The following is a 226,895-nucleotide window of genomic DNA, read 5'->3' on the forward strand; positions in this document are numbered from 1 at the left end:
ATTCCCTTCTCCTTGCCACCGCCTTGCGAGCCGCCGGCCGGAACCGTTAATCTGGCCTATCCTTCTGTTTTTCGGGCACAATTAACGTCATGACCGCGCCGATCGCCATCATCATGGGAAGCCAGTCGGACTGGGACACGATGCGGCATGCCGCCGACACGCTTGCTGCGCTCGGCATTGCCGCCGACACCCGCATCGTTTCGGCCCACCGCACCCCCGACCGGCTGTTTGCTTTCGCCAAGGGCGCCAAGGCCGCGGGGTACAAGATCATCATCGCCGGCGCCGGAGGCGCTGCTCATCTGCCCGGCATGGCGGCGGCCCTGACGGAACTGCCGGTGTTCGGCGTGCCCGTCGAATCGAAGACGCTCAAGGGCGTCGACTCGCTCCATTCGATCGTCCAGATGCCCGCGGGCATCCCCGTCGGCACCCTCGCCATCGGCAAGGCGGGCGCCATCAATGCGGCACTGCTTGCCGCTGCCGTGCTGGCATTGTCCGACCCGGCCCTGTCGGATCGCCTCGCCGCCTGGCGCAAGGCGCAAACCGAGGCGGTTGCCGAGCGCCCGGAGGACAAGGCGTGAGCGACGCAAAGCAGGTGAAGCTGAAGCCCGGCGACACCATCGGAATCCTCGGCGGCGGACAATTGGGACGGATGCTGGCGATGGCGGCGGCGCGGCTCGGCCTGCGCTGCCAGGTGTTTTCGCCCGATCCGGACTCGCCCGCTTTCGACGTCGTGCTGAACGCGACCTGTGCCGAATATGCCGACGTTGAAGCGCTCGAACTGTTCGCCAACGACGTCGACGTCATCACCTACGAATTCGAGAACGTGCCCTCGGCTGCGGCGATGGTGCTGGATGCGCGCCGGCCGGTGCTGCCCAACCGCAAGATCCTCGAGACCACCCAGGACCGGCTCGCCGAGAAGGATTTTGTCACCCGCCTCGGCATCGGTACGGCCGCCTACGCCGACGTCACCTCGGTGGCGTCGCTGCGTGAGGCCATCGTCAGGATCGGTCTTCCGGCCGTGCTCAAGACCCGCCGCTTCGGTTATGACGGCAAGGGCCAGGCCATCATCCGCGCGGGCGACGACATCGCCAAGGTGTGGACCAGCCTCGCCACCAAATCTGCGATCCTGGAAGCCTTCGTGCCGTACGAGCGCGAGATTTCCGTGATCGCCGCACGCTCGATCACAGGCGAGGTCGAGTGCTTCGACGTCACCGAGAACGAGCATCGCGACCACATCCTGAAGATCTCGCGCGCACCCGCACGGATCCCGGATTTACTTGCCGAGGAAGCGCGCGGCATTGCCGGAAAGATCGCCAGCGCGCTCGACTATGTCGGCGTGCTCGCCGTCGAGATGTTCGTGCTCGCCAATGGCACGGGACCGAAGGTGCTGGTCAACGAGATCGCCCCGCGTGTGCATAATTCCGGGCACTGGACGCTCGACGGCGCGTCGGTCTCGCAGTTCGAGCAGCACATCCGCGCCATCGCCGGCTGGCCGCTCGGCAAGCCGGTGCGCCATGGCGAGGTCGTCACCATGACAAATTTGATCGGCGACGAGATCAACGATTACGAGAAGTGGCTCGGTGTGCCGGGCGCGACCGTGCACATCTATGGCAAGGGCGCGCCGCGCCCCGGCCGCAAGATGGGCCACGTCACCGAAGTCAGGCCGTCGAAAGACAAGTGACAAGGGCACGTACGGGGACCGCAGCAATCGCTGCGATCCCCTTTCGTGTTACGCCGTCTTCACGCCCGCGACGACGCCGGTGGGCTCCTCGCTGAGCCAGCGATAGATCACCCCGCCCAGCGCGCCGCCGATCAGCGGTGCGACCCAGAACAGCCAAAGCTGCGCTGTCGCCCAGCCGCCGACGAACAGCGCGGGGCCCGTGCTGCGCGCCGGGTTCACCGACGTGTTCGTGACGGGGATGCTGACGAGATGGATCATCACCAGCGCGAGCCCGATCGCGAGCGGTGCGAAGCCGGCGGGCGCGCGGCCATGCGTGGCGCCCATGATGATGAACAGGAACATCATGGTCATCACCACCTCGGTGAGGAAGCAGACGATCATGCTGTACTGGCCGGGCGAATGCGCATCATAGCCGTTGGATGCGAAGCCCTTGCTGACGTCGAATCCGGGAGCCCCGCTCGCGATGACATAGAGCAGCCAAGCCGCCACGATCGCACCTGCCACCTGGGCAATGACATAGGGCAGGATCTGCCCGGCGGGAAAACGGCCGCCGGCAGCAAGACCGACGGTGACCGCGGGGTTGAGATGGCAACCCGAGATATGGCCGATCGCATAGGCCATGGTGACCACGCTAAGCCCGAACGCGAGGGAGACACCGACCAGGCCGATTCCGACCTGCGGAAAGCCGGCGGCGATCACCGCGCTCCCGCAACCTGCGAATGTGAGCCAGAAGGTGCCGATGGCTTCAGCAGCGTATTTCTTGATATCCATGTGTCGTCCCCTGCTTTCAAGATTCCGGAACAAAGCTCCGGAAACGGCCCCACCCTTGGCGTCAAATCTCCCAAATCAGGGCCGCACGGAGATATTTTGCCTTATTTAATGGCTGAACTTGGCCCGAATCCGCGCTTGGCAGGTGGACATCCCCGGTTTTGTCTGATACATCCGCGCCCTCAAGGTTAAGGGCTTGCGCGTTTCGCCATCCCCTTCGTCTTACCAGAATTCAAATCCGATCCACTAAAGAGGATGCCGCGTGCAGGTTCTCGTTCGCGATAACAATGTCGATCAAGCCCTCAAGGCGCTGAAGAAGAAGATGCAGCGCGAGGGTATTTTCCGCGAGATGAAGCTCCGCGGTCACTACGAAAAGCCCTCCGAGAAGAAGGCCCGCGAAAAGGCCGAAGCCGTGCGCCGTGCGCGCAAGTTGGCCCGCAAGAAGCTGCAGCGCGAAGGCCTGTTGCCGATGAAGCCGAAGCCGGTGTTCGGCGCCGGTCCCGGCGGTGATCGTGGCGGTCGTAGCGGCCCGGGTGCAGGTCCGCGCGGACCGCGCTGATCCACCGGATCTTGCAAGATTCAGTTTCCGATGACGCGGGCCCCTGGCCCGCGTCATCGTTTGTGGGCGGTGCCTTTCTGGGACGGGGCACTCACGATGCGGCACCGAAGCGCGATGGGTCTTTCATCGTGCTTTGGTCTATTGTTTGAGCATGAACTCTTCGGAAGACCGCTTCACACTTTTCCGGATCATGCTCTAGCGCGAGCGACCGTAGATGGCCTCCCCTTTCCCCGAACGCGGCTTGGCGCGGCGACGCCGGATCTGGTGGCCGTTCGCGCTGGCTTTGACGGGGATCGCGCTGTGCGGCTGCTCCTTCGATCTGGGATCGTTGATGCCGGAGAAGGACAAGCCGCAGCAGGAAGCACCCAAGGCGGCCGCGCCCGCTGAGAGCGCGGTGAGCGCCGGCAACGTCACCGAAGCTCAGGCCCGCACCGCAAAAGCCCAATCCCTGGCGAAGTCAGGCGAGACCGCGGCAGCGCTCGACGAGTTCAATCGCGCGGTCGATCTCGATCCCTACAATGCGCAGGCGCTTTATGGCCGTGCCCTGATCTACCAGGGCAATCATCAGCACGACTTCGCGATCGCCGATTTCACCGCTGCGAGCGGGCTCAACCCCCAGAAGGTCGAGCCGCTGCTCGGCCGCGCCATCAGCTATCTTGCGCTCGGCAAGGTCAAGGAAGCCGCAGCCGATCTGGATGAGGCCTCCGAGGTGGATCCGCACAACGCCCAGGTCTGGACCGCGCGCGGACAGGCCTATGAACGGCTGGGCGACAAGGCCAAGGCGGCCGCTTCCTACACACGGGCCGTCTCACTTCGCCCACGCGACGACACCGCGCGCAGCGGCCTTGCCCGCGTCGGCGGCTGACGATCTGGGCGCAGCGCAGGCGCTGTCTTAGTCGGGGGTGGCGCTCTTCGGCAGAACGGAGTGGAACATCGACTTCATGCCTGACAGCATCTCGTCGGCCACATTGGTCTTCTTCGGCCGTGGCATGGAGGCACCGGCATCGGCGCGCAGATCGAGCGGCGGCGCAATCATCGGCACGGGAATGTCGGCCGGCGGCGTCATCCGATTCGGATCGTCGTTGCCAACCGAGGCCGTGTAGGGCGGATTGGCCGACGAGGAACCATTATTGCCATAGGCCTCGGGTGATGGCGTCGACACCGTAATCGGCGGCGGCAGCGGGCGGACCGCGGCCGGCTCCATATTGATGATTCGCGGGGCCTCGGGCGTGCGGGAGGCCTCCCGCACGGCAGGCTCGGCCGGCCGCTCGGCTGACTTGGGCTCGGACGGTCGAATCTCGGACGGCTTGGTTTCGGAAGATTTGGCCTCAGCGGACTTGGCTTCAGCGGACTTGGCTTCAGACGACTTGCTTTCAGACGACTTGCCTTCAGGCGTCTTGCGCAGGCGTTCGATCGCGGCACGCACGAGATCGTTGGCGTCGGGGGTCGCAGCCGGCGCCGAATTGGCCTCGGCCACCGGGGCAGCGGAAGCGGGTGTAGCCGCGGGCGAAGTCGGCGTAGACTTGGCGGCAGCCTTCTCGCGCGCGGGCGGCTTGCCGCGCGGGCTGGCATCGCCCGGCGTCACATCTGCGGCCTTGTGCTCGACGGCAGGCTGATCGGAGGCCTTCTCAGCCGCCGGCTTGTCCGTCACGTGCTTCTCGGGGATGCCTTTCGCCTTGACGCCGGGGGCCGGGAGATTGGCGACATCGGCCGGCTTGCCGTCCTTGCCGGCCTCGGCGGGAGCTACCACGGCCGAGGGGGCATCAGCCGCCGGCTTGGCGTTGATGTAGTGATTAACGATGTACGCCCCGATGATCGTCGCGAGCACCGAGGGGAAAATATCCATCGAAATTTTAGCGAGGTATTTCAGCATTCCGGCCACTCCCCGCGCGATCTGATGCGGGAACTTTGGGGCATTGTAAGGGATCAACTGCGACGGATCGATGGCAAGTGTTAAGGCCGAAGTTACGGCTTCAGCTCGATCTCAAGGAACACGATCTCGGTTGAGGTTTCGTTAAGTACGTCATGTTGGACGCCAGCCTTGCGGAAATAGGATTTCCCGGCCGCCAGCTGCGCCTTGGACCGCTCGCCGCCGGGGGCTACGATGGTCATCTCCCCCGCCACGACGGGAACAATCACGTAATCCATGCCGTGGGTGTGATGCCCGGTGGCGCTGCCCGGACCGAGCCGCCATTCGGTGACCCGAACCTCCTCGTTATCGACCTGAACTTCGGATCTGGCGGCAAGCATCGGGAACTCCAGGGATGCGACCCGGACCTGAAGGGGTCGCGGACGGTGGGTCAGGGTACGAAAACCATGAACACGTAGACGGCAAATACCACCATATGGACCAGCCCGAACAGGACATTCGTCCTGCCCGTGCCGAAGGTCAGCATGCTCAGGAAGAAGGTCAGGAGCAAAAGCACGCTGCCCTGGGCGCTGAGGCCGAGCTCGAGCTCCTTGTCGAGCGCGTAGGTGGCAATGCCGACGGCAGGGATCGTCAGCCCGATGGTGGCCAGCGACGAGCCAAGCGCCAGGTTGATGCTCTTCTGCAGGTCGTTCTTGCGAGCCGCGGAGACGGCCGCGACGCCCTCCGGCATCAGGATCAGGAGCGCGACCAGAAGCCCGGTGAAGGCCGGCGGCGCGCCGATCTTGGCGGCGACGGCGTCGACCACCAGCGAAAACTTCTTGGCCAGCAGCACGACCGCCAGGAGCGCAACCAACAGCAGCACGATGCTGAGCACGAACATCCTGCCCGACGGGTGTACCTCGCCGCCCTCCCCGTCCGCCCGTTCATGGACGAAGTAATCCTTGTGCAGGACGGTCTGGGTGTAGAGGAACACCCCGTACAGGGCGAGCGTGACCACGTCGACGAAACCGAGTTGAGCCGCCGAATAGACCGGCCCCGGCGTGCTGGTCGTGTAGTTCGGCATGATCAGGGTGATGGTCGCGAGCGCGAACAGGACGCTGAGATAGACGTTGGCGCCGGAGAGCTGAAAGCCCTGCTCGCGATAGCGCAGGCCGCCGATGAAGATGCAGAGCCCGACGAGGCCGTTGCAGACGATCATGACCACGGCGAACACGGTGTCACGCGCCAGCGCCGGCGCAGGCTTGTCACCCAGCATGATCGTGGTGATCAGCGCCACCTCGATGATGGTGACCGAGAGCGTCAGCACCAGCGTGCCATAGGGTTCGCCGACCCGTTCGGCGATCACCTCGGCATGGTGAACCGCGGCGAACACCGCGCCGAACAGGATGACCAGGAGGACGATGGCGAAGACGAGCCCGCTCGGCGAAAGCGTGAACACGTAATCCGTCGCACTGACGGCTGCGAACAACAGTACGGCCAGCGCCGGGAAGATCCAGGATGACCGGGGCATCGGATTATGGGCGCTCATCCACCGGATCCAATCATGTCAGCCGAGCTGTAGCAAATCGGCCGGCAGATTCAATGCCAGCGCAGGATCGGCGCGACCGGCAGCAACGTCAGCAGCAGGAACAGCGGGATCAGCACGGCGCCGGCCCGCAGGAAATAGCCGAAGAAGCTCGGCATCTCGATGCCGTTCTCGCTTGCGATGCTGCTCACCATGAAGTTCGGCGCATTGCCGATATAGGTCAGCGCCCCCATATAGACCGCCCCCATGGAGATAGAAGCGAGCGTGCCCGAGAGCTGATGCATCAACACCTGCGGGTCGCCGCCGGCGAGTTCGAAGAACAGCAGATAGGTCGGCGCATTGTCGAGGAACGCCGACATCAATCCGGTGAACCAGAAATAGGCCACCTCGCGGGGCGTGCCGTCCGGTGCCGTCACGGCCGACAACAGCCACGCGAAGGCGCCGTGGTGGCCGGCGTTGAGCATGGCGATGACGGGGATGATGGCGACAAAGATGCCGGCGAACAGCTTTGCGACCTCGCGGATCGGCTCCCACGTGAAGCCGTTCGCCAGCCTGTGCTCGTCCGGCGTCAGCCACACCGACAGCGCCGCAATGACGAGCAGGGCCAAATTGCGCGCGATATCCTCCAGCTCGAACTTCGTTCCGAGAACGTCGAAGGCAATGCCGGGCTTCCACATCGCCGACACCAGCAGGCTCGCGACGATGGCGGCTATCAGCACGAGATTGACGAGGCCGCGGATGCGGACGGGCTTGCCGGGGCCGGCGTCGTCGAGCAAAGGCTCGCTGCGGAAGCGCCAGACGTCGACGGCGACGAAAATGGCAAGCAGCAATCCGGCCACGACCGCGGTCTGCAGCCAGATGGTCCGGGTAGTCCAGAAGAAGTCGACGCCGTGCAGGAAACCGACGAACAGTGGGGGATCGCCGAGCGGGCTCAACGCGCCGCCGACATTGGCAACCAGGATGATGAAGAAGACGATGACATGGGCGTTGTGGCGCCGCGGCCGGTTGGCCCGGATCAGCGGACGAATCAGGATCATCGCGGCACCCGTGGTGCCGACGATGCTCGCACCCAGCGTGCCGAGCGCGAGGATGCCGGCATTGATCGCCGGCGTGGCCTTGATGTCGCCGGTAATGAGAATTCCGCCGGCCACGACATAGAGCGAGAACAGCAGCACGATGAAGCCGAGATATTCAGCGAGCAGAGCGTGCACGAGCGCCGCCAGCGTCGCCGCGCCTCCGGCAAAAATCACCAGCGAGGCCAGCGCCGCCAGCGACCAGGCGGCGGCGATCTTGCCGTAGTGATGGTGCCAGATCTTCGGAAACAACAAGGGCCCGAGCGCGATCGACAGCAACAGACCCGCAAAGGGCAGCGCATAGGGCCAGCGCATCGCCGCACCGTCGAGCCCGGTGGCCGCCCATGCCTGCTGCGGCAACAAGATGAAGACGGCAAGGAGGAAGACGCCCCGGAGCCGCGTGACAGGTCGTTTAATATCCAATGAAGCGCCTTGCCGTTTCGACCGCACCGAAACTATCGAGATTGTCATGTCCGCCGCCCGCAAAACCAACGAACTGCTTCGGTTCATGCGCGAACGCGAACAGACGCTCTCCGAACAGGATCGAAATGGCAAGATCATTGGTGCCATGCATCACGAGCAGCGGCACCGTGACGCGCGCGATCCGTTCGTCGGAACGAAACTGGTCGCGCATGAGCAGGCGCACCGGCACGTAGCGGAATGCCAATGCTGCAATATCGACCGTCGAGGTGTACGGCGCCTCCAGGATCAATTTGCCGATGGCGTGGTCGGAGGCAAGCGCGACCGCCACGCCCGTCCCGAGCGAAAAGCCCCAGGCAACGATTCGTTCCGGCCCATAGCGCGCGCTGGTGAAAGCGTAGGCTGCGGCCGCGTCGCGCAGCAGACCCTGCTCGCTCGGCGCGCCGCTCGAGCCGGCATAGCCGCGATAGGACAGCGCGACGAGGCCGGTGCCGTCGGCCGTCATCGCCTTGAAGCGGCTGACACGACCGGCAAGGAAATCGCCATTACCCGGAAAATACAGGATCACGGGACGGCCAGGTTTCGCCGGCACGTGCCAGACAATGACCTTCTCGCCATCCGAGGTGGTCAGGACATGCTCCTCCGCCTCGGGACAATCCGCCGCAGCGGGCGAGGTTCGCTCAATCGTCGGTATGGGAAACAGCATCTCGCGCTGCCGGACATACAGCAGGACGAGCCCGGCGAGATAGGCGGCCACGAGCAGGATGACAGTCCATTTGGCGATGGTGATCATTGCGCGGCCGGCCCCGGTTTCCACTCAGGGCTTGCGACGGCTCCGCAGCGATTTCATACCGTCAGGCCGAAGGCTTGCCGGGACGCCGCGGCAGCCGCACGCCGCCTTATGGGCGGCGTGCCATTTGATGCGCTGCTCGCGCGTCGCCTTGGGCGGCATGCGATGGGACCGGTGCCATTCTTTGTTGATGGCCAGGGTCCGTCTCGTTCGCGCGCTACATCGCCTTGACGATGTTCTCGGTGACCTTCTTGGCGTCGCCGAGCAGCATCATGGTGTTGTCGCGATAGAACAGCGGATTGTCGATGCCGGCATAACCTGACGCCAGCGAGCGCTTGATGAACATCACGGTGCCGGCCTTCCAGACCTGCAGCACGGGCATGCCGTAGATCGGCGAGGTCTTGTCCTCTTCGGCCGCCGGATTGGTGACGTCGTTGGCACCGATCACGAAGGCGATGTCGGCCTGCGCGAATTCGGAGTTGATGTCCTCGAGCTCAAATACCTCGTCATAGGGCACGTTGGCCTCGGCGAGCAGCACGTTCATGTGGCCGGGCATGCGGCCCGCGACCGGGTGAATGGCGTACTTCACCTCGACGCCTTCCTTCTTCAGGATGTCGCCCATTTCGCGCAGCGCGTGCTGAGCCTGCGCCACCGCCATGCCGTAGCCGGGCACGATGATGACCTTCTGCGCGTTCTTCATGATGAAGGCCGCGTCGTCCGCCGAGCCGAGCTTGGCGGGCTTCTGCTCGCCGCCGCCACCGCCGGCCGCGGCAGTTTCTCCGCCGAAGCCGCCGAGGATGACCGAGATGAACGAGCGGTTCATCGCGTGGCACATGATGTAGGACAGGATCGCACCGGAGGAGCCGACCAGCGCGCCGGTGATGATCAGCGCGGAATTGCCCAGCGTAAAGCCGATGCCGGCCGCGGCCCAGCCGGAGTAGGAGTTCAGCATCGAGATCACGACCGGCATGTCGGCGCCGCCGATCGGGATGATCATGAGCACGCCGAGCGCCAGCGCCAGGATGGTGATCATCCAGAAATCGAACGCGCCGCCCGTGAGGACGAGGCGGACGACGAAGAACACCAGCGCCAATGCGAGCGCGATGTTGATGATGTGGCGGGCGGGCAAGATGATCGGCGCGCCGCTCATCCGCGCGGACAGCTTCAGGAACGCGATCACCGAGCCGGTGAAGGTCAGCGCGCCGATGGCGACGCCGAGCGACATCTCGACCAGGCTCTGCGTATGGATGTTGCCGGGCGTGCCGATGTCGAAGGCCTCGGGCGCGTAGAACGCGCCGGCGGCGACCAGCACCGCAGCCATGCCGACCAGCGAATGGAAGGCGGCGACCAGTTCCGGCATCGAGGTCATCGGCACGCGGCGGGCGATCACCGCACCGATGCCGCCGCCGATGGCGACCGCGAGGATGACCAGCACCCAGGCGACGCCGTCGGCCGGCGGATGGCTCGCCAGCGTGGTGGCGACCGCGATCGCCATGCCGATCATGCCGAACAGATTGCCCTGGCGCGACGAAGCCGGGCTCGAAAGTCCGCGCAGCGACAGGATGAACAGCACCCCCGCCACGAGATACAAGAATGCAGAGAGATTGGCGCTCATCTCAGGTCCCCATTAATCCTTCAGCCCGAGGTGGCCGCTTACTTCGACTTCTTCTTGTACATCGCCAGCATGCGCTGGGTGACAAGGAAGCCGCCAAAGATGTTCACGCAGGCAAAGATGAGCGCGACGAAGCCGAAGCCGCGCGCCCATCCCGAGCCGCTCGAAACCATGCCGACGCCGACCGCGAGCAGCGCGCCGACCACGATCACCGAGGAGATCGCGTTGGTCACGCTCATCAGCGGCGTGTGCAGGGCCGGGGTCACCGACCACACCACGAAATAGCCGACGAAGACGGCGAGGACGAAGATCGACAGCCGGAAGATGAAGGGGTCGACGACCTGTGCAGCATGCTCCATGGCGGGTCTCCTTAAACCTTCGGCTGGAAGTTCGGGTGGATGACGGCGCCGTCTTTGGTGAGCGCGGTGGCCTTGACCAGCTCGTCGTCCCAGTTGACGGCGAGCTTCTTCTCTTTCTTGTCGACCATGGTCTCGATGAAGGAGAACAAATTGCGCGCGTAGAGGCTGGAGGCCGAGGCCGCGACGCGGCCGGCGACGTTGGTGTAACCGACGATCTTGATGCCATCGAGGTCGACGACCTCGCCGGGTTTCGCACCCTCGACATTGCCGCCGCGCTCGACGGCGAGATCGACCAGCACCGAACCGGGCTTCATCGACTTGACCATCTCGCCGGACACGAGCTTCGGCGCGGGCCGGCCCGGAATCAGCGCGGTGGTGATCACGATGTCCTGCTTCTTGATGTGCTCGGCGGTGAGCGCCGCCTGCTTGGCCTGATACTCCTTGGACATCTCCTTGGCGTAGCCGCCGGCGGTCTGCGCGTTCTTGAACTCTTCGTCCTCGACGGCGAGGAACTTGGCGCCGAGCGATTCGACCTGCTCTTTCGTGGCGGGACGCACGTCGGTCGCGGTCACGACGGCCCCTAGGCGGCGCGCGGTCGCGATCGCCTGGAGGCCGGCGACGCCGACGCCCATCACGAACACCTTGGCGGCGGGCACGGTGCCGGCCGCGGTCATCATCATCGGAAAAGCGCGGCCGAAGGCTTCGGCGCCCTCGATCACGGCGCGGTAACCGGCAAGGTTCGCCTGCGAGGACAGCACGTCCATCACCTGCGCGCGGGTGATGCGCGGCATCAGCTCCATGGCGAATGCGGAGACGCCGGCATCGGCGATCGTCTTCAGCGCGGCCTCGTTGCCGTAGGGATCCATGATGGCGATGACGAGCGCACCGCGCTTGTACTGCGACAACTCCGATGCCTCGGGGCGCTTCACCTTGATGATGATGTCGGCATCTTTCAGCGCGTCTGCACTGACGGTGGCGCCTGCGGCGGTAAATTCGGAATCCGGCAGGCCCGACTTGAGTCCGGCACCCGGCTCGACGGCGATCTCGGCGCCCAGCGCCTTGAACTTCTTCACCGTATCAGGCGAAGCGGCGACACGCGGCTCCGACGGATCGATTTCCTTGGCAACGGCGATCTTCATAGGTCCTCCGGCGGCGCGGGACAGCGCGCGCGCAAACTTGAGCGTTACTCCCGCGGCGTTCGATACCGGTTTTAGCACCGGCTTGAATGCAAATATTCTGGGCAGCTGCTGCCGCTGGCGTGTGCAGCTGCCGATCGGTCAGGTCAGGAAGATCGCCATCAGGATCACGATGAGCGCGACCGAGGCCGTGCCGTACTTCACCAGCTTGATGAAGCCCTCGTAGGTCTGCTCGTGGGCAACGTAGTCGTTGCCGTCGGCGGTGCTGTACGCCACTTCGCTATGATCAGCCATGGATGTCCCCAGTCGAAAGTTCAATTCTTAGGCTGGGATACCGCAAAGTTTCGGGCAGGGCAACGGCAGGCGGGCGCGGTTTTCCTGCAAATCAGGTGATTTGGAATTCCAATTGCCGGGAATCGGGGCGCGCGCTGCTCAGTCCTGTTCGACCTCCGTGGCGGCGGCACTCACGGGCCGTCGCCGGAGCGCCGGGAGCCCGAGCGCCGCGCGCACCTCGGCGACGGCCGTCTCTCCAGCCGCGGTGAACCGCGCCATGCGCGGAGCGGTGCCGGGACCGACCGCGACATCATGGTCGCCGGCCAGGAAACCATGGGTCATGTGAAACCCGAGCGCGCGATAGACCTCGAACTGCTCCTCCGAGAAGAACTGATCCCCGGTGGTCTCGTGGGGAAAGGTGTCGTTACGGCGCGCATAGTCGCGGATGTAGTCGTTCTCGTCGCTGGAAAGAGAGGACTTGATATAGACGAGATAGCCCTTGTCATCGCCGCCATAGTCGATGACGCCGATCGCCACGTGAACGTGGGGCTTCGAGGCTTCTTCCGATGCCCCAGGGGACGCTTGCGCGGAGGTCTTGTCCGCATTCTCCGCCATGATGGCACGCGTGCGGTCGCGGATCGGGGTCCAGGGCAGATCGATGCGGACACCGAGATCGATGCGGGCGTAGCGCTGCAGCTTCATCAGCGAGGCGAAATTCATGGGCGCATCTGCTTCCGCGTCGACTGCGACGATCACCCTGCAGCGCCGGCGCAGCAGCTCGTAGACGCTGAGATTCTCGATGTGGCCGCCGTCGGTGAGATAGACGCCGTCGCTGTTCTCGTAGAGACGACCGGAGATTTCCGACCACAGGAATAAGGGCGTGGAGCGCCGCTGCGGCCGGGCCGTGGCCTCGACATAGCGCGGATTGCTCAGCCAGTAGCCCAGCCGCACGTTGAGCAGTGCGAGCGTCGGCGTCAGCGCCTTGATCGAGTTCGAGCCCATGTTCGACGACGCCGCAGCCCCTGAGATCGCCATGGCGGTGGCGAGGTCTAGGCCTTGCTCCAGGCGCTCGACCGCCTCCGTCCTGGCGTAGCGTGTCGCTTCGCTGCCGACATAGAGCGGCGAGAAGACGAAGAAGTCCGCGTTGCGACCGCGCCGGTTGGCGAAGTCGGAGCCCTGGATGTTCAGCGCCGTGTTGATGAGATGATAGGGTGCCCCCAGCTTCGACGCCGCCGCCACGCCATCCTTGTCGGCGCCGTCCCTGGCGGCTGCATAGAGCTCGCTCAGCTTCATGCGATCGAGCGGCATGAAATCACGCCCCTGGTCGAGGCTCGCCTCGGCGCGCGCGATATTGCCGTCCGCCGAACGATCAGGGTCGAACAGAAACGCCTTGCTCAGCCGATCTCGGTAGAGACGGTGCAGCGAATTCGCGTTGGGCGTCAAAGACCAGGAGATTGCAAACAGCAGCAGGCCGACGAGCGCATAAAGAATGACCAGAGGCAGGCTGTGCGAATAGCCCGAACCTGCATCCGACCAATGGAATTGTCGTGCGACGTTGCTCGCGGCGGATCTGAGCCAGGCCGGCACGTGGGAGACCGGCGTCAGCCACTCCATCGTCGCCGCCGGTGCGGCGGGCTGCGGCGTGATCTCGGCCGTGAAGGTGCCCGCGCCCGCGTCGAACGCGATCTTGCCGGCCAGATTGCCCGATGCGGGCGCGGTCGATTTGCTGGCGGCAAGGCAGCTCCTCTGCCCGACGAGGGCCAGAGGCGCCTGGCATTTTTCGAGCGGGTCGTTGGCGATGCCCCAATAGGACAGATAGAGGTAGGCGACCCAGATGATCAGCGGCAGCGCCAGGCCCGCGATCCACAGCGCGACCTTGGCAATGATCGCGACCAGCAGCGCACCCCATTGCGAGGACACGCTGTTGCCTTTGAGGAATTCGGCGAATTGCTGCCTGAAGGCCGTGACGAACACGCCGATCGGCGCGGCGATCGCGGCGAACGCCTTGATCCAGGTGACGGCAACGCCGCCGACCGGCCCGCCGATCGCATCGCTGTCGACGACATCGAACATCTGCGATAGCATGAAGGGCTGGAACTCGAAGAATGCGATTACGGCAAGCAGCACCAGGAAGGTTGCGCCGGCAGTCGGCCAGTGCGAACGAAACTCCTGACGTTTTTCGGGGCTCGCCAATGATTGCTTGAGGGCCCAGACGAAGAACAGGCCTATACCGATGATCGCGGTCGCCAGCGTCAGCGCGAAATGCTTGATCTGCAGGAGGCGCGCGAAGTCGCAGGCGATGCCTAGCAGGAACGCGATCGCCGCGGCATAAATGAAGGACAGCGTCGGGCCCATGCCGCGCTCGGCGCGCGCGACCAGATAGGCAATTCCGCCGCAGACGAGCAGCCCCAGCGCGACCATCGTGCCGATCGCCGCGAAGCCGAAGCGGTCCGCGATCCAGCCGAAATGATGCAGCTCACACTGCGGCAACGCGCCGTCGGCGAGATCGACGCCGAAGAAGTTCGCGACCGTCAGACAGCTCCGCAGCGGCGTCGACCAGATCGTGACGGCCGCGAGCAGCAGCACGACCGGCAGCGTCAGTCCGATATTGGCGATCAGGCCGCGCACCACGATCGCGATCCCGGTCAGCAGGTCGCGGACGCCGGCCGGGATCAAGTAGTTGGAGTAATTCCTGATATGGCCGACCGACGGCGTATCGCTGATCTCGCTGGCGGTCGCAATTCCACCGGCCGGCCGCTCGCCAAATACGAAACGCCCGGTCACCGTCATGGTGGTGCTGAGCGAGGTGCCGATGTAGCCGCCGCCCGACACCGTGGAGAGATAGTCGATTCGCCCGATCAGATCGTGATGGTTCAATGCCTGAAGCACGCCGAGACAGGTGGCTGAAGAGCGGATGCCGCCGCCGGACAAAGCGAGCCCGACAACGTCGAGCATCTGGCAGGCATCGACGCGGTCGGGATCGAGCTGCCGCGCCGTCTCGCGGCGCGTGTTGATCGCCTTCATCTCGTCGCGAACGATCTGCTGGTGTTTCTGGCACCAGGGCGTTTCCTCCTCGAAGGCCGCGGCGTTCCGCGCTGCTTCAGGTCGCGGAACCTGTCCCCGATCGGCCATGCGACCCTCCCCAGCGCAAATCACGATCAACAATCAATAGTTGAAAAACACGATAAAGTATCTACTGGCTTAGTCTTGTCTCTGGGCCGAGCGTTCAATGCCGGCGAGCAGGATCTCCAGCCCCGTCTCGAACGTCGCATCGAAATGCGCAGGCTGAAAATACGGAGCAGCCGCCGCAAGATGCTTGAAGCTGGCGGCGATCGTTTCGTTCGGGACCGGCTCCGCCGATGAGGGACCGCGGGCATAGCCCGCCGTCTCATCCAGCGCCGCGCCCGTGAGGTAATAGCCGAGCTCGCGGAAATAGATTGCGGCGTCGCGGTCAGAGAAGCCCGCCTCGCGCAGGATGCCGATAATGCCGTCGATATAGGCGACCCCGGCAGGCGTATTGAGCCGGTGCACCGCGAAGAAGGGGAAGAAGGCCGGGTGCGTGAGCGCCATGGCGCGGAAGCCGTGGGCAGCCCGGCGCAGGCGCTCGCGCCAGTCCCATTGCGGCTCCATCGCCACGCGCGCCTGTGCGAGCATCAGATCGACGAGCGCATCCATCAGATGCGCCTTGCTCGGGAAGTGGTGATAAATGCTCATGGCCTCGCAGCCGAGCTCCTCGCCCAGCCGGCGCGTCGAGAGCTTGGCAAGCCCCTCGCGATCGACCAGCGCCATCGCGGAGGCCGCAATAAGCTCGCGGGACAGCCCCCTGCCCCCTTCGCGCGGCGGCCGGCGCTTGCGTGGGACAGTCGAGGCTTTCCGGCCCGCTTTGGCTTTTCTGGTCATGACATTCCGAATCGAAACCGCTTGCAACCTTACACCGCAAGGCCGTATTGTGAAGCTGCCTTACACTGTAAGCCTGGAGCTGACGCGATGTCCGCAATCGAGCTGTTTGGCCTCTTGGTGCCCGCGACCTATCTCGTCATGCTGGCCGTCGAGCGCCTGATCCCGGCGCGGCAATTCCCGGAGATTCCTTATTGGCGGCTCAAAGGCTTCTGCTTGCTGACCGTTCAGGGCCTGCTGGCGACGCTGACCCCGCTGCTGATCCCGGAAGCCTGGCTGGAGCGACACAGATTGATGGACCTCACCGGTCTCGGCGTCGCCGGCGGAGCGGCACTCGGCTATTTTGTGCTCTCACTCGTCAATTACGGCTGGCACCGCAGCGCGCACACCTTTCCCCTGATGTGGCGGCTGTTCCACCAGATCCATCACAGCCCGCAACGCATGGACATGTCCGGCGCGGCTCTGTTTCACCCGCTGGAGACGATCTCATTCTTTGCGATCGCATCCGTGGTGACGACGCTGGTGCTCGGGCTCGATCCGGTCGCGGCGGCCGCGACCGGCTACATCGCCGCCTTCTACGGCTATTTCCAGCACATGAATGTGCGCACGCCGCAATGGCTCGGCTTCGTCATCCAGCGGCCAGAGGCGCATTGCATCCATCACCAGCGCGACGTGCACGCCTTCAATTATGGCGACCTGCCGATCTGGGACATGCTGTTCGGCACCTTCCGCAATCCGGCAAGCTTCGAGGGCGCAGTCGGCTTCGACAAGCCGGCGACCGACCGGTTTGGTGCGATGCTCGGCTTCGTCGACGTGAACGAGCCCGCGGCCGGGCAGAACAGCCTCGGCCGCAGCCCCAACGCGACCGGCTAGAGCAAAGCGTCCGCGTTCAATCTCAGCCCATCGCCTCCAGCTCGTCGATCATCCCGGCGATGACCGACAGGCCGCCATCCCAGAATTTGGGATCCTTGGCATCGAGCCCGAACGGGCGCAGCAGCTCGGAATAATGCTTGGTGCCGCCGGCCGCGAGCATGTCGAGATAGCGCTCGGCAAAGCCCTCGGCCGCGTTTTCGTAGACGGCATAGAGCGAGTTCACGAGGCAATCGCCGAAAGCATAGGCGTAGACGTAGAACGGCGAATGGATGAAGTGCGGGATGTACATCCAGTAGTTCTCATAGCCCGCCTTGATCTCGATCGCAGGCCCGAGGCTCTCGCCCTGCACCGACAGCCAGATCTCGCCGAGCCGCGTCGCGGTGAGCTCGCCGTTCTTGCGTTCGGTGTGGACCGCGCGCTCGAAGGAATAGAACGCGATCTGCCGCACCACGGTGTTGATCATGTCCTCGACCTTGCCGGCCAGCAGCGCCTGGCGCTGTTTTGCATTTTTGGTCTGGGCAAGGAGCCGCTTGAACGTCAGCATCTCGCCGAACACGCTCGCGGTCTCCGCCAGCGTGAGCGGCGTCGGCGCCATCAGCGCACCGTTCTTGGCCGCCAGCACCTGATGCACGCCATGGCCGAGCTCGTGGGCGAGCGTCATCACGTCGCGCGGCTTGCCCTGGTAGTTCATGAGCACGTAAGGGTGCGCGGAGGGCGTGGTCGGATGCGAGAACGCACCCGGCGCCTTGCCCGGCCGCACCGGCGCGTCGATCCAGCGATCGGTGAAGAAGCGCTCGGCGATATCGGCCATTTTGGGCGAGAAGCCGCGATAGGCCGTCAGCACCATGTTGCGCGCATCGGGCCAGCCGATGACGTCGGTCGCGGCAAACGGCAACGGCGCGTTGCGGTCCCAATAGGCCAGCCGCTTCTTGCCGAACCACTTCGCCTTCAGCGCATAATAGCGATGCGACAGCTTTGGATAGGCCGCGCGCACCGAGGCCACCAGCGCATCCACAACCTCGCGCTCGACCCGGTTGTTGAGGTGCCGGGAATCCGCGACATCCTGAAAACCGCGCCAGCGGTCGGAGATGTCCTTGTCCTTGGCGAGCGTGTTGGTGATCAGCGCAAAGGTGCGCTCATTTGCCTTGAAAGTCTTTGCCAGTGCGTCAGCCGCGCTCTTGCGCTTTGCGCCATCACGGTCCTGCAGCAGATTGAGCGTCGGCTCGATCGCCAGCTCCTTGGACCCGACCTTGAAACGCAGGCCGGAGATGGTCTGGTCGAACAGCCTGTTGAAGGCGGAATAGCCGGTCTGCGCCTTCTCCAGGAAAAGCTGCTCCAGCTTGTCGTCGAGCTGATACGGCTTCTCCTTGCGCAGGTCCTCGATCCACGGGCGGTAGTACGCAAGCTCGGGGGCTTGCATCGCGCGGTTCAAAATATCGTCATCGACGCGATTGAGCTCGAGCGCAAAGAACAGAAGATGCGTCGACGCCGCCGTCAGCCGCTCCGAAACATCGCCGTAAAACTTTGAAATCGCAGGGTCCACGCTGTCGCCGGCATGGACGAGCCCGGCGTAGGAGCCGAGGCGGCCGGCGAGATCGTCGATCGCCTCAAAGCGTCGCACCGCCTCCGCGAGCCATTTTCCGCCATCTTCGTTTGCTGTCCCTGTCGCGAGCTTGCCCTTGTAGTCCGTCTCGAACGCGACGCAGTCGGCATCCATCTTTTCGAGATCGCGCGCCACTTCCGGCGCATCGATCCCGGAATAGAGATCGGCCAGGTTCCACTCGGGAAGCTTGCCGGTTTTGCTCGCAGGCTTAGCGGAGGGTTTTGCCTTGGCGGTAGATTTCTTGGCTGCCGATTTCTTGACGGCAGATGTCTTCGCGGCAGCAGACTTGCGGAGAGCAGGCTTGTTGAGGGCAGGCTTGTTGAGAGCAGACTTGTTGAGAGCAGACTTGTTGAGAGCAGACTTGGAGCGCGAATTCATTGTGTGGGAAACCTGTGTTCAACCATCGCGGCGGCGAGCGGGGGCATCAAGGTTTAAGAGTGCGTTAATCGGCTTCGGCCAGAGTGCCCCGATTCGAGACAGATAGTAGTAGCGTGCGGGGAACACCATGGCTGCCAGTATTTTGATCGCCGACGACGACGCCGTAGCACGCCGGCTGGTCGAGAACATGGTGCAGAAATGCGGCTATGAGACGGTCGTCGTGGACTCCGGCGATGCCGCGATCGCCGCCCTCACCGCTCCCGATGCTCCGGCCATCGACGGTGTCATCCTCGATCTCGTGATGCCCGGCCTCGACGGCATGGGCGTGCTGGCCAAGATCCGCGAAGCGGGCCTCAGCGTCCCCGTCATCGTGCAGACCGCCCATGGCGGCATCGACAACGTGATCTCGGCGATGCGCGCTGGCGCGGCCGATTTCGTGGTCAAGCCGGTCGGCCTCGAGCGACTTCAGGTCTCACTGCGCAATGCTCTCAACGCCTCCGCGCTCAAGGGCGAATTGCAGCGTATCCGGCACAGCCGCGAGGGCCGGCTGACCTTCTCCGATATCATCACCCGCGCCGAGGCGATGGCCGGCGTGATGCGCGCCGCGCAGAAAGCCGCGAACTCTTCCATTCCGGTGCTGATCGAGGGCGAGTCCGGCGTCGGCAAGGAGATGTTCGCGCGCGCCATCCATGGCAGCGGCGAGCGCAAGGCGAAGCCGTTCGTCGCCGTCAATTGCGGCGCGATTCCCGACAACCTCGTCGAGTCCATTCTGTTCGGCCACGAAAAGGGTGCTTTCACCGGCGCCACCGAACGGCACATGGGCAAATTCGTCGAAGCCCATGGCGGCACGCTGTTTCTGGACGAGGTCAGCGAGCTGCCGCTGACCGCGCAGGTGAAGCTGCTGCGCGCGCTCCAGGAAGGCGCCGTCGAGGCGGTCGGCGGCCGCAAGCCCGTCAAGGTCGACGTCCGCATCGTCTCGGCCACCAATCGCCGGCTGCTGGAGCGGGTCAAGCAGGGACACTTCCGGGAAGATCTGTTCTATCGCCTGCACGTGCTGCCGCTGACGATCCCCTCGCTCCGGGCCCGGCGCGAGGACATCCCGCATCTGCTCCGGCATTTCCTGGCGCGCTTTGCCGCCGAGGAGAACCGCCAGATCACCGGCATCAGCGGCGAGGCCATGGCGCATCTCGCCCAACTCGACTGGCCCGGCAACATCCGCCAGCTCGAGAATGCGGTCTACCGTGCGGTGGTGATGAGCGAGGGCGACCAGCTCGGCCTCAGTGATTTCCCGCTGCTCGCGTCGCAGCCGCACCACGCCACCGAGATTCCGACCGCGCCGCTGATGCTCGAGCCGGCGGCGAGCCCGTCGGTCGTGTCAGGTAACGATATACCAATCGCTCCTCTCCCGGCCGTGGGAACTTTGGCCATGCTGACCCCGACCGGCGATGTCCGCGCACTCGAGGACATGGAGAACGAGATCATCCGTTTCGCGATCTCGCATTATCGCGGCCAGATGTCCGAGGTGGCCCGCCGTCTCAAAATCGGCCGGTCCACCCTCTACCGCAAACTCGACGAAGCCGGGGTTCCCGGCCATGGCGGGAAAAGCGGCGAAGAGACGCACTGAGCCTCATGCGAACGGAGGTTCGCGAGGCGATGCGAGACCGGTTGTAAGCCGTTCGCATGACGACGGAATTCGACTGCGACTTGAACCGTGACTTGGAAGTGACAGACACAGGGAAAAGCGCTTGAGGCAAGCGCACAATCCGTTGCCAAGAGGCTCCCTTGAAGTCAGTTTGGCGTGAGTTGTCCCGGTTAGCGCTGGCTGCAAAACCGGGGTCTGTATATCGTCTGCGTATGAATCGTTGCGTGCAGGCGTGCAACTTTCGAGAGGCCGGCGCGATTTAGCCGAAGCTCAATTGGCGATAACGAAGCTGTTCCATAAGGGACAGTTCACCCGAGGGGTGCGACACAATGCGTGACTGTTTGAACCACCGTGCGGGCTTCGACCGTGTCTTGATGACGGTCGCGGCAACCTTCCTCACGGTGTCGGCCAGCTCAGCCCTGGCGCAGGATCAGGCGCGCAGCAGCGCTGCGGAGCTCGCGATCGAAGCCGCGATCCCGCGCCCCGAGCCGGCCAATGTCCCGCCCCCGACCGCATCGGACATCAAGCTCGACACCACCGCCACGGTTCAGGACTCCGCCAAGGAGCCGGCAAGGGAGCCTGTGAAGGCTGACGTCGCCCCCGCCGCGGACAAGGTCGAGACCAAGCCTTCCGACGTCGCCACGACGCCCGCCACCGAGGCGCCGAAGAGCGAGACTGCCAAAACCGAGCCTGCCAAGACTGAGCCTGCAAAGACCGAGCCTGCAAAGGCGGACACCGCCACGGCAAATCCGGCTGCACCTGCGGCACCCGCCGCCGCTGCAGCTCCGGCCGCCGAGCCGGTCAAGGCCGCGAGCAGCGTTCCCACCGCCGACCAGCCGGTCGCCGACAAGCTCAAGGACATCATCGGCGCCAAGACGTCGCGCCATTTCGACCGCAAGAACGAGCGCGCGGCGATCGAGAAATTTTACGGTGCACGCGACTTCGCGCCGGTCTGGACGCAAGGCGGCAGCCTGACGGCTGCGGCCAAGGGCGTCATCGCGCGGCTGAAGGACGCCGCTTCCGACGGCCTCAATCCGGCGGATTATCCGGTGCCGGATTTCGCCAGCGCCACCACGCCCGATGCGCTGGCCGATGCCGAGCTCAAGCTCACCGCCAGCATGTTCGACTATGCGCGCCAGGCCCAGAGCGGCCGCATGCATTGGTCGCAGGTCTCTGGCGACATCCTCTATCCCGAGCATCCGGTCGACCCGAACGAGGTGCTCGCCAAGGTCACGACCGCAACTGACGCCTCCGCAGCGCTCGACAGCTACAACCCGCCGCACAAGCTCTACAAGGAGCTGAAGGCGAAGCTCGCGGAGCTTCGCGGTCAGGGCAGCGGCCCGGCGATCGAGATCGCCGACGGTCCGGCGCTGAAATACACTCCGGCCACCAAGAAGCAGGCCGAAATCGTCGTGGAAGATTCGCGCGTGCCGCAGCTCCGCGCCAAGCTGGGCCTCGCCGAGAACGCCAGCGACACCCGCTATGACGCCGCCGTCGCCGACGCCGTGCGCAAGTTCCAGAACAGCGCGGAGATGAAGGCGACCGGCATCCTCGACGACAAGACGGTCAAGGCGCTCAACACCCCGAAGCGCGACAAGCAGATCGACGTCGTGCTGGTCAACATGGAGCGCTGGCGCTGGCTGCCGCGCGACCTCGGCGCGCCATCGCTGGGCGATGCCTATGTGATCCTCAACATTCCCGACTACACGCTGAAGGTGATGCAGCGCGGCCAGCAGGTCTGGACCACCCGCGTCGTCACCGGCAAGCCGGGCACGCATGCGACTCCGCTGCTGACCGAAACGATGAAGTACATCACGGTCAACCCGACCTGGAACGTGCCGCCGTCGATCGTCTACAACGAGTATCTGCCGGCGCTTCAGCAGGACCCCACCGTGCTGCAGCGCATGGGCCTCAAGCTCGAGCAGAACCGCGATGGCTCGGTGCACATCTCGCAGCCGCCCGGCGAAGCCAACGCGCTCGGCCGCATCCGCTTCAACTTCCCGAACAAGTTCCTAGTCTATCAGCACGACACGCCGGACAAGAACCTGTTCGCCAGGGAAGATCGCGCCTTCAGCCATGGCTGCATGCGCGTGCAGAACCCCGATCAGTACGCCTCGGTGCTGCTCAACATCGTCATGCCGAACGAGAAGTACACGCCGGAGCGCGTGCGCAGCATGTACGGCAGGAGCGAGATCGACCTGAAATTCCCGACGCCGATGCCGGTCAACATCACCTATCAGACCGCGTTCGTGGATGACGCCGGCAAGCTGCAATTCCGCAAGGACGTCTATGGCCGCGACGCGACCATGATCAACATCCTGAAGAACAATCGCGGCAAGGACCTCGAGGCCGTCGTTGCGCACTCGCAGCCCAGCTATTCGCGCCCGGCAACGACCCTGCCCTCCGGCGTCGCGGTGGCCAACAATGGCGGCGGCTTCGGCTCGTCCGGCCCGAACTTCTTCGAGCGGCTGTTCGGAGGCGGGGCTCCGACCCCGCCGCCGGCTCCGGTCGGCCGCCGGCCCCAGCAGCAGCGGGTATTTACCCGGTAAGCCTGCTCGACGGCTATTTCCAAAATTCTGCAACGATATCAACGGCCCCATCCCATGGATGGGGCCGTTTAACGTTAACCATTGTCCACCTCGGCCCGGAGAGCGGGCGTTTTTTTGCCACAGTCAACCGGTTAGGATCGTATTCTGACTTGGTTTGGGGGCGAGAAGGTCAACCTCGAATTAACCTTCTCGCTTTAAGAAAGCGTTCATCCTCTTCGCGCTGCTAACGGGGTTGGCGGGAGAGTCCATTTTGAACGCTCGTCGACTGGGTGGGCTCATACGTGCTGACTGGTCTCGCACGCCAATTCGCTGTGCTGTCGTTGTCCCATGCGGGAGTGAAGGCCGGTTCGCGCATCGGCCTCGCTGCCGCGTTGCTGCTTGCTGCCGCGGGATCGGTTCATAACGCGGCCGCGCTGAACGAGACCAAGACGCTCTCCTTCCACCACACCCATTCCGGCGAAGACCTCACCGTCACCTTCAAGCGCGACGGCCGTTATGACGAAGCGGCGCTGAAGCAGCTCAACCACTTCCTGCGCGACTGGCGCACCCAGGACGAGACGGTCATGGACCGCCGCCTATTCGACATCCTCTGGGAAGTCTATCGCGACGTCGACGCCAAGCAGCCGATCCAGATCATCTCGTCCTACCGCTCCCCCGCCACCAACGCCATGCTCCGCCGCCGCTCCTCCGGGGTGGCGCGCTTCAGCCAGCACATGCTGGGACATGCGATGGACTTCTACATTCCGGGCGTGCCGCTGGAGCAGATCCGCTTCGCCGGCTTGCGCCTGCAGCGCGGCGGCGTCGGCTTCTATCCGACCTCAGGCTCGCCCTTCGTGCATCTGGACACCGGCAGCATCCGGCACTGGCCGCGCATGACGCATGACCAACTCGCCCGCGTCTTCCCGGACGGCAAGACGGTGCATCTGCCCACCGACGGCACGCCGCTGAAGGGCTATGAGCTCGCCAAGGCCGAGATCGAGCGCCGCGGCAACGGCGACGATTCCAGCAGCAGCAAGCCGAACTTCTTCGCCGCCCTGTTCAGGGGCAAATCGGCAGCTCCGGCTGCCAGCAGCGATGAGGATGACGAGGGCGCGCCCGCCCCGGCCGCGAAGCCGGCAGCCCCCACCGTCGTCGCAGCCGCAGCCAAGCCCGCCGAACCGGTGCCGACGCCGCGAGCCAAGCCGCAAATGGCCGCGATCCAGCTCGCCTCGGCCGATGCGCAGCTCGTTGCCCCGCCCAAGCCGAAGCCCGCGCCGGTGGCTGACAAGCCCGCTGCCGGCAAATCTGCTGACGGCAAGCCGGAGACGCCGGCCGACATCATCAATGCCCGCGGCTTCTGGGATGACGTCCCGGCCGCGCCGCAGCAGGCAACGCCGGCGCAGGTCGCTGCGCTGAAGGCCCGCCAGGCCCTTGCCGCCGCCACCGATCCGCAGGCCACCGCGAGCGTGTCCAACGCGGCCCTGCAGGCGCTGGCTTTCGCGCCCGCGGCCTCCCCGGTTGACCGCGCCAATGTCGTTGCCGCCTCGGCGCCGATCCCGCGCTCCGCCCGCCCCGCCTCGCGCAGCCTCGCCCAGGCGACGGAGATCAACACCGTGGTCGGCAAGAGCACCGACGGCATGGTCGCGACCGCGACGCGCCTCTCTGCCGCCAAGGGCGAGAGCGTCTGGCTCAAGATCGTGATGCTGTCGCCGAGCGCCAGCCGTGCGATGTCGGTCACGCTGATGGGCGAGCTCGATACCGCGGCGCTGCGCGCCTATTTCGTCAAGCCGCGGGCCGTGGTCGCGATGGGCTTTGCCGACGATCCGATGCAGGGGCTGTCCTGCGAGACCTTCTCCGGCAGCGCCACCGCAAAGCTCCAGACGACGTCGTTCGTCGTGCGGACCGCCGCGCTGCGCTGAGCGCCGCTGCTGTTTCCAGAATTTCACTCTCGTAGACCGGAGCGAAGCGCAATCCGGGAATCATGCCGCATGCAACGACGGCCCCGGATTTCGCTGCGCTCCATCCGGGCTACAGGTGGTGCTACCGCGCCTGCTTGCCCCGCCGATCCCGATGATAGGTCAGCGCCAGCGACAGACAGATCGATAGCTCCCGCGTCAGCAGCTTGCCCGACACCGGCAACAACAGCGCCCTGGTTTGCCGATATTCGAACTGATCGGGAAAGCGTTCGCGGAACGTGTCGATCAGGGTCGTCTTGCAGTTGAAGAGGATGGCGGCGGCGTCGGAGTCCTTGACGCGGCCAAGCCGGATCGTCGGTCCGCTGCCGGTCTCATCGGTCAGATAAGCCGGCTCGCCCCATTTCAGGGTCTCGGTAAGGCGGCCGACATGCTCGTCCGCAGCGGCAGTCGCGAAGATCAGGTCGCGCACCTGCAGCAGCCGCTTGCCGATCGGTGCCGGCAGAGCGCCGAAGGCACGGTTCAATTCGCGCGGCAGCGGTGGCGCAGTCACGGCGGTCTCCGTTCACAAAGGAAGGGCAACACGCCAGCCTTGTAGCCCGGACGGAGCGAAAGCGTCATCCCGGGGAATGCGTCCTGCCCTGCCAGAACCCGGATTCCGCTTGCGCTCCATCCGGGCTACGGCAGCGACGTTTGAAGCGCGAGCGCCTCAGATCATCCCCAGCGCCTGCATGTAGGTCTCGAGAATCGTCTCGGCCTCGGCGCGCTCATTGGGGTCCTGCTTGCGCAGGCGCACGATGGTGCGCAACGCCTTGACGTCGTAGCCATTGCCCTTGCTCTCGGCATAGACGTCGCGGATGTCGTCGGAGATCGCCTTCTTCTCTTCCTCCAGCCGCTCGATGCGCTCGATGATGGATTTGAGCTGGTCCTTGGCAAATTTCGTCGCGGGCTCGTCATCGCGGACGGCGGCGGTGGTGGCCATCTTGGTACTCCAAATGGAACTGGCAAAACGAGGTGACGCCGGCATCCCTCACCGCGCGTGCTGGCAGAACCCTTAGGGTTGGCGCCGGTCGCGTTCAAGGCAGCATCGCGCTCGTCCACAGCGCGCCCACACCTTCCTGCGGCGAGGCGAAGAAAGCTGTTGTGCGGTGCGACTCAAGGCTTGCGCGAACTCAATGCCCGTGGCCGTGGGGATGGACCTTCTTCATGGTCTCGAGCTGCTCGGGCGTGGCCGCGCCCTGATGTTTCGACTTCCAGGTCTCGTAGGGCATGCCGTAGACGGCCTCACGGCTCTCGTCCTTGCTCAAGGCGACACCTTGGGCGTCGGCAGCTTCCTTGAGCCAGTTGGACAGGCAGTTGCGGCAGAAGCCCGCCAGATTCATCAGGTCGATGTTCTGGACGTCGGTCCGGGTCCTGAGATGATCGACCAGACGCCGGAAAGCGGCCGCCTCGAGCTCGGTTCTGGTTTTGTCGTCGATTGCCATGGCTGTATCCCCGGTATCCTTTGGGCCTGACCCCGATGGGGGTCACCCTTACGGGATCAATTGGGGCCTGTCACAGATTTTGCCATATCCCGGCGCAGACCGGTCCAAAGCCGGGTTGCCGCTCATTCGTGGCGGTTCCCCGGCCCTACGCCAAATCGTCAATGATCTGGTATAGCTACCGCGACAATGATTGCCGAATCTCCCCGCTCCCCGCTTCGCCTGCTCGCCCGGTTGGTCCCGGTGCTGATGGTCGCCTGGCTATGCCTTGGCGCCAGCCCGGCCTCGGCCGATTTCCGGCTCTGCAACAACACATCGAGCCGGGTCGGCATTGCCCTCGGCTACAAGGACGCCGAGGGCTGGACCACCGAGGGCTGGTGGAACATCTCGTCGCGCTCCTGCGAGACCCTGCTGCGGGGAACGCTGGTCGCCCGTTACTATTACATCTACGCGATCGACTATGATCGCGGCGGCGAGTGGTCGGGGCAGGCCTTCATGTGCTCCCGCGACAAGGAGTTCACCATCCGCGGCACCGAGGATTGCCTCGCGCGCGGCTACGACCGGACCGGCTATTTCGAGGTCGACACCGGGGAGCAGCGGGCGTGGACGGTGCAACTGACCGACGCCAACGAACAGCCGGCGCAGCAACGCGTACCTGGCCTGCCCGGTCCGGTTGGCCCAGGCGGGGTTCCGGGTTTGCCCACCAGCCCGCCCGGTGCTACGCCCCCGGGCTCGCCCGGCCTGCCACCCCAGTCTGGAAATAAGCCATGAGGCGTCTTCGCCGTATCAAGATTCTCGCGACCCTGGGACCGGCCTCTTCAGATCTCGCGATGATCCGCCGCCTGTTCGAGGCCGGCGCCGACCTGTTTCGCATCAACATGAGCCACACCCCGCATGACAAGATGCGGGAGCTGGTGGCGACGATCCGCAACGTCGAGTCGAGCTACGGCCGGCCGATCGGCATCCTGGTCGACCTGCAGGGCCCGAAGCTCAGATTGGGTGCCTTCGCCGAAGGCTCGGTGCAGCTCCAGAACGGCCAGACCTTCACGCTCGATTCCAACAAGACGCCCGGCGATGCCACGCGCGTCCACCTGCCGCATCCGGAGATCCTGGCCGCGCTCAGGCCGGGCCATGCGCTGCTGCTCGACGACGGCAAGGTGCGCCTGATCGCAGAGGAGACCTCGAAGGAGCACGCGGTGACGCGTGTCGTGGTCGGCGGCAAGATGAGCGACCGCAAGGGCGTCAGCCTGCCCGACACCGACTTGCCGGTCTCCGCCATGACGCCGAAGGATCGCGCCGACCTCGAGGCGGCGCTCGTCACCGGAATCGACTGGATCGCGCTGTCCTTCGTGCAGCGCGCCGACGACGTGCTCGAAGCCAAGAAGATGATCCGGGGCCGCGCCGCCGTCATGGCCAAGATCGAGAAGCCGCAGGCGATCGACCGCCTCGCCGACATCATCGAGGCCTCCGACGCGCTGATGGTGGCGCGCGGCGACCTCGGCGTGGAGCTGCCGCTCGAGCGCGTGCCGAGCCTGCAGAAGCAGATGACGCGGATGGCGCGCCGCGCCGGCAAGCCCGTGGTGATTGCGACCCAGATGCTGGAATCGATGATCCAGTCGCCGGTCCCGACCCGCGCTGAAGTCTCGGACGTCGCAACGGCGGTCTATGAGGGCGCCGACGCCATCATGCTGTCGGCGGAATCGGCGGCCGGCAAATTCCCGGTCGAGGCGGTCTCGACCATGAACCGCATCGGCGAGGAGGTCGAACGCGACCCGACCTACCGCTCGGTGATCATGGCCCAGCGCCCGGCGCCGGAAGCGACCGTGGGCGATGCGATCGCGGATGCGGCGCGGCAGATCGCCGAGACCCTCGACCTGCCCGCCTTGATCTGCTGGACCTCGTCGGGCTCGACCGCAGTGCGCGTGGCGCGCGAACGGCCGAAGCCGCCGATCGTGGCGATCACGCCGAACATCACGGCAGGACGGCGGCTCGCCGTCACTTGGGGCGTGCACTGCGTGGTCGCTGAGGATGCCCGCGATCAGGACGACATGGTCAGCCGTGCCGGCCAGATCGCGTTCCGTGACGGCTTCGTCCGTGCCGGCCAGCGCGTGCTCATCGTCGCCGGCGTGCCGCTCGGCATTCCCGGCACCACCAACATGGTACGCATCGCCTCGGTCGGCCCCGAAGGCGACGCGAACATGTAGGTTGCCGGCACCCCTCCAACACAAATATCGAAGAACAACCCCATGCACAGTAGCCGGAGGGTCCGGCGAGCTTGCTGCGATCTGACGAAAAGGCTTTCCCGCTCAACGACCTAAGCGGGATCAGGCCGCCGCCCCGGTCGCGCGGCGGTTCTTACGCGCCAACCAGCGCTTTCGTCGCCGGCAGCAGCGTCTGCTGCACCACCAGACCACGGGCGCGGGCGTCCATGACGCCGACCGCGCGCAGCGCCAGCAGCGTCACGGTCTGCACCGCATCGCGCATCTTGACGGGATCATCGAGATTGTCGGGCGCGAGCGGCCCAACCAGCGCCTCGTGTAGCGCACCGAGCAACGCGGTGGCGGCGAGCGCGGTGTCCTGCGCCGGCAGGTGACCTGCCCGCACCGCAGCGTCGATCCGCCCAGCAATCTCGCCCGCGATCTCGCGCCGGCTGGCCAGGCGCGAGGCGCTGACATCGACATCGACGGGCTCGGCCAGGATGCCCCAGGCGAGCCGGCGCTGCGACAGGGTATGGACCGCCACGGTGGTCACGGCCGCGGCCAAGGCCGATGACGGCCCCGGCGCCGCATCGGCCGCCCGGCGGATCGCAGCGAGTTCGTCGCGGGAGACCTCGGCGATGAGTTCAGAGATCAGCTCGGCCTTGGAGGGGAAGTAGCGGTAGACCGTGCCGGCCGCCACATTGGCCCGGACCGCGACCGGCGCGATCTGCACCGCCGCCATCCCGCCTTCCGCCGCGGTCTCCCGCGCCGCCGCCAGAATCGCACTGCGCCGCGCCGCAAGGCGCTTCACCACTTGATGCGTCCGCCGATAAACCATGGCGCGCTTCCTGTCCCACACGCGTGCCGCACGCCCTGCGGCCGAACGCTTCGTCACGTCAAAGATGCAAATCGCCCCGCAAGGACTGAACAACTATTCAGGGTAGATGACAAGATGGGAAATGCGTGGAGCGTCACGGCGACCGGACTGAAGCGCCAACCCTGGTTGCGGAGGCTGATCAGGGCGTGCTCGCTCCACCTCGCCGCGGATTCCTGCTTACCGAAAGGGAGCAGAAATGCCGCCTGTGCGATGGCCGGCTTCGCGAGACGCGATGCTATGGCGCGATGTCCATCTGAAAGGACCGCCGCTCGATCTCGGCAGCTTTTCGGCGAAGAACGTAAGTTGCCCTATAGGTGCCAGGCGGCCAGACGACGCCTCCGCGCTTCCTTCCGGCCGAGATGAAATATTGGGCCTGGTCGCGCGGCAGCTTCGGTGCCCGATACTCCGCGATCACTTGCCCTTCGGGTGACTTCAGCTCGAGAGTTTGCTCGTCGTCCGCCTGAAGTCCGATCGCGCGAACATAGGCCACGATGGCGGCCGAATGAGAGCCAGGCAAGGCTCGCTTGAACTCGCCTGTCTCGATCTCGTCCATGGTCACTGCTCGATCGGCGAAGCCGACATTGATGATTCCGGCGGCCGGATAGTTCGAAACGGAGTTCAGCGTCGGCTGCCACAGCGAACGGCCGGAGTTGCATTCGCCTTTCCCGGCGCCCTCAGCGAATGGATCCACAACCGTCCCGTCATGCCGCACCGTGAAATGCAGGTGTGGGAATTCGGTGTTTCCGGACAGGCCCACCAACCCGAGCGCCTGCCCGGAACTGACCCTGTCACCGGGCTTCAATCTGAGACTGCCTTTGGCCATGTGGCAGTATTGCGTGCTCCAGCCGTTCTCATGCTCGACGACCGCGCCGTTGCCGCATTCCCTGCCGGCGATTGCGGCTTTGCCGACGACCTTGACCGATACGTCATCCATGCCATCGCGTGTGTGCACGACGCGCCCCGCAGCGGCAGCAACGACCTCGACGCCTTTTCTCTGAACGTCCAGATCGGGTAACCGGATGTCGGTGCCGTCGTGGCCGTCATAGGTTCGGTGCCCGCATCGAAAGTCCAAGGCCTTGTCCGAGGGATCATGGTCGACGTAGTTCTGGATGAAGCAGGTCGTTCCCAACTCGCAGGCAACCGGCCAGGCGAAAAGCTGTGGCTCGGAGCCGTGAGATACTGATGCGCAAGTGACGAGCATGCAAATAGCCGATGCAGCGAAACACCTTCTCATCCGATCCGTCCGTTCAATGAGCTTGGCGCCAAGACGCGCCACACGCGGCGCCCGAAAGCTGGCTATTAGCATGCTGCCGCACGCCGTCAGCCCGCACCAAAAAGCAAGGAGCTACAATGAGCCGATCCATTCAGGTTGCTGCAGGACTCTTTGATAGCCGGCCGTATGGCTTTGCACAGGTCGCAATCATCCGGACACCGTTTGGTGACGTTGCAAATATATCTGGCCAGGTCGCTTGGGATGCCGATCGAAAGATCGTTGGCCCCGGTGACATCGGACGTCAACTGGAAAAGAGCCTGGAAAATCTGGCTGTCGCATTCGCGTCGGTTGGGGCAACGCTCAATGACGTCGGCTCACTCCGTCTCTACATCAAGCACGATCATCTGCACGAAGGCGAGGCGATCAGTGGCGCGCTCAGGGCAACGTTCGGAGACAACCCGCCATGCGCAACGTGGATCGGGGTGCCAGGTCTCGCCAACGACGCATTCCTGATAGAGGTCGAGCCCTCCAACGTTTTTCTTGCGCGAGCAGGCCGCGAACGACCTTAGGTCACGCGCCCTCAATTTTGGGCCCGAATTGTACGGTCTACCCAAGATCGAAACATCATAGTCTCGAAAATGGGCTTGGCCTTCCAATCCGGATCACGGAAGGACCAAACGCGTGGACGCCCCCGGGAGAGGCGCTGTAAACGCATAGATAAAAGTACCATGCAATGGTTCTAAGTCCGATAACCACACTTCTTACCGCGATCTTAATGCAGATCCGTAACTGTGCGGAGGCAATGTAATTCCATCTCGGTACACCATGCTCGACAGGGACTCCCGGACCGCCTGGCAGCTTTTCCAACTCAACTGGCTTCCGATTCTCGGGATGGGGACCCTGCTGGCGCTTGGCCTTCCCTTGACCGGACTCGCTCTCGAGCCTGTCGCCTTTGGCGTGACCGTTGCGATCGCCGCGGCACTGGCCGCGATCGTCTATGGGCACCGGATCGTCAAAGGAGACCTTGCGGATCCGAAGCTGGTGTTTTCGCTCGGCACCATCGGACAGCTCCTCCTGCTCTGCACCATTATCGGGCCACTGACTTACGTCGCGGGCAAGCTGAACTGGCCGCTGCAGGACCAGGCGCTGCTGGCGATCGACCGGGCGCTGGGCCTCGATCCGGAACCGATCGCGCGCTATGTCAACGATCACCCCTGGCTCGCGAACTGCCTCACGCGCGCCTATGGACTGATCAAGTTTCCGCTGCTCGGCATTCCCGTCGTGCTGGCACTGACGGCGCGCTATGTGCGGCTGCAATTATTCATGCTGGCGATGAGCCTCGCGCTCGCGGTCACCATCACGATCTCGGCCGTGGTCCCCGCGATCGGAACCTATTACGGCCTGCATTTATCGGCCGCGCATTTCCCAGAGATCAACACCGAGGTCTATGCCGGGCAGCTGCGCGACATCCTGGCGCTCCGGGACGGCAGCCTGCAGGAGCTTCGGCTGTTCTTTCTCTCCGGAATCGTGTCGTTTCCGAGCTTTCACGCGGCATCCGGGGTGCTCTACATGTGGGCGCTGTGGCCGGTGCGCGGCCTCGGCGGCATCGCGGCCGTGCTCAACCTGGCAATGATCGCGGCGACGCCGGTGATCGGCGCGCACTACATCATCGACGTCGCTGCCGGCGTCGGTCTCGCAGCGGCTTCGATCTGGGCGGCGAAGTTCTACCTCGGCCGGAGCCGGGCGCTGCATGGGTCTGCAGCGCCCGCTGCGTCGAGCGGACTGACAGGCCTCGTCCAGGAGAATTGACAAGCCTCGTCCAAATGAAAAGAGCCCCGTCAAGGACGGGGCTCTCTGAAATCTTCTGGTCGTCCGGCTTTACTTCAGGCCGGTCGAGATCGCGGTGAACTTGGTGTTCAGCGTGGTGCCGAGGTTGTTGACGACGGTGATGATCGCCAGCGCGATGCCGGCAGCGATCAGTCCGTATTCAATGGCGGTGGCGCCGGATTCATCCTTCACGAAACGCGCAACGAGGTTCTTCATAGAGGTGCTCCAAATGAGTACACGAGGCTTGCAACTGATCTGGTCTTTTCGGCTTCCCAGCGCCGCCCGACCATGGAACTGAATGTAGAGACAAAGAATTGCGCCGCAGTTAATTCGACTGCGTAAACACCGAGCGGATTGCGTGTGTGGGCCGATGGTAAATCGAAATCTAAAACAATCTGTTAAATTGTCGGGACATGAAGTCGGCATGACGCTACCGGTTTACCCGAAGTTATGACCGCCATGGTCCAATGCCGCCCGCTCGAACCGAAGCGCGACATGATGATCATTCGTCGCGCTTCATGACGTTGTTCGAGCATGGTCCTCTCGGAAATCCGCGCCGCACAGCGATCCCATGACATGGTTCCTTCCGACAGGCCGGCCTTGACACTCCCCACGCGTCCCGGCTCGGACCGATCCATCGCGATCATCGTTCTTGCGGTGCTGGCGGCCGTCTCGTTTCTTCCGGTGCTGATGACCCCCATTCCCGCGATGGTCGATTATCCCAATCACCTCGCTCGCATGTACATTCTGAGCCAAAGCGGCACCCCCAATGCCAATCCGCATTACGAGGTGACCTGGGCCTTCTATCCCAATCTCGGCATGGATCTGCTGGTGCCGCAGATGGCGCGGCTGATGAGCGTCGAGAGCGCCACACGGCTGTTTCTGCTGCTGAGCCAATTGCTGATCGTCGGAGGCGCGCTGCTGCTCGAATGGGTCCGGAAGGGACGGGTCGAGCTTGCCGGCTTCGCTGCGCTCGCTGTCCTCTACTGCCTGCCGTTCAGCTGGGGCTTCGTGAATTTCGAGTTCGGGCTCGGCCTCGCGCTCTGGGGCATCGCCGTTTATCTGATGCTGGCAGAAGGCCCATGGCCGCTGCATTTCCTCGCCAATCTGATCTTCGTCGCTGCGCTGTATGTGGCGCATTTCTTTTCGCTCGGCATTTATGGCGCGACACTGGGCCTGTTCGAGTTGTCGCGCATTCGCCAACGGCAGATCGCCTATCCCGTCGCGGCCGCACGGCTTGGCGCGCTGGCGCTCCCGGCGCTGGCGCTGTTTGCGCTCATGCATTTCACCGCAGGCTCGATCGGAAGCGAAGGGACGAGTTGGTTCCTTGCCTTCAAGCCGATCTGGCCGCTGCGCATCATGAACGGCTACAATCTGACGACGGCGGCAGCGACCGGACTGGCGCTGATGATCGCGCTGTTTTTCGCGGCACGACGCGGCATCCTCCGGCTCGAGCCTTCAGGCACCTGGCTCGCGATCGGTTTTGCGCTGCTCTATCTGGTCATTCCATCGAAGCTGTTCGGAACCTCCTTCGTCGATCTTCGCGTGATTCCCGCCGCGGCCCTGATCCTGCCGGCCTTTTGCTCGCTGTCGCTGCCGAGCCGTCGGTGGAAAATGGCGTCGCTCGCGGGCATCAGCGGCATCATATTGCTCAATCTCGCCGTCGTCCTTTCGGTGTGGCTGCCCTACCGCGCCGATTACGCGGCGATCATCGCCTCGTTCCAGAAGATCGATCGCGGCTCGCGTGTCCTGGTCGGCAGCACGGTCGACGATGGAGACCCGCCCTTCGCCGACCTCACCTCGTATCCCATGTATTATGCGCCGACGTTGGCCGTGCACTACGCCAATGCGTTCGTGCCGAACCTGTTCACTGAAACGGGCAAGCAGCCCGTGCGGCCGCGCGAGGCCATGCGCAATATCGCCATTCCCTATGGCGGACCGGTGCCGTCAGGCCTGCTGGCCGCGATCGCGACAGGCCAGCCGCCGGCGGACGTTCCGCCGTTCGTCCGCAGCTGGGACCGCGACTTCGACTACCTCTATATGCTTGGGGCGCCGGCCGCGAACCCGCTGCCGGATCGGCTGGAGGTCTTGGAGACCTCGGAGCGATTTGTTCTCTACAGGATCCGCCGCAAGCCCTAGACCGACGCCGCGGCTGCCCAAGCGTGGTTAACCGGCCTTCACCATCCCGCTCCGCCTCCCCGCTGTTCGCCTCCGGCAATGCTCCGGGCGCTAGACCCTTAACGGTTGCGGCAAGGCGACCTTAACCACCGCCTCATAGACTTCCGCCCCTGCAACCCAGTCGGAATCCCCTCGCATGGCGGCCACCTCCAGATCGATCCGCTACAGCCTCGTCATCCCCGTGTTCAACGAGGAAGCCGTGCTGCCGGTCCTGTTGCGCCGGCTCGACCAGGTCATGTTCCGGCTCGACGGGCCGGCGGAAGCGATCTTCGTCGACGACGGCAGCCGCGACTCCAGCTCGATCGTGCTGAAGGCGCTCGCCGCGCGCGACTCGCGCTTTCGCTACATCGGCTTGTCGCGAAATTTCGGCCACCAGATCGCCATCACCGCCGGCATGGACGCCGCGCAAGGTGACGCGATCATCGTCATGGATGCCGATCTGCAGGATCCGCCCGAGGTGATCGAGCAATTGATCGCGAAGTGGAAGGAGGGCAACGACATCGTCCACGCCCGCCGCCTATCGCGCGAGGGCGAAAGCCGTTTCAAGCGCGCGACCGCGCATCTGTTCTACCGGCTGCTCGGCAAGATGTCCTCGGTCGGGATTCCCGCCGATGTCGGCGACTTCCGCCTGATCGATCGCAAAGTGCTCGAGGCGCTGCGGCAGATGCCGGAGCAGGACCGCTTCGTGCGCGGCATGATCGCCTGGCTCGGCTTCCGCCAGGCCGAGGTCGCCTTCCACCGCCTCGAGCGCGCCGCGGGCGAAACCAAGTACCCGCTGTTCAAGATGGTCCGTCTGGCGGTGAACGCCGCGCTCGGCTTTTCCGATCTGCCCCTGCGGCTTGCGATCTGGTGCGGATTGACGGTGTCCGGGCTCGCGCTGCTCTACGGCGGCTGGGTCGTCCTGTTGTGGCTCAGCAAGGACAGTCATCTCGTCACCGGCTGGTCCTCGACGATGGTCGTCGTGTCGCTGCTGTGCGGCATGAACATGCTGATGACGGGCATCGTGGGGCTCTATGTCGGTCGGATCCATGCCGAGGTGAAGCGCCGTCCACTCTACGTGGTGCAGGCCCGCGTCGGCTTCGATCGCGACGAGACGGCGGCGACGCCGGCGATCCACGCCGTCAACGAGTGACCAACGCATGACCGAACTGTTCGACGGCTATCACGACAATTACCGTGACGTGGTGCAATCCTCGATCGACTTCTCGGGCCTGCCGCATGATTTCTTCATGCGCGCAAAGGCCGATCTGCTGCGCGATCTGATCGCGCAGCGGCTGGATGTCGAGAAGCCCGACTTGCTGGACGTCGGCTGCGGAGTCGGCAGCCTTCATCCGCTGCTGCACGGCATGGTCGGCCGCTTGAGCGGCATCGACGTCTCCTCGGCCAGCCTGGCGCAGGCGCGCGCTCGCAATCACGGGGTCGACTACCGGGAGTTCGACGGGCGCACTTTCCCGTTTGCCGATGCCAGCTTCGATCTCGTCACCGCCGTCTGCGTGATGCACCATATCGTGCCGACCGAGTGGGCGCAGTTCATCGCCGAGATGCGCCGGGTGGCACGCCCCGGCGGGCTCGTCTGCGTGATCGAGCACAATCCGTACAATCCGCTGACGCGGCTTGCCGTCGCGCGCTGCGAGTTCGACCGGGACGCGGTGTTGCTCGGTGCCGGCACGACCCGAAAGTTGATGACGGCTGGCGGCCTGCGCGAGATCGGTGCGCGGCATTTCCTGCTGCTTCCCTGGGACAGCAAGCCGGCACGGCGCCTGGAAGGCGCCCTGAGCGGCGTGTGGCTCGGCGGCCAATACGCCGCCTTCGGAACCGCCTGAGCTATTTTTGCGGCGTATCCCGCCGCTTGTGCACGACCGCCACATCGTCGCTGTAGACGCGCTGCCACTCCGGCAGCCGGTCGAGCATGGCGACCGCCGGCGTGCTTGGTGCGAGCAGCGTCGCGCCGATCTTGTATTCGTCGAGCAGCTTGAGAAAGTCTACGAGGTCGACCAGCGCCAGCGCGCGATTGTAGCGGTTGATGAACGAGCCCCCGTACAGTTCGCCGCGACCATCGATGAAGGTGGGAATGCCGGAAAAGATCAAATAGCCGCCGAAGGAATAATCGTTGAGCACAGGCCCCGCCTTGGCAAGGTCGGCTTTGGCGATCGCGGCTTGCGGGGCGACGGATGGAGCCGGCCTGACGTCACGCGCCAGGGCCACCCCGCTCATCGCGATCAAAACACCGAGCCCAGCCAGGCTCAGGCCGCGCGAGACGACCGCTGCATCATCCTCGGCCGGTCCGCCGAACTTCCGGCCCAGCGGAGCCGCCAGATAGAGCGGCGCCAGCATGGCCAGCAGATCCGCATTGCGGATTTGCGCCAGCGCGAAATGCAGCAGGCCGATCACCACGAGGGCGCGCACGACCGGCAGCGTGATGCCGCGCGAGAGCGCGAAGATGCTGCCCAGCAGCAGCAACTCGAAGCCACCGATGTGGCTGAAATCCTGTGGCCGCCATTCCGCGATCCAGGCGAGCGCGGAGCCGAGGCCGAGCGTCGTCAGCGGCATCAGCAGCGGTTCCGGCCCGTGCGGCGTCAGGCAGGATGCGGCGACCGCAAGGGCCGTGAATGGCAGCCAGCGCAGCAGCACGCGCGGCCATTCGCTTCGCGCTTCACGCAGCAGCGCCTCGAGCACCGCCGGGCCGATCAGTCCAAGCGCCAGCACCACGCTGCCGTGCAGATTGGTCCACAGCACCAGGAGCGGCAGGGCCCAATAGGGCGGCGGCCCCGCACGATCCATGCAGCGGACCAGCGCAGCCGCCCAGGTCACCATCACCGGCAGCACGAAGACATGGGGACGCGCGAGCATGTGCGGCGCCAGCAGGACGACGGCCGCCATCACCATGAGCAGCGTCAGGGTCGGCGAAAGCTCGCGCAGCAGGAAGGACGTGAACAGGCCGAAGGCGAGCGCGATCGCCGCGGCCGCGATGGCGACCACGCCTGGCCAGCCGGCAAGCGCGTAGATTCCGGCGTAAATGACCTCGGACAACCACTCGAAGGTGATCCAGGGCGCGCCGCGCATCGAAAAGGAAAACGGGTCGCTCGCCGGCAGGGCGCCGTGCGCGATGATCCAGCGTCCAACCTCGATGTGAGAATAGCTGTCGGGATCGGCAAGCAGCCGCGGCCCCGCCACCAGCAGCATGGCATAGACGCAAAGGCCTACTGCCCAAGGGAGCGCTGCACGTGCCGAGAACGGTTGAACCGCGCTGTGGACGACCTGGTCAGTCATGGCGGGCCAAAATAGGCCGCAAGCGTTAAGTTCTTCTTTAATGTTTCGCGCGTTTGCCGCGAAGGCGGTTCAGGCAGTTCGCTCGCGCCCCGCGATGCGCAGCCAGCCAACAAAAAACGCGGCGTTTCCGCCGCGTTTTTCAATCTCTTATGACGCCCGGCGATTACGCCTGCGGCTGCGGCTCCAGGCCGGGATCAGCATCGGGCCGCGGGCGCGGCGACTTGCCGGCCGGGGGCACAGCGGAGGCGCGCGGCGTGGTCGGCTCGAGCACGGATTCGCGGTTCGGCTTCTTGCCCTTGAGCAGATCGACGATCTCGTCGCCGCTCAGCGTCTCGAACTCCAGCAGGCCCTTGGCCAGCGCCTCGAGGTCGGCATGCTTCTCGGTGAGGATCCGGGTTGCTTCCTTGTAGCCTTCCTCGACCAGACGGCGGATCTCGGAGTCGATCTTCTGCACGGTCGCCTCAGAGGCGTTCTGCGTCCGCGACACCGACATGCCCAGGAACACCTCGTCCTGGTTCTCGCCGTAGGAGACCGTGCCGAGCTCTTCCGACAGGCCCCAGCGCGTCACCATCATGCGGGCGAGGCGCGTGGCCTGCTCGATGTCGGAGGCGGCGCCCGAGGTCACCTTCTCGCGGCCGAAGATCAGCTCTTCGGCGACGCGGCCGCCCATCATGATCGCGAGGCGCGAGGTCATCTGCTCCAGAGACATCGACAGCTTGTCGCGCTCGGGGAGCTGCATGACCATGCCGAGCGCACGGCCGCGCGGGATGATGGTCGCCTTGTGGATCGGATCGGTCGCGGGCACGTTGAGGCCGACGATGGCGTGGCCGCCCTCGTGATAGGCCGTCAACAGCTTCTCTTCCTCGGTCATGACGAGCGACTTGCGCTCGGCACCCATCATCACCTTGTCCTTGGCTTCCTCGAACTCGGCCTGCGTCACCATCCGCTTGTTACGGCGGGCGGCAGTGAGCGCGGCTTCGTTGACGAGGTTCATCAGGTCGGCGCCGGAGAAGCCCGGGGTGCCGCGCGCGATGGTCTTGAGGTTGATATCCGGCGCCAGCGGCACCTTGCGAACGTGGACCTTCAGGATCTGCTCGCGGCCGACGACGTCGGGGTTCGGCACCACGACCTGACGGTCGAAGCGGCCCGGACGCAGCAGCGCGGGATCGAGCACGTCGGGGCGGTTGGTCGCGGCGATCAGGATCACGCCCTCGTTCGCCTCGAAGCCGTCCATCTCGACCAGCAACTGGTTCAGCGTCTGCTCGCGCTCGTCATTGCCGCCGCCGAGACCGGCGCCACGGTGACGACCGACGGCGTCGATTTCGTCGATGAAGATGATGCAGGGCGCGTTCTTCTTGGCCTGCTCGAACATGTCGCGCACACGAGAGGCGCCGACGCCGACGAACATCTCGACGAAGTCCGAACCCGAAATGGTGAAGAACGGCACGTTGGCTTCGCCCGCGACCGCACGTGCGATCAGGGTCTTACCGGTGCCGGGAGGGCCGACCAGCAGCACGCCGCGCGGAATGCGGCCGCCGAGGCGCTGGAATTTGCCGGGGTCGCGCAGGAATTCGACGATCTCCTGCAGGTCTTGCTTGGCTTCGTCCACGCCGGCGACGTCCTCGAAGGTGACGCGGCCATGCGCTTCGGTCAGCATCTTGGCGCGCGACTTGCCGAAGCCCATCGCCTTGCCGGCGCCGCCCTGCATCTGCCGCGACAGGAAGATCCACACGCCGATCAGCGCGATGAACGGCAGCCAGGAGACCAGCAGCGAGACGAACCACGGCACGTTGTCGCCGGGCGGCTTCGCGGTGATCTGCACCTTGCTGTCATACAGGCGCTTCACCAGCGTCGGGTCGTTCGGCGCATAGGTCTGGAAGCTGGAGCCGTTGGTGAAGGTGCCGTGAATGTCAGGCCCCTGGATCACGACGTCGCGCACATTGCCGCGGTCAACTTCGCTCAGCAGCTGCGAGAAGGCGATGTCCTGCGAGGAGGCTCGCTGACCCGGATTCTGGAAGAGCGTGAACAACGCCAACAGCAGCAAGACAATGATGACCCAGAGGGCGAAATTGCGCAGATTGGCGTTCATCGATCTTCCTTCGTGGTCGCGCGGATCGCGGCCTGATCCTCGGGCGGTTATTTTGGGCCGTACGAGGAAATCCCCAAGGAATCCTCTCGGTTAGACGCATACAATTTAGGTGCCGCCCCGGTCGCTGCCAAGGGAACGAGATGGGACTATTTAGCCCATCTTAGAGCGATTCCCGCTGAAATAATGGCGCTTGAGGCGGGGTTTTTCCTGCCTGGTTAAGGTGTCCTGACGCTGCGGGGCCGAAATGGCCGGTGTCATGATCCGACTTCATGCGGCCCTCGGGGCCCTTCATGCACCCTTGCGCCGCCGGGCCGGCGCCGGCGCGATCTGGATACGCCCGCCAGCGAGGCTGATCAAGGCTCCCGCAAGCGTCTGCCTCATGGCTGGCCGGCCATTTGAGGCTGCGCGAGGAGGTGCGGCGATGGCCTGATCGAGCGCCGCCAGGAGGGTTTCGACCTTGCCGAGTTCCGCAGGACCTTCATGCCCGAGCGCGTTGATGGCCCGCAGCAGGAGCCGCAGCCGGACCTCGTCCGGCAGGGCGGCAAAGGCCGAAGCCTCGAAGCTTCGCACCCCCACCTGCGGCGCTTCGCCGCGATCACGCAAACGGAGGAAGCGCTCGGCGCCGTCGGCCAGCACCTCGACCGCCGCATTGGCCCGCGCCAACCTCGTCGCAAGCCGCGCCAGATTCCTGACATCGCCGCCCTCGGCCGCGAGAAGCGGAAGCAGCGCGCGCAGCCGCGGCCGGGTGAAGGCGGTGTCGCGGTTGGTGGGGTCGTCGGCGAAACCGATCTTGGCCCGCTTCAAGGTCGCGATCAGCTGCGCCTTCGGAACGTCGAGCAGCGGGCGCGCCAGCACGATGCCGTCGCGCTCAGTCAGCTGCGCCATCGCCGAGAGCCCGGCAAGTCCGCTGCCGCGGAGCAGCCGCATCAACAATGTCTCGGCCTGGTCGTCGCGGGTATGGGCGGTCAGCACATGGCTCGCGCCGAGAGCACGCGCGGCCTCTGCGAGCAGGCGGTAGCGCGCTTCGCGCGCGGCGGCCGGCACTCCCGTCTTCGGCTTGGCCCCGCGCCAGCGCAGGGTCCGGTGCGGCAATCCAAGCTCGGTGGCAAGCCGCTTGACCTCGCGCGCCTCGCGCGCCGCCTCTTGCCGGAGGCCGTGATCGATCGTGACGGCGGTGAGAACCGGCGCGCGCGCCAAGCTGCGCTGCCAGCGCGCCGCAAGCCACATCAGCGCGACCGAATCGGGCCCGCCTGAGACGGCGAGCACCAGCGCCGGCGCGCTTCGCAGGCCGGCGAAGAGCCGCCTCGCCTCGCGTGCCGAGATCGGAGAATTGTCGTCGTCTGACATGACGTTGCCCAGCAATCGCCAGCGAATGGCGGGCACAATCTAGCGCAGCACCATCCACGTTGTCAGGACCCAGGCGTCAGCACTTCACCCGCTTCTGCTCGCGGTCGACGGCGGCTTTGACGCCGGCGGAAGCGCGCGGATATTTGCGGCCGACCTCGCCGAAGGCGGCGCAGGCGGCCTCCTTCTCCTTCAGCGCGGCGAGCGACTGGCCGAGCCGCAGCAGCGCATCCGGCGCCTTGGCCGATTTCTCGTACTTCGTGGTGACGGCGAGGAAGGCTTCCGCGGAGTCGCGATATTGCTGGCGCTGGAAATAGCTCTCGCCCAGCCAGTATTGCGCGTCCCCGAGCAGCGGATCGCTGGGATATTTCTGCGTGAAGTTCTTCATGGTCTGCTCGGCGAGCGCATAGTCCTTGCGCTGCATGTAGCCGATGCCGAGATCGAACTCGTCGCGCGGCGTTGCCGAGGGCGGCAGCGTGGTCAAGGCCGGAGCGCCAGCTTGTGGCGGATAGCCTTGCTGGGCCGGCGGATAGCCCGGCTGGGCCGCCGGCGGGGCGGCCTGCGGCTGATAGCGCGGGCTGGTGTTGGCGAGATCGAGCGGCTCGCCGGCGCTACGCCCGCCCGGAGCTCCTGCCGACATCGGCTGCTGGCCGCCGCCGAGCGCGCGCGGCGCGCCGGGCGCATTCGGGTTCTGGCCGGGGTCGAACGCATCGCCGCGGCGGCTCTTGCCGGGGGCGCCGGGCGCCGGCTGCTCCTGAACGATCGGCGCGGGAGATGCGACCTGCGGCTGCTCGTAATTCGGCTGCACGGCCTGCTGCTGCGGCTGGCGATAGCCCGGCGCGACCTGATTTGGTGCGATGTGGGCGGGTGGCATGGCCGCGACATTGGGCGCCTGTCCGGGTGCGGCCTGCGCGCCGCCTTCGAGCGCCCGCAGCCGCTCTTCGAGCTGGCGGTTGCGGTACTGCAGCTCCTCGTTCTGGCCGGTGAGCTGGCGCAGCTGGTTCTCCAGCCGCTCGATCCGCATCTCGGGATCATCGTCCGTCTGCGCGAATGCAGGCGAGCCCAAAGAGAGCAGCGTGGCCATCGCCACGGTGCCGGTAAAGACCTTAAATCTGGATGACATCTTGCCCTGACGACGAAAGCGAAATGGCCTGCGACGGAACATGCGACGCGCCACACATTGAAGGGGAGTACGCCAAAACTGTGACAGGCACCACGGGGTTTTAGGTCACGGATTGCTGAAACGAAACCGGCGCCCGAGAGGGCGCCGGCATGATCGGTTTCTGAAGATGAACGGCGCCTGACCGAGTGTCAGTGTCCCGGCATCAGGAGCTCGCGTTCAGCACGGTGACGGCGCGCCGGTTCTGCGACCAGCAGGAGATGTCGTTACAGACGGCGACCGGCCGCTCCTTGCCGTAGGAGATCGTACGCATGCGGTTCGGATCGATGCCGCGCGAGGCGAGGAACGACCGCACCGACTGGGCACGACGAGCGCCGAGCGCGATGTTGTATTCGCGGGTGCCGCGCTCGTCGGCGTGACCTTCGATGGTGAAGCTGTAGCGCGGATAGCTCTGGAGCCACTGCGCCTGCTTCTCCAGGGTCACGATCGCCTGCGGGGTCAGATCGGTCTGGTCGCTTTCGAAGAACACGCGGTCGCCGACATTGACCACGAAGTCCTGCTGGCTGCCCGGCGTCGCCGCATTGGCCATCGCATCCGTCGCAGCATTCTTGTTGGCGCAGGCGCCCATCGACAGCGCGATTGCGACCACTGCCGCCAGCTTCAATCCCTGGAGGATACGCATAGGATATTTCATTCCGGAGCCTCCACGCTCACGTTCGTCCACTGCTGTCCGGTCTACAGGGGGTTGGTTAAGCGAACGTTCCGTCAACCTTGACGGAACCTTGCCTCAGCCGGTCAAATGCCCCCAACCAGCGAAAAGCACCCGTCATGGTTAATGGGTTGTAAATGTGGCACGAGGGTGAAGGCAAGTCGGGCCCGTCAGCAAAAACGCCGCCTTTTGCCGGAATTTTGGGTGGGGATCCAGGACCGGGCCGGCACGGTCTCAGGCGTGTGCGGCGTCCGCCAGGTCGGCCACGAGCACCGGCCGCTGCGGCACCTGACGCTGGCCGCCGCGTCCGAACAGCATCCGCCGCTCGAAAGCGGTCGACCGCATGATCGGATAACGCTCGAACACCTTCTTGCGGAAGGTGGGGAAATCCGCCGCCATCAATCCGAACGGCTTGGTGAGGCCGGGAACCAGCCGCGGCTCGGCGATGGTCTCGTGCAGGAAGACCCGCCGGTAGAAGGCCTGATGCTCGGAACGCACGATGGCGAGGCCGAGATCGGCATTGAAATGCTCGCAGGCCATGTAGGCGAGACGGGTCGTCAGATAGGGCAATTCCGGAACCCGCTTGACCTGGTCGGGATCGGCGACGAAGCGGGTCGGGTCGATCATGACCTCGCCGCGGTCGAGCCGCGGCAGCAGGATGTCCGGGAAGACGTCGGCCGAAGTGGATTCGCGCCATTCCGACGTCAGCACGCTGATGCGCACCGAGCTGCAGAGCTCGCCATGGAGATAGACGCCGAAGGTCCACGCGTTCGGCAGCTCGTCGTAGCGGTCGGTGACCCTTTGGTCCGCAGACGGCTTGACGGCGCCTTCCCTCAAATAGGCGCGATAGCGGAGATTGTAGATCTCCTCTTTCTCCGCCGCGGTTTCCGCAAGGTGATAATCGACGTCGGTCAGGAGTTCTGCTCCTCGTCCAACAGCCGAAATGACAGATCTGGCTGAGGACTGCATTCCAACTCCCTTACCCACACTCACGCCGCGGTATTCGAAGGTCTTTCCTGCAAGACAACTTGCGCGCGCGTGGGAATTTATTAACACCTTCTTAACAAGCTTGCAAAGCAATCGAAGGGTTAGGGTTAACCCCCGTAGCACTACGGTGGCCCTGCAACGGCGTGAAATGATGAGACGTTTCGGGAAATGGACTTAAGCGATAGAGCGCGAGCCGACGACCTGAAGCTGGCCTTCGCCGCGCCGTCCATGCGAAGCGTTGAGCAGCTGGCGCATCCGCACGGCAGGCACCGGGCGGCTGAACAGATAGCCCTGCGCCTCGGAGACGGTGCCGTCGGCGCTGATCAGATCGAGCTGCTCGTTGGTCTCGATGCCCTCGACCACGACGGACATGCCGAGATCGGCGGATAGCCGCGCCACGCCGCGCAGCAGCGTCAGCGGGCGGTCGGTGTCGATGCCCTCGAGGAAGGAGCGGTCGATCTTCACCTTCTGCATCGGGAAATTGTGCAGATAGCTGAGGCTGGAATAGCCGGTGCCGAAATCGTCGAGCGAGATGCGCACGCCGAGCGCATGCAATTGCGACAGGATGTCGTGGGTGAGCTGGGTGTTGCGCAGCAGCGAGGACTCGGTGATCTCGATCTCCAGCCGATGCGCCGGCAGGCCCGACACTTCGAGCGCGTAGCGGATTTCGCTCAGGACGTCGCGCTGGTGGAATTGCTGCGGCGAGAAGTTGACGGCGACGCTGACGCCCTCCGGCCACTTCATGCATTCCATGCAGGCGCGGCGCAGGATCCAGCGGCCGAGGTCGACGATCAGGCCCATGTCCTCGGCGACCGGAATGATGTCGACCGGCGAGACCGTGCCGCGCACCGGATGGTTCCAGCGCAGCAGCGCCTCACAGGTGGTGATCTTGCCGGACTTCAGGTTGACCAGCGGCTGATAGAAGAGCTCGAACTCCTCGTTGGCGAGCGCCTTGCGCAGATCGAGCTCGAGGATGCGGCGCGCCTCGACGGTCGCAGCCATCTCGTCGCGGAAGAAGCAGAAGGTGCCGCGGCCATCCGCCTTGGCACGATACAACGCCATGTCGGCGTTCTTGAGCAGCGTGTCGGCGCTGACGCCCTCGGGCGAGGTCAGCGCGATGCCGACGCTGGCGCCGATCTCGACGAGGTGATTGTCGATGCGGTAGCGCTCGCTCAGCCGCTCGACGATGCGGCGGGCAAGCGCGGCGGCGTCCTCGGGCGAAGCGATGTCCTGCTGGAACACGACGAACTCGTCGCCGCCGAAGCGGGCGACGAAATCGTCGGGACGCAGCATCTCGCGCAGACGATTGGCGACGGCGCAAAGCAACTGGTCGCCGCAGGGATGACCGAGCGTGTCGTTGACCTGCTTGAACTGGTCGAGGTCGACGAAGAGCAGCGCCGAGAGCCGCTCGGCATGATGCGAATTCTTCAGCAGCCGCTCGATCTCGTCATGGAAGCTGACCCGGTTGGGCAGCGCCGTGAGCTCGTCGTAACGGGCCAGATGGCTGATGCGGGCTTCCGCATTGGTGCGTTCCGTGATGTCTTCCAGCAGCAGCACCGTGCCGCCGCGGGACATCGGCTGGAACGTCCAGGACAGCGTGCGGCCGCGCGAGGAATCCGGATCGGCGGTGACGATCTCGCAAACCCGCGCATGCTCGATCTCCGCCAGGATCTGGTCGCCGCTCTCCGCCGAGATCGATCCGGCGGAAACGCAAGCCGACACGATGTCGGCGGCCGTGGCGCCGCGCTTGACGAGATCCTCCGGCAAGCTCATCAGCTCGCCGAAGCGGTGGTTCATCACCGCAAGGCGGCCGTCGGCGCGGAACATGCACAGGCCGTGCGGCATGTTGTTGAGCGCGGTGTCGAACTGACTCGCCAGCGCGGATTCGCGGAAGCTCGAGGTCAACGCCTTGACGAAGATCGCGTGCAGGCTGAGGTTGATGTTCTTGAGCCCGATGAAAAAGAACACGAGCAGGATGGCAAGACCGATGTGATAAAAGCCGCCGTGCAGCAGCAGAGCGAGCGACATCGGACCGCAGGCCAGCGCGACGTGCCACTGGATGACGCGGGGCTGCCCGTAATTGCGGGCGGCGCCGCCCGCGGTGTAGCCGATGCCGATGGCGACACAGAGCATGTCGGCGACCGGATCGTTGTTGTTGTAGATGACGACGAAGGCCCACACGCCGAGCACCGCCGCGTAGCTCAGCGCGCCGATCCAGTAACGCGGCTCCAGATGCTTGGCCTCTTCGAACGACAGCGGCTGGGTGCGGTTCTCGTATCCGCGCATCTGGAAGGCGCGCGCGGTGCCGATGGCGATCAGCAGGAATGCGATCGGCCACAGAAGGACGTCGCCCGTCTTCAACGCAGTCATCACCGCGGCCACGGCCGCGGAGGCCGAGCCGAGGAAGATCGCCCAGAAATTCTGCACCATGGAGTTGATGAGAGCGGCGAAGAGTATCGGCTCCAGCTCGTCTCGATCACTCTGCTTCTGGTCGGCCAGTTGCATTGGCTTGTTACGCGTCCTGTTTGGCGCGTACTTTTACTCAAGCCATATGAAGTCTTTCTGAGGGAACATCGTTAAAGTCGAGTTGTTTTTCGGTAACGGCGAACCGATTTCCGCTTAAATATCAAGCAACTGGGCAAGCCTTGCCGGGCGCAAGGTGAAGAAAGGATTGCTTTCCTCACCGAATGCCAAGAATCGATGCACTTTTCTTCGAAGAAATCGCGCGTTGCGAACGCGCGAGTCTATTGACCTGCCGTCGAGGACAACAGCGGCGACCAGGCCGGGTCTGAGGCGAAGCCCGGCGTCGGCACCTTGAGCTCGTTGCGACCGGAGATGTCGACGCTGTACAGCGACGGCCCGCCATTGCCGCCGGGATCGCGGAAGAACATCAGCACGCGGCCGTTCGGCGAGAAGGTCGGACCTTCATTGTGGAAGCCGGAGGTGAGCAGCCGCTCGCCAGAGCCATCAGGCTTCATGACGCCGATCGAGAACTGCCCGCCGCCTTGCCGGGTGAAGGCGATGTAATCGCCCTTCGGCGACCACACCGGGGTCGAATAGCTGGCGTTGGTGTCGTCCTTGGAGAACGAGATGCGCTGCGCCTGCCCCCCGCCCGCCGCCATCACGTAGATCTGCGACCGGCCGCCGCGATCGGACTCGAAACAGATGCGGGTGCCGTCCGGCGAGTAGGACGGCGAGGTGTCGATCGCCGGCGTGTCGGTGAGGCGCGTGGTCGAGCGCGAGCGCAAATCCATCACGAACAGGTTGGAATTGCCGCCCTGCTGCAGGCTCATGATGACGCGCTGGCCGTCCGGCGAGAAGCGCGGCGCAAAGGTCATGCCGGGGAAGTTGCCGACGATCTCGCGCTGGCCGGTCTCGATGTTGAACAGATAGACTTTCGGATCGCCCTGGCCGAACTCCATGTAGGTGATCTCTTGCGAGTTCGGCGAGAAGCGCGGCGTCAGCACGAGATCGGAGCCGCGGGTCAAATAGCGCACATTGGCGCCGTCCTGGTCCATCATCGCGAGCCGCTTGACGCGGCGCTCCTTCGGGCCGCTTTCGTCCACGAACACCACGCGGCTGTCGAAATAACCCTTCTCGCCGGTCATCCGCTCGTAGATCTGGTCGGAGATGATGTGGGCGATCCGGCGCCAATATTCCGGCGAGGTGAAATATTGCTGGCCGGCGAGTTGCTGGCCGGTGACGACGTCCCAGAGACGGAATTCGGCCTTGAGCCTGCCGTCCGGCTGGCGCGTCATCCGGCCTGTGACCAACGCCTGTGCGTTGATGGTCTTCCAGTTCTGGAATTGCGGCGCGACGTCGATGTTGCTGATGCGCTCGATGAAGGCGGCCTGGTCGATCGGCGCGAACAGGCCCGAGCGTTTCAGGTTGTTGGTGATGACCTGTGTGACGCCATTGCCAACGTCGCCGTCGGAGGGCGAGCCCGGCACAAAGCCGGAGATCGCGATCGGGATTGGCTGGAATTCGGTTGGATCGATGCGAAGGCGCCCCTGCTGGGTCTGGCCAAAAGCATGCCCGCCCCCGAGCATCGCGAGCGTCGACCCCGTCAGGGTCATGAAGCGGCGGCGGTTCATCGATCGGACGTCATTCATTGCAAAATTCTTTTGTTCGGATGTCACAACATATCTTTCAGGCCGAAAGTCATCGGGATGAGCTTCCAGCTGTCGTACTGCTGCTTCGGCAGGAACGAATAGACCTGGCACTGCACGATGGCGCGCTTGGCGCTCTCGGCGACCGCCTGGGCGATCGACCGCGAGGGCCCTCGCACCGCGACGATGATGGGCTCGGAGGCGAGCGAGCCATCGACCTTCATGGGAATGTCGATGTCGGCTTCGTAGAGATTGGCGTCCTGCCCATTATAGGTCGGCGTGAAGCAGCGCTTGACGGCGCCCTGGAAGGCGCCTTGCCAGGTCGCAACGTTGTTGGCGGAAGTCCCTGTCGCTGCCCCCAGCGAGGCTGACGCATTCAGCGCCGAGCCGGTCTGCTCGTGCCGGGTCGCAGCGCGCTTGTCGAGATCGCGCTGGATCTGCGCGGGATCGAAGCTGCGTTCCTTGGGCTTCGGCTGCTGCTGCGGCTGCACCGCCGCGACCTTCTGCTCCACGGGCTTCGGCGGCGGCTTCTTCGTCTCCAGCTTCTTCTGCAATTCGGCGATCGGATCTTCCTTGGCCGGGTCAGGCTTCTTTTCCTGCGGCTTCGGCTCTTCCTTCGGCTTCGCCTCAGCCACGGGCTTCGGCGGCTCGGGCTTCTTCTCCACCGGCTTCTCGACGGGCTTCGGCGGCGGCTCCGGCTGCGAATTGGTCTTGATCAGCTCTTTCTTCTCGGTGACCTTGCCGACCGCGTCTTCCTCGGGCTTCGGCTCCGCGATCTTCTCGACCTTCGGCTTGGGCTCTTCCTTCTTGCCGGTCTTCTGTCCCGCCATCATCTTGGCGAGCTGATCGGTGGAGATGATGTCGACCGGCAGCGACTCTTCCGGCGCGATGTAGGCCTTGCTGCTGAAGGTGACGAGCCCCCATCCCAGCACGAGGACGTGGAGGGCAATCGACGCAACGAGTGTCTTGTCGACGTTCACCTTCACGGCTTACCCCTGATCCGCTTCCGTGACGAGGGCGAGCTTCTTGAAACCGGCGCCGGACAGCAGGCCCATCACCTTGGCCACCGTGCCGTAATCCGCCTTCTTGTCGGCGCGCAGATAGATGCGCTCCTCGAGCCCGCCGCGCGCGTCCGTGATCGCCTTCAGCTTGGGTATCAGTTCGTTGATCGCGATCTCGGCATCGTTGATGAACACCTTGCCCTTGATGTCGACCGACATCTGGATCGGCTTCTGGTCGTTGTTTTCGAGGCTCTTGGCCCGGGTCTGCGGCAGGTCGAGCGGCACGCCGACCGTCAGCATCGGCGCCGACACCATGAAGATGATGAGCAGCACCAGCATCACGTCGACCATCGGCGTGACGTTGATCTCGGCCACGACCGGCTTGCGCCGGCCTCGGCGCCCGCCGCCGCCGGACGAACTCGCAACGTTCATCGCCATGATCGCGTGCCCAAATTGCCCTTCACACTATACATGCCGCCCGTCAGCCCCGCTCGTCGATCTGACGCGACAGAATGGCGGAAAATTCATCAGCGAAGCCCTCCAGCCGCTGGGCCTGCCGGTTCACCTCGGACGTGAACTTATTGTAGAAGATAGTGGCAGGAATGGCGGCGATAAGGCCGACGGCGGTCGCAAACAGCGCCTCCGCGATGCCAGGCGCCACCACCGCCAGAGAGGTATTTTTCGACGCCGCGATCGACTGGAAGCTCGACATGATGCCCCAGACCGTGCCGAACAGGCCGACGAAGGGGCCGGCGGAGCCGACCGTCGCGAGCACCAGCAGGCGGCGCTCCAGCCGCTCGACCTCGCGCGCGATCGAGACGTTCATGACCTTGTCGATGCGCATCTGCAGGCCCGCGACCGAGCGGGCGTGGCTCTCGAACGAGCGCTTCCACTCGCGCATCGCCGCGACGAAACAGGCCGCCATCGAGTGCGTCGGCTTGGCGGAGAGCGTGCGATAGAGCTCCTCGATCGACTCGCCGGACCAGAACGCCTGCTCGAACCGGTCCATCGAGCGGCGGGTGCGGGCAAACAGGAAGATCTTGTCGATGGCGATCGCCCAGACCCAGACCGAGCAGGACAGAAGTCCCAGCATCACCGCTTTCACGATCCAGTGAGCCTGCCAGAACAGCGCGATCAGCGACACGTCCGCGGAAGCGGCAACCGGAAGGGCTGACTGAGCCACGTCGGCCGGATTCATAAGCAGTATCCTCTCAAGGCGATCGTTACCCGATGTGCCGGCCAGCAAATGGCTGCCGGTTCCCCAATGGGCCGCGTCAGAACCGGCGCGGCCGGCAAGCCCGCTCAAAGCCTTGTCTTTCTGGGGTGCAGGGGCTCATCCAAAGCGGCCGTCTGCATTCCCTGCCAAGATGTCAAAACTATGGGCCTTTGGCCCCGGGCCTTGACGGGGCTCGGCTGCGGGCTTTGGGCGCGACTGTCCGCCCTTACCAGAGCCCGGCGTTGGTTAATGCCGGGTTACCAGAGGTGAATTAGGCCGCGGGAAAGGTAGGCGGCGCAGGCGGTTGGGGGTGGTGGGCAGGCCAGGCCCGTGTCCCGGTTCGACCCGAGGAACCACGCCCCACCCTGGAAAATTGTCCCGAAAATCACTTTCCGCCAATCGCGGCGACGTGGCCCGGGGTTACAGGCGGCGCCGCCGGCGCAGGCTGAACGCATACAGCCAGCCGCCAGCGGCGATCGCCACGGGCAGACCGAAGAGGGTGAAATCGCGCAGCAGGGTCACGGGTCAAGACCCCGCTTCGGCGAATGAGACCGCACGCCTGAGCGCGAAGGCGGCGAGTTGATAGAGGGCGCCGCTGAGAAAGAGGTGCCAGGCACCGCCGTCTACGAACTCCTGATAAGTTTTGACCTCTGTCGGCCATCCATTGAGGAATGCAAGCGCGAGCGGCAGCCAGCACCCGAACCGCTCGAACAGATCTGAGGCACGCGCGAACAGAGCGATGCGCTGCCTGGTCTCCTTGCATTCAGCAATGGTCATGGCCCTACCCGTCGGCACAGGCGAAAAAGCCGCCGTTGCGGCTTGGTCGGATCTCGTCGCGACGAGGTTCTATGGGGCGCACGTTTTCAGACGGGCACCGGGACCGCGACGTCGCCATTGGAGGCGTGTCAGGCCGCCGAGGCGGGCTCGGGGCAGTTGGTCAATCGCGCGGGATTTCCGACCGCGGTGCAGCCGCCGGGAACATCGGAGATCACGACTGTATCGGCGCCGATCCTGGCGAAGTCACCGACCCGGATATCGCCCAGAATGGTCGCGCCGGCGCCGATGAAGACATGGCGGCCGATGCGCGGCGAGCGCGGCGGCAGCTCGTGGCTGCGGCCGATGCTGACATTCTGCAGGATCGTGACCTCGTCGCCGATCACGACATCGGCGCCGATCACGATGCCCGTGGCGTGATCGAGATAGACGGACGAGCCGATGCTGGCGGCCGGATGAATGCTGACCTGCAGGACGTTCGACGCCTCGTTCTGAAACAAGAGCGCGGCATCGCGCTGGTCATGGCGCCAGAGCCAGTTCGAGACGCGCCAGGCTTGCAGCGCGACATAGCCCTTGAAATGCAGCAGCGGCGCCAACAGGCCGCTGATGGCGGGATCGCTGCGCACGATGGCCTGCAAGTCGCGGCCCGCAGCTTCGATAAGTTCCGGCGAGGCGTGAAACGCGTTGCGGGCAAACGCTGCGAAGCGCGCCTGCTCGGCGAGGTTGCCGCCAAGCCTGCGCCCGATCAGATCGGCCAGAGCCGCGGCAAGACTCTCATGCGCGAGGACGGTCTCGGCCAGCGACCTGCCGAAGACGGGATCGGATGCAACCGCACGCTGCGCCTCGTCGCGAATCTTCTGCCAGAGGCGATCTTTCGTCGCGGTCACAGCTGGCGTCATCGCCGCCTCCGGTGCTTGGGTACTTGCTTCACATCTCGAAATATAGGCCGTAGGCAGCCCGCTCGCCACGCCGCGAGCACGGCGCGCGACCCGAGCACCATGCCGCAGCTCCCCGTGAGGCTACGAGCTTGCATGCCAGGCATCCACGCCCATATAGTCCGTCGAATGTCCGGCCGACGCTGCTTTGGCCGGGACGCCCACGTCAAGCAGCTGGTTCAACCCCGCGGTGGTCCGCCATCCGCGGGTTTTTCGTACCCGGCGGCTCGCAGTGCTGCCGACACGAATTCCGGATCCCCGTTACCTGAGGTCACGCCAAGACATGTCGCCCAACGCGCCCGCCGACGACCACCACGACGACGTCATGTACCCCTCCGCCATACCGTTCGTGCTGGTTCATCTCGGCTGCTTTGCCGCCATCTGGACAGGCGTCACCTGGCAAGCCCTGGCGATCTGCGCTTCACTGTATGTCGTGCGCATGTTTGCCATCGGGGCAGGCTACCACCGCTATTTCTCGCATAAGGCTTTTGCCACCGGCCGGGTGTTTCAGTTCGTTCTGGCCTGCCTTGCGCAGAGCACTGCCCAGAAGAGCGTGTTGTGGTGGGCCGCCAAGCATCGCCACCATCATCTGCATTCCGACACCGAGCTGGACGTGCATTCGCCGCGTCAACGCGGCTTCCTGTACAGCCATGTCGGCTGGATCTTCTATCGCGAGCACGATGCGACCGACCTCGTGAAGGTCGGCGATCTCACGGCCTATCCGGAGCTGTTGTGGCTGCATCGGCTGGAGCTGCTGCCGGCCTTCGTGCTTGCAGGACTCTGCTTCCTGGTTGGGGGATGGTCGGGCCTGGTGGTCGGCTTCCTGTGGAGCACGGTGCTGGTCTATCACGCGACCTTCTGCATCAATTCGCTCGCCCACGTTCACGGGCGCAAGCGCTATGTGACCGGCGATGATTCCCGCAACAACTGGCTGCTCGCGCTCCTCACCATGGGCGAGGGCTGGCACAACAATCATCACGCCTACCAGAGCAGCGTGCGACAGGGCTTTCGCTGGTGGGAGATCGACGTCACCTATTACGTCCTGACAATGCTGTCGTGGTTCGGAATCGTCTGGGACATGAAGGCACCGCCCGAACAGGTGCTACGCAACGAGCAGCCGCTCGGCGCCCGGGTGATCAACCGCGCCGCCCGCGAGCTGGCCGGACGGTTCGATGCACAGGCTCTCGCGCACGCGATCTCGTCGGCGCTGCACCGGGCCGACCTCGCCCAGCAATTGCCGACGCTGCACGACATCCTCAATCGTGCGCATGACGGGGTGGACGCGCTGACCCACCTGCATCTGCCGAAGATACCGACCCGCGAAGAGTTTCTCACGGAGGCCAAGGCGATCTTCGCGCGGACGCGATCGCTCAACGAGATCGTGGATCACGCCTACGAGCACTTCCTGGCTTCGGTTCGGTCGCAGCTCGTGACAGTGCGCTGAACCGTTTCTCAGGTGAAGCAGCTCGGTGCCGGTGCTGCTGCCGGCGCGTGCGTCGTACGCGCCGGCAACTGAAAGAACTGCGCCAACCCTAGAGCTCGACCTTCAACCGCTTTGCCGTCTGAGGCCCGACCTGGCCGTCGACGACGAGTCCCTTGGTCGCCTGAAACGCCGCGACCGCCGCCACCGTCAGGTCGTTGTATTCACCGCCGATCGGCCCCGGATTGAACCCCAGCTCCTTCAGGGCGCGCTGAATATCGCGAACCACGGACGCCTTCATGCCCGGGCGCCCGAGCGCATAGAGCTGGGTCGGCTCGGCCACATCGAGATCTTCACCGGCCTCCCCGTATGTGAAGTTTGGGAGAAAGACGCCCGTATCCCAATTCCGGCCCGACACCTTGCCGCGACGGACGCCATAGGCCGTGCCCATCGCCTCGACGGTGCCTCCCTCGCCGTCACATACGACGATGTGTCCCATCATGCCGGGCCCGGGCGGGTAGCGAAGCAGAATGCCTCCGACCGTTGCCGCGGCCTGCTGCCACGGAACACGCTTTCCGAGTCTCTGCGAATCGCTCTTCCAGGCGCCGGTGTAGGCCTCGACCGTTGCGGGATTGCCGTTGTCGTCGACGCAGCCGTACAGGGATCCGCCGACCTGATACACCAGCCAGGACATGAACTCCGCACAGTCCCATGGACCGTGCCAGTTCTTGTTGTTCTTCGGCACGCAGACGTTGACGTATTTCTCGCCGATGCGGGACTCGGCCAGCTTCAGCATCTTTTCGCCGTCGGTCATGCTATTTCCCTTCTGCGTGATCAAATTCGCTAAATTCGGCCCTCAATATCGAGACATCCATCTGCGAAGCTCCGGCGAAGCTCGCACGTCAAAGGCGACGAGCGCTCAAGCGCGCTCTGAAGCAGTCCTCGCGTTCAAGCGGAGCTTCAGCGCCGCCAGCGTGACCATGCCGGCATTTCCATCGACCGGTATCTTGGCCTGGCGTTGAAACCACGTGACGGCCTTCTCGGTGGCAGGACCATATCGTCCGTCCACGACAAGCGCCGGGTCGGCGCCAAGATCGTTCAGGGCCTCCTGAAGCTCGCGCGTTTCATCCGAAGTAGCCGCGGCTTTCCAGGCCACCTGGTTGGCGCCGCTCTTGCCGATTGCGCTCCACACGGTTTCGAACAGCTCCGTGCGACCGCTGAGGCCGTTGTAGCCGCCGTTGATGATGCGCGTGATCGTGCGGATATCGTTCTGATCCGCGTAGGCGTTCAGTCCTCCCTCGTTCCATTCGTGAAGCGCGGGAAGGAGAGATGCTTCGGGTGCGACGATCAGGTCCGGATCATTGTAGAAATCCACGCCTGCAAGTTTGCCCATGCGCAGATAGTTGGCGCCGCCCGTCGTCTGCATCAGGCCGCCGCCGCGATATTTGTACCCGTCTCCGGGCTTGGTGTTGCCGAGCTCCTTCGCCTTCTTTGGATTCCCCAGCCCGTAGACGCGCTCGGCCAGAGCGCGATCATTGTTGAGATATTGATCGACCTCGTCGGAGCGGATGGCCGCGGTGTGATTGCCGACGCCGAAAATCTCGAGGAGGCGCGCTGCCGTCTTGTATTTGAGGTTCTCGAACAGGACCGTACCGCGGCCCGTCTCGTAGAGCGCCTGGGCGAGGAAGTGCGAGATGCGCAGGGGTGTGTTGATCTTGAAGCGGTCGAAGATGTCGTCGCCGTCTTCAAAGGCCTTGAGATAATTGGGATAGCAGCGAGGGGCCACTTTCCGAACGATCGATACGATCCGCACGAAAATACTCCCGAAATATTCAGCCAAATATCATCGCATGAAACGCCCCGAGGTTACGCGTGGCACCCTCTGGTTGCAAGAGCTGATTCAATTTCGGGGCGAGCCGGATCGCCGCAGTCGGCAGCATGAGAGGTGGTTGCCCGGCCAATGACTACGGTTGCTGTCGCGCGCAACTACAACCCGCCGTCCGGATGTCGTCCGAACTCCGCCCCTCCTCTTCGCGCGCGGAGAATCGAAAGCAGATCCTCAAAACCAAACCGCCCGCCTGCGGGTTGCGCAGACGGGCGGCTCGGGGCCATCAGGACTTTGGGGGCATGCGCCTGAAGGCTTTGAGAGATGTCAGGCTTGAAGGTCAGCCCTGCTGCTGATCGGTCGGCGGCGGGGTCGGACGCGTCTTGTGCTGCGCCATGAACTGGTCGAACTCTTCCTTGTCCTTGGCGTGACGCAGACGATCGAGGAAGTTCCTGAACTCGACCTGCTCCTCTTCGAGGCGCTGCAGCGTCTCAGAGCGGTATTCGTCGAAGGCGCGATTGCCGGAGGACGGCGGGCCGAAGCCAAAGCCGAAGCCGCGGCGCTCCATGCGGCCGCGCATGCGGTCCATCTTGTACTGCATCTTTTCCATCTTGTTCTGCCAGCGATCCTGGTGGCTCCAGCACGACATTCTTCTGCTCCCGAGTGTGAAAAAGAGAAGGGCAAGTCCGATCGGCCACCAGATGATGAAGCCGAGGATGGTCACGGCGATCCAGCCGGGATGCCAGGGCGTATCGAGCATATGGGGGCGCTCGTAGTTTTGGTCCGAAGGGCCGCGCCAGCGATTGACATCAGCGGTGTAGGCCATTTCCTTCTCCATGACGGCATCAGCCGTTGTGAATGTAAATAACATTTACATAGCTAGACCATCCCGCGATTTTGTCAAGCTGGCTGCAAGACACGCCCGCGTGATGATCTGCGTAATTTTATTTCGGCTTGCCCCAAGGACCGCCTGGCGAGCCGCCGGGCGGCACGCCTGAACCGGAGGACGCCTCCGGTGGCACCGGCGGCGGCTCGGCGCTCTTGGCTGGCGGACGGCGATCGGTCGGGAAGCCGAGACCGCGCAGATAGATCAACACCTCGGCTTCGAGCAACTCGTCCGGCGACATCGGCAGTTTTCGTCGCGCGGCGTCGCCACGGGAGAACAGCGAGGCGACGCCGTGCGCCATCGACCAGATGTGCAGGGCCATCATCATCGCCGGCGGTCGGGGCATGCCGGGCGGCGCCAGCGCCGCGAGCCGCTCGGCCGCGGCGCGAATGATGTTGAAAGCGCGCTCGCTCGCGGCCTGCAGCGCCGGATTGGCATCGACCGGCAAACCGGACTCGAACATCGCGTTGTAGAAGGCGGGCTCCTCACGGGCGAAAGCAAGATAGGCCCTGCCGACGCGCTCGAATGCGGTGACCGTGTCGGGCCGCCCGTCGTCCCAGGCCGCGGTCAGGCGCGCCTCGAACTGCTCGAAACCGCGCTGGGCGATCGAGGACAACAGCTCGTCGCGGTCTCGGAAATGCCGATAGGGCGCCGCGGCGCTGACGCCGGCCATGCGCGCGGCATCGGCGAAGGTGAAGCCGGCCGCCCCCTTCTCGGCGATCAGCCCGAGAGCGGCCTGCAGAAGTGCTTCCTTCAGATTGCCGTGATGATAGCCGCGCTCGGCGCGGCGCTGCTCCTTGCGCCAGCTCATGTGAACGACTTTTACATGAGCCGGCGGTGAAGGTCACTAGCGGGAATCGGGGGTAATTAACCCCGTGCTTCCACGGCGATGCCGGGCCGGAGCGACGACATCGCCCGGAATTGGGCCTCGTCCGCAGCTACATCTGCGGAATCGGCAGCACGGGCATGACTTCGATCGCCTCGCCCGGGAAGATGGCAAAATGCGGATGGTTCTCGAACAGTTTTGCGGCTTCCTCCTGCGAGGCGGCGCGTACCACCGTGAAGCCGGTCAGCGCATTGCTGATCTCGGAGATGCCGCGGCCGTCGATCCTGCGGGTCTTGCCGAGCGGGCCGCCCAGCTCGACGATGACATCCTTGTGCTTCTCGACCCAGCCGTGCCAGGCGGCCATGCCCTCGCGCTCCTTTGCCTTCCGCTCCGCCTCGGGCATCGCATGCCAGGCCTTCATCTTCTCGCCACTCATGCTGCCGAGGTAAATGGCGAGGAATCTGTGTTCGGTGCTCATCGGTCTCTCCCTTGTTGATATCGTGATGACGGCCGCGATCTCGTCGCGGCCAATGCGGGCTATGTCTTCAGGTCGCCAAAACCGGCGGCAGCGGCCTGCACGTCAGGCGGAAAGTCGGCCATCTCCTGCACCTGCCGGATCTCGATGATTTCGTTCGGCGAGGCCGGGCACCGCTTTGCCCAGGCGATCGCCTCGGCCCGCGAGGCCACCTCGATCATCCAATACCCGCCGAGGACTTCCTTGGCCTCGGCGAACGGGCCGTCGGTGACAATGGGCTCGCCGGTCGCAAACGAAACCCGCGCGCCCATCGACGGCGGATGCAGACCGTCGAGCGTGATCAACACGCCGGCGTCCTTCAGCGCCTCATTGTAGCGCATCATCGCCGCGACCCGCTCGGGATCGAGCTGCACGTCCGGCGGCGCGGTCTCGTAACCGAGCGGGATCATCAGCATCATGAATCGCATGGAGTTCCTCGTTGTTCGTCCTGCCGGGCTGCCGCCCGGGTCGCGCTCGCCTTCAAGACGAACGGCCCCTCGTGGAACCGACACGAGAGTGAAATTATTTCGAGGAGCCTCAACGCGGCTGCGGCAGGAACCGACCGTCCTTTCGGGCAGCGCCGAAATAGACCTCAATGCGCCGGATCTTGCCGGATGCGAAGGTGAAGAACTCCGTGTTGCGAAAACTCCGGCCATCCGTCGCAAGGCAGAGATAAGTGACGAAGGCCTCCTCGCCCCGGACGAAGATGCGCTCGATGTCATGGCGCGCGATCCAGCCGCTGTCGCCCCAGCAGCGCTCGAAATAGGTCGCCTTGTCGAGGTCGTCGTCAAACGGGCTGGTGAAGCGGAAATCGTCGGCCAACGCGTCGGCAACCCGCGGCCGGTCGTTGGCGAGATAGGCGGCGAAGAGGTCTCGGATCAGGCGTTCATGGACGTCGGGCATCAATCGTCTCCGCAGACAAACATCCTATAAAGACGGTTCACGCCTGAGCCTGCCGACACAGCCGGCCGTGCGCGGTTACGCGACGCGAAAAATATTTCGCCTGGGCCTCCGTAAAAGTGCGGGTCCGAGTTATGAGCTCCGCCGTGCATACAGATCAAAAACACCCGTTAGTTGAAGGAGTTGGACCGACGCACATCGAATTGCGGAACCGGCGGAGGATTGAGCATGGTTTACAGATGATCAAGAAGAGCCTGCAACTTTCAGTTCGGGATAACGGTATTGCCGATTCGTTTCTGAGCATTGCGGAGCCAACGTGTTTAATTTCCAGAGCAAGAAGATCAGACATGCGATCGCGGAGGTCGAGGCACTCGACCGGTCACAGGCCGTGATCGAATTCGGTCTCGACGGCACCATCCTCGATGCCAATGAGAACCTGCTCAAGATCAGCGGCTACACGCTGGCCGAGATCAAGGGCAAGCATCACAGCATCTTCGTCAGCCCGGCCGAGCGCGACAGCGCGCGCTACCGCGACTTCTGGGCCAGCCTGAACCGCGGCGAATTCCAGACCACGCAATACAAGCGTTTCGGCAAGGGCGGCAAGGAGGTCTGGATCCACGCCTCCTATGCGCCGCTGCGCGACGAGAACGGCAAGGTCATCAGCTTCATCAAGTTCGCCACCGACATCACGGCGTACAAGATCAAGACCATGGAGGATTCCGGCAAGATCGCCGCGATCAATCGCGCCCAGGCCGTGATCGAGTTCAACATGGACGGCACCATCGTCACCGCCAACGAGAATTTCCTTGCCGCGATGGGCTACTCGCTCGACGAGATCAAGGGCAAGCATCACAGCATGTTCGTGACGCCCGAGGACCGCGCGAGTGCGGCCTATGCCGCGTTCTGGGCCAAGCTGAACCGCGGCGAGTTCGAGGCGGCCGAATACAAGCGGCTGGGCAAGGGCGGCAAGGAGATCTGGATCATCGCCACCTACAATCCGATCCTCGACGAAACCGGCAAGCCGTTCAAGGTTGTGAAGTTCGCGACCGACGTCACCGCGCAGAAGATGAAGGCGGCCGACAATGACGGCCAGCTCGCCGCAATTCAGAAATCGCAAGCGGTGATCGAGTTCAACATGGACGGCACGATCCGCACCGCCAACGAGAACTTCCTGAAGGCGATGGGCTATGCGCTGGCCGAGATCAAGGGCCAGCACCACGCGATGTTCGTCGAGCCAAACGAGAAGAACTCGGCCGCCTACCGCCAGTTCTGGGAGACGCTCAACCGCGGCGAATACCAGGCCGCCGAATACAAGCGGATCGCAAAGGGCGGCCGCGAGATCTGGATCCAGGCGTCATACAATCCGATCTTCGACCTCAACGGCAAGCCCTACAAGGTGGTGAAATACGCCACCGACATCACCGCGCAGGCGATCGGCCGCAAGAAGGCCGACAATGCCCGCGGACTGATCGAGGCGGTTGCCGCCGGCAGCGAGCAGATGAGCGCCTCGATCCGCGAAATCTCCGAGACCATGGCGAAGTCGCGGGAGACCTCCAAGGTCGCGACAACGAGGGTCGAATCGGCGGACACCCAGGCGCAGAAACTGGCCACGGCTGCGCACGCCATGAGCGGCATCGTCGACATGATTTCGGGCATCACCAGCCAGATCAACCTGCTCGCACTCAACGCCACGATCGAATCGGCGCGAGCGGGCGAAGCCGGGCGCGGCTTTGCAGTGGTCGCTTCCGAGGTGAAGAACCTCGCCGGCCAGGCCAAGCGCGCGACCGACACGATCACCTCCGAGATCGACGCGCTGAACACCATCTCCGGCGACGTCGCGAGCTCGCTCAGCGCGATCAAGGTTGCGATCGCCGGTGTCAACGAGTTCATCGCCTCCACCGCCGCCGCGGTCGAGGAGCAGAGCATCGTGACCTCCGACATGTCGGCCAACATGCAGCGCGCCTCGGCAGAGCTGTCATAGGGCGTCGTCTCCGCCGTTTTTAGTCCTGTCCTCCTTCGGGGGCCTCTGAAGAAGTGGCCACCGCAAGGGGACGGTTCAAGCGAGCGCGCGTCGCTCCAGCGGCATAAGCTCTTCCTCATCGATACCGAAGCACAGTAAAAGGAGCGGCTGCTCACGCGCGCCCGCATTTCGACACAGGACGAATCGCCCATGCCCGCCTCCCCGCAAAAAGTCGCCCTCGTCACCGGAGCCGCGCGCGGCATCGGACTTGCGACCGCGAAGAAGTTCCTGGCCGAGGGCTGGCGTGTGGCGCTGCTCGACATCGAGGGCGAGTTGCTCGGCCGGGCGGTCGCCGGGATCGACCAAAACGAGGTGACGCTGGCGCTGACCTGCGACGTCTCCGACGCAGCTGCCGTGAGCGATGCGATGACGACGATCGAGCGCCGGTTCGGCCGGTTGGATGCGCTGGTCAACAATGCCGGCATTGCCGTGTTCGCACCGCTGATGGAGACATCCGAGACCGATTGGCGCCGCGTGCTCGAGGTCAATCTCACCGGCCCCTTCCTCTGCACCAAGGCGGCCGTGCCCTTGATGCGCGAGGGCCATGGCGGCGCCATCGTCAACATCACCTCGATCTCGGCGGTGCGCGCCTCGACGCTGCGCTCGGCCTACGGCACCAGCAAGGCCGGACTCGCACACCTGACCAAGCAGCTCGCGGTCGAGCTCGCCTCTCTCAACATCCGCGTCAACGCGGTCGCGCCGGGGCCGGTCGACACCGCGATGGCCAAGCAGGTGCACACCAAGGAGATCCGCGCGGACTATCACGACGCCATCCCGCTCAACCGTTACGGCCTGGAGGAGGAACTCGCGGAAGCGATCTACTTCCTGTGCTCGGCAAATGCGAGCTACATCACCGGCCAAATTTTGGCCGTTGATGGCGGCTTCGATGCGGCCGGGATCGGCCTGCCGACGCTGCGCGGTCAAAGACGGAACGGGTAGGTACGAAAATTGTAAGGTAGGTAACGGCGCGTGAGCGCCGTATCCACCACGTGACATTGGTGGACACGGCGCGCTTTGCCCACCCTTACGAAACCGAGCTTGTGGAGTGCTCCATGCGACGCGCTTTCGTCAAAGCCCTGATGCTCGCATCGGCACTTCTTGCGATTTCGCCGGCCGCCGCCGAAATCCGCATCATCCAATCTCCGGGCGGACAGGTCGGACCGTTCCTCGATTTGTTCGAGAAGGTGCGCGAGAGCGGCGAGCGCGTCGTGATCGACGGTCCCTGCCTGTCTGCCTGCACGCTGGTGCTGAGCATCGTGCCGGAGGAACGCATCTGCGTCACCAAGCGCGCCGTGCTGGGCTTCCACGCAGCACGTTCGGTGGACCGGCGCGGGCGCTTTTATGCCGAGCCGGAAGCATCGGTCGCTGTGCTTGCCGCCTATCCCGGCCCGGTCCGCGACTGGATCAGCCGCCGCGGTGGCCTCACCTCGCGGCTGCTCCTGCTCAAGGGGCGTGATCTCGCCGCGATCTATCCGCGCTGCCGCTGACGAATGTGGCAACCGCGCCGCATGTGACGTGAACGAGTTATGTGAACCGCGTCACACCAATGGCATTTGGCTTGGCTGGCGCGAGGCCATACGGCAGGTTCCCTGTGCTCGCACCGAATGTGCGCACCGGGTCTGCTACGCCATCACGCTTGGCTGCCTTCAATAAAGAGTCTGGATCACCGGCCCCAGCTTCATGCTGACGCAGATAAGCATCCCCCACAGGGCAAAATTGATCTGTAGCGCCGCCGCCATCGGTCGCTCCCCTTCCACGAGTGACGTCCACCCCAGCTTTTTAGATTTTATGAGTCACCAATAGCGATTCTGACGTGCACATCACAGCCCAATATTGCGTCAATTGTTGTGCGATGCAGTCCGCGCGGTTTCACGAAGCGGCCTCACTGCTCCCGCAAAGTGATGCGACTCGTTGAGTTCATTCCGCGGCCATGCCGGCCAACTCGTTTGCCTTAAGTTCCATTTCACCGACGCGATGCGAGTTCCCTGTGCGGAGCGTGCGCATTGCGCGAACTTTGGGTCCGGCATGCTGCGACACGGCTTCATCTTGCTCACCTTCTGCACAGCGCTGCTCGGATGTGCAGTCGCACCGGCGCAAGAGCGACGTCCGATCGCGTGGGATGGCCTGGGCCAAGACCCCAACAAGAGCGCCGCCAACAAGAGCCGCCCTCATAGCGCGAAGCGGCAAGCAGCGAGTCCCGCGCCTGCGGCGAGCGATCCAAATCAGGAACGGGAACGCGTGCTCGGCACCTTGCGGCCCTACTCCGAGGCGTGGTGGGCGGTCCACAACGAGATTGAAGCGGAGAACGACAGGCAGCTCGGCACCAAACTCGTCATCTGCCCTCGCTGCGTGCAACCCTCGCCGCAAGGCGAGGAGGTGACCGGATCAATCCGGTAAAAGGGAATCGGCCGATCGGCGCGTGACGGAACGACGCTTGCGTCCTGTGACGGCTCCCCTGTGTCCCCTCTCCCGCAGCATTTGGAGAGAGGGGATTTTCCAACTCAATCAAACATTGGCGTCACATGCCTTCCGCCGGACAGTTCACCATCCAGGGAATGCCGAACTTGTCGACGCACATGCCGAAGCCCTTGGCCCAGAAGGTCTTGCTGAACGGCATGGTGACACTGCCACCGTCGGCGAGCGCGTTGAACTTGCGCTCGCCATCGGCGGGATCCTTGACCGTGAGCGAGATCGAGAAGCCCTGCGGCTTGTGAAAATGCTCCGGCGGAGCGTCGGAGGCCATCAGCACGCTGCCGTCGGGCAGCGACATCCGCGCATGCATGATCGTCTTCTCGCGGCCGGGCGCGGCGGGCATGTCCGGCGGTGCGTCCGAGGCGCGCATCATCGCATCGATCTTGCCGCCGAGAACCTTGGCGTAGAAGTTGAACGCGGCTTCGCAATTGTCCTGATAGAACAGATAGGCATTGAGCATCGTTTCTCTCCTCTTCGTTTGCAGTGAGGTTTATTGTTTCTCGGCCAGCTTCTTGAGGCTGCCGAGACCGGCCTCGAAATCCTTGCCGATCATGCTGTCCATGTTGATGAACACCTGCATGATCTTGGACATGAACGGAGCCGGACCGTACATCGCCCATGTGACCAGAGTGGCATCGCCTTGCGGCACAAAGGTGAACTCGGCGGTGTTGTGACCTTCGAAAGGCCGCTCGAAATCGAGCTGGATGCGAAGCTTGGACGGCCCGTTCGCCTCGAGGATCTCCATGCGGCCGGCGCCGACATTGTTGTTGCCGTCCCAGGCATAGGTCGCGCCCTTGCCTTCCTCAGGGCCACCGAAGCTGCGCTTCATGGCGGGATCGCGGTTCTCATAGGGGGACCAGCCGGTCCAGCGGTGGAAATCGGCAACCTGCGGGTAGATCGCACCGGCCGGCGCCTTCACCGCGAGGCTGCGCTCGACCCGGAAGGTGTCGGGTTTTGTCAATGCGAAGACGAGGACGCCCGCGATTCCGACCGCGAGCACGATGGCGATGATGGCAATGGCTTTCAGCATGGATGGCTCCGTGGATACGGGCAAAGGACGAAGCGGGAGGGCTGGAGCCGACAATTGATGGAATGTTTTTTGATCGTCATTCCGGGACGATCCGAAGGACCAGACCGGTGCGCAATTACGCCCCTGAGAATCTCGAGATTCCGGGTCCGATGCTTCGCATCGCCTTGGAATGACGAGGCGCCCCTATTTCGCCTTCGCAGTTTCCTTTGCCTTCGGCTGGCTGTCCCGGATCAGGCGATCGAGATGCATGCGGATATGGGCGGCTTCCGCGGATGTGTTGGCCAGGGCAATGGCGCGATCGAAGGCGATGCGGGCTTCGTCGTTGCGGCCGAGCTGCATCAGGAAGGCGCCGCGTACGCCGTAGAAATGGAAGTAATTGGCGAGCTTGGGGGCCAGCGGCTCGATCAAATCGAGCGCGGCTTGCGGCCCCCGCACCTTGGAGACCGCGACCGCGCGGTTGAGTGTGACCACCGGCGAGGGCTGCACGACCTCGAGCGCGCCGTACAGCAGGTCAATCTGCGCCCAGTCGGTCTCTTCGGGTGCGGACGCGCGGGCATGCAGCGCGGCGATCGCAGCCTGGATCTGGTACGGCCCGCTGCGGCGATGGCGCATCGCCTTGTCGATCAAGGCAAGCCCCTCCGCGATCATGGTCCCGTTCCACAGCGAACGGTCCTGATCGTCCAGCAGGATCAGCGAGCCGTCCGCGGCAAAGCGCGCGGCACTGCGTGCATGCTGCAGCAAGATGAGCGCGGTGAGCCCCATGATCTCCGGCTCGCTCGGAAACAGCCGCAGCAGCAGCCGTGCCAGCCGGATCGCCTCCTCGCAGAGCGGCTTGCGGATCTCCGCGGTGTCGCCGCTCGCCGAATAGCCCTCGTTGAAGATCAGATAGATCATTGCCGCGACACCGGCGAGCCGCTCGGAGCGCTCGACCGCGCCGGGCGCTTCGAACGGCGTCCCCGCCTCGGCGACCTTCGCCTTGGCACGGGTGATACGCTGCTCCATCGCCGCGTCCGAGACCAGGAAGGCGCGCGCGATCTGCTTCAAGGTCAGGCCCGAGACGATGCGCAGCGCCAGCGCGATCTGCTGCGTCGCCGGCAATTGCGGATGGCAGCAGATGAACATCAGCCGCAGGATGTCGTCGCGGTAGTGCGAACCGTCGAGCCGCTCGGCGAGCGCCCCCTCGGCGTCGTCGAGATCGGAGATCGCCTGGTCGTCCTCAGGGAGCGGCTGCTGCCTGCGCGTGCGCCGCACCTCGTCGATGGCGACGTTGCGGCCGACCATGATCAGCCAGGCGGCCGGATCGCGCGGCGGCCCATTCTGCGGCCAGGTCTTCAACGCGCGCAGGCACGCGTTCTGGAAGGCCTCCTCGGCCGTGTCGAGGTCGCGGAAATAGCGCAGCAGCGCGCCGACCGCCTGGGGGCGCGCCGAGGTCAGCGCAGTCTCGATCCAGGCGGTGTCGGCTTCGCTCACGTCGAAAGTCCTCCCGGCCTGAACACGCCCACGGGGCGCACCTCATAGGCGCCGCCGGGATTGACGGCGCCGAGATCGCGGGCGACGTCGAGGGCCTCGTCGAGATTCTTGCAATCGACGATGTAGAAGCCGAGCAACTGCTCCTTGGTCTCGGCATAGGGGCCGTCGAGCACCAGCGGCGGGTCTTCCTTGCGCAAGGTCGCCGCCGCCGTGGTCGGCAACAGCCGCGCCACCGGGCCGAGCCGGCCTTGTTGGGTGAGCTTCTCCTGCACCACGGCGAGCTTCTTCATCACGGCCTCGTCCTGCTCCTTGCTCCAGGAGCCGACGAAGTCCTCATCGTGATAGCAAAGGATGGCGTAAAGCATAGGCGACACTTTCCTCGTCTGTTCTAAAGACGCGCCAATATGCCCCGCTCCGACAGGACTGCGGAAAAAATTTGCAGGAAAAATCAGGCAGATCGTGCCAAGGAGGGCCTTCTCCAGCGGAACTTTGACGAGGCACTTCGCATGACCATGGGCACCCTGGCCGTCCTGATCAACAGCACGCAGCAGAACTGGTCGCCGGAGCGCTGGAAGGCCCGGTTCGACGCCGTCTGCGGCGACCGTCGCGTGGTGCTGCTGCCGGATATCGGGCTCGACCCGGCCGAGGTGCACTATGCCGCGGTGTGGAAGCCGGTGCCGGGCGCTCTCGGCGCGTTTCCCAATCTGCGGGCCATCTTCAATCTGGGCGCCGGCGTCGATGCGCTGATGGCGGACAAGAGCCTGCCTGACGTGCCGCTGGTCCGCGTCGCCGTGCCAGATCTCACCAACCGCATGACCGAATATGTCGTGCTGCACGTGCTGATGCACCACCGCCAGGAGCCCTATTTGCGGGCTTCGCAGCGCGCGAAGCGTTGGGAGCCGAAATATCAGTGGCCGGCGAGTGCCGTGACGGTCGGCATCATGGGACTGGGAACGCTGGGGGCCGATGCCGCCGACGTGCTGCGGCGGCTCGGCTTCCGTGTCGCCGGCTGGAGCCGCAGCCCCCGCACGATCGACGGCGTCGAATGCTTCCATGGCACCACGGGCATGGATGCGTTCCTGCGCAAGACCGACATCCTGGCCTGCCTGCTGCCGCTGACGCCGGAGACGCACGGCATCCTCAACCGCGACGTTTTCGCAAAGCTCAACCGCAACAGCCCGCTCGGCGCACCCGTGCTGATCAATGCCGGCCGCGGCGGCCTGCAGAACGAGGCCGACATCCTGGCCTGCCTCGACGACGGCACGCTGGGCGCCGCCTCGCTCGACGTCTTCGTGCAGGAGCCGCAGCCGCAGGACAGCCGGTTCTGGACCCACCCCAAGGTGGTGCTGACGCCACACAACGCAGCCGACACCGATGCGGACGCGATCTCGGCCTATGTCGCCGAGCAGATCGCACGGTTCGAGGCTGGCGGCGCGCTGGACAACGTGGTGGACCGGACGCGGGGGTATTAGGCTTTAGCTGACCGGAAGAGGCACGCGCGCCTCATGCCAGGTGGGTCAGACAGCCCTGCCCCGACCATCTCCCCCACAACCACTGCGCTCCGCCGGTATCCCGTTCACCCTCTCTTAGCGAGAACTTGATATGCGTTCTTAACCAACGGTCAACGAACGAGTCGGATATGCGCGCGAGCCTCGGCCTCAGGATGCGGATCACGGTCGCCCTCGCGGCGACGGCGGCGGCGACGGCCCTGTTTGCCGTGCTCGGGGCGATGTGGATCATCGCCGGGATCATCGACCGCGCCGACCAGCGCGAGCTGCGTAGCCATTATGATGCCCTGCTGTCGCGGATCGCGGAGGAGTCGCACCGCGCGGCCGCCATGAGCACGGTCGTGGCCGCGATGCCGGCGACGCAGGATGCGATGGCCAAGCAGGACCGCAACGCCCTGACCGCCTTGTTCGGGCCGGTCTTTGCCGCGACAAAATCGGAATACGGTGTCGAGCAGTTCCAGTTCCATACGGCGCCGGCGACCTCGTTCCTGCGCGTGCACCAGCCCGCGAAATTCGGCGACGACCTCTCCGGCTTCCGCAAGACCGTTCTGGTCGCCAACCAGGAGCACAAGGTCGTGGTCGGCCTCGAAGGCGGCGTCGCCGGGCTCGGCATCCGCGGCGTGGTGCCGATCGCGCAAGGGGGCAAGCAACTCGGCACCGTCGAATTCGGCCTGACCTTCGGCCAGTCCTTCCTCGACGATTTCAAGGCGAACCGCCACGTCGACATCGCCTTCCATCTGGCCGACGGCTCGGCCTTCAAGCTGTTCGGCGGCACGCTGAAGGGCAAGAGCTTCTTCGACGCGGCTGATTACGGCCGCGCCACCGCCGGCGACTTCACCGTGAGGCAGGCCAAGCTCGACAACATTCCGGTCGCCGCGCTGCTCGGGCCGATCAAGGATTTCTCCGGAAAGCCGCTCGGCGCCGTCGAGCTGGTGATGGACAATGCCGATTACGTAGCCTCGGCCGACCGCGCCTGGCTGCTTGCCTTCGGCATCGCCGCGCTCGGCCTCGTGCTGGCCGCGATCGTCGGCTATCTCATTGCCCGCAGCATCTCGCGTCCGATCCTCGCCATCACATCCGTCATGCGCGAGCTTGCGGACGGGCGCATCGACGTCGCCGTTCCCGCCAGCAAGGCGAATGACGAGGTCGGTGCGATGGTGAAGGCGGTCACGGTGTTCCGCGACAATGCCGTGAGATTCAACGAGCTCCAGGCCGAGCAGCTGGAAGCCAAGGCGAAGTCGGAGGCGGAGAAGCGGCGCGCCTTCGCCGCGCTTGCCGACAATTTCGAGGCCAGCATCCGCGACGTCGTCACCACGGTGTCCTCGGCCGCGGTCGAGATGGAGCATACGGCGCGCTCGATGTCGGCCATCGTCGAGCAGTCCAGGCAGCAGACGCGCGCGGTGTCGTCGGCCTCGACACTGGCCTCGGAGAACGTGCAGACCGTCGCCGCAGCGGCGGAGGAACTGTCCTCGTCGATGACCGAGATCAGCCGCCGCCTCGCCCACGCGACCGAGGTGGTCGGCAAGGCCGCCAACGACGGACGGCAGTCGAATGCACGCGTGCAGAGCCTGGCGGAAGCCGCACAGAAGATCGGCGACGTCGTCTCCTTCATCAACGGCATCGCCGGCCAGACCAACCTGCTCGCGCTGAACGCGACCATCGAAGCGGCGCGTGCGGGCGAAGCCGGCCGCGGCTTTGCCGTGGTCGCTTCCGAGGTCAAGGCGCTGGCGACGCAGACGGCGAAGGCGACCGAGGAGATCGGCGCACAGGTCACGGCCGTGCAGGGCGAGACGTCAGGCGCGGTCGACGGCATCCAGTCGATCTGCGCGACGATCCAGCAGGTCGACGAAATCTCCGCCGCGATTGCGGCTGCCGTCGGCCAGCAGGGCACGGCGACACAGGAGATCGCACAGAACGTCCAACAGGCCGCCGCCCGCACCGGCGAGGTCTCGCAAAACATCGCGGGCGTCACCGACGGCATCGCCGCCACCGGCACGGCGGCGGAGGAAGTGCTGGGTTCGGCGATCGAGCTGTCGAAACAGTCGCAGCGGCTGCGCGACGAGGTGGATCGCTTCCTCGGGCAGATCCGCGCGGCGTAGGGGACGAAACCAACGCGGCGACTTCAGTGTCGTCCCCGCGAACGCGGGGACCTATAACCACAGGGAGAAGTTGCGGCGCCAGGTGGCGACTCCGAGTCCTCGCCAAATGACTGCTGCGCCGTATGGGTCCCGGATCTGCGCTCCGCTTCGCTGCGCTTGTCCGGGACGACAGCTACTCCTTGGTCCCCACCATCACATCGATCGCGCCCTTGACGATTGCTTCCAGCTCGTTGCGGGGAACGCGGGCGCGCGAGCGGATGGCGATGGTGTGGACGGTGGCCGACGCGATCTGAGCCAGCACGAGCGGATCGGCGCTCTCCGGCAACTCGCCCTTCTCCTTGGCGCGGCGGAAGCAGCTCGCAAAGGCCTTGTCGAGTTCGCTGAGCCCGTCGAGCACCATGGCGCGGATCTCCGGATCACCAACGGCTTCCGACGCTGCGGTCACCACCGTGAAGCAGCCGCGCGGACCAGTCTCGCCGGACAGATAGATGCTCAGCGCCGAGGCGAAGATGCGCTCCAGCCGCTGGCGCACCGGCATCTCCTCGCGAAAGATCGCAGCCATGGAGGCCCGCGCTTCCTCGCGGTAGCGCTGATAGCTCTTGATGTAGAGCTCGCGCTTGTCCCCGAAGGCGCCATAGAGGCTCGGGCGGTTCATGCCGGTGGCCTGGCTGAGGTCGTCGAGCGAGGTCGCGGCAAAGCCCTGCCTGCGGAACAGGTCGAGCGCCTTGCCGAGCGCGACCTCCGGCTCGTAAGCGCGCGGCCGACCGCGGCGCTTGGGCTCATTGGCAGCAGTTGGCGGCTTCGGTTTTTGTACCATTTCGCAAAATAATCCTTGACCAGACCTATATTATGCAAGACAGTACAAAAATCAATCCGGCCAGGTTGAGCGAAACCTCAAGAATTGCCCAAGGAGGCTACAGATGGATCTCTATTTCTCGCCGCTCGCCTGTTCCATGGCGACCCGCGTCGCGCTGTATGAAGCCGGCGCCGAGGCGAATTATCTCGAAGTCGACCCGGCGACCAAGAAAGTGCTGAGCGACGGCTCCGACTTCCGCGCCGTCAATCCGATTGGCCTGGTGCCGACGCTGCGCACCGACGAGGGCGTGGTCCTGACGGAGAATGCGGCGATCCTGCAATACGTCGCCGACCGCTTCCCGCAATCCGGGATCGGCGCCGCAGAGGGCATCGACCGCACGCGCCTGCACCAATGGCTGTGCTTCATCGGCACCGAGCTGCACAAGGGCCTGTTCATTCCCGTGCTCGATCGCAAGGCGCCGCAGGAAACCAAGGCCTATGCGCTGGAGAAGAACCTGTCGCGGCTCGACTATCTCGACAACTACCTGAAGGGGCGCGACTTCCTGCTCGACCATTTCAGCGTGGCGGACGCCTATCTCGTCACCGTCATCAACTGGACCATGGCGACGCCGCCGATCGAGCTTGCGAAATGGCCGAACGTGAAGGCCTATTACGAGCGTCTGCGCCAGCGGCCCTCGGTCGCGAAAGCGATTGCGGAAGAGTTCGAGCTGTACAAGGCCGAGCTCGCGCGCAAGAAGGCGGCGGCATAGGCCGGACTGAACGTTGCGCTGTCGTTGTCCCCAGGAGGGACAACGACTTGCCGCAGATCGGGCATGGTCCGCAGGCAAGCCGCAGGGATGCTTTTTCGAATTCGCCTAGGCCGCCCTGACACCATCAAGGAAGCGACCGACCTCCGTCCGCAACCGCTCGCTGTCGCTTGAAAGCGCTTGCGCCGCATTGAGAACCTGGGACGAGGCCGAGCCGGTTTCGGTCGCGCCACGCTGGACGTCCGTGATGTTCGACGAGACCTCGTGGGTGCCTTGAGCGGCCTGCTGCACGTTGCGTGCGATCTCCTGGGTCGCCGCGCCCTGCTCCTCGACAGCCGCCGCAATGGTCGACGAGATCTCCGACAAGGACTTGATCGTGCTTCCGATCATCTTGATGGCGTTGACCGAGTCCTGGGTCGCGCCCTGAATGCCGGAAATCTGCTGGGAAATCTCGCCGGTGGCCTTGGCGGTCTGCTCGGCCAGGGCCTTCACCTCGGAGGCGACGACGGCAAAGCCGCGGCCGGCTTCGCCGGCCCGCGCGGCCTCAATCGTTGCATTCAATGCGAGCAGATTGGTCTGGCCCGCGATCGTGGTGATGAGCTCGACCACGTCGCCGATCCGCGCCGCAGCCTTGGACAGCTCACCGACCTTCTGATCGGTGATGCGCGCCTGCTCGACCGCCTCATTGGCCATTCGCGCGGATTCCTGGACCTGCCGGCCGATCTCGTTGACGGAGGATGACAACTCCTCCGTCGCGCTCGCGACGGACTGCACGTTGGTCGAGGCTTCTTCGGAAGCCGCCGCGACCATCGTCGCGAGCTTCTCTCCGCGCTCCGCGGTCGAGGTCAGCGTGTTCGCCGAGGCCTCCAGCTCCGTCGAGGCCGACGAGACGGTTTCGATGATCTCGCCCACCGCGCTCTCGAAACTGCCGGCGAGCTTGATCATCTCCAGCTTGCGCTGGGTCGCTGACCTCTTCTCGGTCGCCTTCAGCTCGTCGCGGTCGAATCGAACGATAGCCTGCAGCGTCTGCAGGTTTCGCAAGGCAACGCCGAGCTCGTCGTCTCGTTCGACGACGATGCGGTTGTCGAGCTTGCCCTGGTTGATGCTGAGCATCGCATCGTTCAGGCGCTGAAGCGGGCGGACGATGGCACGGATGGTTTGCCGGCTCACGAGCCCGCCGATGGCGATGCTCGTCACCAGGAGGGCAAGCGCCGCGCCGACCAGCCAGCCATATTCGTGTTCGGCCGCGTCGTATTCGGCCTTGGCTTCCTTGACCTGGATCGCCACGAGCTTGTCGAGATCGGCTTTCGCCGCCTCGTACAGCTCGCGCGCCTGCCCGGCCAGCACGGCGGCGAGCTCGTCGTACTTTCGCTCGGCAGCGAGCGACAGCGCCGGCTTCAGCCCTTGCTCGACATATTTCACGCGCTTGGGCGTGAAGCTGTCGGCAACACCTTTCTCTTCCGGCGTCAGGTAGGTCGCCATGTAGTCGGCCCAGGCCTTGCCGACCTTCTCCAAATTGGCGTTCACCTTGGCTGTGATTCCTTCGACCGGCTTTCCGACCCGTCCATTGGCGGCCGCCTCGAATAGCAGCACCGTGTTGTCTCTCATCCGGTCATTGATTTCGAAGAGCTGTGCCAGCGGCACCGCGCGGTCCTCGTAAATCGATTGCAGCCGCGAATTGCTTTGGCGCGTCCCCTGCAAGCCCATGACGCCGATCACGAGCAGGAACAGCGAGAGGATGGCGACAAGCGTCACCAAGCGCGCATTCAGCGTGCCCGTGAAGATGGCCAACCGATCGCTGAACGAACGTCTGCGGAGCATGCCGGCGTCCAGCCTATAGTCGTGCGACTTGTTCTCCCGGATCTTCGCATACACCTGCTCGGCTTCGGCGCGCTGGTCGGCGGGCAGCTTGGTGCGGATGGAGCTGTATCCGACGATCTGTCCGTTCTCTCGAATGGGAGACGCCGTCGCCAGCACCCAATAGAAGTCGCCGTTCTTGCGCCGGTTCTTGACGGCACCCGACCAGGGCTTTCCTTGCTGGAGCGTGGCCCACAGATTTTCGAAGGCCGCTGGCGGCATATCCGGATGGCGGATGATGTTGTGAGGCTGCCCCATCAACTCCGCCTCGGTAAACCCGGAGGCCTCGACGAACTGATCGTTGAAGTAGGTCAGTTTCCCTTTCGTATCGGTGCGCGAGACGATGAGGGCTTCGTCGGTAATGGGATATTCGGTGGTCGTGACCGGAAGATTGGTCCGCATGGGAGCCTCCAACGTGGCATTCGCAAAAATCGAACCTGTGAACTTCAGGTAAGCGCCGAAAGGATTTAATTTGCCTAAAGACCGAGCAGCGATCCGATCAATGAAATCATTTTGTCGCACGGTTTTCGGCAAAAGCGCATCTCATACGGGAGACCGTAGAACCACGGCAACCGCAGGATGGTCGAGATGATCCTGCAGTGTCACATGCATTCGCGATGGCGCGTTGCAACTCTGATCGCATGAACATTGCAGCCGCTTCTCGTTCGCAGCTAGCCGCACGGCACGCGCGGTAAAATCGTGACGATGCCGTGCCGCGGCGTCAGCAACAAGACGAAGCGTAGCTACGGCGCGTCACTCGTGTCCCGGACGCGCTGCAGCGTTCTTACGCTGCTGCTCCAGGAGCGAATTACCCGTACAGCACCCGCGGCAGGATCGTGACGATGCCCGGCCACAGCGTCAGCAGCAGCACGAAGCCCACCATGATCATCAGATACGGCATCGTGACGCGCGCGATGTAGCCGAGGCCGTCGTCCGTCAGGCCCTGGATCACGAACAGGTTGAAGCCGACCGGCGGGGTGATCTGCGCCATCTCGACGGCGAGCACCAGGAAGACGCCGAACCAGACCTCGTCGAAGCCCGCGCCCTTCACGATCGGCAGCACGATCGGCAGCGTCATCACGATCATCGAGAAGCCGTCGAGGAAGCAGCCGAGGACGAGGTAGAAGATGACCAGCACGACGATCAGCATGAAGGGCGACAGGCCGAGCCCCTTGACGAAGGCGGCGACCGCCTGGGGAATGCCGAGGAAGGCCGCGGCGTTGCCGAGGATCGAGGCCCCGAGCACGATCAGCGCGATCATCGAGCAGGTGACGACCGAGCCGATCAAGACGTCGCGCATCACCTGCTGCGACATCGCGCCCTGCGCCCAGGCGACCAGCGCAGCGCCGAGCACGCCGACGGCGGCGGCTTCCGACGGCGTGGCGAGCCCGCCATACATCGAGCCGAGCACGCAGGCGATCAGGAACAGCGCGGGCGCGAGATCCTTCAGCGCGGCGAAGCGCTCGCCCCACGGCACCTGCGAGAGTTTTGCCTCGGTCTCCGGCACCATCGCGGGCTTGAGGCTGGTGTGCAGCATCACCCAGGCCATGAAGCTGGCGGCGAGCAGAAACCCCGGCAGCACGCCGGCCGTGAACAGTTTCAAGATCGAGACGTCGCCGAGCACGCCGTAGATGATCATGATGTTGGACGGCGGAATCAGGAAGCCCAGCGTGCCGGCGCCGGCGAGCGAGCCGATCGCGATGTCGCGGGAATAGCCGCGGCGCAACAGCTCGTTGAGCGACATGCGGCCGATCACCTGCGTGGTCGCGGCCGACGAGCCCGAGATCGCCGCGAAGATGGTGCAGCCGATCACGTTGACATGCAGAAGACGGCCCGGCAGCAGCCCGGCCCAGGGCGCCAGCCCCTGGAACAGCGAGCGCGACAGGCGGGTGCGGAACAAGAGTTCGCCCATCAGGATGAACAGCGGCAGCGCCAGCAGCTCCTGCGTGGTCAGGATGTTCCAGGCGTATTGCGGCAGCAGCTTGTCGAGCGGGATCGACCGGAACATCGCGAGCAGCAGCGTCGCGGTGAGCGCAAGCGTCAGGCCGATCCACACGCCGCAGGCCAGCAGCGCAAACAGGATCGCGAACAGGGCAACGACTTCGATGGTCATGCGATCCTAAATCCGGGAGCGGGCAAGGCGGTCATTCGACGGGCGAGGCCTTCATGCGGTGATCTTCCAGCGGCAGGCCGAGCACGGCCTGGATCGCGCGCGCCAGGAACTGCAGCGTGAGCAGCAGCATGCCGAAGGTGACGACGGCTTCCGGAAACCACAGCGGCGTATCGCTCGAGGTCGAGACCTGGCCGCGCGTGTACGCGGCAAAGGCGAACTTCGCCATCGACGATGTCAGGAAGGCCATGAAGGCGAAACCGGCCGCGGCCGAGAGGATCTCGAGCGCGCGCTGCACCGCCACTGGGGCGTTGTTCAGGAGCAGCACGACGCGGATGTGGCCGCCGACCCGCAAGGTCATGGCGGCGCCGAAGGTGAATGACGCCGCCATCAGATAGGAGGAATACTCCCAGGCGATCGAGATGCTCGGCGGAAAGAACGGCAGGAAGTTCGACAGGAATCGCGTCGCGACCTCGCACAGCATCAGCAGCGTCAGCATCAACAGGCAGCCGCCGCCGATCCAGCCGTCGAGCCGGCCGAGACGATCGATGCCATCGAGCAGGATGCGCAACGGCGCGGGCGCCGCTGCGTTGAGGCTCTGTGGTGCTTCGGGCGAAACGCTCACCACGACGCGGCCCTCAGCCGCGCTTCATGTCGGCGAGATAGGCCCGCACCGGCTTGTCGGCCGCCGGCACGCGCTTGAGGAAGGCGTCCAGCTGCGGCGCGGTCTTGGCGCGGATGTCCTTCATCATCGCGTCAGAGACCGGCACCACCTCCATGCCGCCCTCCTTGAGGCGGTTGAGGCTGTCGACGTCGGCCTTGAGCGAGTTCGCCCAGAAGCCCGGCTCCATCTTCGCGGCGATATCCGTTACGAGCTTCTGCTGGTCCGCGGGAAGTGCCTTCCAGGAATCGAGATTGACGGTGAGCATCTGCGACGACCAGACGTGGTTGGTCGGGTAGACATATTTCAGGAATTCCCAGAACTTGCCGTCGACACCTGATACCGACGAAGTGGAAACGCCCGATACGGCGCCCGAGGCGAGCGCGGGGATCGTCTCGCCCCAGGGAATCATCACCGCCGCCATGCCGATCGCATTCAGCATGTCCACCGCATTCTTGTCGGGCACGCGGATCTTGATGTTCTTCAGGCCCTCGACGTCGGCGACCTTGGCCTTGAGGTGCAGATACTGCGTCGGCCACGGCACGATGTAGAGGATCTTCTGGTTGTTGCGCGCGGCGATCTTCTCGTATTCGGGCCGCACATATTTGTGCAGCACCTTCAGCTCGTCCACGGAGCCGCAGAGGAACGGAATGCTCTCGACGCCCATGAAGGGCTCGTCGCCGACCTGCTGGATGTTGAGGACGTCGGCAAGCGGCACCAGGCCGTCGCGCACGGCGCGCAGATGCTCCGGCCCCTTGAAGCCGAGCTGGCCGCCGGCCTTCACGGTGATCGCGACCGCGCCGCCCGTCTGCTTCTTCACCTCCTCCGCGAAGGCCATCGCGTTCTGGGTGTGGAAATTGCCGTCGGGCCAGACCGTCGACATATCCCAGTTCGTCGTCGCCGCCCGCGCGCGGGTCGAGATGTGGCCGGCGGCGAGCAGCGTCGCTGCGCCCGCGGTGAAATTCCGTCGCGTGATCATCGAGCCCCTCCGTTTGTTACCACGTGCACTGACACCGTCAGCGCGCGTATCCATAAACTGCAACAGCATTGTCCGCGGACACGAGCCCGCTTTCGATATCGTTCTTGACCGCCGCGCGATCACGCTCGGTCGGCGCGCCGATGCCGGCACCGCCGGGCGTCAGCACCACGAGGCGGTCGTCCGGCGGCACCTGCTGAAAGCCCTTGCCGCGTAGCTTCTTGCCGGACTTGAGGCCGACATAGCCGGCTTCGCCGTTCTTGCCGCCATCGCGTCCGCGCGGCGGATGATCGATGCGATCGAAGGCCGCGAGGATGTCGAACGGCGCATCGACGCCGCTGCCGACCTCGATGATCTGGCCGAGACCGCCGCGGGTGCGCCCTGCCCCGCCGGAATCCGGACGCAGCTCCTTGCGCCAGAAGATCAACGGCGTCTGCGTCTCCGCGATCTCGACCGGCGTGCCGCGCACGCCGCTGGGATAAGCGGTGGCTGACAGGCCGTCCTTGCCGAAGCGCGCCCCGGTGCCGCCATTGGACGTCACCGCCATCGAGAACCCGTAATTGCCGCCGACGCCGGAACGGGTCTGGCCGCGGACGTTGAGATTCCACAGGCAGGAGGTGCCCTCCGCCGGCACGCGTTCCGGTATGATCTGGCGCAGGCAGCCGAACACCACATCGGGCAGCATCTGGCCGATGATGTGGCGGGAGGCCACGGGCGCCGGCTTCGGCGCATTGAGGATCGCGCCCGCCGGCGCCGAGACCGTCAGCGGCGAGAGCGAGCCGGCATTGTTCGGGATTTGCGAGGCGACGACGCAGCCGAGGCCGAACACGGTGTAGGCGGTGGTGTAGGACAGCGGCACGTTGATGCCGAATTTCGAGGCGGCGGACGTGCCGTCGAAATCGACGTGGATGCCGTCGTCCGAGATCGTCAGCGTCGCCGCCAGCGTCACCGGGGCATCATAGCCGTCGACGACCATCGTATTGCGCCAGCTGCCCTTCGGCAGCTTTGCGATCTCGGCCAGCACGGCCTCGCGCGAGCGATCGCAGATGTAGTCGCCGAGTTCGTCGAGCGTGTCGATGCCGAACTCGGTCATCATCTCGACCAAGCGCTCGCAGCCGACGTCGTTGCAGCCGGCGAGCGAATAGGTGTCGCCCTCGGTGTCGATCGGCAGGCGCGTGTTGGTGCGGATCATCGCCATCAGCGTCTCGTTGACGGCGCCCTGGTCGATCAGCTTCAGCATGGGGATGTAGAGCCCTTCCATGAACACGTCGGTGGCGTCAGGGCCGAAGCCGATGCCGCCGATGTCCATGAGATGGCTGGTGCAGGAGAACAGCGCCACCGGCTTGCCGTCCTTGAAGCAGGGCGTGGTGACGACGAAATCGTTGAGGTGGCCGGTGCCCATCCAGGGATCGTTGGTGATGTAGGCATCACCCTCCTTCATCGTCTCCAGCGGAAAATGATTGATGAAGTGCTTGACCGATTCCGCCATCGAGTTGACGTGACCGGGCGTGCCGGTCACCGCTTGCGCCAGCATGCGCCCCCTGAGGTCGAACACGCCGGCGGAGAGGTCGCCGCATTCGCGCACGATCGGGCTGAAGGCGGTGCGGAGCAGCACCTGCGCCTGCTCCTCGACCACGGCGATCAGCCGGTGCCACATGATCTGAAGGTCGATCAGGCTCGCGCCATTTGCCTTGCTCATGATCAGGCCGCCTTTCGTTCCATGACGATGCTGCCGGCACCGTCGATATGCGCGTCGAAACTGGTGGAGACAAAAGTAGATGTTTCGTCCTCCGCGATCACGGCGGGACCCGCAATGGTCGCGCCCGGCGCCATGTCCTCGCGGCGATAGAGCGGGATCTCGATGACCTCGCCGGCGCGGCCGTCGAAGAACCTCCGGCTGCCGGACGCCTTGCCGGCGGGCTTGCGCGCGACGGAAGCAACGGCCGGCGGATTGCGCGCCTCGGTGGTCGCCAGCACCGACCAACTCAAGACTTCGATCGCCGCGCCTGGAATGGCCCGCTCGAACATCGCGGAATAGTCCGCCTCGAACTTCTGGCGCAGGCCCGCGAGATCGGCTGCCGTCAGCCGCCGGTTCGGCAGCTCGACGGAGATCTCATGACCCTGGCCGACATAACGCATGAAGGCGGCACGGCGCTCGCGCACCGGCGCACCGGCAGCACCAGGCTCGACCAAGGCGCGCGCTTCGGTCACCATCTCCTGCAAGAGGTCGGAGACCCCCTCGGTGTCGAAATCGTCGAGCCGGACATGACGGCTGCGCACCAGCTCATAGGCGATGGGAGCTGCCAGGAATCCGACGGCCGAGCCGACGCCGGCATTCGACGGCACGATCACCCGGGAGACGCCGATCTTCTCGGCAACGCGCGCCGCATGCAGCGGCGCGGCACCGCCGAACGCGATCAAGGTGTGCTGGCCGACGATCTCGCCGCGCTCGACCGCGTGGACGCGCGCCGCACTCGCCATGTTCTCACAGACGACTTCGTGCACGGCATAGGCCGCGGTTTCCGCGGATAGGCCGAGCGGCTCGCCGACGTCGCGCAGCAGCGCCTGTTTCGACAGCTCGGGGTCGAGCTTGATCGTGCCGGCGGCGAACGCATCGGGATCGATCATGCCCAGCGCAACGTCCGCATCGGTCACCGCCGGACGCTGGCCGCCGCGACCGTAGCAGGCGGGGCCCGGCTCCGACGAGGCGCTCTCCGGGCCGACGGTGACGCGCTTCATGGCGTCAACATGCGCGATCGAGCCGCCGCCGGCGCCGATCTCGACCATCTCGATCACGGGAATGCGCACCGGCAGACCGGAGCCCTTGAGGAAGCGCGCGGCGCGATCGACCTCGAACACGCGCGAGGTCTCGGGCTGGTACTTCTCGATCAGGCAGATCTTTGCGGTGGTGCCGCCCATGTCGAAGGACAGCACCTTGCTCTCGCCAAGCCTTGCCGCGATCTGCGCCGCGAAGATCGCGCCGCCGGCGGGGCCGGATTCGACGAGACGCACCGGAAAACGCCGCGCCGTCTCGATCGAGGTGACGCCGCCGCCCGAGGTGACGAGGTAGATCGCGCCGCGGAACTGCTCGACCTGCAAGGCGTCGGCCATGCGGGCGAGATAACCGTCGATCAGCGGTTGCACATAGGCATTCGCGACCGCAGTCGATGTGCGCTCATACTCACGGATTTCGGGACAGACGGCGGAGGACACGGTCACGGAGATGCCGGGCATCTCCTCGGCCAGGATCGCGGCGGTGCGGCGCTCGTGCTCGGGATTGGCGTAGGAGTGCAGGAAGGCGATCGCGACGCTCTCGACGCCCAGCTCGCGCAATCTTGGCGCGAGTGCGCGCACTGCCGCCTCGTCCAGCGGGAGGCGGACGGCGCCGTGAGCATCGACGCGCTCCGGCACGGTGAAACGCAGGGAACGCGGCGCCAGCGGCCTCGGCTTGTCGATGCCGAGATCGTACTGGTCGTAGCGGCTTTCGGTGCCGATATCGAGCACGTCGCGGAAGCCGTCGGTCGCGATCAGGGCCGTCCTGGCACCGCGGCGCTCGATGATCGCGTTGGTCGCGAGCGTCGTGCCGTGAATGAAGACGTCGATGTCGCTGATATGGGCGCGCGCGTCGGCAAGAATGAGACGCATGCCGTCCAGCACCGCCTGCTCGGGCCGTTGCGGCGTCGTCAGCAGCTTGCGCGTCTTGCGCGCCTCGCCCACGTCCAGCACGATGTCGGTGAACGTGCCACCGATATCGACGGCAAGCCGCACCTCGGCTCCCTCAAGCATTCCAAATTCTCCGTGCTGATCGTCTAGACTGTGGCTGAAAGCGCAGCAATTCCCGTGCCATGAGGCATGCCGGCAACGCCGTGCCCGGCTATTTTGCGCGGCACCTATGCAATAGGCAAGGCGTGTTCGCAGCCCGCGCGATCAGAGCAGGAATGCAAGCGCCGCCTCGCAGCGCTCCTCGACCTTGAGCGTCAGGAGATCGTCGGCGCGGGTGCGGCCGAGATTGACCGCCGCAATCGGAATGTTGCGCTGCGCGGCAGCCTTTACGAAGCGGAATCCGGAATAGACCATCAGCGACGAGCCGACGATCAGCATGGCATCGGCCTGCGACAGATGGTCCTGCGCGGTCGCGACGATGTCGCGCGGGACGTTCTCGCCGAAGAACACGACGTCGGGCTTGAGGACGCCGCCGCAGGCTTCGCAAGCAGGTACCTGGAAGGACGAGAACTCCGCGTGCTCCAGATCGGCGTCGCCATCGGGCGCATCGGCGGCATCGAGCGTCAGCCATTCCGCATTGGCGCGGCCGAGCGCATCCTGGAATTCGCTCCGCGGCGTCTTCGCCCCGCAGCCCATGCAGCGGACCAGGTCGAGCCGTCCGTGCAAATCGATCACCTGGCGGTGGCCGGCGGATTGATGCAGCCGGTCGACGTTCTGGGTCAGCAGCATCTCGCAGCGCCCGCTCGCCTCGAGCCGCGCCAGCGCGTGATGCGCGTCGTTCGGCTTCGCCTGGCCGAACCGCCGCCAGCCGATCAAGCTGCGAGCCCAATAGCGCTGCCGCGTAAGCTCGTCCGACATGAAGGACTGGAAGTTGACCGGCTGGGTCCGCTTCCAATTGCCATTGCTGTCGCGATAATCGGCGATGCCCGAATTGGTGCTGCAGCCGGCGCCGGTCAGCACGAACAGCTTGTCGTGCCGATCGATGAAATCCTGGAGCGGAGGGGTTGCCAGCGGAGCGTTTGCCATGAGGCAGATGTAGGCTGCGCCGGGCGGTTTTGCCAGATCACGTCCTAGCTCGCCCAGTTCTCGCGAAACTCCGGGAATAGCGTCAGGCCTCCGCAGGCATAGAGGGTCTGCCCGGTGATGTAGCTCGCATCATCGGAGGCGAGGAAGGCGAAGACGGCGGCGATCTCCTCCGGCGTGCCGACGCGTCCCATGGGAATGTGGGAGGTGACGACGCCGCGTTTCTCGGGATCGCCGGTCCAGGCTTCATTGATCGGCGTGTCGATCGCGCCGGGCCCCACGGCGTTGACGCGAATACCACGGCCGGCGAACTCCAGCGCCAGCGTACGCGTCAGATTGGCCATGCCGCCCTTGCTGATCGAATAGGCGAGATAGCCGGGCTTCGGAATGATCTGGTGGACGCTGGAGCAGTTGATGATGCTGCCGCCTGCCCCGCGCTTGACGAAATGCGCGAGGGCCTTCTGCGCGCAGAGCACGGCGCCGTTCAGGTTGACGTCGATGATCCGGCGATAGGTTTCGACGTCGAGCGCCTCGCTCGGCGATTCCTTCTGAAAGCCGGCATTGTTGACGAGACAGTCGAGGCGCTTGAAGCGCGACAGGACCGTCTCGAACATCGCGGCGATGTCCTGCTCGTTGCCGACATTGGCCTTGACGATGCAATGATCGGCCTCGCCGTGACCGCGATCGCGCGAAGCAGCCTGTGCGAGCGCGCGCGTCTCCTCGGCCCGCTCCTCGTGCTCGAAATAATTGATGGCGACCGTTGCACCCTCCTGGGCAAGCCTGACGGCAACCGCGCGGCCGATGCCTTGCGAGGCGCCGGTCACCAGCGCGTATTGGCCGACGAGGCGCGAGGGAAACGAAGTCGAGCGATCGGGTTGCGGCATGGGTTCTCTCCGGAATGCCTCATCATCGACGGAAAGCGCCTTTTGTTCCATCCCTTCAGTGCATCCCTGGGATTCATTCCGCGCGGCGCGCGAGTGGCGAGGTCAGGATCTGATAGAGGATGATCGCGCCGAAGGTTGCGGTGCCGATCCCGCCGATCGTGAACGCACCGAATTTGAGCGTGAGATCGCCGGCGCCCGCGGTCAACGCCACGGCCACGGTGATCAGGTTTGCAGGATTTGCAAAGTCGACCTTATTCTCGACCCAGATCCGGCCCGCCATCGCCGCGATCAGTCCGAACAGCACGATCGAGAGGCCGCCGATGACGGGGCCCGGGATCGACAGGATCAGCGCGCCGAATTTCGGCGAGAAGCCGAGCAGGATCGACACGATGGCAGCGAAGGCGAACAGCAATGTCGAATAGACCTTGGTCGCGGCCATGACGCCGATATTCTCGGCATAGGTGGTGACGCCCGTGCCGCCGCCGCAGGCCGCGACGATGGTCGCCAGGCTGTCGGCGAACAGAGCGCGACCCAGATAGGCATCGAGACTGCGGCCCGTCATGGCGCCGACGGCCTTGATGTGGCCGAGGTTCTCGGCAACCAGAATGACGGCGACCGGCGCGATCAGGAAGATGGCGTCGGCCTGGAACGTTGGCGTTGTGAAGTTCGGCAGGCCGAACCACGGCGCGGCCGAAAGCTGGGTGAAGTCGATGGGCTTGCTGAAGCCGAGACCGTTCGCGAACAGCAGATACAAAAAATATCCGCCGATCGCGCCGAGGATGATCGGCAGCCTGCGCCACAGGCCGGGGGCTGCGACGGCCACCACGCCGATGATCAGAACGGTCGCGAGCCCGATTGCCGTGTCGAACGTATTGGCGCTCACCGCCTTGACCGCGACGGGTGCGAGGTTGAGGCCGATCGCGGCGACCACGGCGCCGGTGACAGCCGGCGGCAGCAGCCGCTCGATCCAGCCGACACCGGACCACATCACGATCAGCGCGATCACGCCGTAGAGCACGCCGGCGCCAACGATGCCGCCGAGCGCAACCGAAATATTGGGATTCGCCCCCTGCCCGGCATAACCGGTGGCGGCGATAACGACGGCGATGAAGGCGAAGCTCGAGCCGAGATAGCTCGGCACGCGCCCGGCGACAATGACGAAGAAGATCAGCGTGCCGATGCCCGAGAACAGGACCGCAACGTTGGGATCGAACCCCATCAGCAGCGGGGCGATGATCGTCGAGCCGGACATCGCGACGCAATGCTGCAGACCAGAGACGATTGTCTGCCCCCATGACAGCCGCTCCTCCGGCATGATCACGCCCGAGGTCCTGAGTTTCCAGCGCGGAAAATAGCCCGGCGTTTGCTGGCCGGAGCCGGTTGCAGTCGCCATGTTCCCCCCAATTGCGGTGCAGCGATCGATCTTCGTGCGATCCGACAAAAATGTGATTGTCACTTCTGCGGCGGCCATCACATGGTGCAGGTCATGCACAAGCCGAATCCTGCACCATCAATGCGTTCAGGGCACACTTTATGACACAAGTCGCGATCCAGCCAGCCGTCCTCCGCCGACACCAACCCTGGTACAAGATCCTCTACGTCCAGGTCCTGATCGCGATCGCGCTCGGCGTGCTCATCGGCTATGTCTATCCCGATCTCGGCAAGGCTCTGAAGCCGCTCGGCGACGGCTTCATCGCGCTGATCAAGATGATGATCGCGCCTGTCATCTTCTGCACCGTCGTGCACGGCATTTCCTCGATGGGCGACCTCAAACGCGTCGGCCGGGTCGGGCTGAAGTCGCTGATCTATTTCGAAGCGGTCTCGACGGTCGCGCTCGCCGTCGGCCTGCTGGTCGGCGAAATCCTCCAGCCGGGCCACGGCTTCAATATCGATCCCGCCACGATCGATCCGAAATCGGTGGCGACCTACGTCACCAAGGCCAAGGAAGAGGGCATCGTCGCCCATCTAATGGCGATCATCCCCGACAGCTATCTGGGCGCAATCGCCCGCGGCGACCTGTTGCAGGTGTTGCTGATCTCGATCCTCTCGGGCTTCGCCATCGCCTTCCTCGGCAAGGCCGGCGAACCCATTGCGGATGCGATCGACAAGGCCGCGAAGATGTTCTTCGGCATCATCCGCATCATCGTGCGCGTCGCGCCGATCGGCGCCTTCGGCGCGATGGCGTTCACCGTCGGCGCCTATGGCCTCGGCTCGCTGCTCAACCTCGCCGCGCTGATCGGCACGTTCTATCTCACGAGCATCCTGTTCGTGCTGATCGTGCTGGGCGCGATCGCGCGGCTCGCCGGCTTCTCGATCCTGCGCTTCATCGCCTACATCAAGGACGAGCTCCTGATCGTGCTCGGCACCTCGTCCTCGGAGACGGTGCTGCCGCAGATGATCCAGAAGATGGAGCATCTCGGCGCCTCGCGCTCGGTGGTCGGCCTCGTGATCCCGACCGGCTACAGCTTCAACCTCGACGGCACCAACATCTACATGACGCTGGCGACGCTGTTCCTGGCGCAGGCGACCAACACCCATCTGACCATCTGGCAGGAGCTCGGCATCCTGGGCATCGCCATGATCACCTCGAAGGGGGCCTCGGGCGTGACCGGCGCCGGCTTCATCACGCTCGCCGCGACGCTCTCGATCGTGCCTGACATCCCGATCCAGTCGATCGCGATCCTGGTCGGCATCGACAAGTTCATGAGCGAGTGCCGCGCGCTGACCAATCTGATCGGCAACGGCGTTGCATGCGTCGTGATCAGCATCTCCGAAGGCGAGCTCGACCGCGAGGCGCTGCACGAGACCATGGCCCACCCGCTGGAGATAGGCGAGGCGCTGGAGCCGGGTGGAAGCACGGCCTCATAGGCCAGCGCACCGCGAAGCCCCAGGTTCCGACGCGGTAGTTTCCCGGAGTAGTAAAATGATGCGGCAGGCGTCACAACAATCGGGTTGGGATCACGAAATTGATACTCATTTTTTCCACCCGACGCGCTGGGGGCAGGGCGTCGGGTTTTTGAAAATCACTGCCAAATTCAAAACTGTCAGGCGGGGTCAGATGATCCCGCCATCGATGCGCGGCAACTTGCCGGCAACATCGATCCGCCGCGTGATCCCGATTGCCTGCAAGAACGCTTCGTCATGACTGACGACGAGCAGCGCACCGTCATAGGCCCGCAATCCCGCTTCGACGGCTTCGATGGACTCGAGGTCGAGATGATTGGTCGGCTCGTCCAGGATCAAGAGGGACGGCGGCGTCTGCCCGCCCAGCACGCAGGCGAGCCCTGCGCGAAACATTTGCCCGCCGCTCAAACGTCCGGCGCCTTGCAAGGCGGCATCGGCGCGAAACATGAACCGGGCCAGCGCGGCATGGCACTCATTCGAACCCGCTGCGGGATTGAGGCGCCGAAAATTGTCGAGGATGGAGAGCCCTGGGTCGAGCAGCCTGACCTTCTGGTCGAACAGCGCGAAATCCGGCCTGACCCGTACCACGCCTGAAAGCGGTCGCAGTTCGCCCGCGACGAGTTTCAGCAGTGTCGTCTTGCCGGAGCCATTGGGCCCGACCAGCGCGACGCGCTCCGGCCCGACGATCGCAAATGAGAGATCGCGCAAGATGGGCTGCTCCGGCCGGTAGCCGGCACTGACGCCGTCGAGCCAGAGCACCTCCCTGCCCGCCGGCAGACCCGTCGCCGGCAGCTTGACGGAAAGCGGCTGAAGGATCTCGACGCGCCGGCGCGCCGCGTCGACGGCCTCGCGCGCGTTTGCGCGCTGCCGCTCGGCGATCTGCGCAGTCTTGCCGCCGGTGTCTTCGCTGCGATCCTTGCGCGCTCCGGCCAGGATGCGCGGCATGTCGCCCTTGGCGCGTTTTTTTCTGCCGCCGCTGTCCTTGCGCGCTTTCTTCTCCGCGGCCTCCTGCGCCTTGCCGTCGATCTCGGACAGCCGCCTCTCGGCATGCGCGAGGTCGTGCCTGACGGCGGCGAGCTCGACGGCTTTCTGTTCGCGAAAGCTGCTCCAATTGCCGCCGTAGCGCGCGACGCCGAGCGACGTCAGCTCGACGATCGCATCCATGGTATCGAGCAGGTCGCGATCGTGGCTGACGACGATCGCACCGCCGCGCCAGGCTGCCAGCAGATCGGTTACGGCCTTGCGTCCGTCCTGGTCGAGATTGTTGGTGGGCTCGTCCAGCAGCAGGAAGTCGGGCTCGGCAAAGACCAACGCCGCGAGCCGAACCCTTGTGATCTGGCCGCCGGACAGGGACGACAGCTCGGTGTCGGGAGAGGAAGCGAACCCGAGGCGCGCCAGCGCGGCCTCCAGCCGCGCATCGAGCGTCCAGTCGATCGCAGCGATATCGTCGGCGGAGGCCTCGCCCCGCTCGGCTCGGCGCTGCAGCTCGAGCGCCGGCCGCACGCCGAACAGATCGGCCACGGTCGCGCTTGCCGGCCATTGCACGTCCTGACGCAGCAGGCCGATGCTGCCGTTGACCAGAACGCGTCCGGACTGAGGAAGGTGCTCCCCTGAGATCGACGCAAGCAGCGTCGTCTTGCCGACGCCATTGCGGCCGACGAGACCAGTCCGCTCGGCCGCAAATGTCAGATCGACGTCGGAGAAAAGAGGACGGCCGTCAGGCGTGGACAGCGACAGGTTCGACAGGATGATGGAGGCAGGCATGGAATTCCCCGTGGGCAAGGCGGATGGGCTTTGCGGTCGGGGTGAAATCCATGGCTGGAACGATCCTGGTTGAGGGAGCCTCTAACTATTCCCTTCGAAGGGCGAGATCAAGGCGCGGCGCGAGGAGACGACAGCGCGAGAGGCGCTATCGTCCCTGGTCGCTGTGCCATCAGCCCTTCAGCGCGGTGACCACCACCTCGATCAGGGCGCTGCCGCCGAGATCGGCGACGCCGACAGTGGCGCGGGTCGGCAGATTGTCGCCGAAGAACTCGGTCCAGGCCGCGTCCATCTCCTTCTTCTTGGAGAGATCGGTGACGAAGATCGAGGCGCTGACGACGCGGCTCTTGTCGCTTCCCGCTTCCTTCAGATAGCCGGCGATCTTGCCGAGGATGTTGCGGGTCTGCTCGCCCATCGAGACCGAGGTGTCGTCGGCGATGGTGCCGCCGAGGAAGACGAAGCCATTGGCTTCGACGGCGCGGTGCATGATGGGCGTGCGGATGCTGCGGGTGATGCTCATGATGTTCCTCTTTAGAGCGTGGAAGGATGGAAACGGTCGATGCCGAGATCGCCAATGCGGGTTTGGGTGCCGCCGTTGACGATCAGCTCCGCCATCACGGCGCCGGCGCCGGGGCCAAGCTGGAAGCCGTGCAGCGAGAAGCCGAACTGGTGATAGAGGCCCTTGTGACGGCTGCTCGGGCCGAACACGGGAATATCGTCCTTCATCTTCGCCTCGATGCCGGCCCAGGCGCGGACGATGGTGGCGCTGCGCATCACCGGGAACAGCTCGAACACGGTGCGAGCGCTGGTCGCGAGACTCTTCCAGTCCAGCACCGTCTCGTTGCGATCCTGATAGGGCGTCGCCAGATGACCACCGCCGATCAGCACGGTGCCGTTCTTGAATTGCTTGAAGGAGAGCTTTCGCCCCCGCAGGATCACGACGGGATCGATGAAGTGCGGCACGCGCGAGGTGATCATCAGCATCGGTGCCACGGTCTCGACCGGCACCGGCTCGCCGAGATCAGCCGCGATCTTGCCGGCCCAGGCGCCGGCGGCATTGACGAGCACCGGCGCGGCAAATGTTTCAGGGCCGACATCGACATGCCAGAGGCCGTCGTCATAGCGGATGTTGCCGGCGGCCATGCCTTCGCGCACGGTCGCACCCAGCTGCTCCGCCTTGCGGCGGAACGCCGTCGTCGCCTGCGCCGGATTGGCCGCGCCGTCGCGGCGCGACACGACGCCGCCAGGGCAGGTTTCGGCGACTGCCGGCACGAGACGCCGGAGTTCGGCAGCGTCGATCAGCTCTTCATGGGTGAAGCCGAGCGCGTTGAGCTCGGCGACACGCGCGCGGCAGACCGCGAGCTCCTCCTCGTTCTCCGCGACCAGCACCTGGCCGTAGCTTTCAAAGCTGCAATCGTCGTCGACGAGATCCGAAATCTTCTCCCAGATTCCCATCGAGCGGATCGAGAGCGGGATCTCGGGAATGTGCCGCGCGAGCTGGCGCACGCCGCCGGCGTTGACGCCGGAGGCATGGCGGCCGGCATAGTCCTTCTCGATCAGCACCGGCTTCAGCCCGGCAAGGCAGAGATGCAGCGCGGTCGAGCATCCGTGGATGCCGCCACCAATGACGATCGCATCCACATTTCGAGTCATCCGCGCACCACCGCCTTGATATCGTCTTCGCTCTTCGGGACGGCGGCGAGCTCGGCGAGCGTGATCGGCTTGACCGGTGCGCGCAGCCGGTAATAGCCGATCTCCTGCGGCGTCTTCCCGCGCGCCTGCGCCATCAGCTCCGTGACGGTGAGACCGCAGAGACGGCCCTGGCACGGGCCCATGCCGGTGCGGCGATAGGCTTTGAGCTGATTGGGCCCGGTCGCGCCGATCGCGACGGAATCGAGCACGTCCTTTGCCGTCACCTCTTCGCAGCGACAGACGATAGTGTCGCCCGAGGGGATCCGGAATTGCGGCGCGGGGCGGAACAGCGTGTCGAGGAAGACGCGACCGCGTTCCGCCTTGGCGAGATCGGAACGGAGCGTCGCCATCGTCGCAAGCTTCTCGGCAGCAGCGGGGGCCAGCGCTTCGACCGCCGCGCGCGCAGCGATGCGGCCGCGCACAACGGCCGCATTGGCGCCGCCGATGCCGGCGCCGTCGCCGGCGATCGCGATGCCGGCAACCGACGAATTGCCGCTCGCATCGAGCACCGGCGACCAGCACAGTTGCAGATTGTCCCAGCGGTGCTCGACGCCGGCCGCCATCGCCAGATTGACGTTGGGCACGACGCCCTGATGCAGCAAGAGCAGATCGGCGGCAATGGTCTCGCGCTTGCCGCCTGCGACATAGCTCACGCTCGCGAGCTGGCCGTCGCCGGCCGCCGCAAGCTCGGTGACGCCGGAGACGACCTGCACCTTCGCCTTCACCTCGCGCATCATCGACAGGCCCTTGGCGAAATAGGGCGAGGTCAGGAAGGCGAAGGCGTGCGGCAAGGCCGCGAAGTAGTTGCTGCGCTCGGTGGTATCGAGGATGCGGTCGATGCGGCCGCCGAGCCGCAAAATCTGCGCGGCGAGCAGCCAGAGCAGCGGGCCCTGCCCCGCGATCACCGTGCGGCCGTCGGGCACGAGCGCAGAGGATTTCAGCATGGTCTGCGCCGCGCCGGCGGTCATCACGCCCGGCAAGGTCCAGCCGGGAATCGGAAACGGCCGCTCCAGCGCACCGGTCGCGAGGATCACGCGCTTCGCCTTGACGAAGGCGGAGGCGCCGCCGATCGAAACCGCGATGTCGAGATTGCGATCGAGACTCCAGACGGTCGCGCGATGGATCACTTCGGTGCTGCCAGCGCGCAGCGACTGCACGAGATCGGCACCGATCCAATAGTCCTCGCCGAGCTGCTTGCGATCAGTCACCGGCGTCGAGGCGATGGCGCGAAACACCTGACCGCCCGGACCGGCATTCTCGTCGAGCAGCAGCGTTGCGAGGCCGGCTTCGGCAGAGGTTGCCGCGGCGGCGAGGCCCGCAGGTCCCGCGCCGATCACCACGACGTCATAGTCTTCGCGCTTGGGAGCCACAGTCATTTTCCGATCTCCCGCTTGCCCTTCTGGATTTCGACCTGCATGCCCTCCGCGACGGGCACAAGACAGCCCTGGCGGTTGCCGACACCGTCGATGGTGACGAGACAGTCGAAGCACACGCCCATCATGCAATAGGGCAGGCGCGGCGCGCCGCTCACCGCCGTCGAGCGCCGTGCGTCGACGCCGGAGGCCAGCAGCGCGGCAGAGACGGTGTCGCCCTGGCGTGCCGCGACGGCGACGCCGTCGACGAAGATTTGCACGGCCGGCCGTTTGTCCTGTTCGGATCGTCTGAACATCCTGGCTTCCTCAATATCTCTAGTAGCCGCTGTTGTTCGCCGCGCCGGCGGCGCCGAAACGGCTCGCCGAGAACGCGCCGACCAGCTCGGGCTCGAGCGCGCCCTGCACGACCATGCGCGCGATCTCGAAGGCGTGGTTGGACGCGAGCGTCACGCCGGAATGGCAGCAGGCGACGAAGGCGCCGGGATGCGTCTCCGACTGGTCGTAGATCGGAAAGCCGTCCTGCGGCATGACGCGGATGCCGGCCCAGCTTCGGACGACGTTGAGCCGCGACAGATGCGGAAACATGCGCTGCGCACGATCGGCCATGACGCCGCTGATCGAGGGCTTCAGGGTGCGATCATCGAGCTCATCCTCCTTGCTGTCGCCGATCATCACCGTGCCCTCGTCGGTCTGGCGGATCGTGGTCAAGGGATGCGGCAGGAACGGCATGGTGCGCTCGGTCACCACGACCTGGCCGCGGGTTGGACCCATCGGTGCATAGAGGCCGACCATCGGCGCGAGCGTCTGGTTGGCGTTGCCGGCAGCAAGCACGATCTTGGCGGCGCGGAGTTCGCCCTTTGGCGTGGTCAGGCGGAATTCGCCGCCGCTCTTGCTGATCGCCGAGACCGGCCGCTCCGGAAAGTAGTCGATGCCGAACGCCTTCAACCCTGTATGGAAAGCCCGGAACGTGCGCAGCGAATTGACGTGGCCGTCGAGCGGACAATAGCTGCCGCCGGACACTTCGGGCCCGATCAGCGGCAGCGCCTTCTTCACGTCCGAGGGCCGCAGCATCTCCATCTTGTAGTCGGCCGCGCCGGCCTGGTTGTGCATCCGCTTGACGAGCTCGGCGCGCTGGCCGAATTCGTCCTCGCCAAGGGTGAGATGAAAGCCGCCGTTCTGTTGGAGGGCGACGTCGAGCCCGGTCTGCTGCTTCAGCTCGGACGCCAGCCGGCCCCACGCCTGCGAGGCCTGCACCGTCCACACCGTATAGGCGGGCATGCCGAGCCCCTTGCTCTGCACCCAGACCAGCGCAAAGTTCGCGCGCGAGGCGCGCTTGGTGATGTCGCCTTCGTCGAGCACGGCCACCTTCTTGCCGAGGCGGCCGAGGCCCCAGGCAATGGCGGAGCCGAGCAATCCGCCGCCGACGACGGCGACGTCATAGTCTCCTGACATGGGTTTCTCCTATCGCCCGGTGTCGCCGCCCTTGCCGGCGAGCACGCGGTCGAGCCCGTAGAAGCGGTCGAGCAGAATGAGGGCGGTCATGGCTACAGCGATCACGCAGGCCGAGACCGACGTCACCAGCGGATCGATGTTGTCCTGGATGTAAAGGAACATGCGCACCGGCAACGTCTCGGTGCCGGGCGCGGCGAGGAAGACGGTCATGGTGAGATCGTCGAAGGACTGGATGAAGGCGAGCGCCCAGCCGCTGATGACGCCGGGCAGGATCAGCGGCAAGGTCACCCGGCGAAACAGCGTCCAGCCGCCGGCGCCGAGCGAGACCGCCGCCATCTCCACCGTGCGGTCCATGCCGGTCGCCGCCGCCAGCGTCAGCCGCAGCGCGAACGGAAACACGATGATGACATGCGCGATGATCAGCGCGGCGAAACTGCCGCCGAGGCCCGCCGAGGTGAAGAAGCGCAGGAAGGCGATGCCGAGCACGACATGCGGGATCATCAGCGGCGACAGGAACAGCGCGGCGAGCGCATCACGGCCGCGGAAGCGATAGCGCGCGATCGCCAGTGCCGCCGGCACCGCGAACAGCAGCGCGACGAAGGACGAGAGCGCGCCGAGGCCAAGACTGACCCAGAAGGCGTGAATGAATTCGGGATAGTTCGCGATCGTCCTGAACCAGCGCAGCGAGAAGCCATTGGTCGGCAGTGACAGAAAGCCTTCGGGCGTGAAGGCGACCAGGCAGACCACCAGGATCGGCGCCACCATGACGATGACGAAGATGGTGTGGAAGATCAGCGCGAGCGGGCCGTTCCGTCTCATCGGAACACCTCCGCATAACGCCGCTCGATCAGGGCGTTGCTGCCGACCACGATCAGCACCAGCGCAACCAGCAGCAGCGTGGCGACCGCCGCCCCGAGCGGCCAGTTCAGGGTGTTGAGGAACTCGTCATAGGCCAGCGTCGCCGCAACCTTGAGCCGGCGGCCGCCGATGATCGCGGGTGTCGCGAAGGCGCTGGCCGAGAGCGAGAACACGATGATCGCACCCGACAGCACGCCCGGCATGATCTGCGGCATGATGATGCGGCGGATGATGGTCGCGGGCCCCGCGCCGAGCGACATCGCGGCGTTCTCGATCTGCGGATCGAGCCGCTGCAGCGCCGCCCATACCGACAGCACCATGAACGGCATCATGACATGTGCGAGCGCGATCACCATCCCGGTTTCAGTGAACATGAAGGGGATCGGCGAGCGCATCACGCCGAGCGACATCAGGAGCTTGTTGACGAGGCCGTTGTTGCCGCCGAACAGCAGCGCCCAGCCCAGCGTGCGCGCCACCACGGAGATCAAGAGCGGCCCGAGAATGACCAGCAGGAAGAAGCTCTTCCAGCGGCCGCTCATGCGGTTGAGGATGTAGGCTTCGGGTGCGCCAAGCAGCGCAGTGAGCAGCGTGGTCAGGATCGCGATGCGAAAGGTCCGCCAGAACATTTCGGCGTAATAGGGATCGGTCGCGATCTCGTGCCAGTTCTTCAGGATGAAGACCGGCTCGATGCCCTTGTACTGGCCCCAATCGTGGAACGACAGCATCACCGTCATCGCCAGCGGAATCAGAAGCACGCCGACGAAGAGCATCAGGGCGGGCGCCGTCAGCGCCCATGGCGCGCGTACGCTGCGCTCCTCGGCAGCCATGCTCATGCCGCAGTCCTCGCGCGCACGCTCATGTCCTCGGGGCGCCAGGTCAGGCGAACGGCGTCGCCTTCGGCCGGCTGCGCCGTGCCGTCGTTCTGGCGGATCACGATCGCCGGGCCGCACTCGCTCTCGCACTGGAATAGCCAGTGATTGCCCTGGAAAATGCGCGTGATGATCTTTGCGCCGAGCCCTGTATCACCGAAACCGATCCTTTCGGGCCGAATGCTGACGGTGACAGGGCCACTGAGCCCGGCCGGCGCCGGCGCGCTCCAGGAGCCCGCCATCAACTGCGCGGGCGCCGCGGTCCGGTCGATCGTGCCGGCAAAATCATTGGTCTTGCCGAGGAATTGCGAGACGAAGGCCGAGGCCGGCCTTTCATACGTTTCCTGCGGCGTGCCGATCTGCTCGATCTTGCCCTGGCTCATCACCACGATGCGGTCGGACAGCGACATCGCCTCGTTCTGGTCATGCGTGACCAGGATTGTGGTGGTGCCGATGGTGCGCTGAATCTGGCGCAGTTCGATCTGCATCTCCTCGCGCAGCTTGGCGTCGAGGTTCGACAAGGGCTCGTCCAGCAGCAGCACGCTCGGCTTGATCACCAGCGCGCGCGCCAGCGCCACGCGCTGCTGCTGCCCGCCGGACATGCGGCGGGGATGACGGTCCTCAAAGCCGGCAAGGCCGACCATCGCGAGCGCGGCGCGGACACGTTCGGCCCTATCAGCCCGCGGCACGTTGCGCATCTCGAGGCCGAACGCGACGTTCTCGGCCGCCGTCATGTGCGGAAACAGCGCGTAGCTCTGGAACACGATGCCGAGGCCGCGCTTGGCCGGATGGATCGCGGTCAGGTCCTTGCCCTCCAGCCGGATTGCGCCGCGTGAGGGATCGAGGAAGCCCGCGATCATCTGCAACGTTGTGGTCTTGCCGCAGCCGGAGGGGCCGAGGAAGGAGATGAATTCCCCCTTCCCCACCGACAGGCTGAAGTCGTCGACCACGGTCTGCGCGCCGAACTGTTTTGCGACCCGATCGAGCTCGAGATAGGCCATGCGCTGTCTCCGTGAACGCTCAGATCAGCGCTCGACCTCGCGATTCCAGCGCTTGGTCCACTCCTCGCGCTTCTCGTTGATGACGGTCCAGTCCGGATTGTAGAGCTTCGCCGCACGCTCGCCGATCGGCGCCATCTTGCCGAGCTCGGGTGGGATCGCCAGCGATTTCAGCACCGGGCCGTAGCCGTAATCCTTCAGCATCACGAGCTGGACTTTTGGATCGAGCAGCATCTTGACGAAGCTTGCCGCCAGCGGCGAGGCATTGGGCTTGGCAATCGGGCACGCCGTGGTCAGCAGCGTCGCCGCGCCTTCCTTCGGATAGACGAAGTCGACGGGGAAGCCGGTATTGGCAAAGCTCTGCACGCGGCCGGTGCCCCACACCGCGATGACGGCCTGGCCGGACTGGAACAGCTCGGTCATCTTGCCCGGCGACGGCTCATAGGCGAGCACGTTCGGATTGATCTGTTCCTTGAAGATCTTGAAGCCGGAATCGACGTTGGTCTCGCCGCCGCCGTTCATCTTCGACAGCATCACCAGCGCTTCCAAGCCGTACGTGTTGTTGATCGGCGGAATCACGAGCTGCTTGGCGTATTTGGTGTCCTTCAGATCGTTCCAGGAGGTCGGCGCCGCCCAGCCTTTTTCCTTGAACACTTTGGTGTTGTACATCAGGCCGGTCGCGACGATGCCGATGGCGACGGCACGATCGTCCTTGAAGCGCGCGGTGTCGTAGAGATCTGCGGGCAGGCCGTCGAGCTTGCCGCAGAAGCCGAGCTGGATCGCCTGGTACATCGGGCCGTCATCGACGATGGCGACGTCGATCTGCTGGTTGCCCTTCTGCGCCTGGAGTTTTGCCAGCGTATCGGTGGAGTTGCCGGCGACGTATTCGACCTTGACGCCGTTCTCCTTCTCGAAGGCCGGGATCACCTCGTCGCGGATCGTCTTCTCGAACGAGCCGCCATAGCCGGCGACGTAGAGAGTCTTTTGCTGGGCCGAGGCGGCCGACGGGGCGGCGACGAGCGCTGCGATGCTGACCGCGGTCAGAAGGCGAAAAGTTGTCATGTGGACCGATCTCCATACCGGAATGAGGTGACGTGCCGACAAATCTCCGGCTGGGGCGCCTTCCGCATTTCCTTCCGCGCAAATCCCTCTCGGATCAGGGCTCCGGCCCCTGTTCGGCGGGTCTGGCGCGATTTGGAGGTCAAAATCCCTCCAATCTGCCGAAAAAGCGGGCTGGCTCCAGCTCTGATGAAAAAGATCGCAGACCTTTACTTCCATCGTCCAATGAATAATGGCACCCTCTGCATGCCGAAATGTTATGATTGGATGACGAGATGGCGCGGATCAATTCGCGGCAGGTCGAGGCCTTCCGCGCGATGATGCTGACCGGCAGCGTCACGGAGGCTGCGAAGCTGATGGTGGTGACGCAGCCGGCGGTGAGCCGGTTGCTGCGCGACCTCCAGGCCCTGCTGAAGATGGAGCTGTTCGAGCGGCGCGGCACTGGCCTGGTGCCGACCGCGGCGGCGATGGCGCTCTATACCGAGGTCGAGCGCTCCTTCGTCGGTCTCGAACGCATCACCGCCGCCGCCGAGGAGATTCGCGGCCGCCGCACCGGCTCGCTGCGCATCGCCGCGCTGCCGGCGCTGGCGAACGGCTATTTGCCGCGCCTCGCAGGGCACTTCCTGCAGGAGCGGCCGAACCTCAACCTCGCGTTCTTCGGCGTGATCTCTCCAATCGTCGTCGACTGGGTCCTGAACAACCAATGCGACATCGGCTTTGCCGAGGTGCCGATTGCCCATTCCGGCCTGCCAAGCCTGCGACTGCCGGCGCCTGCGCGCGTCGCGGTGCTGCCGACGGGCCATCGCCTCGCGGAGAAGGAAGTCCTGGAGCCCAGCGATTTCGAAGGCGAGACCTTCATCTCGCTGTCGGCGGGATCATCGAGCCGGCATCTCGTCGACCAGGTCTTCAATCGCCATGAAGTCCGCCGCGTGCTCAGGGTCGAGACCACCTTGTCGGAGATCATGTGCGGCATGGTGTCGTCAGGGCTCGGCGTTGCGATCTGCGACCCCTTCACCGCGCGGGAATTTTCCACCCGCGGCGTGGTCGCGCGTCGCTTCCTGCCGCGCATCGACTTCGAATTCTCCGCCGTCTTCCCGGCGCAGCGCAGCCCGTCGCCGGTGGCGCTGGATCTCGTCGAGACCATGCGCAAGGCGCTCGAGGAGTTCGAGGACCAGACGGCAAGCCAGCTTGCAGGCGGTTGACGTGGACGCCATTGGTGCAGTGTTATAGCTACGCAACCGAAGCAGGGCACATGGCACGCATCACCATCATCGAGACCGGCCTCGTTCCCAAGGAATATCGCAAGCGTCACGGCTCGTTTCCCGACATGTTCGAGCGCATGGTCCGCGCCGAGGATCCGGCGGCCACGGTAGACGTCGTCAGCATCCCGAATGGCGACGCGCTTCCCGATCCGGGCAAGCTCGACGCCGTCCTGATCACCGGGGCCGCTGCCGGCGTCTATGACGGCCTCGACTGGATCGCGCCGCTGGAAGATTTCGTGCGCACGGCCTACGCCAACAAGACGCCGATGGTCGGCGTCTGTTTCGGTCATCAGTTGATCGCGCAGGCGCTCGGCGGCACCGTGCGCAAGTCGGACAAGGGCTGGGGCATCGGCCGGCACGTTTATCAGGTGCTGCCGGAGAACGGCGTCGTCGACGGCGACGCGGTCGCCATCGCCGCCTCGCATCAGGACCAGGTGATCGAGCCCCCGGACGATGCGCTGACGATTCTGTCGTCGGAGTTCACCCCGCATGCCGGCCTGCTCTACGCCAACGGCACGACGCTGACCGTGCAGCCGCATCCGGAGTTCGACGTGGCCTTTGCGCAAGTGTGCTGCGATCTGCGCGACGGCAAGGCACCGGATGCGGTGGTCGCAACGGCAAGGGCGTCGCTGGCGGAGCCGATGGACAATGCGAAACTGGGTGGGGCGATTACGCGGTTCTTGGCGCGGCGCGCGGCGCCTTAGGCGCGGCACTCGCGAACTTCAGAACGGGTCCGTCCCCAACCCCGCCACGTCCGCCGGCCGCGGCCCCGGCGCGGCCCAGTGAAAGCGGCGATCCTTCTCGGCGATCATGATGTCGTTGATCGAGGCCTCGCGGCGCTTCATCAGGCCGTGTTCGTCGAACTCCCATTGCTCGTTGCCATAGGAGCGATACCACTGGCCGCTTGCATCGTGCCATTCGTACTGGAAGCGCACGGCGATGCGGTTCTCGTCGAAGGCCCAGAGATCCTTGATGAGGCGATAGTCGTGCTCCTTCTCCCATTTGCGCGTGAGGAATGCGACGATCGCCTCGCGGCCCTGAAAGACCTCGGAGCGATTGCGCCAGCGGCTGTCCTCGGTATAGGCGAGCGAGACACGGACCGGATCGCGTGAATTCCAGGCGTCCTCCGCCATGCGCGCCTTCTGCGCGGCGGTCTCACGGGTAAAGGGTGGAAGCGGCGGGCGCGACATGGTGGCCTCATCGGTTTGGCGGGAGCGGCAATCTACGCCTGCATGCCGCGGAGTCGAGAGGCCATCCCCTATTGAGCGATCAGGAAATCACATCAGCCTTCATCAGCGTGCGGATCGATTTGGGGATCGGCTGGGCGCGTCCGCCGCTGATGAAGGCGACGCGGACCTCGGCTTTCACCAAAACGTCCTCACCGCGCCGCACCTCCTGCGCGAGCACGATGGAGGCGCCCTTCACCGCAACCGGCCAGGTCACGACGTCGAGCACATCGTCCATCCGCGCAGGCTTGAGAAAATCCAGATGCATCGAGCGCACCACGAAGGCGAAGCCCGTGCCTTCCGTCTCCGCCTGCTCGAACAGAGCCTGCTGCTCGGCGCCCATCAAGCGCAAATGATTGGTGCGTCCACGCTCCATGTAGCGCAGATAATTGGCGTGGTAGACGATGCCGGAAAAATCCGTGTCCTCGTAGTAGACGCGCACCTGCATGTGGTGGCGGCCGTCGCGGATCTCGCCGTCGAGATGGGCAGTCACGTCGCGAGCCTCTTCGCTTGTCGATATCAGCCCGTTTTGCGCAAAAACCGCCGCCCGCGCAAGCGGGTCAGGACACAACCGACATAGCCCGCCCCAGCGTCACCTCGACGATCTCGGGCGGCACGCCGACGCGGACCGGCATGATGCTGCAACCGAGACCGCCGGAGACGATGAGATCGCATTTCAGGCGGAAATGGCCATAGGCGAGCCGCATACCGTTCTTGGGCGAGACGGCCGGCGACCAGCCGAGCAGGCGGACCTGGCCGCCATGGGTGTGGCCGGACAGTTGCAACGCGACGCGCGCGGGTACCAGCGGTGCAATGTTGGGCTCGTGCGCGAGCAGGATGATTGGCGCATCGTCGGTGACTTTCGCCAGCGTGCCCGCGAGATCGTCGGCGCCGAAGCGCCCGGTGCTGCGAAAGCGCCGCGCCGGCAGGAACGCCAGCTGATCGCCGAGCCCGACGAGCCAGAACGGGCGGCCGTCCTTGGAAAGGCGCACGACATCGTTCTCGTAGACGGGGATGCTGGCCGCCTCCAGCGCCCGATGCGCGATGGTCGGCCCGCGCCCCGCCCGCTGCACGGTCTTGTCGTCCCAATAATCGTGATTGCCCATCACGGCATGGACGCCGAGCGGCGCCTTCAGGCCGGCCAGCACCCTCGCCCATTCGCGCGACGGAATGAAGCGCGTGACGTGATGGAGGCCGGCGACATAGTCGCCGAGCAACACGATGAGATCGGGTTTCAACGCGTTGGTGCGTTCGACGATGCCCTCGATCCGCTCCAGCGACATCCAGGGATCGCAGGCATGGATGTCGGCGATGGCGGCGATCTTCAGCGAAAGATCCGCCGGCCATTGCCGCGGCTTCGGATGATAGCGGGTGACGCGGAGCCGCAGCACCGGCTCGATGCCGACGCCGTAGGCGGCGGTCGAGACGCTGAGGGCGGACAGCCCGCCGATGGAACGGATGAAATGACGGCGCGTGATCATGAAAACCCGATCGGAATGCGCTCTTTTGATGCGGTCCGAATGGAGCGGAATTGGGGTGCGCTCGTGCAGATCGTCTGCACGAGATCACCAGAAGTTCATGAAAGGAGCGCGCCGTTTGCGCAGATCAGTCGTCGCTCTCGTCGGTGCCGAACAGGCCGAACTGTGCCGCCGCATCGCGCGAGGGCTCGGCGATGCCGAGATGGCGGAAGGCGTGCGAGGTGAGCAGGCGGCCGCGCGGGGTGCGCTGGAGGTAGCCGCACTGGATCAGATACGGCTCGATGATGTCCTCGATCGCATCGCGCGGCTCGGACAATGCCGCGGCCATGGTCTCGACGCCGACCGGTCCGCCGCCATAGTTCATCGCGATGGTCGTGAGATAGCGGCGATCCATGGCGTCGAGACCCGCAGCGTCGACCTCGAGCGCGCTCAGCGCGTGATCGGCGATCTTGCGATCGATCTTGTCGGCATCGGCAGCGGAAGCAAAATCGCGCACGCGACGGAGCAGGCGCCCGGCGATGCGCGGCGTGCCGCGGGCGCGGCGCGCGATCTCGTTGGCGCCGTCAGCGCTCATGCCGACATTGAGCACGCGCGCGCCGCGGCTGACGATGCTTTCCAATTCCTCGATGGTGTAGAAGTTCAGGCGGACCGGAATGCCGAAGCGATCGCGCAAGGGATTGGTGAGCAGGCCAGCGCGCGTCGTGGCGCCGACCAGCGTGAATTTCGACAGCTCGATCTTCACCGAGCGCGCGGCCGGACCTTCGCCGATGATGAGATCGAGCTGAAAGTCCTCCATCGCGGGATAGAGCACCTCTTCCACCGCCGGGCTGAGGCGGTGGATCTCGTCGATGAACAGCACGTCACGCTCTTCGAGATTGGTCAGCAGCGCGGCGAGATCGCCGGCTTTGGCGATGACGGGTCCCGAAGTGGCGCGAAAGCCGACGCCGAGCTCCTTCGCCACGATCTGCGCCAGCGTGGTCTTGCCGAGGCCGGGCGGGCCGACGAACAGCACGTGATCGAGCGCCTCGCCGCGCTTGCGCGCAGCCTCGATGAAGATCGAGAGATTCTTGCGCGCCTGCTGCTGGCCGACGAAATCGGACAGCGATTGCGGACGCAGCGCGGTGTCGCCGACATCGTCGCTGCGGCGCTCGGGCGAAACCATGCGGCTGGCCTTGGGATCGCTCATTTCGCGAGTTCCTTCAGGCCAAGGCGAATGAGCTGCGCCGTCTCGGCATTCTCACCGGCGCTGCGCGAGGCCGATGCAATCGCAGCGGCCGCCTGCGGCTGGCCATAGCCGAGATTGACCAGCGCGGAGATCGCGTCCGCCACGGGCCGCGGCGCGCGTTGATCGTCGACCGCGCCTGCGAGATGCACCACCGCGGGATCGACATTGGCGAAGGCCGGCGCCTTGTCCTTCAATTCGGTGACGATGCGCTCGGCGACCTTGGGGCCGACGCCGGGCGTGCGCGCCACCGCCGCCTTGTCGCGGAGCGCGATTGCATTGGCGAGATCGGAAGGCGCCAGCGTGCCGAGCACGGCGAGCGCGACCTTCGCGCCGACGCCCTGCACGGTCTGCAGCAGACGAAACCATTCGCGCTCCTGGTCGGTGCGGAAGCCGAACAGTTTGATTTGATCCTCGCGGACATAGGTCTCGATCGACAGCACGGCGGCCTCGCCCGGCGAGGGCAGATGCTGCAAGGTGCGCGAGGAGCAATGCACCTGATAGCCGACACCGCCGACGTCGAGGATGACGAAGTCTTCGCCGTAGGAATCGATCAGGCCCTTGAGCTTGCCGATCATAGGCTCGCCACCTTCAGCCGCAGCGCGGTGCTCTGGCGGTGATGGGCATGGGTGATGGCGATGGCGAGCGCATCGGCGGCGTCTGCCGACGGCGGATCGGCCTTGGGCAGAAGGATCTTCAGCATCATCGCGATCTGGGCCTTCTCGGCGTGCCCGGCGCCGACGACGGTTTTCTTGACCTGGTTGGGCGCGTATTCGGCGACAGAGATGCCGAACATTGCGGGCGCCAGCATGGCGACGCCGCGAGCCTGGCCGAGCTTCAGCGTCGCAACGCCGTCCTTGTTGACGAAGGTCTGCTCGACCGCGGCTTCCATCGGCTGGTGATTCGAAAGCACGGCCGCCAGCCCTTCATGGATCGCGAGCAGCCGGCTCGCCAGCGGCAGGTCGTTCGGCGGTTCCACCGAGCCGCAGGCCACATAGATCAGGCGGTTGCCGTCAGCCTCGATCACGCCCCAGCCGGTGCGGCGCAGGCCGGGGTCGATGCCGATGATGCGGACGGGTTGGCGAATCGGGAGCGCGGTCATGGGCCAGTGATAGCGGCTGGCCGATGATAGCGAAACAGAAACAGAACAGAAGTAACAGGGGAAGTGGCCCGTGCCCCGGGCGCGACGCAGCGCGAAGCGGTGCGGCGCTGAACCGGGGCCCATATTGGCACCGATGTCTGCGGGACGATGGTCCCGGCTCTGCGCAGCGGCGTCTCACGCTGCGGCGCGTCCGGGACACGAGCGGCCTCAGCCGCCCATCTTCGCAACAAGCGCGTCCGACACCTCGAAATTGGCGTAGACCTGCTGGACGTCGTCGTGCTCGTTGAGCAGATCCATCAGCTTCAAGAGCTTCTCGCCGGTCTCGTCATCGACTGCGACCGTGTTCTGCGGCTTCCAGATCAGCGCGGCCTTGCGCGGCTCGCCGAATTTGGCCTCTAGCGCCTTGGCGACGTCGCGATAGCCTTCGGTCGAGGCGTAGATCTCGTGACCGCCTTCGCCGGAGACCACATCGTCGGCGCCGGCCTCGATCGCGGCATCCAGCACGGCGTCGTCGGAGGCGACGCTGCGGTCGTATTCGATGATGCCGGTGCGGTCGAACATGAAGGACACCGAGCCGGTTTCGCCGAGATTGCCGCCCGACTTGGTGAAGAAGGAGCGGATGTCGGAGGCGGCGCGGTTGCGGTTGTCGGTCAGCGCCTCGACGATGACGGCAACGCCGCCGGGGCCGTAGCCCTCGTAGCGGATCTCGTCATAGTTTTCGCCCTCATTACCGAGCGCCTTCTTGACGGCACGCTCGATATTGTCCTTCGGCATGTTCTCTTGGCGCGCCGCGATGATAGCCGCACGCAGGCGCGGGTTCATGGCCGGGTCGGGCGTGCCGAGCTTGGCTGCGACGGTGATTTCCCGCGCCAGCTTGCCGAACAGCTTCGACTTCTGCGCATCCTGCCGCCCCTTGCGGTGCATGATGTTCTTGAATTGGGAATGTCCGGCCATGCGTGGTCTCTTGGAAAGTCGTCAGCCAAAGGTGAGCGTGGGAAGCGCGGCCTTATAGGCCGCCACCCCACCGGAATCAAAGGGATCTGGGCCTCTGAGGTAGCACTGTAAAGGTAGCCCCCGTAATGGACGGTGCCTAGAGGTGAGGCACCGTTAACCCTGATTTCATTCCGGACTGCGAAAATAGCGCCCGACCTTATCCCGACGAGAGAGAGCTGATGGCGTTCGGACTATTTCGGAAGCGCCTGCCGGACCAGGCCGCGCCTGCGGCCGCCCCGGCGGCTCTGCAGCCGGCGGCCCATTCCGAGCCCGCCGCCGTGGCCGAAACTGATTCGGCGCGGGAAATCCTGGAGCTGCTGGAACTCGAGCTCGGCGCCATGATCCGCCAGCTCGAACGCGCCGCCAATTCCGTGGCCGGCGGCGCCGAAGCGACCGCGGCGACGCTTGCCGCCATCCGCGACCGCACCGATGCCCTGACCGGCCGCACCAACGCCGCGCAATCGACCGCATCCACCTTCGCCCATGCCGCCGACAAGTTCACCCAATCCGCCCTGGGAATCGGAGCGCAGGTTCGCGAGGCCGGCAAGCTCGCCGACGAGGCCAGCGCCGCGGCACAGGAAGCCCGCGCCAATGTCGATCGCCTGCGCGAATCCTCAGCCGCCATCGGCAACGTCGTCAATCTGATCGCGCAGATCGCGCGGCAGACGACGCTGCTCGCGCTCAACTCGACGATCGAGGCCGCGCGCGCGGGCGCGGCCGGCAAGGGCTTCGCGGTCGTCGCCACCGAGGTCAAGGCCCTCGCGGTGCAGACGCAAGGCGCGACCGAAGAGATCACCAAGAAGATCGACGCATTGCAGCGCGACGCCGCCGGCTCCGCGGATGCCGTGCACCGCATCTCGCAGGCGATCGAGGCGATCCGCCCGGTGTTCGAGACCGTCAACGGCGCGGTCGCCGAACAGAACGCCACCACCAGCGAAGTCTCCGGTAATGCCGCGAGCGCCTCGGAGTTCATCGTCTCGGTCGGCGAGAGCGCGGCCGAGATCGATGCCGCGACGAAGGCTGCCGAGAGCCATGGCGAGAACGTCGCCAGTGCCGGCAAAGCCGTCACCACCTTCGCGCAAAAGCTGAAGTCGCGCTGCGCCGTGCTGCTGCGCCAGAGCGAGCACGACGATCGCCGCAAGACCGAACGGCTGCCCTGCCATCTCAAGCTCGAGAGCGCGCGCGGCGTGATGCCGGTCTATGAGATCTCGATGGACGGCGTGCTGATCGGCGGCGCTGACGCCGGCCGGCTCGCACCGCAAGCGATGATCGAAGGCACGCTCGAAGACGTCGGCGCCTGCCGGCTGCGCGTGATCGAGCAGTCCAAGGCCGGCGCCCGCGCACAGTTCGCCAGCCCCAATGCCGAGCTCCGCGAAAAGATCGAGGACAAGCTCTGGTCGATCCACGAGGAGAACACCGAGTTCGTCACCCGCGCCATGGAGGCGGGCAACGCGCTGACCAATATCTTCGAGCAGGCGGTGGCACGCGGCGAGGTCAAGATCGACGACCTCTTCGACACCGACTATGCCGAGATCGCCGGGACCAATCCGCAGCAATACCGCACGAAATATCTCGACTGGGCCGACCGGGCCCTGCCGCCATTCCAGGAAGCCTTTCTGGCGAAGGACCAGCGCATGGCCTTCTGCGCCATGGTCGACCGCAACGGCTTCCTGCCGGTGCACAACAAGATCTATTCGCATCCGCAGCGGCCGGGCGACGTTGCCTGGAACACGGCCAACAGCCGCAACCGCCGGATATTCAACGATCCGGCGGGGTTGGCTGCCGCGCGCAACCTGCGATCGTACCTGGTCCAAAGCTATGCGCGCGACATGGGCAACGGGAACACGGTGATGATGCGCGAGATCGACGTCCCGATCCGCGTGCAGGGCCGGCACTGGGGTGGATTCCGTACCGCCTACAAGCTGTAGTGCACGCTCAGGCAAGACGCCTGCCGCGAATCATCCTCTAAAGTCGCGACTGGAATGGGAATGCCGCCGTGAGCCGGGTTGCGGCTCTGACTGGAGGACTCATCGAACATGTCCGTCGTACAACTTGCCGTCATGGACACCGGCTCCAACCGCACGCTTGCCGAACGGCTGATTGATCAGCTCGCCGACCGCATCGGCGGCCTCGGCGTGGAGCTCGCCGATATTGCCGGCAACGTCCAGGAAGTCGCAAGCCGCGTTGCGAGCCAGTCCGACCGGTTCCACCACCTCCAGAGCACGGCCGAGACGATGGTCTCGGCCAATCACGACATCGCCAATGCATCGCAGGCCGTGCAGACGACCACGTCGGCGGCGGTCGGCGAGATCGCGCAGTCCCGCAGCGCCGTCGACACCGCGGTCAGTCACATCTCCGAGCTCGTCGCAGCCGTGGAGCGGATCGAGGCGCGCCTTAGCGCCGTCGGCTCGGCGCTTGCGCAGGTGGCGAAGGTGTCCGGCTCGATCGAGGCGATCGCCAAACAGACCAATCTGCTCGCGCTGAACGCGACCATCGAGGCCGCCCGCGCCGGCAATGCCGGCCGCGGCTTCGCGGTGGTCGCAAGCGAAGTGAAGAACCTCGCCGAAGCCACCCGTCAGGCCACGCATCAGATCTCCGACACGGTGCGCGACCTCGATGGTCAGATCGAAGGCCTGATCGGCGAAAGCAGCGATGCCTCGCAACGTGCCAAGACCGCCGGCGAAGGCGCCCAGCAGATCTCCAGCATCATCTCGCGCGTCCAGCAGGGATTTGCGTCGGTCGAAGCGGAGATCGGCAGCGTCACGCGCGCGGCGACCTCCAATCTCGGACATTGCGACACCGTCATCAGCGAGCTCAACGAGCTCGCCAAGGGCGTCGACCTCTCCTCGCGCGACCTCAAGAACGCCGACGAGCGCGTGGCCAAGCTGCTCGACACGTCCGAAGGACTGATCGCGCTGATCGCCGACAGCGGTGTCGAGACGTCGGACACGCCGCTGATCCGAATCGTGGTCGACACCGCGAAGCGGATCACGGCCGAATTCGAAGCCGCCATCGATCGCGGCGACATCACGCTGGACCAGCTCCTCGACGAGACCTATCGCGAAATTCCCGGCACCGATCCGAAGCAGTACCTTACCAACTACGTCGAATTCACCGACCGCGTGCTGCCCGCGATCCAGGACCCGATCCAGAAATCGGATCCGCGCATCGTCTATTGCGTCGCCTGGGCGCGGGATGGCTATCTGCCGACCCACAATCCGAACTATCGCCTGCCGCAGGGCAAGGACCCCGTCTGGAATAACGCCAACTGCCGCAACCGCCGCCTGTTCAACGACCGCACGGTGAAGAAGGTCGCGGGCAATACCAAGCCGTTCCTGCTCCAGACCTACCGCCGCGACATGGGCGGCGGACAGTTCGTGCTGATGAAGGATCTGTCCTCGCCGATCGTGATCCGCGGCAAGCACTGGGGCGCTTTCCGGATGGGATTTAGGCAGGGCTGACGGCCGGCGCTTCCGCGTCCCAACTCAAAAGTTCGAAAACAACCCCATGCACAGTAGCCGGGGCGTGCGAAATCAATGGCTTACGCCGGCAGGCCACGACGCGTTTTGACGCGTCGGGCAGAACAGGAGCGTGAGGCTCCTGTTCTGAAAGACCATCGTCTCGTTGCCGCCCTCTCCGGGAGAATAGAGCTGCTCTGCCCGTCAACGACCCCCGCCGCGACCAACGTCGCACAGATCGTGATTACCGGCATCAAGCGACATACGCCCGACGGCGCGCTCTCGATGCCGCCGGTCGGCAATTCATACACCGACGACGAGATCGCGGCGGTGGCGAATTACGTGACGGCGCGGTTCGGCGCGAAAGGCTCGAAGCTGACGGCGAGGGATGTCGCGGGGTTGCGGCAGCAGACGGCGGAGTAAATCTCGCCGCGATGACCACGCGCCTTCCCCTGTGGGAGAAGGTAGCGAGGAGAGCGCTATAGATATCAGACAGTTGGTGTTTCGAAGTCCCTGTAAGGTCCCGGCCTGCCTGCAGGACGGGTGCGTCAGCCCAGCCCTTTCCGCGGCTCACTTCCTATTCGCTTTCGATCCAGTTTTGCTTCCCGCACTCGCAGGTGAACATGCGGACGGTATGCCCTGTTCGCGGGACTAGAAAGGTGGTGATGAACTTGGGTTGCCTCCCGCACTTTGGGCAGGTCAGCGCGATGGGCTCCCGTGACGACTTTTCCATGAGTGACTCCCGTTCATGAGCGGGAGCACAGCCGGGTCTCTCAGCCACCGGAAGCCCAAGGCAGAGCCGGTGATGATGACAGAACGACCGCAAGGCCAGTTTGTTGCAAAATCATCGATCGGTTGTGAGACGGCGGCACTGTCCCGCATTTTTCCACCTCCATAGCAAATCGATCTTGCGTCGCGCGCGCAATGCGCAGCTAGTAATGATCTCAGGTGCGACCTGAAGTCCCATTTCTCGGGAGGGCGCAACATGCGGAACTATGTCGTCAACGAAAACATCCGTTGCTATCGGAAGCTTATCGCCATGAGTGCCGATGACCCGCATCGTGACGAGGCTCGACACCGTATTTTGCTCCAGCTTCTCGCCGAAGAAGAAGCCAAGCATATGAAGCCGGATGATTGGCCGAACAAATGATCCGAACAGATGCGGGGGCGCTTCTCTATCGTCCGATTGTCCAGCTGAAGCTCTTGGATCAGAACGTTGCGCTCGCACGCGGCCGCCGCTCAGCCACACACGATATTTGAACCCAACCTTTCAGCTGGTCGTTTTCGAAGAGCGATTCTGCTTGAGCGCTTGATTGATTGCCCATTCGACGGCGAGAATTGCCCCGACACGATCGCAAGAAGTGCCAGTTTTCGGCGGACGTGCTTCTCGCTCAAACGACCATCTCCAGCCCGAAGGGTTGGCTGCTTGGACGATTGTGTATTCTATACCCTGATATTGCATGAGGTAGCCTTCATGTCGTTTTCGGCGGACGCAATTCGCCCTTGGTCCAAGCTTGAAAATCTGGGACCTGCATTGGATCGATGTCGTCGCACTTGATACACCGAAACTTCCGACCGCCTGTCTTGACGATCACGAAGTGCATCGGCTTACCGCATTTCGGGCAGATCGGGCGGTGAGAGTTTTTTGGCATAACTACTCCCGCTGAGAGCGGCGCGAGTCTTCTGCTCACAGTCATCGGTAGCTGCCTGAAATAGGCCGATGATGGAACCACGCTAGTCTCTCATTGTGACATCTGCATCAAGAAAGAACGGAACTACGTATTGTTACGTAGCCACCCATTTTAGTGCACTCGCAATCGTAACTCCGCTGTTAGCCCCGGACCGACCCACCTTCCGAAGTTCGGAACGGTGCAGCTCGTTGAAGCAGCGGCAGACACCCGAGCGCCAATGGCGGCTTACGAGACAGTCGCTCACCCGTCTCGCCGCTACGCGGCGAGCCACCCTCTGCAAAGGGAGAGAGGGCGCCACAATGCAGCCTGATAACTTCAGCTCAACCAGAATTTCGGCGTTGCCGGCTCCAGCCTTCCACCGACACGCACCGGCGCAATCTTCAGCGCGAGGCCCGTGGCGTCATCCGTCTCCACCGCGACGCCGCTCAGCGTCGCTGCGCCCGCGGCCGGCTCGAAGCGGCCTGACGGGATTCCCGAGGTGAACCTGCGCAGCGGCTCTTCCTTCTGCATGCCGATGATGGAATCGTAATCGCCGGTCATGCCGGCATCGGTCATATAGGCGGTGCCGCCCGTGAGGATCTGGTGGTCGGCGGTCGGGACATGGGTGTGCGTGCCGACGACGAGGCTGGCGCGGCCATCGCAGAAGAAGCCGATACCCTGCTTCTCGCTCGACGCCTCGCAATGGAAATCGACGACGATGGCATCCGCGGCAACGCCGAGCGGGCAGGCCCCGAGCTCGCGCTCCAATGCTGCGAAGGGATCATCGAACGGGGTCATGAAGACTCGCCCCAACGCGTTGACGACGAGCGCATGCTTGCCGTTCTTGGTCTCGACCAGGGCCGCTCCGCGGCCGGGCGTGCCGCGCGGATAGTTGGCGGGACGCACCAGGCGCTCGGCGCGCTCGATGAACACGAGCGCCTCGCGCTGGTCCCAGGAATGGTTGCCGAGCGTCACCGCGTCGGCGCCCGCGTCGAGAAACTCCTGATAGATCGCTTCCGTGATGCCGAAGCCGCCGGCGGAATTCTCGCCGTTGACGACGACGAAATCGAGCGACCAGTCCTTGACCATGCCGGGCAGATATTCGGCGATGGCGTTGCGCCCCGCTCGGCCGACGACATCACCCACGAAGAGAATGCGCAACTTCAGAACTCCGGAAATCGAACACGTCCGATTCCGTTAGCACATAATCCAGCGCGACGTCGTGCGATAGTGCCGGAACCGCCTTGATCTCCTGCGCTGCAAAAGCAAGTCCGATGCCGACGATCTGCTTGGCTTTGCGCAAATGCGCGAAGGTGAAATCGTAATGCCCGGCGCCATAGCCGATGCGATGGCCGAGGCGATCGAATGCCGCGAGCGGCGTCAGCATGACATCCGGAATGACTTCAGCGGCCGCCGGCGACGGTTCGGGAATGCCGAGCGGGCCGAGCATCAGACGATCGTTCGGACGGAAGATGCGGAAGACCAGGGCCTGGCCGCGCGCGGTGACGCAAGGCAGCGCCAGCTTGGCGCCCTGCTCCGCAAGCGCCTTCATCAGCGGCATCGGATCGATCTCGCTGCGGATCGGCGAATAGCCGGACACGATGCTGTCGGGCAGAAGCTTGAACGGCAGCCCACGCTTGGCGAGCTTTGCGGCGGCGGCACTGCGCTTCTTCTCGCTCAAGGCGTCGCGCGCCGCGAGGGCTTTGGCACGGAGTTCGGCTTTCGTGTTGGGCATGCGCGTTTTCCCCCGAAGGCGAAGTCTTGCTCCGCCGTCATCACCCGCGACGCGGACGATCCGATATTCCAGAGACGCCAGTGCTAGACCTCGACGCGGCGGCGTACTCGATGCCCCCGGTCCCACGTGCGCATTAGGGGGGCATGACACCGAGATTGGACCGCAAGCGTGTCGGGGACGCAATTCGACAGGCACGAACCAGAAGGAAGAAACAGTGCGAAGCCGCGTACGCCGTTGAAGCACTCGATCCCGGAGTTCCCTACGAAAGTAGGTGGGCACCATATGTCCGGGCCCACGGGCCCGGCCAGGGACAGTTCCCTAAAGGATCGATAAGGCCCCGGGGATATATGGCTCCTGACGCGCGTCGCAGCCTCGCAGGGCCAATGTAACAACGATACTGACGAATCGCCAGCCCGGCGAGAGAGCGTGCTTCGGCGTCATGAAGCGGGCTGCGAGCCACGGCGGAAGTCCGCTCCCTCCCCCGCCTGCGGGGGAGGGTTGGGGAGAGGGTGTCTCCACATCGGGACAATCCCCCAGAGGATCCGGGGCGATGACTCAGCGCAGCTTTCGCGGCTCGTTACCCAATCGCGATCCCGTTGCCGACGGTGCGGTTCAGGACCTGGGTCGACTTCTCGATGCGTTCGGCGGCGGCGTTCAGGGCGTTCACCACCGCAGTCTGCGTCATCCTGGCGCGCTCGACGGCGGCATTGCGGAAATCGCGCAGCTCGGTCAGCTCCTGCTCCATGCTGCGGACACGGTTGCCGACGTCGACCAACTCGTCGCAGACGGTCAGCGCCGCCATCACGGTGAGCCTGGCATCACCGATCTCGCCGAACTTTCCGCGCAGCGACTGGATCCGCGTCTCCAGGCTCTCGGCGAGCTTGAGCAGCCGCACCTCCTGGCCCTCCTCGCAGGCCATGCGATATTGCCGGCCATTGATGGTGACGTTGATGTGGCTCATCCGTCCTCTCCGGTATCGAGCACCGAGCGTATCGTGACGATCGCGGAATCCAGCCGGTCAGAGATCTCGCGATTGGTGCGCTCGAGCTTGCGCGCCTTCACCAGCGCGCCGTCGAGCTCGTCGGCAAGCCGCGAGCGGTCCGCGCCCAGCGCCTGGATCCGCGCCGCGAGCTCGTTCTCGTCGCGATCGGCGTCGCGCCGGCGCTCCACCGCGCTTTCGAGCGCGTCGAGCGCCGCCATCAGCCTGCGGGTCGCGATCTCGATCTCGACCGCGGAGGACTCCGTCATGGCGGCACTGTTGGACACGCGATCGTTCATGCAGTCAGCGGTGGAACCTGGCGGCCTTTGCCCAGTGGCCTTTTCCTGGAGCTTGCCGCCCGGCAAAAGACTCGGTTCGGCAAGCGGTTAGAAGCAGAAATTTACAAAGCAAGCTAGCCCAGCGCAACGCCGCCGCGAAACTATGCACCGATCAATCGGGACGGAGGCCGTCCCGATCCGTCAGTTCCTCCCTCCCAGGTACCTGACGGAAAAGCGATCTCCACAGAGGCAACTTTTGCGGCCAAATCCGCGTTTGACTGCCTTGGACTCCCGGAACCGAGGTGCTATCCCAGCCCCGACCTTCAGTGGCCGCCAGGCTCCTCCCGCGCGGGCGTACATCGCCTCCAAGCGCCTCATTTCAGACGGATTTCAGACATGACGCAGGTCGATCACTCCCGTATGGCCAACGCGATCCGCGGCCTTTCGATGGACGCCGTCGAGAAGGCGAAATCGGGTCATCCCGGCCTGCCGATGGGTGCCGCCGACATCGCCACCGTGCTGTTCACGCAGTTCCTGAAATTCGACGCCGCCGCGCCCGCCTGGCCGGACCGCGACCGTTTCGTGCTCTCGGCCGGCCACGGTTCGATGCTGCTCTATTCGCTGCTGTACTTGACCGGCAATTCCGAGATGACGCTGGACCAGATCAAGCAATTCCGCCAGGTCGACTCGCTCACCCCCGGGCATCCCGAGAATTTCCGCACCAAGGGCATCGAGACCACCACCGGTCCGCTCGGCCAGGGCATCTCGACCGCGGTCGGCATGGCGCTCGCCGAGAAGATGCTCGCCGCCGAGTTCGGCAAGAAGATCGTCGATCACCACACCTATGTGCTCGCCTCCGACGGCGACCTGATGGAAGGCGTGTCGCAGGAAGCGATCGCGATGGCCGGCCACTGGAAGCTCAACAAGCTGATCTTGCTCTACGACGACAACGGCATCTCGATCGACGGCCCGACCTCGATCGCAGATTCCGTCGACCAGGTGAAGCGCTTCAAGTCGGCCGGCTGGGCAGCCGAGAAGATCGACGGCCATGACCAGGCGGCGATTGCCGATGCGATCACGCGCGCGAAGAAATCCAACAAGCCAACGCTGATCGCCTGCCGCACCACCATCGGCTTCGGCGCGCCGCACAAGGCCGGCACCTCGAAGGTGCATGGCGAAGCGTTAGGGGCCGACGAACTCAAGGCCGCCAAGGAAAATCTCGGCATCTCGCTCGAGCCGTTCGCGGTCGCCGAGGACGTGCTGAAGGCGTGGCGCGCAGCCGGCAGCCGCGGCGCGGCGGCGCGCCAGGAATGGGAAGCACGGCTCGGCGAGCTCGGCAGCCGCAAGCGCGCCGAGTTCGAGCGCCGCCTGCGTCACGAGCGTCCCGCTTCGCTCGCAAAGGCGGTGCGCGCCTACAAGAAGGAGCTGCTGGAAAAGCCGATGACTGCGGCGACCCGCAAGTCCTCGGAAGCGGTGATCGAGGTGATCGCCGGCGCGATGCCGATGGAATTTTTGGCGGGCTCGGCCGACCTCACCGGCTCCAACAACAACAAGGCGAAGTCGGCGACCGCCTTCTCCGCCAAGACGCCGAAGGGCCGCTTCATCCATTACGGCATCCGCGAGCACGGCATGGCCGCCGCGATGAACGGCATTTTCCTGCACGGCGGCTTCGCGCCGAACGGCGCGACCTTCCTGGTGTTCACCGACTACGCACGACCCGCGATGCGCCTTGCCGCTCTGATGGGCTCCGGCGTCGTGTACGTCATGACCCACGACTCGATCGGGCTCGGCGAAGACGGTCCGACCCATCAGCCGGTCGAGCATCTCGCCGCGTTGCGCGCCATTCCGAACATGCGCGTGTTCCGTCCGTGCGATGCCATGGAGGTCGCCGAGTGCTGGGAGCTCGCGCTCAATCGCGTGGACGGTCCGACCGTGCTGGCGCTGACGCGGCAGAACCTGCCGCAGCTGCGCACCACCGCGCCGAACGACAACCCTTGCGCAGCCGGCGCCTACGAGCTGGTCGCAGCCGAGGGCGAAGCCAAGGCGACGCTGTTCGCCTCCGGCTCCGAGGTCGAGATCGCGGTCGCCGCCCAGAAGCAGCTCGCGGAACGCGGCATCGCCTCGCGCGTTGTTTCCGTTCCGTCGCTCGAGCTGTTGTTAGCGCAACCAGAGGCCAAGCGCGCCGCCATCATCGGAAATGCGCCGGTGAAGGTCGCGATCGAGGCTGCCGTGCGTTGGGGCTGGGATGCCGTGATCGGCCAGGATGGCGAATTCGTCGGCATGCATTCCTTCGGCGAAAGCGGCCCGGCCAAGGAGCTTTACAAGCACTTCGGTATTACCGCCGAGGCTGCGGTTAACGCTGTGCTGAAACGCGTTTCCTGAGAGTTGAGCTTGCCGTAAAAAAGGACTACGTAATCTCTCATATGATCAAGCACCGCCCGGCCGAACCGGGCGCCCGCCCCTAAAAAACCCTCGCAGGCGCGCATAGCGCGTTGTGCGGGATGACAACGGTCATTGAAGGAGACGAAACATGGCAGTCCGCGTTGGAATTAACGGTTTTGGCCGCATCGGCCGCAACATCCTGCGGGCTATCGCCGAGTCCGGCCGCAAGGACATCGAGGTCGTCGGCATCAACGACCTCGGCCCGGTCGAGACCAACGCTCATCTGCTCCGTTTCGACAGCGTCCACGGCCGCTTCCCCGGCACCGTCACCGTCGATGGCGGCTCGATCAATCTCGGCGGCGGCAAGATCAAGGTGACCGCCGAGCGCGATCCCTCGAAGCTGCCCTGGAAAGATCTCGGCGTCGACATCGCGATGGAATGCACCGGCATCTTTACCTCGAAGGACAAGGCCTCCGCGCATCTCACCGCCGGCGCCAAGCGCGTGCTGGTCTCCGCGCCCGCCGACGGCGCCGACGCCACCATCGTCTACGGCGTCAACCATGAGACGCTGACCAAGGATCATCTGGTCATCTCCAACGGAAGCTGCACCACCAACTGCCTGGCGCCGGTCGCCAAGGTGCTGAACGACCTCGTCGGCATCGAGACCGGCTTCATGACCACGATCCACGCCTATACCGGCGACCAGCCGACGCTCGACACGATGCACAAGGATCTCTACCGCGGCCGCGCGGCGGCGATGTCGATGATCCCGACCTCGACGGGTGCTGCGAAGGCGATCGGCCTCGTGCTGCCCGAGCTGAAGGGCAAGCTCGACGGCGTCGCGATCCGCGTGCCGACCCCGAACGTCTCGGTGGTCGACCTCAAGATCGTCGCCAAGCGCGCCACCGACGCCAAGGAGATCAACGCGGCGATGAAGCGCGCCAGCGAGCAGCAGCTCAAGGGCATCCTCGGCTACACCACCGCGCCGAACGTCTCGATCGACTTCAACCACGACCCGCACTCCTCGACCTTCCACGAGGACCAGACCAAGGTGCAGAACGGCACGCTGGTGCGCGTGATGTCCTGGTACGACAACGAGTGGGGCTTCTCGAACCGCATGGCGGACACCGCCGCTGCGATCGCGAAGGTGATCTGAACCAGGTCTCGTGTCCCGGGCGCGGTGCAGCGCCTAAGCGCTGCTCCGCAGAACCGGGACCCATTCAATTGCGGGACTCGCTGAGATGTGGGTCCCGGTTCTGCAGCGCATCGCTTCGCGCTGCGCAGCGCCCGGGACAAGAGAGATGACCAACAAATTCCGCACCCTCGACGACGTCGAATTGAAGGGCAAGCGCGTGTTGCTGCGCGTCGATCTCAACGTGCCCATGGACAATGGCCGCGTCAGCGACACCACCCGGCTCGACCGCGTCGCGCCGACCATCACCGAGATCTCGGACAAGGGCGGCAAGGTCATCCTGCTCGCGCATTTCGGCCGGCCGAAGGGACGCGACGCCAAGGATTCGCTTAAGCCCGTCGCCGAGGCGCTGTCGAAGGTGGTGAAGAAGCCCGTCGCCTTCGCCGAGGATTGCATCGGCGAGCCCGCAGCCAAGGCGGTCGCAGGCTTGAAGGACGGCGACATTCTCTGTCTCGAAAACACCCGCTTCCACAAGGAAGAGGAAAAGAACGATCCCGCCTTCGTGGCGGAACTGGCAAAGCTCGGCGACATCTGGGTCAACGACGCCTTCTCGGCCGCGCACCGCGCCCACGCCACGACCGAAGGCCTCGGCCACAAGCTGCCGGCCTATGCCGGCCGCACCATGCAGGCCGAGCTCGATGCGCTGGAGAAGGCGCTGGGCTCGCCCACCAAGCCCGTCATCGCCATCATCGGCGGCGCAAAGGTCTCGACCAAGATCGACCTCCTGGAAAATCTCGTGAGCAAGGTCGATGCGCTGGTGATCGGCGGCGGCATGGCCAACACCTTCCTGCACGCCCAGGGCGTTGCGGTCGGCAAGTCGCTGGCCGAGAAGGATCTCAGCGCCACCGCGCTGCGCATCATGGAGAAGGCGGAAGCCGCCAACTGCGCGATCATCCTCCCTGTGGACGCCACGGTTGCCTATCACTTCGCCGCCAACGCGCCCTCGCATGCCTATGGGCTCGACGCGATTCCGGCCGACGGCATGATCCTAGACGTCGGCCCGCAGTCGATCGCCCGCGTCCACGCCGCGATCGACGACGCGGCGACGCTGGTCTGGAACGGACCGCTCGGCGCATTCGAGATGCAGCCCTTCGATCGCGGCACGGTCGCGGCCGCCAAGCACGCTGCCGAGCGCACCAAGGCCAAGAAGCTGATCTCGATCGCGGGCGGCGGCGACACCGTCGCGGCGCTCAACCAGGCCCATGTGGCCGGTGACTTCACCTATGTCTCGACCGCCGGTGGCGCGTTCCTCGAGTGGATGGAAGGCAAGCCGTTGCCCGGCGTCGAGGTGCTGCGCGTCAAGTAAATTCAAGTCGGCAAACATCGCGGCCTTGCAAGGCCCCAACGGGAGAACAAGACAGATGGCTCGGATCACGTTACGTCAACTGCTCGACCACGCGGCGGAGAACGATTACGGCGTACCGGCCTTCAACATCAACAATATGGAGCAGGCGCTGGCGATCATGGACGCGGCCAACCAGGTCGACGCGCCCGTCATCATCCAGGCCTCGCGCGGTGCGCGCTCCTACGCCAACGACATCATGCTCAAGCACATGATGGACGCGGTCACCGAAATCTATCCGCACATCCCGGTCTGCGTGCATCTCGACCACGGCAACGAGGCCGCGACCTGCATGACCGCGATCCAGGCCGGCTTCACCTCCGTCATGATGGACGGCTCGCTGAAGGCCGACGGCAAGACCCCCGGCGACTGGGCCTACAATGTCGGCGTCACCAAGACCGTGACCGACATGGCCCATCTCGGCGGCATCTCGGTGGAAGGCGAGCTCGGCGTTCTCGGCTCGCTCGAAACCGGCATGGGCGACAAGGAAGACGGCCACGGCGCAGAAGGCAAGCTCAGCCACGACCAGCTGCTGACCAATCCGGACGAAGCCGTGAAGTTCGTCCAGGAGACCAAGGTCGACGCGCTCGCGATCGCGATGGGGACGTCCCACGGCGCCTACAAGTTCACCCGCAAGCCCGACGGCGACATCCTCGCCATGAACGTGATCGAGGAGATCCACCGCAAGCTGCCGAACATGCATCTGGTCATGCACGGCTCCTCGTCGGTGCCGCAGGACCTGCAGGAGATCATCAACGCCAACGGCGGCAAGATGAAGCCGACCTGGGGCGTGCCGGTGGCCGAGATCCAGCGCGGCATCAAGAACGGCGTGCGCAAGATCAACATCGACACCGACAACCGCATGGCGATGACCGGCCAGATCCGCAAGGTGCTGAAGGACAGCCCGGAAGAGTTCGATCCGCGCAAGTACTTGAAGCCGGCCATGGAAGCCATGACCAAGCTGTGCAAGCAGCGCCTGCAGGAGTTCAACACGGCAGGCCAGGCCTCCAAGATCAAGCGTGTCCTGACCACCGCCGAGATGGCCAAGCGCTACGCCAAGGGCGAGCTGGATCCGAAGGTGGCGTAAGCGACGAAGGGCAGGCACCGTCATTCCGGGGCGCGCGCAGCGCGAGCCCGGAATCCATGGTGCCACCGTCGACGCGAATCAATGGATTCCGGGCTCGCGCCTAGGGGCGCGCCCCGGAATGACCGGCCTCCCCCCTTTACCCTGCGACGAACGATAGCTCGGCAATTGCCCGAGAACGGTCTATTTTCACGGGCAAGGGCAGAGTCGTTTTGGGAGGACCTCTCGATGAATCTGACTGAGCTCAACAAGGTGGCGACCGCCATGGTCGCGCCGGGCAAGGGCATCCTCGCCGCCGACGAATCCTCCGGCACCATCAAGAAGCGCTTTAACGCAATCGGCGTGGAGTCCACGGAAGAGAACCGCCGCGACTATCGCGAGATGCTGTTCCGCTCCAAGGACGCCATGAGCCAGTACATCTCGGGCGTGATCCTCTATGACGAGACGATCTGGCAGGACGCGAAGGACGGCACGCCGCTGGTGAAGCTGATCGAGCAGAGCGGCGCCATTCCCGGCATCAAGGTCGACGAAGGCACGCAGGCCTTGCCGATGTGCCCGGGCGAAACAGTCACCGTCGGGCTCGACAGGCTCGCCGAACGCTTAAAGAAATATTACGAACGCGGCGCGCGCTTCGCCAAATGGCGCGCGGTGATCGACATCGGCAGCGGTATTCCCTCGATGACCGCGATCAGCGTCAACGCCCACGCGCTGGCGCGCTATGCCGCACTGTGCCAGGCCGCGCAGATCGTGCCGATCGTGGAGCCGGAGGTGCTAATGGACGGCGACCACGACATCGACCGCTGCTATGAGGTGACGAGCCGCGTGCTGAACAAGACGTTCCAGGAATTGCGCGTGCAGCGCGTCGCGCTCGAAGGCATGGTGCTGAAGCCCAACATGGCGATCTCAGGCAAGAAATGCGCGAAGCAGGCGCCCGTCGAGGAGGTCGCGGAGAAAACCGTCCGCCTGCTCAAGGCCTGCGTGCCCGCGGCCGTGCCCGGCATCGCCTTCCTCTCCGGCGGCCAGTCGGACGAAGAGGCGACCGCGCATCTCAACGCCATGCACAAGCTCGGCCCGCTGCCCTGGGGCCTGACCTTCTCCTACGGCCGCGCGCTGCAGGCGGCGCCGCAGAAGGCCTGGTCCGGGAGGCCTGAGAACATCGCTGCCGGACAGCGCGCCTTCAGCCATCGCGCGCGGATGAACGGCCTCGCCTCCAAGGGCGAATGGCAAAGTAGCCTGGAACAGAAGGCAGCCTAGATCTTGTCGAACAAACCGCCTCCGCCGCGCCCGGCGCCTCGCCTTTATCTTGCGACGCCCGTCGTCGATGATCCCGCTGCGCTTCTCGGCGAGCTGCCGGCCCTGCTTGCCGCCGCCGACGTCGCGGCCGTGCTGCTGCGGCTGAAGGAGACCGACCAGCGCACCATGATCTCGCGCGTCAAGGCCTTCGCGCCGCCGGTGCAGAAGGCGGGCGCCGCGCTGCTGGTCGAGGGCCATGCCGAGCTGGTCGCGCGCGGCGGCGCCGACGGTGCGCACCTGCCCGGCATCGCCGCGCTGAAAGAGGCGCTGCCATCGCTCAAGCCCGATCGCATCGCCGGTGTCGGCGGGCTGACGACGCGGCACCATTCCATGGAGGCGGGCGAGATCGGCGCAGATTACGTGCTGTTCGGCGAGCCCGATGCGAAGGGACAGCGTCCGTCGGCGGAAGCGATCGCGGAACGGCTGAACTGGTGGGCCGAGCTGTTCGAGCCGCCCTGCGTCGGCTTTGCGCTGTCGCTGGAAGAGGCCCATGACTTCGCGCTCAGCGGCGCCGATTTCGTGCTGGTCGGCGACTTCATCTGGTCCGATCCGCGCGGGCCCAAGGCGGCGCTGATCGAGGTCGACGCCGCGATCAAGAAGGCTCACGCGACGGCGATAGCCAGCCCAGATCCTGCGGGCAGCGAGCACGGCTAGCGCCCGACATGAAACTCCCCTGCATCACCATGCTGGCGACGCTGCTGCTCACGGTACCGGCGGCCGCGCAGCTTCAGATCACCCCGCCGGCGACAATCCCCAGTCCGCCCGCGGAGAAGCAGAAGCCCAAGCCGGCCCCGCCCGCCAAGAAGAAGGAGGCTGCGCCGGCGCCAAAACCTTCGGCCTCGCCCAAGCCCGCCCCGTCCTCCAAGCCCGCCCCCTCTTCCAAGCCGACGCCGACCCCGACCGTGATCCCGGCGCCGCCGACCGACAATTCCAGCGCCGATCTGGTGTACGGCGCCTATCAGCGCGGCCAGTACAAAACCGCGTTCGACCTCGCCACCGCCCGCGCACAAGGCGGCGATCCCAAGGCGATGACCATGCTCGGCGAGCTCTATTCCAACGCCATGGGCATTCGCCGCGACTACGCCAAGGCGGCCGAATGGTACAAGCGCGCCGCGGACGCCGGCGACCGCGAGGCGATGTTCGCGCTCGCCATGCTGCGCATTTCAGGCCGCGGCGGCTCGGTCGACAAGAACGAGGCGGTCAAGCTGATGGCGTCCGCCGCCAAGCTCGGCGAGCCCAAGGCGGCCTATAACCTCGCGCTGCTCTATCTGGACGGCCAGACCCTGCCGCAGGACGTCAGGCGTTCAGCCGAGCTGCTGCGCCAGGCCGCCGATGCCGGCCTGCCCGAGGCGCAATACGCGCTCGCGACCTTCTACAAGGAAGGCACGGGCGTGCCGAAGGATCCGGAACGCGCGGTGCGGCTGCTGCAGGCCGCCTCGCTCGCCGACAATGTCGACGCCGAGGTGGAATATGCCATCGCCATGTTCAACGGCACTGGCACGCCGAAGAACCAGCCGGCTGCCGTCGCCCTGCTCCGCAAGGCCTCCCGCCAGGGCAGCGCGATCGCGCAGAACCGGCTGGCCTGGGTGCTGATCAACGGCGTCGGCACGCCCATGGACAAGGTCGAGGGCTTCAAATGGCACCTGGTGGCCAAGACCGCCGGCAAGGGCGACCCGGAGCTCGACAAGCAATTCTCCGACCTTCCGCCCGAGGAGCGGGCCAAGGCGGAGGCCGCCGCCAAAAAATGGCTTGGGAGCAAATGACTTGACCTTCAGCCCCTCGCAGGGCACCCAATCCTCCAAACACGCGCGATTTCGCGCCATTTCCCCCGATCAAGACCAGAGCTCATGCTGTATTCCGCAACTATCAACGTCATGGTCAAGGCCGCGCGCCGCGCCGGCCGCAGCCTCAAGCGCGATCTCGGCGAGATCGAACATCTCCAGGTCTCGCTGAAGGGACCGGCGAATTTCGTCTCGCTCGCCGACAAGCGCGCCGAGGAGATCCTCTACCAGGACCTCGCCAAGGCCCGCCCCGGCTACGGCTTCATCGGCGAGGAAGGCGGCATGCGGGAAGGCAGCGACAAGAGCCATACCTGGATCGTCGATCCGCTCGACGGCACCACCAACTTCCTGCACGGCATCCCGCAATTCGCGATCTCGATCGGCCTCGTGCGCGAGGGCACGATCATCGCCGGCGTGATCTACAACCCTGCCAATGACGAGCTCTACATCGCCGAGCGCGGCAAGGGCGCCTTCCTCAACGACCAGCGCCTGCGCGTCGCCGGACGCCGCCAGCTCAACGAATGCGTGGTGGCCTGCGGCCTGCCCCATATCGGCCGCGGCGACCACGAGGAATTCCGCCGCGAGATGACCGCGATCCAGGACCGCGTCGCGGGCCTCCGCCGCTTCGGCGCCGCCTCGCTCGATCTCGCCTTCGTTGCCGCCGGCCGCCTCGACGGCTATTGGGAGCGCAATTTGCAATCCTGGGACATCGCCGCCGGTATGCTGATGGTGCGCGAAGCAGGCGGCACGGTGAGCGACATCAGCACGCCCGGCGATGCGCTGGTGACCGGGGACGTGGTGTGCGGGAACGAGTACGTGCACGGGGAACTGGTGAGGATCTTGCGGAGGTAGGCGTAGCCGCACGACTGCTCGATCTCAACGGCTAAGACTCGTCATCGTCGGCCTCATCGTCTCGATATTCCCCGCCGAGGGTCAGCCCCTCGATCGCGGTGGCGCCTTTCGACTTCATGACGCGGCGAAGCGGGACGGAGCTCTCGCTTCGCAGGGCCTCCATCAGCTGCTCCGAATGGGTGACGATCCAGATGTCGGCGCGACTTGATGCCTTGGCGATCAGCCGGGCCAATGGCGCCAGCAGCGACGGATGCAGGCTGGTCTCGGGTTCGTTCAGCGCGATGAAGGGCGGAAGCCGATAGCCCATGAACACCGCGAGCAGGCAAATGTATTTCAGTGTCCCGTCGGATAATTCGTGAGCCCTGAACGGCCGCGGCATATCCTCCAGCTGCAGATCGAATTCGCACACGCCGCCCTGTTCCCATGCGCGGAGCTCGGCGCCCGGGAATGCGTCCTGGATCGCATCCTGCAGGTCGGTGGCATCTCCTCTGATGGTGTAGAGCGTCGACAGGGCCGCAGCGAGATCGCTTCCGTCGGCACTGAGCGAGGGCGTCGTGATCGCAAGACAGGGCTTTCGAACCGGCGACGCCGGATCGGTACGAAAGTCGTGATAGAAGCGCCAGCCCAGCATCGCGTTTCTGAGCAGGTCGATCTCCGGGCATTCCTTGCCGTCGAAAAAGCCCGCAAGCGCCGGCTCCGACGGCAGCACTGCATCCCTGTGGCTGCTCCATGCGCCGCTCTCGCTGCGGACGCGGACGAGCGAATTCTTTCGCTCCATCAGCAGAACCGTTCGTTTGCCCTGCACCCCCTCGATGCTTTCGGACTTGATCATCGGCTCACCGGAAAACGCCGCCTCGAGCGGGGCCGGATATCCGACTTCAATGGAGTATTTGAGACGGTCGAACTTGACCGACAACCGTAACCTCCCATCCTCGCCGCGTTTGCGGACGCCGGACCAGCAGACCGAATTCAACCCGCCTTCGTCGGCGATCGTCCGCGTGATCCGCCCGGCTGCCGCATCGCGCAACAGCGACAAGGACTTGTAGAGGTTGGACTTGCCGACACCGTTCTCGCCTACAAAGACGGACAGGGGATGGATCGGGATGGAGAGCCGCCGGATGGAGCGATAGTTCGAGATCGTAACGTCGGTCGGACGCATCGCATGCTTTCAGTCGGCAGGTCTGGTGCGTTCGCAGGTCCAGCGCCAACGCACATCCCATCAATCCAGGGATGCAGTCTCGGTCGACGCTCGCGCGAAAGCAAGCCGGACGCCCGTCGACATCAAGCGACGGCGCATCCAACTCCGGCGGTTAGGACCGATCCGGCGTTCAGTGGCCGGTTCTTGCCGGCGCCGGCGGCCCGTACGCCTCACCATCCTTCGCCGCCGCCTTCTCCCTGTCCCCCGCCAGCACGCGCTGCACCGAGACGAAGAACACCGGCACCATCAGCAGCGCCAGGATCACCACCGCGATCATGCCGCCCATGACGATGCTGCCGAGCGCCTGCTGGCTGGCGCCGCCGGCGCCGTGGGCGATGGCCATCGGCAGCACGCCGCAGATGAAGGCAAGGCCCGTCATCAAAATGGGGCGGAAGCGCAGGCGGCAGGCTTCGATGGTGGCTTCCACCAGGGGCTTGCCCTCTTTCCGCAGGTCTTTCGCGAATTCGATGATCAGGATCGCGTCCTTGGCCGCGAGGCCGATGATGGTGATCAGGCCGACGGTGAAATAGACGTCATTGGGCAGGCCGCGCAGCATCGCCGCGGTCACCGCGCCGACGATGCCGAGCGGGACGGTGAGCAGCACCGCGAGCGGAATGGTCCAGCTTTCATAGAGCGCGGCCAGACACAGGAACACCACGAACACCGAGAGCGCGAGCAGGAACGGCGCTTGCGAGCCCGACAGCTTTTCCTGGAGCGACTGCCCGGTCCATTCATAGCCGAAGCCGCGCGGCAGTCTTCCCGCAAGCCGCTCCATCTCGGCAATCGCATCGCCCGAGGTGAAGCCGGGCCTGGCTTCGCCGGAGATGCGCACCGCCGGATAATAGTTGAAGCCGGCGATCTGCGTCGGCCCGCGCGCCCATTCCACCGTGGCGAAAGACGAGAACGGCACGAGCTGGCCGCGGCTGTTCTTGACGTTGTAATTAAGAATGTCCTCGGTCCGCATGCGGTCGCGGGCGTCGGCCTGCACCACGACGCGCTGCATGCGGCCGCGGTTCGGGAAGTCGTTGATGTAGTTCGAGCCGAGATTGGTCGAGATCGTGTTGTTGATGTCCTCGAAGGTGACGCCGAAGGCGCCGGCCTTCTCGCGGTCGATCACGAGATTGACGACGCCCGCCTCGGGCAGGCCCTCGACATAGACTTTCTGCAGCACCGGGCTCGCATTGGCCTCCGCGATCAACTGATCGGCGGCGCGCATCAATTGCTGATAGCCCTTCTGGCCGCGGTCCTGGAGGCGGAACGAGAAGCCCGAGGAGTTGCCGAGATTGTCGATCGGCGGCGGCTGCAGCGCCGCGATCTTCGCGTCTTTGATCGACGACAGATCGCGGTTGATGTCGTTGACGATCGCTGCGGCGGAATCCTTCGGCCCGCGCTCCGACCAGTCCTTCAGAGTGATGAAGGCTTGCGCCGTATTCATGCCCTGACCTGAGAAGCTGAAGCCGGTGAGGAAGGTGACATCCTCGACGCCCGGCCGTGCTGCAAGATATTTTTCGACCTTCTCGATCACGGCCTCGGTGCGGGCGTAGGACGAATCCGATGGCGTCTGGACGTCGGTGGTGACGAAGCCCTGATCGTCGATCGGCAGGAAGCCGCCGGGCAAGTTGACGAAAGCCCAGGACAATCCGACCAGAAGCGCGGCATAGACCAACATCAGGCGGCCGGTGCGCTTCAGCGAGAAGCCGACGGTGCGGGAATAACCTTCCTTGCCGCCTTCGAGCACGCGGTTGAACCAGCCGAACACGCCGCGCTTGGCATGGCCGTGGCCGGCTGCGACGGGCTTGAGCAAGGTCGCGCACAGCGCCGGCGTCAGCGACAGCGCAAGAAAGGCGGAGAAGCCGATCGCGGCGACCATGGTGACCGAGAATTGACGATAGATGATGCCGACCGAGCCCGGGAAGAACGCCATCGGCACGAACACCGCCATCAGCACCAGCGTGATGCCGATGATGGCGCCCGAGATCTGCGACATCGCCTTTCGCGTCGCATCCTTCGGCGGCAGGCCCTCCTCGGCCATGATGCGCTCGACGTTCTCGACCACGACGATGGCGTCGTCAACGAGGATGCCGACCGCGAGCACCATGCCGAACATCGAGAGCATGTTGATGGAATAGCCGGCCAGCAGCAGCGTGGTGCAGGCGCCCAGCAGCGCCACGGGCACCACGATGGTCGGAATGATGGTGTAGCGGATGTTCTGCAGGAACAGGAACATCACCACGAACACAAGCACCACGGCTTCGACCAGCGTCGACAGCACTTTCTCGATCGAGGCCTCGACCACGGGCGTGATGTTGTAAGGGATCTGGTAGGTGATATTGGCCGGGAAGAAGCGTGACAGCTCCTTCATCTTCTCTTCGACCGCGCTCGCGGTCGCCAGCGCGTTGCCGGTCGGCGACATCAGCACGGAAAGACCGGCGGTCGGCTTGCCGTTCAGTCGCGTGTTGAACTGGTAGCTGAGACCGCCGACCTCGATGCGCGCAACGTCGCGCAGGCGCACGGTGGAACCGTCGGCATTGGCGCGCAGGATGATGGAGCCGAACTCGTCCGGCGAAGAGAGCTGGCCCTTGACCAGCACCAGCGCGGATGTGCGCTGGCTCGACGTCGACGGCTCGGCACCGATGCTGCCCGAGGCGACCTGCGCGTTCTGCGCGGCGATGGCCTTGTTGACGTCGTCGGCGGTGAGCCCGTAGCCGACGAGCTTGGCCGGATCGACCCAGACGCGAAGCGAGCGCTCGGTCGAGTAGAGCGTAGCGCGGCCGACGCCGGGAATGCGGCGGATCTCGCCCAGCACGTTGCGGATCATGAAGTCGCCGAGACCGACCTCGTCCAGGCTGCCATCGGTCGAGCTGAGCGTGATGATCTGCAGCACCGCGCTGGACGCCTCCTCGACCAGGATGCCCTGCTGCATCACCGCGCGCGGCAGGCGTGCCTCGACGCGCTTGATGCGGTTCTGGACCTCGACCGAGGCGTCGTTGGTATTGGTGCCCGGCTGGAAGTTGGCAATGATCTCGACCTGGCCGAGCGAGTCGCTGGTCGATTCGAAATTGAGAATGCCGGAGGCGCCGTTGAGCTCCTCCTCGATCAGCCGCGTGACGCTGTTGTAGAGGTTTTCCGGCGAGGCGCCGGGATAGCTGGTCGAGATCGAGATCGAGGGCGGCGCGATGATCGGATATTGCGCGACCGGCAGCAGCGGCACGGCGATCGCGCCGATCAAGCAGATGAACAGCGCGACCACCCAGGCGAAGATCGGCCTGTCGATGAAGAAACTCGCCATGATGCCTTACTGCATCATCTGGGCGCGTTGACTTTCCACGATGGTCCCTGCCTCGGCCCAGGATTGCGGCTTGACCTTGTCGCCAGCCGCGAACTTCTGGAACCCTTCCACGACGACCTTGTCCCCGGCCTTCAGGCCCTCGGTGACAAACCAGACACCGTCCTGCACCGAGCCGGTGCGCACCGGCTGCACCGCAACGCGATGGTCGTCCTTGACGACGAAGACTTCGCTGCCACCGCCCCCGTTACGCTGGATCGCCTGCTGCGGCACCGCGATCGCGTCGGCGTCGATGCCCTGCTCGAGCCGCACGCGAACATACATGCCGGGCAGCAGTTCACGATTCGCATTGGGAAACTCGCCGCGCAGGGTCACTTGTCCGGTATTGGCGTCGACCTTGGCATCGGAAAACAACAGCTTGCCGTTCAGCGGATAGATCGTGTTGTCGTCGAGCACGAGGCGCACCTTGGCCGCATCGGGTGCGATGCGCTCGAGGTCGCCGCTCTCGAAGGCGCGGCGCAACTGATTCAGCTCGTTCACCGATTGAGTGAAGTCGGCGTAGATCGGATCGAGCTGCTGAATGGTGGCGAGATTGGTTTCGTTTTGCATCACGAGCGCGCCCTCGCTGACCAACGCTGCGCCGACGACGCCGTCAATCGGCGCCCTCACGGTGGCGTAGTCGAGGTGCAGCTTTGCCCGGGCAAGATCGGCCTTGCGGCCCTCGACCTCGGCATGCGCCTGACGCTCTGCCGCGATCGCCTTCTCGTTCTCGGCTTCAGGGGCGGCACGCTGGCTGGTCAGCATGGCGATGCGGTGCGCCTGCTGTTTGGCCTGCATCAGCCCAGCTTCGGCCTTGGCGAGGGCCGCCTGGTTGGCTGACACTTCGACCTCGAACGGACGGGGATCGATGCGGTAGAGCGGATCGCCCGCCTTTACTTCGCTGCCCTGGTGGAACAGGCGCTCCACCACGATGCCCGAAACCCGAGGCCGCACGTCGGAGACCCGGGTCGGCGCGACGCGGCCAGGAAGTTCCCGCACGATGGAGCGAGGCTGCGGCCTGACGGTGACGACGCTGACATCCGGTTCGGCCGGTTGTGCTTGGACTATGGCGGAGTTGGATTCCTCGCAGCCCGCAAGCAGCGGCGCTGCGACCGCGAGCATTATAGCCATGCAGGCGGATCGCACATGTAGCGCTGGCATAAAGGTAGTCGCCCCGTTCATCACATTGCTCTCAGGCTTCCAGAAAGGATCTGGACAGTCTGACGTGAAAAGGAAAATAGACGGTGTTTGCTGCGACGCAATGAGGGCGTGGGCGGCTCATTGTCACACGATCTATCTCGCTGAAAAAACGATCGATTTCGCGAGTCACCGGATCGTGAATCGAGTTCCCTTCCGGCGTGCTGCGACAGAAGTTCGCAATTACCCGGCAGCTTTCAACCGATATTGGCTGACGCCCCATTCGGTTCCATCGGCGTAGCCGAACAGGCCCGATGTCGCGAGCAGGAACCAGCGCCAGCGCCGCAGCCAGAGCGCGGTCTCCTCGCCATAGACCTTGCGCAACGACGCCTCGATCGTGTCGCGATGCCTATCGCAATTGGCGAGCCAGTCGTTCGCGGTGCGCTGATAATGCGTGCCGCTCCAGCACCATTCCTTCTCGACCGTGAAGACGTCGTCGAATTGCCTGACGAGGTGATGGCTTGGCATCAGACCGCCCGTGAAGACGTGCTGCGCAATCCAGTCGTCGCGATCGAGCCGGTCGAACAGCTGCGAGCCGGAGCGGTGGCTGACGATTTGCATGAAGAACCGCCCCTCGGGCGCGAGCCATGAGCGCAGGCGCGTCATCAGCTTGCGCCAGTTCATCATCTGCTCGAACATCTCGACCGAGACGATGCGGTCGAACTGGCCGTCGGGCGCGAACACGTTCATGTCCGCGGTGACGACGCGCAGGTTCAGCAAACCCCGCCGCTGCGCCTCCGCCTCGACATGAGCGCGCTGCGCCTGCGAGGTCGACACGGCCGTCACCTTGGCGTGCGGAAACTGCCGCGCCATCCACAGCGACAGCGAGCCCCAGCCGCAGCCCAGCTCGAGGATGGTCTGGCCATCGGCGAGACCGGCATGCTCGACGGTCTGGCGCAAGGCCTCCTCCTCCGCCTCCTGCAAGGTGCTCGAATCGGTCTTGTAGAAGCAGCAGGAATATTTGCGGCAGGGGCCGAGCACGTCGGCGAAGAACGAAGCGGGCACCTCGTCACGCCCGGCCTCGGAATCCTCGAAGATTGGCCGCAGCATCATCCGGCCGGCGAAGGCGGCGTCGGTGGCCGCATCATGGCCGGCGAGGCGCGTTGCAGTGCGGGAGCACAGGCGCTGGATCGCGGCGCGGATCACGAGGTCCGGCAGCGGCACGCGTTCGGCAGTCCCCATAATCGCGGAAACGACGCTCATGCGGCCCCCCGAATAGCGAACTTCTGCAGATACCTGTCTATCAAAGCGCCGCTTCCGGTCCGGGTTCCCAGCGCCGTCCCCGAAATCGGCGCATCCGGCGCTTTTTTTGGGCTGGCGCTGTGCCATAGTGCGCACCGCAAGCAAGTTTTCGTAACGGATGATACCGGCCATGCCGTCTGGCACTTCCCGCTCCACCATGGATATCGAGTACACAAAACTGTCCTCGCCCAGCGTCTTCCTGGTGCGGATGCTGGTCTTCCTGGTGCTGTGCACGCTGGTGGGCGTGGTGCTCTACAAGCAGATCATCCAGGCGTTCTTCGCCAATCCCGGGCTCAATGCCCTGATCGGCGGGGTGCTGTTCATCGGCATCATCCTGGCCTTCCGGCAGGTCATCCGCCTCTACCCTGAGGTCTCCTGGGTCAACAATTTCCGCATCGCCGATCCCGGCCTGGCGCCGGCCCGGCACCCGAAACTGCTGGCGCCGATGGCGGCCATCCTCGGCGGCGAGCGCTCCGGCCGGATGTCGATCACCCAGACCACCATGCGGCATTTGCTCGATTCGATCGCGACGCGCCTCGACGAAGCCCGCGACATCTCGCGCTACATGACCGGCCTTTTGGTCTTCCTCGGCCTGCTCGGCACCTTCTGGGGCCTGATCGAGACGGTCGGCTCGGTCGGCAAGGTGATCGACGGGCTCAAGGTCGGCGGCGATTCCGGCGCCCTGTTCGACACCCTGAAGGAGGGCCTCGCCGCCCCGCTCGGCGGCATGGGCATTTCGTTCTCGAGCTCCCTGTTCGGCCTCGCCGGCTCGCTGATCCTCGGCTTCCTCGATTTGCAGTCGAGCCAGGCGCAGAACCGCTTCTACACCGACCTCGAGGACTGGCTTGCCACCACCGTGCGGGAATATGGCAGCGGCGACGTCGCGGTCGCGTCCGGCGGCGGCGGCGGGGTCGCCAGCGGCGAGCTGCAGGCCGCGGTCGAACGCTTGCGCTCCGTGCTCGAGGAAGGCGGCACCAGCCGCGGCACCACGGCGGCAATGGCGAGCCTTGCCGAAGCCATCCAGGCCCTGGTCTCGCACATGCGGACCGAGCAGCAGATGATCCGCGAATGGGCCGACGGCCAGGGCGAGCAGAACCGCGAGATCCGACGCCTGCTGGAGCGCCTCGCCCGGCAGCCGGAGAAGAGCTGAAGATCAAACGGAGGTCTCGTGCCTCGGACGCGATGCAGCACGAAGTGATGCGTCGCCGAGCCGGGGCCCAGTACCTTCTGAATGACAGATGGGTCCCGGCTCTGCGCAGCAGCGTTGCAGGCTGCAGCGCGTCCGGGACACGAGAGTGGAGATCGACGATATGGCACTGGCCCGCGGCCGCCGCAGCGACAGCTCCTTCAATTACTGGCCCGGCTTCGTCGACGCACTGTCGACGCTGGTGCTGTCGATCGTGTTCCTGCTGTCGGTGTTCCTGGTGGTGCAGTTCTTCCTGTCCCAGGAGGTTACCGGCAAGGACAAGGCGCTGGAGCAGCTCAACGCCAAGATCGCGCAACTCAACGAGCTGTTGTCGCTGGAGAAGCTCGGCAAGCTCACGCTCGACGACCAGGTCTCGCAACTGAAGGCAGGCCTTGCCTCGGCCGAGGGCGAGCGCGACCGCATCAAGGGCCTCTATGACGGTCTCGCCGCCGCCGGCAACGACGCGCAAGGCAAGACCTCCGAGCTCGGCAAGGCGCTGGATTCGGAGAAGGCGGTCTCGGCGCGGGCGCTGGCGCAGATCGAGGTGCTGAACCAGCAGATCAGCGCTTTGCGCCGGCAGCTGGCCGCGCTGGAGGAGGCACTCGACGCCAGCGAGAAGCGCGACAAGGAATCGCAGAACCGCATTGCCGATCTCGGCTCCCGGTTGAACGTGGCGCTGGCGCAGCGCGTGCAGGAATTGTCGCGCTACCGCTCCGAGTTCTTCGGCCGCCTGCGCGCCATCCTCGGCAACCGGCCCGACATCCGCATCGTCGGCGACCGCTTCGTGTTCCAGTCCGAAGTGTTCTTCGACACCGGACAGGCGATGCTGCTGCCCGAGGGCCGCGCCGAGCTCGACACGCTCGCGACCGCGCTGATCGAGCTCGACAAGAAGATCCCGAACGAGATTCCCTGGGTGCTGCGCGTCGACGGCCACACCGACATACGCCCGGTCAACGGCCCGAACTTCAAATCGAACTGGGACCTGTCCGCGGCACGCTCGATCTCGGTGGTGCAATATCTGGTCTCGCTCGGCGTGCCCGCGCAGCGCCTCGTCGCGGCCGGCTTCGGCGAATTCCAGCCGCTCGATCCCGGCAATACCGAGGAAGCCTACAAGCGCAACCGCCGCATCGAGCTGAAGCTGACGGAGCGGTAGTGAGCGCGATCCACCTCCGCCCCTATCGGCCCGAGGACGAAGCCGCCTCGATCGACCTCTGGCATCGCAGCTGGCAGCAGGCCTATCCGCAGATCGACTTCGCGGCGCGGCTGGAATGGTGGCGCGAGCGCTGGCGCAAGGATCTGGTGCCGAAGGCGCAGGTCGTGGTGGCCGAACAGGACGGCGCGCTGACCGGCTTCGTCACCATCGACGGCGAGGGCTATCTCGATCAGCTCGTGGTCGATCCTGATCACTGGGGCTCGGATGCCGCGCGGCTGCTCGTCGATGAAGCCAAGCGCCTGTCGCCCTCAGGCGTGACGCTGCTCGTCAACAAGGACAATTCCCGCGCCATCCGCTTCTACGAGCGCAACGGCTTTGCCCATGCCGGCGACGATGTGAACCCGACCTCGGGCCGGCCGGTGCTGAAGATGGCGTGGAAGGCGTGATCCCGACGTAAGTAATTCCGGCGGGCGTGAGGCCCGTCACGCAGGGATCCAGGAACGTCTGCTAGTCGTTGATGCAGAGCAGCGATGACAAGCGGATGGAGACGAGCGATGAAGCTGCGCGATTGGGCTCAAGGTTCCTCGGTCTTTCTGGCCGTCATCGTCGCCGGATATGTGTCGACGAGCTATGTCGACCAGCGCTTTGCATCGATCGGGACGCATGCTCCGGCGAACGGCCCTGCCCCGACGGCCTGCGTCGGCGAGGACGGCAGCTGGAAGAACTGGCCGTGGCCGAACGTGCCGACGCTCTCGCCGAAGTGCCGGTAAGTCGACTGAGGGGCGCCAGCCCTTGCGCCAAGCTCCGCTGTCATCACCCGCGAAGGCGGGTGATCCAGTACTCCGAGACAGTGAGGTTAGAACCGAGGCGCCGCGGCGTACTGGATTCCCCGCCTGCGCGGGGAATGACACTGTGGTTGTGGTGACGATCGAAGCCCCTTACGCCCCCTCGAACTGCAGCCGCGCCAGCCGCGCGTAAAGTCCGTTCGCGGCGACGAGCTCGGCATGGGTGCCCTGCTCGACGATCCGGCCCTGGTCCATCACCAGGATGCGGTCGCAGGACAGCACGGTGGCGAGGCGGTGCGCGATGACCAGCGTGGTGCGGTGGCGCATCAGCTCTTCCAGCGCGGTCTGCACCAGCGTCTCGCTCTCCGCATCGAGCGCGGACGTCGCTTCATCGAGCAGCAGCAGCGGCGCATCGCGCAGGATGGCGCGCGCGATCGCGATGCGCTGGCGCTGGCCGCCTGACAGCGTCACGCCGCGCTCGCCGAGCGGCGTCTCGAAACCTTCGGGCAGGCGGCGGATGAACTCGGCGGCATGGGCGAGCTCGGCGGCGCGCTCGACCTCGGCATCGGTCGCATCGGGCCGGCCGAAGCGGATATTTTCGCGGGCACTCGCAGCGAACACGTTGGATTCCTGCGGCACCAGCGCGATGCGCGAGCGGAAATCCCTGGGATCGGCGGACTTGACCGGCACGCCGTCGAGCGAGATCGCGCCGCTGCGCGGATCGTAGAAGCGCAGCAGGAGGTGGAAGATCGTGCTCTTGCCGGCACCGGACGGACCTACGATCGCGACCTTCTCGCCGGGCCTCACGGTGAACGACACGGCATCGAGCACATTGACGTCGCGCCGCACCGGATAGGCGAAGCTGACCTGATCGAAGCCGACCTCGCCGCGTGCCGGCACAGGCAGCGTGCGCGGAGCCGCAGGGGCCTTGATCTCGGGCTTCACATGCAGGATCTCGAACAGGCGCTCGGCCGCGCCGGATGCCGACGAGACCTCGCCCCAGACCTCGCTGAGCTGGCCGAGGCCCGCTGCCGCGAACACCGCATACAGCACGAACTGACCGAGCCGGCCCGGCGAAATCGCGCCTGTGAGGACGTCATGCGAGCCGATCCAGAGGATCGCGACCACGCTTGCGAACACGATGAAGATGATGATGGCCGTGAGCACGGCGCGCGCCTGGGTCGAGGTTCGCGCGGCCTCATAGGCCTGCTCGACCTCGCCGCCGAAACGCTTCTCGGCGAACCCTTCGCTGGTATAGGCCTGCACGGTGCGGATCGCGCCGACCAGCTCGCCCGCATAGGCCGAGGCCTCGGCGAGCGTGTCCTGCGCGTTGCGCGACAGCCGGCGCACCCAGCGCCCGAAGGCGACCAGCGGCAGCACGATCAAGGGAATGGCCAGCAGCACGAAGCCCGACAGCTTCGGGCTCGTGATCACCATCATCGCGGTAGCGCCGAGGAACATCATCAGATTTCGCAGCGCGATCGAGACGGAGGCGCCGACGGCCGATTTGAGCTGGGTGGTGTCGGCGGTGAGCCGCGAGATCAATTCGCCGCTGCGCGCGGAATCGAAGAAGGCGGGAGACAGCGAGAGCAGATGCGCGAAGACGTCGCGCCTGAGGTCGGCGACGATGCGCTCGCCGATCGTCATCACCAAGTAGTAGCGCGCGGCGCTGGCGAGTGCGAGCACGCCGACCACCGCGAGCATCACCGAGAAGTAGCTGTTGATCAGCTCGATGCCTTCAGGGGTCAGGCCGAAATCGATCATCCGGCGCACCGCGATCGGCACCAGCAGCGTGGTCAGGGCCGCGACCGTGAGCGCGACGAAGGCCAGCGCCGCCCGGCCGCGATAGCGGCTGACATAGGGCGCCAGCGCGAGCAGCGGCCGCAGCTTGGCACGGCCCTTGGCCGGCTCTTCGATCAGCTCGGCTTCGATCGAGGTTGTGTCCGCGGCGTTCATTCCGGGCTGATCGACATATTGGCCATCAAGCCGTTCCACTGCGCTCATGAGATCCGACCCATTGCATTCGTTTGCTCCCAATAGGCCGGTGCAACAGTAGTGGCAAATCCGGGATGTCCCTTAGGGGCAAACCCGGTTCACCGCGCAAGCCCGGCTTGTTTTACGGGGTTTCGTGGGGTATAGAGCCGGCCAAATCCGTCATTCGCGAGCCACCAGAACAGGCGCCGGGCGCCGAGGAATTTGCCATGAAAGCCGAAATTCATCCGAATTATCATACGATTAAGGTCGTGATGACCGACGGTACCGAGTACCTGACCCGCTCGACCTGGGGCAAGGAAGGCGACACGCTGAACCTCGACATCGACCCGAAGTCGCACCCGGCCTGGACCGGCGGCAACGCCCAGATGCTGGACCGCGGCGGCCGCGTCTCGCGCTTCCAGAAGAAGTTTTCGGGCTTCCTCAAAAAGGATTGATCCGGCCCGCAAGGCTGGAGACGGAAAACGCCCCCGGAGAGCCGGGGGCGTTTTTGTGTTTTTGGGACTGTCGTTCCGGGGCGATGCGTAGCATCGAATCCGTAACCTCGATTCCGGGTTCGGCTCTACGAGCCCCCCGGAATGACAACGCGGCGTTACCTTTCGAACGCGGCCTTCAGCGCGTTGAGGTGCGGCACCAGCGGATTGCCGATCGCAATGTGCTCGGCCGGCGGGGTGTGGATGGTGGTGTCGAGGCGGCGCACGCGGGTCTGCAGGCTCATCGAGCGATGGATCAGGTCCTGGAGCTGCGAGGGCAGCTTCTCGATGGTGTCGGTGGGGCCGGGATCGGCGGCGCTGAGCTTGACCTTGGTCTTCTCGCGATTGGCCTGGCTCAGCGTCATCTCGCCTTCCTTCACCGCGCGGTGCAGCAGCAGCCAGGAGGCGAGCTGCATCAGGCGGGTGGTGAGGCGCATGCTCTCGGTTGCGTAGGTCAGGCTGACGGCACGGTCGAGCGCCTTGGCCTCGGTGCGGCCGGCACCGTCGAGATAGGCGGCGGTCTCTTCGACGAGATCCATGCCCTCGCGGAACAGGACGCCGAACGCCGCAGAATTGGTGAACCGCTCGCTGAGTTGAACGAGAGCGCCGTCGGCCTGCAAACGTTCCATGGTTAACGCCTCTTACGCAACTGTTTGACTGTCCGGCTTTGGCGCCGGCTTATGATGAACAAATCATTGCGCGGGCGGGACGCCGAGTCCAGTGACAAGCGCGGATATGGTTTCCGCGGGTCATTCCCAGGAATTCAACCGCAACGGGATGCAAAAAGCAAAAAAGAGCCGCCGGAGACCGGCGGCTTTTGAAGTTGATAACAGGGAGGCGTCAAACAGAGTGGACAGGAGCCACTCGGTGTCCAAACGAGGACAGTTCCAGTCATAAAGTGAAAAGCTTAATCCGGAGTAAACGAGCGAATTTTTTGAGAGTTCGTTAGCCATGTCGGCCAGTGGCCGAGCAGGTCTCGTGCCCCGGACGCGGTGCGGCACGAAGCGCTGCACTGCTGAGCCGGGCCCAGTTCTTTGGCAGATGCATGGGGTGAGGCGTGGATCCCGGCTCTGCGGAGCGGCGCGCTGGCCGATGCTTCGCATCGCCAGGGCCGCACCGCGTGCGGGACACGAGATCGCTACTTCTTGAAGAAATGATCCGCCGCATCGCGCGAGGCGCGCTTCTTGGTGGCGGCTTCTTCCAGCCTGACGATCTCGGTCTTGAGCAGCGTGACGCGCTCGGTCAGTTCCTCCACCGACAAGAGTGAGAGATCCTGTCCGATTTCGTGCGTGATCTTCTTGCGCGGGCGGTCGTCGTCTTCCATCGCCATCGCCGTTCCTCCTCTCGTCCGCGGACCGGACCCCACGTCTGAGGCGGTTGCCAGCCCGGACCGCTCTGGCTAAGCAAAGGCCTCGTTTCCTCCCGCACCTTTGCTCAAGGACACATCATGGACAAGCTGCCCGCGCAAATGACCGTGGTCGCCATCTCCAAGCCCGGCGGACCGGAGGTGCTGATTCCTGAGCAGCGCAGCGTTCCGCAGCCCGGACCGGACGAGATTTTGGTCAGGGTGCAGGCCGCCGGCGTGAACCGGCCCGACGTCGCGCAGCGCTCCGGCGCCTATCCGCCGCCGCCCGGCGCCAGCGACCTGCCCGGCCTGGAGATCGCCGGTGAAGTGGTCGCGGTCGGCAGCAACGCCAAGCGGCACAAGATCGGCGACAAGGTGATGTCGCTGGTCGCCGGCGGCGGCTATGCGCAGTACTGCATCGCCCAGGACGCCCAGGCGATGAGCGTGCCGCCGGCGCTGTCGATCAAGGAAGCCGGCGCGCTGCCGGAAACCCTGATGACCGTCTGGCACAATGTGTTCGAGCGCGGCGGCCTGAAAGCCGGCGAGACGCTGCTGATCCACGGCGGCTCCTCCGGCATCGGCACCATGGCGATCCAGCTCGCGAAGGCCTTCGGCGCGAAAGTGTTCGTCACCGTGGGATCGCAGGACAAGATCGACGCCTGCCTCAAGTTGGGCGCCGACCGCGCCATCAATTACAAGACGGAAGACTTCGTCGCCGTGGTCAAGGAAGCGACCAACAAGGAAGGCGTCAATCTGATCCTCGACATGGTCGCCGGCGAGTATGTCGATCGCAATTATGATGCCGCCGCGGTGGACGGCCGCATCGTGCAGATCGCAACTCTCAACGGGCCCAAGGTCAGCGTCAACATCGCCAAGGTGATGGTCAAGCGCCTCACCCATACTGGCTCGACCCTGCGCCCCCGTACTAATGCGGACAAGGCGGCGATGGTGGCCGCAATCGAAGCGAAAGTGATGCCGCTTTTGCGCGAAGGCCGCGTCAAACCGCTGATGGACAGCACTTTCCCGCTGGAAAAGGCAGCCGATGCGCATCGGCGCATGGAGACGAGCGCACATATTGGCAAAATTGTGTTGGAGGTCTAGGCCGCCGGCCCACAGGGCGAGGCGGAAACCCTTTGATTTTCCTCGCTTTCGTGGCATCTATCGCGACGCACCGAACCACTTTCGTTCGGTCTGAAATCGTCTTCACCGAAGAGTTTGCGTCGAACGCGGAGAACTGACCTTGCGTCTGATCAGGTGCCTCGCGCCCATCGCGCTGGGCCTCATGATGCTCGTTGCCGCGTCCCCTGCACGCGCGCTCGACGCCGTCAGCGTTCGCAGTGACGCGCCCGCGATCGACCTCACCGGCGTGCTCGAGCATCAGCGCAGCGATGCCGATCGCATCCAGGTCTCCACCGCGCCCGGCACCGACGGCATCGTCCGCCGCATCGAGGTGCGCGCCCGCGAGGGCGGCCAGAACTGGGTGGTGTTCGCGCTCGCCAACAACACCGACGACCAGCTCGACCGCCTGATCGTCGCCCCGCATTACCGCATCGTTTCCTCAGGGCTGTTGTGGCCCGACCTCGGCCTGTCGCGCATCGCCACCATCACGCCCTCGACCGGCGACCGGCCGGAGCGGCAGGAAAGCCCGACCGCCGACGTCTTCCGAGTCACGCTCGACCCCGGCGCCGTCATCACCTTCGTGGCGGAGCTGCGCACCGACAAGCTGCCGCAGCTCTATCTGTGGGAGCCGGAAGCCTACAAGGACAAGGTCAACTCGTTCACGCTGTACCAGGGCATCGTGATCGGCATCTCCGGCTTGCTCGCGTTGGTGCTGACCATTCTGTTCGTGGTGAAGGGCAGCATCATGTTCCCGGCCGCCGCGGCACTGGCCTGGGCGGTGCTGGTCTATATCGGCGTCGACTTCGGCTTCTGGGGCAAGGTGCTCGACATGTCGAACAACGCCGAGCGCATCTGGCGCGCGGCGGGCGAAGCGATATTGGCGGCGACGCTCTTGGTGTTCCTGTTCGCCTATCTCAATCTCAGCCGCTGGCACGTGCGCTATTCGCACATCACGGTGGGCTGGCTCGCCTTCCTGGGATCGCTGGTCGCGCTTGCGCTGTTCGATCCGGCCGTCGCCTCCGGCATCGCGCGCATCTCGCTGGTGCTGATCGCCTTCGCGGGCTTCGCGCTGATCGTCTATCTCTCCACCCACGGCTTCGACCGCGCCGTGCTGCTGATCCCGACCTGGTTCCTCCTCGTGGTCTGGGTGGTCGCGGCCGGCATGACGGTCGCCGGCTCCGTCACCAACGACATCGTCGGCCCCGCCCTGCTCGGCGGCCTCGTGCTGATCGTGATGCTGATCGGCTTCACGGTGATGCAGCACGCCTTTGCCGGCGGCGGCGCCTCCACCGGCGTCGTCTCCGACATCGAGCGGCGCGCCCTGGCGCTGGCCGGCTCCGGCGACCTGATCTGGGACTGGGACGTCTCCGCCGACAAGGTTTTCACCAGCCCCGAAACGGAAGCCCTGCTCGGCCTCAAGCGCGGCACGCTGGAGGGGCCTGCGGCCTCCTGGCTCGAGGTACTGCATCCGCTGGATCAGGACCGTTTCCGCGCCGCGCTCGACAGCGTGCTCGACCAGCGCCGCGGCCGCCTGGTGCAGGACTTCCGGCTGCGTACCCCCGATGGCCACTTCATGTGGTTCGCGCTGAAGGCGCGGCCGGTGGTCGGCTCGGACGGCGAGGTCTCGCGCGTCGTCGGCACGCTCACCGACGTCACCGAGCTGCGCAACGCCGAGGAGCGCCTGCTGCACGATTCCGTGCACGACAACCTCACCGGCCTGCCCAACCGCAAGCTGTTCATGGACCGGCTCGGCGCGGTCGCGCATTTCGCCAAGACCATGCCGACGCTGCGGCCGACGCTGATGGTGATCGACCTCGACCGCTTCAAGCAGGTCAACGATTCCGTCGGGATCGCGGTCGGCGATTCCATCCTGCTGACGCTGGCCCGCCGCCTCACCCGCATCCTGAAGCCGCAGGACACGCTGGCCCGCATGGCCGGCGACCAGTTCGGCCTGATCCTGCTGTCGGAGCAGGACCCGGCCCGCATCACCGCCTTCGCAGAGACCATCCGCAAGACCATCCGCGCGCCGATCGCCTTCAACGACCGCGAGATCTTCCTGACCGCGTCGATCGGCCTCGCGCTCTCCGATCCGCAAACGCAGCTCACGGACGAGATCATCAAGGACGCCGAGCTTGCGATGTATCATTCCAAGCGCATCGGCGGCGACCGCATCGATGTCTACAAGCCGGCGATGCGGGCGCGGAAGACCGATCGCCTGACGCTGGAGAGCGAGCTGCGCCGTGCCATCGAGCGCCAGGAGCTGACGATCCTGTATCAGCCGATCGTGCGGCTGGAGGATCGCTCCGTCGCCGGCTTCGAAGCGCTGGTGCGCTGGGATCACCCCAAGCTCGGACGCATGGCGCCGTCGGAGTTCATCACCATCGCGGAAGAGACCGGCCTGATCGTCGACCTCGGCATGTTCGTGCTCGACCAGACCGCAAAGCAGCTTTCGGTGTGGCAGCGCGCGATGCGCTCGCGCGAGCCGATCTTCGCCAGCGTCAACGTCTCGTCGCGGCAATTGCTACGCCACGACCTGATCCACGACATCCGCACCGTGCTGTCGCGCTCCTCGGTGGCGCGCGGCACGCTGAAGCTGGAATTGACGGAATCGCTGGTGATGGAGAACCCGGAGCACGCGGCGCAGATGCTGACGCGGATCCGCGAGCTCGGCACCGGACTGTCGCTCGACGATTTCGGTACCGGCCATTCCTCGCTGGCCTATCTGCAGCGCTTCCCGTTCGACACCATCAAGATCGACCAGTCCTTCGTGCGCACCACCAACCGCGGCACGCGGCCGGTGATCCTGAAGTCGATCATCGCGCTCGCGCACGATCTCGGCATGGACGTCGTCGCCGAGGGCGCCGAGACGGATTCGGACGCGGTCGAGCTCTACCAGATGGGCTGCGAATACGCCCAAGGCTTCGCCTTCGGCGAACCGATGGATGCCGATGCGGCGATGCGGCTGCTGACGGAAGTGCGGCTGGAAGCGGCGAGCTGATCTTCTTCTTTCTCCCGGGTTGTCTCCGCGAGTTCAACCGCAAGAGATTGGCTCGCGGAGAGAACCTCTCACCCGTCTCGCCGCTACGCGGCGAGCCACCCTCTCCCACAAGGGGAGAGGGGAAGAGTGTGCCACTGCGCTACCACCGCCTCTGCGGCTTGCGCTTTGTGAACCGCACGCTCGTACCATCGGGCATGCGCGTCGCGACGAAGCCCGCGGCGAGGCAAGCTTCGCGCTGCGGCATCTGGATGTCGGGGCTGCGCAGGCTGTCCCACCACGAGGCACGATTGGCCGCGCGCGGCAGGGCCGCGCCGATGATCTCTTCGATCTGCTCGAAGCTCAGCACCAGCTCATCCTGCTTCTGCCGCATCAGATAGTCGCGCAAAGCGTCGTAGTCGTTCACATCAGTCCTCTTGTCCGAAACCGGGTCTGCCCACACCGGGCCTGCCCAAAACCGTGGCCTGCGTATACCGATTCTTAACTCACTACGGCAGCTCCGTCCTGCCTTAAACACTGCTCAAGCTTTCGGGCGCATCCACTAATATCGGGAGCGAGCGATGTTATCTGGATGGCGCGACGTCATGGCCCGCCGGCCGTGGCGGATTTCGGCGAAGCTGCTGATCATCTCGTCCGTGGTGACGGTGATCGGCTTTTCCGCCATTTGCGTCAACGTGATGCTCGACATGCGCCGCGGCGAGGAGGCGCTCGCCCGTCAGACGCTGGAGAACCTCGCGACGACCATCCAGTCCGACGTCAGCCGCAACGTCGAGATCTACGACCTCTCGCTGAAGGCGGTCGCCAGCAACATGCTGCTGCCCGAGCTGGCGACGGTGTCGAAGCCGGTCCGTCACCTGATCCTGTTCGATCACGCGACGACGGCGAGGCATTTCGGCGCCATCCAGGTGTTCGACCCCGAGGGCAGGCTGGCCATCGACGCCTCCACGCTCGATCCCCTCCCGGAGAACCGGAGCGAGGAAGACTATTTCAGGGTCCATCGCGACAATCCCGAGGCCGGGCTCTTCATCAGCCGCCCGATGCTGTTCCGCGGCGCTTACTCGATCGTGCTGAGCCGGCGCATCAGCGACACCGACGGTGGATTCCTCGGCGTCGTCGCCGGCTCGATCCGCTTCAGCTATTTCCACGAATTGTTCGAGCGGCTGAACCTCGACCCCGAAGACACCATCACCGTCCTCAAGCGCGACCGCACCATCATGATGCGGCGGCCGTTCGATCTCGACATCATCGGCACGAACCTGAACGACCGCCGGGCCTGGAAGGCGGACAACCTCCCGGTCGGCGCCGCCTATTCCGGACAGGGCCCGGTCGATCCGACGCCGCGGCTCTATGTCCGCAGCGCCGACAGCGGACCGCTGTTCGTGGTGGCGGGCAAGCCTCTGGCCGCGGTTTTCGCGCTCTGGCAGAAAGAGGCGTTTCGCATCGGCGCCGTGGTGCTGGTGCTCGCGCTGTTCGTGCTGGGATCGACCCTGGTGCTGGCGCGGGAGATCGGCCGGCGCGCCGAGGCCGAGCGCAAGCTCGAGGAGATGGCGACGACGGACGCGCTCACCGGCCTGAAGAACCGCCGCAAGTTCGATTCCGTCATCGACGTCGAATGGCGGCGCGCCATGCGCCAGAAGGCGCCGGTCGCGCTGCTCATGATCGATGCCGATCACTTCAAGGCTTACAACGACACGTTCGGCCATCAGGCCGGCGACCAGGTGCTGGTCGGCATCGCCATCTGCATTTCCGATTCGGTGAGCCGGGCCGGCGACTGTGCCGCGCGCTATGGCGGCGAGGAATTCGCCGTGCTGCTGCCGAACATCTCGGCCGCCGACGCCTTCAAGGTCGCCGAGGCGATCCGCACCAAGGTGCAGGGCTGGTCCGATGAGCAGGTGATCTTGACGGTGTCCTGCGGGGTCGCCAGCCTCATTCCCACCGCCGGCATGGACTGGTCGGTCCTGGTCGCCGCCGCCGACAAGGCGCTCTATGCGGCGAAAGCGGGCGGGCGCAATCAGTCGGTGGTGGCGAGCCTGCCGAAGCTGTCGCTGGTGGCGTGAAGCGCTACGCCGCCGTTATTGAACGCGACGCAATCCGCCACACCACCGGTGTCGTCCCTGCCTAGTGCGCAATTGCGCACGGGGCGCAGGGACCCATAACCACAGGGAAGAGTTTGGCGAAGACACGCCGTTCGGTAATGCTACCGAACGCAATCGACAGATCACGCGGTATGGGTCCCTACGTTCGCAGGGACGACGGCGTGGGTGGCTATGACTGCCCCAGATACTTCTTCATCTCCGCGATCAAGCCGTCGCGCAACTCCGGCCGCTTCAGGCCGTAGGCGATGTTGGCGCGCAGGAAGCCGGGCTTGGAGCCGCAATCGTGGCGCTCGCCCTCGAACTCGACACCGTAGAATTTCTGCGATTTGGCGAGGCCGATCATGGCGTCGGTGAGCTGGATCTCGCCGCCGGCGCCGCGCTCCTGCGTCTCCAGGATCTTGAAGATCTCGGGCTGCAGGATGTAGCGGCCGGTGATCGAGAGGTTGGAGGGCGCGGTGCCCTTGGCCGGCTTCTCGACCATGCCGTCGACCTCGAACATCTTGCCGCTGCGCTTGCCGACGCCGCAGATGCCATATTGATGGGTGAGATGGTCGGGCACCGCCTCGACCGCGACCAGATTGGATTTCTCGCCGAGCGAGGATGCCATCTCGATCATCTGCTTGAGGCAGCCCGGCGTGTTGAGCACGAGTTCGTCGGGCAGCACTACGGCGAACGGCTCGTTGCCGACGATGTCGCGCGCGCACCAGACCGCGTGACCGAGGCCGAGCGGCGCCTGCTGGCGGGTGAAGCTGACGGCGCCCGCTTCGGGTTGGTTCTGCGCCAGGATGTCCTGCTCGGCCTTCTTGCCGCGCGCCGCAAGCGTCGCGTCGAGCTCGAACATCCGGTCGAAATGATCTTCGATGACGTTCTTGTTGCGGCCGGTGACGAAGACGAAGTGCTCGATGCCGGCCTCCCTCGCCTCGTCATAGACGTACTGGATCAGCGGCTTGTCGACGATGGTCAGCATTTCCTTCGGCATCGCCTTGGTGGCGGGCAGGACACGGGTGCCGAGGCCGGCGACGGGGAATACGGCTTTGCGAATTTTCATGGGATTGTTCGAATACCTGGGGGCAGATGGAACGAAGCTGGAAGCGGAGCCAAGAATGGAGCAACGGCATCTTGCTAGCCTGTTTGCAGCCGCCAACAAAGGCGGATGTGGGGCCTCATCCGCGCAGAGTTAAGAAAAAGGCCGCCACCAAAATTTCACCTTTGTTAAGCTATTGGCAACCGTAACCAGGCCTCCTGATGGCGGATTTTTGAACAGCCCGACGGGTGGGACATGATGCGATCGGTGGCAGGGCAAGCAAGACGGGCGGTATCCGCAACGGGCGCAATGATGATTGCGGCCGTTCTGCTGCTGCCTGCCGGCGCGCATGCCCAGGCGCAGAACGGCCTGTCCAACCTGTTCGGCGGCATCTTCTCCGGCCCCAATCCTGCGCCGTCGCAAGCCCCGACGAGCTCCGGCGGCCCCCAGCCCTGGAGCGGCGAGGACGGCGCCTCCGGCCATCCCTTGATGACGGCTGCGGCGATCCGCGAGGCCGCCGGCAATTTCAATAATTGCGTCGCCGGGATGTGGCCCGATGCCGCACGACGCGGCGTCACGCAGGAAAACTTCCAGCGCTTCACGGCGGGCCTCAGCCCCGATCTGCGCATCATGGATCTCATGGATTCGCAGCCGGAGTTCACCAAATCGATCTGGGACTATCTCGACATCCTCGTGAACGACAACCGTCTCGCCAAGGGCCGCGAGGTGCTCGCCAAATACAAGGCGCAGTTCGACGCTACCGAGAAGGCCACCGGCGTCGACCGCTACATCATCGCCTCGATCTGGGGCATCGAGTCCAATTACTCGACACAGATGGGCGACCGCAGCGTGCTGCAATCGACCGCGACGCTCGCCTGCATCGGCCGCCGCCAGGCCTATTTCAAGGACGAGTTTCTCTCGGCGCTCGAGATCGTCAACCGCGGCGATCTCAGGCCGGAGCAGATGCGCGGCTCCTGGGCCGGCGCCTTCGGCCCGACCCAGTTCATGCCGACCGCGTTCAAGCGCTTTGCCGTCGATGGCGATGGTGACGGCCGCCGCGACGTCGTCGACAATCCCACCGATCTGATCGCCTCGACCGCCAACAATCTGAAGAAGGACGGCTGGCAGGCCGGCCAGACCTGGGGCTTCGAGGTGGTGGTGCCCCAGGGCTTCAACTACATGCTGGCCGACCGCACCAAGGCGATGCCGATCGCGCAATGGGAGAAGCTCGGGCTGAAGCGGGCGACCGGCCAGCCCTTCCCGCATCCGGCGGAGAAGGCCTATCTGCTGGCCCCGGCGGGCGCGCAGGGACCGGGCTTCCTGATGCTGCAGAACTACCGCGTCATCATGAAATACAACCCGGCCGAGGCCTATGCGCTGGCGATCGGCCATTTCGCCGACCGCCTGCGCGGCGGGCAGCCCTTCGTGCAGCCCTGGCCGCGCCAGGAGCGCGAGCTGTCGCGCACCGAGCGGCTGGAACTGCAGCAGCTGCTGGCCCAGCGCGGCTTCTACAAGGGCACCCCGGACGGCCAGTTCGGCGGCCAGACCCGGGAAGCCCTGCGTAACTTCCAGGCCTCGATCGGGGTGCCCGCCGACGGATTTGCCTCCTCCGACGTGCTGGACCGGCTGCGCGGGCGGTAAAATCGCCCCGAAAGTAACCCTGAACAGGGATTTCGCCCGCCGACCTTGACGGAGGCGGCTGTTCCCCGGTGTATGGGACAAGAATCTGCGATGGAATTTGCCCGTTTGGCGCCCGATTCCGTTACTATATTGAGCCAATCCCGATCCCCGTTGCGCGTGCCCGAGATCGCATGTCGAAGAAGTCCCTGTTCAAGGCGCTGACCGAGACCGGCCCGCTGATCGCGCTGGGGACGGCGCTTGCGATTCTGGTGTCGGTTGCGGGGCCTGCCTCGGCACAGTTCTTCAACTTCCCCGGCTTCGGCGGTCCGCCGCAGCGCTCGGCGCCGCCGCCGCAACGCGGCGGTGGTGGCGGTGGATGGTTCGGCGGCGACTTCTTTGCACCGTTCCAACAGCAACAACCGCAGGCACCGCGCCAGGATTTTTCGCGTGCGCCGGGGCCGGCCAAGCGCGACACGATCCCTGAGAAGAACGTGCTGGTGCTCGGCGACGCGATGGCCGACTGGCTCGCTTATGGCCTGGAAGACGCCTATGCCGAGCAGCCCGACATGGGCGTGATCCGCAAGCACAAGACCGTTTCAGGCCTGATCAAGTACCAGCCGAAGGGCGAGCCCTCGGACTGGGCGGCGGCGGCAAGGGGCATCCTGGAGACCGAAAAGCCCGACGTCATCGTCGTCATGCTCGGCCTCAACGACCGCGCCGCGATCCGCGAGCCGGCGGCGGAGAAGCCTGCGGACAAGGACAAGAAGAGCGACAAGGGCGCGCGCGGCAAGCCACAGGGAAAAAGCGACGGAAAGCCCGGCGAGACGAAGCCCGGCCACGATACGGCCGCCAAGCCCGACGACAAGCCTGCCGATGCCGACCTGCCGCAGGATGACGCCGACAACGCCGACACGCCGGCGGCCGCCCCCGAAAAGACCGCCCGCAATCCGAACGGCCTCTACGAATTCCGCGACGAGCGCTGGATCGAGCTTTACGGCAAGAAGATCGAGGAGCTCGCGAACGTCCTCAAATCCAAGGGCGTGCCGGTGCTCTGGGTCGGCCTGCCCGCGGTTCGCGGACCCAAGGGCACCGCGGATACGCTGTTCCTCGACTCGCTCTATCGCGAGGGCGCGGCCAAGGCCGGCATCACCTATGTCGATGTCTGGGACGGTTTCGTCGACGAAGCCGGCCGCTTCCTGCAGAAGGGGCCGGACTTCGAAGGCCAGATCCGCCAGCTGCGCAGCTCTGACGGCGTCTATTTCACCAAGGCCGGCGCGCGCAAGCTCGCGCATTATGTCGAGCGCGAGATCACGCGCCTGTTGGCGGGACGCTCCGGCCCGATCGCGCTGCCGAGCGAGCCTGCGACCCCCGATACCAGCGCCGAGCCCGGCAAGCCCGCGCCGCGGCCGTTGGCGGGGCCGATCGTGCCGCTGGTTGCGGCCTCGATCTCGACCGATCAATTGCTGGGCGGCCCGGGCTCGCGTCCCGCCGCCGTCGATGCGCTCGCTGCAAAGACGATGGTGAAGGGCGAGCCGCTGGCAGCTCCCGCCGGCCGCGCCGACGATTATGCCTGGCCGCGCCGCGAAGTCGGCCGCGAGCAGGCCAAGGGCGATACGCCTGTTGCCGCGACGACGCCTGACGGCAACGGCCCGAATGCATCGGGGACACCGGGGGCGGCCGCTGCGATCGCGCCGCCGAAGCTGGCGCCGAAGAAGCCGCCGGTCCCGCCGCAACAGCCGGCACAGGCGAGCCCATCCTTCCGGGATTTCTTCGGCTTCGGCTCACCGCAGCCGGCACCGCCGCGTCAACTGACGCCCGCGCCCGGACCTCGCAATCCGAATCCCAACCCGGGGGTCCCGCGTCCGCCGGGTAACGTCGGACGTTCGGCGGAGATGTTCCGGTAATTTCGGAACGGCGATCGCGTGTCCCGGACGCGCAGCAGCGTAGACGCTGCGCAGAGCCGGGATCCAATTCCTCTCACGGCCTTCGAAAAAGAACGTGCCCCGGCTCAGCAGCGCACCACTGCGTGGCGCGCTGCGTCCGGGGCACGAGATGCGTGCTTGTCGCTCAGCCCTCAGTAGCGCCAGCGCGACGGCGGGGGACGACGCGCGGGGCGCGACATCAGCAGCGCGAGCGCGAAGCCGATGCCGCCGGCCACCATCAGCGCACCGAGCGGATTGTCCTGCACCTTCTTCGACAGCGCCTGTGTGCCATCGCGGAAAGTGTCGCCGCTGTTGTCATAGGCGTCCTTGGCGTAGCTGGTCGCGGTGTCCGCGGCGTCACGCACGGCATCCTTGGCCTGGCCGTAGAGATTCTGCACGGTGCCCGCAGCCTCGCGTGCCTTGCCTGAGGCCTGCGTCTTGGAATCGCCTGCCATGTCTCCGATCGCGCTTTCCGCCTTACCTGCGTAGTCCTTGGCCGCGCCAACAATCCGATCCGTATCCATGATGCTCCTCCTCGGGGGTCAGCCCAAGTAACCGATCAGGAGCAGCGCAGTTCCAAGCCATGACGAAAGTGTATGTGTGGCCCGGCAACAAACTACAAAATCAGCCCGCCATCGACGACCAACGTCTGGCCAATGATGTAGGACGACAGCGGCGAGGCCAGGAACAGGGCCGCGCCCGCCATATCGGCCGGCGTGCCCAATCGCCGCAGCGGGATGCGCGCGAGCGCGCCTTCGAGCCGCTTCGGGTTGTCGGTCGTCACCTTCGTCATCTTGGTGTCGACGAGCCCCGGCGCGATGCCGTTGACGCGGATGCCGTCCTCGGCCCAGGCCTCGCCCAGCGTCCGCGTCAATCCGGCCGCGCCGGTCTTCGAGGCGTTATAGGCGGGATTGCCCATGGTGGAATGATAGGCCGCGGTCGAGGACACCATGATCAGCGCGCCCTTCGCATCCCGCAACATGGGATGAAAACGCGTGGCGCAAGCCATCAGGCTCATGAGATTGACCTCCACCACCTTGCGGAATCCGGCCATCTCGAATTCGCCGCGACGATAGAGCACCGCGCCTTGCGCGAGCACCAGCACGTCCAGCCTGTCGAAGGACGGCTTGAACGCTTCGACCGCAGCGGGGTTGCTGACGTCGAGCTGCGCGTAGGAAAGACCCGTGAGATCGGAGCCCTCCTCCGCGGAATATTCCGTTGCGCGAGCACGCGTGCCGCAAACCGCGACCTGCGCGCCCCGCGTGCGAAACGCCTGCGCGATACCGTTGCCGATCCCGCTCGAACCACCGACGACCAGCACCTGCTTGCCTGAGAAATCGAGCTCGTTCGCCATCGCGGCCTCCCTTTTGTCTTGCTTGTTTGACCTGTCTGCGGATCGGTGCCAGCCTTGTCAATCATAACAAGAACAAGCGACTTCCCGAGGAAACAACATGTCCGAGTTCAAGGAGCTCAGCCGGTCCGTCAAGGGCCTGACCGTTCTCGTCACCGGCGCGGCGAGCGGGATGGGGCGCGCGACGGCGCGCGTGTTCGCCGCTGAAGGCGCGAACGTTGCCGTCACCGATTTCGACGCGCAAGGCGCGCAGGCGGTTGCCGGGGAGATCGCCGCGAGCGGCGGATCAGGAAAGGCATGGAAGCTCGACGTTGCCGACGGCGGCGAGATCAAGCGCGTCGTTGACGAGATCGCCGCGCATTTCGGTGGGCTCGACATCGTGGTCAACAATGCCGGCATCTCCGTGCGGGTCGCGATCGACGACGAGGCCTATGAGGACGCCTGGACCAGGGGCATCGCGGTGATGCTGACGGCGCATCCGCGCATCATCCGCGCCGCGCTGCCTCATTTGCGCAAGTCCAAGTGCGCGCGCATCGTCAACATCGCTTCGACCGAGGCGCTCGGCGCCACCGCATTGCACAGCCCGTATTCGGCAGCGAAGGGCGGCGTTGCCAGCCTCACCCGCTCGCTCGCCGTCGAGCTCGGCCGCGAAGGCATCACCGTCAACTGCATCTGCCCGGGCCCGATCCGCACCGCGATCACCGACCGCATCTCGGAAGAGCACAAGACGATCTACGCCAAGCGCCGCACCGCGCTCGGACGCTACGGCGACCCCGAGGAGGTCGCGCACATGACACTGAGCCTGTGCCTGCCGGCGGCGTCGTTCCTCACCGGCGCGGTGATTCCGGTGGATGGCGGGTTGATGGCGCGGAACGCGTGAGAGCCATGCATGCCGAGCGTTGACAACGCCGGGTCGGAGAGTAGCTTTTTCGCCGACAGAGCGGGACCAACCGCTCGCGACCCGCGGGAGAGAACGTCATGACGATCGCCATCCGGCAGCTTCAGAAGCATTTTGTCGGCGAGGTCTCCGGCCTCGATCTGCGAAAGCCTCTCACGGAGGCCGAAGCACGCGAGGTCGAGGCCGCCATGGACAAATACGCGGTGCTGGTCTTCCACGACCAGGACATCACCGACGAGCAGCAGATGGCCTTTGCGCTCAATTTCGGCCAGCGCGAGGACGCCCGGGGCGGCAACATCACCAAGGCCGACGAATACCGCCTCAGCTCGGGCCTGAACGACGTCTCCAACCTCGGCAAGGACGGCAAGCCGCTGCCGAAGGACAGCCGCGCCAATCTGTTCAACCTCGGCAATTGCCTGTGGCACTCCGACAGCTCGTTCCGCCCAATCCCGGCAAAATTCTCGCTGCTGTCGGCGCGCGTGGTGAACCCGAAGGGCGGCAACACCGAATTCGCCGACATGCGCGCCGCCTATGATGCGCTCGACGACGAGACCAAGGCGGAGATCGAGGATTTCATCTGCGAACATTCGCTGATGTATTCGCGGGGATCGCTCGGCTTCACCGAATACACCGACGACGAGAAGCAGATGTTCAAGCCGGTGCTGCAACGGCTGGTGCGGACCCATCCCGTGCATCGTCGCAAGTCGCTGTATCTGTCATCGCATGCGGGCAAGATCGTCGGCATGAGCGTGCCGGAGGGACGCCTCTTGCTGCGCGATCTCAACGAGCACGCGACGCAGGCGGAGTTCGTCTACGTCCACAAATGGAAGCTGCATGACCTCGTGATGTGGGACAACCGCCAGACCATGCACCGCGTCCGGCGCTACGACCAGTCGCAGCCGCGCGACATGCGCCGCGCCACGGTGGCAGGAACGGAGCCGACGGTGCAGCAGCAGGCGGCGGAGTAGGAACGACCGGACGCAACGCTACTCAGCAATCGGTGTCATCGCCCGGCTTGACCGGGCGATCTAGTATTCCAGAGATGGCTGTGATCGAACCGAGAAGCTGCGGCGTACTGGGTCGCCCGGTCAAGCCGGGCGACGACAGCGGTGGGTGGCGCAACACCGGAGTATGTCGCCACCGACAAACGCACCAGCTACGCGTGTCCGGCCTCGTTCGAGAGCATGCCGGGGTCGATGCCGATCTTGTGCAGGGCGCGGTTGTATTTGTCGTCGACGTCGTCGCCGAAGATCAGATCCGCATCCGCATCGCAATGCAGCCAGCCGTTGCTCTGGATTTCGGTCTCGAGCTGGCCCGGCGCCCAGCCGGCATAGCCGAGCGCGAGAATGGCGTGCTTGGGGCCCGAGCCGTTGGCGATGGCGCGCAGGATGTCGACGGTCGCCGTGAGGCAGACGCCGTCATCGATCCGCAGCGTCGCGTTCTCGATGTAGAAGTCGCTCGAATGCAGCACGAAGCCGCGGCCGGTATCGACCGGGCCGCCGCGCAGCACCTTCATGCTTTCGGCATTCTCAGGCAGCTTGATGTGCTCGCCCTTCTTGATGATGCCCAGTTGCTGCAAGAGCTCGGGGAAGTCGATGCTGCCGGCCGGGTGGTTGACGATGATGCCCATCGCTCCCTCCGCCGAATGGGCGCACAGATAGATCACCGAGCGCTCGAAGCGGGAATCGCCCATGACGGGCATCGCGATCAACAGCCGGCCGTCGAGATAACCGGCCGAATTCGGGAGTCCGGAGCCCACCCCGCGGGTGCTTTCGCCCGTCCTCTTGCCTGTGGGAGCCATCGGTGAAGCACTCCGGTTTCAATTCCTATCCTGATGTCGGGCCGGGCCGCTGTCAAATCAAGGCTTGCAGGGATGCGATTCAAGTGCATCCATCACAAGCAATTCAATGGTTTGCGCGAGGGCGACCCTGTAAAGACGTGCCATGCTCACAAGAGTTCCCCTGCATGCGGCGATTGGCGTCGCGACAACCCTGCTTGCGTCGTCACTGGCCATCGCAGCCCACGCCGATGACGCTTCGCCGTGGCAGCGCGACGGACATTCCGCAGTGCGGCTATTGGCGGGATCCCGCAGCGGCGCCGTCCTGCTCGGCGGTATCGCCTTCCAGCTCCAGCAGGGGTGGAAAACCTATTGGCGCAGTCCCGGCGATTCTGGCGTTCCGCCGCGGTTCGACTTCTCGAAGTCGGACAATGTCGAGGCGGTGACGATCATGTGGCCGGCGCCGCTGAAATTCGACGATGGCGCCGGCGGCCATTCGATCGGCTATCATGACCAGATCGTGCTGCCCTTGCGCATCGTCGCCAAGGCGGCCGACAAGCCCGTGACCTTGCGTGCCGAGATCAATTACGCCGTGTGCGAGAAGCTCTGCATTCCGGTCGACGCCAAACTCGAGCTCGGCTTCAACAACGTTGCCTCCACCGAGGATGCCAATTTGCGCGCGGCGCTCGACGCTGTGCCCAAGCCAGCCAATATCGGCGATCCCAATCCGCTCACCATCCGCGACGTCAAGCGCGACGGTCCCAAGAACGTGGTGGTCGACGTGGTTGCGCCTGACAGAAGCAACGTCAATCTGTACGTGGAAGGGCCGACGCCCGAATGGGCGTTGCCGATTCCGGAGCCGGTCAAGGAAAGCCCGGCTGGCGTGAAGCGCTTCTCGTTCGAACTCGACGGCCTGCCGCCGGGCGCCAAGCCCGACGGCGCAGCGCTGAAATTCACGCTGGTCGGACCGGAGAAGTCTTACGAGTTCAATACCAACCTGGAATAGCTCGTCGCGGACGGAGCAACGAAGCCGATCAGGATGCGGGGCAGACCTTCGAAGCCTGCTTTTCCTGCAGCTTCTTCGTGCAATATGTGCTGCAGCGCTGACCGCCGACCTTGGCGCAGTAAGCCAGGCACTTTTCGTAGGAACATCCCCAGGCGTCCGCCCGCGCGGGCGTCATGGAATAGAGATCGAAGCTGGCCATCGCGGCGAGCACGGTCATGCACATCATGAATCGAGTCATCAATCGCTCCTTCTGAAAAGGCCTGAAAATGGCGTCCCGTGCGCGACCAACCGGCCCGCACATATTCCAAATGAATTCACTATGCGGCCAGCATAGTTCGAGGCGGCCCGGAAGGTCACGCGCTAAATTGGAGGGATTGCGGCAACGACGCCATCCGCGCCCCCGCGCCAAGCGAAATGACGTTCGCCTCCCTGCGCCGGCTTTCGGAGGAAGCCGCCGGAAGCGGTCCAACCGAATCTTAAGGAATGGTTGCTAAGTCCCGGGCCTGCCGCAGCACGCGGGACGCCCTGGGGACTCTTCGTGGCCGTGATGGATGCAGAACCCGCAACGACCGGACCGGCCGGCCTGATCGCGCGGCTGCGGGCCAAGCTAACGGGCGGCTCGAGCGAGGCCTCGCTGACGCGGCGGCTCGCCGGCACCATCTTCGTCATCCGCGTCATCAGCGCTGGGCTCGCTTATTTTTCGCAGGTGCTGCTCGCACGCTGGATGGGCACGTCCGATTACGGCATCTATGTCTATGTCTGGACCTGGGTGCTGCTGCTCGGCAGCATGATGGATTTCGGCATCTCGGCCTCGGCGCAGAAAATCATTCCGGAGTATCGCGCCAGCGGTGAGCAGGCGCTGCTGCGCGGCTTCCTCTCCGGCAGCCGATGGCTGACTTTTGCCGTGTCTGCGCTGGTGTCGCTCGCCCTTGCCGGCATCGTCAGGCTGCTGTCGCCCTGGATCGACCCGGCGGAGGAGCTGCCGCTCTATATCGGCTGCATGACGCTGCCCGCCTTCGTGGTCGCCAACACCCAGGACGGCATTGCGCGTTCGCATGACTGGATGCAGCTGGGCTTGATGCCGCAATTCATCATCCGCCAGGCGCTGATCATCGGCATCACCGGCGCGGCCTTCCTGCTCGGCTATCATCTCGGTGCGGTCGCCGCGATGGTTGCGAGCGCCGGTGCCGTCTGGATTGCAATGAGCGGGCAGATGGTGGTGCTGAACCGTAAGCTCGCCGGTCACATCGCGCCCGGACCCAAGACCTACGACATCCGCGGCTGGCTCGCCGTCTCGCTGCCGATCCTCTTGGTCGAGAGCTTCTATCTGCTGCTGTCCTATACCGACGTGCTGGTGCTGCAACAGTTCCGTCCCTCCGACGAGGTCGGCGTCTACTTTGCGGTGGTGAAGACGCTGGCGCTGGTCTCGTTCATCCACTACGCGATGTCGGCGACGACGGCACATCGCTTCGCCGAATACAACGCAAGCGGCGACAAGGCACGGCTGTCGGCCTATGTGGCGCATGCGATCAACTGGACGTTCTGGCCGTCGCTTGCGGCGACCATCGTGCTGCTCGCGCTCGGCAAGCCGCTGCTCTGGCTGTTCGGGCCGCAATTCGTGATCGGTTACGACATCATGTTCGTCGCCGCGATCGGGCTCGTGGTGCGCTCGGCCATCGGGCCGGTCGAGCGGCTGCTCAACATGCTCGGTCAGCAGAAGATCTGCGCGCTCGCTTATGCGCTGGCCTTCGTGATGAACGTCGTGCTCTGCATCGCGCTGGTGCCGCGCTACGGCGGCCACGGCGCCGCGGCCGCGACCTCGATCTCCCTCAGCTTCGAGACGGTGCTCCTGTTCTGGATCGTGCGGCAGCGGCTCGGACTGCACGTGCTGGCGTTCGGTAAATAGGCGCTGCGCGCCTGCCCTGCTCGCTGCCTCCCCGAGGAACGGCTCTGTCAGAGCACGCGCGCGAACGAGGCAAAACGCCTCTCGTTCCCCACCCTGCAGCAAATTTTTTCTTATTCTGTCCAAGCGGTTGCGCGTTGGGGGAACTTTATTCTACGTCGTATTGCCTAACCGACGAGATCAACCTAAGATTCCCCTGATATGTTCGATCCACTGTACGTCGCCTCTGGATTCGGCGTCGGCCTGCTTGTCGGAATGACCGGCGTGGGCGGCGGCTCGCTGATGACGCCGCTCTTGATCCTGCTGTTCGGCGTTCATCCCTCCACAGCGGTCGGGACCGACCTGCTCTATGCCGCCGCGACCAAGACCGGCGGCAGCGTGGTGCATGGCTGGTCGCGCAGCGTGCACTGGCCGGCGGTGCTGCGGCTCGCCTGCGGCAGCCTTCCAGCGAGCGCGCTGACGCTGCTCGTGCTGTGGAAGCTCGACCTCAGGAGCGATGCCGAGCGCAGCCTGATCAATCTGGTGCTGTGCTTTGCGCTGCTGCTGACTGCGACGTCGCTGATCTTCCGCAAGTCGATCATGGAGCGCTATCGCAGCCGGCTGGAGGGCGTCGACGATCGCACCACCGCGATTGCGACCGTCGTGACCGGCGTCGTGCTCGGCGTGCTGGTCTCGATCTCGTCGGTCGGCGCGGGCGCGGTCGGCGTCACCGTGCTGCTGCTGCTCTATCCGCGCCTGCCGATGGTGACCATCGTCGGCTCCGATATCGCCCATGCGGTGCCGCTGACGCTGGTCGCCGGTATCGGGCACTGGGCGCTCGGCGACGTGGATTGGGCGCTGATGGGCGTCTTGCTGATGGGCTCGCTGCCCGGCATCATCGTCGGCAGCTACAGCGCGACGCGTGTGCCCGAGACAGTGTTGCGCCTGACGCTTGCCAGCGTGCTGTTCCTCGTCGCCGGCAAGATCATGTTTGCGGAGCTCCACCTGTCGTCGGCCTTCGTCACCGCGCTGGCCTGGGGGCACTAGGCAGCGACCGGACGACGGAATCGGCGGGTGGGCAAAGCGAAGCGTGCCCACCATTTTTCTCGATCGCGGACAGGTGGTGGGCATGGCGCAAGTGCGCCTTTGCCCACCGCTCACCTACGGCACCGTAGCCTTACGCTGCGGTCCAGCCGCCGTCGATCGAGAGGTTGGTGCCGGTGATCTGGGCGGCATCGTCGCTGCACAGGAACAGCGCCAGCGCTGCGACCTGCTCGGAGGTGACGAACTCCTTGGTCGGCTGCGCGGCGAGCAGCACGTCGTTGATGACCTGCTCCCGCGTCAGGCTGCGCGCCTTCATCGTGTCGGGGATCTGCTTCTCGACCAGCGGCGTCCAGACATAGCCGGGGCTGATGCAGTTGCAGGTGATCTTGTGGGTCGCGACCTCGAGCGCCACGGTCTTGGTGAGGCCGGCGATGCCGTGCTTGGCCGAGACATAGGCCGACTTGAAGGGCGAGGCAACCAGCGAGTGCGCGGACGCCGTGTTGATGATGCGGCCCCAGCCTTTCTTCTTCATGCCGGGCACCGCGGCGCGGATGCCGTGGAAGGCGGAGGACAGATTGATCGCGATGATCTGGTCCCACTTCTCGATCGGAAACTCCTCGACCGGCGAGACGAACTGGATGCCGGCATTGTTGACGAGGATGTCGACCGAGCCGAACGTCGTCTCGCCGAGCGCGATCATCCCGGCGATCTCGGCGGGCTTGCTCATGTCGGCCGGCGAATAGATCGCCTTCACCTTGAACTCGGACTCGATCTTGGCACGTTCCTTCTCGATGTCCTCCGGCGCACCGAAGCCGTTGATGACGACGTTGGCACCGGCGCCGGCGAACGCACGCGCATAGGCGAGCCCGATGCCGCTGGTCGACCCGGTCACGACGGCGTTCTTGCCTGACAGACTACCCATTCTATTCGCTCCTTTTTGCCGGGGGCGCAGAGACGTCCCCCGTGAGATCGTAAGTCACCATGGTCTCGCCGGACTGTGGCCGCTCGAGCCAATCCTTGTGGCGCATCGACAGGTGCACGTCGTTCACGCCGGCCTCCCAATGCTCGACCATCGCGACATGCGAGAAATCGTAATCCTTGGACGAGGATTCATAGTTCTTGCTGCGGTAGATCAGATGCACCACGGTGACGGTGCTTTCGCGCGACACTTTCGCCAGGAATTCGACGGAAGGGTCGTTCTTCAGATAATCCGGCAATTTGCCGATCAGGTCGCGCATCGCCCTGCGGGCGTTGTGCAACTGCTTGTTCTTGTCGGTGTTCATCCGCGTGCGGCTGGAATAGCGGATGTCCTTCTCGCGCTCGGCGGCCTCCAGCAGCGAGGTCGGCAGATCGCCCCGCGCGGAAAACAGGTCGACCTGGAAGATCAGCATGTCGCGGTCGACCTCGGCATCGAGCACATAGTCGAGCGGAGTGTTGGAGGCGATGCCGCCGTCCCAATAATGCTCGCCGTCGATGATCACGGAGGGAAAGCCGGGCGGCAGCGCGCCGGAGGCCATGATGTGCTCGGGGCCGATCTTCTTGCCGAGCTTCTTGAACTCGTAATTGTCGAAATATTTGAAATTGCCGGAGGTGACGCCGACCGCACCGACCGACAGGCGGGTCTTCAGGTCGTTGATGCGGTCGAAATCGACGAGACGCTCCAGCGTCTTCTTCAGCGGTGCGGTGTCGTAATAGCTCTCCGCCTGCGGGCTGCCGGGCGGCCAGAGCGGCGCCGGCGGGACGCGCGGGACGAAGAAGCCGGGCACGCCGAAGGTGGCGATCAGCGCGGCACTGGTCGAGTTGAACAATTCGCGGCTGTGATCGCTCTTGCCGATCGGCTTCCACGGCACCGGCGCGGAGACCATCTCCCAGAATTCCTTGAGCCGCTTGACGCGGGTTTGCCCTTCATTGCCGGCGATGATCGCGGCGTTGACCGCGCCGATCGAGATGCCGGCGACCCATTCCGGCTCGAAGCCTGCGCCGCACAGCGCCTGATAGGCGCCGGCCTGGTAGGAGCCGAGCGCACCGCCGCCCTGCAGGACCAGGACGCGTTGCGCATTCGCGGGGATGCTGGCGGATTCCGGGCTACGATCTGTCATCGGGGAACAATAGCAATGGCGCGCCACCGTGGCGACACTCCGCGGCGGCGTCAATGCATGCCGGATCAAGTCTGGCTTATCGGGGCTCCGTCGAGGCCAGGATCATGGTCCAAAACACTTTGTATTTGGTGCCGGGAGCATAACTCGCCGCGATGCCCAATTTTGTGACACCGCCCTTGAGCATGTTGGCGCGGTGCGGAGGCGAGTCGCGCCAGCCGGAAAACGCTTCCGCCAGCGTATGATAGCCGGCCGAGATGTTCTCGACGGCCACGGTCGCGGGATAGCCGCCGGCGGCGAGGCGCTTGGCCAGGGGCGCACGGACGTCATGGTCCATCTTGTTGGCCGCGGCCATCGCATTGGACTGGGATTCGGCGAGCCGCATCAGATCGGGGTCGATCACGACGGTGCCGAGAGCGTTGTTCTGGCGGTATTGCGAGATCATGATCGCGGCGGCCTGCGCATCGAGCTTGGAGCCCGGGACCGCCATGTCTGCATACATGGACGGCTGCTGGACCGGTGCTTCGTTGCCGGCACAGCCGGCGAGCAGCAAAGAAATGAGTATCGCGGCCGCAGCGCGCATGAATCGGGGCCCCCAATGAAGGGCCGTTGTTGCATACCAACCGTGGCTGAAAGGTGAATTTTGAGGAAAATTCGACCTGTCGGCCCCCGCTCAAGCGCCCGCAAAGATCCGGTAGCGGCGGGGTTCGAGGCCGATCATATCACCGGCGCGCAGTTCCTTGTCGCGGGGGGCGTCGATCTCGATGGTCTCGCCGCCGGATAGTGCGACTTCGGCCCGCTGCACGGGACCGAAATTACGGACGTGCTGCACGGCGCCCTCGAAGGCGCCGCTGCCGGGCGGGCCGACCAGCATGTCATGTCGCCGCACGAACAGTTTTGACGCGCCAGGCGCAAGCCCATCCGCCACCAGCGCGAGCGGCCGGTCGCCGAGCCTGACGACGCCGCCTTCGACCTGGACCGGCAGCTCGATGGATTCGCCGATGAAACCGTGAACGAACGCGCTGGCCGGGCTTTCATAAACGTCATCCGGCGAGCCGATCTGCTCCATCCTGCCCTTGTCCATCACCACGACGCGGTTGGCGACTTCCAGCGCTTCCTCCTGGTCGTGGGTGACGAAGATCGAAGTGACGTTGATCTCGTGGTGCAGCGAGCGCAACCAGCGGCGCAGTTCCTTGCGCACCTTGGCATCGAGCGCACCGAACGGCTCGTCGAGCAGCAGGATGCGCGGCTCGATCGCAAGCGCCCGGGCGAGCGCGATGCGCTGGCGCTGGCCGCCGGAGAGCTGGCTCGGATAGCGATCGGACAACCAATCGAGCTGGACGAGATCGAGCAATTCCTTGACGCGGGCGCGAATGGTCGCTTCGTCCTTGCGGACCGCGCGCGGCTGCACGCGCAGGCCGAAGGCGACGTTCTCGAACACCGTCATGTGGCGGAACAGCGCGTAATGCTGGAACACGAAGCCGACATGCCGCTCGCGCGCGCCCTGCGCCAGGGCATCCTCGCCGTTGAAGGAGACCTCGCCGGCATCGGGCCAGTCGAGGCCTGCGATGATCCGCAGCAGCGTGGTCTTGCCGGAGCCGGAGGGGCCGAGCAGCGCAAGCAATTCGCCGTCATTGACCTTGAGGTCGACGCCGTCGAGGGCCTTGAAGCTGCCGAACGTCTTGACGAGATTTCTGACTTCAATGGTCATTGGCGTCGTGTCCCTCGTCCAGATGACGTTCCAGAACGGTCTTCGCGATCAGCGTGATCAGCGCCAGCATCGCCAGCAGCGAGGCAATCGCGAAAGCGGCGACAAACTGGTACTCGTTGTAGAGAATCTCGACCAAGAGCGGCATCGTGTTGGTCTCGCCGCGGATATGGCCGGAGACGACGGAGACCGCGCCGAATTCGCCCATCGCGCGCGCGTTGCAGAGCAGCACCCCGTAAAGCACGCCCCATTTGATGTTGGGCAGCGTGACGCGGAAGAAGGTTTGCAGGCCCGAGGCGCCGAGCGAGACCGCGGCCTCCTCCTCCTGCGTGCCCTGCTCCTGCATCAGGGGGATCAGTGCACGCGCCACGAACGGGAAGGTCACGAAGGTGGTGGCGAGCGCGATGCCCGGCACCGCGAACAGGATCTGGATGTCGTGATCCCTCAACCAGCTACCGAAATAGCCTTGCGCGCCGAACAGCAGCACGAAAACGAGGCCTGAGATCACCGGGCTCACCGAGAACGGCAGGTCGATCAGCGTGATCAGGAAGGTCTTGCCGGGAAAGTCGAATTTGGCGATCGCCCAGGCCGCGACAAGGCCGAACACGAGGTTGAGGCCGACGGAAATCGCCGCGACGATCAACGTCAGCTTGATGGCAGCCAGCGCCTCCGGTTCGGCGAGCGCGGCGAAATAGGCAAGGATCCCCTTGGAGAAGGCCTGCGCGAACACGACCACCAGCGGCAGCACCACGAAGACCGACAGAAAGATCATCGCCAGCGCGATGATGACGATGCGCACCGCGCGCGGCTCGGTGCGCAGGCTGTCGCGCGCGGCCGCCGCATGCGCGCGCGCCTTTGCACGAGCCTTGGCACGCACCTTGGCATCGGGAGCCGAAGGCGAAACGGACTCTGCGATCTGCATCGTCATGGTCCGCCCTCACCGTTCCGGAATCCGGCTCTGCGCCCAGCGCTGGAGCCGGTTGACGGCGAAGATGATGACAAAGGACACGACGAGCATGACCACCGCAATGGCGGTCGCGTCGGCGTAGCGGAATTCGGAGAGCCGGATCACGATCAAGAGCGGCGCGATCTCGGAGACGTTGGGCAGATTGCCGGCGATGAAGATCACCGAGCCGTATTCGCCGACCGCGCGGGCGAAGGCGAGCGCGAGCCCGGTGAGCAGCGCCGGGGCCAGCGAGGGCAGGATCACGCGGATGATGGTCTGCCAGCGGCTGGCGCCCAGACTGCCCGCGGCCTCCTCGATCTCGGGATCGAGATCCTGCAGCACCGGCTGCACCGTGCGCACCACGAAGGGGATGCCGATGAAGATCATGGCGACGAAGATGCCGACCGGCGTGAACGCCACCTTGATGCCGAGCGCCGCAAGCGGCGCGCCCAGCCAGCCCTTCTCGGCGAACAGCGCGGTCAAAGCGACGCCCGCGACCGCTGTCGGCAGCGCGAAGGGCACATCGACGATGGCATCGAACAGCCGGCGGCCGGGAAAGCGGTAGCGCACCAGCGCCCAGACGATGATGCTGCCCATGACGAGATTGACGCAGGCCGCCGCGAAGGCGAGGCCGAAGGAGACGCGCAAGGCATTCAGGGTGCGGCGGCTGGAGAGGATATTCCAGAACTGTTCGGGACTGAGCTCGAGCGATTTCAGGAACAGCCCGGCGAGCGGAATGAGAATAATGACGGACAACCAGGACAGCGTCAGTCCCATCGTGAGACCGAAGCCCGGCAATGTCCGGCGTCGTGCTGCGATTGCGCTCACCAGGCCACCTGTTACCGCTGCGACAGCGCCCGATCAGTTCTTGTAGATCTGGTCGAAGATTCCGCCGTCGGCGAAATGTTCCTTCTGTGCCTTGGTCCAACCACCGGAAACTTCGTCGATCGTAAACAGTTCGACCTTGGCGAAAGCGTTTTCATATTTCTTGGCGATCTCGGCATCGCGCGGACGGTAGAAGTTGCGCGCGGCGATCTCCTGCCCCTCCTTGGTGTACCAGTACTGGAGATAGGCGTCGGCGGCGTTGCGAGTGCCTTTCTTATCGGCGACTTTGTCGACGATCGCGACCGGCGGCTCGGCGAGGATGGATCGCGGCGGCGCCACGATCTCGAATTTTTCCCGGCCGAACTCCTTGAGCGCGAGAAACGCCTCGTTCTCCCAGGCCAGCAGCACGTCGCCGACGCCGCGCTCGACGAAGGTCACGGTGGCGCCGCGCGCACCGGTATCGAGCACCGGCACCTGCTGATAGAGCTTTCCGATGAAATCCTTGGCCTTGTCGGCCGAGCCGAGCTTCTTCTGCGCAAAACCCCAGGCCGCCAGATAATTCCAGCGCGCGCCGCCCGAGGTCTTGGGGTTCGGCGTAATCACGGCAACACCCGGCTTGATCAGGTCGTCCCAGTCCTTGACGGCCTTGGGATTGCCCTTGCGGACGAGGAATACGATCGTCGAGGTGTAGGGTGATGAATTTTGCGGCAGCCGCTTCTGCCAATCGGCTGTGGTGAGGCCCTTGGCGGCGATGGCATCGATGTCATAGGCCAGCGCGAGCGTCACGACATCGGCCTGCAAGCCGTCGATCACCGCGCGCGCCTGCGAACCGCTGCCGCCATGCGACTGCTTGATCTCGACGCTCTTGCCAGTCTCCTTCTGATAGGCATTCGCAAATGCCTTGTTGAACTCGGCATAGAGCTCTCGCGTCGGATCGTACGACACGTTCAGCAGGTTGATGTCAGCGGCGAGAGCCGAGCTTGCCAAGAAACCCGTCAAGACCAGGCCTGCAGCGAGCGGAACGATACGGCGCATCATGTCCATCTCCATTCACTTCACTGACGTCGGTGTCAGCGAAGACATGCAGGCGAAACTCGCGGCGAAACGCGCCTAAGTCAACGAAACCGGATTTTCTTGTTCGCAGCGTGGCGACGCGGCTGTGCTACGAAGTCTTCATCGTGTGGATGCCGCATTCTGTCTTGGCTCGGCCGCGCCAACGACCTGCGCGTTCATCCTCGTCCTCGGCCGTTCTGCTCGTGCAAGGCATACACCCAACCGACCGGAAACCGGACGCGACCAGGGGGTGACGCGGCAATTTGGCGCGGACGAAGATCGCCTCGAGTTCCTCGCGCGAAACGTTGGCGAAGGGATTGAACTTCAACCGCACACCGTCGTCCTCGACGACGGGAATGTCGGTGCGCGCATTGCCCTGGAAGCGCTTGCGGCCGTTGAGCCAGGCATCAAAGGGCTTCAACGCGCGCGCCAGCGGCTCCACCTTGCGGATGCGGCAGCAGGCGTCGGGATCGGAGAACCAGAGGTCGCGGTCGGGATCCTCGCGCGACAGGGTCTCCTCGGCCGGCTTGATCGAGCGGACATCCTTCAGCCCGAGCGACGCGATCAGCGTGTCGCGATAGGCGAGCGTCTCCTCGAACAACCAGCCGGTATCGAGGAAGATCACGGGGATCGCCGGGTCGACATCCGCCGCGACCTTCAGCAGCGTCGCCGATTCCGTGCCAAAGGACGACACCAGTGCCAGCTTCTCGCGCCCGACCGTCTTCAGCGCGGCAGCGATGACTTCCGCGGGCGAGGCGGTGCGCAAGCTCCGATCGAGCTCCTCCGCCGAAGGGAGCGTAGAGACAGAGACCGGAGTGAGCTGGGACGCAACGACGTTCACGTGCCGACACCCTCGGAATGACGCAGCTGCATGCGCCGGTGCAAAGCCGTGATGCGGCCGTCGCCGGTCGGCTGATAGAACACCGAATAGCGCTTTGCGGTCTGCATGAAGGCTTCCGCGTCGGCCTGCTTCTTGACCTCGAACGAATCGAAGCCGGCGCGCAGCATGAACACGAACTGGTCGCGCAGCACCTGACCGGTGGCGCGCAAATCGCCGCGATAATTGTAACGCTCGCGCAACAGGCGGGCCTGGCTGTAGGCACGGCCGTCGCGGAAGGTGGGGAACACCAGCGCGACGACGGCGATCTTGCCGAGATAGGGCACCAGCTCGCTGATATCGCGGTTGTTGGGCCAGATCACGCCGACCTTGCCCGAACGATTGAGCAACGTGTCGGCCTCGCCCAGGAAGCGTTCGGCCGGAACCAGGATGTCGCCGCCCTCGGGCGGCGGCGTGTCGACGGCGAGCTTGACGAAGCTGTCGTCCGTGATCTTTCCGCCGTTAACGAGTGGCATAGACGCGCTCCTTGAAGGGTTCGACGCCGAGGCGCTTCACGGTGTCCATGAACAGCTCTTCGGGCCGCTCGCGTAGCGCCAGATAGGCTTCCACGACGTCCTCGATGACGTCGGCGACCTCGTCGAACTTGACGCCCGGCCCGATCAGGGTGCCGAGCGCGGCGTTCTCGTCGGCACGGCCGCCGATGGTGATCTGGTAGACTTCCTCGCCGTTCTTCTCGACGCCGAGAATGCCGATATGGCCGACATGGTGATGGCCGCAGGCGTTGATGCAGCCGGAGATGTTGATGTGGAGCCGGCCGATCAGATTGGCGAGCTCGTGATTGGCGAAGCGACGTGTCAATTCCTGCGCGATCGGGATCGAGCGCGCATTCGCCAGCGAGCAATAATCGAGACCCGGGCAGGCGATGATGTCGGAGATCAGATTGACGTTCGGGGTTGCGAGCCCGAGCTTGTCGAGCGCCTTCCACAGCGCCGGCAGGTCGCGCTTGGCGACATGCGGCAGCGCGAGGTTCTGCTCGTGGCCGACGCGGATCTCGCCGAATGAATATTTGTCGGCGAGATCGGCCAGCGCGTCCATCTGCTCGGCGGTGGCATCGCCCGGAGGCGCGCCGATCGGCTTCAGCGAGATCGTGACGATGGAATAGCCCTGCACCTTGTGCGGGGCCACCGAGTTCTTGCGCCACGCCTCGAAATCGGGATCAGCCGCGGCCTGACGCAGCTCGTCCGGCATGTGCGGCAGCTTCTCGTAAGCGGGGTAGGTGAACCGCGAGCGGATGTCCTCGATCACCTCGTCGTCGATCTGGAGCGAGGAGTTGCGGATATGCTGCCACTCCTCCTCGACCTCGCGGGAGAATTTCTCGATGCCGAGCTCGTGCACCAGGATCTTGATGCGCGCCTTGTAGATATTGTCGCGGCGGCCGTACTGGTTGTAGACGCGCAGGATCGCCTCGATGTAGCTCAGGATATCGCGGCCATGCACGAAATGCTTGATGGTCTTGGCGATGAACGGCGTGCGGCCGAGGCCGCCGCCGACCAGCACCTCGAAGCCGGTCTCGCCCTTCTCGTTCTTGATCAGGCGGAGACCGATGTCGTGGATCTTGATCGCCGCGCGGTCGTGGTCCGAGGCGGTGATCGCGATCTTGAACTTGCGCGGCAGGAACGAGAATTCCGGATGCAGCGTGGTGTGCTGGCGGATCAGTTCCGACCAGATGCGCGGATCCTCGATCTCGCCCGGCGCGACGCCGGCCCACTGGTCCGAGGTGACGTTGCGCATGTTGTTGCCGGAGGTCTGCATCGCATGGATGCCGACCTTCGAAAGATCTTCCAGCGCGTCCGGAAGCTCGGCGAGCTTGATCCAGTTGAACTGGATGTTCTGCCGCGTGGTGAAATGGCCGTAGCCGCGGTCGTATTTCCGCGCGACATGGGCGAGCGCCCGCAGCTGGTTCGTCGCCAGCGTGCCATAGGGGATCGCGACACGGAACATGTAGGCGTGCAGCTGCAGATAGACGCCGTTCTGCAGGCGCAGGATCTTGAACTCGTCCTCGGTGAGCTCGCCGGAGAGGCGTCGCTTCACCTGGTCGCGGAACTCCGAGACGCGCTCGTTGACGAGCGTGCGGTCGATTTCATCGTAAGCATACATAAGAAGATGCCTTAAGCCTGGGCCGACTGTCCGATGGTCACACCGGTGCGGCGGATCTGTTCGCGCAGATTGCCGGGTTCGATCTTGCCGTCCGCGCCGACCTCCACGGGAGCGATATAGGGTCCGATCGCGCCGACGTCATCGGCAACGGACTCCGCAAGCAACGCCTTGGCCTCGTCGGAGTTGCGCACGATCGCAGCTTCCGACAGGTCCGCGGACCAGCTCTTGGCGGCGGTGCGGTAAACCACGATGCCGTCCCAGGTCCGGTTGGCGGTCACGATCGAGGGGCCGGCGATCTTGATCTTCTTCTGTTCAAGCGGAGAGGTCATTCGGCTGCATCCAATAGGTCAGAGATGATGGGGTTGGGTGTCTCGAGATCAGCGGCGCCGCCGTGTCCTGCGGTAATGCCGGGAATGATCGAATAAGCGACGCCGGCGGCGCGCAGGGCTGCCACGTCTTCTCCGCCGCGCCCGAACACGAAGGAATCGCCGACCCTCAGCCGCACCACCCGCTGGCCGCCTTGCGCGGCCTCGATCATGCGCTGGTTGATGGCATCCTCGCCGGTGCCGGGCTTGCCGACGGCAACGCGCGTGGTGTCGCGGCGGATACGGTCGAGGATTTCGCCAGAGACCAACTCGTCATGGAAGACGATGTCGGCGTCCTGCAATGTGCGCAGCGCCTTGATGGTGAGAAGATCAGGGTCGCCGGGACCGGCGCCGACCAGCGCGACCGAGCCTTCCGGCTTGTCGGCACGCGCGAAGGCGGAGGGATCGGAAATCGCCTTCAGCGCGACGTCCGCCTCGCTCTTGCGACCGGCGAGCACGGCGGCACCGATCGGACCGTCGATCACCAGCTCCCAGAAGCGGCGGCGCAGCGGAAACTCGGCGATGCGCTCGTTGATGGATTTGCGGAAGCCGCCAATGAACTCGGCGAGTTCGCCGATGCGCGCCGGAAGCAGCGCCTCGATCTTCTCGCGCACGCGCCGCGCCACCACCGGCGATGTACCGCCGGTGCCGACCGCGACCACGACATCGCCGCGATCGACGATCGCAGGAAAGATGAAGCTCGAATGCTCGAGATCGTCCATGACGTTGACGGGCAGGCCGAGCGCCTTGGCCCGAGCCGACATCGCCACGCCGACATCGCCTGCGCCGGCGCAGACGATGGCGATGACGCCCGCGAGATCGGCGGTGAGCGGATCGCCCGTCAGGATGTCGACGCGCGCCGCGTCTTCCACGCTGAGGCCGAGATCATTGTTGCCGTCGATCGCGTGCACGTGGATGCGCGCGCCGGCGGCGGCGAGCACGCGCAGCTTGGCGCGCAAAAGCTCGCCCGCGCCGATGAGAGCCACCGGACCGGCCTTGAGATCGAGGAACACCGGCAAGAACCGCATACGATACTCGCTTCCCCCACATCCGGGGTTGACTGGAATTATTTTCTATATATGTGTCGTTTCAAGCTCGCAAAGAGAAATTTTTTCTTCTCTTCTGCGCCGCGACTATAGAATTTTCGCCTCCAAACGCAAAGTGGCAGAGATGCATCTTCTCAAGGACGATTCCGCAGCTGTCGGAGTGAGCAGCAAAGTCCCCGTCGCACGCTCGGGCTCACAAGAATTTTCTGCCGATGTTGCGCCGAGCATGGACCATCTCGACCAGCTCGAGGCGCAGAGCATCTACATCTTCCGTGAGGCCTTCGCCCGGCTGAAGAAGATCGCCCTGCTGTGGTCGCTCGGCAAGGACTCCAACGTCATGATCTGGCTGGCGCGGAAAGCGTTCTTCGGCAAGATGCCGTTCCCGGCCCTTCATGTCGACACCGGCAAGAAGTTTCCGGAGATGTACCGCTTCCGTGATCATTACGGCAAAGAGTGGGATCTCGATCTGCGCGTCGAGCCCTGCCCGCCCATCGATGCCGTCGACCCGACGCTGCCACCGGCCGCCCGCTCCGCCGCGCGCAAGACCGAAGGTCTCAAGATGGCGCTCGGCAAATACGGCTTCGACGGCCTGATCGCCGGCATCCGCCGCGACGAGGAAGCGACCCGCGCCAAGGAGCGCGTGTTCTCGCCGCGCGGGCTCGAAGGCAATTGGGACGTGCGCGACCAGCCACCGGAGTTCTGGGATCACTTCAACGCCTCGCCGCCGCAAGGCGCGCATTTGCGCATCCATCCGATCCTGCATTGGACCGAGGCCGATATCTGGGCCTACACCAAGCGCGAGAACATCCCGATCATCCCGCTCTATCTGTCGCAGAACGGCAAGCGCTACCGCTCGCTGGGCGATCAGGACATCACCAATCCGGTCAATTCGACGGCGTCGACCATCGACGAGATCCTGATCGAGCTCGAGCAGACCAAGGTGCCGGAGCGCGCCGGCCGCGCGCTCGACCACGAGACCGAGGACGCCTTCGAGCGCCTGCGCGTCGCCGGCTATCTCTGATCAAGGACGTGAGCGCGATATGAACATGATCGTCACCCCGACTTCGCCCGCCACGCCGAACGGCACCACCCGTCCGCAAGTGCGCATCGTCATCGTCGGCCATGTCGACCACGGCAAGTCGACGCTGGTTGGCCGCCTGCTGCACGAGACCGGCAGCCTGCCCGACGGCAAGCTCGAGATGCTCAAGGCCGTGAGCGCACGGCGCGGCATGCCGTTCGAATGGTCGTTCCTGCTCGATGCGCTGCAGACCGAGCGCGACCAGGGCATCACCATCGACACCACGCAGATCCGCTTCCGCACCAATTCGCGCGACATCGTGCTGATCGACGCGCCCGGTCACGCCGAATTTTTGCGTAACATGATCACCGGCGCCTCGCAGGCCGACGGTGCGGTGCTGATCATCGACGCGCTGGAAGGCGTGCGCGACCAGACACGGCGGCACGGCTATCTCTTGCATCTGCTCGGCGTGAAGCAGGTCGCGATCGTCGTCAACAAGATGGACCGCGTCGACTTCTCCGCCGATCGCTTCAAGGACATCAGCGACGAGATCTCGGCACATCTGAACGGCCTCGGCGTGAAGCCCACGGCCGTGATCCCGATTTCCGCCCGTGACGGCGACGGCGTCGCGGAGCACACCGATCGGATCGGCTGGTACAAGGGACCGACCGTGGTCGAGGCGCTCGACGCCCTCGAGCCGGCGCGGCCGCTGGAAACGCTGGCGCTGCGGCTGCCGGTGCAGGCGATCTACAAGTTCGACGACCGCCGCATCGTGGCCGGCCGCATCGAGTCCGGCAGCCTCATTGCCGGCGACGAGATCGTGATCATGCCCGCCGGCAAGATCGCCAGGATCAAGACCGTCGAGAGCTGGCCGATGACGCCGGTCGCGGGGCGGCAGGGCGCGGGCCGCTCGGTCGGCATCACGCTCGACCGCGAATTGTTCATCGAGCGCGGCGACATCGTCGCGCATGCCGGCAGTGCCCCGCGCGAGACGCGCCGGCTGCGCGCCCGCATCTTCTGGCTGCACGACAAGCCGCTCGCCAAGGGCGACCAGCTGCTGGTTCGCTGCGGGCCGAAGGAAAGCCGCGCCACCGTGGTTGCGATCGAGAAGGCGGTCGATCCGGGCGAGCTGTCGAGCACCGAGAACAAGGCGATCGGCCGCAACCATGTCGGCGAGATCGACATTTCTCTCTCGAATCCGATTGCCACCGATCCCTACACCGAGAACCCGCGCACCGGACGTCTCGTGATCGAGGTCGCGGGGCGCATCGCCGGCGGCGGCCTCGTGCTGTCGGTCGATGCCGGCCAGCGCGCCCTGCCCGTCGACATCGTGCCGGTGGAATCGGCCCTGCGTCCTGACGAACGCTCCGCGCGCTATCAGCACAACGGTGCCGTGGTCTGGCTCACCGGCCTGCCCGCGTCCGGCAAGTCGACGCTCGCCAAGGCACTGGAGCGGCGTCTCTTCACCAATGGCGGCTCGCCGATCCTGCTCGACGGCGACACGCTGCGCGCCGGCCTCAACAGCGATCTCGGCTTCTCTGCCGCGGACCGCAGCGAGAACATCCGCCGCCTCGCGGAGGTCGCGACGCATCTGGCGCGTAACGGCCACATCGCCATCGTCGCCGCCGTCTCGCCGGCCCGCGAGGACCGCGCCACCGCGCGCCGCATCGCCGACACAGCGTTCCGCGAGATCCACGTCGCGACGCCTGCCGAGGTGTGCGAGGGGCGCGATCCCAAGGGCCATTACAAGAAAGCGCGCGCCGGCGCCCTGGCATCGTTCACCGGCATCGGCAACGACTACGAAGCGCCGCGGGCAGCCGAGCTCGTGATCGACACCTCGACACGGACCGTCGCCGAGGCGGCCGACGAGATCGAGCAGATGCTGAAGACGACGGGCGTGCTGTTCGACGAAGCCGTGGACCTCGCCGCGAATATCTGAGCGCACGGTTGGTTGGCGCGCTCACTGCCAACACGCAGACGGTACGTTCCCTCCTCCCTTGCGGGGGCCCACAAGGGAGGAGGGAGCGCAGTCGTGCGCGCGGCGCGACGTTGGGCTCAATCGCTGTAAAACCAGCGGCCTTCCCCACCTCATCTTGACATTTTGACAAGCCCCCGGGGGTCTTCTCACCGCCCCTTTTTTGGGGCTAATAGGCCCCCGAAAGCCGCCCCTGGGGGCGCATTTTGCTGCTATCGGGTCAAAAGCAGCCAAAAACAGCCATTTCCAACAAGAAAGCCCATCATGAAACGCGTCGATGCCCACGGATTGAAGATCGCCCCTGTCCTGTTTGACTTCATCGCAAAGGAAGCGGTCCCGAAAACGGGCATCGCGCCGGACGCATTCTGGGCCGGGGTTGCCGCCATCATCAAGGACCTTGGGCCGAAGAACCGCGCGCTGCTGGCGGTACGCGACACGCTGCAGGCCAAGATCGACGACTGGCACCGCGCCAACAAGGGCAAGGCCTTCGACCTCAACGCCTATACCGCCTTCCTGAAGGAGATCGGCTATCTCGTTCCGGAGCCGGCGACCCAGAAAGTCGAGACCGCCAATGTCGACGACGAAATCGGCAAGATCTGCGGCCCGCAGCTCGTCGTGCCCCTCACCAATGCGCGCTACGCGCTGAACGCGGCCAACGCGCGCTGGGGCTCGCTCTATGATGCCTTCTACGGCACCGACGCGATCCCGCATGATCCCACGGAGAGCGGCAAGGGCTACAACAAGGCGCGCGGCGACAAGGTGATCGCCAAGGCCAAGGCGTTCCTCGATGCCGCCGTGCCGCTCGCGACCGGCAGCCACACCGATGTCACCGCCTACAGCGTCGTCGCGGGCCAGCTCGCAGTGAAGCTGAAGAGCGGCAACGCCACCGCACTGAAGAACGCTGCGCAGTTCGCCGGCTTCCAGGGTGATGCGGCTGCGCCCTCGGCCGTGCTGCTCGCCAACAACGGCCTGCATGTCGAGGTCAAGATTGACCGCAACAGCGCGATCGGCAAGGACGATCCGGCCGGTGTCGCCGACATGATCATGGAGTCCGCGGTCTCCACCATCCTCGACATGGAAGACTCGGTTGCCGCTGTCGATGCCGAGGACAAGGTGCTGGTCTACCGCAACACGCTGGGCCTGATGAACGGCACGCTGTCGGCCGATTTCGAGAAGGGCGGCAAGACGCTGACGCGCTCGCTCAACGCCGACCGCAGCTACAAGACTCCCGACGGCAAGGGCGAGATCAAGCTGCACGGCCGCAGCCTGCTGTTGATGCGCAATTGCGGTCACCACATGTTCACCGACGCGGTGCTGGACGAGAAAGGCGAGGAGGTTCCGGAAGGCCTGCTCGATGCCGCCGTCTCCGGGCTTCTTGCCATTCATGACCTGAAAGGCAACTCCAAGGTCAAGAACAGCCGCACGGGATCTGCCTATATCGTCAAGCCGAAGATGCACGGCCCGGACGAGGTGTCGCTGACCTGCGAGATCTTCGGCCGTGTCGAGCAGATGCTGGGCCTGCCCGAGAACACGCTCAAGGTCGGCATCATGGACGAGGAGCGGCGCACCACCGTCAACCTCAAGGCCTGCATCCAGCGCGCCTCCAAGCGCATCATGTTCATCAACACCGGCTTCCTCGACCGCACCGGCGACGAGATCCACACCTCGATGGAAGCGGGCCCGATGATCCGCAAGAACGAGATGAAGGCGCAGCCCTGGATCAAGTCCTATGAGGACTGGAACGTCGACATGGGCCTGACCTGTGGCCTGCCCGGCCATGCCCAGATCGGCAAGGGCATGTGGGCCGCGCCCGACAAGATGGCCGACATGCTTCAACAGAAGCTGGGCCATCCGCAGGCCGGCGCCACCACCGCCTGGGTGCCCTCGCCGACCGCCGCGACGCTGCATGCGCTGCACTATCACCAGGTCAACGTCACCGCGCGGCAGGAGGAGCTGGCCAAGGGCGGACCGCGCGCAAAGCTCTCGGACATCCTCACCATTCCGGTGTCGAAGTCGAACTGGGCGCCTGACGACGTCAAGCAGGAGATCGACAACAACTGCCAGGGCATTTTGGGCTATGTCGTGCGCTGGATCGACCAGGGCGTCGGCTGCTCCAAGGTGCCCGACATCCACGATGTCGGCCTGATGGAAGACCGCGCCACGCTGCGCATCTCCAGCCAGCACCTCGCCAACTGGCTGCACCAGGGCGTGATCACCGAGGCGCAGGTGATGGAATCGCTGAAGCGCATGGCCGTCGTCGTCGACAAGCAGAACGCCGGCGATGCCATCTACAAGCCGATGGCGCCCGCCTTCGACGGCGTCGCCTTCAAGGCCGCGTGCGACCTCATCTTCAAGGGGCGTGAGCAGCCGAACGGTTACACCGAATACATCCTCACCGCGCGCCGCCGCGAGGCCAAGGCGGCCGGCTGAGCCCTGTCACTGGATCAAAGCCCCGGCACCCGCCGGGGCTTTTTTGTTGGACGAAAGGTCGCGCTACGCCTCGGAACGGGCCGCGTGCGCCTCGCGTTATCGGGCCATCAAACCACGGGAGATGGTCATGGACTGGAATCGAATCGAAGGAAACTGGAAGCAGTTCAAGGGCTCGGCCAAGGAGAAATGGGGCAAGCTCACTGACGACGATCTCAGCTTGATCGAGGGACGCCGCGAGCAGCTCGAGGGCCGGCTTCAGGAACGTTACGGCAAGGCAAAGGACCAGGTTCGTCAGGACGTCGACGACTGGCTGAAATCGCTGCACTGAAGCAGCACGAACGAAGCCCCGGCGAAAGCCGGGGCTTTTTGTTGAACATAGCCCCTCGCTAGAACACCGCGAGATATTTCAACAAAGACACGATGCCGATGATGATGACGATCACGCGCGCGATCTGCTTGGCGCGGCCGTCCATCGGCAGCATGTTGATGAGATAGAGGACGAGAATAACGACGAGAAAAGTGACGAGCACGCCCACCAGCATCGCGAGACCCCCTTCAGGCAAATTGCGACCGCTGTTCTAACGCCCGTCGCCCGCCTCGGTTCCATCTCGGCAACCCATTGCAACTTCTAGTAAATCCGTAATTCTACGATCGTCCGGCCTGCCTAAAATTTTACCCTTTGCCTTTCAGATGCGACGACCGTTTGCGCTCTGAGCCGCAAACGGCATGCGATTGCCGATCTGCCACGCCCACGTTTGTCGATGTTGCCGGGCGTTCGTTTGAGCTTTGCACTTGGGAATTGGGGGACTTCGATGTTCAATCGTCTGACCGTGTCCGCGCTGCTGAAGGCGGTGATCGCGATCACATCGGCCTGTGTGGTGATTGCGCTCTCGCTCACCGCCTACGAGTCCTGGGATCGCCTCAAGACCGCCCAACGCATCTCGCAGATCGCCGACGCGTCCGCCGATCTGTTCAAGGCGATGCACAATCTGCGCACCGACCGCTCGACCACCAATCGGTTGCTCAACGCGACCGAGCCGATGGACGCGGAGATCGAGAAATATCTCCGCGGGATCCGGGACGCCGAGATGCCCGCCATGGCCCATGCGCTGGAGCTGCTGCCGGCGATGGACTTCCCGCAATCGGGTACGATGGTGCCGGAGCTCGCGCGCCTCCACAAGCAGCTGACCGAACAGCAGAAGCAGTTCTGGGAGGATGTCGCCAAACCGAAGGACCAGCGCCGCGCCGGCCTGCCGAAGGCCTATATGGAGGCGACGCAGGGCCTGCTCGATACGCTCGACAAGCTCTCGAACGCCCTGGCTGCCACCGTCAATCACCAGGACGCCGCGATCGATCAATTGCTGTCGATCAAGCAGAACGCCTGGCTGCTCCGCAACACCGGCGGCGAAGCCTCGCTGGTCGTCTCGACCGGACTGAACGCCGGCCGCGTCACGCCCGAGGCCCGCCTCGCCTACACCCAATATGTCGGCGGGACAGCCGCGATGTGGAAGGCGCTGGAATTGTCCACCTCGGGCATGCAACTGCCGCCGGCCTTGTCATCCGCCATGGCGGCGGCCAAGACCGGATATTTCGATCCGCAATATCTGGCCCTGCGCGACCGCCTGGTGGCCGCGCTCGCCGCGGGCGAAAAGGCCGAGATGACCGCGAACCAGTGGACCCCCGTGACGGTCGGCCGCCTGTCCAGCGCCGTTGCCGTCGCCGAGACCGCGCTTGACGCGGCCAAGAACCACACGCTGGAGCAGCGCTCCGCAGCGCAACGCGCGCTGATCATGCAGCTTGGACTGCTCGCGCTCGCCATCGGCCTCGCCGCAGCGGCGATCATGCTGGTCAGCCGCCGCGTCATCACGCCGCTCAACACCATCCGCGACGCCATGCTGAAGGTCGCCGGCGGCGACCTTGCCGTCGACAGCGGCTATCTCGACCGCCAGGACGAGATCGGCGCGCTTGCCGGCGCGCTGGAAACCTTCAAGCAGCAGGCCACCGACAAGCTCAAGATCGAGCAGCAGGAGAGCGAGCGCAATGCGGGCGCTGCCGCACGCCAGCGCGCCGTGGAGGCCTATGTCGGCGAGTTCGAGGGCGCGGTGCGCAAGACGCTGGGCGAATTGAGCGAGGCCTCCGGGGAGATGCGCAAGACCTCGGGTGACCTCTCCGCCGTGTCGCGCCAGACCAACGACCGCGTGCAGGTCGCCGGCAAGGCCTCCAACGACGCCTCGATGAGCGTCGACAGCGTGGCCGCGGCCGCCGAGGAGCTTTCAGCCTCGATCAACGACATCAGCCAGCAGGCCTCCCACGCCGCCGGCATCGCCAGCCGGGCCGTCAATCAGGCGCGCGAAACCGACAGCACCGTGCAGGGGCTGGCGCAGTCGGCGGGACGCATCGGCGAGGTCGTCGGCCTGATCAACACCATCGCGGCGCAGACCAATCTGCTGGCGCTCAACGCCACGATCGAGGCGGCGCGCGCCGGCGAGGCCGGCCGCGGCTTTGCCGTAGTCGCCTCCGAGGTGAAGTCGCTGGCGAGCCAGACCGCCAAGGCGACCGAGGAAATCTCCGAGCAGATCGCCGACATCCAGAAGGTCGCGGGTGACGCCATCCACGCGATCCAGGCGATCGGCGGCATCATCGGCGAAGTCAACGAAGTGGCGACCGCGATTGCCGCCGCCGTGCAGGAGCAGGGCGCGGCGACCCAGGAGATCACCCGCAGCACGCAATATGCGGCCCAGGGCACCAAGAACGTCTCGGATAATATTACCGGCGTCAAAGCCGATGCGGACGCTGCCGCTGCAGCCGCCGACAATGTGAAGCAGGCGTCCGAGATGCTGGAGACGCAGAGCCGCCAGCTCGGTCACGAGGTCAGCGACTTCCTCGGCAAGATCCGCGCGGCGTAGGGCACGACGGCGCCGCACGCTCACTGTCGTCCCTGCGAACGCAGGAACAATAGCTCGATGTGGCGAGACAGCGCCGCGCCAAATTTATAATCTTGCCCCTACTCCTTCGCCACCACCGGCACCTGGCGGAATTTGGCGCGCACTGACTCCGGCAACGGCGAGAAATTCATCGCGACGCCGCGGCGATCGCCGGCGTTGCGACTGGCGACAACGAGACCGTCAGTGCCGGCAACGATATCGCCCTTGCGCAGCGTGGGATCGTCCTCGACCTTGACCTGCGCGAGCCCGACAGGGTCCTTGCCGTTACAGGTGCAGCCCGCAACGATCTCGTTGCGATAGCGGTACGCGTTGGGCAAGTCGGAATAGGATTTGCCTTTGTCAGTCGTGGCGTCGTCGATGTTGCCGCCATAAACCAGCGAGGTCTCCGACGACGGACAGAAGCTCTTGCACGATTGCGCCTTGCTCTCCGCGTCGTTGCCTTGCGCCGGGAAGTAGCGGCCATCGCAGCCGCGGACGCAATAGGCAGTGCCGCCGCCATAGGAGGCGCGCTGGCGCGGCCCTTCATAGCGGGGCATGTCGTCGTTCGGGAACGGCGTTCGGATCTCCGGCGGTGGCCGCATCCGAAAGCCGCCGAACAGCGCCGAGAAGAAATCTTCCGCATGCGCCGACGGCGCCAGTGCCAGACCGGAGGCGGCGACGGCGAGCAGTGCCGCTGTGCCAACGGCCAGTTTGCGGATTGATCGTTTACTCATGTGACCTCACGGAACTCTAGTTCACGGCCGACGACGCCGAGATATTCAGCGCCTGCCGACCCGAGGGGAGCGTTGTCACGGCTGGACGCTTGCGCACCGAATCGCCGCCCTTGGCCATCAGCGGAGCATTCTTCGGCAACACCACGACCTTCGCACCGACATTGACGCGACCGAACAGGTCGGTGACGTCCTCGTTGGTCATGCGGATGCAGCCGGAGGAGACGAACTTGCCGATCGTGGAGGGATCGTTGGTGCCGTGGATGCGATATTCGCTTGAGCCGAGATACATCGCACGCGCGCCGAGCGGGTTGCCGGGGCCGCCGGCGACGAAGCGCGGCAGATACGGCTGACGCGCGATCATCTCTGCAGGCGGATGCCAATCCGGCCACTCCGCCTTGCGGCTGACGCTCTGCACGCCGGACCAGGTGAAACCTTCGCGGCCGACGCCGACGCCATAGCGGATCGCACGGCCGTTGCCGAGCACGTAGTAAAGATAGGTGTTGTTGGTATCGATCACGATGGTGCCGGCCGGCTCGCTGCGATCAAAGCCGACGATCTGCTTGCGCAGGCGATCGGGCAGCTGGGCATCCTCGTCGGTTGCCTGCGGCGTTTGGTTCACGGAGCCCTGCGCGTAGCCCTGGTCCTGCGGGTACGCTTGCGGCTGCATCGGCGAATAACCGAAGGTCTGCGCGCTCGCGGCGCCGAGGGGGACCACGAGCAAAGTGGTTGCGAAGGCGAACGCGGTGATCGCGCGCGGCGAGAAGCTGCGACGGACTGCAGAGAACTTTGTCATGTGCTGCCCCGTTTGGATGCGTGCATCAGGGTGATGCGCTTTCCGTAGAACGCCGCGGGGGCGACCCAAGTTCCGGCGCAACGCGCGGCAGGCTTGTCACAGTCAAGCGAGCACATCTTCACGAAGCCGCGATGGAACCAGCTTAAGCCTCGCGCATTATCCGTTACCAATGGGCGCGCGGTGCGAGGCTTCCGTGCGGGAGAGAGATTGTGCGCGTCCTTCCGAGTGAACGTCCGATTCCCGGCAATAGCGAAGGCGCTCCGCTTCCCGACAGCCATGTCGAGCTGCCGCCGGTCATCCGCCGCACCGAATTCGTCGCTTTTGCGCTCGCAGGCCTGCTGCTGATTGCCGTCGTGACCGTGCTCTACGTCGGAAGGGCATTCTTCCTGCCTGTGGTGATGGCTTTTGTCGTCGGCACCATGCTGTCGCCCGCGGCCGGCTTTCTGGAGCGGTATAAGGTCCCGCGCGCAGTCGGTGCCGTTCTGATCGTGCTCGCAGGAACCACCGTGGTCGCTTTCGTTGTGGCGTTGATCGCCTCCCCGGTGATGGAGTGGAGCACGCGCCTGCCGGAGCTCGGCGCACAACTGAAGGACAAGCTGCACGTGTTCGACCGGCCGCTGTCGCTGTGGCGGGAGACGCAAGCCATGATCGGCGGCTCCGAAGGGTTGCCGAGCTTCCAGATGCCGAAAGTCGAGTGGGTGCAACCGACGCTGGAATTCCTGTCACCGACCTTCACCGAATTCCTGCTGTTCTTCGTCACCTTGATCCTGTTCGTCGCCAGCTGGCGCGACCTCAGGCGCGCCATGATCATGAACTTCGGCGATCGTGACGCGCGGCTTCGCACGCTCCGGATTCTCAACGAGATCGAGGAGCATCTCGGCAATTATCTCCTGACCGTCACCCTCATCAACGTCGGCGTCGGCATCGGCACCGGCCTCATTTGTGCGCTGACCGGCATGCCCAATCCAGCCGGGCTCGGCGCGCTCGCGGCGACGCTCAACTTCATCCCGATCATCGGGCCGGTTGCGATGTTCGCGGTGCTGGTCGTTGTGGGGCTGGTTGCCTTTCCGACCATCAGCGGCGGCCTGATGGCGGCACTCGCCTTTGGCGGTCTAACCTTCCTGGAAGGGCACTTCATCACCCCCACTATCATCGGCAGGCGGCTGGCGCTAAATGCACTTGCAGTCCTGCTTGCGCTGGCATTCTGGACCTGGATGTGGGGCCCGATGGGCGCCTTCCTGTCGTCGCCGCTCCTGATCGTCGCTCTGATCCTCAAGGAGCATCTCATGCCGGTGGATGCACCGCAGCTTCCGCAGGGCTGACCGGTTTCCACGAACGGAACTTCCCCGGTGACGAAACGTTTTCCGGCTATCTCAGCCGCCAACAGTTCGGAGCTCCCGATGTCCACGCCCAACGCCGAAGCCGGGATGAGAGATTGGACCGACAAAGCCACCAGAGAACGCCTCGAGAAGGATGTAGCAGCCGTGAAAAGCGATATCGCCGCCCTCACCGACCAGATCACCGACGCGCTCAACACCTTTGCCAATTCCACCAGCAAGCAGGCTCGCCGCGGTTACCGCCAGGCGCGCGATAACATGGACACCGCCATGGACGACATGTCGGAGCGCGGCAGCGCAATGATGGACGCCGCCCAGGAGGCCTACGGATCGATCGAGGAGACGCTCGAAGACGCGATCACCCAGCGGCCGCTCGCGACCGTCGGGCTCGCGCTCGGCATCGGCTTCCTGATCGGGGCCGCGTGGCGGCGGTAGGAAGCGTAAAGGAACATGAGAACGGCGGCGCTACCGCGCCGCCGATGCTGGCTTGTGGACGAATAGGCTTGTGGGGATCTGAGGAGCAAGGCCATGTTTCAGCGCATTATCGACGGGATCAGCGCATCCACGGGTACGACTGTGCGGCTGACCTCCCTGGCCGCAGGCGCGGCTTTCGCGCTGTTCATCACCACCTGCTTCCTGTGTGCGGCGGCATTCATTTCCGTGCTCAACAAATATGGTCCGGTGCAGGCCTGCCTCGCGGGCGCCGGTGTCTTTTTTCTGCTGACCCTGGCCGCCGCAGTGAGCTACTGGGCTTACAAGCGAGAGCTGCGTAAGCAAGCCCAGATCGCGGCCGAGCGTGCCGCTAAATCGGCGTCGCAGAGCATGCTCGCGGACCCCATGCTGCTCGCGACCGGGCTCCAGATCGTTCGGGCCATCGGGGTCAAGCGGCTGTTGCCGATCCTGGCGATCGGTGGCATCGCACTGGGCATCATGGCGAGCCGCGCCGGCGTGTCCGACGAGGTATCGGCCGAACCGGCTGAGTAAGGACCGGACCACGTTAAGAAAATTTCGCCGCAAGACGGACGGCGGGTACGCGGCGGAATTTATCGGCCGGTTTTGCGCAATTTTAAGCGGATGATCGTTACCTCACGCAAACGCTACTCGGATGGGCAGGCGGTTGCCGGTAAAAGCGTCATCCTGATTCCCAAAGCTATTTTACTCAATGAACCCGTCCGTCAAGGCGAACCTCGCCGCATTCCACCACGACGCCAGGCTGTATTTGACGCTCGGTATCGCCAATTGGTCGGTTTTCGTCGACCACATCCCCAATAACGTCGTCAACCTGCTGACGCTGCGCAACTTCGGCTTCAGCGGCGCTGCCGATCTGTTCGTGTTCGTGGTGGGTTATGGCGTCGCCATCATCCACGGCCGGATTGCGCTGGAGCGCGGCTATTTCGTCGCCGCAACGCGCATTTTCCGGCGCGTCTGGCGGCTCTATGCCGCCTATGTCGTGCTGTTCGTGATCTACATCGACACCATCGCCTATGTCGCCTCGCAGTCGATGGCTCCGGAAATCATCCACGAATACAACATTTCGGGGATTCTCGAGCACCCGCTGCGCATCCTGGTCCGCGGCCTCGTGCTGCAGGAGGAGCCGCTCAATCTCGATCTGCTGCAATTGATGATCCCGCTGATGGCGTTTTTTCCGCTCGCGCTGTGGGGCCTGTTGCGGCGGCCGAACCTGACGCTGGCGGCATCGGTCGCGCTGTACCTTGCCGCACGCTGGTTCGACTGGAATTTCCGGGTCTATCCGGACCAGGAATGGACCTTTAATCCGCTGTGCTGGCAGATGCTGATGGTGCTTGGCGGCTGGTTCGCCGTGACAGGCGCGCCGGGGCGCGCGCTCCGCGACATGCCCTGGCTGCGGATACTCGCCGGGGCCTATCTCATATTCGCGATGGCCGTCACCATGCTGCGCCATTCTCCGCAATTGTCTGGCTACTTGCCGGACGTTCTCCTCGACAGCATCGCGCCGACCGACAAGGAAAACCTCGCGCCCTATCGCGTGGTCCACTTCCTCGCCCTCGCTTTGCTGGCGACTCACCTTATTCCCGCCGATCACCCCGGACTGCGGCTGAAGCCGCTCCAGGCGGTCATCCGATGCGGCGAGGAATGGCTTGCCGTGTTCTGCGTCGGAGTGTTCCTGTCTTTCGCCGGCCATCTCATCCTGATCACCAGCGCCAATCTGGTCGTGATGCAGATCGTGGTGAGCCTCGCCGGATTCGCCGCGATGACCGCGGTGGCCTATTACGTCGCCTGGTCGAAATGGCAGGACCTGCCCAAGGCCTTGCGGCAGCAGGCCTGAAGCGCGATTCCGCTAGGTTGACCGCCGCCGCTGCGCTATCCCGGTAAAGGAGCGGGTTGCGCGGGGAGACCGGACGTGGTGACGGCGAATGGCGGGGATGACGGGGCCGACAGCGCCCCCCGGCGCGGCCGGCCGCGATCGATCGAGACCAGCAACGCCATTCTCGAAAGCGCCTATGTGCTGATGGCGTCCACCGGCCTTGCCGCCACCACCATCGACGCGGTCGCCCGCCACTCCGGCGTCTCCAAGATGACGATCTACAAATGGTGGCCGTCTCGCGAGGCGCTTCTGATCGACGCCTTCCTTCAACATGCCGCGCAGATGCTGCCACTTCCCCCGGTGAGCTCCGGCAGTCCCGCGGCCCGCGCGCGCCGTCATGCCGCGGCCTATGCCGAGGCGCTCCAGGGCGAGTTCGGCAAGGTGCAGCTCGCCGTCATCTCCGAATGCATTTCCAGGACCGGCTCTGCCGAGCTGTTCTACGCCCGCTATCTGCAGTTCCGCCGCGACGCGCTGGTGGAGATGATTGCGGCAGGCCAGCAGGACGGCAGCATCCTGGCCGCAGGGCCGGCCGAGGATCTCTACGACGCGATCTACGGCGGCCTGTTCTACCGCTACGTCTTCGGCATCGCGCCGATCACGCCGGCCTATGCGCGCAATCTGGTCGATCTGATCTTGCGGCCGAAAGCCTAGCCGCGCGCAGGCCGCACCGGAGCCGAGATCTTGTCCGTGCGATCGCGTTCGGTCATGTCGACCACGGTCTCCATGGGAGCGGTCAGCTCATAGACGTAGGAGGCCTCGGTGAAATAGCGCTTGGCGGTGCCGCCGAGCGCCTCGGGGGCGACACGGTCGAGCAGGATCAGGCCGAAATCGGAATCCGGGCGGCGCGTCGCCTCGCTGGTGTTGAACTCCTCCCAGCGGAAACTGAAGATCTCTTCGGTCCCCTCGCCCGTCACGGTCCAATTAGCCGTGATGTGCGGATGCTTGCCAACCAGCGACAGGCCCTCGTCCGAATGCGAGGCGAGTTCGAAGAACAGCAGCGAGAGGCTCTGCGCCGCGCGTGCGCTGACCGCAATATCCGGACCGGTGACGGCGATGCGGTCGGCATGCGGGATGGCTCGCGCCTCGAACAGGCCCTTCAACTTGACGCCCTGCCATTGGCTCTCGCTGAGCAGCGAGACCACGTTGGACATGGCATGGATTCGCCCGATCAGGAGCTCGCGGGCGACGTCGATGTCCGAGCCGTGGCGCAAGGTGCGCGTCACGATCGACTGGATCACCGCAAGGATATTCTTGACCCGATGGTTGAGCTCGTCGATGACCGCGGTCAGCCGGCGCTCGAAGCCGATCCGGACCTGGATTTCCCGGCTGAGCCGCAAATTGTTGTAGGCGACATAGCCAAACAGACCGCACACCATCGCAGTGATCGCAAAGCCGATCGCCGCCACGATGATCGCAGTCTGCTCGGCACGCCGCACCGAGTTGGTCTTCGCGTAATAGCCGAGTTGCCAATCACGGCCACCGAAGCTCACCGTGCGCGTCGCCGACGGCGCCGCTCCGTCCGCCGCCACGCTGCGCGTCGAGACCACGCCCTGGTCGTTGGCGATCAGCTCGCCGCCCTCCTTGCGCGGATCCCTGAGCGCGACCGAGAACAACGACATGTCGTCATTGGTCAGCATCAGCGACGCCAGCTCGTAGGAAAACGTGACGAACCCAGCCGGCTCGGTTGCCCCCTCGGGAATGACGGGCGCAGCCACGATGACGCCGACCGGCCCGTTTGCGCGCAGCAGCGGAACCGGGTCCGAAGCCACTGACCTCTTCTCGATCCGCGCCCGCGTCAGCATGGCGCTGCGAACCGGATCCTGATCGTAACTGCGGCCCGGCAGAGCCTTGGTCTCGTCGCTGCGCGGCTCGAGATCCAGCAGCACGTCGATCGGCTGGGTAATCTCCGCCGGATTGATCGGCTTGTCGTCATAGTTGCGGATCGTCGGGTTCGGGAAGCCGGCGCCCCCAATCGCGGCCTGCGCCGCCGTCAACTCGTTCGGCTTCAACCTGGCGATCCAGCCGGCCACCACGAAATCCGTCTTGAAGGCGTAGATGGCCGAGCGCAGCGGCTCCAGCATGTTCGGCTTGATCACGGACGGCGTGCGGAACAGGCCTGAGGCGACACGCGCAAGCAATTCGCGCTCGGTGAGCCGGTCCTGAACCAGGCTGGCATGCACGTCGATCGCACGCGCGAGCGCGATCCGGTCCAGCGCCAGCTCCTGATCGTGGACGCGATAGGCCGCAAGCCCGGAGAGCAAGGCTCCGAGCAGAGCAATGAAACCGATGATGAAACCCAGCCGGACCACGCGACTACTCAGGCGAAAGCAGGAGGTCGGCAATAAACAAGGAGCATATGAACGCCGCTCGAACGGCCATGTGCCGAAACAGGGTGAACCCCGGTGGCAGAGATAATGGAGGAGGAGACATCGGTACGCAACGTAGGTCGCCTGAAAAGCTTAATCCGCCCGGCCGATGGTCTGGCCAGGATGGATCGCCCGGGCACCGGAGGTAATCAATCGCCGTGTCCGAAATTTGTTCCGCCGTTGCGGCCCGGCTCCTAGGGTTAACGGCGAAAAACGCGTGCGCCAAGTCGTCGCGCCGTCAGCCCGCCCGTTTCAGGCCGCCTTTGGCCTCAATGAAGCCGATGATCCGGTCGAGCCCTTCGCTCTTCTTCAGGTTGGTCATGACGAAGGGACGCTCGCCGCGCATGCGCCTGGCGTCCGTGCCCATCTTCTCCAGGGAGGCGCCGACATGGGGAGCAAGGTCGATCTTGTTGATGACCAGGAGATCGGACCGGGTGATGCCTGGCCCCCCCTTGGACGGGATCTTGTCGCCGGCGGCGACGTCGATCACGTAGATGGTGAGGTCGGCCAATTCAGGGGAAAAAGTGGCAGCGAGATTGTCGCCGCCGGATTCGATCAGCACGAGATCGAGCCCGGGAAACTTGGCGCGCATGTCCGCGACCGCAGCCAGATTCATCGAGGCATCCTCGCGGATCGCGGTGTGCGGACAGCCGCCGGTCTCGACGCCGGCAATGCGGTCCGGCGTCAGCGAGCCCGACCGCACCAGGAACTCCGCATCCCATTTGGTGTAGATGTCGTTGGTGATGGCGGCGATGTCATAGCGTTCGCGCATGGCCTTGCAGAGCAGGTCCATCAGCTGGGTCTTGCCCGATCCGACCGGACCGCCGACGCCGACACGCAAAGGGCCGTGAGATTTCGACATGTCGTTCGCTTTCTCCCGATGGGTTGAAGGCGCGGCGCCCTCACGAGCGGAACAGCCGCGTATATTGGGTCTCGTGCCGCAGGCTGGCGAGATCGGCGCGGAAGGTCGCGCCGCCGAGATCGTCCAATGTCGCATTCAGCGCACGAAGCGCGGTCGCGGCCACGGCGGCTTCCAGCCTCACCAGCACGCGCTGGCTGTCGGTCTGGCCGAGTGGAACGAGGCGGCTGGCCGCAGAAATCCAGTTCGAGACCAGCGCATGCAGGAAGGCGTGCAGCGTCGACCCCAGCGGCACGCCGTGCACGGCTGCGACCACACCGACCGCGACCGGATAGACCGGCGGCGTGTGGCACGCCGCAACCATGGCATCCAGCCCGTCGGCATCCCACGCCGCACGCGCGATGTCGATGAAGGCGCGGCCTTGCGAGCTCGTCTCCAGCTGCCGCTCGCGCGAAGGCACGAAGGCCGCGGCAAGCTCGGCGATCTCGTTCAACGAGACCTTCTCGCCCGCCTCTGCGGCGCGATAGGCGTGGACCAGAAACGTCGCATCGCAAAAGCCGGAGCCGTCGCTGAGCATCGCGTCGAGCCAGTCGGCCAGCGTTGCAACATCGACGATGTCCCCCGCCTCGACCGCCCATTCGATGCCGCTGGAATAGGAGAAGCCGCCGACCGGGAAGGCCGGCGACAGCCAGGTCATCAGCCGATACAGCGCCGCCGCCTCGCTTTCGTCGAGGCCGCCGGCGCCGACCCGCTCATTTGTGGTCATGAGCATGCTTGTGGCCGTGGTGATGGTCCGGATGGTCGCAATGCTCGTCATGGTGATGATCGTGGCCGTGGTCATGCGCGGCATGACCATGCTGGTGATCATGTCCGTGGTGATCATGGTGATCGTGACCATGATCATGATGATGGCCATGATCGTGATGCGCGTGGTCGTCATGTCCATGTGCGTTGCCGGCATCGGCATAGGCGCCGCCTTCGGGATCAAACGGCGCCTCGATCTCGATCACGCGCGCGCCGAGGCCCTTCACCATGGCCTCGATGACGTGATCGCGGCGGATGCGCAAGGCCTTCGCCATGATCTGGGTCGGCAGATGACGGTTGCCGAGATGCCAGCCGACGCGGATGAGGTGATGGGGATCACGGCCGCGGATTTCCAGCAGCGGCTCGGGTGCCGCCACCACTTCGACCAGGCGACCGTCCTCGAGCACCAGCGCATCGCCGCCGCGGAGCGCTGTGGCGTGCTCGAGGTCGAGCAGGAATTCGAGCCCCCGCGTGCCCGTCATCGCCATGCGGCGGCGGTGCCGATCGTCGAAATCGAGCACAACCGTGTCCGCCGGCGTTTCCGTGAAGCGGTGCTGTCCCTTGACCTGCGTCGCCCGGATCATGCTTTTACCCCGTTACCGTGTCTCGACCTTCTCGGGCGTGATCACTTCGATCTTCGGCGGCGCCGTGAAGCATTTCACCGCGACGCGACCGAACGTCTTCATATGCTCCATGCCACGATGCGGCACCAGCGCCTCGGCGTTCTCCCACTGCTCGACGAACACCATCTTGGCAGGGTCGGTGACGCTCTCGTGCAGATCATAGGCGATATTGCCGGGCTCTTTCCGGGTCTCCTTGATGCAGGCGGTGGCGGCCGCAATGAATTCGGCGCGCGTTTCGGGCTTGATGGTCAGGGTGGCGACGACATAGATCACGAGAAATCCTCCCGGCTTTTCTTCTGGGGTTCAATACCGGGCGGGACATTAGACCAGGCGGGACCGAACGCAAAATCGCAAGAAGCCGTCCCCGGATACAAGCCGGGGACATGCATTGAGGCGCTATTTCAGTACATGAAATATCGCTGGGCCATCGGCAGCACCTCGGCGGGTGCACAGGTGAGCAGCTCGCCGTCGGCGCGCACCTCATAGGTCTCCGGATCGACCTCGATATTGGGCGTGGCGTCGTTGTGGATCATGCTCTTTTTCGAGATCTTGCCGCGGGTGTTCTGCACGGCATAGAGCTTCTTCTCGATGCCGAGCTTTCGCGCGAGACCACCGGTGATCGCAGCTTTCGAGGTGAACACCACAGAGGACGCCGTGCGCGCCTTGCCGAAGGCACCGAACATCGGCTGGTAGTGCACCGGCTGCGGCGTCGGGATCGAGGCGTTGGGATCGCCCATGGGAGCTGCGACGATCGTGCCGCCCTTGACGATGCAGTCCGGCTTGACGCCGAAGAAGGCCGGCGACCACAGCACGAGATCGGCCATCTTGCCCTTCTCGACCGAGCCGATCAGCTTCGACACGCCGTGCGCGATGGCGGGATTGATGGTGTATTTCGCGATGTAGCGCTTGACGCGAAAATTGTCGTTGTCCTTGCCCTTGTCCTGCGGCAATGACCCGCGCTGCTTCTTCATCTTGTCGGCGGTCTGCCAGGTCCGGATGATGACCTCGCCGAGCCGGCCCATCGCCTGGGAGTCCGAGGACATCATCGAGAGCGCGCCGAGGTCGTGCAGGATGTCCTCGGCGGCGATGGTTTCCTTGCGGATGCGGCTTTCGGCGAAGGCGAGGTCTTCCGCAATCGAGGGATCGAGATGGTGGCACACCATCAGCATATCCAGATGCTCGTCGATGGTGTTGCGGGTGAAGGGCCGCGTCGGATTGGTCGAGGACGGCAGCACGTTCTTCAGGCCGGCGACCTTGATGATGTCGGGGGCGTGGCCACCGCCGGCGCCCTCGGTGTGGAAGGCGTGGATGGTGCGCCCCTTGAATGCCTTGATCGTGTCCTCGACGAAGCCGGATTCGTTCAGCGTGTCGGTGTGGATCATGACCTGGACATCGTGCGTGTCGGCCACCGACAGGCAGTTGTCGATCGCAGCCGGCGTCGTGCCCCAGTCCTCGTGCAGCTTCAGCGCGCAGGCGCCCGCCTTGATCATCTCGACCAGGGCTGCGGGCCGCGAGGCGTTGCCCTTGCCGGAAATGCCGAGATTGACCGGGAAAGCATCGAACGACTGGATCATCCGCGCGATGTGCCAGGGGCCCGGCGTACAGGTGGTGGCGAAGGTGCCGTGCGAAGGGCCGGTGCCGCCGCCCAGCATCGAGGTGACGCCGCTCATCAACGCGTGCTCGATCTGCTGCGGGCAGATGAAATGGATGTGGCTGTCGAAGCCGCCGGCCGTGAGGATCTTTCCTTCGCCCGCGATTACGTCGGTGCCGGGACCGACGATGATGGTGACGCCGGGCTGGATGTCCGGATTGCCGGCCTTGCCGATCGCGGAGATCATGCCGTCCTTGATGGCGACGTCGGCCTTCACGATGCCCCAGTGATCGACGATCAGCGCATTCGTGATCACGGTATCGGCCGCGCCCTGCTTGTTGGTGACCTGCGACTGCCCCATGCCGTCGCGGATCACCTTGCCGCCGCCGAACTTCACCTCCTCGCCGTAGGTGGTGAAATCCTTCTCGACCTCGATGATGAGGTCGGTGTCGGCCAGCCGCACCTTGTCGCCTGTAGTGGGGCCGAACATGTCGGCATAGACGGAACGCTTCATCTTTACGGACATCACAAGCCCCGTTTGCGGTTGAACGTTTGGTGGATCACAGCAAGGCCTTCGCTGCTTTCACGGCATCATCGAATTTCTCCTCGAGCCACGCATTACCGCCGCGGCAGCCCGCAACGACTTGCGTGGCCCATCCACTGTAGTCGGCGAGGTCGTCAAGCTCCTCGGTAGTCGGATCCGTATGAAGGCGTGCCCCTATATTGCTGATCTTGTCGGCGATCTTGATCAGCTTCGCGCCGGGCGATTTGTGCAGAGCGTCCTCGATCTGCTTCCGCCGCCGCTCGGCCTTCGGCAGATTCATGTCGTCCGTGCACTCAACGACCAGGGCGGCGACTCGCTCTGAGAACGTCTGCGCAAGCTCCTCGCGCGTGGTGTCGGTGTCCTCGATCGTATCGTGCAGCCAGCCGGCCGCGACCAGCTCGGCATCGGCGCCGTCGGTCGCGGTCGCAAGCAGGTTCGCAACCTCGGCGAGATGATTGATATAGGGCTCGCTGCCGCGCCCCTTGCGCGCCATGCCGTTGTGGCGCTGTGCGGCGAGCTCGGCAGCTTCAGATATGAGACGGATGGGGGAGAGCATGACAAGGACCTCCATTCTCGCCTCAACCGTGCCGTGCCGCGCTCGTTCCTGCGACGCTCACAGCTTCCCCATTACATCGCCGCGGAAACCGTAGATCGTCTTCTTGCCCGCCATCGCCACCAGCTGCACATCGCGGGTCTGGCCAGGTTCGAAACGCACCGCGGTGCCGGCGGCGATGTCGAGGCGCATGCCGCGGGACTTCTTGCGGTCGAATTTCAGCGCCGGGTTGGTCTCGAAGAAATGGTAGTGCGAGCCGACCTGGATGGGGCGGTCGCCGGTGTTGGCCACCGTCAGCGTCACAGTCTTGCGGCCCGCATTGAGCTCGATCTCGCCGTCCTGGATGAAGAGTTCGCCGGGGATCATGCTGCTCTCCTACCTGATCGGCTCGTGCACGGTGACGAGCTTGGTGCCGTCCGGAAACGTCGCCTCGACCTGGATGTCGTGGATCATCTCGGGGATTCCAGGCATCACCTGGTCGCGGGTCAAGACCTGCGCGCCGGATTGCATCAGTTCGGCGACGGTGCGGCCGTCGCGCGCGCCTTCGAGGATGAAATCGGAGATGATCGCGATGGCTTCGGGGTGGTTGAGCTTGACGCCGCGGTCCAGCCGGCGGCGGGCCACGATCGCGGCCATCGAGATCAAGAGCTTGTCCTTTTCGCGGGGAGACAGGTTCATGCAGAATCTCTTCCGTTCAACACTTCAATTCAGCCAGAGCCGCGGCAGGGCCGCGCCGGTGCGCGCCAGCACGGCCATCATGTCGGCGCGCAATCGCGCCGCATCTTGGGCACAGAACCGCGCCATTGCAAAGCCATTCCAGGCCGAGATTCCGACCTCCCCTGAGAACGAGCCCGAGGCCTCGCGGATGCGCTCGACCAGAGCCTCGTCACCGGGGACGATCAGGGCCGTGCCGATCGCCGCCCCGCCCCTGGCAACTGCCGATCGCGCGAGCTTTGCGCCGATATTGCCGTCGAGCCTCACCGTCTCGGCGAAGACCAGCCGGCCACCCCGCCGCAGCCGCCAGCGGTCGACGAACTCGCCCTGCTCCATCCGCTCGCCCATGGCGGTGCGGCCGAACACGACGATCTCGCAAAGCAGGAGCGACGCCGCCTCGTCGAGCGCGATGTCGAAGCGGCGATGGACGCGGGCGCGATCAAACAGGATCGTCTCCTGCGGCAGCCAGGCGAGATGCGCACCCGCGGCGACCTTCAGCCCGATATTGAGCTCTGCCGCCTGCCCCGGCGCGCGATAGACCTTTTCTGCGGCCGCCGTCGTCAGCGTCAGCCGCGAGCTGGCTGCGGCCGTGATCTCGATGTCGAAGCGATCCCCACCCGCAACGCCACCGGCCGTGTTGACGAACACGCCGGATAGCCCCTCGTCTTCCGGCGAAGGGAAGCGGATTCGCAAGGAGCCGGATTCATGCAAGGTGCCGCGCCGGGTCACGCCATCGCGCGCATGGACGTCGAAGCGCACCGCGCCACGGGCACGGTTGGCTTCGAACACCGAAGATGTCGTCAAAACGTCGCTGCGCATCCCTCTCCCCGGCCGGCCGCGGCAGAAATCTTGGGACTACAGCGCCATCTGGCGGCTGATTTCGGCCGGGTCGAGATTGGAACGGTCGCAGGTGAACTTCACCGCGCCGCGATCCATCACGGCGAAACTGTCGCCGAGTTCGCAGGCAAAGTCGAGATATTGTTCGACCAGCACGATGGCGATGTTGCCGAGATTGCGCAGGTACGAGATGGCGCGGCCGATGTCCTTGATGATGGAGGGCTGGATGCCCTCGGTCGGCTCGTCGAGCAGCAGAAGCTTCGGCCGCATCACCAGCGCGCGGCCGATCGCGAGTTGCTGTTGCTGGCCGCCTGAGAGGTCGCCGCCGCGACGGCCGAGCATGGATTGCAGCACCGGAAACAGCGAGAACACGTCGTCCGGAATGTGCTTGTCCTCGCGCTTGAGCGGACCGAAACCGGTCTTGAGGTTTTCCTCGACCGTCAGCAGCGGGAAGATCTCGCGTCCCTGCGGCACGAAGCCGATGCCCTTGCGCGCCCGCTCATAGGGCTTCAGACCGGTAATGTCGCTACCGTCGAGCATGATCGCACCCGACGAGATCGGATATTGCCCGACCATGGCACGGAGCAGCGAGGTCTTGCCGACGCCGTTGCGCCCGAGCACGCAGGTGACCTTGCCCGGCTCGGCCGAGATGGACACGCCGCGCAGCGCCTGCGCCGCGCCGTAGAACAGGTTGATATCCTTGACCTCAAGCATCGCTCAGCGCCCCAGATAGACTTCGATGACCCGCTCGTTGGACGAGACCTGGTCGATGGTGCCTTCCGCGAGCACCGTGCCTTCGTGCAGACAGGTGACCTTGACGCCGAGCTCGCGCACGAACGTCATGTCGTGCTCGACCACCATCACGGTGTGGGTCTTGTTGATCTCTTTCAGCAGCTCGGCGGTCAGATGCGTCTCGACGTCGGTCATGCCGGCGACGGGCTCGTCGACCAGCAGCAGCTTCGGATCCTGCGCCAGCAGCATGCCGATCTCGAGCCATTGCTTCTGGCCGTGGCTGAGGCTGCCGGCAAGGCGATTGCGGGCGTCGGTGAGGCGGATCGTCTCCAGCACCTTGTCGATGCGCTCGGACTCGGCCTTGCTGCCGCGCCAGAACAGCGTGCCGCGGACCGAATGGTCGACGTTCAGCGCGAGCAGGAGGTTGTCCTGCACGGTCTGGCTCTCGAACACGGTCGGTTTCTGGAACTTGCGGCCGATGCCGAGCTCGGCAATGCGGGTCTCGTCCAGCCGCGTCAAATCGGTGACGCCGTCGAACAGAACCGTCCCCTCGTCGGGCTTGGTCTTGCCGGTGATGATGTCCATCATGGTGGTCTTGCCGGCGCCGTTCGGGCCGATGATGGCGCGCATCTCGCCGGGCTCGAGGGTCAACGACAAATTGTTGATGGCGTGGAAGCCGTCGAACGAGACGTGCACGCCGTCCAGGTAAAGCATCGCGGAGGTCGCGCGGTTGTCCATGACGTTCATCGCGCTACTCCGCCATCTTGGGTTCGGTGACGCCGTCCTCGGCCGCAGCGCTCGTTGAGGCCGCGGCGATGCGCTTCTCCCTCGAGGAGTCCCACCAGGCGTTGAAGGTGCCGACGATGCCCTTGGGCAGCAGCAGCGTCACCAGGATGAACAGCGCACCCAGCATGAACAGCCAGTAAGGCGCGAGCATGCCGGAGGTGAAGAACGTCTTGGCGTAGTTGACGACGACGGCGCCGAGCGCCGCGCCGACCAGCGTGCCGCGGCCGCCGACCGCGACCCAGATCACCGCCTCGATCGAATTGCCCGGCGCGAACTCGGAGGGATTGATGATGCCGACCTGGGGGACGTAGAGCGCACCGGCGACGCCGGCCATGCAGGCCGACACCGTGAACACGAACAGCTTGTAGGATTCGACGCGGTAGCCCAGGAAGCGCGTGCGCGATTCCGCATCACGCACCGCGATCAGCACCTTGCCGAGCTTCGACGAGACGATGGCGCGGCAGATCAGGAAACCGACGATCAGCGCCAGGCAGCTCAGCGCGAACAGCGCCGCGCGGGTGCCCTCCGCCTGCACGTTGAAGCCGAGGATGTCCTTGAAGTCGGTCAGGCCGTTGTTGCCGCCGAAGCCGAAATCGTTGCGGAAGAAGGCGAGCAGCAGCGCATAGGTCATCGCCTGCGTGATGATCGAGAGATACACGCCGGTGACGCGGGAACGGAAGGCGAGCCAGCCGAAGCAGAAGGCGAGCAGGCCGGGCACGACCAGCACCATCAGCGCGGCGAACCAGAACATGTCGAAGCCGTACCAGTACCAGGGCAGCTTCGAATAGTTCAGGAACACCATGAAGTCGGGCAGAACAGGATTGCCGTAGACGCCGCGGGTGCCGATCTGCCGCATCAGGTACATGCCCATGGCGTAGCCGCCGAGCGCGAAGAAGGCGCCGTGGCCGAGCGAGAGAATGCCGCAATAGCCCCAGATCAGGTCGATCGCCAGAGCCAGGATGGCGTAGCAGACATACTTGCCCCAGAGCGCGACGAGATAGGTCGGCACTTGCAGGAACGAGCCCGCGGGCAGCAGCAGGTTGGAGAGCGGGATGAGGATGCCGCAGGCCACGACGACGGCAAGGAAGACCGTCGCGCTGCGGTCCAGCGATCGCGTCAGCATGTGAGGGGTCATGCTTCCACCGCACGGCCCTTGAGCGCGAACAGGCCGCGCGGCCGCTTTTGAATGAACAGGATGATCAGAACCAGGATGGCGATCTTGCCGAGCACGGCGCCGGCGACCGGCTCCAGGAATTTGTTGGCGATGCCGAGCGTGAAGGCGCCGACCAGCGTGCCCCAGAGATTGCCGACCCCGCCGAACACCACGACCATGAAGCTGTCGATGATGTAGCTCTGGCCGAGATTGGGGCTGACATTGTCGATCTGCGACAGCGCCACGCCGGCAATACCGGCGATACCCGAGCCGAGCCCGAAGGTCAGCGCGTCGACGCGCGAGGTGGCGATGCCCATCGAGGCCGCCATGCGACGGTTCTGCGTCACTGCGCGCATCTCGAGGCCCAGTGCGGTGTAGCGCAGCATTGCGAGCAGGATCGCGAACACGGCCAGCGTGAACACGAGGATCCAGAGCCGGTTATAGGTGATGGTGATCTGGCCGAGCTCGAACGCGCCGCTCATCCAGGAGGGGTTGCCGACCTCGCGGTTGGTCGGGCCGAACATGGTGCGCACCGCCTGCTGCAGCACCAGCGAGAGACCCCAGGTGGCCAGCAGCGTCTCCAGCGGGCGGCCGTAGAGGAAGCGGATGATGCTGCGCTCGATCAGGACGCCGATGGCGCCGGCGACGAGGAAGGCGAGCGGCACGGCGATCAAGAGCGAATAGTCGAACAGGCCGGGATAGCGGGTGCGGATCACCTCCTGCACCACGAAGGTGGTGTAGGCTCCGATCATCACCATCTCGCCATGGGCCATGTTGATGACGCCCATCACGCCGAAGGTGATGGCGAGCCCGATCGCGGCGAGCAGCAGCACCGAGCCGAGCGAGAGGCCGTACCAGGCATTCTGCACGCCCGACCAGACGGCGAGCGAGGACTGGATCGAGCCGATCGCGCTCGCGGCGGCCTTGGTCACCGAGGCCGGCTGGTCGCCCATGCCGGTGAGCAGCGCCAGCGCTTCCTGATCGCCGCGCGCCTTGAGCGTGGCAACCGCCTCGAGCTTCTCGACCTCGGAGGCATCTGTCTTGAACAGCAGGATGGCCGCGCGAGCCTCGCCGAGCGCAGCCTTGACCGATTTGTTGGTTTCCTTGGCGAGCGCGCCGTCGACGGCCTCGAGCGCCGTCTCCTCATGCGACTTGAAGACGGACTGCGCGGCCTGCAGGCGCGTCCCGACATCCGGCGATTGCAGCGTCAGGCCGCCGAGCGCAGCATCGACGCTGCGGCGCAGGCGGTTATTGAGGCGCACGGCGCTCGCGCTGTCGGGAACGCTGGCGACCGCCTCGCCGGTCGCGGCATCGATCGACTTGCCGTCGGCGCCCGTGACGTAAACCTTCTTGCTGTCAGGATCGGCCATGAGGCGGCCGTCCTGGAGCGCGCTGATGATGGGAAAAGCCAGCTTGTTGCCACTCCCGGCAACCACGCCGATCGCCTCTTCCGTGTCGGAGAAATCGTCATTGGCGAATTTGGCGACCCCGTCCTCGAACGGACCGGCGAAGGCCGGCAGCGCGAACGCGATCAGCAACAACGAGAGCGCAAGCGAGCAGAGGCGCGCGGACAAATAGGCTGGCACTGTGAATGACCCCGGCAGAAATGGGTGGAGAAGGCGGCGGGATCGCCGCCCTCTCCGATCGTGCAATGGCGTGTCAGATCCGGATCAGGAGCCGGAACCGAGGCACTTGTTGGTCTTGGTGTTGAAGTTGCCGCACTTCTTGCCGACCCAGTCGCCGATCAGGTCCTTGGAGCCGTCGAGCTCCTTCGACCAGGCATCGCCCGCGACGAGGCCCGGGGTCTTCCAGACCACGTCGAACTGGCCGTTGCCCTTGATCTCGCCGATGAACACCGGCTTGGTGATGTGGTGGTTCGGCAGCATCTTCGACACGCCGCCGGTCAGGTTCTTGGCTTCGATGCCCGGGAGAGCGTCGATCACCTTGTCGGGATCGGTCGACTTCACCTTCTCGACCGCCTTGACCCACATGTCGAAGCCGATCACGTGCGCTTCCATCGGATCGTTTGTCACGCGCTTCGGATTCTTGGTGTAGGCCTGCCACGCCTTGATGAACTTCTCGTTCTCCGGCGACTTGATGGACTGGAAGTAGTTCCAGGCAGCGAGATGGCCGACCAGCGGCTTGGTGTCGATGCCGGCGAGCTCTTCCTCACCGACCGAGAACGCGACGACCGGGATGTCCTTCGCCTTGATACCCTGGTTGCCGAGCTCCTTGTAGAAGGGAACGTTGGCGTCGCCGTTGATGGTCGAGACCACCGCAGTCTTCTTGCCGGCCGAGCCGAACTTCTTGATGTCGGCCACGATCGTCTGCCAATCGGAGTGACCGAACGGCGTGTAGTTGATCATGATGTCTTCCTGGGCGACACCCTTGGACTTCAGATAGGCTTCCAGGATCTTGTTGGTGGTGCGCGGATAGACGTAGTCGGTGCCCGCGAGCACCCAGCGCTTCACCTTCTCTTCCTTCATCAAATAGTCGACGGCGGGGATCGCCTGCTGGTTCGGTGCCGCGCCCGTGTAGAACACGTTGCGCTCGCTCTCCTCACCCTCGTACTGCACGGGGTAGAACAGGATGCTGTTCAGCTCCTTGAACACCGGGAGCACCGACTTGCGCGACACCGAGGTCCAGCAGCCGAACACGACCGAGACCTTGTCCTTGGTGATCAGCTCGCGCGCCTTTTCGGCGAACAGCGGCCAGTTCGAGGCGGGATCGACGACGACGGCCTCGAGCTTCTTGCCGTTCACGCCGCCCTTCTTGTTCTGCTCGTCGATCAGGAAGAGGATGGTGTCCTTCAGCGTGGTTTCGCTGATGGCCATGGTGCCGGAAAGAGAGTGCAGCACACCGACCTTGATGGTGTCGTCGGCGGCCTTCGTGCCGGTCAATGGAGCCAGTCCGAGCATCAGTCCGGCGGTCGCGGCGAGAACGCCACGGCGGCTAAATGACGCCGCTATATCGTGAATGGATTTGCTAAGCATGAGTGTCTCATCTCCCTGACGCAGACGTGAAAACGCTGCGAAACGGCCCCACGGCCGCCTGCGATTAACGGATTCGCAAGAACCGTGCCATGGACTGAGCACCCATCAACCAATTGGTTTCGCTAAACAAATCGCCCGGAATCAAAGTTTCGCCATTAAGAAGCAGCTCAAAACTTGAGCAATTCAAATGTATGCCAAAGCGGCAGGCGGTCTATTTTTTGAGCAAAATGCTAGCTCTGGCTAAATTTCCGGCATAACTATTTCTGCACCGCAACCGCCGTTTCGGGCACGCTTGCCTTGAAAGCGCCCGCTGAATGTTCCATATGAACAGCCGAGACCTCTTGCGAATCAAGGGGTCGTTGCGAGCCGCGTGTTCTTAAGCCCCCTACGGGCCTCTGGCTTGCCCCATATCTCCCAAGCCATCCGACACCCTAAACACGCAGGTGTCTTCTCGACACCCTTTTGCGCGCGCCGCGCTGAATGCGCCGGGCGTTGCGCTTTTGACATGGAAAGAACCCATCTTTTGACTTCGTTTCAGGATTTCGGCCTCGCCGAACCGATCGCGCGTGCTCTCGCCGAAGAGAACTACGTCACCCCCACCCCCATCCAGGCCCAGACTGTTCCGATCGCGCTGACCGGGCGCGACGTCGTCGGCATCGCCCAGACCGGAACCGGCAAGACCGCGTCCTTCGCGCTGCCGATCCTCCACCGCCTGCTCGAGAACCGCATCAAGCCGCAGCCCAAGACCTGCCGCGTCCTGGTGCTGTCGCCCACCCGCGAGCTGTCCGGCCAGATCCTCGATAGCTTCAACGCCTATGGCCGCCACCTCCGCCTGGCCTCGACGCTCGCCATCGGCGGCGTGCCGATGGGCCGCCAGGTCCGTGCCCTGATGCAGGGCGTCGACGTGCTGGTCGCCACCCCCGGCCGCCTGCTCGACCTCGTGCAAAGCAACGGATTGAAACTTTCGAGCGTCGAATTCCTCGTGCTCGACGAAGCCGACCGCATGCTCGACATGGGCTTCATCAACGACATCCGCAAAATCGTCGCGAAACTCCCGATCAAGCGGCAGACGCTGTTCTTCTCGGCCACCATGCCGAAGGACATCGCCGAGCTCGCCGACGCCATGCTGCGTGACCCCGCCCGCGTCGCGGTGACCCCGGTCTCCTCGACCGCCGAGCGGATCAACCAGCGCATCGTCCAGGTCGACTTCTCCGCCAAGCCCGCCTTCCTGACCAAGCTGCTGAAAGACGAGCCGGTCAACCGCGCACTGGTCTTCACCCGCACCAAGCATGGTGCCGACAAGGTGGTGAAGTCGCTCGAGAAGGCCGGCATTCCCGCCAGCGCCATCCACGGCAACAAGTCGCAGAACCATCGCGAGCGCACGCTCGCCCAGTTCCGCTCGGGCGAGATCCGCACCCTGGTCGCCACCGACATTGCCGCCCGCGGCATCGATGTCGACGGCATCAGCCACGTCATCAATTTCGACCTGCCCAACGTGCCGGAAACCTATGTCCACCGTATCGGCCGCACCGCGCGCGCCGGCGCCGAGGGCACCGCGATCTCGCTGGTGGCCGGCGGCGAGGAACTCAGCTACCTCCGCGACATCGAGCGGCTGATCAAGGTGGCGCTGCCGCGCGAAGACCTCCGTACCGATGCCGGCCGCCGCGACGCCGGTCCTCCCCCGTCCCAGCAACGGCAGGGCCGGCCGGGTGGCCGCCCGGGCCAGCGTCCGCAAGGCGCCCGGCACGGCGACGGACGGCGTGGCGACGAACGGCATGCCGACGGACGCCATCATAGCGCCGGCAGGACCAGCGACGGACGGCCCGGCGAAGGACGTTATGGCGAGGGCAGACCTGTTGATGGCAGGCCCGGAGAGGGCCACAAGGCCTCCAAAGGGTCTCGCCGCCGCCGCGGTTCGGGTGGTAAGATGAATTCCTCACCAGCCGATCGGTCGGAACAGCGTCCCGCGCATAGCGCCGGCAAGCCTGATGGAATACAAGGCGTTGCCTTTTTGCGTCGCGAGAGTCGCCCCAACGGCCGACCGAACCGCAATCCTCATTCGAACTAACAGTCCACGACTGGAGACCCCCACATGGCTAAGGAAGAGCTGATCCAGTTCGAAGGACTGGTCACCGAAATCCTCCCCGACGCCCGCTACCGCGTGCAGCTCGACGCCGGACACGAGATCGTCGCCTACACGGCCGGCAAGATGAAGAAGAACCGCATCAAGACGCTGGCGGGCGACCGCGTGACGGTGGAGATGTCGCCCTATGACCTGGAGAAGGGCCGGCTGATTTTCCGCCACAAGGACGAACGTCCCAGCGGGGTGGGTGGACCGCCTCGTCCCGGACAGCGCGGCGGTCAGTTCCGTCGCCGCTAGCCTATGGTTGGCGCGCAAGCGCGGAAATAAAATGCCGATCTTTATTTTGATCCGCCGTGCACCCACGGCGGATCAAAAAATCGTGCGCGCCCCGATTGTTTTGAGTCCCCAATTCCGATAAAAGGAATTTATCGATTTTCGGCCGGACGACATTAGCATCCACCGGTACAGCCGGTTCAGACACGCTGACGACCCTTCCAAAAATTCGATCTAACCGGCCCGCGCGAGTGGGCTCCAACCTTGTGTTATCTGAGAAGGGACTACCCCCGTGAGCATGGGAACCGTGAAGTGGTTTAACGCGACCAAAGGCTTCGGCTTCATTCAGCCCGACGATGGCGGCCAGGACGTGTTCGTCCACATCAGCGCCGTGGAACGTGCCGGCCTCGGCACGCTGCGTGAAGGTCAGAAGATCTCCTACGAGATCGTGGCCGACCGTCGTTCCGGCAAGTCGGCGGCAGACAATCTCCGCGACGCAGGCTGAACCCGCCGGGCCTCGCCCGATCGGCTCGCAAGAAACAAGAAGGCCGTGCACACCGCACGGCCTTTTTCATTTTCATTCTACGCCCTGCTCGAGGACATCAGCACGAGGACGGTACGCCGTTGTAGGGAACGCAAGTGACCTGGCGCGGCCGCGTATAGGACAGATCGCTCAGCGGCAGACTCGACTTCAACACGTATCCCACCGACGGTGTGTAAGTGTAGCTCGCCTCGCTGAGGATGAGGTAGGTCGACGGAATGAGCAGCGTCGATGGAATTTCGTTGGTCACCTTGTCGCCAGCCTTCCGAGCCGAGGTCGCCAGCGTCGCTTGCGTCGCGCCGCTCGCGATGGTTCCGGCCTTGCTCCACTGGACCGTGGCAATGCTGTTCTCATCGATATAGATCTGGGAAATCGCGCCTTTCACGAGCGTTGCGTCGTAAGGCATGATGATCGAGATGCTGGCCGTGAACGTGTTCTGCATGTCGGAATCGGCAAGCGTCGTCGACTGCGACGTCAGATCGGACAGGGTCCGTGCAATCAACGTGACCTTGCGATCGATCGCCACCGCCGACGAGAACTCGACGGTGCCGAAGAACATCACCAGCATCAGCGGGACGATGACCGCGAATTCGGTCGCCGCGAGCGCGTGCTTGTCGGCGACGAAGTCACGCAATGAGCAGCGGGCATTTCCCAAGAAATTCGCAATCGCCTGCATTGGTCCGCCCAGATCCATCTGCCTCAGAAGGGTTCGTTCTTGAAGGCTGCGGTCGCCACCAGCAGCCGCTTGTTGCTGCAACCGATGTTGTAGCCGAGGCCGGTGACGACGAGCGGCCACTGGTAGAACAGCCGCACCACGACGACCTGGCTGGCGCTGCCGGGATTGTATTGCACGCCGGCCGGATTGAAGGTGCAAGAATCGCCGTAATTGGTGAGGCTCAGCGTCGTGAAGGAACTGGTGCTCACCACGTCGACGTAGAGCTTATTGCAATCGAACAGCGCCGGGATCTGGCTGCAGACATAGGCCTTGAACGTGGTCTGATCGCACGCCGACACCGTGTTGGGCACCGTCTGACAGGCCGCCACCGAGCCGCCCTGCGCTTGCGCCTGACCGGTCAGAATCGCACGTGCCGAAGCTTGGGTGACGGTCTCGAGCACCTGGCCTGCGAAGAACACCAGCGCCGTCTCGATGATGGCGAACAGCAGCCCGAAGAAGATCGGAGCAACCAGCGCGAACTCGACCGCCGCAGAGCCGCGGCGGCTGCCGCGAAACCGGCTTAGCGCCTTGCGGAGCGTAAATCTCGTCGACGGAAGCGATGGCATCGCGTCAAATTCCCCAGCAGCGGCGATCCTCTGCTTCATTCAATAGCTAAAACTGATTGTTTAAGTGTTGCAGGCGATTCACGCTGCGCGAACCGCACGGCTAAGGATGCGTTAACCACGCATGCCGGCGGCACGGAAAAAGACGGCGCGCGCAGCCGGACGTCGCCTGGCGTCCGGGAAGCGCCGAGGCGGATCAGGCGATCCACCCCGGCGCGAACCGGTCAATCGGTCTGGCTAGTTGGATTTGGTGGCCGCACCGGCGTTGCCGCTGGCACTGCTGCTCAGCGAACCGGCCTGGCTCATCGTGTTGTTGAAGTAGGTGTCGCTGTCGCCGAGCGTCACCCGGCGTTGGCAAAGCGGCATGCAGCTGTAGGACTCGCGCTCGATCCCGCGATAGACGGTGACGAGCCGGTCGCTCGGGCCTTCGACCTGGATCTGGCGGTCGACCAGAATCTCGCCGCTCCGGTCGAGCGCGATGAAATTGGTGGCACCGTAGCCCTTGCCGGTCACGACGATCATGCCGCCGGGCTGCAGCGTGACATCGGCGATCAGGGGATTGCCGACCACGATGGTCGCCACCTTGCCGGGCAGCCGCACCAGCTTGGCCTGGTCGACATTGACGGCGATGGTGTCGGCGGTCGGTTCGGCAAGGCCGGCAGCCGGCGATGCCAGCACGGCGGCAGCAACCAGAAGACAGACCCGCGCATGACGGCGCAGCAATTCTTTACGCATACTCTTACCCCCGGGACGTCACAAACCGGCAGAAGCGAACGGATAACAACGGAGCCGGTGCCCGACCCGGCTAACCTGCCCCTAATTCATGAACGTTCCGCAAACTCGCGGACGATTGTTCGACGGACCGGCGTTTGCGCGGTCGCTATCTCCAGCCTAGCGGCGGAACGGATAGGCCAATTGGCCCGCGATCTCCTTCGGTATGGCCGCTTCGTCCTTGCCGTAGTCCTGCGGAAGCTGCCCCTCCGGCATGCGGAAGGTGCCGAACAGCACGTCCCAGACCGGGAACGTCCCGGCGAAGTTCGTGTTGCCGCCCTCCGCGAGCGAGGTGTGGTGCCAACGGTGGAACACCGGGGTTGCCAGCAGATATTTGAACGGTCCGAAGGTCCAGTTCAGATTGGCGTGCACGAAGGCCGAATGGAAGGTGGTGAACGGGCCGACCCAGAGCATGATGTTCGGGGAGATGCCGGCCATCAGCAGAACGACGTCGACGCTGATCGTCCCGAGCATCAGATTAATGGGATGGAAGCGGGCCGCGGAAATCCAACCGATCTCCTCCGACGAATGATGAATGGCGTGGTACTTCCAGAAACCGCCGTCGTGGAAAAGCCGGTGGATCCAGTACAGCATGAAATCAGACAGCACCAGGAACAGCAGGGCTTGCACCCACAGGGGCAGCTGCGCCAGCGGACCATGGCCGTTGTCGTAGAAGGCGATGAGCTCGTCGGCATCGTGGATGTTGAAGACGGCGCCGGCGCCGACGATCAGCAGTCCGATCCGCATAGTGCGGGCGAACACCGGAACGAAGAACCAGTAGCAGATGTCGGTGATGATCTCGCGCTTGCGCCACCACGGGGCGCCGGGATTGCACGCCCAGAAATGCTCGAGCACGGTGAAGACCGCCGCGAGCACGAAGGTGACGGGGACCACTTTCGCGATGGTCTCGCCGAGCATCAGGGCGACTTCCATGGGCAGGCTCGACATCGTCGCCTCTCTCCGCGAATTCCAATCCTCTTACGCCTACTCCGTGAAATTTAAGGGAGGATGAAGCGGCCGCTGCGCTGGCGATGCATCTGGAACCGGAGAGAATTGAAGCCCGGCTTTAAGGCGAAATTCACTCTGGACCAAAGCATCTCGCCAGAAGCCGGTTTGCGCGATCGAATTAACTCTACCGAAAGAGCTCGGCTCTCATGTTCACCGCGTCATAGACAGCGCCGAACGAGGCGATCCCAACCGAATGGAGTTTTGTTCATGAAGAACTTGATTGCGCGTTTTGCGAAGGATGAGTCCGGCGCCACCGCCATCGAATACGGCCTGATCGCCGCCGGCATCGCGCTGGCCATCATCACCGTCGTCAACAGCCTCGGCACCACGCTGAACGCCAAGTTCACCGCGATCAGCACCTCGCTGAAGTAAGCGACAAGCGAACGACGGCAAAAGCCCCGGACCTCCGGGGCCTTTGTTTTTCCGAAGACGGCGAGTTCCAGTGGCGTTGCGCGAGTACAGAACCGATGCCGCGGTCGCGGCGAACGAGGCGGTGGCGGCGCAGGCCGGCTCGCCGGTCTATTGGGTCTGCCTTGCGCTGCTGCTCGCGACGGTCGCACTCGCCGCCCGCATTGCCAGCCTCTGGTAGGCACGCGTTCCGCGGTTTCGGCCCCGCGTGCCCTTAGCTGCCGTTGTCGGTTTGTTTAGCAACTCGTGGCTAGACTCCGGCGACGCCAGTTCCCGCGGCAAACCCAGGCCTCAAGACGCAGCCCATGATCCTCGACCTTGCGCGCCTTCTGCTCTTCCCTGCCCTGATGGCGTTCGCCGCCGCGAGCGATCTCTTCACGATGACGATCTCGAACCGCGTGTCGCTGGCGCTGGTCGCAGGCTTCTTCGCGCTCGCCCTCGCCGGTGGCATGGCACCTTACGAGATGCTCAGTCATGTCGGCGCCGGCGCGCTGCTGCTGGTCATTGCCTTTGCTTGCTTTGCAATGGGCTGGATGGGCGGCGGCGATGCCAAGGTCGCCGCCTCCGTCGCGCTGTGGTTTGGTTTCACGCCCCTGATGGACTTCCTACTCTACGCCTCGTTGTTCGGCGGCGCGCTGACGCTGCTGCTGCTCCAGTTCCGGCAATGGCCCCTGCCTTACGGCCTTGCGGGACAGGCTTGGCTTGCACGGCTGCACGACAAGCAAACCGGCATTCCTTACGGCATCGCGCTCACGCTTGGCGCGCTGATGGTCTACCCGGAGACCGAATGGGTGAAGGCGATCGACCTCGCCCACCTCGCACTGCGCTGAACGCGCCGGGTAAACCCGGCGTTAAGGCGATTTAGATACGCCTCATTAACCATGCTTTGACGAATAGCTGGTCAACTGCCGATTACGGCGGCGGCAGCGTCGCGGCGTCTTGTTGGAAAGTGAAGCGTATGAATAGGGCACGCATTGTCGTCCTGACGGTCGCCATCTGCGCCGGCGGTGTCGCCGCGTACCTGGCGAGCGGCTCGGACCAATCTGCGCCGCCTCCGGCGGCTCCGGTCGCACAGCTTCCAACCGTCGACGTTCTCGTGGCCAAGAACGACATCGGCCTCGGCCAGACCGTGAAGCCGGAAGACGTGCAATGGCAGACCTGGCCGGCCGCGACCGCCAGCGCCACCTTCATTCGCCGCAACGAGCGTCCCGAGGGCGCGACCCAGGTTGCCGGTTCCATCGCCCGCGCCCCCTTCATTCAAGGTGAGCCGATCCGCGACCAGAAGCTGGTCAAGGCCGAAGGCTCCGGCTTCATGGCGGCAATCCTGCCCACCGGCATGCGGGCGATCTCGACCGAGATCTCGCCGGAAACCGGCGCGGGCGGCTTCATCCTGCCCAACGATCGCGTCGACGTCCTTTTGACGCGCCGGCTGAAGAACCCGGACCAGACCAGCGGCGCCCCCGACGTCGTCACCTCCGAGATCATCCTGGCCAATATCCGCGTCCTGGCCATCGACCAGGCGCCAAAGGAGAAGGACGGCCAGAACGCGGTGGTCGGCAAGACCGTCACCCTCGAGCTCAATCCCGCGCAGACCGCGACACTCTCCGCGGCCCGCCAGAGCGGTACGCTGTCGCTGGCGCTGCGCAGCATCGTCGACGTCAAGATGAGCGAAATCACGCTCGATGATTCCGCGCAGAAGCGGGACGGTATTTCGATCATTCGCTACGGCATTCCAAGTCAGACGGCGAAAGCACGATGAAGACAGTCGATATGAAGCACAGGGTGGATTTGACGACGATGCGAACCTCGGCGGTTCGCGCCCTGTCGTTTTCGGCCGCTTTCGCGCTGGCGCTCAACCCGGTGCTGAACCCCGTGGTCGCCGCCGATTACCGTCCCGTGGCCTCGGCCGCCGCGGACGGCCAGATGAACGCGCGCTTCCTCTCGCTCGGCGTCGGCAAATCCATCGTGATCGACCTGCCGCGCGACATCAAGGATGTGCTGGTCGCCGATCCCAAGATCGCCAACGCGGTGGTCCGCTCGGCGCAGCGCGCCTATATCATCGGTGCCACGGTCGGCCAGACCAACATCGTGTTCTTCGATTCCGCGGGGCAGCAGATCGCGGCCTATGACATCGCGGTCAAGCGCGACCTCAACGGCGTGCGCGCCGCGCTGAAGCAGATCCTGCCCAATTCGGACATTCAAATCGACGGGCTCGGCGACGGCATTGTCCTGACCGGCACGGCGGCGAATCCGATGGAGGCGCAGCAGGCCAACGATCTCGCGGCGCGCCTGGCCGGCGGCGCCGACAAGGTCGTGAACTCGATCGTGGTGCGCGGCCGCGACCAGGTCATGCTCAAGGTGACGGTCGCGGAAGTCCAGCGCACCATCGTCAAGCAGCTCGGCATCGACCTGAGCGCCAGCCTCAACTACGGCACGTCGGTGGTGAGCTTCACCAACTCCAATCCGTTCACGGCACTCGGCAAGAACCTCGTGGACGGCAACAATTTGACGACGAAGTTCGGCGGCGCGTCGTCGGTGCAGGCCACCCTGCGCGCGATGGAAACCGCGGGCGTGATCCGCACGCTGGCCGAACCGAACCTGACCGCAATCTCCGGTGAATCGGCGACGTTCATCGCCGGCGGTGAATTCCCGGTCCCGGCAGGCTATGCGTGCGACCCCACCACCCATGTCTGTACCACCCAGATCAGCTTCAAGAAGTTCGGCATCTCGCTCAACTTCACCCCCGTGGTGCTGAGCGAAGGCAAGATCAGCCTGCGCGTGATGACCGAGGTCTCGGAGCTCTCGAACGAAAACGCGATCACGCTGTCGCAGGCCGTTACCTCGACCTCGGTGAACTCGCTGACGGTGCCCTCGATCAGGACCCGCCGCGCTGAGACCTCGCTGGAAATTCCCTCCGGCGGCGCGATGGCGATGGCCGGCCTGATCCAGCAGCAGACCAAGCAGGCCATCAGCGGCCTGCCGGGACTGATGCAGCTCCCGGTCCTCGGCACGCTGTTCCGCAGCCGCGACTTCGTCAACAACGCGACCGAGCTGGTCGTGATCGTGACCCCCTATGTCGTTCGCGCGGTGGCGCCAAAGGACCTGTCGCGACCGGATGACGGCTTCACCCCGCCTGCGGATCCTCAGGCCCAGCTGCTCGGCAACATCAACCGCATCTACGGCGTGCCCGGCCGGACCGAACCGGCCAAGAACTACCGCGGCACTTACGGCTTCATTACCGACTGATGCGAAACGGGGATTCACGATGATCACAAGACCACCCCAGCTTCGCAAACGCGCCATTCGCCTCGGCGGTGCGCTCGTCGGCATGGCGCTCGCACTCGGCGGCTGCCAACACGACGAGGTCGTTACCGCTTCCATTCCGGACGACTACAAGCAGCGCCATCCGATCGCGATCGAGGAGCAGAACCGCTCGATCGTCGTCTTCGTCGGCCATGCCCGGGGCGGCTTGACCGCTGCCCAGCGCGCCGACGTGATGGGCGTCGCATCGGCTTGGTTGCACGAGGGGACAGGCGCCATCCGCATCGACGTGCCGTCCGGCACGCCCAATGCGCGTCCGGTCGCGGACTCAATGCGCGAAATCCAGGCGATGCTGGCCGGGGCAGGCGTTCCGCCGCGGGGCATCAATGTTCGCCCCTACCAGCCCGACGACAAGCGCTTCCTGCCGCCGATCCGCCTCACCTATTCCAAGGTCGCCGCGATCGCGGGCCCCTGTGGCCTGTGGCCCGACGACATCGGCCCTTCGATCAAGAACAAGACCTGGTTCGAGAACAAGGACTACTACAATTACGGCTGCGCCTATCAGCGCAACCTCGCCGCGATGGTCGACAATCCGTCGGACCTCGAGCAGCCACGACCTGAAACGCCGTCCTACACGCCCCGGCGCATCACCGGCTTCGAGAAGTATCGCAAGGGAACGACGAGCGCGACCACCTATCCCGAGGCCGACAAGGCCAAACTCAGCGATACCGGCAAATGATCAGCTACGCTCGCCAGACACAAGAAGAGCAGCCGGACGCAGCGCTTCCGCCGGTCGAGGAGCATATTGCCCCAGCGCCCCGCGTCTCGGTCCAGGCCTTCTGCGAGACCGTGGAAACCGCTGCCGCGGTCCAGTCGGCCGGCGAGGATCGCCGTCTCGGCAAGGCCCACCTCAAGATCCAGATGGGCGGCATGGCGGCCGCGATCGAAGCCTACCGCTCGGCTCCCACCCCGAACGTGATCGTGCTCGAGAGCGACGGCCGCAACGACCTGCTGGGCGGGCTCGACCACCTCGCCACCGTCTGCGACGCCGGCACCCGCGTGGTCGTGATCGGCCGCATCAACGACGTCATGCTCTACCGCGAGCTGGTGCGCCGCGGCGTCAGCGACTATGTGCTAGCGCCGGTCGGCGCGATCGACGTCGTTCGCTCGATCTGCAACCTGTTCTCTGCGCCGGAAGCCAAGGCGGTCGGCCGCATCATCGCCGTGGTCGGCGCCAAGGGCGGCGTCGGGGCGTCCACGATCTCCCACAACGTCGCCTGGGCGATCGCACGCGACCTCGCAATGGACGCCGTCGTCGCCGATCTCGACCTCGCCTTCGGCACCGCCGGGCTCGACTACAACCAGGATCCGCCGCAGGGCATTGCCGACGCCGTGTTCTCGCCCGACCGGGTCGACACCGCCTTCATCGACCGCCTGCTGTCGAAATGCACCGACCATCTCAGCCTGCTGGCGGCGCCGGCGACGCTCGACCGGGTCTATGATTTCGGCACCGACGCCTTCGACTCCGTGTTCGACACGCTGCGCTCCACCATGCCCTGCATCGTGCTCGACATCCCGCACCAATGGTCGGGCTGGACCAAGCGCGCCTTGATCGGAGCGGACGACATCCTGATCGTGGCCGCCCCTGACCTCGCCAATCTGCGCAATACCAAGAACCTGTTCGATCTGCTGAAGGCGGCGCGCCCCAACGACCGGCCGCCGCTCTACTGCCTGAACCAGGTCGGCGTGCCGAAAAGGCCCGAAATCGCCGCCGCGGAGTTCGCCAAGGCGATCGAGAGCCAGCCGATCGTCTCGATCCCGTTCGAGCCGCAGATCTTCGGCTCGGCGGCCAACAACGGCCAGATGATCGCGGAGATCTCCGCCAACCACAAGTCGATCGAGATGTTCCTTCAGATCGCCCAGCGCCTGACCGGCCGCAGCGAAACCAAGAAGCAAAAGTCTTCCCTGCTTTCACCCCTGATTGACAAGTTGCGGGGAAAATAGACCCCCGCGTGGAGTTGTTAAGTGTTCGGTAAGCGTAGCGGAACAGACACCGACCTTCGGGCGCCCAAGCCCGGCGCCGTGTCGCTCGAGCCTGCCCAGGCTCCGGCGCCGACGGTGTCGCGCGCCCCGCCTCCGCCGGCCGTCGCCTCGCCGCCGCTTGCCCCGGTCAAGGCTCCGCCGCCTCCCCCCATGGAGAGCCGGCGTTCGGACAATTACTACGAGGTCAAGGCGACCATCTTCGGCGCGCTGATCGAGGCGATCGACCTCGCCCAGCTCGCCAAGCTGGACTCGGAATCCGCGCGCGAGGAAATCCGCGACATCGTCAACGAGATCATCGCGATCAAGAACATCGTGATGTCGATCGCCGAGCAGGAAGAGCTGCTCGACGACATCTGCAACGACGTCCTGGGTTACGGTCCGCTGGAGCCGCTGCTGTCGCGCGACGATATCGCCGACATCATGGTCAATGGCGCCAACACCGTCTACATCGAGGTCGCCGGCAAGATCCAGCGCACCGGCATTCGCTTCCGCGACAACCAGCAGCTCCTCAACATCTGTCAACGCATCGTCAGCCAGGTCGGCCGGCGCGTCGACGAATCCTCGCCGATCTGCGACGCGCGCCTCGCCGACGGCTCGCGCGTCAACGCCATCGTGCCGCCGCTGTCGATCGACGGCCCGACACTCACCATCCGCAAGTTCAAGAAGGACAAGCTGACGCTCGATCAGCTCGTCAAGTTCGGCGCGATCTCGCCGGAAGGCGCCGAGATCCTCCAGATCATCGGCCGCGTCCGCTGCAACGTGCTGATCTCCGGCGGCACCGGCTCCGGAAAGACCACGCTGCTGAACTGTCTGACCAATTACATCGAGCACGACGAGCGCGTCATCACCTGCGAGGACGCCGCGGAGCTCCAGCTCCAGCAGCCCCATGTGGTGCGGCTGGAAACCCGCCCGCCCAATATCGAGGGCGAGGGTCAGGTCACGATGCGCGAGCTGGTACGCAACTGCCTGCGTATGCGGCCCGAACGCATCATCGTCGGCGAAGTCCGCGGACCCGAGGCGTTCGACCTGCTGCAGGCCATGAACACCGGCCATGACGGCTCGATGGGCACGCTGCACGCCAACAACCCGCGCGAAGCCCTGTCGCGCTGCGAATCCATGATCACGATGGGAGGCTTCTCGCTTCCCTCGCGGACCATCCGCGAGATGATCTGCGCCTCGATCGACGTCATCGTCCAGGCCGCGCGCCTGCGCGACGGCTCGCGCCGCATCACCCACATCACCGAGGTGATGGGCATGGAAGGCGACACCATCATCACCCAGGACATCTTCCTCTACGACATGATCGGTGAGGACGCCAACGGCAAGATCATCGGCCGCCACCGCTCGACCGGTATCGGCCGCCCGAGGTTCTGGGAACGCGCCCGCTATTACGGCGAGGAGAAGCGCCTTGCCGCCGCGCTCGACGCCGCGGAAGTGGCGCCGACGACGTGAGCAGGTCAGCGCCATGAACATACAGGTCCTCGCCCTCGCATTTCTTGCCACCGCAGCGGTCGGCGGCATCGCATGGGTCTTCCTCTATCCGCTGCTCTCCGGGGAACGGAAGGCGGAAGGCCGGCGCGCCTCGATCGCGCGCGCAGATGCGCCCGCGGCCAAGCAGAGCGAAAAGAGCCAGCGATCGCGCCGCGAGCAAGTCGAGACGTCGCTGAAGGATCTTGAGGCACGGCGTCAGCAGGAAAAGAGCGTTCCGCTCAATATCCGCTTGTCCCAGGCCGGCCTGGATTGGACGCCGCAGAAATTCTGGATCGTGTCCGCCGTGTTGGCGGGCGTGCTGTTCGCGGGAGCCCTGTTCGTCGGCGGTGGCCTGCTCGGCGCCGCCGGCCTGGCCTTTGCCGGAGGTTTGGGCCTGCCGCGCTGGGCCCTCGGCTTCCTGAAGAAGCGCCGGGAAAACCAATTCCTGAAGGCACTCCCCGACGCGGTCGACGTCATCGTCCGCGGCATCAAGGCAGGCCTGCCGCTGTTCGAATCGATCAAGGTCGTCGCTGCGGATGCACCAGAGCCGCTGCGCAGCGAGTTCCTCGCCATCATCGAAACGCAGGCGATCGGTATGCCCTTGGGCGAGGCATGCTCTCGGCTCTATGAGCGCATGCCGCTGCCCGAAGCCAACTTCTTCGGCATCGTCATCTCGATCCAGCAGAAATCAGGCGGCAACCTCTCGGAGGCGCTGGGCAACCTCTCCAAGGTGCTGCGCGACCGCAAGAAGATGAAAGAGAAGATCCAGGCAATGTCGATGGAAGCCAAGGCCTCGGCCGGCATCATCGGTTCGTTGCCGCCGATCGTGATGTTCCTCGTCTACCTCACGACGCCGCACTACATCTCGCTGCTTTGGACTCATCCCACCGGCCAGCTGATGCTGGTCGGCTGCGTCGTCTGGATGTCGATCGGCATCATGGTGATGAAAAAGATGATCAATTTCGATTTTTGACGGTGCCGTATGGTCGAGTTCCTCGTTTCGAAGCTTCATGACGTCCGCTTCATGACCATGTTGCTGGCGGCCATTGCCGCCAGCGCCACCGTCTATACGCTGGTGATGCCGCTGTTCGCCGGCGAGGGACTCTCCAAGCGCATGAAGGCGGTCGCGAGTGAGCGTGAGCGCATCCGGCAGCGCGAGCGTGAGCGCCTTCACAAGAACGAAAAGGTCTCGCTGCGCCAGACGCCGAAGCAGCTCGTCTCCAAGGTCGTGGAAGACTTCAACCTCACCAAATGGCTCGCGCAAGAGGCGGCGCGGGACAAGCTCATCATGGCCGGCTACCGCGGCCAGGCGCCCTACATCACCTTCCTGTTTGCCCGCATGGTCGCTCCGATCGTGCTCTTCGTCGGCTCGGTCATCTACGTCTTCGTGATCGCGCACATGGATAAGCCGATGCCGATCAAGATCGGCATCTGCGTCGGCGCGGCCTATCTCGGCCTCCAGGCGCCGATGCTGTTCCTCAGGAATGCGATCTCCAAGCGCCAGCTCTCGATCAAGCGCGCCTTTCCCGATGCACTCGACCTGCTGCTGATCTGTATCGAATCCGGCATGTCGGTCGAAATGGCGTTCCGTAGGGTCGCCGTCGAAATCGTGGGCCAGTCGATTGCGCTGTCGGAAGAGTTCACGCTGACCACGGCCGAGCTGTCCTACCTGCAGGATCGCAAGGTCGCCTATGAGAATTTGGCGCGGCGCACCGGGCTCGAGGGCGTCAAGTCGGTCTGTCTCGCGCTTCAGCAGGCGGAACGCTACGGCACACCCCTGGGTCAATCCTTGCGTGTCATGGCACAGGAAAACCGCGACATGCGCATGAACGAAGCCGAGAAGAAGGCCGCCGCGCTACCGCCGAAGCTGACGGTGCCGATGATCCTGTTCTTCCTGCCAGTGCTGTTCGTGGTCATTCTCGGACCGACCGGCATCAAGATCACCGAGATGCAGTGAGACGCGCCACTGACCGCAGGCGGTCCGTGAGACGATCTCGGCAGTTGAAGATCGGATCAGATCAGTCGGGCTGGCTGAGCGAGGCGACCGGGGTCCGCTTCGGCGCGCCGCGATGGCCGTCGCTGCGGCTCAGCATTTCCTTGAGATAGGTGACGTTGGCCGCGGCCTGATCCGGCGGCAGATCCGCCTTCACGATGGTTTCGGCCTCGGCGAAGCGACCCTGGAGACCGACGACGAGGCCGAGATTCTGGCGCACGCGGCTGCTGGCGCGCGGCGAGGCGTAGGCCTGCCGCAGCACCTCTTCGGCCTTGGGCAGATCCTTCGACAGCATGTAGGACAGGCCGAGATTGGAAAGCACGCCCGGATCACCCGGCGCGATCTTGAGCGCGCTTGCATAATAGGAGCGCGCCTCATCGTGACGGCCCATCTGGTCCATCACGGTGCCCTGCACCGAGAGCAGGCGCCAGTCCGGATTGTCGGGCGAATGCGCTTTCGACAGCACGTCGTAGGCCTGCTGGAAATTGCCGTTGTCGGCGAGCGCGCGGCCGTATAGCGCGAGCAGCGCCTTGTTGCCGGGATTGGCGATGGTCGCCTGCTCGAGCACGGCGGCGGCCTGGGCGCGTTGACCGTTGGCACGCAAGGCCTGGCCATAGGCCAGCGCCGCTTCGGAGTCCTTGGGATTGGCGCGGTAGCGCTCGCCATAGACCTCGACGGCGCGCGCGGGATCGGTCGGAGCCGGCTCTGCCCGTGGTCCGCCGATCGAGCCCGTCACATCGGAGAGTTTCGACATGCCCGTGCAGCCGCCGAGGCCCATGGCCACCGCCGCGACCAGCGAAGTGGACGCAAGAAGCCGGGCAAGACTGAACCGTTGACGCATGACGCCTTGACTCTCGAGCCGATTGATCGAGCCGAACGCGCCAGCAATAGGCTGTTAACCCTAACGGCCGGTTAACGCCCCTTCCGGCCCCGCTCTCGCGGCGGCGTTTACGGCCGGGCTTCACTGCCGAGACCGAGCGACCTCGCCTGCCGTTCAGATCCCGCGGCAATTGCCGTCTCAATATTCGATGGCAAGGCGCTTGCGGATTTCGTCGATGCGCTTGTCGAGCGCATCGAACCGCGCGTGGACGGAGCGGTCGTGAAGATAGAAGACGTAGCCGCCGGCAAGGAGCGCGAAGATCCAGTGGTGGTGCTCGACATAGCCAAAAATCGCCTCGATGGCATGGCCGACAAATGTGACCACGCTCCACACAAATTCCATTGCATTTCCTCCCGGCGCGCGTGTCGTCGGTCGCCGGATCTCCATTCCTGGCGGCCATTGCCGGAACCTAGCATGGCCCCCTTGCCGCGAGTAGCGGCTCGCCAGACGGTGACTGCAAAGCCGATTGCAGCCACGGCGAAACTCTGCGAAGTCTCGTCCGTTCGCACGACCCGTTTGATTTGACGATCCGGACCCGCCAATGCCTTCTGTCTTCGAGACGTCGCCCACCGCCATCCCGATCATTTTCGTCACGAAATCGAGCTGGGATCAGGTCGCCGAGACGTTGCCGCCGGCGCAGCGCCAGTTCGCCACCGCGAGCGCCTTTACCGCCAAGCCGGGCGGCTATCTCGCGCTGCCCGCGCCCGACGGCACGATCGCGCAAGTGCTGTTCGGCCTCGAGGACGATTCGACAAGATCGCGTGACCTGTTCCGGCCCGGCGCCCTGCCCGGCCTGCTGCCGCCGGGCATTTATCGCTTCGCCAATGCAGCACACGATACGCGGCTGGCCGCGCTCGCTTTTGCGCTGGGGTGCTACCGCTTCGCGCGCTACCGCAAGGCTGACAGGCCCGACGTCCGGCTGGTGCCGCCCGAAGGTGTCGACGCGACTGAAATCGACCGGATGGCGGACGCGGCAATGCTGGCGCGCGACCTCATCAACACGCCGTCCAACGACATGGGGCCCGAGGAACTGGCCGCCGCCGCGCAGGACCTCGCCGCGGAATTCGGCGCGAGCTTCGGCTGCACCATCGGCGACGAGTTGGAGAAGCACTTCCCCCTGATCCACGCCGTCGGCATGGCATCGAGCCGCGCGCCGCGGCTGATCGACATCGGCTGGGGCGATCCTGCTCATCCCAAGGTCACGCTGGTCGGCAAGGGCGTCTGCTTCGACACCGGCGGGCTCGATCTGAAGCCGTCGAGCGGCATGCTGATCATGAAGAAGGACATGGGCGGCGCCGCCAACGTGCTGGCGCTGGCGCGCATGGTGATGGATGCGAAGCTGAAGGTGCGGCTGCGCGTGCTGATTCCGGCGGTCGAGAACGCGGTCGCCGGCAATGCCTTCCGTCCGCTTGATATCTTCACCTCGCGCAAGGGCATCACCGTCGAGATCGGCAACACCGACGCGGAAGGCCGCCTGGTGCTCGCCGACGCGCTGGCGCTGGCCGACGAGGAGAAGCCCGACCTGCTGATCGATTTGGGCACGCTGACCGGCGCGGCGCGTGTCGCGCTGGGACCGGATCTGCCGCCCTTTTACACCAATGACGAGACCCTTGCCGCCGACCTTTCGCGCTGCGCGGTGAAGGAGAACGATCCGTTGTGGCGCATGCCGCTGTGGGCGCCTTACGATAAATGGCTGGACTCCAAGACGGCCACCATCACGAACGCGCCATCGGGCGGCTTTGCCGGCTCGATCACCTGCGCACTGTTCTTGCAGCGCTTCGTCGAGCATGCCGACAGCTGGCTGCATGTCGACATCTATGGCTGGACACCGTCGGCGAAGCCCGCGCGTCCCGAAGGCGGCGAGTGCCAGGCCGCACGCGCCATCTACACCTTGCTGAGCGAGCGCTATGCATGATCCACAATACGATCCGCGGCTGACGCCGGCCCGGGGCGACCTCGCCGCGAAATATCTCGAAGGCAAGGTGGCGGCGGATCGCTTCGTCACCGGCGAGGAATGCGAGGTGATCGAGCCCGTCGCGCCGGTGCGCGAGCAGCCGTCGTCGAATGCGATGCTGATGACGGAGGCCCTGCGCGGCGAACGCGTCACCATCTACGACCGCAACGGCGAGGGCTGGGCCTGGGGCCAGCTCAATGGCGACGGCTATGTCGGCTGGCTGCCCGACGCGGCGCTCGCGAAGCCCACGGCGGGCCCGACCCACAAGGTCAGCGCCCTCAGGACGTTTGCCTTCCCCGGCCCCTCGATCAAGCTGCCGCCGGCCGACACGCTGGTCATGGGATCCAGGCTCGCCGTGGCGCGCGAGGATGGCAGCTTCGCCGTGACGTGCGACGGCAAATATCTGCCGAAGACGCATATTGCTCCGCTCGATCATCGCGAACCGGACTTCGTCGCGGTCGCCGATCGCTTCGTCGGCACGCCCTATCTCTGGGGCGGCAAGAGCAGTCTTGGCATCGATTGCTCCGGCCTCGTCCAGGTCTCGTTGACGGCAGCGGGGATCGGCTGCCCGCGCGACAGCGACATGCAACTGGCCGGTCTCGGTCGCGCACTGGAGCCGCATGAGCGAAGCCGCTTGCAGCGCGGCGATCTGATCTTCTGGAAGGGCCACGTCGCGATCGTCCGCGACGGCAGCACGATGGTTCATGCCAACGCGCATCACATGGCGACAATGATCGAGCCGATCGAGCCGGCCATTGCGCGGATCAGGCAGGCCGGCAGCGAGGTCGTCGCGATCAAGCGGCTCTGACGGGGCTTACGTCGCCACCGACCCGTTCCCGGCCGTCTCCAGCCGGAACGCCGCCGCGAACAACGCACGCGTGTAGTCCGTCTTCGGATTCTTGAACAGCTCGGCGGCCTGCCCCTCTTCCACGACCTTGCCGCCGCGCATCACGATCAAATGGCTCGCCAGCGAGGCGACGACGCGCAAATCGTGCGAGATGAACATGTAGGTGAGTTCGCGCTTGCGCTGCAGCTCGCGCAGCAGATCGACCATCTGCGCCTGGAACAGCATGTCGAGCGCGCTGGTCGGCTCGTCCAGCACGACGAAATCCGGCTCGAGCACCACCGCGCGTGCGATCGAGATGCGCTGGCGCTGGCCGCCGGAGAACTCGTGGGGATAGCGGTAGCGGGTGTCGGGCTTCAGCCCGACGTCTTCCAGCGCCTTGACGACACGCACCTCGCGCTCCTCGCGCGACAGATTTGGCTGATGAACGGTGAGACCTTCGGCGATGATGTCGGCGACCGACATGCGCGGCGAGAGTGAGCCGAATGGATCCTGGAACACGATCTGCATGTCGCGCCGGAAGGGGCGCATCTCCTTGAAGCGCAGGCCCTGGATGTCATTTCCCAGGAACACGATGCGCCCGTTCGAGGAGATCAAGCGCAACAGCGCCAGTCCCAGCGTAGTCTTGCCCGAGCCGGATTCGCCGACGACGCCGAGCGTCTCGCCCTTGCGCACCGCGATGCTGACGCCGTCGACCGCCTTGATGTGGCCGACCGTCTTGCGCATCAGGCCGCGCTTGATCGGAAACCAGACCTTCAAATCATCGGCCGACATCACCACCGGCGCATCCGGCTGCGGCGGCGCCGGATCCGGCTTCGGCTCCGCCGCGAGCAAATCGCGCGTATAGGGATGCTTCGGTGCCTTGAAGACCTGCTCGACCGGCCCCTGCTCGACGATCTCGCCGTTCTTCATGACACAGACGGTGTCGGCGATGCGGCGCACGATGCCGAGATCGTGGGTAATGAAGAGCAGGCTCATGCCGAGCCGCGAGCGGATCTCGGCGAGCAGCGCCAGGATCTGCGCCTGCACGGTGACGTCGAGCGCGGTGGTCGGCTCGTCCGCGATCAACAGATCCGGCTCGTTGGCTAGCGCCATCGCGATCATCACGCGCTGGCGCTGACCGCCGGACAGCTGGTGCGGATAGCTGTTCAGCCGCGTCTCGGGCTCGGGGATGCCGACTTGCGTCAACAGCTCCAGCGTCCGCTTTCGCGCCTGCACATTGCTGGTCGGATTGTGCAGCTGAATGATCTCGCCGATCTGCGCCTCGATCGTGTGCAGCGGATTGAGCGAGGTCATCGGCTCCTGGAAGATGATGGAGATGTCGCTGCCTCTGATCTCCCGCATCTCTGGCTCGGAGCGGTCGATCAGCTCCTGCCCCTTGAAGCGGATGCTGCCCGAGGGATGCGAAGCGTTCGGATAGGGCAGCAGCTTGAGGATCGAGAGTGCGCTGACCGACTTGCCGGAGCCGGACTCGCCGACCAGCGCCAGGCACTCGCCGCGCTTGATCTGGAACGAGACCTTGTCGACCGCAAGCGTGGTGGCGCCGCCCTGGTGGAAAGCCACCGAGAGGTCGTGAACGGCAAGCAGGGGCTGGTTGATCGCGTCCATGACCTTACCTGAACGTCTTGCGCGGATCGAAGGCGTCGCGCACGGCTTCGCCGATGAAGATCAGGAGCGACAGCATGATCGCGACCGAGAAGAAGCCGGAGAAGCCGAGCCAGGGGGCCTGCACATTGGACTTGGCCTGCGACAGCAATTCGCCGAGCGAGGGTGAGCCCGGCGGCAGGCCGAAGCCCAGGAAATCCAGCGCCGTCAGTGTCATCACCGAGCTCGACACGATGAAAGGCAGGAACGTCATGGTCGCCACCATCGCGTTCGGCAGCAGGTGGCGGAACATGATGACCGGGTTGGAGACGCCGAGCGCCCGCGCCGCCTGGATGTATTCGAAATTGCGTCCGCGCAGGAATTCGGCCCGCACGAGACCGACCAGCGAGACCCAGGAGAACAAGAGGAGGATACCGAGCAGCACGAAGAAGCCGGGCACCAGCACCGAGGACAGGATCAGCAGCAGATAGAGCGAAGGGATCGCCGTCCAGATCTCGATGAAACGCTGGAAGATCAGATCGACCCGACCGCCGAAATAGCCCTGCACCGCGCCTGCTGCGATGCCGATGACGGACGAGACGATGGTGAGGCAAAGGCCGAACAGCACCGAGATGCGGAAGCCATAGATCAGCCGCGCGACGACGTCGCGGCCCTGATCGTCGGTGCCCAGCCAGTTATATTCGAGGTCGCGGCAGCTCTTCAGGCCCTTCTTTTCCACGACCGGCTGGCACTGCTTTTCGGTCAGCATCCAGGTCGGCGGCGACGGCGCCGGCGTCGGCAGGTCGAGATTGTGGGTGTCGTAGGAATAGCGGATCAGCGGCCAGACGATGCTGCCGTTCTTGTCCTTGATCAGCTTCTGCAAGTAGGGGTCGCGATAGTCGGCCGCCGTCTCGAAATCACCGCCGAAGGTCGTTTCCGAATAGGTCACGAAAGCGGGCCAATAGAGATGACCGTCGAACTTGATCAGGAACGGTCGATCGTTGGCGATCAACTCGGCGAACAGCGAGACCACGAACAGGGTGATGAAGATCCAGAACGACCAGTAACCACGGCGATTGGCCTTGAAGTTCTGCCAGCGCCGCCGGTTGAGCGGCGAAGGCACGAAGGGCTTGCGCGTAATGGGAACGGCATCGCCGAGGGGCGACTTCGCTGTTGTTTCAATCGGCGTCGGCGCAGTGATCGTCATCAGACCTCCCGCGCCTCGAAATCGATCCGGGGGTCGATCCACATATAGGTCAGGTCGGAGACCAGATTGATCACGAGGCCGACCAGCGAAAAGATGTAGAGCGTGCCGAACACCACGGGATAGTCGCGGTTGAGCACGCTCTCGAAGCTGAGCAGCCCCAGCCCGTCCAGCGAGAAGATGGTCTCGATCAGAAGCGATCCCGAGAAGAAGGCGTGGATGAAGGTGCCGGGGAAGCCCGCGATCACGATCAGCATGGCGTTGCGGAAGACATGGCCGTAAAGCACCCGGCCCTCGCTACAGCCCTTGGCGCGCGCGGTCATGACGTATTGCTTGCGAATCTCGTCCAGGAACGAGTTCTTGGTCAGGAACGTCATGGTGGTGAACGCACCAAGCCCCATGGCGATCAGCGGCAGCGTCAGATGCCAGAAATAGTCGATGATCTTCCAGTACCAGGGAAACTGCGACCAGCCGTCCGAGGTCAGTCCGCGCAGCGGAAACCAGTTGAAGAAAGAGCCGCCGGCAAACAGGATGATCAGGAGGATCGCGAACAGAAAGCCGGGAATGGCATAGCCCAGCACGAGAATGGTCGACGTCCAGGTGTCGAAGCGCGTGCCGTCTTTCACCGCCTTGCGGATGCCGAGCGGGATCGAGATCAGATAGGTGATCAGCGTCAGCCAGATGCCGAGCGAGATCGAGACCGGCAGCTTCTCCTTGATGAGCTGGAGCACGCTGACGTCGCGGAAATAGCTCTTGCCGAAATCGAAGCGCGCGAAATTCCACACCATCAGCGCGAAACGTTCCGGCGCGGGCTTGTCGAAGCCGAACTGTGCCTCGAGCTTCTTGATGAAATCAGGGTCGAGACCCTGCGCGCCGCGGTACTTCGAGTTGATGGCATCGCCGCCGGCACCGACCTGCCCCGGCGCACGCTGCGCAAAATCGCTGCCGCCCGAAATGCGCGAAGTGCCGCCGGTGTCGGCGCCGGAGAGTTGCGCGATCACGCGCTCGACCGGGCCGCCCGGCGCGAACTGCACGACGATAAAGGACACGAAGAGGATTCCGAGCAGCGTCGGGATCATCAGGAGGATGCGGCGGGCGATATAGGCGCTCATGATTATTTCGCCTGCTCGAGCTTGGCGGCCTTGGCGGGTTCATGCCACCAGATGTCGGGCGCGCCCACGCCATTGGCGTAACGCGGCAGCTTTGGCGGATGGCCGAATTGGTCCCAATAAGCCAGCCGGTGCGTCTTGTTGTACCATTGCGGCACCCAATAGCGGCCGGCGCGGAACAAGCGATCGAAGGCGCGGCAGGCCACGGTCAAGTCCTCGCGGCTATCGGCCGCCATGATCTTCTCGATCATGGCATCGATCGCCGGGCTAGCGACTCCAGCGAGATTGTAAGAGCCCTTGGTGTTCGCGACCTGCGAGGAGAAGAACGCGCGCATGGCATCGCCAGGGGTCGCCGACATGCTGAAGCGCTGGATCGTCATGTCGAAGTCGAAATCTTCCACGCGTGCGCGATATTGCACGGCATCGACGAGACGGAGGCTCGCTTCGATGCCGAGCGTCGCCAAATTCTTGATATAGGGCGCGTGATGCGGCTGCAGCGAAGGCTCCTCTGCCAGGAATTCAATCTTGAACACCTCCCCGCTCGGCAGCATGCGCTTGCCATCCTTGATCGGATAGCCGGCTTCGTTGAGCAGCTGCTGCGACTTGCGCAGGAGAGCGCGATCCTGTCCCGAGCCGTCGGAAACCGGCGGCGCGAAGGGCGCGGCGAACACCTCGTCCGGAACCTGGCCGCGGAATGGCTCCAGCAGCTTCAGCTCTTCCGGGGACGGAGGCCCGCTGCTCGCCATGAGATCGGAGTTCTGGAACGGCGACACCGTACGGGCATAAGCGCCGTACATGATGGTCTTGTTGGTCCATTCGAAGTCGAAAGCATCGACCAGGGCCTCGCGCACGCGCGGGTCCCTGAATTTTTCACGTCGCGTGTTGATGAACCAGCCCTGCGCGCCCGACGGCGTCTCGTCGGGCACGACTTCCATCTTGACGCGCCCCTCCTTGACGGCGGCGAAATCATAGCGCGTCGCCCAGATGCGTGACGTGAACTCCTCGCGGTAGAGATAGTTCTTGCCGGTGAAGCCTTCGAAGGCGACGTCGCGATCGCGATAGAATTCATAGCGCACGACGTCGAAATTATAGGTGCCGCGGCAGGGCGGCAGATCGGCAGCCCACCAATCCTTCACCCGCTCATACTCGATGTAGCGATTGACCTCGAACCTGCCGACTTTGTACGGACCCGAACCGAGCGGGATCTCGAGCGACGATTCGTCGAACGGGCGAGAGGCGTAGTACGCCTTCGAGAAGATCGGCAGGCTCGCGGCATAGAGCGGCACGTCGCGCGCCCGCCCCTTGGCAAAGGTGACGACCAGCGTCGCGTCGTCGACCGCTTCCGCGCTGACCATATCGCGCAGCTGCACGAGGATCAGGGGATGTCCCTTGGTCTTCAGCGCCGTCAGCGAAAACGCCGCATCATGCGCGGTGAGCTTCGTGCCGTCATGGAATTTCGCCTCTGGCCGCATCGTGAAGCGGTAGACCAGCCTGTCCGGCGAGATCTGCACGGATTTGGCGGCAAGCCCGTACATCGCGTCGGGCTCGTCATTCGCGCGCACCATCAGGGGCGCGAAGGTCATGTCCATGCCTTGCGCGCCGTCGCCCTTGAGGATGAAGGCGTTGAGCGAATTGAAGGTCTGGTAGGACTGGTTATAGGCGCGCACCGACGGGATCAGCGAGAACGTGCCGCCCTTTGGCGCATTCAAATTGACGTAGTCGAAATGGTGGAAGTCGGCGGGGTATTTGAGATCGCCGAAGGCCGAGAGGCCGTGCGCCTCAATCCCGGCTTCCGATGCATGCGCGCCACGGATCGACCGCGCCCCCAGCGACACCCCGAGGGCGCCGCCGACACCAATGGTCAGCACATGGCGGCGTGACATCTGCGTCATGCGGGAAATATCCTTCACGACTTCTTTGCGATCCGCGCCGCCTTGTCTGCGTCGTACCACCAGATGAACGGGAAGCCGGACTGACCATATTTGGGCAATTCCGCCGGCCGGCCGAAGCGGTCCCAGCGCGCGGTGCGCACCTTCGGATAATTCCACTGCGGCACGACGTAGTGATTCCACAGCAGCACGCGGTCCAGCGCCTTGGTTGCCGCGACGAGATCGTCGCGATCACTGGCATAGATGACCCGCTCGATCAGCTTGTCGATCGCGGGATTCTTGATGCCGGCAATGTTGCGGGAGCCGGCGATGTCGGCCGTCTTGGACGACCAGAACTCGCGCTGCTCGTTGCCCGGCGACTGCGACTCGCCCCACGAATTGGTGACGATGTCGAAATCCCACTCGCGCGTCCGGTTCTCGTACTGGGTCGGGTCAACCGTCCGCACGCTGACGGCAATTCCGAGCCGCTCCAGGGACGGCTTGTAGAACAGCGTGATCCGCTCGAAGCTCGGATCCGAATTCAGCAATTCGAGGGTGAACTGGGCGCCGGTCTTGACGTCGACCAGCTTGCGGTCGCGCACCTCGTAGCCGGCCTCCTTGAACAGGCGCAGCGCCTCGCGCAGATTGTCGCGCACGGCTTCCGGACTGCCGCCGACCGGATTGGTATAGGCGGTGGTGAAGACTTCAGGCGGGACCTGGGCGCGGACGGTTTCGAGTATCTCGAGCTCCTTGCCCTGCGGCAGGCCGGTTGCCATGAGCTCGTCGATGCCGTCGAAATAGCTGCTGATGCGCTTGTACTGGCCGAAGAAGATCTGCTTGTTCATCTCCTCGAAGTCGAACGCGTAGTTGAGCGCGCGACGCACGCGCGGGTCGCTGAACTTGCCGCGGCGCAGATTCGGCACGAAGGCCTGCATCACGCCCGAGCTGCGATTGGCAAATTCCTCGAGGATCACGCGCTTTTCGCTGACGGCCGGGAAGTCGTAGGCGGTCGCCCAGTTCTTCGCGCTGTTCTCGGTGCGCCAGTCGACCTGGTCGGCCTTGAAAGCCTCGATCGCCACGGTGGCGTCGCGGAAATATTCGTAGCGCAGCTCGTCGAAATTGTTGCGGCCGACATTGGCAGGCAAATCGCGGCCCCAATAATCCTTGACCCGCTCCAGCGCGATCGAGCGTCCCGCAACGAAGTCCTTGATCTTGTAGGGGCCGGAGCCGAGCGGCACTTCGAGCGTGGTGGCGGACACATCGCGCTTGCGGCCCTGGGCGTCGGTCCCCTCCCACCAATGCTTCGGCAGGACCGTGAGCTGGCCCACGATCTGCGGCAGTTCGCGGTTGCCCGGCGCGTCGAACACGAACTTCACCTCGCGCTCGCCGATCTTCTCGGCCCGGACTACATGGCTGTAATAGGCCGAGTACATCGGGTGGTGCTTCTTGAAGGAATCGAGCGAGAAGATCACGTCATCCGGGGTGACCGGCTTGCCGTCGTGCCACTTGGCTTGCGGCCGCAAGCGGTAGGTGACGAAGGAGAAATCATCGGGATGGCTGACGGCCTCGGCCAGCGCGCCGTATTCGGTCGAGACCTCGTCGAGCGAGGCCGTCGTGAGGGATTCGTAGATGAATGCGACGGCACCGGCGATCTGCCCCTTCACACCCGACACGACGATGTTGAAATTGTCGAAGGTGCCGACGGCGATCTGGCGGGCGATTCCGCCCTTGGGCGCTTCCGGATTGACGTAGTCGAAGCGCTTGAAATCTGCGGGGTACTTGACCTTCCCGAACAGGGACAGCGCGTGGCGCCAGGGCAGCTCGGATGATTGCGCATGCGCCGAGCCGACGGGAACGCCCGCCACGGAACCGAGGACGGGAAGCGCTGCGGCCGCAGTGCCGGTGAGCAGGAGATCGCGTCGGGTAATGGCCAAATCAACATCCCTGTCTTGAAGGAGGCTACTCCTTTAAGTTCCCAATATAGGCGAGGTTTCGACCGAACATGTTGCTTTTTCCTCATCTTGGAAGGCCGGTCGCCCGCTAGATGCGACCAAACGCCCCGATAAATTCACCGGGAGGCCCCGATACGGAAACGGCCAGGCTTTTCAGCCTGGCCGCTTCTTCCAAGACAGGTTCTTGAGGCCTTACTTCGACGCGGTCGGCAGCGGCTGAGGATGCTCCGACAGCGAATTCAGATAGGCAATGACGTCGGCGCGCTCGGAATCCTTCTGAATACCGGCGAAGCCCATCGCGGTGCCCGGGATGAAGCCCTTCGGATTTGCGATGAACTTGTTGAGGTCGTCGAAGGTCCAGGTGCCGCCCTTGGCCTTCATTGCAGCCGAGAAGTTGAAGCCGTTGCGGCCCTCGCCCCTGGCCTCGCCGACCACGCCATAGAGGTTCGGACCGACGCGATTCGGCCCGCCCTTCTCGAAGGTGTGGCAGGCGCCGCACTTCTTGGCAGCGGCGGCACCCTTTTCGACCGAGGCGGTCTGGAGCAGCTTTTCGATCGGCTCGGAGGCGGCAGCGGCGGCGCCGCCTTCCTTGCCATGGCCGGCATCTTCCTTCACGGCGATTTCAAAGCCCGGCTTTTCCGGCATCTTGGGCGAGAACAGCGCATTCGCAGTGAAGCTCGTCACCAGCAGAAGGAGACAGGTGCCGAGCACGGCACCAAGAATCTTATTGAGTTCGAAAGAGTCCATTTCCGGCCAGGCCCCACACCGCAAGAAGAATCGGGCGGCCGGGCGGCCGCCAGGACGAGCCTCGGGAGAATCAATCGTTCCCTATCGTTTCCCCGAGTTTTGCCATTGAGATATCGGTTTGCCCGGGGTCTGGCAACCCGTATAAGCGACCCGGCTGGCAACCCATCCCCACTCCATTTCCCGGCGCGGAAAACGCCCTGTTTCCAGGCTCTTGTCCCGATGATCGATCCTCGCATTCTGGTGCTGATCCCGGCCCGCATGGCCGCCACCCGCCTGCCCGGCAAGCCGCTCGCCGATATCGCGGGCCTGCCGATGATCGTGCACGTGCTGCGCCGCGCCGAGGCCGCTGCCATCGGCCGGGTCGCCGTCGCAACCGACGCGCCGGAGATCGCCTCCGTCGTCACCGCTCATGGCGGCGAGGCCGTGATGACGCGCGCCGACCACCCCTCCGGTTCGGACCGCATCCACGAGGCCATGCAGAAGCTCGACCCCGAGGGCAAGGCCGAGATCGTGATCAACCTGCAGGGCGATTTCCCGACCATCACGCCGCAGACCATCCGCGAGGTGCTGCCGCCCTTTTCCGAACCCGCGGTCGACATCGTGACGCTGGCCTCGCAGATCCACACCGAGGAGGAGGACCTCGCCCCGAGCGTCGTGAAAGCCATCGGCTCGCCGATCGGGCCGCGGCGGTTGCGGGCACTTTATTTCACGCGCGCCACCGCGCCTTACGGCAACGGACCGCGTTACCACCATATCGGCCTCTATGCTTACCGCCGTGCGGCACTGGAGCGGTTCGTGGCGCTGCCGCCTTCGCCGCTCGAGCGCCAGGAAAGCCTGGAGCAGCTCCGCGCGGTTGAAGCCGGCATGCGCATCGACATCATGATCGTCGACAGCGTGCCCCGCGGCGTCGACACGCCGCCCGATCTCGAAACCGCGCGCAGCATCCTTTCCAAATCCTGAGCGGCTGCTACAAGGCGCCGCAGGAGCACTTTTGAGACATGAGCAAGCTGAAAATCGCGTTCCAGGGCGAGCCCGGGGCCAATTCCCACATTGCCATCGTCGAGGCCTATCCCGACGCCGAGCCGATGCCCTGCGCCACCTTCGAGGACGCGCTGTCGGCGATCTCGTCGGGCGAGGCCGATCTTGGCATGATCCCGATCGAGAACTCGGTCGCCGGCCGCGTCGCCGACATCCATCATCTCTTGCCGGCCTCCGGCCTCTTCATCATCGGCGAATGGTTTCTCCCCGTTCGGCATCAATTGATGGCGGTGAAGGGGACCAAAATCGAAGATATCAAGAGCGTCGAGAGCCATGTCCATGCGCTCGGCCAGTGCCGCCGCATCATCCGCAAGCTCGGCATCAAGCCGATCGTGCACGCCGACACCGCCGGCAGCGCCCGCGACATCTCCGAGCGCAAGGACAAGACAGTCGCCGCGATCGCCTCGCGCCTCGCCGCGAAGATCTACGGCCTCGACATCCTCGCCGAGGACATCGAGGACGAGGCGCACAACACCACGCGCTTCGTGGTGCTGGCGCGCGAGCCGAAATGGGCGGCGCAGGGCTCCGGCCCGCTGGTCACGACGTTCGTCTTCCGGGTGCGCAATTTGCCGGCCGCGCTCTACAAGGCGCTCGGCGGCTTTGCCACCAACGGCGTCAACATGACCAAGCTCGAAAGCTACATGGTCGACGGCAATTTCTTCGCCACGCAATTCTATGCCGACGTCGACGGACACCCCGAGGACAAGGGCTTGGCGTTCGCCATCGAGGAGCTGAAGTTCTTCTCGCGCGAATTCCGCATCGTCGGCGTGTATCCGGGGCACCCGTTCCGCGCGACGTTCAGCGAAGCGCAGCAGGATTAGTCGCGCGTCCCGGACGCGCGAAGCGCGAGCCGGGACCCAGGAGCGGCAACACTCATAGGCGCGATAGGCCCGGCTCAGCGGCGCATCACTGCGTGTTGCGCTGCGTCCGGGGCACGAGAATTTCTAAGTGGCTGCTTTGAGCCCGAACGCCTCCGCCAGCAGCGAATACGATTTCTTCCGCGCCTCGTGATCGTACACGGCGGTGATCACCATCAATTCGTCCGGCTTGCTCGCGTCGATCAGCGGCTGCAGCCTCCTCTGCACCGTGGCGGGGCTGCCGACGAACAGGCGGGAACGGTTGCGCAGGATCGAGGTGCGCTCGGAGTCGGTATAGGGATAGGCCAGCGCCTCCTCGACGCTCGGCAGCGGAAGATACTGGCCGCGGTCACGGCGCAGACGATTGAGATCGAACGAGGTGGCGAGCTCTTCGGCCTCCTCATCCGTGTCCGCCGTGATGATTGCGACGGCGAGGATCGCGTGCGGGCTCGCGCTCCAGGCCGAGGGCTGAAAACGGTTGCGGTAATGCACCATCGCGTCGATCGCATCGTGGGACGCGAAATGATGGGCGAAGGCGAAGCCCATGCCGACCTGCGCCGCCAATTCCGACGAATAGTCGCTGGAGCCGAGCAGCCAGATCGGCGGCAGCGGCGTATCGTCGGGCATCGCCACGACGTTGTTGTAGGGATGGCCTGAGGGGAATTCGCGCGTCTGCCACAGGATCAGTTCGTGCAGCCGCTCCAGGAAATCGTCGCCCTCGCGGCGGTCGAGCCGGCTACGCAGCGCATAGGCCGTCGCACCGTCGGTGCCGGGCGCGCGGCCGAGGCCGAGGTCGATGCGGCCCGGAAACAGCGCTTCCAGCATCTTGAAGCGCTCGGCCACCACCAGCGGTGCGTGATTGGGCAGCATCACCCCGCCGGAGCCGACGCGGATATGCGTCGTCACCGCCGCGATCTGGCCGATCATGACGTCGGGTGCCGGGCTAGCGACCGAGGCGAGGTTGTGGTGCTCGGCGAGCCAGTAACGGACGTAGCCGAGGCCGTCGACATGGCGCGCCAGGTCGATGCTGTTGCGCAGCGCCGCGGCCGGCTTGGTGCCTGTGGTGACGACGGAGAGGTCGAGGACGGAGAGCGGGATCATGGCGGCATAAGGTAACGGAGGGCCGCGCGGCGACAATGGGTCGGCTGCGCAGGTCTGACGTGTGCCGGCCCGCGAGCCGGAGCGGCCAGCCGAAGCGGCCGGATGGGCCAATTAGCGTCTATATAACGCTTATACTATTCTGCCCACTGCTAAAACCCCCAAATCCCGCACCGCCTCCAAAATAATATATTGATATTATTGTATTTTACTGGAAACGGCAACTTCCCACCCAGATCAAAATATGACCAATAATTCCAGTATTTCTAGCGGAAGTGGGCCATTTCCCATCTTGGATGGGCTGTCGGTCAACCCGCCTTTAGCCTATCTTGTGCACAAGCGAGACCTGACCGCCGGCCGCTAAAATCTGGAGTGAGTGGTGCCATGACCGATCTGACGACATCTGCCCGGGCCGACGGGCAAGACGGGCACCTGAAGCGGCCTGCGATCTCCTTCGAGTTCTTTCCGCCCAAGACGGAGGAGATGGAGCGCAATCTCTGGGAGACCATCAACCGGCTCGCCCCGCTCGACCCGAAATTCGTCTCGGTGACCTACGGCGCCGGCGGTTCGACCCGTGAGCGGACCCATTCGACCATCGCCCGCATCCTGAAGGAGACCGCACTGCTGCCGGCGGCGCATCTGACCTGCGTCGGCGCCTCGCGCGGCGAGATCGACGAGATCGTCGACCGCTATCACGAGGTCGGCGTCCGGCACATCGTGGGCCTGCGCGGCGACCCCGCCGGTGGCATCGGCACGCCCTATGCGAGCCATCCCGACGGCTATCAGAGCTCGGCCGAACTCGTCGCGGGGATCAAGAAGCGGCATGCCGACATCGAGGTGTCGGTCTCGGCCTATCCCGAGAAGCACCCCGAGGCGCGCGACTTCGATGATGATATCGACACGCTCAAGGCCAAGGTGGATGCGGGCGCGACGCGCGCGATCACCCAGGTGTTCTTCGATAACGACCTCTACTTCCGCTATCTCGATCGCGTGCGCGCGCGCGGCATCGACATCCCGATCGTGCCGGGCATCATGCCCATGCACAATTTCAAGCAGGCGCGCAATTTCGTCACCCGCGCCGGCACCACCGTGCCGGACTGGTTCGCCGCGAAATTCGAAGGCCTCGACGAAGATGCCGAAACGCGGAAACTGGTGGCCGCGACCGTCGCAGCCGGCCAGGTGCAGAAATTGGCAAAACACGGCGTCGACACCTTCCATTTCTACACCATGAACCGTGCCGATCTCGTGTTCGCGATCAGCCATTTGCTCGGCATTCGCGCCAAGAGCGCCCAGAAGGCTGCGTGACAGACAATGACCGTACCCGTTTCCGCCAAACGAACTGCCCTCCTGAATGCCGCGCGCGAGCGTATTCTCGTGCTCGACGGCGCCATGGGCACGATGATTCAGAACCTGCAGTTCGACGAAGCCGCCTTCCGCGGCGAGCGCTTCAAGAATTTCCATCGCGATTTGCGCGGCAACAATGACCTCCTGATCCTGACCCAGCCGCAGGCGATCGAGGACATCCACGCGGCCTATTTGCGCGCCGGCGCCGACATCGTCGCGACCAACACCTTCTCGACCACCTCGATCGCGCAGGCCGATTACGACCTCACCGACATCGTCTACGAGATGGCGCGCGAAGGCGCCCGCCTCGCCGGCAATGCCGCCCGCCGCGTCGAGGCCGAGGACGGCAAGCCGCGCTTCGTCGCGGGCGCCATCGGCCCGACCAACCGCACCGCGTCGATCTCGCCTGATGTGTCCAATCCCGGTTACCGCGCCGTCACCTTCGACGATCTGCGCAAATCCTATGGCGAGCAGATCAACGGCATGCTCGACGGCGGCGTCGATCTGCTGCTGGTCGAGACCATTTTCGACACGCTGAACGCCAAGGCGGCGCTGTACGCGATCGCCGAGATCACCGAAGCGCGCGGCATCGACATGCCCGTGATGGTGTCGGGCACCATCACCGACAAGTCCGGTCGCCTGCTCTCGGGCCAGATGCCGGAGGCGTTCTGGAATTCGGTGCGGCACGCAAAACCCGTCACCATCGGCTTCAACTGCGCGCTCGGCGCCGAAGATCTGCGCGCGCATATCGCGGATATCGGCCGCGTCGCCGATACGCTCGTCTGCGCCTATCCGAACGCCGGCCTGCCCAACGAGTTCGGCCAGTATGACGAGACGCCGGAATACATGGCGCGCCTCGTCGGCGAATTCGCCCGCGACGGCCTCGTCAACATCGTCGGCGGCTGCTGCGGCACCACGCCGGAGCACATCGCAGCGATTGCCGCCGCCGTTGCCCCGCACAAGCCGCGCATCGTGCCGGAGATCGAACCGCGCTTGCGGCTGTCCGGCCTCGAGCCGTTCATCCTGACTGATGCGATCCCGTTCGTGAACGTCGGCGAGCGCACCAACGTCACCGGCTCCGCCCGCTTCCGCAAGCTGATCACCGCCGGCGACTACACCGCAGCGCTCCAGGTCGCACGCGACCAGGTCGAGAACGGTGCGCAGATCATCGACGTCAACATGGACGAGGGGCTTCTGGATTCGGAAGCCGCGATGGTGACCTTCCTCAACCTCGTCGCCGCCGAGCCCGACATCGCCCGCGTCCCCGTGATGGTCGATTCCTCGAAATTTTCGGTGATCGAAGCCGGCCTGAAATGCGTGCAGGGCAAGCCGGTCGTCAATTCGATCTCGATGAAGGAGGGCGAGGAGAAGTTCATCTTTGAGGCCAAGATCGCCCGCCGCCATGGTGCGGCCGTGGTGGTGATGGCGTTCGATGAGGTCGGCCAGGCCGATACGTTTGCGCGCAAGACCGAGATTTGCAAGCGCGCCTACGACATCCTGGTGAACAAGGTCGGCTTCCCGCCCGAGGACATCATCTTCGATCCCAACATCTTCGCGATCGCGACCGGCATCGAGGAGCACAATAATTACGGCGTCGACTTCATCGAGGCGACGCGCTGGATCCGGCAGAACCTGCCGGGCGCGCACATCTCGGGTGGCGTCTCCAACCTCTCGTTCTCGTTCCGCGGCAACGAGCCGGTGCGCGAGGCCATGCACTCGGTGTTCCTGTATCACGCCATCAAGGCCGGCATGGACATGGGCATCGTCAATGCCGGCCAGATGATCGTCTATGACGACATCGATGCCGAGCTGCGTCAGGTGTGCGAGGACGTCGTCCTCAACCGCGATCCGGGCGCGTCCGAGCGTCTGCTGGCGCTGGCGGAGAAATTCCGCGGCAACAAGACCCAGACCAAGGAAGCCGATCTGGCCTGGCGCGAATGGCCGGTGGAGAAGCGACTGTCGCATTCCCTGGTCCACGGCATCACCGAATTCATCGAGCAGGACACCGAGGAAGCCCGCAAGAATTCGTTACGCCCGCTCGACGTCATCGAGGGTCCGCTGATGGCCGGCATGAACGTGGTCGGCGACCTCTTCGGCGACGGCAAGATGTTCCTGCCGCAGGTGGTGAAATCCGCCCGCGTGATGAAGCAGGCGGTGGCCTGGCTGATGCCGTTCATGGAAGAGGAGAAGGCGCGCAACCTCGCGAACGGCATCGGCACGGAAGGCTCCTCCTCCGCCGGCAAGATCGTGCTCGCGACCGTCAAGGGCGACGTCCACGACATCGGCAAGAACATCGTCGGCATCGTGCTCCAGTGCAACAATTTCGAGGTCATCGACCTCGGCGTGATGGTGCCCGCCGCCAAGATCGTCGAGACCGTGAAGGCGGAGAAGGCCGACATCGTCGGGCTCTCCGGCCTGATCACACCCTCGCTCGACGAGATGGCGTTCTTCGCCGGTGAATTGCAGCGCGAGGGCCTCAAGCTGCCGCTGCTGATCGGCGGCGCCACCACGAGCCGCGTGCATACGGCGGTCAAGATCGACCCGAGCTATCGCGCCGGTCCCGTCGTCCACGTCAACGACGCCAGCCGCGCCGTCGGCGTCGCCTCCTCGCTGCTCTCGCCCGAGAAGCGCGAGGCCTATGCCGCCGAGGTGCGCGCCGAATACGCAAAAATCTCGGACGCGCATCTGCGCGCGCAGGCCGACAAGAAGCGGCTGAAGCTGGGCGCCGCCCGCGCCAACCGCGTGCCGGTCGATTTCACCGCGAACAAGCCGGTCAAGCCGACCTTCCTTGGCATCAGGAGTTTTGACGATTACGATCTCGCCGAGCTCGTCGACTGCATCGACTGGACGCCGTTCTTCCAGACCTGGGAGCTCGCCGGCCGCTTCCCCGCGATTCTCGACGATGCCAAGGTCGGCGAGGTCGCGCGCTCGCTCTATGACGACGCACGCAAGATGCTCGACACCATCGTGAGGGAGAAGTGGTTCCGGGCGCGTGCCACGATCGGCTTCTGGCCGGCGAACGCCGAAGGCGACGACATCGCGCTCTATGCCGACGAGAGCCGCACGAAGAAGATCGCGACGCTGCACACGCTGCGCCAGCAACTCGAGAAGCGCGAGGGCCGCTTCAACGCCGCGCTCGCCGACTTCGTCGCGCCCGCGGGCGTGCCCGATTATGTCGGCGGCTTCGTCGTCACCGCCGGCATCGGCGAGGATGCGGTGGCCGA

Annotated in this window: 210 protein-coding genes, 1 other RNA gene and 2 pseudogenes (1 of these 213 cut by a window edge); 82 read left to right on the forward strand and 131 right to left on the reverse strand. The window is 64.8% G+C overall.

What is annotated here, in order from left to right:
- Positions 1–89 precede the first annotated feature (89 nt).
- Both purE and AC0WRY_RS29815 read left to right on the forward strand, forming a co-directional pair.
- A complete protein-coding gene (gene purE, locus AC0WRY_RS29810) occupies positions 90–578 on the forward strand; it encodes a 5-(carboxyamino)imidazole ribonucleotide mutase (RefSeq protein WP_491122156.1) in 489 nt (162 codons plus the stop codon).
- Positions 575–1,681, forward strand: coding sequence for a 5-(carboxyamino)imidazole ribonucleotide synthase (locus AC0WRY_RS29815; protein WP_259216419.1), 1,107 nt, complete (start codon positions 575–577; stop codon positions 1,679–1,681). The genes purE and AC0WRY_RS29815 overlap by 4 nt, the downstream gene beginning before the upstream one ends.
- Positions 1,682–1,729: 48 nt before the next feature.
- On the opposite strand, the gene aqpZ is transcribed toward AC0WRY_RS29815, so the two are convergent.
- Entirely contained in the window at positions 1,730–2,452 is a 723-nt protein-coding gene (gene aqpZ / locus AC0WRY_RS29820) for an aquaporin Z (RefSeq protein WP_211415984.1), read from the reverse strand.
- Positions 2,453–2,711: 259 nt separating this feature from the next.
- On the opposite strand from aqpZ, the gene rpsU reads away from it, so the two are divergent.
- Positions 2,712–3,008 (forward strand): 30S ribosomal protein S21, encoded by a 297-nt coding sequence (gene rpsU, locus AC0WRY_RS29825; protein WP_014492442.1) that lies wholly within the window; start codon positions 2,712–2,714, stop codon positions 3,006–3,008.
- Positions 3,009–3,222: 214 nt separating this feature from the next.
- Complete coding sequence (locus tag AC0WRY_RS29830) at positions 3,223–3,873, forward strand: tetratricopeptide repeat protein (RefSeq protein WP_491122157.1); 651 nt, start codon at positions 3,223–3,225, stop codon at positions 3,871–3,873.
- Between the two features lie 27 nt (positions 3,874–3,900).
- On the opposite strand, the gene AC0WRY_RS29835 is transcribed toward AC0WRY_RS29830, so the two are convergent.
- The 11 genes from AC0WRY_RS29835 to AC0WRY_RS29885 form a co-directional block, all read right to left on the reverse strand.
- On the reverse strand, positions 3,901–4,881 hold the full coding sequence (locus AC0WRY_RS29835; RefSeq protein ID WP_491122158.1) for a hypothetical protein: 981 nt from the start codon (positions 4,879–4,881) through the stop codon (positions 3,901–3,903).
- 92 nt (positions 4,882–4,973) lie between these two features.
- Entirely contained in the window at positions 4,974–5,258 is a 285-nt protein-coding gene (locus AC0WRY_RS29840; RefSeq protein ID WP_028140292.1) for a cupin domain-containing protein, read from the reverse strand.
- Positions 5,259–5,308: 50 nt separating this feature from the next.
- Positions 5,309–6,406, reverse strand: coding sequence for a calcium:cation antiporter (locus AC0WRY_RS29845; protein ID WP_491122159.1), 1,098 nt, complete (start codon positions 6,404–6,406; stop codon positions 5,309–5,311).
- 50 nt (positions 6,407–6,456) lie between these two features.
- Entirely contained in the window at positions 6,457–7,791 is a 1,335-nt protein-coding gene (locus AC0WRY_RS29850; protein WP_491123515.1) for a sodium:proton antiporter, read from the reverse strand.
- 97 nt (positions 7,792–7,888) lie between these two features.
- Positions 7,889–8,686, reverse strand: a complete 798-nt coding sequence (locus AC0WRY_RS29855; RefSeq protein ID WP_491123516.1) for an alpha/beta hydrolase — start codon at positions 8,684–8,686, stop codon at positions 7,889–7,891.
- A 217-nt stretch (positions 8,687–8,903) separates the two neighbouring features.
- Positions 8,904–10,301 carry an NAD(P)(+) transhydrogenase (Re/Si-specific) subunit beta gene (locus tag AC0WRY_RS29860; RefSeq protein ID WP_194404315.1) on the reverse strand — a complete coding sequence of 466 codons (1,398 nt, stop codon included), beginning with the start codon at positions 10,299–10,301 and terminating at the stop codon, positions 8,904–8,906.
- 38 nt (positions 10,302–10,339) lie between these two features.
- Entirely contained in the window at positions 10,340–10,657 is a 318-nt protein-coding gene (locus AC0WRY_RS29865; protein WP_024337650.1) for a proton-translocating transhydrogenase family protein, read from the reverse strand.
- An 11-nt stretch (positions 10,658–10,668) separates the two neighbouring features.
- Positions 10,669–11,796: a Re/Si-specific NAD(P)(+) transhydrogenase subunit alpha gene (locus AC0WRY_RS29870; RefSeq protein WP_194404316.1), complete on the reverse strand. Its 1,128-nt coding sequence runs from the start codon at positions 11,794–11,796 to the stop codon at positions 10,669–10,671.
- Positions 11,797–11,934: 138 nt separating this feature from the next.
- Positions 11,935–12,087 carry an aa3-type cytochrome c oxidase subunit IV gene (locus AC0WRY_RS29875; protein ID WP_018317799.1) on the reverse strand — a complete coding sequence of 51 codons (153 nt, stop codon included), beginning with the start codon at positions 12,085–12,087 and terminating at the stop codon, positions 11,935–11,937.
- A 138-nt stretch (positions 12,088–12,225) separates the two neighbouring features.
- The gene (locus AC0WRY_RS29880; protein WP_491122160.1) at positions 12,226–15,198 is read right to left on the reverse strand and encodes a patatin-like phospholipase domain-containing protein; all 2,973 of its coding nucleotides are present in this window, start codon (positions 15,196–15,198) and stop codon (positions 12,226–12,228) included.
- Positions 15,199–15,267: 69 nt separating this feature from the next.
- Positions 15,268–15,966 (reverse strand): TetR/AcrR family transcriptional regulator, encoded by a 699-nt coding sequence (locus tag AC0WRY_RS29885; protein ID WP_491122161.1) that lies wholly within the window; start codon positions 15,964–15,966, stop codon positions 15,268–15,270.
- A gap of 87 nt (positions 15,967–16,053) precedes the next feature.
- On the opposite strand from AC0WRY_RS29885, the gene AC0WRY_RS29890 reads away from it, so the two are divergent.
- A complete protein-coding gene (locus tag AC0WRY_RS29890) occupies positions 16,054–16,836 on the forward strand; it encodes a sterol desaturase family protein (RefSeq protein ID WP_491122162.1) in 783 nt (260 codons plus the stop codon).
- Positions 16,837–16,858: 22 nt separating this feature from the next.
- On the opposite strand, the gene AC0WRY_RS29895 is transcribed toward AC0WRY_RS29890, so the two are convergent.
- The gene (locus tag AC0WRY_RS29895) at positions 16,859–18,817 is read right to left on the reverse strand and encodes a M3 family oligoendopeptidase (RefSeq protein ID WP_491122163.1); all 1,959 of its coding nucleotides are present in this window, start codon (positions 18,815–18,817) and stop codon (positions 16,859–16,861) included.
- Positions 18,818–18,944: 127 nt separating this feature from the next.
- Between AC0WRY_RS29895 and AC0WRY_RS29900 the strand changes: the two genes are divergently transcribed.
- The 3 genes from AC0WRY_RS29900 to mepK all read left to right on the forward strand — a co-directional run bounded on the left by AC0WRY_RS29900 (position 18,945) and on the right by mepK (position 24,906).
- Positions 18,945–20,441 carry a sigma-54-dependent transcriptional regulator gene (locus AC0WRY_RS29900; protein WP_211415976.1) on the forward strand — a complete coding sequence of 499 codons (1,497 nt, stop codon included), beginning with the start codon at positions 18,945–18,947 and terminating at the stop codon, positions 20,439–20,441.
- Between the two features lie 347 nt (positions 20,442–20,788).
- Positions 20,789–23,008, forward strand: coding sequence for a L,D-transpeptidase family protein (locus tag AC0WRY_RS29905; RefSeq protein ID WP_211415975.1), 2,220 nt, complete (start codon positions 20,789–20,791; stop codon positions 23,006–23,008).
- A 281-nt stretch (positions 23,009–23,289) separates the two neighbouring features.
- A complete protein-coding gene (mepK, locus tag AC0WRY_RS29910) occupies positions 23,290–24,906 on the forward strand; it encodes a peptidoglycan L,D-endopeptidase MepK (RefSeq protein ID WP_491122164.1) in 1,617 nt (538 codons plus the stop codon).
- A gap of 121 nt (positions 24,907–25,027) precedes the next feature.
- On the opposite strand, the gene AC0WRY_RS29915 is transcribed toward mepK, so the two are convergent.
- The 3 genes from AC0WRY_RS29915 to AC0WRY_RS29925 all read right to left on the reverse strand — a co-directional run bounded on the left by AC0WRY_RS29915 (position 25,028) and on the right by AC0WRY_RS29925 (position 26,384).
- Positions 25,028–25,453, reverse strand: coding sequence for a DUF1801 domain-containing protein (locus AC0WRY_RS29915; protein WP_491122165.1), 426 nt, complete (start codon positions 25,451–25,453; stop codon positions 25,028–25,030).
- Between the two features lie 156 nt (positions 25,454–25,609).
- Positions 25,610–25,882 (reverse strand): DUF2312 domain-containing protein, encoded by a 273-nt coding sequence (locus AC0WRY_RS29920; protein ID WP_142250883.1) that lies wholly within the window; start codon positions 25,880–25,882, stop codon positions 25,610–25,612.
- A gap of 190 nt (positions 25,883–26,072) precedes the next feature.
- Positions 26,073–26,384 (reverse strand): DUF1244 domain-containing protein, encoded by a 312-nt coding sequence (locus tag AC0WRY_RS29925; protein WP_491122166.1) that lies wholly within the window; start codon positions 26,382–26,384, stop codon positions 26,073–26,075.
- Positions 26,385–26,570: 186 nt separating this feature from the next.
- Between AC0WRY_RS29925 and AC0WRY_RS29930 the strand changes: the two genes are divergently transcribed.
- Together AC0WRY_RS29930 and pyk are read left to right on the forward strand one after the other, a co-directional pair.
- Complete coding sequence (locus AC0WRY_RS29930; protein WP_194404326.1) at positions 26,571–27,152, forward strand: DUF1036 domain-containing protein; 582 nt, start codon at positions 26,571–26,573, stop codon at positions 27,150–27,152.
- On the forward strand, positions 27,149–28,585 hold the full coding sequence (pyk, locus tag AC0WRY_RS29935; RefSeq protein ID WP_211415971.1) for a pyruvate kinase: 1,437 nt from the start codon (positions 27,149–27,151) through the stop codon (positions 28,583–28,585). The genes AC0WRY_RS29930 and pyk overlap by 4 nt, the downstream gene beginning before the upstream one ends.
- Positions 28,586–28,736: 151 nt before the next feature.
- Here the strand turns inward: pyk and AC0WRY_RS29940 are convergent, their stop codons facing one another.
- Together AC0WRY_RS29940 and AC0WRY_RS29945 are read right to left on the reverse strand one after the other, a co-directional pair.
- Positions 28,737–29,417: a TetR/AcrR family transcriptional regulator gene (locus tag AC0WRY_RS29940; protein ID WP_194404328.1), complete on the reverse strand. Its 681-nt coding sequence runs from the start codon at positions 29,415–29,417 to the stop codon at positions 28,737–28,739.
- Positions 29,418–29,691: 274 nt separating this feature from the next.
- A complete protein-coding gene (locus AC0WRY_RS29945; RefSeq protein WP_491122167.1) occupies positions 29,692–30,657 on the reverse strand; it encodes a M23 family metallopeptidase in 966 nt (321 codons plus the stop codon).
- A gap of 149 nt (positions 30,658–30,806) precedes the next feature.
- On the opposite strand from AC0WRY_RS29945, the gene AC0WRY_RS29950 reads away from it, so the two are divergent.
- Positions 30,807–31,238: a RidA family protein gene (locus AC0WRY_RS29950; RefSeq protein ID WP_491122168.1), complete on the forward strand. Its 432-nt coding sequence runs from the start codon at positions 30,807–30,809 to the stop codon at positions 31,236–31,238.
- A 322-nt stretch (positions 31,239–31,560) separates the two neighbouring features.
- The gene (locus tag AC0WRY_RS29955) at positions 31,561–32,478 is read left to right on the forward strand and encodes a phosphatase PAP2 family protein (RefSeq protein WP_249131871.1); all 918 of its coding nucleotides are present in this window, start codon (positions 31,561–31,563) and stop codon (positions 32,476–32,478) included.
- Positions 32,479–32,547: 69 nt separating this feature from the next.
- On the opposite strand, the gene AC0WRY_RS29960 is transcribed toward AC0WRY_RS29955, so the two are convergent.
- The gene (locus tag AC0WRY_RS29960; RefSeq protein WP_194404332.1) at positions 32,548–32,712 is read right to left on the reverse strand and encodes a Flp family type IVb pilin; all 165 of its coding nucleotides are present in this window, start codon (positions 32,710–32,712) and stop codon (positions 32,548–32,550) included.
- A 360-nt stretch (positions 32,713–33,072) separates the two neighbouring features.
- On the opposite strand from AC0WRY_RS29960, the gene AC0WRY_RS29965 reads away from it, so the two are divergent.
- The 3 genes from AC0WRY_RS29965 (at position 33,073) to AC0WRY_RS29975 (ending at position 36,497) form a co-directional block, all read left to right on the forward strand.
- Positions 33,073–34,635, forward strand: a complete 1,563-nt coding sequence (locus tag AC0WRY_RS29965; RefSeq protein ID WP_491122169.1) for a hypothetical protein — start codon at positions 33,073–33,075, stop codon at positions 34,633–34,635.
- Between the two features lie 175 nt (positions 34,636–34,810).
- Entirely contained in the window at positions 34,811–35,806 is a 996-nt protein-coding gene (locus AC0WRY_RS29970) for a glycosyltransferase family 2 protein (RefSeq protein ID WP_194404334.1), read from the forward strand.
- A 7-nt stretch (positions 35,807–35,813) separates the two neighbouring features.
- Complete coding sequence (locus AC0WRY_RS29975) at positions 35,814–36,497, forward strand: class I SAM-dependent methyltransferase (RefSeq protein WP_211415966.1); 684 nt, start codon at positions 35,814–35,816, stop codon at positions 36,495–36,497.
- A 1-nt stretch (position 36,498) separates the two neighbouring features.
- Here AC0WRY_RS29975 and AC0WRY_RS29980 read toward each other — a convergent pair whose 3' ends face one another.
- The 13 genes from AC0WRY_RS29980 to AC0WRY_RS30040 all read right to left on the reverse strand — a co-directional run bounded on the left by AC0WRY_RS29980 (position 36,499) and on the right by AC0WRY_RS30040 (position 52,192).
- On the reverse strand, positions 36,499–37,944 hold the full coding sequence (locus AC0WRY_RS29980) for a hypothetical protein (protein WP_211415965.1): 1,446 nt from the start codon (positions 37,942–37,944) through the stop codon (positions 36,499–36,501).
- Between the two features lie 163 nt (positions 37,945–38,107).
- Positions 38,108–40,033: an ATP-dependent zinc metalloprotease FtsH gene (gene ftsH, locus AC0WRY_RS29985; protein ID WP_097659839.1), complete on the reverse strand. Its 1,926-nt coding sequence runs from the start codon at positions 40,031–40,033 to the stop codon at positions 38,108–38,110.
- A gap of 288 nt (positions 40,034–40,321) precedes the next feature.
- On the reverse strand, positions 40,322–41,380 hold the full coding sequence (gene tilS / locus AC0WRY_RS29990) for a tRNA lysidine(34) synthetase TilS (protein WP_212067405.1): 1,059 nt from the start codon (positions 41,378–41,380) through the stop codon (positions 40,322–40,324).
- A gap of 76 nt (positions 41,381–41,456) precedes the next feature.
- On the reverse strand, positions 41,457–42,500 hold the full coding sequence (gene ybgF / locus AC0WRY_RS29995; RefSeq protein WP_211415963.1) for a tol-pal system protein YbgF: 1,044 nt from the start codon (positions 42,498–42,500) through the stop codon (positions 41,457–41,459).
- Positions 42,501–42,702: 202 nt separating this feature from the next.
- Entirely contained in the window at positions 42,703–43,191 is a 489-nt protein-coding gene (pal, locus tag AC0WRY_RS30000) for a peptidoglycan-associated lipoprotein Pal (RefSeq protein WP_151647458.1), read from the reverse strand.
- A gap of 249 nt (positions 43,192–43,440) precedes the next feature.
- Positions 43,441–44,175 (reverse strand): N-acyl amino acid synthase FeeM domain-containing protein, encoded by a 735-nt coding sequence (locus AC0WRY_RS30005; protein ID WP_194404339.1) that lies wholly within the window; start codon positions 44,173–44,175, stop codon positions 43,441–43,443.
- Between the two features lie 192 nt (positions 44,176–44,367).
- Positions 44,368–46,698, reverse strand: coding sequence for an EAL domain-containing protein (locus AC0WRY_RS30010; protein ID WP_211415962.1), 2,331 nt, complete (start codon positions 46,696–46,698; stop codon positions 44,368–44,370).
- A gap of 239 nt (positions 46,699–46,937) precedes the next feature.
- Positions 46,938–48,287 carry a Tol-Pal system beta propeller repeat protein TolB gene (gene tolB, locus AC0WRY_RS30015; protein WP_194408453.1) on the reverse strand — a complete coding sequence of 450 codons (1,350 nt, stop codon included), beginning with the start codon at positions 48,285–48,287 and terminating at the stop codon, positions 46,938–46,940.
- A gap of 41 nt (positions 48,288–48,328) precedes the next feature.
- Complete coding sequence (locus AC0WRY_RS30020; protein ID WP_211415961.1) at positions 48,329–49,288, reverse strand: protein TolA; 960 nt, start codon at positions 49,286–49,288, stop codon at positions 48,329–48,331.
- A 3-nt stretch (positions 49,289–49,291) separates the two neighbouring features.
- The gene (tolR, locus tag AC0WRY_RS30025) at positions 49,292–49,741 is read right to left on the reverse strand and encodes a protein TolR (RefSeq protein WP_212067408.1); all 450 of its coding nucleotides are present in this window, start codon (positions 49,739–49,741) and stop codon (positions 49,292–49,294) included.
- 43 nt (positions 49,742–49,784) lie between these two features.
- Positions 49,785–50,501: a protein TolQ gene (tolQ, locus tag AC0WRY_RS30030; RefSeq protein WP_018641591.1), complete on the reverse strand. Its 717-nt coding sequence runs from the start codon at positions 50,499–50,501 to the stop codon at positions 49,785–49,787.
- A gap of 543 nt (positions 50,502–51,044) precedes the next feature.
- Entirely contained in the window at positions 51,045–51,296 is a 252-nt protein-coding gene (locus tag AC0WRY_RS30035; protein WP_491122170.1) for a hypothetical protein, read from the reverse strand.
- Between the two features lie 128 nt (positions 51,297–51,424).
- Positions 51,425–52,192 (reverse strand): serine acetyltransferase domain-containing protein, encoded by a 768-nt coding sequence (locus AC0WRY_RS30040; protein WP_491122171.1) that lies wholly within the window; start codon positions 52,190–52,192, stop codon positions 51,425–51,427.
- Between the two features lie 319 nt (positions 52,193–52,511).
- Here AC0WRY_RS30040 and AC0WRY_RS30045 point away from each other — a divergent pair, with 319 nt between their 5' ends.
- Positions 52,512–53,672, forward strand: coding sequence for an acyl-CoA desaturase (locus tag AC0WRY_RS30045; RefSeq protein ID WP_491122172.1), 1,161 nt, complete (start codon positions 52,512–52,514; stop codon positions 53,670–53,672).
- Between the two features lie 88 nt (positions 53,673–53,760).
- On the opposite strand, the gene AC0WRY_RS30050 is transcribed toward AC0WRY_RS30045, so the two are convergent.
- The 7 genes from AC0WRY_RS30050 to AC0WRY_RS30080 form a co-directional block, all read right to left on the reverse strand.
- Positions 53,761–54,462, reverse strand: a complete 702-nt coding sequence (locus AC0WRY_RS30050; protein ID WP_491122173.1) for a peptidoglycan-binding domain-containing protein — start codon at positions 54,460–54,462, stop codon at positions 53,761–53,763.
- A 105-nt stretch (positions 54,463–54,567) separates the two neighbouring features.
- Positions 54,568–55,461 (reverse strand): peptidoglycan-binding protein, encoded by an 894-nt coding sequence (locus tag AC0WRY_RS30055; protein ID WP_285807927.1) that lies wholly within the window; start codon positions 55,459–55,461, stop codon positions 54,568–54,570.
- 352 nt (positions 55,462–55,813) lie between these two features.
- Positions 55,814–56,299, reverse strand: coding sequence for a DUF2852 domain-containing protein (locus AC0WRY_RS30060; RefSeq protein WP_194404347.1), 486 nt, complete (start codon positions 56,297–56,299; stop codon positions 55,814–55,816).
- Between the two features lie 118 nt (positions 56,300–56,417).
- The gene (locus tag AC0WRY_RS30065) at positions 56,418–57,170 is read right to left on the reverse strand and encodes a TetR/AcrR family transcriptional regulator (RefSeq protein WP_259216395.1); all 753 of its coding nucleotides are present in this window, start codon (positions 57,168–57,170) and stop codon (positions 56,418–56,420) included.
- Positions 57,171–57,297: 127 nt separating this feature from the next.
- Positions 57,298–57,663, reverse strand: a complete 366-nt coding sequence (locus AC0WRY_RS30070) for a YciI family protein (protein WP_211415955.1) — start codon at positions 57,661–57,663, stop codon at positions 57,298–57,300.
- A 59-nt stretch (positions 57,664–57,722) separates the two neighbouring features.
- Positions 57,723–58,127: a YciI family protein gene (locus AC0WRY_RS30075; RefSeq protein ID WP_212067415.1), complete on the reverse strand. Its 405-nt coding sequence runs from the start codon at positions 58,125–58,127 to the stop codon at positions 57,723–57,725.
- 109 nt (positions 58,128–58,236) lie between these two features.
- On the reverse strand, positions 58,237–58,602 hold the full coding sequence (locus AC0WRY_RS30080) for a nuclear transport factor 2 family protein (RefSeq protein ID WP_491122174.1): 366 nt from the start codon (positions 58,600–58,602) through the stop codon (positions 58,237–58,239).
- Positions 58,603–58,915: 313 nt separating this feature from the next.
- On the opposite strand from AC0WRY_RS30080, the gene AC0WRY_RS30085 reads away from it, so the two are divergent.
- The 4 genes from AC0WRY_RS30085 to AC0WRY_RS30100 all read left to right on the forward strand — a co-directional run bounded on the left by AC0WRY_RS30085 (position 58,916) and on the right by AC0WRY_RS30100 (position 63,016).
- The gene (locus AC0WRY_RS30085) at positions 58,916–60,580 is read left to right on the forward strand and encodes a methyl-accepting chemotaxis protein (RefSeq protein ID WP_491122175.1); all 1,665 of its coding nucleotides are present in this window, start codon (positions 58,916–58,918) and stop codon (positions 60,578–60,580) included.
- Between the two features lie 189 nt (positions 60,581–60,769).
- Positions 60,770–61,558: an SDR family NAD(P)-dependent oxidoreductase gene (locus AC0WRY_RS30090; RefSeq protein ID WP_211415953.1), complete on the forward strand. Its 789-nt coding sequence runs from the start codon at positions 60,770–60,772 to the stop codon at positions 61,556–61,558.
- 113 nt (positions 61,559–61,671) lie between these two features.
- The gene (locus AC0WRY_RS30095) at positions 61,672–62,106 is read left to right on the forward strand and encodes a hypothetical protein (RefSeq protein ID WP_212067419.1); all 435 of its coding nucleotides are present in this window, start codon (positions 61,672–61,674) and stop codon (positions 62,104–62,106) included.
- A gap of 538 nt (positions 62,107–62,644) precedes the next feature.
- On the forward strand, positions 62,645–63,016 hold the full coding sequence (locus AC0WRY_RS30100) for a hypothetical protein (RefSeq protein ID WP_491123517.1): 372 nt from the start codon (positions 62,645–62,647) through the stop codon (positions 63,014–63,016).
- Positions 63,017–63,137: 121 nt separating this feature from the next.
- Here the strand turns inward: AC0WRY_RS30100 and AC0WRY_RS30105 are convergent, their stop codons facing one another.
- From AC0WRY_RS30105 to AC0WRY_RS30120, 4 genes are all read right to left on the reverse strand, one after another.
- The gene (locus AC0WRY_RS30105) at positions 63,138–63,551 is read right to left on the reverse strand and encodes a VOC family protein (protein ID WP_491122176.1); all 414 of its coding nucleotides are present in this window, start codon (positions 63,549–63,551) and stop codon (positions 63,138–63,140) included.
- Positions 63,552–63,581: 30 nt separating this feature from the next.
- Entirely contained in the window at positions 63,582–64,121 is a 540-nt protein-coding gene (locus tag AC0WRY_RS30110; RefSeq protein ID WP_483071134.1) for an SRPBCC family protein, read from the reverse strand.
- 183 nt (positions 64,122–64,304) lie between these two features.
- Positions 64,305–65,591, reverse strand: coding sequence for an RNA polymerase sigma factor (locus AC0WRY_RS30115; RefSeq protein WP_491122177.1), 1,287 nt, complete (start codon positions 65,589–65,591; stop codon positions 64,305–64,307).
- Positions 65,588–65,956 carry a YciI family protein gene (locus tag AC0WRY_RS30120; RefSeq protein ID WP_194404359.1) on the reverse strand — a complete coding sequence of 123 codons (369 nt, stop codon included), beginning with the start codon at positions 65,954–65,956 and terminating at the stop codon, positions 65,588–65,590. Before AC0WRY_RS30120 ends, AC0WRY_RS30115 begins: the two co-directional genes overlap by 4 nt.
- Positions 65,957–66,097: 141 nt before the next feature.
- On the opposite strand from AC0WRY_RS30120, the gene AC0WRY_RS30125 reads away from it, so the two are divergent.
- Positions 66,098–67,063, forward strand: a complete 966-nt coding sequence (locus AC0WRY_RS30125) for a 2-hydroxyacid dehydrogenase (RefSeq protein ID WP_491122178.1) — start codon at positions 66,098–66,100, stop codon at positions 67,061–67,063.
- 167 nt (positions 67,064–67,230) lie between these two features.
- Positions 67,231–69,198, forward strand: coding sequence for a methyl-accepting chemotaxis protein (locus tag AC0WRY_RS30130; RefSeq protein WP_491122179.1), 1,968 nt, complete (start codon positions 67,231–67,233; stop codon positions 69,196–69,198).
- Positions 69,199–69,370: 172 nt separating this feature from the next.
- On the opposite strand, the gene AC0WRY_RS30135 is transcribed toward AC0WRY_RS30130, so the two are convergent.
- The gene (locus tag AC0WRY_RS30135; RefSeq protein ID WP_491122180.1) at positions 69,371–70,015 is read right to left on the reverse strand and encodes a TetR/AcrR family transcriptional regulator; all 645 of its coding nucleotides are present in this window, start codon (positions 70,013–70,015) and stop codon (positions 69,371–69,373) included.
- Between the two features lie 103 nt (positions 70,016–70,118).
- Between AC0WRY_RS30135 and AC0WRY_RS30140 the strand changes: the two genes are divergently transcribed.
- Positions 70,119–70,763: a glutathione binding-like protein gene (locus tag AC0WRY_RS30140; protein WP_491122181.1), complete on the forward strand. Its 645-nt coding sequence runs from the start codon at positions 70,119–70,121 to the stop codon at positions 70,761–70,763.
- Positions 70,764–70,868: 105 nt separating this feature from the next.
- Here AC0WRY_RS30140 and AC0WRY_RS30145 read toward each other — a convergent pair whose 3' ends face one another.
- From AC0WRY_RS30145 to AC0WRY_RS30185, 9 genes are all read right to left on the reverse strand, one after another.
- Entirely contained in the window at positions 70,869–73,019 is a 2,151-nt protein-coding gene (locus tag AC0WRY_RS30145; protein ID WP_491122182.1) for a methyl-accepting chemotaxis protein, read from the reverse strand.
- A gap of 406 nt (positions 73,020–73,425) precedes the next feature.
- Positions 73,426–74,730, reverse strand: a complete 1,305-nt coding sequence (locus tag AC0WRY_RS30150; RefSeq protein ID WP_194404365.1) for a TRAP transporter large permease — start codon at positions 74,728–74,730, stop codon at positions 73,426–73,428.
- Positions 74,731–74,761: 31 nt separating this feature from the next.
- The gene (locus tag AC0WRY_RS30155; RefSeq protein ID WP_491122183.1) at positions 74,762–75,355 is read right to left on the reverse strand and encodes a TRAP transporter small permease subunit; all 594 of its coding nucleotides are present in this window, start codon (positions 75,353–75,355) and stop codon (positions 74,762–74,764) included.
- 10 nt (positions 75,356–75,365) lie between these two features.
- Positions 75,366–76,367: a TRAP transporter substrate-binding protein gene (locus AC0WRY_RS30160; protein WP_491122184.1), complete on the reverse strand. Its 1,002-nt coding sequence runs from the start codon at positions 76,365–76,367 to the stop codon at positions 75,366–75,368.
- Positions 76,368–76,404: 37 nt separating this feature from the next.
- Complete coding sequence (locus AC0WRY_RS30165; protein WP_491122185.1) at positions 76,405–78,063, reverse strand: hydantoinase B/oxoprolinase family protein; 1,659 nt, start codon at positions 78,061–78,063, stop codon at positions 76,405–76,407.
- Positions 78,064–78,065: 2 nt separating this feature from the next.
- Positions 78,066–80,150: a hydantoinase/oxoprolinase family protein gene (locus AC0WRY_RS30170; protein WP_491122186.1), complete on the reverse strand. Its 2,085-nt coding sequence runs from the start codon at positions 80,148–80,150 to the stop codon at positions 78,066–78,068.
- A 141-nt stretch (positions 80,151–80,291) separates the two neighbouring features.
- Positions 80,292–81,113, reverse strand: a complete 822-nt coding sequence (locus AC0WRY_RS30175) for an NAD-dependent protein deacetylase (protein ID WP_483071142.1) — start codon at positions 81,111–81,113, stop codon at positions 80,292–80,294.
- Positions 81,114–81,157: 44 nt separating this feature from the next.
- Complete coding sequence (locus AC0WRY_RS30180; RefSeq protein ID WP_491122187.1) at positions 81,158–81,994, reverse strand: SDR family oxidoreductase; 837 nt, start codon at positions 81,992–81,994, stop codon at positions 81,158–81,160.
- Between the two features lie 73 nt (positions 81,995–82,067).
- The gene (locus tag AC0WRY_RS30185) at positions 82,068–83,387 is read right to left on the reverse strand and encodes a solute carrier family 23 protein (RefSeq protein WP_491122188.1); all 1,320 of its coding nucleotides are present in this window, start codon (positions 83,385–83,387) and stop codon (positions 82,068–82,070) included.
- A 140-nt stretch (positions 83,388–83,527) separates the two neighbouring features.
- On the opposite strand from AC0WRY_RS30185, the gene AC0WRY_RS30190 reads away from it, so the two are divergent.
- On the forward strand, positions 83,528–84,862 hold the full coding sequence (locus tag AC0WRY_RS30190) for a dicarboxylate/amino acid:cation symporter (protein WP_211415934.1): 1,335 nt from the start codon (positions 83,528–83,530) through the stop codon (positions 84,860–84,862).
- Between the two features lie 186 nt (positions 84,863–85,048).
- On the opposite strand, the gene AC0WRY_RS30195 is transcribed toward AC0WRY_RS30190, so the two are convergent.
- The 10 genes from AC0WRY_RS30195 to AC0WRY_RS30240 form a co-directional block, all read right to left on the reverse strand.
- Positions 85,049–86,662 carry an ABC-F family ATP-binding cassette domain-containing protein gene (locus AC0WRY_RS30195; protein WP_491122189.1) on the reverse strand — a complete coding sequence of 538 codons (1,614 nt, stop codon included), beginning with the start codon at positions 86,660–86,662 and terminating at the stop codon, positions 85,049–85,051.
- Positions 86,663–86,831: 169 nt separating this feature from the next.
- On the reverse strand, positions 86,832–87,179 hold the full coding sequence (locus AC0WRY_RS30200) for a RidA family protein (protein WP_491122190.1): 348 nt from the start codon (positions 87,177–87,179) through the stop codon (positions 86,832–86,834).
- An 11-nt stretch (positions 87,180–87,190) separates the two neighbouring features.
- The gene (locus AC0WRY_RS30205) at positions 87,191–88,312 is read right to left on the reverse strand and encodes an NAD(P)/FAD-dependent oxidoreductase (RefSeq protein WP_285807941.1); all 1,122 of its coding nucleotides are present in this window, start codon (positions 88,310–88,312) and stop codon (positions 87,191–87,193) included.
- Positions 88,309–89,727, reverse strand: a complete 1,419-nt coding sequence (locus tag AC0WRY_RS30210) for an FAD/NAD(P)-dependent oxidoreductase (protein WP_491122191.1) — start codon at positions 89,725–89,727, stop codon at positions 88,309–88,311. Before AC0WRY_RS30210 ends, AC0WRY_RS30205 begins: the two co-directional genes overlap by 4 nt.
- The gene (locus tag AC0WRY_RS30215; RefSeq protein WP_194404377.1) at positions 89,724–90,020 is read right to left on the reverse strand and encodes a (2Fe-2S)-binding protein; all 297 of its coding nucleotides are present in this window, start codon (positions 90,018–90,020) and stop codon (positions 89,724–89,726) included. The genes AC0WRY_RS30210 and AC0WRY_RS30215 overlap by 4 nt, the downstream gene beginning before the upstream one ends.
- Before the next feature lie 19 nt (positions 90,021–90,039).
- Entirely contained in the window at positions 90,040–91,176 is a 1,137-nt protein-coding gene (locus AC0WRY_RS30220) for an NAD(P)/FAD-dependent oxidoreductase (RefSeq protein ID WP_491122192.1), read from the reverse strand.
- Between the two features lie 9 nt (positions 91,177–91,185).
- Complete coding sequence (locus AC0WRY_RS30225) at positions 91,186–91,995, reverse strand: ABC transporter permease (RefSeq protein WP_491122193.1); 810 nt, start codon at positions 91,993–91,995, stop codon at positions 91,186–91,188.
- Positions 91,992–92,867, reverse strand: coding sequence for an ABC transporter permease (locus AC0WRY_RS30230; RefSeq protein WP_211415927.1), 876 nt, complete (start codon positions 92,865–92,867; stop codon positions 91,992–91,994). Before AC0WRY_RS30230 ends, AC0WRY_RS30225 begins: the two co-directional genes overlap by 4 nt.
- A complete protein-coding gene (locus AC0WRY_RS30235) occupies positions 92,864–93,904 on the reverse strand; it encodes an ABC transporter ATP-binding protein (protein WP_491122194.1) in 1,041 nt (346 codons plus the stop codon). The genes AC0WRY_RS30230 and AC0WRY_RS30235 overlap by 4 nt, the downstream gene beginning before the upstream one ends.
- 24 nt (positions 93,905–93,928) lie before the next feature.
- Positions 93,929–94,963: an ABC transporter substrate-binding protein gene (locus AC0WRY_RS30240; protein ID WP_491122195.1), complete on the reverse strand. Its 1,035-nt coding sequence runs from the start codon at positions 94,961–94,963 to the stop codon at positions 93,929–93,931.
- 272 nt (positions 94,964–95,235) lie between these two features.
- Between AC0WRY_RS30240 and AC0WRY_RS30245 the strand changes: the two genes are divergently transcribed.
- Both AC0WRY_RS30245 and AC0WRY_RS30250 read left to right on the forward strand, forming a co-directional pair.
- The gene (locus AC0WRY_RS30245; RefSeq protein ID WP_063203811.1) at positions 95,236–96,162 is read left to right on the forward strand and encodes a LysR substrate-binding domain-containing protein; all 927 of its coding nucleotides are present in this window, start codon (positions 95,236–95,238) and stop codon (positions 96,160–96,162) included.
- 50 nt (positions 96,163–96,212) lie between these two features.
- Positions 96,213–96,926, forward strand: a complete 714-nt coding sequence (locus AC0WRY_RS30250; RefSeq protein WP_491122196.1) for a type 1 glutamine amidotransferase — start codon at positions 96,213–96,215, stop codon at positions 96,924–96,926.
- An 18-nt stretch (positions 96,927–96,944) separates the two neighbouring features.
- Here the strand turns inward: AC0WRY_RS30250 and AC0WRY_RS30255 are convergent, their stop codons facing one another.
- From AC0WRY_RS30255 to AC0WRY_RS30285, 7 genes are all read right to left on the reverse strand, one after another.
- Positions 96,945–97,412: a nuclear transport factor 2 family protein gene (locus AC0WRY_RS30255; RefSeq protein WP_259216374.1), complete on the reverse strand. Its 468-nt coding sequence runs from the start codon at positions 97,410–97,412 to the stop codon at positions 96,945–96,947.
- 79 nt (positions 97,413–97,491) lie between these two features.
- The gene (gene ybgC / locus AC0WRY_RS30260) at positions 97,492–97,941 is read right to left on the reverse strand and encodes a tol-pal system-associated acyl-CoA thioesterase (protein ID WP_211415922.1); all 450 of its coding nucleotides are present in this window, start codon (positions 97,939–97,941) and stop codon (positions 97,492–97,494) included.
- Positions 97,942–98,008: 67 nt separating this feature from the next.
- Positions 98,009–98,929 (reverse strand): metallophosphoesterase, encoded by a 921-nt coding sequence (locus AC0WRY_RS30265; RefSeq protein WP_491122197.1) that lies wholly within the window; start codon positions 98,927–98,929, stop codon positions 98,009–98,011.
- A 124-nt stretch (positions 98,930–99,053) separates the two neighbouring features.
- Positions 99,054–100,112 (reverse strand): Holliday junction branch migration DNA helicase RuvB, encoded by a 1,059-nt coding sequence (gene ruvB / locus AC0WRY_RS30270; RefSeq protein WP_063200966.1) that lies wholly within the window; start codon positions 100,110–100,112, stop codon positions 99,054–99,056.
- The gene (gene ruvA / locus AC0WRY_RS30275) at positions 100,109–100,726 is read right to left on the reverse strand and encodes a Holliday junction branch migration protein RuvA (protein WP_194404391.1); all 618 of its coding nucleotides are present in this window, start codon (positions 100,724–100,726) and stop codon (positions 100,109–100,111) included. The genes ruvB and ruvA overlap by 4 nt, the downstream gene beginning before the upstream one ends.
- Positions 100,723–101,250 (reverse strand): crossover junction endodeoxyribonuclease RuvC, encoded by a 528-nt coding sequence (ruvC, locus tag AC0WRY_RS30280; protein WP_194404392.1) that lies wholly within the window; start codon positions 101,248–101,250, stop codon positions 100,723–100,725. The genes ruvA and ruvC overlap by 4 nt, the downstream gene beginning before the upstream one ends.
- 207 nt (positions 101,251–101,457) lie before the next feature.
- Positions 101,458–102,204, reverse strand: coding sequence for a YebC/PmpR family DNA-binding transcriptional regulator (locus AC0WRY_RS30285; RefSeq protein ID WP_211415920.1), 747 nt, complete (start codon positions 102,202–102,204; stop codon positions 101,458–101,460).
- Between the two features lie 218 nt (positions 102,205–102,422).
- Here AC0WRY_RS30285 and AC0WRY_RS30290 point away from each other — a divergent pair, with 218 nt between their 5' ends.
- The 4 genes and pseudogenes from AC0WRY_RS30290 (at position 102,423) to AC0WRY_RS30305 (ending at position 106,851) form a co-directional block, all read left to right on the forward strand.
- Positions 102,423–104,171, forward strand: a complete 1,749-nt coding sequence (locus AC0WRY_RS30290; protein WP_491122198.1) for a methyl-accepting chemotaxis protein — start codon at positions 102,423–102,425, stop codon at positions 104,169–104,171.
- Positions 104,172–104,279: 108 nt separating this feature from the next.
- Positions 104,280–105,704 (forward strand): methyl-accepting chemotaxis protein, encoded by a 1,425-nt coding sequence (locus tag AC0WRY_RS30295; protein ID WP_285807946.1) that lies wholly within the window; start codon positions 104,280–104,282, stop codon positions 105,702–105,704.
- A gap of 210 nt (positions 105,705–105,914) precedes the next feature.
- Positions 105,915–106,124: pseudogene (locus AC0WRY_RS30300) on the forward strand (c-type cytochrome); the annotation flags it as partial.
- Between the two features lie 562 nt (positions 106,125–106,686).
- Positions 106,687–106,851 carry a hypothetical protein gene (locus tag AC0WRY_RS30305; protein WP_491122199.1) on the forward strand — a complete coding sequence of 55 codons (165 nt, stop codon included), beginning with the start codon at positions 106,687–106,689 and terminating at the stop codon, positions 106,849–106,851.
- A gap of 856 nt (positions 106,852–107,707) precedes the next feature.
- Here the strand turns inward: AC0WRY_RS30305 and AC0WRY_RS30310 are convergent.
- The 5 genes from AC0WRY_RS30310 to AC0WRY_RS30330 form a co-directional block, all read right to left on the reverse strand.
- A complete protein-coding gene (locus tag AC0WRY_RS30310) occupies positions 107,708–108,532 on the reverse strand; it encodes a TIGR00282 family metallophosphoesterase (protein WP_211415916.1) in 825 nt (274 codons plus the stop codon).
- A complete protein-coding gene (locus AC0WRY_RS30315; protein WP_491122200.1) occupies positions 108,510–109,106 on the reverse strand; it encodes a 5-formyltetrahydrofolate cyclo-ligase in 597 nt (198 codons plus the stop codon). The genes AC0WRY_RS30310 and AC0WRY_RS30315 overlap by 23 nt, the downstream gene beginning before the upstream one ends.
- 215 nt (positions 109,107–109,321) lie before the next feature.
- A non-coding RNA gene (gene ssrS, locus AC0WRY_RS30320) (6S RNA) lies at positions 109,322–109,482 on the reverse strand.
- A gap of 201 nt (positions 109,483–109,683) precedes the next feature.
- The gene (locus AC0WRY_RS30325) at positions 109,684–110,067 is read right to left on the reverse strand and encodes a cell division protein ZapA (RefSeq protein WP_194404398.1); all 384 of its coding nucleotides are present in this window, start codon (positions 110,065–110,067) and stop codon (positions 109,684–109,686) included.
- The gene (locus AC0WRY_RS30330; protein WP_018318703.1) at positions 110,064–110,384 is read right to left on the reverse strand and encodes a DUF4164 domain-containing protein; all 321 of its coding nucleotides are present in this window, start codon (positions 110,382–110,384) and stop codon (positions 110,064–110,066) included. The genes AC0WRY_RS30325 and AC0WRY_RS30330 overlap by 4 nt, the downstream gene beginning before the upstream one ends.
- Before the next feature lie 375 nt (positions 110,385–110,759).
- Between AC0WRY_RS30330 and tkt the strand changes: the two genes are divergently transcribed.
- The 8 genes from tkt (at position 110,760) to AC0WRY_RS30370 (ending at position 120,289) form a co-directional block, all read left to right on the forward strand.
- The gene (gene tkt, locus AC0WRY_RS30335) at positions 110,760–112,745 is read left to right on the forward strand and encodes a transketolase (protein ID WP_491122201.1); all 1,986 of its coding nucleotides are present in this window, start codon (positions 110,760–110,762) and stop codon (positions 112,743–112,745) included.
- Between the two features lie 148 nt (positions 112,746–112,893).
- The gene (gene gap / locus AC0WRY_RS30340) at positions 112,894–113,901 is read left to right on the forward strand and encodes a type I glyceraldehyde-3-phosphate dehydrogenase (RefSeq protein ID WP_491122202.1); all 1,008 of its coding nucleotides are present in this window, start codon (positions 112,894–112,896) and stop codon (positions 113,899–113,901) included.
- A 145-nt stretch (positions 113,902–114,046) separates the two neighbouring features.
- Positions 114,047–115,243 carry a phosphoglycerate kinase gene (locus AC0WRY_RS30345; protein WP_491122203.1) on the forward strand — a complete coding sequence of 399 codons (1,197 nt, stop codon included), beginning with the start codon at positions 114,047–114,049 and terminating at the stop codon, positions 115,241–115,243.
- A gap of 55 nt (positions 115,244–115,298) precedes the next feature.
- Positions 115,299–116,366, forward strand: a complete 1,068-nt coding sequence (gene fba, locus AC0WRY_RS30350) for a class II fructose-bisphosphate aldolase (RefSeq protein WP_211415912.1) — start codon at positions 115,299–115,301, stop codon at positions 116,364–116,366.
- Between the two features lie 225 nt (positions 116,367–116,591).
- Positions 116,592–117,617, forward strand: coding sequence for a class I fructose-bisphosphate aldolase (locus AC0WRY_RS30355; protein ID WP_491122204.1), 1,026 nt, complete (start codon positions 116,592–116,594; stop codon positions 117,615–117,617).
- A 3-nt stretch (positions 117,618–117,620) separates the two neighbouring features.
- The gene (locus AC0WRY_RS30360) at positions 117,621–118,310 is read left to right on the forward strand and encodes a thiamine phosphate synthase (RefSeq protein WP_491122205.1); all 690 of its coding nucleotides are present in this window, start codon (positions 117,621–117,623) and stop codon (positions 118,308–118,310) included.
- A gap of 8 nt (positions 118,311–118,318) precedes the next feature.
- A complete protein-coding gene (locus tag AC0WRY_RS30365) occupies positions 118,319–119,419 on the forward strand; it encodes a tetratricopeptide repeat protein (protein WP_491122206.1) in 1,101 nt (366 codons plus the stop codon).
- An 84-nt stretch (positions 119,420–119,503) separates the two neighbouring features.
- A complete protein-coding gene (locus tag AC0WRY_RS30370; RefSeq protein WP_491122207.1) occupies positions 119,504–120,289 on the forward strand; it encodes an inositol monophosphatase family protein in 786 nt (261 codons plus the stop codon).
- Positions 120,290–120,320: 31 nt separating this feature from the next.
- On the opposite strand, the gene AC0WRY_RS30375 is transcribed toward AC0WRY_RS30370, so the two are convergent.
- The 4 genes from AC0WRY_RS30375 to AC0WRY_RS30390 form a co-directional block, all read right to left on the reverse strand.
- A complete protein-coding gene (locus AC0WRY_RS30375) occupies positions 120,321–121,448 on the reverse strand; it encodes an AAA family ATPase (protein ID WP_491122208.1) in 1,128 nt (375 codons plus the stop codon).
- Between the two features lie 169 nt (positions 121,449–121,617).
- Positions 121,618–124,776 carry a multidrug efflux RND transporter permease subunit gene (locus tag AC0WRY_RS30380; RefSeq protein ID WP_194404408.1) on the reverse strand — a complete coding sequence of 1,053 codons (3,159 nt, stop codon included), beginning with the start codon at positions 124,774–124,776 and terminating at the stop codon, positions 121,618–121,620.
- Between the two features lie 6 nt (positions 124,777–124,782).
- On the reverse strand, positions 124,783–125,973 hold the full coding sequence (locus AC0WRY_RS30385) for an efflux RND transporter periplasmic adaptor subunit (protein ID WP_371746190.1): 1,191 nt from the start codon (positions 125,971–125,973) through the stop codon (positions 124,783–124,785).
- Between the two features lie 219 nt (positions 125,974–126,192).
- Positions 126,193–127,212, reverse strand: coding sequence for an SAM-dependent methyltransferase (locus tag AC0WRY_RS30390; RefSeq protein WP_491122209.1), 1,020 nt, complete (start codon positions 127,210–127,212; stop codon positions 126,193–126,195).
- 169 nt (positions 127,213–127,381) lie between these two features.
- On the opposite strand from AC0WRY_RS30390, the gene AC0WRY_RS30395 reads away from it, so the two are divergent.
- The 4 genes from AC0WRY_RS30395 (at position 127,382) to AC0WRY_RS30410 (ending at position 130,360) form a co-directional block, all read left to right on the forward strand.
- Positions 127,382–128,401 carry a flagellar motor protein MotA gene (locus tag AC0WRY_RS30395; RefSeq protein ID WP_211415905.1) on the forward strand — a complete coding sequence of 340 codons (1,020 nt, stop codon included), beginning with the start codon at positions 127,382–127,384 and terminating at the stop codon, positions 128,399–128,401.
- 160 nt (positions 128,402–128,561) lie between these two features.
- Positions 128,562–129,590 (forward strand): peptidoglycan -binding protein, encoded by a 1,029-nt coding sequence (locus AC0WRY_RS30400; protein ID WP_194408455.1) that lies wholly within the window; start codon positions 128,562–128,564, stop codon positions 129,588–129,590.
- Complete coding sequence (locus tag AC0WRY_RS30405) at positions 129,590–130,036, forward strand: GNAT family N-acetyltransferase (protein WP_491122210.1); 447 nt, start codon at positions 129,590–129,592, stop codon at positions 130,034–130,036. Before AC0WRY_RS30400 ends, AC0WRY_RS30405 begins: the two co-directional genes overlap by 1 nt.
- Positions 130,037–130,144: 108 nt before the next feature.
- Positions 130,145–130,360, forward strand: a complete 216-nt coding sequence (locus AC0WRY_RS30410) for a hypothetical protein (protein WP_194404412.1) — start codon at positions 130,145–130,147, stop codon at positions 130,358–130,360.
- Positions 130,361–130,528: 168 nt separating this feature from the next.
- On the opposite strand, the gene AC0WRY_RS30415 is transcribed toward AC0WRY_RS30410, so the two are convergent.
- On the reverse strand, positions 130,529–132,379 hold the full coding sequence (locus tag AC0WRY_RS30415) for an ABC transporter ATP-binding protein/permease (RefSeq protein WP_491122211.1): 1,851 nt from the start codon (positions 132,377–132,379) through the stop codon (positions 130,529–130,531).
- A 197-nt stretch (positions 132,380–132,576) separates the two neighbouring features.
- Here AC0WRY_RS30415 and rpmE point away from each other — a divergent pair, with 197 nt between their 5' ends.
- Positions 132,577–132,804: a 50S ribosomal protein L31 gene (rpmE, locus tag AC0WRY_RS30420; RefSeq protein ID WP_008137002.1), complete on the forward strand. Its 228-nt coding sequence runs from the start codon at positions 132,577–132,579 to the stop codon at positions 132,802–132,804.
- Positions 132,805–132,959: 155 nt separating this feature from the next.
- Here the strand turns inward: rpmE and rcdA are convergent, their stop codons facing one another.
- Both rcdA and AC0WRY_RS30430 read right to left on the reverse strand, forming a co-directional pair.
- Positions 132,960–133,469 carry a protease adaptor protein RcdA gene (gene rcdA, locus AC0WRY_RS30425; protein ID WP_018318720.1) on the reverse strand — a complete coding sequence of 170 codons (510 nt, stop codon included), beginning with the start codon at positions 133,467–133,469 and terminating at the stop codon, positions 132,960–132,962.
- 509 nt (positions 133,470–133,978) lie between these two features.
- Positions 133,979–134,170: a DUF1192 domain-containing protein gene (locus tag AC0WRY_RS30430; protein ID WP_194404414.1), complete on the reverse strand. Its 192-nt coding sequence runs from the start codon at positions 134,168–134,170 to the stop codon at positions 133,979–133,981.
- A gap of 117 nt (positions 134,171–134,287) precedes the next feature.
- Here AC0WRY_RS30430 and AC0WRY_RS30435 point away from each other — a divergent pair, with 117 nt between their 5' ends.
- Entirely contained in the window at positions 134,288–135,286 is a 999-nt protein-coding gene (locus AC0WRY_RS30435) for an NAD(P)H-quinone oxidoreductase (RefSeq protein WP_194404415.1), read from the forward strand.
- A gap of 139 nt (positions 135,287–135,425) precedes the next feature.
- Positions 135,426–138,302, forward strand: a complete 2,877-nt coding sequence (locus tag AC0WRY_RS30440; RefSeq protein ID WP_194404416.1) for an EAL domain-containing protein — start codon at positions 135,426–135,428, stop codon at positions 138,300–138,302.
- A gap of 139 nt (positions 138,303–138,441) precedes the next feature.
- On the opposite strand, the gene AC0WRY_RS30445 is transcribed toward AC0WRY_RS30440, so the two are convergent.
- Positions 138,442–138,705, reverse strand: coding sequence for a DUF7662 domain-containing protein (locus AC0WRY_RS30445; RefSeq protein ID WP_194404417.1), 264 nt, complete (start codon positions 138,703–138,705; stop codon positions 138,442–138,444).
- A gap of 154 nt (positions 138,706–138,859) precedes the next feature.
- Between AC0WRY_RS30445 and AC0WRY_RS30450 the strand changes: the two genes are divergently transcribed.
- On the forward strand, positions 138,860–140,356 hold the full coding sequence (locus AC0WRY_RS30450) for a sensor domain-containing diguanylate cyclase (protein ID WP_194404418.1): 1,497 nt from the start codon (positions 138,860–138,862) through the stop codon (positions 140,354–140,356).
- 208 nt (positions 140,357–140,564) lie between these two features.
- Here the strand turns inward: AC0WRY_RS30450 and AC0WRY_RS30455 are convergent, their stop codons facing one another.
- Positions 140,565–141,443 (reverse strand): UTP--glucose-1-phosphate uridylyltransferase, encoded by an 879-nt coding sequence (locus tag AC0WRY_RS30455; RefSeq protein WP_194404419.1) that lies wholly within the window; start codon positions 141,441–141,443, stop codon positions 140,565–140,567.
- 231 nt (positions 141,444–141,674) lie between these two features.
- Between AC0WRY_RS30455 and AC0WRY_RS30460 the strand changes: the two genes are divergently transcribed.
- Both AC0WRY_RS30460 and AC0WRY_RS30465 read left to right on the forward strand, forming a co-directional pair.
- Positions 141,675–143,060 carry a lytic murein transglycosylase gene (locus AC0WRY_RS30460; RefSeq protein WP_491122212.1) on the forward strand — a complete coding sequence of 462 codons (1,386 nt, stop codon included), beginning with the start codon at positions 141,675–141,677 and terminating at the stop codon, positions 143,058–143,060.
- Positions 143,061–143,230: 170 nt separating this feature from the next.
- Entirely contained in the window at positions 143,231–144,943 is a 1,713-nt protein-coding gene (locus AC0WRY_RS30465) for an SGNH/GDSL hydrolase family protein (RefSeq protein WP_491122213.1), read from the forward strand.
- Between the two features lie 170 nt (positions 144,944–145,113).
- Here the strand turns inward: AC0WRY_RS30465 and AC0WRY_RS30470 are convergent, their stop codons facing one another.
- Both AC0WRY_RS30470 and AC0WRY_RS30475 read right to left on the reverse strand, forming a co-directional pair.
- Positions 145,114–145,485: a CsbD family protein gene (locus tag AC0WRY_RS30470; protein WP_194404421.1), complete on the reverse strand. Its 372-nt coding sequence runs from the start codon at positions 145,483–145,485 to the stop codon at positions 145,114–145,116.
- A 92-nt stretch (positions 145,486–145,577) separates the two neighbouring features.
- A complete protein-coding gene (locus tag AC0WRY_RS30475) occupies positions 145,578–146,315 on the reverse strand; it encodes an SDR family NAD(P)-dependent oxidoreductase (RefSeq protein ID WP_491122214.1) in 738 nt (245 codons plus the stop codon).
- 97 nt (positions 146,316–146,412) lie between these two features.
- Here AC0WRY_RS30475 and AC0WRY_RS30480 point away from each other — a divergent pair, with 97 nt between their 5' ends.
- Entirely contained in the window at positions 146,413–147,192 is a 780-nt protein-coding gene (locus AC0WRY_RS30480; RefSeq protein ID WP_491122215.1) for an SDR family NAD(P)-dependent oxidoreductase, read from the forward strand.
- Positions 147,193–147,290: 98 nt separating this feature from the next.
- Positions 147,291–148,178, forward strand: coding sequence for a TauD/TfdA dioxygenase family protein (locus AC0WRY_RS30485; RefSeq protein ID WP_194404424.1), 888 nt, complete (start codon positions 147,291–147,293; stop codon positions 148,176–148,178).
- Positions 148,179–148,366: 188 nt separating this feature from the next.
- Here AC0WRY_RS30485 and AC0WRY_RS30490 read toward each other — a convergent pair whose 3' ends face one another.
- Entirely contained in the window at positions 148,367–149,011 is a 645-nt protein-coding gene (locus tag AC0WRY_RS30490) for a YqgE/AlgH family protein (protein WP_491122216.1), read from the reverse strand.
- A gap of 142 nt (positions 149,012–149,153) precedes the next feature.
- On the opposite strand from AC0WRY_RS30490, the gene AC0WRY_RS30495 reads away from it, so the two are divergent.
- Positions 149,154–149,993, forward strand: a complete 840-nt coding sequence (locus AC0WRY_RS30495) for a protein-disulfide reductase DsbD domain-containing protein (RefSeq protein ID WP_491122217.1) — start codon at positions 149,154–149,156, stop codon at positions 149,991–149,993.
- A 28-nt stretch (positions 149,994–150,021) separates the two neighbouring features.
- Here AC0WRY_RS30495 and AC0WRY_RS30500 read toward each other — a convergent pair whose 3' ends face one another.
- The gene (locus AC0WRY_RS30500; protein ID WP_491122218.1) at positions 150,022–150,231 is read right to left on the reverse strand and encodes a hypothetical protein; all 210 of its coding nucleotides are present in this window, start codon (positions 150,229–150,231) and stop codon (positions 150,022–150,024) included.
- Between the two features lie 300 nt (positions 150,232–150,531).
- Here AC0WRY_RS30500 and AC0WRY_RS30505 point away from each other — a divergent pair, with 300 nt between their 5' ends.
- A complete protein-coding gene (locus AC0WRY_RS30505) occupies positions 150,532–151,899 on the forward strand; it encodes a flippase (protein ID WP_491122219.1) in 1,368 nt (455 codons plus the stop codon).
- Between the two features lie 198 nt (positions 151,900–152,097).
- Positions 152,098–152,922, forward strand: a complete 825-nt coding sequence (locus tag AC0WRY_RS30510; protein WP_194404429.1) for a sulfite exporter TauE/SafE family protein — start codon at positions 152,098–152,100, stop codon at positions 152,920–152,922.
- A gap of 130 nt (positions 152,923–153,052) precedes the next feature.
- Here the strand turns inward: AC0WRY_RS30510 and AC0WRY_RS30515 are convergent, their stop codons facing one another.
- From AC0WRY_RS30515 to AC0WRY_RS30570, 12 genes and pseudogenes are all read right to left on the reverse strand, one after another.
- Positions 153,053–153,841, reverse strand: coding sequence for a 3-hydroxybutyrate dehydrogenase (locus AC0WRY_RS30515; RefSeq protein WP_211415892.1), 789 nt, complete (start codon positions 153,839–153,841; stop codon positions 153,053–153,055).
- 1 nt (position 153,842) lies between these two features.
- On the reverse strand, positions 153,843–155,018 hold the full coding sequence (locus AC0WRY_RS30520; RefSeq protein ID WP_194404431.1) for a DUF3734 domain-containing protein: 1,176 nt from the start codon (positions 155,016–155,018) through the stop codon (positions 153,843–153,845).
- A 76-nt stretch (positions 155,019–155,094) separates the two neighbouring features.
- Positions 155,095–155,598, reverse strand: coding sequence for a CAP domain-containing protein (locus tag AC0WRY_RS30525; RefSeq protein ID WP_194404432.1), 504 nt, complete (start codon positions 155,596–155,598; stop codon positions 155,095–155,097).
- A 90-nt stretch (positions 155,599–155,688) separates the two neighbouring features.
- The gene (locus AC0WRY_RS30530; RefSeq protein ID WP_491122220.1) at positions 155,689–156,726 is read right to left on the reverse strand and encodes a sulfate/molybdate ABC transporter ATP-binding protein; all 1,038 of its coding nucleotides are present in this window, start codon (positions 156,724–156,726) and stop codon (positions 155,689–155,691) included.
- Entirely contained in the window at positions 156,716–157,651 is a 936-nt protein-coding gene (gene cysW, locus AC0WRY_RS30535; protein WP_259217650.1) for a sulfate ABC transporter permease subunit CysW, read from the reverse strand. Before cysW ends, AC0WRY_RS30530 begins: the two co-directional genes overlap by 11 nt.
- Before the next feature lie 9 nt (positions 157,652–157,660).
- The gene (gene cysT / locus AC0WRY_RS30540; protein WP_246776525.1) at positions 157,661–158,446 is read right to left on the reverse strand and encodes a sulfate ABC transporter permease subunit CysT; all 786 of its coding nucleotides are present in this window, start codon (positions 158,444–158,446) and stop codon (positions 157,661–157,663) included.
- A gap of 84 nt (positions 158,447–158,530) precedes the next feature.
- A complete protein-coding gene (locus tag AC0WRY_RS30545; protein WP_491122221.1) occupies positions 158,531–159,532 on the reverse strand; it encodes a sulfate ABC transporter substrate-binding protein in 1,002 nt (333 codons plus the stop codon).
- A 124-nt stretch (positions 159,533–159,656) separates the two neighbouring features.
- Entirely contained in the window at positions 159,657–160,388 is a 732-nt protein-coding gene (locus AC0WRY_RS30550) for a phosphoadenylyl-sulfate reductase (protein WP_194404437.1), read from the reverse strand.
- Positions 160,385–160,900, reverse strand: a complete 516-nt coding sequence (locus AC0WRY_RS30555) for a DUF934 domain-containing protein (protein WP_491122222.1) — start codon at positions 160,898–160,900, stop codon at positions 160,385–160,387. The genes AC0WRY_RS30550 and AC0WRY_RS30555 overlap by 4 nt, the downstream gene beginning before the upstream one ends.
- Positions 160,887–162,542, reverse strand: a complete 1,656-nt coding sequence (locus AC0WRY_RS30560; RefSeq protein WP_194404439.1) for a nitrite/sulfite reductase — start codon at positions 162,540–162,542, stop codon at positions 160,887–160,889. Before AC0WRY_RS30560 ends, AC0WRY_RS30555 begins: the two co-directional genes overlap by 14 nt.
- A gap of 11 nt (positions 162,543–162,553) precedes the next feature.
- The gene (locus AC0WRY_RS30565; RefSeq protein ID WP_491122223.1) at positions 162,554–162,871 is read right to left on the reverse strand and encodes a DUF2849 domain-containing protein; all 318 of its coding nucleotides are present in this window, start codon (positions 162,869–162,871) and stop codon (positions 162,554–162,556) included.
- 35 nt (positions 162,872–162,906) lie between these two features.
- Positions 162,907–163,935 (reverse strand): annotated as a pseudogene (locus tag AC0WRY_RS30570) (SAM-dependent methyltransferase); the annotation flags it as partial.
- 244 nt (positions 163,936–164,179) lie between these two features.
- On the opposite strand from AC0WRY_RS30570, the gene cysD reads away from it, so the two are divergent.
- From cysD to AC0WRY_RS30590, 4 genes are all read left to right on the forward strand, one after another.
- The gene (cysD, locus tag AC0WRY_RS30575; protein WP_211415885.1) at positions 164,180–164,974 is read left to right on the forward strand and encodes a sulfate adenylyltransferase subunit CysD; all 795 of its coding nucleotides are present in this window, start codon (positions 164,180–164,182) and stop codon (positions 164,972–164,974) included.
- A 19-nt stretch (positions 164,975–164,993) separates the two neighbouring features.
- Complete coding sequence (gene cysC, locus AC0WRY_RS30580; RefSeq protein ID WP_194404441.1) at positions 164,994–166,910, forward strand: adenylyl-sulfate kinase; 1,917 nt, start codon at positions 164,994–164,996, stop codon at positions 166,908–166,910.
- 300 nt (positions 166,911–167,210) lie between these two features.
- A complete protein-coding gene (locus AC0WRY_RS30585; RefSeq protein WP_491122224.1) occupies positions 167,211–169,376 on the forward strand; it encodes a malate synthase G in 2,166 nt (721 codons plus the stop codon).
- Between the two features lie 127 nt (positions 169,377–169,503).
- A complete protein-coding gene (locus AC0WRY_RS30590) occupies positions 169,504–169,704 on the forward strand; it encodes a CsbD family protein (RefSeq protein ID WP_164718867.1) in 201 nt (66 codons plus the stop codon).
- A 58-nt stretch (positions 169,705–169,762) separates the two neighbouring features.
- Here the strand turns inward: AC0WRY_RS30590 and AC0WRY_RS30595 are convergent, their stop codons facing one another.
- Positions 169,763–169,918 (reverse strand): Thivi_2564 family membrane protein, encoded by a 156-nt coding sequence (locus AC0WRY_RS30595; protein ID WP_008546817.1) that lies wholly within the window; start codon positions 169,916–169,918, stop codon positions 169,763–169,765.
- 270 nt (positions 169,919–170,188) lie between these two features.
- On the opposite strand from AC0WRY_RS30595, the gene AC0WRY_RS30600 reads away from it, so the two are divergent.
- Positions 170,189–172,282, forward strand: coding sequence for a methyl-accepting chemotaxis protein (locus AC0WRY_RS30600; protein ID WP_491122225.1), 2,094 nt, complete (start codon positions 170,189–170,191; stop codon positions 172,280–172,282).
- A gap of 98 nt (positions 172,283–172,380) precedes the next feature.
- On the opposite strand, the gene AC0WRY_RS30605 is transcribed toward AC0WRY_RS30600, so the two are convergent.
- Together AC0WRY_RS30605 and AC0WRY_RS30610 are read right to left on the reverse strand one after the other, a co-directional pair.
- Positions 172,381–173,034: a DUF2865 domain-containing protein gene (locus AC0WRY_RS30605; RefSeq protein ID WP_194404444.1), complete on the reverse strand. Its 654-nt coding sequence runs from the start codon at positions 173,032–173,034 to the stop codon at positions 172,381–172,383.
- A 16-nt stretch (positions 173,035–173,050) separates the two neighbouring features.
- The gene (locus AC0WRY_RS30610; RefSeq protein WP_491122226.1) at positions 173,051–173,827 is read right to left on the reverse strand and encodes a L,D-transpeptidase; all 777 of its coding nucleotides are present in this window, start codon (positions 173,825–173,827) and stop codon (positions 173,051–173,053) included.
- Between the two features lie 209 nt (positions 173,828–174,036).
- Between AC0WRY_RS30610 and AC0WRY_RS30615 the strand changes: the two genes are divergently transcribed.
- From AC0WRY_RS30615 to AC0WRY_RS30635, 5 genes are all read left to right on the forward strand, one after another.
- A complete protein-coding gene (locus AC0WRY_RS30615; protein WP_194404446.1) occupies positions 174,037–175,149 on the forward strand; it encodes an AI-2E family transporter in 1,113 nt (370 codons plus the stop codon).
- A 78-nt stretch (positions 175,150–175,227) separates the two neighbouring features.
- Entirely contained in the window at positions 175,228–175,599 is a 372-nt protein-coding gene (locus AC0WRY_RS30620; RefSeq protein ID WP_194404447.1) for an ElaB/YgaM/YqjD family protein, read from the forward strand.
- Between the two features lie 93 nt (positions 175,600–175,692).
- Positions 175,693–176,148, forward strand: coding sequence for a hypothetical protein (locus AC0WRY_RS30625; protein ID WP_491122227.1), 456 nt, complete (start codon positions 175,693–175,695; stop codon positions 176,146–176,148).
- A gap of 178 nt (positions 176,149–176,326) precedes the next feature.
- Positions 176,327–177,469 (forward strand): OpgC domain-containing protein, encoded by a 1,143-nt coding sequence (locus AC0WRY_RS30630; protein WP_491122228.1) that lies wholly within the window; start codon positions 176,327–176,329, stop codon positions 177,467–177,469.
- A gap of 75 nt (positions 177,470–177,544) precedes the next feature.
- A complete protein-coding gene (locus tag AC0WRY_RS30635; RefSeq protein WP_194404450.1) occupies positions 177,545–178,159 on the forward strand; it encodes a TetR/AcrR family transcriptional regulator in 615 nt (204 codons plus the stop codon).
- On the opposite strand, the gene AC0WRY_RS30640 is transcribed toward AC0WRY_RS30635, so the two are convergent.
- From AC0WRY_RS30640 to urtA, 15 genes are all read right to left on the reverse strand, one after another.
- Positions 178,156–179,817, reverse strand: a complete 1,662-nt coding sequence (locus tag AC0WRY_RS30640) for a CHASE domain-containing protein (RefSeq protein WP_491122229.1) — start codon at positions 179,815–179,817, stop codon at positions 178,156–178,158. The genes AC0WRY_RS30635 and AC0WRY_RS30640 overlap by 4 nt on opposite strands.
- 295 nt (positions 179,818–180,112) lie before the next feature.
- Entirely contained in the window at positions 180,113–180,736 is a 624-nt protein-coding gene (gene ureG, locus AC0WRY_RS30645; RefSeq protein ID WP_491122230.1) for an urease accessory protein UreG, read from the reverse strand.
- Between the two features lie 40 nt (positions 180,737–180,776).
- Positions 180,777–181,505 carry an urease accessory protein UreF gene (locus AC0WRY_RS30650; protein ID WP_491123518.1) on the reverse strand — a complete coding sequence of 243 codons (729 nt, stop codon included), beginning with the start codon at positions 181,503–181,505 and terminating at the stop codon, positions 180,777–180,779.
- Complete coding sequence (locus tag AC0WRY_RS30655) at positions 181,486–182,121, reverse strand: urease accessory protein UreE (protein WP_491122231.1); 636 nt, start codon at positions 182,119–182,121, stop codon at positions 181,486–181,488. Before AC0WRY_RS30655 ends, AC0WRY_RS30650 begins: the two co-directional genes overlap by 20 nt.
- A 12-nt stretch (positions 182,122–182,133) precedes the next feature.
- Entirely contained in the window at positions 182,134–182,433 is a 300-nt protein-coding gene (locus tag AC0WRY_RS30660) for a putative quinol monooxygenase (protein WP_018318764.1), read from the reverse strand.
- A 128-nt stretch (positions 182,434–182,561) separates the two neighbouring features.
- Positions 182,562–184,277 carry an urease subunit alpha gene (gene ureC, locus AC0WRY_RS30665; protein ID WP_491122232.1) on the reverse strand — a complete coding sequence of 572 codons (1,716 nt, stop codon included), beginning with the start codon at positions 184,275–184,277 and terminating at the stop codon, positions 182,562–182,564.
- A 34-nt stretch (positions 184,278–184,311) separates the two neighbouring features.
- On the reverse strand, positions 184,312–184,851 hold the full coding sequence (locus AC0WRY_RS30670) for an HD domain-containing protein (protein WP_491122233.1): 540 nt from the start codon (positions 184,849–184,851) through the stop codon (positions 184,312–184,314).
- A 57-nt stretch (positions 184,852–184,908) separates the two neighbouring features.
- On the reverse strand, positions 184,909–185,214 hold the full coding sequence (locus tag AC0WRY_RS30675; protein WP_035708642.1) for an urease subunit beta: 306 nt from the start codon (positions 185,212–185,214) through the stop codon (positions 184,909–184,911).
- A 9-nt stretch (positions 185,215–185,223) separates the two neighbouring features.
- Positions 185,224–185,526, reverse strand: coding sequence for an urease subunit gamma (locus tag AC0WRY_RS30680; RefSeq protein WP_007605424.1), 303 nt, complete (start codon positions 185,524–185,526; stop codon positions 185,224–185,226).
- 24 nt (positions 185,527–185,550) lie between these two features.
- Positions 185,551–186,381: an urease accessory protein UreD gene (locus AC0WRY_RS30685; RefSeq protein ID WP_491122234.1), complete on the reverse strand. Its 831-nt coding sequence runs from the start codon at positions 186,379–186,381 to the stop codon at positions 185,551–185,553.
- A 36-nt stretch (positions 186,382–186,417) separates the two neighbouring features.
- The gene (gene urtE, locus AC0WRY_RS30690) at positions 186,418–187,113 is read right to left on the reverse strand and encodes an urea ABC transporter ATP-binding subunit UrtE (protein ID WP_491122235.1); all 696 of its coding nucleotides are present in this window, start codon (positions 187,111–187,113) and stop codon (positions 186,418–186,420) included.
- 3 nt (positions 187,114–187,116) lie between these two features.
- A complete protein-coding gene (urtD, locus tag AC0WRY_RS30695; protein WP_194404457.1) occupies positions 187,117–187,878 on the reverse strand; it encodes an urea ABC transporter ATP-binding protein UrtD in 762 nt (253 codons plus the stop codon).
- Between the two features lie 4 nt (positions 187,879–187,882).
- Positions 187,883–189,052 (reverse strand): urea ABC transporter permease subunit UrtC, encoded by a 1,170-nt coding sequence (urtC, locus tag AC0WRY_RS30700; protein ID WP_211415869.1) that lies wholly within the window; start codon positions 189,050–189,052, stop codon positions 187,883–187,885.
- Positions 189,049–190,656: an urea ABC transporter permease subunit UrtB gene (gene urtB, locus AC0WRY_RS30705; protein WP_491122236.1), complete on the reverse strand. Its 1,608-nt coding sequence runs from the start codon at positions 190,654–190,656 to the stop codon at positions 189,049–189,051. The genes urtC and urtB overlap by 4 nt, the downstream gene beginning before the upstream one ends.
- Before the next feature lie 84 nt (positions 190,657–190,740).
- Complete coding sequence (urtA, locus tag AC0WRY_RS30710) at positions 190,741–192,063, reverse strand: urea ABC transporter substrate-binding protein (RefSeq protein ID WP_491122237.1); 1,323 nt, start codon at positions 192,061–192,063, stop codon at positions 190,741–190,743.
- Positions 192,064–192,568: 505 nt separating this feature from the next.
- Here urtA and AC0WRY_RS30715 point away from each other — a divergent pair.
- The 3 genes from AC0WRY_RS30715 (at position 192,569) to AC0WRY_RS30725 (ending at position 194,924) form a co-directional block, all read left to right on the forward strand.
- A complete protein-coding gene (locus tag AC0WRY_RS30715) occupies positions 192,569–194,131 on the forward strand; it encodes a DEAD/DEAH box helicase (RefSeq protein ID WP_491122238.1) in 1,563 nt (520 codons plus the stop codon).
- Between the two features lie 24 nt (positions 194,132–194,155).
- Positions 194,156–194,443, forward strand: a complete 288-nt coding sequence (infA, locus tag AC0WRY_RS30720; protein WP_008131890.1) for a translation initiation factor IF-1 — start codon at positions 194,156–194,158, stop codon at positions 194,441–194,443.
- Positions 194,444–194,711: 268 nt separating this feature from the next.
- A complete protein-coding gene (locus AC0WRY_RS30725) occupies positions 194,712–194,924 on the forward strand; it encodes a cold-shock protein (RefSeq protein WP_194404462.1) in 213 nt (70 codons plus the stop codon).
- Between the two features lie 97 nt (positions 194,925–195,021).
- On the opposite strand, the gene AC0WRY_RS30730 is transcribed toward AC0WRY_RS30725, so the two are convergent.
- The 4 genes from AC0WRY_RS30730 to AC0WRY_RS30745 all read right to left on the reverse strand — a co-directional run bounded on the left by AC0WRY_RS30730 (position 195,022) and on the right by AC0WRY_RS30745 (position 197,957).
- A complete protein-coding gene (locus AC0WRY_RS30730) occupies positions 195,022–195,636 on the reverse strand; it encodes a TadE/TadG family type IV pilus assembly protein (RefSeq protein WP_491122239.1) in 615 nt (204 codons plus the stop codon).
- Between the two features lie 23 nt (positions 195,637–195,659).
- Positions 195,660–196,241, reverse strand: coding sequence for a TadE/TadG family type IV pilus assembly protein (locus AC0WRY_RS30735; protein WP_194404464.1), 582 nt, complete (start codon positions 196,239–196,241; stop codon positions 195,660–195,662).
- A 234-nt stretch (positions 196,242–196,475) separates the two neighbouring features.
- A complete protein-coding gene (locus tag AC0WRY_RS30740; protein ID WP_194404465.1) occupies positions 196,476–196,973 on the reverse strand; it encodes a pilus assembly protein N-terminal domain-containing protein in 498 nt (165 codons plus the stop codon).
- A gap of 156 nt (positions 196,974–197,129) precedes the next feature.
- Positions 197,130–197,957, reverse strand: a complete 828-nt coding sequence (locus AC0WRY_RS30745; protein ID WP_194404466.1) for a sterol desaturase family protein — start codon at positions 197,955–197,957, stop codon at positions 197,130–197,132.
- Between the two features lie 267 nt (positions 197,958–198,224).
- On the opposite strand from AC0WRY_RS30745, the gene AC0WRY_RS30750 reads away from it, so the two are divergent.
- From AC0WRY_RS30750 to AC0WRY_RS30795, 10 genes are all read left to right on the forward strand, one after another.
- Complete coding sequence (locus tag AC0WRY_RS30750; RefSeq protein ID WP_194404467.1) at positions 198,225–198,389, forward strand: Flp family type IVb pilin; 165 nt, start codon at positions 198,225–198,227, stop codon at positions 198,387–198,389.
- Positions 198,390–198,459: 70 nt separating this feature from the next.
- Positions 198,460–198,606, forward strand: a complete 147-nt coding sequence (locus tag AC0WRY_RS30755) for a hypothetical protein (protein WP_194404468.1) — start codon at positions 198,460–198,462, stop codon at positions 198,604–198,606.
- A 124-nt stretch (positions 198,607–198,730) separates the two neighbouring features.
- Complete coding sequence (locus AC0WRY_RS30760; protein ID WP_194404469.1) at positions 198,731–199,255, forward strand: A24 family peptidase; 525 nt, start codon at positions 198,731–198,733, stop codon at positions 199,253–199,255.
- 128 nt (positions 199,256–199,383) lie between these two features.
- On the forward strand, positions 199,384–200,184 hold the full coding sequence (gene cpaB, locus AC0WRY_RS30765) for a Flp pilus assembly protein CpaB (protein ID WP_194404470.1): 801 nt from the start codon (positions 199,384–199,386) through the stop codon (positions 200,182–200,184).
- An 11-nt stretch (positions 200,185–200,195) separates the two neighbouring features.
- Positions 200,196–201,671, forward strand: coding sequence for a type II and III secretion system protein family protein (locus tag AC0WRY_RS30770; protein WP_194408458.1), 1,476 nt, complete (start codon positions 200,196–200,198; stop codon positions 201,669–201,671).
- A gap of 19 nt (positions 201,672–201,690) precedes the next feature.
- Positions 201,691–202,425, forward strand: coding sequence for a CpaD family pilus assembly protein (locus AC0WRY_RS30775; RefSeq protein WP_194404471.1), 735 nt, complete (start codon positions 201,691–201,693; stop codon positions 202,423–202,425).
- Positions 202,422–203,690 carry a CpaE/TadZ family protein gene (locus AC0WRY_RS30780; RefSeq protein ID WP_194404472.1) on the forward strand — a complete coding sequence of 423 codons (1,269 nt, stop codon included), beginning with the start codon at positions 202,422–202,424 and terminating at the stop codon, positions 203,688–203,690. Before AC0WRY_RS30775 ends, AC0WRY_RS30780 begins: the two co-directional genes overlap by 4 nt.
- Before the next feature lie 21 nt (positions 203,691–203,711).
- Entirely contained in the window at positions 203,712–205,181 is a 1,470-nt protein-coding gene (locus AC0WRY_RS30785; RefSeq protein WP_194404473.1) for a TadA family conjugal transfer-associated ATPase, read from the forward strand.
- Positions 205,182–205,194: 13 nt separating this feature from the next.
- The gene (locus tag AC0WRY_RS30790) at positions 205,195–206,172 is read left to right on the forward strand and encodes a type II secretion system F family protein (RefSeq protein ID WP_194404474.1); all 978 of its coding nucleotides are present in this window, start codon (positions 205,195–205,197) and stop codon (positions 206,170–206,172) included.
- A 9-nt stretch (positions 206,173–206,181) separates the two neighbouring features.
- Positions 206,182–207,156, forward strand: a complete 975-nt coding sequence (locus AC0WRY_RS30795; protein WP_211415861.1) for a type II secretion system F family protein — start codon at positions 206,182–206,184, stop codon at positions 207,154–207,156.
- 61 nt (positions 207,157–207,217) lie between these two features.
- On the opposite strand, the gene AC0WRY_RS30800 is transcribed toward AC0WRY_RS30795, so the two are convergent.
- Positions 207,218–208,033 (reverse strand): tetratricopeptide repeat protein, encoded by an 816-nt coding sequence (locus tag AC0WRY_RS30800; protein WP_491122240.1) that lies wholly within the window; start codon positions 208,031–208,033, stop codon positions 207,218–207,220.
- A gap of 177 nt (positions 208,034–208,210) precedes the next feature.
- A complete protein-coding gene (locus tag AC0WRY_RS30805; RefSeq protein WP_211415859.1) occupies positions 208,211–208,414 on the reverse strand; it encodes a hypothetical protein in 204 nt (67 codons plus the stop codon).
- A 199-nt stretch (positions 208,415–208,613) separates the two neighbouring features.
- Between AC0WRY_RS30805 and AC0WRY_RS30810 the strand changes: the two genes are divergently transcribed.
- Both AC0WRY_RS30810 and AC0WRY_RS30815 read left to right on the forward strand, forming a co-directional pair.
- A complete protein-coding gene (locus AC0WRY_RS30810; RefSeq protein WP_491122241.1) occupies positions 208,614–209,987 on the forward strand; it encodes a leucyl aminopeptidase family protein in 1,374 nt (457 codons plus the stop codon).
- Positions 209,980–210,834: a C40 family peptidase gene (locus tag AC0WRY_RS30815; protein WP_491122242.1), complete on the forward strand. Its 855-nt coding sequence runs from the start codon at positions 209,980–209,982 to the stop codon at positions 210,832–210,834. The genes AC0WRY_RS30810 and AC0WRY_RS30815 overlap by 8 nt, the downstream gene beginning before the upstream one ends.
- 6 nt (positions 210,835–210,840) lie before the next feature.
- Here the strand turns inward: AC0WRY_RS30815 and AC0WRY_RS30820 are convergent, their stop codons facing one another.
- The 6 genes from AC0WRY_RS30820 to AC0WRY_RS30845 all read right to left on the reverse strand — a co-directional run bounded on the left by AC0WRY_RS30820 (position 210,841) and on the right by AC0WRY_RS30845 (position 219,334).
- A complete protein-coding gene (locus AC0WRY_RS30820) occupies positions 210,841–212,478 on the reverse strand; it encodes an ABC transporter ATP-binding protein (RefSeq protein ID WP_491122243.1) in 1,638 nt (545 codons plus the stop codon).
- Between the two features lie 4 nt (positions 212,479–212,482).
- Positions 212,483–213,661 carry an ABC transporter permease gene (locus AC0WRY_RS30825; RefSeq protein ID WP_491122244.1) on the reverse strand — a complete coding sequence of 393 codons (1,179 nt, stop codon included), beginning with the start codon at positions 213,659–213,661 and terminating at the stop codon, positions 212,483–212,485.
- Positions 213,661–214,770: a microcin C ABC transporter permease YejB gene (locus tag AC0WRY_RS30830; protein ID WP_194404482.1), complete on the reverse strand. Its 1,110-nt coding sequence runs from the start codon at positions 214,768–214,770 to the stop codon at positions 213,661–213,663. The genes AC0WRY_RS30825 and AC0WRY_RS30830 overlap by 1 nt, the downstream gene beginning before the upstream one ends.
- A gap of 2 nt (positions 214,771–214,772) precedes the next feature.
- Positions 214,773–216,659 carry an extracellular solute-binding protein gene (locus tag AC0WRY_RS30835; protein WP_491122245.1) on the reverse strand — a complete coding sequence of 629 codons (1,887 nt, stop codon included), beginning with the start codon at positions 216,657–216,659 and terminating at the stop codon, positions 214,773–214,775.
- A gap of 14 nt (positions 216,660–216,673) precedes the next feature.
- Positions 216,674–218,569: an extracellular solute-binding protein gene (locus AC0WRY_RS30840; protein WP_194404484.1), complete on the reverse strand. Its 1,896-nt coding sequence runs from the start codon at positions 218,567–218,569 to the stop codon at positions 216,674–216,676.
- Between the two features lie 210 nt (positions 218,570–218,779).
- A complete protein-coding gene (locus AC0WRY_RS30845; RefSeq protein WP_194404485.1) occupies positions 218,780–219,334 on the reverse strand; it encodes a c-type cytochrome in 555 nt (184 codons plus the stop codon).
- A gap of 219 nt (positions 219,335–219,553) precedes the next feature.
- Here AC0WRY_RS30845 and AC0WRY_RS30850 point away from each other — a divergent pair, with 219 nt between their 5' ends.
- On the forward strand, positions 219,554–220,294 hold the full coding sequence (locus AC0WRY_RS30850) for a 3-deoxy-manno-octulosonate cytidylyltransferase (RefSeq protein ID WP_491122246.1): 741 nt from the start codon (positions 219,554–219,556) through the stop codon (positions 220,292–220,294).
- A 38-nt stretch (positions 220,295–220,332) separates the two neighbouring features.
- The gene (locus AC0WRY_RS30855) at positions 220,333–221,193 is read left to right on the forward strand and encodes a prephenate dehydratase (protein ID WP_194404487.1); all 861 of its coding nucleotides are present in this window, start codon (positions 220,333–220,335) and stop codon (positions 221,191–221,193) included.
- A 123-nt stretch (positions 221,194–221,316) separates the two neighbouring features.
- Here the strand turns inward: AC0WRY_RS30855 and AC0WRY_RS30860 are convergent, their stop codons facing one another.
- A complete protein-coding gene (locus tag AC0WRY_RS30860) occupies positions 221,317–222,330 on the reverse strand; it encodes an LLM class flavin-dependent oxidoreductase (RefSeq protein ID WP_491122247.1) in 1,014 nt (337 codons plus the stop codon).
- A gap of 381 nt (positions 222,331–222,711) precedes the next feature.
- Between AC0WRY_RS30860 and metF the strand changes: the two genes are divergently transcribed.
- Positions 222,712–223,632: a methylenetetrahydrofolate reductase [NAD(P)H] gene (gene metF, locus AC0WRY_RS30865; protein ID WP_491122248.1), complete on the forward strand. Its 921-nt coding sequence runs from the start codon at positions 222,712–222,714 to the stop codon at positions 223,630–223,632.
- Between the two features lie 6 nt (positions 223,633–223,638).
- Positions 223,639–226,895 carry the 5' portion of a methionine synthase gene (metH, locus tag AC0WRY_RS30870; protein WP_491122249.1) on the forward strand. The gene runs 592 nt beyond the window's last position, so 3,257 of the gene's 3,849 nt are visible here — the first part of the coding sequence; it begins with the start codon at positions 223,639–223,641; its stop codon lies off the right edge, out of view.

The sequence above is a fragment of the Bradyrhizobium sp. T-12 genome (genome assembly GCF_058314695.1).

Coding starts and splice junctions, on each gene's coding strand:
- purE (WP_491122156.1), top strand. CDS start 90: ATGACCGCGCCGATCGCCATCATCATGGGAAGCCAGTCGGACTGGGAC.
- aqpZ (WP_211415984.1), bottom strand. CDS start 2,452: ATGGATATCAAGAAATACGCTGCTGAAGCCATCGGCACCTTCTGGCTC.
- AC0WRY_RS29830 (WP_491122157.1), top strand. CDS start 3,223: ATGGCCTCCCCTTTCCCCGAACGCGGCTTGGCGCGGCGACGCCGGATC.
- AC0WRY_RS29835 (WP_491122158.1), bottom strand. CDS start 4,881: ATGCTGAAATACCTCGCTAAAATTTCGATGGATATTTTCCCCTCGGTG.
- AC0WRY_RS29840 (WP_028140292.1), bottom strand. CDS start 5,258: ATGCTTGCCGCCAGATCCGAAGTTCAGGTCGATAACGAGGAGGTTCGG.
- AC0WRY_RS29845 (WP_491122159.1), bottom strand. CDS start 6,406: ATGAGCGCCCATAATCCGATGCCCCGGTCATCCTGGATCTTCCCGGCG.
- AC0WRY_RS29850 (WP_491123515.1), bottom strand. CDS start 7,791: ATGCGCTGGCCCTATGCGCTGCCCTTTGCGGGTCTGTTGCTGTCGATC.
- AC0WRY_RS29860 (WP_194404315.1), bottom strand. CDS start 10,301: ATGAGCGCCAATCTCTCTGCATTCTTGTATCTCGTGGCGGGGGTGCTG.
- AC0WRY_RS29865 (WP_024337650.1), bottom strand. CDS start 10,657: ATGGAGCATGCTGCACAGGTCGTCGACCCCTTCATCTTCCGGCTGTCG.
- AC0WRY_RS29870 (WP_194404316.1), bottom strand. CDS start 11,796: ATGAAGATCGCCGTTGCCAAGGAAATCGATCCGTCGGAGCCGCGTGTC.
- AC0WRY_RS29875 (WP_018317799.1), bottom strand. CDS start 12,087: ATGGCTGATCATAGCGAAGTGGCGTACAGCACCGCCGACGGCAACGAC.
- AC0WRY_RS29880 (WP_491122160.1), bottom strand. CDS start 15,198: ATGGCCGATCGGGGACAGGTTCCGCGACCTGAAGCAGCGCGGAACGCC.
- AC0WRY_RS29885 (WP_491122161.1), bottom strand. CDS start 15,966: ATGACCAGAAAAGCCAAAGCGGGCCGGAAAGCCTCGACTGTCCCACGC.
- AC0WRY_RS29890 (WP_491122162.1), top strand. CDS start 16,054: ATGTCCGCAATCGAGCTGTTTGGCCTCTTGGTGCCCGCGACCTATCTC.
- AC0WRY_RS29895 (WP_491122163.1), bottom strand. CDS start 18,817: ATGAATTCGCGCTCCAAGTCTGCTCTCAACAAGTCTGCTCTCAACAAG.
- AC0WRY_RS29900 (WP_211415976.1), top strand. CDS start 18,945: ATGGCTGCCAGTATTTTGATCGCCGACGACGACGCCGTAGCACGCCGG.
- AC0WRY_RS29905 (WP_211415975.1), top strand. CDS start 20,789: ATGCGTGACTGTTTGAACCACCGTGCGGGCTTCGACCGTGTCTTGATG.
- AC0WRY_RS29920 (WP_142250883.1), bottom strand. CDS start 25,882: ATGGCCACCACCGCCGCCGTCCGCGATGACGAGCCCGCGACGAAATTT.
- AC0WRY_RS29925 (WP_491122166.1), bottom strand. CDS start 26,384: ATGGCAATCGACGACAAAACCAGAACCGAGCTCGAGGCGGCCGCTTTC.
- AC0WRY_RS29930 (WP_194404326.1), top strand. CDS start 26,571: ATGATTGCCGAATCTCCCCGCTCCCCGCTTCGCCTGCTCGCCCGGTTG.
- pyk (WP_211415971.1), top strand. CDS start 27,149: ATGAGGCGTCTTCGCCGTATCAAGATTCTCGCGACCCTGGGACCGGCC.
- AC0WRY_RS29940 (WP_194404328.1), bottom strand. CDS start 29,417: ATGGTTTATCGGCGGACGCATCAAGTGGTGAAGCGCCTTGCGGCGCGG.
- AC0WRY_RS29945 (WP_491122167.1), bottom strand. CDS start 30,657: ATGCTCGTCACTTGCGCATCAGTATCTCACGGCTCCGAGCCACAGCTT.
- AC0WRY_RS29950 (WP_491122168.1), top strand. CDS start 30,807: ATGAGCCGATCCATTCAGGTTGCTGCAGGACTCTTTGATAGCCGGCCG.
- AC0WRY_RS29955 (WP_249131871.1), top strand. CDS start 31,561: ATGGGGACCCTGCTGGCGCTTGGCCTTCCCTTGACCGGACTCGCTCTC.
- AC0WRY_RS29960 (WP_194404332.1), bottom strand. CDS start 32,712: ATGAAGAACCTCGTTGCGCGTTTCGTGAAGGATGAATCCGGCGCCACC.
- AC0WRY_RS29965 (WP_491122169.1), top strand. CDS start 33,073: ATGGTTCCTTCCGACAGGCCGGCCTTGACACTCCCCACGCGTCCCGGC.
- AC0WRY_RS29970 (WP_194404334.1), top strand. CDS start 34,811: ATGGCGGCCACCTCCAGATCGATCCGCTACAGCCTCGTCATCCCCGTG.
- AC0WRY_RS29975 (WP_211415966.1), top strand. CDS start 35,814: ATGACCGAACTGTTCGACGGCTATCACGACAATTACCGTGACGTGGTG.
- AC0WRY_RS29980 (WP_211415965.1), bottom strand. CDS start 37,944: ATGACTGACCAGGTCGTCCACAGCGCGGTTCAACCGTTCTCGGCACGT.
- ftsH (WP_097659839.1), bottom strand. CDS start 40,033: ATGAACGCCAATCTGCGCAATTTCGCCCTCTGGGTCATCATTGTCTTG.
- tilS (WP_212067405.1), bottom strand. CDS start 41,380: ATGTCAGACGACGACAATTCTCCGATCTCGGCACGCGAGGCGAGGCGG.
- ybgF (WP_211415963.1), bottom strand. CDS start 42,500: ATGTCATCCAGATTTAAGGTCTTTACCGGCACCGTGGCGATGGCCACG.
- pal (WP_151647458.1), bottom strand. CDS start 43,191: ATGAAATATCCTATGCGTATCCTCCAGGGATTGAAGCTGGCGGCAGTG.
- AC0WRY_RS30005 (WP_194404339.1), bottom strand. CDS start 44,175: ATGCAGTCCTCAGCCAGATCTGTCATTTCGGCTGTTGGACGAGGAGCA.
- AC0WRY_RS30010 (WP_211415962.1), bottom strand. CDS start 46,698: ATGCAACTGGCCGACCAGAAGCAGAGTGATCGAGACGAGCTGGAGCCG.
- tolB (WP_194408453.1), bottom strand. CDS start 48,287: ATGAACCGCCGCCGCTTCATGACCCTGACGGGGTCGACGCTCGCGATG.
- tolR (WP_212067408.1), bottom strand. CDS start 49,741: ATGGCGATGAACGTTGCGAGTTCGTCCGGCGGCGGCGGGCGCCGAGGC.
- tolQ (WP_018641591.1), bottom strand. CDS start 50,501: ATGAATCCGGCCGACGTGGCTCAGTCAGCCCTTCCGGTTGCCGCTTCC.
- AC0WRY_RS30035 (WP_491122170.1), bottom strand. CDS start 51,296: ATGACCATTGCTGAATGCAAGGAGACCAGGCAGCGCATCGCTCTGTTC.
- AC0WRY_RS30040 (WP_491122171.1), bottom strand. CDS start 52,192: ATGACGCCAGCTGTGACCGCGACGAAAGATCGCCTCTGGCAGAAGATT.
- AC0WRY_RS30045 (WP_491122172.1), top strand. CDS start 52,512: ATGTCGCCCAACGCGCCCGCCGACGACCACCACGACGACGTCATGTAC.
- AC0WRY_RS30050 (WP_491122173.1), bottom strand. CDS start 54,462: ATGACCGACGGCGAAAAGATGCTGAAGCTGGCCGAGTCCCGCATCGGC.
- AC0WRY_RS30060 (WP_194404347.1), bottom strand. CDS start 56,299: ATGGCCTACACCGCTGATGTCAATCGCTGGCGCGGCCCTTCGGACCAA.
- AC0WRY_RS30065 (WP_259216395.1), bottom strand. CDS start 57,170: ATGAGCTGGCGCAAGGAGCAGCGCCGCGCCGAGCGCGGCTATCATCAC.
- AC0WRY_RS30070 (WP_211415955.1), bottom strand. CDS start 57,663: ATGAGCACCGAACACAGATTCCTCGCCATTTACCTCGGCAGCATGAGT.
- AC0WRY_RS30075 (WP_212067415.1), bottom strand. CDS start 58,127: ATGCGATTCATGATGCTGATGATCCCGCTCGGTTACGAGACCGCGCCG.
- AC0WRY_RS30080 (WP_491122174.1), bottom strand. CDS start 58,602: ATGCCCGACGTCCATGAACGCCTGATCCGAGACCTCTTCGCCGCCTAT.
- AC0WRY_RS30090 (WP_211415953.1), top strand. CDS start 60,770: ATGCCCGCCTCCCCGCAAAAAGTCGCCCTCGTCACCGGAGCCGCGCGC.
- AC0WRY_RS30095 (WP_212067419.1), top strand. CDS start 61,672: ATGCGACGCGCTTTCGTCAAAGCCCTGATGCTCGCATCGGCACTTCTT.
- AC0WRY_RS30100 (WP_491123517.1), top strand. CDS start 62,645: ATGCTGCGACACGGCTTCATCTTGCTCACCTTCTGCACAGCGCTGCTC.
- AC0WRY_RS30105 (WP_491122176.1), bottom strand. CDS start 63,551: ATGCTCAATGCCTATCTGTTCTATCAGGACAATTGCGAAGCCGCGTTC.
- AC0WRY_RS30110 (WP_483071134.1), bottom strand. CDS start 64,121: ATGCTGAAAGCCATTGCCATCATCGCCATCGTGCTCGCGGTCGGAATC.
- AC0WRY_RS30120 (WP_194404359.1), bottom strand. CDS start 65,956: ATGCTTTACGCCATCCTTTGCTATCACGATGAGGACTTCGTCGGCTCC.
- AC0WRY_RS30125 (WP_491122178.1), top strand. CDS start 66,098: ATGACCATGGGCACCCTGGCCGTCCTGATCAACAGCACGCAGCAGAAC.
- AC0WRY_RS30130 (WP_491122179.1), top strand. CDS start 67,231: ATGCGCGCGAGCCTCGGCCTCAGGATGCGGATCACGGTCGCCCTCGCG.
- AC0WRY_RS30135 (WP_491122180.1), bottom strand. CDS start 70,015: ATGGTACAAAAACCGAAGCCGCCAACTGCTGCCAATGAGCCCAAGCGC.
- AC0WRY_RS30140 (WP_491122181.1), top strand. CDS start 70,119: ATGGATCTCTATTTCTCGCCGCTCGCCTGTTCCATGGCGACCCGCGTC.
- AC0WRY_RS30145 (WP_491122182.1), bottom strand. CDS start 73,019: ATGCGGACCAATCTTCCGGTCACGACCACCGAATATCCCATTACCGAC.
- AC0WRY_RS30150 (WP_194404365.1), bottom strand. CDS start 74,730: ATGACCATCGAAGTCGTTGCCCTGTTCGCGATCCTGTTTGCGCTGCTG.
- AC0WRY_RS30160 (WP_491122184.1), bottom strand. CDS start 76,367: ATGATCACGCGACGGAATTTCACCGCGGGCGCAGCGACGCTGCTCGCC.
- AC0WRY_RS30165 (WP_491122185.1), bottom strand. CDS start 78,063: ATGAGCAAGGCAAATGGCGCGAGCCTGATCGACCTTCAGATCATGTGG.
- AC0WRY_RS30170 (WP_491122186.1), bottom strand. CDS start 80,150: ATGCTTGAGGGAGCCGAGGTGCGGCTTGCCGTCGATATCGGTGGCACG.
- AC0WRY_RS30175 (WP_483071142.1), bottom strand. CDS start 81,113: ATGGCAAACGCTCCGCTGGCAACCCCTCCGCTCCAGGATTTCATCGAT.
- AC0WRY_RS30180 (WP_491122187.1), bottom strand. CDS start 81,994: ATGCCGCAACCCGATCGCTCGACTTCGTTTCCCTCGCGCCTCGTCGGC.
- AC0WRY_RS30185 (WP_491122188.1), bottom strand. CDS start 83,387: ATGGCGACTGCAACCGGCTCCGGCCAGCAAACGCCGGGCTATTTTCCG.
- AC0WRY_RS30190 (WP_211415934.1), top strand. CDS start 83,528: ATGACACAAGTCGCGATCCAGCCAGCCGTCCTCCGCCGACACCAACCC.
- AC0WRY_RS30195 (WP_491122189.1), bottom strand. CDS start 86,662: ATGCCTGCCTCCATCATCCTGTCGAACCTGTCGCTGTCCACGCCTGAC.
- AC0WRY_RS30200 (WP_491122190.1), bottom strand. CDS start 87,179: ATGAGCATCACCCGCAGCATCCGCACGCCCATCATGCACCGCGCCGTC.
- AC0WRY_RS30205 (WP_285807941.1), bottom strand. CDS start 88,312: ATGACTCGAAATGTGGATGCGATCGTCATTGGTGGCGGCATCCACGGA.
- AC0WRY_RS30210 (WP_491122191.1), bottom strand. CDS start 89,727: ATGACTGTGGCTCCCAAGCGCGAAGACTATGACGTCGTGGTGATCGGC.
- AC0WRY_RS30215 (WP_194404377.1), bottom strand. CDS start 90,020: ATGTTCAGACGATCCGAACAGGACAAACGGCCGGCCGTGCAAATCTTC.
- AC0WRY_RS30220 (WP_491122192.1), bottom strand. CDS start 91,176: ATGTCAGGAGACTATGACGTCGCCGTCGTCGGCGGCGGATTGCTCGGC.
- AC0WRY_RS30225 (WP_491122193.1), bottom strand. CDS start 91,995: ATGAGACGGAACGGCCCGCTCGCGCTGATCTTCCACACCATCTTCGTC.
- AC0WRY_RS30230 (WP_211415927.1), bottom strand. CDS start 92,867: ATGAGCATGGCTGCCGAGGAGCGCAGCGTACGCGCGCCATGGGCGCTG.
- AC0WRY_RS30235 (WP_491122194.1), bottom strand. CDS start 93,904: ATGGCCTATCTCGAGCTCGATCGGGTCGCAAAACAGTTCGGCGCGCAG.
- AC0WRY_RS30240 (WP_491122195.1), bottom strand. CDS start 94,963: ATGACAACTTTTCGCCTTCTGACCGCGGTCAGCATCGCAGCGCTCGTC.
- AC0WRY_RS30245 (WP_063203811.1), top strand. CDS start 95,236: ATGGCGCGGATCAATTCGCGGCAGGTCGAGGCCTTCCGCGCGATGATG.
- AC0WRY_RS30250 (WP_491122196.1), top strand. CDS start 96,213: ATGGCACGCATCACCATCATCGAGACCGGCCTCGTTCCCAAGGAATAT.
- AC0WRY_RS30255 (WP_259216374.1), bottom strand. CDS start 97,412: ATGTCGCGCCCGCCGCTTCCACCCTTTACCCGTGAGACCGCCGCGCAG.
- AC0WRY_RS30265 (WP_491122197.1), bottom strand. CDS start 98,929: ATGATCACGCGCCGTCATTTCATCCGTTCCATCGGCGGGCTGTCCGCC.
- ruvB (WP_063200966.1), bottom strand. CDS start 100,112: ATGAGCGATCCCAAGGCCAGCCGCATGGTTTCGCCCGAGCGCCGCAGC.
- ruvA (WP_194404391.1), bottom strand. CDS start 100,726: ATGATCGGCAAGCTCAAGGGCCTGATCGATTCCTACGGCGAAGACTTC.
- ruvC (WP_194404392.1), bottom strand. CDS start 101,250: ATGACCGCGCTCCCGATTCGCCAACCCGTCCGCATCATCGGCATCGAC.
- AC0WRY_RS30285 (WP_211415920.1), bottom strand. CDS start 102,204: ATGGCCGGACATTCCCAATTCAAGAACATCATGCACCGCAAGGGGCGG.
- AC0WRY_RS30290 (WP_491122198.1), top strand. CDS start 102,423: ATGGCGTTCGGACTATTTCGGAAGCGCCTGCCGGACCAGGCCGCGCCT.
- AC0WRY_RS30295 (WP_285807946.1), top strand. CDS start 104,280: ATGTCCGTCGTACAACTTGCCGTCATGGACACCGGCTCCAACCGCACG.
- AC0WRY_RS30305 (WP_491122199.1), top strand. CDS start 106,687: ATGCGGAACTATGTCGTCAACGAAAACATCCGTTGCTATCGGAAGCTT.
- AC0WRY_RS30315 (WP_491122200.1), bottom strand. CDS start 109,106: ATGCCCAACACGAAAGCCGAACTCCGTGCCAAAGCCCTCGCGGCGCGC.
- AC0WRY_RS30325 (WP_194404398.1), bottom strand. CDS start 110,067: ATGAGCCACATCAACGTCACCATCAATGGCCGGCAATATCGCATGGCC.
- AC0WRY_RS30330 (WP_018318703.1), bottom strand. CDS start 110,384: ATGAACGATCGCGTGTCCAACAGTGCCGCCATGACGGAGTCCTCCGCG.
- tkt (WP_491122201.1), top strand. CDS start 110,760: ATGACGCAGGTCGATCACTCCCGTATGGCCAACGCGATCCGCGGCCTT.
- gap (WP_491122202.1), top strand. CDS start 112,894: ATGGCAGTCCGCGTTGGAATTAACGGTTTTGGCCGCATCGGCCGCAAC.
- AC0WRY_RS30345 (WP_491122203.1), top strand. CDS start 114,047: ATGACCAACAAATTCCGCACCCTCGACGACGTCGAATTGAAGGGCAAG.
- fba (WP_211415912.1), top strand. CDS start 115,299: ATGGCTCGGATCACGTTACGTCAACTGCTCGACCACGCGGCGGAGAAC.
- AC0WRY_RS30355 (WP_491122204.1), top strand. CDS start 116,592: ATGAATCTGACTGAGCTCAACAAGGTGGCGACCGCCATGGTCGCGCCG.
- AC0WRY_RS30365 (WP_491122206.1), top strand. CDS start 118,319: ATGAAACTCCCCTGCATCACCATGCTGGCGACGCTGCTGCTCACGGTA.
- AC0WRY_RS30370 (WP_491122207.1), top strand. CDS start 119,504: ATGCTGTATTCCGCAACTATCAACGTCATGGTCAAGGCCGCGCGCCGC.
- AC0WRY_RS30375 (WP_491122208.1), bottom strand. CDS start 121,448: ATGCGTCCGACCGACGTTACGATCTCGAACTATCGCTCCATCCGGCGG.
- AC0WRY_RS30380 (WP_194404408.1), bottom strand. CDS start 124,776: ATGGCGAGTTTCTTCATCGACAGGCCGATCTTCGCCTGGGTGGTCGCG.
- AC0WRY_RS30385 (WP_371746190.1), bottom strand. CDS start 125,973: ATGCCAGCGCTACATGTGCGATCCGCCTGCATGGCTATAATGCTCGCG.
- AC0WRY_RS30390 (WP_491122209.1), bottom strand. CDS start 127,212: ATGAGCGTCGTTTCCGCGATTATGGGGACTGCCGAACGCGTGCCGCTG.
- AC0WRY_RS30395 (WP_211415905.1), top strand. CDS start 127,382: ATGCCGTCTGGCACTTCCCGCTCCACCATGGATATCGAGTACACAAAA.
- AC0WRY_RS30400 (WP_194408455.1), top strand. CDS start 128,562: ATGGCACTGGCCCGCGGCCGCCGCAGCGACAGCTCCTTCAATTACTGG.
- AC0WRY_RS30410 (WP_194404412.1), top strand. CDS start 130,145: ATGAAGCTGCGCGATTGGGCTCAAGGTTCCTCGGTCTTTCTGGCCGTC.
- AC0WRY_RS30415 (WP_491122211.1), bottom strand. CDS start 132,379: ATGAGCGCAGTGGAACGGCTTGATGGCCAATATGTCGATCAGCCCGGA.
- rpmE (WP_008137002.1), top strand. CDS start 132,577: ATGAAAGCCGAAATTCATCCGAATTATCATACGATTAAGGTCGTGATG.
- rcdA (WP_018318720.1), bottom strand. CDS start 133,469: ATGGAACGTTTGCAGGCCGACGGCGCTCTCGTTCAACTCAGCGAGCGG.
- AC0WRY_RS30430 (WP_194404414.1), bottom strand. CDS start 134,170: ATGGCGATGGAAGACGACGACCGCCCGCGCAAGAAGATCACGCACGAA.
- AC0WRY_RS30435 (WP_194404415.1), top strand. CDS start 134,288: ATGGACAAGCTGCCCGCGCAAATGACCGTGGTCGCCATCTCCAAGCCC.
- AC0WRY_RS30450 (WP_194404418.1), top strand. CDS start 138,860: ATGTTATCTGGATGGCGCGACGTCATGGCCCGCCGGCCGTGGCGGATT.
- AC0WRY_RS30455 (WP_194404419.1), bottom strand. CDS start 141,443: ATGAAAATTCGCAAAGCCGTATTCCCCGTCGCCGGCCTCGGCACCCGT.
- AC0WRY_RS30460 (WP_491122212.1), top strand. CDS start 141,675: ATGATGCGATCGGTGGCAGGGCAAGCAAGACGGGCGGTATCCGCAACG.
- AC0WRY_RS30465 (WP_491122213.1), top strand. CDS start 143,231: ATGTCGAAGAAGTCCCTGTTCAAGGCGCTGACCGAGACCGGCCCGCTG.
- AC0WRY_RS30470 (WP_194404421.1), bottom strand. CDS start 145,485: ATGGATACGGATCGGATTGTTGGCGCGGCCAAGGACTACGCAGGTAAG.
- AC0WRY_RS30475 (WP_491122214.1), bottom strand. CDS start 146,315: ATGGCGAACGAGCTCGATTTCTCAGGCAAGCAGGTGCTGGTCGTCGGT.
- AC0WRY_RS30480 (WP_491122215.1), top strand. CDS start 146,413: ATGTCCGAGTTCAAGGAGCTCAGCCGGTCCGTCAAGGGCCTGACCGTT.
- AC0WRY_RS30485 (WP_194404424.1), top strand. CDS start 147,291: ATGACGATCGCCATCCGGCAGCTTCAGAAGCATTTTGTCGGCGAGGTC.
- AC0WRY_RS30490 (WP_491122216.1), bottom strand. CDS start 149,011: ATGGCTCCCACAGGCAAGAGGACGGGCGAAAGCACCCGCGGGGTGGGC.
- AC0WRY_RS30495 (WP_491122217.1), top strand. CDS start 149,154: ATGCTCACAAGAGTTCCCCTGCATGCGGCGATTGGCGTCGCGACAACC.
- AC0WRY_RS30500 (WP_491122218.1), bottom strand. CDS start 150,231: ATGACTCGATTCATGATGTGCATGACCGTGCTCGCCGCGATGGCCAGC.
- AC0WRY_RS30510 (WP_194404429.1), top strand. CDS start 152,098: ATGTTCGATCCACTGTACGTCGCCTCTGGATTCGGCGTCGGCCTGCTT.
- AC0WRY_RS30515 (WP_211415892.1), bottom strand. CDS start 153,841: ATGGGTAGTCTGTCAGGCAAGAACGCCGTCGTGACCGGGTCGACCAGC.
- AC0WRY_RS30520 (WP_194404431.1), bottom strand. CDS start 155,018: ATGACAGATCGTAGCCCGGAATCCGCCAGCATCCCCGCGAATGCGCAA.
- AC0WRY_RS30525 (WP_194404432.1), bottom strand. CDS start 155,598: ATGCGCGCTGCGGCCGCGATACTCATTTCTTTGCTGCTCGCCGGCTGT.
- AC0WRY_RS30530 (WP_491122220.1), bottom strand. CDS start 156,726: ATGACCATTGAAGTCAGAAATCTCGTCAAGACGTTCGGCAGCTTCAAG.
- cysW (WP_259217650.1), bottom strand. CDS start 157,651: ATGACGATGCAGATCGCAGAGTCCGTTTCGCCTTCGGCTCCCGATGCC.
- cysT (WP_246776525.1), bottom strand. CDS start 158,446: ATGGGACTGACGCTGTCCTGGTTGTCCGTCATTATTCTCATTCCGCTC.
- AC0WRY_RS30545 (WP_491122221.1), bottom strand. CDS start 159,532: ATGATGCGCCGTATCGTTCCGCTCGCTGCAGGCCTGGTCTTGACGGGT.
- AC0WRY_RS30555 (WP_491122222.1), bottom strand. CDS start 160,900: ATGCCACTCGTTAACGGCGGAAAGATCACGGACGACAGCTTCGTCAAG.
- AC0WRY_RS30560 (WP_194404439.1), bottom strand. CDS start 162,542: ATGTATGCTTACGATGAAATCGACCGCACGCTCGTCAACGAGCGCGTC.
- AC0WRY_RS30565 (WP_491122223.1), bottom strand. CDS start 162,871: ATGACCTCTCCGCTTGAACAGAAGAAGATCAAGATCGCCGGCCCCTCG.
- cysD (WP_211415885.1), top strand. CDS start 164,180: ATGGACCATCTCGACCAGCTCGAGGCGCAGAGCATCTACATCTTCCGT.
- cysC (WP_194404441.1), top strand. CDS start 164,994: ATGAACATGATCGTCACCCCGACTTCGCCCGCCACGCCGAACGGCACC.
- AC0WRY_RS30585 (WP_491122224.1), top strand. CDS start 167,211: ATGAAACGCGTCGATGCCCACGGATTGAAGATCGCCCCTGTCCTGTTT.
- AC0WRY_RS30590 (WP_164718867.1), top strand. CDS start 169,504: ATGGACTGGAATCGAATCGAAGGAAACTGGAAGCAGTTCAAGGGCTCG.
- AC0WRY_RS30595 (WP_008546817.1), bottom strand. CDS start 169,918: ATGCTGGTGGGCGTGCTCGTCACTTTTCTCGTCGTTATTCTCGTCCTC.
- AC0WRY_RS30600 (WP_491122225.1), top strand. CDS start 170,189: ATGTTCAATCGTCTGACCGTGTCCGCGCTGCTGAAGGCGGTGATCGCG.
- AC0WRY_RS30605 (WP_194404444.1), bottom strand. CDS start 173,034: ATGAGTAAACGATCAATCCGCAAACTGGCCGTTGGCACAGCGGCACTG.
- AC0WRY_RS30610 (WP_491122226.1), bottom strand. CDS start 173,827: ATGACAAAGTTCTCTGCAGTCCGTCGCAGCTTCTCGCCGCGCGCGATC.
- AC0WRY_RS30620 (WP_194404447.1), top strand. CDS start 175,228: ATGTCCACGCCCAACGCCGAAGCCGGGATGAGAGATTGGACCGACAAA.
- AC0WRY_RS30625 (WP_491122227.1), top strand. CDS start 175,693: ATGTTTCAGCGCATTATCGACGGGATCAGCGCATCCACGGGTACGACT.
- AC0WRY_RS30630 (WP_491122228.1), top strand. CDS start 176,327: ATGAACCCGTCCGTCAAGGCGAACCTCGCCGCATTCCACCACGACGCC.
- ureG (WP_491122230.1), bottom strand. CDS start 180,736: ATGTCGAAATCTCACGGCCCTTTGCGTGTCGGCGTCGGCGGTCCGGTC.
- AC0WRY_RS30650 (WP_491123518.1), bottom strand. CDS start 181,505: ATGCTCATGACCACAAATGAGCGGGTCGGCGCCGGCGGCCTCGACGAA.
- AC0WRY_RS30655 (WP_491122231.1), bottom strand. CDS start 182,121: ATGATCCGGGCGACGCAGGTCAAGGGACAGCACCGCTTCACGGAAACG.
- ureC (WP_491122232.1), bottom strand. CDS start 184,277: ATGTCCGTAAAGATGAAGCGTTCCGTCTATGCCGACATGTTCGGCCCC.
- AC0WRY_RS30670 (WP_491122233.1), bottom strand. CDS start 184,851: ATGCTCTCCCCCATCCGTCTCATATCTGAAGCTGCCGAGCTCGCCGCA.
- AC0WRY_RS30675 (WP_035708642.1), bottom strand. CDS start 185,214: ATGATCCCCGGCGAACTCTTCATCCAGGACGGCGAGATCGAGCTCAAT.
- AC0WRY_RS30680 (WP_007605424.1), bottom strand. CDS start 185,526: ATGAACCTGTCTCCCCGCGAAAAGGACAAGCTCTTGATCTCGATGGCC.
- AC0WRY_RS30685 (WP_491122234.1), bottom strand. CDS start 186,381: ATGCGCAGCGACGTTTTGACGACATCTTCGGTGTTCGAAGCCAACCGT.
- urtE (WP_491122235.1), bottom strand. CDS start 187,113: ATGCTTGAGGTCAAGGATATCAACCTGTTCTACGGCGCGGCGCAGGCG.
- urtD (WP_194404457.1), bottom strand. CDS start 187,878: ATGAACGTCATGGACAACCGCGCGACCTCCGCGATGCTTTACCTGGAC.
- urtC (WP_211415869.1), bottom strand. CDS start 189,052: ATGACCCCTCACATGCTGACGCGATCGCTGGACCGCAGCGCGACGGTC.
- urtA (WP_491122237.1), bottom strand. CDS start 192,063: ATGCTTAGCAAATCCATTCACGATATAGCGGCGTCATTTAGCCGCCGT.
- AC0WRY_RS30715 (WP_491122238.1), top strand. CDS start 192,569: ATGGAAAGAACCCATCTTTTGACTTCGTTTCAGGATTTCGGCCTCGCC.
- infA (WP_008131890.1), top strand. CDS start 194,156: ATGGCTAAGGAAGAGCTGATCCAGTTCGAAGGACTGGTCACCGAAATC.
- AC0WRY_RS30730 (WP_491122239.1), bottom strand. CDS start 195,636: ATGCAGGCGATTGCGAATTTCTTGGGAAATGCCCGCTGCTCATTGCGT.
- AC0WRY_RS30735 (WP_194404464.1), bottom strand. CDS start 196,241: ATGCCATCGCTTCCGTCGACGAGATTTACGCTCCGCAAGGCGCTAAGC.
- AC0WRY_RS30740 (WP_194404465.1), bottom strand. CDS start 196,973: ATGCGTAAAGAATTGCTGCGCCGTCATGCGCGGGTCTGTCTTCTGGTT.
- AC0WRY_RS30745 (WP_194404466.1), bottom strand. CDS start 197,957: ATGTCGAGCCTGCCCATGGAAGTCGCCCTGATGCTCGGCGAGACCATC.
- AC0WRY_RS30750 (WP_194404467.1), top strand. CDS start 198,225: ATGAAGAACTTGATTGCGCGTTTTGCGAAGGATGAGTCCGGCGCCACC.
- AC0WRY_RS30760 (WP_194404469.1), top strand. CDS start 198,731: ATGATCCTCGACCTTGCGCGCCTTCTGCTCTTCCCTGCCCTGATGGCG.
- cpaB (WP_194404470.1), top strand. CDS start 199,384: ATGAATAGGGCACGCATTGTCGTCCTGACGGTCGCCATCTGCGCCGGC.
- AC0WRY_RS30770 (WP_194408458.1), top strand. CDS start 200,196: ATGAAGCACAGGGTGGATTTGACGACGATGCGAACCTCGGCGGTTCGC.
- AC0WRY_RS30775 (WP_194404471.1), top strand. CDS start 201,691: ATGATCACAAGACCACCCCAGCTTCGCAAACGCGCCATTCGCCTCGGC.
- AC0WRY_RS30780 (WP_194404472.1), top strand. CDS start 202,422: ATGATCAGCTACGCTCGCCAGACACAAGAAGAGCAGCCGGACGCAGCG.
- AC0WRY_RS30790 (WP_194404474.1), top strand. CDS start 205,195: ATGAACATACAGGTCCTCGCCCTCGCATTTCTTGCCACCGCAGCGGTC.
- AC0WRY_RS30795 (WP_211415861.1), top strand. CDS start 206,182: ATGGTCGAGTTCCTCGTTTCGAAGCTTCATGACGTCCGCTTCATGACC.
- AC0WRY_RS30800 (WP_491122240.1), bottom strand. CDS start 208,033: ATGCGTCAACGGTTCAGTCTTGCCCGGCTTCTTGCGTCCACTTCGCTG.
- AC0WRY_RS30805 (WP_211415859.1), bottom strand. CDS start 208,414: ATGGAATTTGTGTGGAGCGTGGTCACATTTGTCGGCCATGCCATCGAG.
- AC0WRY_RS30810 (WP_491122241.1), top strand. CDS start 208,614: ATGCCTTCTGTCTTCGAGACGTCGCCCACCGCCATCCCGATCATTTTC.
- AC0WRY_RS30815 (WP_491122242.1), top strand. CDS start 209,980: ATGCATGATCCACAATACGATCCGCGGCTGACGCCGGCCCGGGGCGAC.
- AC0WRY_RS30820 (WP_491122243.1), bottom strand. CDS start 212,478: ATGGACGCGATCAACCAGCCCCTGCTTGCCGTTCACGACCTCTCGGTG.
- AC0WRY_RS30825 (WP_491122244.1), bottom strand. CDS start 213,661: ATGACGATCACTGCGCCGACGCCGATTGAAACAACAGCGAAGTCGCCC.
- AC0WRY_RS30830 (WP_194404482.1), bottom strand. CDS start 214,770: ATGAGCGCCTATATCGCCCGCCGCATCCTCCTGATGATCCCGACGCTG.
- AC0WRY_RS30835 (WP_491122245.1), bottom strand. CDS start 216,659: ATGACGCAGATGTCACGCCGCCATGTGCTGACCATTGGTGTCGGCGGC.
- AC0WRY_RS30845 (WP_194404485.1), bottom strand. CDS start 219,334: ATGGACTCTTTCGAACTCAATAAGATTCTTGGTGCCGTGCTCGGCACC.
- AC0WRY_RS30850 (WP_491122246.1), top strand. CDS start 219,554: ATGATCGATCCTCGCATTCTGGTGCTGATCCCGGCCCGCATGGCCGCC.
- AC0WRY_RS30855 (WP_194404487.1), top strand. CDS start 220,333: ATGAGCAAGCTGAAAATCGCGTTCCAGGGCGAGCCCGGGGCCAATTCC.
- AC0WRY_RS30860 (WP_491122247.1), bottom strand. CDS start 222,330: ATGATCCCGCTCTCCGTCCTCGACCTCTCCGTCGTCACCACAGGCACC.
- metF (WP_491122248.1), top strand. CDS start 222,712: ATGACCGATCTGACGACATCTGCCCGGGCCGACGGGCAAGACGGGCAC.